The sequence below is a fragment of the Sellimonas intestinalis genome (genome assembly GCF_001280875.1).
GTDB classification, from domain to species: domain Bacteria; phylum Bacillota; class Clostridia; order Lachnospirales; family Lachnospiraceae; genus Sellimonas; species Sellimonas intestinalis.
This window is the reverse complement of sequence record NZ_LGAJ01000003.1, coordinates 518,683-749,368: the sequence shown is the minus strand read 5'-3', so window position 1 is coordinate 749,368 and position 230,686 is coordinate 518,683. Positions and strand designations below refer to the sequence as shown.

The window sequence follows — 230,686 nt, the reverse complement described above, 5'->3', positions numbered from 1 at the left end:
GCGGACGGCGTGGATTATGATAAAGCCGCATTAAAGCAGCTTGCAAAAATCGAAGAGCTTGGATTTAAAAATGTGCCGGTCTGCATGGCAAAAACCCAGTACTCCCTCTCCGATGATCAGACACTTCTTGGACGTCCGGAAGGATTTCGCATCCATGTAAGAGAAGTTTATGTCAGTGCGGGGGCTGGATTTGTCGTTGTGCTGACAGGCGCAGTGATGACGATGCCGGGACTTCCAAAAGTTCCTGCGGCAAATCATATTGACGTAACAGATGACGGAAAGATTACAGGACTGTTCTAAAAGGAGGCAGACTATGGCAGTATTGATAGACGGAAAAGTAATTTCCACAAAGATCAAAGAGGAATTAAAGCAGGAAGTGACAGAGATGAAGGCGCAGGGGATTACACCGTGTCTGGCTGTCATACTTGTCGGAGACGACAGCGCATCTGCCATTTATGTAAGGAACAAAAAACGGGCATGTGAGTATGTCGGGATCGAATCCCGTTCTTACGAACTGCCGGAAGATACGACGCAGGAGGAGCTGGAAAAGCTTGTTACGAGCCTTAATGAAGACGAGAACGTAGACGGGATTTTAGTACAGCTTCCTCTGCCGGGGCAGATCGATGAAGAGAAGATTACAACGATGATTTCTCCGAAGAAGGATGTGGACGGATTTCTTGCAGATAGTATTGGAGCGCTTTGTCTTGGAACGGAGGGATTCCGTTCTTGTACTCCGGCAGGCGTGATTGAGCTGATACGGCGTTCCGGTTATTCTATCGAAGGCAAGGAGTGCGTCGTAGTCGGAAGAAGCAATCATGTAGGAAAGCCGATGGCGCTTCTTTTGCTCCAGGAAAATGGGACGGTCACGATCGCCCACTCACGGACAAAGAATTTAGGAGAGATCACAAGAAGGGCCGATATTCTTGTGGCGGCGGTCGGGAAGGCAAAGATAATTAAGGCTTGCGACGTTAAGGAAGGAGCCATTGTTATCGATGTAGGGATGAACCGGGATGAAAACGGAAAACTCTGCGGAGATGTGGACTTTGAACAGGTGAAAGAAAAGGCAGAGGCTATCACACCGGTCCCAGGGGGAGTAGGGCCGATGACGATTGCGATGCTGATGAATAACTGTGTGGAGGCGGCACGGAAAAAGAGGAGAGAATAAGGGTACCATGCAAAGAATGACAAATCCAGGGGACAGACTGTCAGAGGAAGAGATCAGAAGGAGAAGAAGACGGGCCAAAGCAGAACGGATGCGACGCAAAAGAAGACTGCGTAGGCTTGTGATTCTGGGAATGATCCTGATTGTTGCGGCGGTAGTCGGAGCGGGAATTCTGATTTATCGAAATACATATACCGGTGTAGTAAACCGGGGAAAAAGAGCCGAGATAAACGGGAATGATACAAAAGCGGAAGCGCTTTATTTAAAAGCGATTGAGAAAAAGGGGGAAAAGAAAGAGGCCTATTTCAGACTGGCTTCTCTCTATCACGACCAGAACAAGGATGACGACGCGGATGCATTGTTACAGGAAGCAGTGGATAGCCATCCGGATAGTGTCGGCGTTTATCAAGCTATGGTAGAATACTATGAGGATACGGACCAGACAGAAAAAATCGCCTATCTGATGAGTACCTGTACCAACGGTCAGATTTTGACAGAACTTCAGGATTATGTCGCCAGAGTTCCGGAATTCAGTCTGGATGATGAGAAAGAATACGATAATGTGCAGGAACTCACTCTCTCAAGCGAGGAGGACGGCACGATCTACTATACTGTGGACGGAAGTAAAGCGACTACCGAAGGCACGGAATATAAGGAGCCGATCCAAATCAATAAGGAAGGAAAGACAACCGTCAGAGCGATCTTTGTCAATAAAAAGGGGATTGAAAGTGTAGAGGTGCAAAAAACCTATATGATTCGATTCCCTGTGGCAGAAGCGCCGGCAGTCTCGCCGACAACAGGTCAGTATAAGGAACCAATCAGTGTTGAGGTACAGGTCCCGGAAGGATATACGGCTTATTATACGACGGATGGAAGCGAACCGTCAGATCAGTCGGTCAAATATACCGGTGCTTTCCCGCTTTATCAGGACACGGAACTCAATGTAGTATTGATTGACGGCAATGGAAAGAAGAGTGAGATTACGACAAGGAAATATCAGATTCGTTCTTGATACAGGAACATGAAGAGGAAAATCGCAGAATATATTTCTGCGATTCAGACTGTAGTCTTCCCTTCAGTCGGTTTAGGAAAACTCTAAAAGGGGACGAAACAATGGATGAATACGAAAGAAATATCATACCTCAGATTGAAGCAATTTACGATACCTTTACTGCACTGGAAAAAACAATCGCGGATTATTCACTATTGTGGACATGTTATCAAAGAAAAAGAGAATCTATGTTTACGGAAAGGGAAGTTCCGGTCTGGCAGCTATGGAAATGAAGTTCCGTTTTATGCGGATCGGCGCAAATATTGAGGCTATTACAGATGAACATATTATGAAAATGAATTCCGTCCTTCTGGATGGAGACTGTGCGGTAATCGGGATCAGTGTCAGCGGGAAGACCGAAGCGGTTCTGGAATCCATGAAGATTGCGAAAAAATGCGGAGCGAAAGTAATTCTTATGACGGCACACACCGGGAAGAAATTTCTGGAATTCTGCGATGAGATCATGCTGTTTGCGCTGAAAGAAAACCTAGAACAGGGGAAAGCCATTTCTCCACAGTTCCCGATTCTCATTATGGTGGACATGTTGTATTCTCAGATGCTTCAACTGGATGAATACCGAAGGGAAACACTGCATGAATATACGCTTGAAGCTTTGGATGAAAGATAATCTGCTTGTTAAATCTTAAGATGTTTTTGCCATAGATATAGCTTATTAAATCAGTGATTCAATAAAAAATTCTAAAAACCGGAAAAATGCATTGAAATAACTAAAAAACAGGAGTATACTAACGATAGTTAAAAAAATATCAATGGTAGAAAAGGAGAGACGAGCTATGAGTAGATTTTGCTTACCAAGAGACATTTACCATGGGAAAGGATGCCTCGAAGAATTGAAAAACCTGAAAGGAAAGAAAGCAATCCTTGTTGTCGGAGGCGGCTCCATGAAGCGTCAGGGATTCCTGGACAGGGCGGTTTCTTATTTGAAAGAAGCAGGTATGGAAGTTCAACTCTTTGAGGGGGTAGAGCCGGATCCGTCCGTCGAGACAGTTATGAAGGGTGCTGAGGCTATGAGAGAGTTTGAGCCAGACTGGATCGTTTCCATGGGCGGAGGATCCCCGATCGATGCCGCAAAGGCAATGTGGGCATTCTATGAGTACCCGGATACGACATTTGAGGATCTCTGTACACCGTTTAATTTCCCGGAATTAAGACAGAAAGCAAAATTTGCGGCGATTCCGTCCACATCCGGAACAGCGACGGAAGTAACAGCATTCTCCGTTATCACAAATTATCAGACAGGTGTGAAATATCCGCTTGCTGACTTCAATATCACACCGGATATCGCCATTGTTGACCCGGATCTTGTAGCAGGTCTCCCGGTGAAACAGGTTGCTTACACAGGAATGGATGCTCTGACCCATGCGATTGAGGCTTATGTTTCCACATTAAACGGACCATTTACAGATCCGCTTGCACTTCAGGCAATCGAGATGGTACTTGATTATCTGCCGGCATCTTACCGTTGTGATATGGATGCGAGAGAGCAGATGCATTATGCGCAGTGTCTGGCAGGAATGGCATTTTCCAATGCGTTGCTTGGTATCGTTCACTCTATGGCTCATAAGACTGGAGCCGCATTCTCTACAGGACACATTCCACACGGATGCGCAAATGCAATCTACCTTCCGTACGTTATTCAGTATAATGCAAAAGATCCTGTAGCGGCAAAGCGTTATGCGGAGATCGCACGCAGAATGGGACTTCCGGGAACTTCTGAGAAAGCGCTTATCAATAGCTTGATTGCAAAGATCGATGCATTTAATGTAGAGCTTGGAATTCCTAAGACATTAAGAGAGTTCGGAATCAACGAAGAGGAATTTAAAGAAAAAATTTCCAATATTGCAAAACTTGCTGTCGGCGATGCCTGTACAGGGTCTAATCCGAGAAGCATTACTCCGGCCGAGATGGAAAAACTCTTTACATGTACATATTACGGAACAGAAGTTGACTTCTAAACCGGTTATGACCGTCGCTTTTTCGGAAGCGGCGGTTTTTTATACCAGGTTGTGAATCTTTTATCGAAAAAAACGATTTCCCTGTCAGAATCTACTTGATATTTTATCTACAATATCTTATGATAAATGGAGTATAACAATTAGGAGGCATGAGAGATGTACAAAATTTTAAAAGCTGAAGAACTTGCAGATAAGATTTTTCTCATGGATGTAGAAGCTCCGCGTGTTGCTCGTCACTGCGAGCCGGGGCAGTTTGTCATTGTAAAAATGGATGAAAAGGGCGAGAGAATCCCTCTGACCATCTGCGACTATGACAGAGAGAAAGGGACAATCACCATTGTATTCCAGATTGTCGGAGCATCCACGTTAAAAATGGCAGAGTTAAAAGCAGGAGATTCTTTCCGCGACTTTACTGGACCGCTTGGATGTCCGTCCGAATTTGTAAATGAAGACCTGGAAGCTTTAAAAAATAAAAAGATGCTTTTTGTTGCCGGAGGCGTTGGCGCCGCACCGGTATATCCACAGGTGAAATGGTTACATGAACGAGGAATCGACGCGGATGTAATCGTAGGTTCCAAAACGAAAAATATGTTGATTCTTGAAGAAGAAATGAAAGCGGTTGCCGGAAATCTGTATGTATGTACGGATGACGGAAGCTACGGACATGCAGGCATGGTTACTTCTATGGTGGAAAAGCTTGTAAAAGAAGAAGGCAAGAAATATGATGTCTGTGTTGCGATCGGACCAATGATTATGATGAAATTTACCTGTCTGATGACAAAAGATCTTGGAATCCCGACAATTGTCAGCATGAATCCGATCATGGTAGACGGAACCGGAATGTGTGGAGCTTGTCGTCTGCATGTAGGAGACGAAGTCAAGTTCGCATGTGTGGACGGGCCGGAATTTGACGGTCATCTTGTAGATTTTGACGAAGCAATGAAGAGACAGCTTATGTATAAGACAGAAGAAGGAAGAGCGATGTTAAGACTGCAGGAGGGCAATACACATCACGGCGGATGTGGAAATTGTGGAGGTGACAACTAAGATGGCAGACGTATTAAAGAAAGTACCGGTTCGGGAACAGGATCCGAAAGAAAGAGCGACAAACTTTGAAGAAGTATGTCTTGGATATAATGCAGAAGAAGCAATGGAAGAAGCGACACGCTGCATTAATTGTAAGAATGCAAAGTGTATTCAGGGATGTCCGGTAGCGATCAATATTCCGGCATTCATCAAAGAGGTAAAAGAAGGAAATTTCGAGGGCGCATATAAGACCATCGGTCTGTCTTCCGCGCTTCCGGCAATCTGTGGACGTGTCTGTCCGCAGGAGACACAGTGTGAGGGAAAATGTATCCGTGGTATCAAAGGAGAGCCGGTTTCTATTGGTAAACTGGAGAGATTTGTTGCGGATTACGCTTTGGAGCATGATATTAAGCCGGTAGGAGCAGAAGAGAAGAATGGGCACAAGGTTGCTGTCATCGGCTCTGGTCCTGCGGGTCTGACCTGTGCAGGTGATCTTGCAAAGATGGGGTATGACGTGACAGTATTCGAAGCGCTCCATGAACTTGGCGGTGTACTTGTTTACGGTATTCCGGAGTTTCGTCTTCCAAAGCAGAAAGTCGTTGCAAAAGAGATCGAAAAGGTGAAAGAACTCGGCGTGAAGTTCGAGACTAACGTGGTAATCGGTAAATCTACAACGATCGATATGCTCATTGAAGAAGAAGGGTTTGAGGCAGTATTCATCGGCTCTGGCGCCGGACTTCCGAAATTCATGGGTATTCCGGGTGAGACAGCAAACGGTGTCTTTTCTGCTAATGAGTATCTGACAAGAAGCAATCTGATGAAAGCTTTTGACGATAGCTACGACACTCCGATTGTTGCAGGAAAAAAAGTAGCCGTAGTCGGTGGTGGAAACGTTGCTATGGACGCTGCCAGAACAGCACTCCGTCTTGGCGCTGAGGTACATATTGTTTACAGAAGAAGTGAAGAAGAGCTTCCGGCGCGTGTGGAAGAGGTACACCACGCAAAAGAAGAGGGAGTCATCTTTGATCTTCTGACAAACCCGACAGAAATTGTGACAGAAGACGGCTGGGTAAAAGGCATGAAATGCGTGAAGATGGAGCTTGGCGAGCCGGATGCATCCGGAAGAAGACGCCCGGTTGTCATCGAAGGTTCCGAATTTGAGATGGAAGTGGACACTGTGATTATGTCCCTTGGAACTTCACCGAACCCGCTGATTTCTTCTACAACAGAAGGTTTGGAAGTCAATAAGTGGAAATGTATTGTTGCGGATGAAGAGTTTGGTAAGACATCCAAAGGAGGCGTGTATGCCGGAGGAGATGCTGTAACAGGAGCGGCGACGGTAATTCTTGCTATGGGAGCAGGAAAAGCCGGAGCAAAAGGCATCCACGAATATCTGAAAAATAAATAATCCCACGGGAATTTTACAAAAGAGAAGCATGGAGCTGTAGATTCAAATCTGCAGCTTCATTTTTTCTTGGAATGAAAGAGAAAATAAGGTATAATAAATAGAATACATATCATCATACCAGGGGTGACCAAAAGTGAGAGAAGAAATGAAGATAATGATTGTCGGTATCGGGGGCGTTGGAGGATACATCGCAGGGATGGTCGGACAAAAATATAAGAATCTGACATTGATAGCGAGGGGAAAACGAGGTGAGGCGCTGCGTGAGCATGGTGTAGTGCTGCACAGTGATTTTCATGGAGAGAAAATCGTAAAAGATGGTGTGATACGGGAGTGTGCGAGGGAAGTGGAGGAGATTCAGGACCTGATTTTTCTTTGTGTTAAGACTTATGCACTGGAGGACGTGTGCCAGTCATTGGGATCTTGTGTAGATGACCATACGATTATTGTTCCGGTAATGAATGGGGCGGATACAGCCCAGAGAGTGAGGGAGTATCTGGGGAAAGGACTTGTGGTGGATGCAGTGATCTACACGACTGCCGCCGCAAACGAGGATTACTCTATCACACAGCTCGGACAGTACACCAGAATTCTTCTGGGAGCTGTGCGGGAAGAGGAACATAAAGCGGCGAAAGTTTCAGCCGGTGTTCTGGGAGAAGCAGGGATTGAATACGAGATATCATCGGATGTGAGACAGGCCGTGTGGGAGAAATACATTTTTAACTGCGCCTATAATGTCATTACGGCATATTATTTGGGAAATGTGGAGGAGATACGGGCATACGAGGACAGGAGAGCGGAATTTCATATGCTGCTGAAAGAAGCACTTCAGGTGGCCAAGGCTGACGGGGTACACATCCGGCAGCATTATATGGAAGAGGAATACCAGAGATTTATGAGACTGAGTAAGGGATCCACAAGTTCTTTGAAGCGGGACGTGGAGGCGGGAAGACCGTCGGAGCTGGAGACGTTTGGAGGTTATCTTCTGGAAAGGGCAAGGAATCTTGGCGTTGCAGTGCCACTTTCCGAGCAATTTTATGATGGTATGAAAGAAAAGATCAGAAACAGGACAGACTAGAACAGGCAGAAGGAAGAACGAGGTAAGAAGGGTGACAGCAAAGAAGGAAACATCATTGGAAGGTATGAAATTTTTAGAAGAGATCGTGCGAAAGCTGAAAAGGAAAATCGTCCAGATGGATCAGGAGATTCTTGCCGGACAGAAAGATATCGAGAGTATGCATGAGTACTACTGGGAGAATTATACGGAGATGGACCAGTATGGGTACGAGGACTACGATAACCAGCAGGCACTGCTCCAGCGTATCAATGCCAATCAGGATACTTTGCGCCTCCGGTCACGTTATAAGAAGATGCTCGATTCGCCGTTTTTCGGAAGAGTAGATTTTCGCTACGATGGAGATGATGAACCGGAAATTTTCTACATCGGAATCGGGAATTTTGCCGAGGAGGCTGGCAGGATTCCGCTGATTTATGATTGGAGAGCGCCGGTAAGTGCTCTGTTCTATGACTTTGACAAAGGAGAGGCGTCTTACGAGGCTCCGGCAGGTCGGATGTGCGGGGAAATCGAAGCGAAATGGCAGTACAAGATCCGTAGAGGGAAGATGGTCTATGGATTTGAGAGCGATGTAAAGATTGATGATGAGATTCTGAAACAGGAACTTGGAAGCAACAGCGACATACAGCTTAAAAACATTGTCCGGACGATTCAGAAAGAGCAAAATGCAATTATCCGTAATACAAAGGATAAAATTCTTGTAATTCAGGGAGCAGCGGGAAGTGGGAAGACATCGGTGGCACTTCACAGAATTGCCTATCTGCTTTATCACGATAGAAAGAATTTGAAATCGTCCGGTGTGCTCGTTCTATCTCCGAACAGTGTGTTTTCGGATTATATTTCCCATATCCTTCCGGAACTTGGGGAAGAGAACATCCGGGAGATGAGCCTGGATCTTTTCGCATACCGGGAACTGAAATCTGCCGTACCGGACTGCGAGGACCGCTATCATCAGATAGAAAAAAACATTGCCGGAATAAAGGAAGACGACTTGAGCCGCTATCGCTTTAAACAGTCAAAAGAACTGATTGGTGCAGTCGAAGGATTTATGGCGCAGATGGAGGAGTGGCTCGTCAATCTGAAAGGAATTTATTTCCGGGGAATGGAAAAGACTGAAGAAGAGATGATTCGTCTGTTTTACTTTAAATTTCAGGATGTTCCGGTTTTGGCCCGGATGGATGCAGTCATGGAGTATGTGGTGGATGAGTACGAGACGAGATACAGCATGACACTTTCTGAGGAAGACGTGGAGAAACTGCGGACCAGGTTTCAGGCAATGTACACGACTACAGATCTATATCGGATTTATAATTGGTTTTTGGAGGAACAGCATTTCCCGAAACTTCCAGAGGTACCGTATGACAGACGTTATCTGGAGTACGAAGATGTTTTTCCGATGCTGTATCTGAAATATCGGTTACTTGGTGTAGGAAGACAGGATCAGATACGACATCTGGTTGTGGATGAGATGCAGGATTATTCCTACCTGCAATATACGATTCTGGGGCTTTTATTTCAGTGTCCGATGACAATTCTCGGAGACCGTTCCCAGACAATGGAGGAAAAGCAAAACGATGTGACACGGTTCCTTCCTCAGATACTGGGGAAACAGCTTCGGAAGATTGAGATGAACAAAAGTTACCGGAATACAGTGGAGATTGCCGAATATGCAAGGACACTGGTTGGGATGGATGATGCAGAGCTTCTGAACCGCCACGGGAAAGCGGTTGCAGAGCGGGAGTATGGATCTAAAGAAGAGATGATCAGTCATATCCTGGAGCATGTCAAGACAGGACCGGAAGGGTATGAGACAGCGGCAGTGCTTACGATGACAGAAGCTGAAGCCAGAGAATGGTACGAGATGATTCGGAAGAAAACAGATCAGGTACACTATATTGATCGTGACAGCTCCAGATTTGGGCGTGGACTGACCGTGACGACCTTTTATATGGCAAAAGGTCTGGAGTTTGACCAGGTGTTTACTGTGGCGCATAAAGAAGAGACGAAAATGACAAGGCAGGCAGAATATATCTGTGCGACAAGAGCGCTTCACGAACTGGAGGTTTGCCGAATCTGAGCCTGACAGGAGGGAAAGGGATGAGAAAGATCAATCAAAAAGAGCATTATTTCTATATCGATATTCTCAGAATACTCGCCTGTCTTTGTGTGATATACATGCAGTGCAACAGGATTGCAGATCCGTATACAGATACTTCGGTATATCGCCAGAGGATGTTTGTTGAAACGATTGCTTACTGGGCGGTTCCGGTATTTTTTATGATATCAGGAGCGACTCTGTTTGACTATAGAGAGAGGTATCAGACCGGTGCTTATTTTAAGAAGCGTTTTCTTAAAACAGGTTTACCGTTTATTACGTGGACACTGATCAATCTGGTATTAAAGGTTGCTTTGGGACAGATGGAGTTTCGACCAAGTTTGTCTGGTATGATCGATTTGTTTACCAATACAACTGCGGAACAGGTATACTGGTTTTTCATTCCGCTATTTATGATGTATCTCTGTATACCTGTTCTGTCTTTGTTAAAAGATTACAAGCAGATTTTGGCTTATATGACAGCGATGGCCTTTTTAGCTTATTCTGTTTATCCAGTGTGTTGTACTTTTTTGGGAATTTCATTCAATGGAAATATCCAGTTCCCGGTGGCGGGAGGATATTTACTGTATGTGATTTTAGGGTATCTGCTTTCTACAACAGATATGTCAAAGCAAACCCGGATGTTTCTTTGTATACTTGGTGCTACAGGAGCCGGAATCCGGTATATCAGTACTGTGGCCTGGTCAACGAATAGTTCAGGACTGAATCATGCTTTCTGGGGATATCTATCGTTCCCGACGGTATTTCTGGCTGTCGGAGTGTTCGTGGCAGTCAAATATGGGCCATGGAAAAAATTGGAACAAAATCCGGGAATTCGGAGGGCAGTTACAACACTTGCCAGTACAGGGCTGGGCGTATATGTGACACATATGCTGGTATTGCAGACTTTGCAAAATCTGACAAAGCTTGGAACGGAATCTGGATGGTGGCGCTTTGTAATGCCGTTTGTGATTTATGTGATCTCTGTTATGTCAGTACTGATTCTGAAAAAGATTCCGGTGTTTCGGGCCATTGTTCCGTAATGATTACATAGACAGAAGAAAAGGAGAACAGCGTGAAAATTACATTGATTACCGTAGGAAAAATCAAAGAAAAATATTTAAAAGATGCCATCGCAGAGTACAGTAAGCGCCTTTCCAGATATTGCAAGTTGGAGATCGCCGAGGTGGCTGATGAGAAGACGCCGGATCAGGCAGGCGAAACCGTGGAGGAAAACATTCGGAATAAGGAGGGAGAGCGGATTCTGAAATGCATCCACGATGATATGTATGTTATTACTCTGGAAATTAACGGAGTGATGCTTGGATCAGAAGAGTTTGCAAGGAAGGTCGAACAGCTCGGTGTACAGGGAAACAGCAGTATCGGCTTTGTCATCGGAGGATCCATTGGTCTTGGAAAAGAGGTACGGAAACGCGCAGATTATGCACTGAGCTTCTCTAAAATGACGTTTCCACACCAGTTGATGAGGGTGATCCTTTTGGAACAGGTATATCGGGCATATCGGATTATCAATGGAGAACCATATCACAAATAAGTGCGTTTTGTAAAAGAGTGGACATCTGATGTTCCGCTCTCTCTTTTTGTATTAAGAGAGAAATAGAATGACAGAGGAATATTCAGGGTGATATAATAGTTTAAAGCAGTTTGACAACTTGCTTTTTGTGAAGGAGATAATTATATGAGAAAATTAGGTTCAGATGTTGAAAAAATTATGATTGAACGTTTTGGAAAAGACACGGTGATCGCATTAGCAACAGCGGAACATGAAGTGCCGTATGTGCGGAATGTAAATGCATATTATGAGGATGGTTCATTTTATATTATTACATACGCACTTACTAACAAAATAAAACAAATAGAAGAGAACCCAAATGTTGCGATAGCAGGTGACTGGTTTACCGCACACGGTAAGGGGAAAAATTTAGGGTATTTTGGAAAAGAAGAAAATCGTATAATTGCTGAGAAACTAAAAGTTGTTTTTGCCGAATGGATTGATAATGGGCATAATAATTTTGATGATGAAAACACCATAATTTTATGTGTGGAATTAACGGACGGACTGTTACTTTCACATGGAACAAGATACGAGTTTTAAACTTCAAATTCCATTTATCATGGAGTTGAACAGAGTAATATTACCTAATTTGTGAAGGAGTAAAAAGTGTATGATTTTATATCATGGAAGCAATGTTATAGTCCAGGAACCGAAGATTTTTGGAAAACGGTTTTTACAAAGATTTTGGATACGGATTTTATTGTACAATTTTAGAAAAGCAGGCAAAACGGTGGGCTTTGACAAAACGCGGAACGCATATTGTAAATTTTTATGAGTATTTACCCGATAAGAGCTTGGATATTAAAACGTTTAGTAAGATGACAGAAGAATGGCTGCAGTTTGTTGTAAACTGCCGGCTTGCTTTAAAACATGATTATGATGTTGTAGAGGATCCGATGGCAGATGATACAATCTGGGATTATGTTGAGGACTATATAGCTGAACGAATTTCGAAAGAGGCGTTCTGGGAACTGGTTAAGTTTAAGTATCCGACACATCAGATTGTATTCTGTACAGAGAAAGCATTACAGACTATCAAATTCGAAGGGAGTTATTCGCTATGACAAATAAATTTTTTCCGGAAGAACAAATTTCCGAGAATGATCTTTATTTTTTGTGCTATATGGTAGAACGTGTTGCACGAAAATTACATCAGAAGAATAAATATGTTGTTAATTCTATACCGAAAGAAGAGTGGGAGCGCCTGTTCAGTCTTGCTAATGTGTTGCATTGCGACAATCCTTTGAAAATTGAAGCTGAATGGATCGAAGAGTATAAGCTGACAACAGGGAATTTTGATATTACGGATGTCGATTTAGAACTAGTAGACAAGATCCCATCAGAAACACAGATGGGGAAAGTATATACAAGGCTGATTCTGTCAACGTTACAGCCAGAGGAAGATTATATCGATGGAATGATTCGGGTATACAATGATGAAATATGTAATACAATTGATAATTACAATAGCAGTGCATATTATGAACCATCTTATGTGATAACAAGAGCCTATAATAATGGAGGATTTTAAGAGGAGAACAATTTAGTATAACGGAGGAGTGATTTATGATTTTATATTTTTCGGGAACAGGAAACAGTGCGTATGTTGCAAAACGAATTGGAAAAGAAGTAATGGATGACGTAATAAATTTATTTGAAAAAATAAGAAATAAGGACAATTCAAAATTATACTCGGAAGATTCATGGATCATTGTTGTGCCCACTTATGCATGGAGGATACCGCATATTGTACAAAACTGGATAGAGAATACAGAATTTACTGGGAGTAAAGACATTTATTTTGTTATGACCTGCGGTGAAAATATTGGAAATGCAGGGAAATATCTTAAAAAGTTATGTCTCCAGAAGAATATGAATTACTATGGTTGTGCAGAAATTGTAATGCCGGAGAACTATATTGCGCTGTTTTCTACTCCAACAGAAGAACAGGCAATGGAGATTATAGAACGGGCAGAAGTTGTCATAGACAAGGTGGCAAGTTATATCAGAAATGGCGAGGAGTTTCCACAGGCAAAAATTTCTATTGGGGATAGAATGAGCAGTGGTATTATAAATGATCTATTCTATCCCTTATTTGTTCATGCCAAAAAATTTTATGTAACCAATACTTGCATTTCTTGTGGAAAGTGTCTTGATGTATGTCCTACTAATAATATTCGGATGGAAAACAAGAAACCTGTATGGGCGGAAAACTGTACGCACTGTATGGCGTGTATCAATCGTTGCCCGAAAAAAGCTATTGAATATGGAAAACATAGTCATGGGTTACCCCGATATACTTGTAAAAAAGAAATGTTATACTAGAAAATACTTGTATGTGATAAATCAAAGTGTATGGAGGAAAATTATGCTTGATAAAATTCCTAATGCAGAGGAAATGACGGCTTTGGTTGGACAATCATTATATGATGTATGGAATAAGCTATGCGCTTTCATTGACAAAAAGTATGAAATGGAACGTCTGTGGAATAAAGGTGGAAAGGCATGGGCTTATGAATACAAATATCGTCAAGGTGGTAAAACACTTTGTGCATTATACGCTAGAGAAAATTGTATAGGATTTATGATTATATTTGGAAAAGACGAGAGAGAAAAATTTGAAGCAGAACGTAATAATTATTCTCAACAAGTTCAAAAAATTTATGATGAAGCTAAAACTTATCGAGATGGTAAATGGATAATGTTTGAACCGACTGATACATTAATGTTTCAAGATTTTATTAAATTGCTAGGCATTAAAAGAAAACCAAATAAAAAGTAATAATTGTCATGCTGCCCTATACAAAATTAGGCGTTGAGGAGGTACATACGCATGAAAGAAATGATTGCATATTGCGGACTGGATTGTGAGAAATGCGACGCATATATCGCGACAATTAATGACGACCAAGAGTTGAGAGAAAAAACTGCGAAGCTATGGGCTGAATTAAATAATGCGCCTATTTTTCCTGAACATATTAACTGTCAAGGCTGTCGTGTTGAGGGAATTAAAACTGTATTCTGCGATAGTATGTGTAGAATTCGCCAGTGTGCATTGAAAAAAGGTGTTGATACTTGTGGTGACTGTTCAGGTTTAGAAAATTGTCCCACTGTTAGGGCAATCCTAGAGGATAATCCGTCTGCTTTGAAAAATTTGAAAGAATAACTTCTCAATTTAAACAATTTTAGATACGTTATGAGGAGCTGTAGTTTAGAAATTCTTTATTTGACATCTTGAAGATGAGCTGGTATACTTCCTCTCCAGTAAAAACAGAGGAGTGATGCTGTATATGACTTTTTATCAGGAACTGCAATTAGACCAGGCCGGATCCAAAAAACTGATCCAAAATACAGAAGGTTTAAAAAATAAACTTCGGCATACGACGGTCTATCTGTTCAAAATTTTTCTTACGATCGTATTCTGTGTCGCTTTTGTTTCCGCATACAGCGGGATCTTCGGAAGTGAGAACAGCATTGTAGGTGTAGTGGTGCTTCTTTGCCTGATGGTGTTCCGATTTGCGGATTTCGGAGTCAAGACGGGTTCGGGACTGGCGATACTGTTTCTTCAATTTTTTATTCTGGCAGTTGGTCCCAGACTGGCAAATATAGTCCCGTCTGGAGCAGGAATGATCGTCCATGTGGTTTCCATTTCTTTGATCTTGCTGTTTGGCTGTCACCATGTGATGATGGCCAATCATTCCACATTGGTCTTGAGCTATCTGCTGCTGTACGGCTACGACGCGGAAGGAAAAGCTTATGTGCTTCGTCTGGCAGGACTGCTCTTGGGGGCAGTGCTTACTGAAATCGTATATTACAGAAAGCACAGAAAGCAGACCTATAAAAGAACCTTTTTCAGCATTGTAAAGGAACTGCGTCCTACCTCTCTTCGCACAAGATGGCAGCTTTCGATGGCCTTAGGTATTGCTTCTGCTATCTGTATCGTAGAGTGCCTGGGACTTCCCAGAGGTATGTGGGCAGGGATTGCTGTCATGTCGGTAATGGTTCCTTTTGAGAAAGACGTGAAAGAACGAATAAAAGGCAGGATTCCGGGAAACCTGGTCGGGGGACTGTTGTTCAGCCTTTTATTTCTACTACTTCCGAAAGGCTTTCTCCCCTACCTGGGAATGTTGGGAGGGATCGGAGTAGGCTTTTCCGCTACTTACGGCTGGCAGTCTGTGTTTAATTCTCTGGGCGCCATGTCTGTGGCGGCAGGGATTCTGGGATTTCCAGGAGCAGTATTTTTTAGGATTTTCCACAATATTTTCGGAGCAGTATATGGTCACCTGTTTTATAGGGCCTGGAATCGGCTGACGGACAGTCTCCGCACAGAATAAGTAAATTTTCTGCCTGTAAACCAGGAGGATATAATGAAACGAGAATTAGGAATTGCTCGCTGTGGGCTTGCCTGTTGCTTTTGTTCTGAAAATATGACATGTGATGGCTGTGATTCAGGTGCATGTCCAGACAAAGACTGGTGTGAAAACAGGCAATGCTCTATTTCTAAAAAAATAGAACATTGTTATGAGTGCAATGAAAAATGTAGAAAGGGATTACTTAGTAAAATAAAACCATATGCTTTTACTGAATTTGCCAGAAGATATGGTAAAGAGTTTCTTTTAAACTGTCTTGAAAGAAGCGAAAAAAATGGTATTATGTATCACCGGGATGAGATAAATGGTGATTATGACGACTTTGATGATGTAGAGACGTTGATAGAATATATAAAAACCGGATACAGACCCATATCCTAACATAAAACGTAAACAGGATAGAGGTATAAAAAGGAGGAAGACAGAAATGCTTACAATCCGTAATGAGGAACCTAGGGATTATGAAATTGTTGAAAGGATGACACGAAATTCTTTCTATAATTTATATATACCCGGATGCATGGAACACTATCTTGTTCACATAATGCGAGAGCATAAAGATTTTATTCCTGAACTGGACTTTGTTTTGGAACTTGATAATAAGGTCGTGGGATATATCATGTACACGAGGGCGACATTGACAGATGAAAAAGGAAATATGAAACATATCTTAACATTCGGACCGCTTTGTATAGATGCGGATTATCAGCGCAAAGGCTATGGAAAGCTGCTGATGCAGCACTCATTTGAAAAAGCTGTATCGATGGGATATGATACGGTAGTTATTTTTGGGATGCCATGTAACTATGTATCCAGTGGATTTGTAAGTTGTAAAAAATATAATATCTGTGTAGAAGGGGAGAAGTTTCCGGCAGCTATGCTAGTAAAAGAGCTAAAAGAAGGTGTGCTGGATGGCCGGAGGTGGTACTATCATGATAGTCCGGTGATGGATGTTTCTCTTGAAGACGCGCTTGCCTATGACGATACCCTACCTCAGAAAGAACGTAAATATACCCATGCACAAGAAGCATTTTATATTATGAGTCATTCTTTTTTAGAGTAATACAATGTATGTCTGAAAGGTTATAAGGAGAGGGCAGTAAGTTTTGTAACTAACCATTTTGCGGATTCTGCCGTCTATACAGAGAAAGTCCAAGAAGAAATCTCTATATAAAATGAAAAAATTCCCTTGAAACATTAAAAATGAATTTGCAAATAATAATCAGGAAGCCAATTTCATTTTTGAAGGGAGTTGTTGGTGGTGAAGATACAAAAAGAACATTTGGCGATTGCGTCGGTTCCTGTCCAGAGCTGGGGTGAACTCTATAATCAGGATGACGCACTGAAGACCGGCACCATTTTCAAAGAACTGGATTTGCCATTTTTCGCTGCAGAACAGATCCGTGCTTCTCTGACTTCTAGCGAGATGCGTTAAAAAGCCCCGAAGAGCAAAAATGTAATGAAAGACTGTTGGAAATACAAAAAGTCAGCTTTGTGATGGATGACCTGCGACTATACCTGGACACACATCCGGATGATCTGGATGCCCTGGCAATGCTAAAGCGTGTGCATCCTCGATACCTTTTACAGCAAAGTAATTTCAGGCCTAAGGAGATGCAATTACGGACTTGACAGAAAATCTGGTTCAGAGGTTTGGTGAAGCAAACCGGGAAGATTGTAGTAAAATCCAAAACGCGGAAGGCTCACAGATTCAGCATTTTGGGAAAGGCACTATCAATCAGAACAATTGCAGGACATAGGTATGCGCCGCCGGATTTTACAGACCGTTCTATTTTATAGAACGACGTGGAGAAAATAGAAAAAGCCAAGAACTCACAGCTTGCAAGAGAGATTAAAATTGCCCGTAGAACTTGACAGGGAACAGCAGATACAGCTTGTACGGGAATATGTGAAACAAAAACTAATCGCCGCACTGTTCAAGTTTCACTTTGTCCGATAAGCTAAAAACTGAATACCAGCCGCCACCGGCGGCCAGCGAAAGCAATAAGTCTGAAAAAGATTTGATGCTTTTTTATTGTCCATTTGGCAAAATCACAAAATCACCCTTAGCAGGTAGGTGAAGTCAGATAAAGCAGCCTGACCTTATCGCTCTATGTTCGGAAAAACCGGTCAGGGGCAACCTACTGTAATTACAAAGCAAGTTTCTGCCACGGTGCCGAAATCCGCAATTCTGCGGTTTTGCCCCTCACGGGAAACTTGTTGGGGAGTACCTTCTCCAAACTCTGCTTTGCGGCTCGCTCCCTACGGTATCAGCCGGTCGGAATTCCTCCGGCAGGCGATACGGCGGTCGATCATACGTCCTGTTATCCATGTATCGGCGGTCAATGACGAACGGCCAACCGTTTCCCAGTTTCAGATTTGACATCGTATGAGTTTGGAATTAGAAAAAAGCGGCTCTTATATCCGAGGTGTGACCAGTGGGGCGGTCTTGCCATCGCTCAAAGAACTTTTCAATATCATAGCGTATTTCAACACGACACCGGTGGAATTTTTCGCTCCATGAGAAGATGATGATTCCATCTATCATAAGTTCTGTAAATAGTTGCGAACTTTAAGTGATGAGAATTTGGATAAAGCTTGAACGCTACTCGGGTTTTATCGTTCTTGATAAAACCACTATGTTGGTGAAAAAAAGCTATTCAAAAATCAAGAGTAAGCTACAAGTGAACCATACCTGTTCAGTGAAAGAGGTTTTATTTTATAGATAGTCCTTTTATAACTGATAAGGGTATAGTATAATAACAAAGAAGATGTAGGAGGAGAACGATATGAATTTGGTGCTAAGTGACAGAAATTTAGATTCATTCTGTCAGCAGCATCCAACCATACAATTTATTGATTTATCGAGATTAAAGATAGCAAACTGTGTTGGTTGTTTTGGCTGCTGGACAAAAACTCCCGGAAAATGCGTCATACGCGATGATGCAGTAAAAGTTTATCCCCTAATCGCAGCCAGCGATCGAATACTGTATGTAAGCAAGCTTAAATATGGTGGTTATGATACGATAATGAAAACCATGCTTGAACGAAGCATTCCGGTACAGCAGGCGTTTATTCGTTTATTACACGGAGAAACACACCATGTTCAACGCAATGTCGTACCCAAAGCGGCAGTCATAATCGGCTATGGAGATATTTCTCCCGAAGAACAAGATATTTTTCGCGCACTTGTAGAACGGAATGCAAAAAATATGAGTTTTGAAAGTTATCGCATTATATTTGTTACAGGAAATGAAGTCGAGGCAGCAGTAAGCAAAGAGGTGACAGCATGGGAAAAGTGATGATTATAAATGCCAGCCCGCGGGCTCCCAAGTCAAATTCCAAACAGTATGCGCAGCTTTTTTCGGAGTATTGCCGCTTGGATACGGAATACTGTGAAGTCAAGAAGTCCAATCACTTGACACTTTGCCAGATGATTGAAAATTACTCAGACATTGTATTTGTGTTTCCACTTTATGCCGACAGCATTCCTGTGACATTCCTTAATTTCTTAAAAGCTTTGGAGGAAAATGTTCCTCTCAAAAAGCCCACTATCTCTGTTGTTATTAACTGCGGCTTTATTGAGCCATACCAAAATGACATTGCGGTTAAGATGTTGCAGTTGTTTGCAAAAAAAAATGGTTATCCTTTTGGTTCCGTACTCAAAATTGGGAGCGGCGAGGCAATTTTGACAACACCTTTTCGTATTTTTTTGAAAGCGAGAATGAAAAAATTTGCCATCTCCATAGAAAAACAGAAATACAATAATTTTCAAGTGACGATGCCGATTTCTAAAAAAATGTTTATCAAAGCATCAACTGCCTACTGGACAAATTATGGAAAAAAGAATGGCATATCAAAAGAACAAATGGAAATTATGGAAATTGAATAATAGCTTGTAAATTTATTTGGAGTATTCCTTGAATGCCAGAACAATAAATAGTTACTGTTTGAAAATCTTATCACGCATTATAGAAAAGTATGCAGGAAATCAGAAACGTTTTCCTGCTTTTCTTTTGCCCAAAATGAGGCGGTAAACCACCACCCCATCCAATCAACCACAGCAAGGAGGACGCCATTATGCCCTGTCTCCGCCACGATATAAAAATCGTCCAGCGCAGTAACCGCCAGTCAGCCGTCGCCGCCGCAGCTTACCAGAGCGGCGAACGGCTGTTTTCCGAGTACGCCAGAAGCAGAAATACTATTCTGCTTGCTCGCAGGATTGTGCTGGCATACCGAGGGAAATTCCCTCGAAACAGCACGCCGACCTGATCCGGGACAATTGCCGGGAGTTGTTGTTTCCAAAGGCATGATTTGGAAAGGAAAGAATAGCAAGGTGTATCGGATCAGTCTTGATACACCTTGGTGTTTTTTATTCAGGAGAGAATCTTTCAACGATAGTTAAGTTTGGTTTTCGCACAAACAGTGTAAAAGCGCAGTCATTTTTACAATAGTGAAATAACTGTTCTGTAAAGAAGTGGAGAAGTTTGATATGAAACAGGCGTTGGATTTATGGTTTATTAACCCTAGAGATCAAGAGTTTCAGGAGCCATCTTTCCATGAGAAAGATTTAAATAATTTGGAAGTGCTTTCCGATAGGAGGCTTTTCAGAGAAGAAATAAATCAGTATTTTGACGATGTGAAAAAGAAAATTTTTATTTATCTGTCACAGCTTAAAGAGGAATTACTTCTGGAGTTTCCACATGGATGCGAATATTGCAGATTTACCTTGATTCTGGCGCAGTTTCGACATTTACACACTCATATGGGAATGATTATGGGATTTATCATTGATGATGAGAATTTATGGCCAAGCGTGCTGGGACTGGAGATGCCATTTCCAGAAGAAGGATATAGTAAATACATGTGATCCCACCTGATTTTTTAATTGGTCAGACAGTCCCGGATCTGGGGAAAGGCAGAAAAAATTAGTATAAAGTGTTCCCGGTGGGAAATCTTATATAGAAAAGACCACAGGAGGAACGTGATGGAATCAATTTGGAGCCAAACATGTGAGTTGACAAAAAGACCTGCCCTGTCAAAGGACATCGAAGTTGATGTCGCTGTTATAGGCGGAGGCATGGCAGGAATTTTGACAGCATGGCAGTTAGAACGGGCTGGAGTGCGAACTGTAGTGTTGGAGGCAGATAAGATAGGAGGGGGCCAGACAAAGAACACAACAGCAAAGATCACATCCCAGCATGGGATGTTCTGTCATACATTTCTTGCAAAAAAGGGAGAAGAGACCGCCAGAAAATATGTACAGTCGAACCAGCAGGCGGTGGAGGAATACAAAAGAATCATACAGGAAACAAAAATAGACTGTAATTTTGAGGAAACAGACGCTTTTGTTTATTCTAAAGATGAGGGGAAGCTGATGCAGGAAGCAGAAGCGGCAAAGAGGCTTGGGATCGATGTGTCTTTGGAGCGCCATCTGGAGATTCCTGTGGATTGTACAGGAGCGGTTCGTTTCTTCGGTCAGGCTCAGTTTCATCCGTTGAAATTTATATGCGAGTTGGCAAATGGACTTCAGATTTATGAAGATACGGTAGTGACAGAAGTAGAGGATCATCTGATCAGAACATCTGGCGGGAATGTGCTGGCAGCCCAGATTGTGTTTGCGGTACATTATCCGTTTTTAAAGTTCCCGGGAATGTATTTTGCGAGAATGCATCAGGAACGCTCCTATGTGCTGGCACTGGAAGGGGCAGGAAAAATCCACGGTATGTATATTGGAGACGGGGAGGAAAAGTTCTCCTTTCGGCAATATGGGGATTGGCTTCTGCTTGGCGGCGAGGGACACCGGACCGGGGAGAACCGGGAAGGCGGATGCTACATGAGACTGAAAGAAACGGCGGCAAAGCTGTATCCGGGGAGCCATGTGGCGGCAGCCTGGTCTGCACAGGACTGTATTACATCAGACGGCATCCCGTTTATTGGAATCTATACATCCGATAGACCGAACTGGTATGTGGCGACCGGATTTCAGAAATGGGGGATGAGTTCCTCCATGGTTTCAGCTTTGATTTTGAAAGATTTGATTTGCAACAGGGAAAATCCGTTTGCAGATGTGTTTTCTCCGTCACGGTTTTCAGCGGAGGAGATTCCACATATCGTAAAAGATGGAAAAAAGGCGGTTGCGGGACTGACGAGACGGTTTTTTCAGATTCCGGATGAGACTATTTCTTCTCTGGAAAGAGGGCAGGGTGCCGTTGTCACAACATCCGAGGGAAAAGTGGGCGTGTATAAAACAGAGGAAGGAGAAATCAGGCAGGTTGATATTATCTGTCCTCATATGGGATGTCAGTTGTCCTGGAATCCGGATGAACAATCCTGGGACTGTCCTTGCCACGGTTCCCGCTTTGATGTTGAAGGAAATCTTCTGGATGATCCAGCGCAGGAAGGAATACAATGCAGTGGCATACAGGAGTAAGAGTCAGAAGGAGTACAGAAACGTACTCCTTTTTTGTTATTGGCTTTAGCCAGTTGAGTGTGACAGAGTTTTTCGTGTTCCGAAAAATGGAGTCACACGAAACAAAAAACCACCTGCTATGCGGGTGGTGTAGTAAGTGCTTATAGCACAATCACCTTTCCTTGCTATAATAGAGGTGTCCAAGCCACTATGAAAGAGAAAGGAAAGGTGATTTAAATGGCCAATAAGACCAATGATATGGCACATACCAAGTGGATGTGCAAATACCACATCGTCTTCACACCCAAGTATAGACGAAAAGCAATTTATAATCAATATAAAGTTAGTATACGAGATATATTAAAACAATTATGTGCTTATAAGGGTGTGGAGATTATAGAAGGACACTTAATGCCAGACCATGTCCACATGCTGGTAAGCATACCGCCCAAATATAGTGTAGCTTAGTTTACAAAGGGCGAAAGGTTGCGTTGTATAGCGGCGCTTATGCGCCGTCATATCTTCCAAACGATGTTGATACTTTCGCTTGTGGCGTAAATTGCGGAAATCATCAAATCCACCACCCGCCGCTTATCGTCAAAGTCCACTTCTTCCCATGTGTCCAGATAGCCGGAAATTTCTTTGACCTGTTCCGGGCTGATGGTATCCACACTCAACTCCGCTATCTTTTTGACAAGCTCCTGCTTGCGTCCGTCCAGTTCTTCAATCTTGCTGTTCACATAGGAGAGCAGAACGGGATTTGCCCCGGTCAGCGTGTCAATGAGCGTTTCAATTTCATGCTGGACTTGTGCGAGTTCTATTTGCAGGGCGGTCAGCTTTGGATTGGACTTTATGGCGTTTTTCCGCCCCTTGATGGTCTGGAACGGTTTTAGCTTTTTTACCATAGCGGCATAGATAACGGCTTCCGTATCGGGAATACGGAGCGTCCCCGCACCTTCACAGCTTTTGTTATCGGAACGCTTGCTGCAACGGAAGTACCACCGCCCATAACTGCCCTCGGCCTTTAACGCTTTCTGGCATCTGCCGCATTTGATTTTCCCGGCAAGCCAAGTATTGACCGCTTTTCTTCCCGCCTGATAGCTAGCGTTGGCTAAAATCTTCTTTCGGCATTTTAGCCACAGTTCAGAAGAAACCAAGCCCTCACTGGGAGCCATAACCAGCGTATGCCCTTGCAGATTGTGTTTGGTGTCGCCTTTCATTCCCCGGCCACGATAGAAGTAGCACCCATTTGTGCCCGTAAAGTCAGCGGCGTCATTGATAATGACCGTCCCCTGACTTTTGAAAAACTCATAAATATCAAGGTCAGTCTTGACATAAATGGGATTGCACAAAAGGCTTGCGAGTGCCGGACGGGAAAAATCCTTAATACCATGCTCCGCAAAATGCCGGACAATATCGCCGTAGGAAGTTCCCGGCTCGGCGTACATCTCAAACATCAGTTTGACCTGTTCCGCTTCTTCTGGATTTGCCACTAACTTCTTTGTATTGATACCATCTATCTTGATTGGCTCCGTGTGAAACCCATAGGGAGCCTTGCCGCCCATGCGGAAACCCTTTAGGCTTCGGGAGTAGTAGGCATCGGCCACCTGCTTCTGTATCGTTTCCCGTTCAAGCTGGGCGAACACGATACAGATGTTCAGCATAGCCCGCCCCATTGGAGTAGAGGTATCAAACTTTTCCGTAGAGGACACAAACTCCACATTGTACTGCTGGAACAGTTCCATCATATTGGCAAAATCCAGAATGGAACGGCTGATACGGTCAAGTTTGTAAACAATGACCTTTGCAATCAAGCCCCGCTTAATGTCCCGCACCAGTTCTTGAAACTTCGGGCGGTCTGTGTTTTTGCCGCTGTACCCTTTGTCTGTGTATTCCTTGCAGTTCCCGCCTTTCAATTCGTATTTGCAAAACTCAATCTGGCTTTCAATGGAAATGCTGTCCTTTTTGTCTACCGATTGCCTTGCATAGATTGCGTCTATTCTGTTATTCATTTTGTCGCTCCTTTTCTTAAAAAAGAAACGGAGCTGCTGACACTTATATTATACTGCCAGCAGCCCCGCAAATCAACGATGGCTTCGGAAAACCTTACGCCCTGGCTTCCTCATTCTGCCGTCTGTCGGCGTACTTGCGGAACACCTCATAAAGCTGTTGTTCCAGTTCCCGGCGTTTGGCCGCTTCCTGCTCCGGCGTGAACACCGGGGAGAGGTTTTCCAGCGTGATTTCTTTCCCTTGAAAAGTTACGACCTCGGTTTCTTTTTTGTATCTGATACTTATAAAATCACCTTTCCTTTCCATAGTGCCGACCCCGTTTCAATTCCGCCAGCACCTCCGGCGAAATACGGTCAACCAGCCTTTGCATATTTTCCAATTCGCTTTCCAGCTTTGCCCGTTCCATGCGGTCTTTGATTTTGCCGCTTTCGCTGGCTCTGGCTCGTGCTTCCAATTTTTCATTTTCTGCTAATAGGTCTTTTATCGTAACTTTGTACTTTTTCAGTTGCCCGGAGAAGTTCTCCATCTGCGGAAACCACTTTTTCAGCAGGGCGAGGGCTTCCTCTTTCTTCTTCCCGGCGTTCAGCGGGTTAATGCCGTCAAGGGCGGCTTCAATGGCTCTGGCCTGTCTGGAGAGGGAAACCGCCTGTTTGAAAAGCCGGGTAGGGATATGCTTCCGGCCTGTCTTGCTGGCACTCTCCCCACGTTCCAAATCCGGGTATTTCTCCACCATATAGGCGTGAAAATCGTCCTGCCACTTCGTCAAGTTCGCCCGGTTGCCGATAATCTCTTTCGCACACAAGCGGTTGTCCTTTGTCAGCGGCAAAAAGGTCAAATGCAGGTGCGGCGTTTTCTCGTCCATGTGTACCACCGCCGACACGATATTCTCACGCCCTACCCGTCCGATGAGGAAGTCCGCCGCCCGCTGGAAAAACGCCTGTATCTCCTTTGGGGATTTCCCCTTGAAAAACTCCGGGCTGGCAGTTATCAGCGTATCGACAAACCGGGTGCTGTCTTTCCTTGTCCGACACCCCGCCTGTTCGATACGGTTTTGAATGAAGTGGTAGTATCTGCCCTTCGGCTTGACGATATGGAAGTTGTATTTACTCCGACTGGTGTTAATGTCGGGATTGCTGGCGTATTGTTCTTTCTGTCTTTCGTGATGGGCTTCCAGCGGCCTTGCCGGGTTGCCCTTGTGCTTCTCAAAACGCAAAATTGCGTGTTGTGCCATTCTGCTCCTTTCCCCGTTCCATTCCTTTCCGGCGGGTTTTCCACAGGGAAAATCCCGCCGAAATTATCTCTGATAGGATTGGAATGGAATGGATATAAATAAAATATTTTTAATCTTTGTATTTCTATATACCGTCCGGTTTCCGTACTTCAAGAGGCTTGATTATCGTACTTGTCGGGTACGGTTTTCAGCCCTCCGGCGTTCCAAAACCGGATTTCTTGAAGTCGGTGCTTGAAACCGCTTCATAGGATTTTGGGTAAATACAGTTGGGTTTTCCACAGCCCTGTTTCTTAATGTCAATCAACTCCGCATACTGTAACTCCCGCAGGGTGCTGATGGCTTTCTGCCGTCCACAGTGGAGCAAGTCCACCACCTCACAGATGGGATAGTATAGGTAAATGCGCCCGTACTCGTCCGCCCACCCGTTTTTCCGGGACAACTCCGCCCGCCGCAGGATAAAGGCGTACAATAGCTTTGCTTCATTGGACAAGGGCTGGAATGTAGGTGCTTCAAAGAGAAAATTCGGGAGCCGGGTAAAGCTGAACGCCTTTTCCGGCTGATGAATATAAATCGTGCTTGTCATAGTGTATTTTGTGGACGGTTAGAAGCCTTTTTTCCGGGGGAGATGATACTTGATACCACCCGCCCCGGTTTGGGGCTTGCGAAGCCTTGTAAATCAAGGCTTTTTTCCTGCCTAACTGTCCACAGCAGACCTCCTTTTCCGTTCACTTTCTGTTTTCTGCCGCCTGTGAACTCTGGCGGCGCAGTCGGGGCAGTATTTTCCCCGGTTGGATTTAGGGATAAACACGCCGCCGCAGACCGCACAGCGTTTCAAGTCCTTATCCCGGAAAATCTCCGCTTCCAGCGTCCCGGCAAGCGGCAAGACCGCCCACCGAAACCATTTACAGCAGACCGAGAAAGAAATCATCTGCGGACAGGTGCAGGTGTCCCCATCGTCAAGGACAATGCAGTTGCCGTCCTCACAGTTACAGCACTCCCGCCGTATCAGGGCATTGGCCTGTTTCCTCTGCGCTGGTGTCATGCGGTAGGGCGTGCCGTCCGGCCTGCACTCTAACGGCGGCAGACGTTTATATGGATTTTCTATCATGCGTCCCTCCATTTCTTCTCCGTTGCCGTTCTCCCCGAAAAGGCTTCCTGCCCCATTCCTGCGGCGTGTTCCAGCGTTGGCACGCTCCCCGCAGCTTCGGGTCATTGTGGCCCGAAGCCACCTCTGGACACTTTGTCCAGAAGTCGGCTCTCTGCGTGCTTCCCCCGCCGGATATTCCTTTTCGGACGGTCATTCTGTTTTCAAGGTGCTGTCCATCGATGAACTGATTTAAGTGTAGACCTTTTTGACCGCCTGTGCCGTATATCCGAAAGGTAGGAAATCAGCCCGAAAAACTCTCTATTTCCACGCTCTCGGAATTGTGGTAAAATGAAAGAAACTGTAAGCCGACAAGGAGGGTGAGCCATGAAAATGCCAACAGAAAAAATTGATATGGCTATGTTTGCCCCTTGCGGTATGAACTGTTTGGTTTGCTATAAACATTGTTATCATAAAAAGCCGTGTGCCGGTTGCTTAAACAGCGATATAGGAAAGCCGGAGCACTGCCGTAAATGCAAGATAAAAGATTGTATCAAGGGCAAAGGGCTGTCCTATTGTTTTGAGTGTACCGACTACCCTTGCAAGCTGATAAAAAACCTTGAAAAAAGCTACAACAAAAGGTATCAGGCGAGCCTCATGGAGAATAGTGAGTTTGTTCGCCAGCACGGTTTGGAAAGGTTCATGGAACAGCAGGAAGGAAAATATACTTGTTCAAAATGTGGGGGTATCATTTCTATCCATGACAGAGAGTGTAGCGAGTGTCAAGAAAGCATGAAATAAGTATAAGGGGGTGTGCGAATTGGCGTTGACAATACAGGAACGCTTAAAAGACCTGCGTGTAGAGTACGGCTTGACATTGGAGCAGCTTGCAGAGCAGACGCACCTCTCCAAGTCAGCTTTGGGCAGTTATGAAGCGGATGATTTTAAGGACATCAGCCACTATGCACTTATCAAGCTGGCGAAGTTTTATGGCGTGACCTCTGATTATCTGCTGGGATTGACCGAAACAAAAAATCACCCAAACGCTGATCTTTCAGACCTGCGTTTGAGTGATGATATGATTGAACTGTTGAAAAGCGGACGGGTGGATAATTCCCTGTTGTGTGAATTAGCGGCACACCCAGATTTTCCCCGGCTCATGGCCGAACTTGAAATCTATGTGAGCGGCATAGCGACAAAGCAAGTGCAGGGCGCAAACGCTATTGTAGACGCTATGAGCGCAACCATTATGAAACGGCACAATCCCGGTTTGACCGACCCGCAGTTAAGGCAGTTAATCACCGCCCATATTGACGAGGACAGCTTTTGCCGCTATGTGATACAGCAGGACATAAACAAGATAGCCCTTGACCTGCGGGAAGCCCACAAAGATGATTTTTTCAGCGTCCCGGAGAATAACCCGCTGAAAGATTTTTTACAGGCCGCAGACGAAGCCGCCAGTGAGGACGGCGACCCGGAACAAGCGTCTTTGGCGTTTATCTGTAAACGGCTTAAATTGAATTTGAAGAAGCTGTCAGAGGACGAAAAGAAGTGGCTGAAAAAGATTGCGGAGAAATCGGACTTGCTGAAAAATCCAAATCCACAGCGGGGGAGAAAGTGAAAGAACGACAAATTGGAATTTGGAGAGGAAACTAACTATGAAAGATAAGAATATTCTAATCAGTGTAGGAATTATTATTTATATCGTTATGTCCGGAGTTGATAGATTTGTTTATCATATACCCAATATTATTTATATTCCAACGGCAATTATTGGAATTGCTTTGATTTTGATTGGCTTTTTCAAGAATAAATCCAAATGACAAAATCCCAGTTTTTATAGGGCGATAAAATTCAAAATTACGGAGGTGCTCTGCGTGGAAATCAAAAAAATAATAGATGATTTGCAAATCAGTAATGCAATTAACCTAATTTGGGAAACATTTTTACAGTTTGAAGCCCCAGAGTATTCTGTTGAAGGGATACAGTCGTTTAGAGATTTTATAGAAGATAAAGAGATTATTCAAACAGTAGAATTTTGGGGAGCGTATGACAACAAGGAATTAAAAGGTGTTATTGCCACAAACGATAACCGAAAACATATTTGTTGCTTTTTTGTTAAAGCGCAGTATCATAGGCAAGGAATAGGCAAAAAACTTTGGGAATATCTTTGCAAAAATAGTCATAGTAAAACCATCACTGTTAATTCTTCTCCGTATGCTGTCCCTTTTTACCACAAATTGGGTTTTATAGATACAGATATAGAACAACAATCTGATGGTATAAAATACACACCTATGAGATTTGAGAGATAAATCCCGGCTTATCGAGGAAATAGCAAAGCCAGCCGAGCCAGTCAACGGTCAAGATAAACGGCGCATTTCATGTGCCGCCGTTGACAGTCCCGCCCGTCTTTGCTAGAGTATAATCAAGGCGGGAAAGCCCTAAAATGGCTTCCCGCCCATTTCAATTTTGGGAAAAGAAACGCTCCAAAATCAGAAAAAGAGCGGCCAAGAACTTTGAGGGATTGGCCGCCTTGTCCATCCATTCAGCAGAACGGCGGACGGCAGTCAAGGCCGGGTGTAAACCCGTTCATTTCGGCCTTGACGGTTGCCCGCTGTCCTGCTATTTTTCTGGGAATGTGGCCACACTTCGGGACACTTTGTCCACAAGTCGGGGCGTAGGACGAGGGGCGGGGGCTTTCATATACGCCCTGTCTGCTGATGAAACCAGTCCTGCGCTTGCGGCTTCACGCCACACAATCACAGCCCTGTTTTCCTGCCGTTTCAAATGCCCTTGCCTTCCCCGGCGGCAACGGCATTTTCATAGCAACGCCGACAGAGCGTATAACACACTACACTTTGCAAGCAAAGTCGTGTGCCAAGGGGCAAGCCCCTTTGGAAACCCCGGACAACAAAACAGGCGGTATACTGCCCTCTCTGGGAGCATACCGCCGTTTGTTGTCAGCAGCCCGTTTCACGGTCTGTTTTCGCCCTTTGTAAAGTTTGGCGTTTCTCAGTTTATGGGATATCTGAAAGGGAAAAGTGCACTAATGATATTCGATAAACACGCAAATCTAAAATATAAATATGGAAACCGACATTTCTGGGCAGAAGGATACTATGTAAGTACAGTAGGAATAAATGAGGCAACCATAAAGAAATATATACAAGAACAGGAAAAACACGATATCATGGTGGATAAATTAAGTGTAAAAGAATATGAGGACCCCTTTAAGGGGTAGCCGGTAGTACGAACGCCCTTTGAAGGGCAGCGACGAGTCAAGGGCAATAGTGGCTTGAACAAAGTGAAAGCCAGCGTCTTTAGGCGCTGGCCGGTAACAGAGGCTTATAGCCTCAGAGCAAACCACCCGTTAGACAGGTGGTGCTGATTGGCGACGAGCTAGACCAGGCTTTCCAGAAACCTTGGCGACTGCCCGCAATCCTGGGATGTGCTTTTTGACACTTCCGGTAATTCGTTGAGCAGGTGGCAGGAACACGGAAAAAGATAGCAAAAATCCGATACCAGTGCTACAATATAAGTATTGAAGCGAGCAGAAGTCGGAAAAGGAGGAAAAGCTATGATATATCTGGACTGGTTTACCTTTCCGGACGAAGAGGTGGAATTTGATTTTTTTATGAGGCAGAAGCGTACCTGCTATGATTCTTTTTATCCGTTTCAGATTCTTTCCAGACACCATTTCCGACGCATAGATTTTGCCCCGGTCACCATTTTGTACGGAGGCAATGGGACGGGAAAGACGACTGCCATCAATGTGATTGCGGAAAAACTCGGGCTTGATCGGGACAGTGCGTTTAATAGATCCAATTTCTTCTGGGATTATCTGGAACGGTGTGACTTTGAAGCGCGCGTCCCGCTCCCAGGTGAGAGCCGGATTATCACAAGCGACGATGTGTTTGATTATATGCTGAATATTCGCAGTATGAATGAGGGAATCGACCGGAAGAAGGAGAGTCTTTTTGAGGAATATCTGGATGCAAAGTATTCACATTTTCAGATGAGGTCATTGGATGACTATGAGAAATTAAAGAAAGTAAATAAAGCCAGAAGCAAAACCCAGTCCCGGTTTGTGCGGTCTGAGCTGATGGATACGATCCGGGAGTACTCAAACGGAGAAAGTGCGTTTTTGTATTTTTCGGAAAAGATTACAGAGCAGGCATTATTTTTGCTGGATGAGCCGGAAAACAGTCTGTCTCCTGTCAGACAGCAGGAGTTGGTGCGTTTTATTGAGGATTCCGTCAGATTTTACGGATGCCAGTTTGTGATTTCTACCCACTCGCCTTTTGTGTTATCCATGAAAGGGGCGAAGATTTACGATCTGGATGAAGATCCTGTGGATGTGAAGCATTGGACGGAGCTGGAAAATATCAAAGCATATTATAAATTTTTTAAAAAGCATGAACACGAGTTTTCATTTTGATAACGAAGGAGGAAGAAGATGGAATACGTAGTATTGGGAAGAACCGGATTACAGGTCAACAAAAATGGTTTTGGAGCACTGCCGATTCAGAGAATCTCCAAAGAGGAGGCAGGAAAGCTTGTGAAAAAAGCATTTGAGAACGGAATCAATTATTTTGATACCGCAAGAGCCTATTCGGACAGTGAAGAGAAGATGGGAGCGGCTCTTGCGGACGTACGAGATCAGGTCATCATCAGTACAAAGACAGCAGCGCAGGATGCGAAGGAATTCTGGAAAGATTTGGAGGAAAGTCTTACAAAGCTTCAGACAGACTACATTGATCTGTACCAGTTCCACAATCCGGCCTTTTGTCCGAAGCCGGGAGATGGGACGGGGTTATATGAGGCGGCTCTGGAAGCAAAAGAGCAGGGAAAAATCCGTCATATCGGTATTACAAATCACAGAATTGCAGTGGCAAAAGAAGCGGTTTTATCCGGTCTTTATGAGACATTACAGTTCCCGTTTTCTTATCTGGCATCGGAAGAGGAAAAGGAGCTTGTGAAACTTTGTAAAGAGACTAATACCGGATTTATTGCGATGAAAGGGCTGGCAGGTGGGCTTATTCATAATTCAGCCCTGGCATATGCGTTTATGTGTCAGCCTGAATATTCCCATGTGGAGCCGATCTGGGGCGTACAAAGAGAGTGGGAACTGGATGAATTCCTATCTTATCAGGATAAGTCCCCAAAGCTTACAGAGGAATTAAAGACAGAAATGCAAAAAGACAAAGACCAGCTTGCAGGAGAATTCTGCCGGGGCTGTGGATACTGTATGCCTTGTCCGGCAGGAATTGAGATTAACAACTGTGCCAGAATGAGTCTGATGCTCAGAAGAGCTCCACAAGAAGCATGGCTATCTGAGGAATGGCAGGAGAAGATGAAGAAGATTGAAGACTGCTTGCATTGCGGAAACTGTATGAAGAAATGTCCGTATGGTTTGAATACACCGGAGCTTTTGAAACGTAACTACGAAGATTACCAGACCTTTCTTTAACAGACAGGCGGAAACTATATGGACTACAAAATAAGATAGCGTAATCACATAGGGCAGGAATCACACGGGAATTCCTGCCCTGAATTTATGGTTTAATAGGTGAGATCCTCGCATACGGATTTCAGATTCAGGAAATTGGTGAGATAATCTTTTGTTCCTGTCTTTGCGTCCGTACCGGACATATTGAAGCCGCCGAATGGGTGCTGAAGTACGACCGCTCCGGTGGACTTTCTGTTAAAGTAAAGGTTTCCAACATGGAATTCTGCTTTTGCCTTTTGAATGTGAGTCCGGTCTTCTGTATAGACAGATCCGGTCAGCCCGTATTCCGTGCTGTTTGCAATTTCCAGAGCCTCATCAAAAGAATTGGCACGGATGACTGCAAGAACCGGTCCGAAGATTTCTTCTTTGGCGATGACTGCATCCTTTGTGATATCGCGTACAACAGTCGGCTCAATATAGAAGCCTTTGGAATCGTCATAGTTTCCGCCAAAGGCAATCATGCCTTCCTTGCGGGCCGTCTCAATGTATCCGGAGATTCGGTTAAAAGCACTCTGGTTGATGACCGGACCCATCGGAAAATCGTCTCGTCCACTGCCCTGATGTTCTTTGAGCACTTTAGCACAGGCAATGATCTCCTCCACAAACACATCGTACACATCACTTAATACCACAGCTCTGGAGCAGGCAGAGCATTTTTGCCCCTGGAAGGAGAATGCAGAATTGGCGATTCCGGCGGCGGCCCGTTTCAGATCAGCGGAGGAATCCACGATAATTGCGTTTTTTCCGCCCATCTCGGCAACGACCCGTTTGATCCAGATCTGTCCTTCCGATACTTGGGCAGCTTTCTGATTGATGCGAAGCCCGACTTCTTTAGAGCCGGTAAAGTTTACAAACCGGGTCAGCGGATGCTGTACGATATAATCCCCGATCACAGAGCCGGAACCCGGAATAAAATTGATAACTCCCGCAGGGAATCCGGCCTTTTCGCAAAGTTCTATGAATTTGTAAGCGACAATCGGAGTGTCGGAAGATGGTTTACAGACGATGGTGTTCCCGGTGATAACCGCAGAAACTACCATGCCAGCCAGTAAGGAGAGAGGAAAGTTCCACGGTGGAACAGCAACTCCCACACCGATCGGAATGTAGATACATTTACAGGATTCCTCGGTATACACAAGTTCCAAACCTTGGTCCAGCTCACGCATATGCATGATGTAGGAATTGAAGAAATCCAGCGCTTCACAGAGTTCACCGTCTGCCTCGCCCCAGTTCTTTCCACTTTCTTCAATACTCCATGCATCGAGTAGATAGCGGTATTTCTTCATCAGGTCTACCAGCCTGCGTACACAGCAGATTCGTTCCTCGACAGGAGTTTTACTCCATGTCTGGAAAGCGTCGTGAGCGGTCCGGATGGCTTTGTCTGCCAGTAACTGATCGCAGGAGCTGACCCGGCCGAGCACTTCTTTGGTGGACGGGGCATTGGAGACGATTTTTTTGTCGGTCATAATCCGTTCTCCGCCGATAATCAGTGGATAATCCTGTCCCTTTTCCTGGTCTACCTCTTTGAATGCCATTAACATTGCTTCTTTGTGCTCTGGAATTGAAAAATTTAATTCTGGTGAATTTTGAAATCCTTTTAGCATGTGTATACCTCCTGTTGTGAATAATTTTTCATGATAATAAATATTTTATCATTTGCAGTTCGACGCGTCAATGCTTTAATAGAAGAAAAACCGTTAAATAATGTACAAATCAGAGAGATACGAGGGAATAATTTTTTATTAGACAAAAAAGATATGAGTACGAAAAAGTATAGTTATACAATATAGTGATCCGAGATAAACAGAAAGAATCTGTATGAAAGATTTACAGATAGATACAGCAGAAAAAATATGGTACAATCAAGACAAGAGAGATAGAAGGAGAGCAGAAGTTGAAACGAATACTTGTGTGTATTGATATTGGAGGCACATCAATAAAAGCAGGAATCTGTGATATGGAAGGAGGACTTGGTGCACAGGAAATCCTTCCGATTCATCAGGATATTGAACAGTTGCTGGAGGAGATCGGAAAGTATGTAAACAAGGCAAAAGAATCGGGCGAGATGATTGGGATCGCCATAAGCGCACCGGGGGCAGTGAATGTATCTACAGGTGTAATTGGAGGCAGGAGCGCGGTTTTGTGTATTCATGGTCTTTCCTGGACAGAGGAGCTGACACGCAGATTCCAAGTGCCTTCCAGTATTGAAAATGATGCAAACTGTGCCGCGATGGCGGAAGTGACATTCGGAAATGCTCGAGGATACAAGAATCTTGCTTTTGTTGTTTGTGGCACCGGAATCGGCGGCGCAGTCGTGATAGACGGGAAAATCTGCTGTGGTGCCAATCTATATGGCGGCGAGTTTGGTTGCATGGTCATGCGGGATCGAGAAGGAAATCTGAGTACTTTTTCACTCCAGGCGTCTACTATGTCTCTTGTCCGTAGAGTGAAGGCTGCTTATCCGGCTCAGGAATGGGACGGAAAAAAAGTCTTTGAGGAGGCGGAAAAAGGTGACGTCAACTGCCAGAAGGCGGTCGATGACTTCTACATGAAACTTGCTGAGGGGATTTTTAATATTCAGCATGTTTATGATCCGGAGCTCATTCTGCTTGGCGGAGGAATCAGCAGCCGGGAAGATTTTGCAGATCAGGTGAAAAGCCGTCTTATAGTGATTGCAAAAGCGGTCGAAGAGACCGCCGGTACGAAGGTGGTTATTCCTGTGGTAAGGACATGCAGTTACCAAAAAGACGCCAACCTCATCGGTGCGGCAGCGGTATTTATGCAGAAATACCCGGAGTTGATTGGAAAGGAGAAAAAGAATGGATAAAAAAGCAATGTACAAATTAAGTTATGGGCTGTTTGTAGTAACGGTTAAGGAGGCAGAAAAGGATAATGGTTGTATTACGAATACGGTGATGCAGGTGACATCCACGCCAAACCGGATTTCCCTTGCAGTCAACAAGGAAAATTACACACATGGAATGATTGAAAGGACCGGAAAGTTTAATGTATCTGTTCTTTCGGAACAGGCGTCTTTTGATCTTTTCCGTCATTTCGGATTCCAGAGCGGAAAAGACACGGATAAATTTGCTGATTTTAAACAGGCGGTCCGTGTGGAGAATGGACTGTATGTAGTGACAGAGGGAACCAATGCGTGGCTTTCTGCTAAAGTCATACAATCTGTGGATCTTGGCACTCATACCTTGTTTTTGGCAGATGTAGAGGATGGAGCAGTGCTTTCTGAGACGCCATCCACGACTTACGCGTACTATCAGAGTAACATCAAGCCGAAGCCGCAACAGACCAAAAAGACCGGATGGAGATGCAGGATCTGTGGATATATTTATGAAGGAGAGGAGCTTCCGGCTGATTTCGTGTGTCCGATTTGCAAACATGGCGCGGCAGATTTTGAGAAAATCTAGCGGATGTGATTTGTAAATGGTTTACATCGTATCCGAATTGTACACTTGACAAAAGAAATAAGAAGGGTATAATAGTTCACTAAGAAACAGTTTCTTGGTGAACTATTTGCTTGCGTAAAAACAGAGGGGAGTGAAGACATGTATAATTTTACTGAATTCTGGATGGGAATTCAAAGGATGGTACGTCTTTATGAAAAGATGATGAGAGAAGTCTGCGATGGGTATCGGCTTTCTATGGTAGAGGTTGATATCATTGCGTTTTTAAAAAACAATCCGCAGAAGGATACAGCGGCGGACATTGTTGAACTGAGAATGTTGTCCAAAGCGGCAGTTTCAAAGGGAGCAGATGCCCTGATCCAGAAAGGAATGCTGGAACGGGAAGCAGATCCGACGGACCGGCGGAAGATTCACTTAAAACTTACAAAGGAGGCATTTCCTGTGACGCGGGAAATTCAAAAAACCCAGGAAGCCTTTCTGGGTCTTCTGTATGAGGGATTTTCGGAGGAAGAGTATGAAATGTATCTTCGGATGAGGGCGCGAATGTTGGAAAATGTCAGCAATAAAAAAGGAGAAAGAAGGAAGAAACATGAATGAGGATAAGGAATTTCTTGGAAAGGAGCCAATCGGGAAATTACTATTAAGATTGGCACTTCCAACAGTTGCAGCACAGTTGATTAATATGTTATATAATATTGTAGACAGGATTTATATCGGACATATTCCGGAGATTGGAGCAAAGGCACTGACCGGAGTGGGCGTGTGTATGCCGTTGATTTTGATTGTCTCAGCTTTTGCGGCGCTTGTCGGCTACGGCGGAGCGCCAAGGGCGTCGATTGCCATGGGGCGTAAAGATAATGAAGCGGCTGAAAAGATTCTTGGAAACTGTTTTACCGTTCAGATTTTGATTTCCGTCATTCTGACCGTGGTCCTGCTGATCTGGAATCGAGATTTTCTGATGGCATTTGGAGCAAGTGAAAATACGATAGAATATGGCGTACGGTATATGAGTATCTATGCGCTCGGCACCTTATTTGTGGAAGTAACGCTGGGAATGAATTCATTTATCACTGCACAGGGATTTGCTAAGACGGGAATGCTCTCCGTATTGATTGGCGCAGTAGCCAACATTATTCTGGATCCGATCTTTATTTTTGGTTTTGACATGGATGTACAAGGTGCGGCTTTGGCTACGATTCTTTCTCAGGCGATGTCCTGCATCTGGGTCGTATGGTTCCTCTGCGGGAAGAAAACGACATTAAAAATCCGAAGAAAAAATATCGGGATCACTCCCAAGGTTGTTTTGCCCTGTCTGGCGCTTGGCGTTTCGGTTTTTGTCATGCAGGCCAGCGAGAGTGTGATTTCCGTGTGCTTTAATTCTTCGCTGCAAAAATATGGTGGGGATATTGCGGTCGGGGCAATGACGATTCTTACCAGTGTGATGCAGTTCGCCATGCTACCTCTTCAGGGACTTGGACAGGGAGCGCAGCCTATTATCAGTTATAATTATGGAGCCGGAAATATGAAGCGGGTTCGTAGGACTTTTCGGTTGCTGTTGCAATCCAGTCTGGCGTACTCAACCATTTTATGGCTTCTCATTTTGCTGTTCCCGCAGGGATTTGCGGCCATGTTTACATCCGATCCGGAATTGATGATCTTTACAAGGACAGCGCTTCGGATTTATATGGCAGCCTGTGTCATCTTCGGTATTCAGATTGCCTGTCAGATGACCTTTAATGCCCTTGGAAATGCAGTGGAATCTATCACAGTAGCAGTCGTCAGAAAGTTTGTACTGCTGATCCCTCTGATCTATCTGATGCCAATGCTTTTGAAAGGGGATCAGGCAAAAGCAGTTTATATGGCGGAACCGATTGCGGATGTCATCGCCGTTATGTTTACAGCCTGCCTGTTTTTCTTCCGGTTTAAAAAGACACTGGAGAAAGAAAACGCAGAGTCGGGCGGAAAGGGAAACTAATATGAAAGATACGTTAAAGAAGTTCAGTGGAAGAGCGGATGATTATGTGGCGGGAAGGCCGGCCTATGCGGAGGAGTTTGTGCGGTGGTTGGCTTTGGAACAGGGATTTTCAGAAGAAACGATTGTTGCGGATATTGGATCAGGGACAGGAAAATTCGCGCAGCAGCTTTTAAAGATGGGCTGTTTTGTGTATGGAATTGAGCCAAATGATGATATGCGTAAAAAAGCAGAAGAGAATTTCCTAAAAGGAGAAAATTTTTGTTCTGTCAAAGGAACAGCAAATAAGACTACACTGAAAGAGCATGCGGTGGATGTTGTTACATCGGCTCAGGCTTTCCATTGGTTCGATATCACTGCATTTCAGAAAGAATGTCGGAGGATCCTGAAGCCGGACGGCCGGGTGTACCTGATCTGGAATGTGCGGGATATGGGGGAAAAACTGAACCAAGAGACCTTTGCGATTTACCGTACGTTTTGTCCGCGGTTTCAAGGATTTAGCGGTGGGATGAAAAAGGATGATGAGAGAATACAGACCTTTTTTGAAGGACACTATCAATACCGGTCATTTGATCACCCTTTGTCTTACACGGAAGAAACCTTTATTCGGAGAAGTTTATCTGGATCCTACTCGCTGAAAGAGGGAGATGACGGGTTTGAGGAATATTTGGAAGCATTAAAGAATCTGTACCGGAAATATAATAGAGACGGAATACTGACAATGGGGAATCATACGGCTGTGTATTATGGGAGACTGCAGTCTTATTAAGAAGAATAAAAAGTTGGCAGGAGGTTTTTATGACAGAAAGAGAAAAAATGTTGGCAGGAGATCTTTATGATTGTGGAGACCCGGAATTGTTGGAACAATGGCATAAAGCAAAAGATTTGATGCGGGATTACAATCATACGGATTCTGCTAATTTACAGGAAAAGGAACGGATTCTTAACGAGTTATTGGGAGGAAGAGGAACTAATCTCTGGATTACAGCTCCATTTTATGTAGACTATGGCAATAATATTTATTTTGGTAATAATTGTGAAGTAAATATGAATTGCACATTTTTGGATGACAATGAGATACGAATTGGAAACAATGCGTTGATAGCGCCAAATGTACAGATCTATACGGCATTTCATCCAACCAATGCGTCTGACCGGTTTGGAGAATCAAAAGAGGACGGTTCATTTGAATTTTGTAAAACACAGACAGCTCCAGTAGTTATTGGCGATAACGTGTGGATCGGAGGAGGAGCGATTCTGATGCCGGGAGTTACAATTGGTGACAATGTTGTGATTGGTGCAGGAAGTGTAGTTACAAAAGATATACCAAGTGACAGTATTGCATACGGGGCTCCCTGCCGTGTGATGCGGGAAAATAAGTAGCAGATTTGCGCCGGAAGAAATTACAATGACAGTGGAACAGGGGGGAGAACAGAAATGAAAGTAGCAGTGATTGGATACAGTGGCTGTGGAAAGTCAATGATTGCGGCTTGGATTGCCAAGAAAAATCAGCTTCCGCTTTTGTATCTTGATACGGTACATTGGCTGCCGGGATGGAAGGAGCGGCCTCAAGACGAGAAAGAACAGATGATGAAAGATTTTTTGGACAGCCATGACTCCTGGGTCATTGACGGGAATTACCACAGTCTGGAATATGAACGCAGGATGCGGGAGGCGGATCAGATTCTTTTCCTCGATTTTCCGCGTCTGGTCTGCTTGTACCGGGCATGGACACGGAGCCGAAGGTACCGGGGAAGAACAAGGGAGTCTATGACAGAAGGATGTCCGGAAAAGCTGGATCTGGGATTTGTACTCTGGATTTTACGGGACGGGAGAACCAGAAAGAAAAAGGCAGAGTACCAACGGATTCTGGACGAATATAAAACGAAAGTGGTACACATAACAAATCAAAGAGAACTGGATGAGGAGAGGCGAAAATGGAGGAAACATTAACTCAGTTATTTGCGTTTATCAAGGAGATTGATAAGGAAAAATTGATAGGTCGCCAGACCTATCTCACAGACGGGATGAGAAAAGAAAATGATGCGGAACATGCTTGGCACATGGCGGTGATGGTCCTTCTTTTCAGTGAATTTGCCAACGAAAAAATCGATGTGCTTCGGACGATTTCCATGCTTTTGATCCATGATATCGTGGAGATTGACGCGGGGGATACATACGCTTACGATGAGGAAGCCAAGAAGACACAAAAGGAGCGGGAGCAAAAGGCGGCAGATCGGATTTTCGGGCTTCTTCCAAAGAACCGGGGCACTTTTCTGATGGAACTATGGAAGGAGTTTGAGGCAGGGGAAACGCCTGAGGCTAAATTCGCAAGAACGATGGACAATCTCCAGCCGTTATTTCTCAATGCATGTACCGAAGGAAAAGCGTGGATGGAGCATGGGGTTTCTCTGGATCAGATTTTGAAAAGAAATGACAGAACTGCGGAAGGATCTGAAGTCCTGTGGAATTATGCAAAGAAACACTGGATTGAACCAAATCTGGAAAAAGGGAGAATTCAGAGGGGGAAAGATTTGTAATTGGAGCAAAGGTGCGTTATAATGAAAAGTCAAAATGAAAGGGATACGGTTGAACAGACCATATCCCTCCTTTCTTCTTAAAACTGTGTTTCCACCAGATTGGATAGTGGAGCAATATGATATCCCATCTGCTCCCACTTCGTCAGGAGTTCATCCAGAATCTGTGCGTTGGTGGATGAGGTGTTGTGGAGCAGTACTATCGCACCGGGATGAATTCGGCCAAGGAGCTTTTCAAAGGCTTCCTCTTTGGACGGCTGGTCGTTTTCATACCAGTCTACATAGGCGAGACTCCAGAAAAAGGTGTAATATCCTAGATTTTTTGCCATTTCCAGGTTGCGCGTGCTAAATTTCCCCTGAGGAGGACGATAGTAAGGACTCATTTTCTTTCCGGTTGTCTTCTCAAAGAGTGTTTCTACACTTTCCAGTTCCTCATGGAAAGAGTCTTCCGTGGATATGGAGGACATGTCAGGGTGGTGCCACGTATGATTGCCGACAGTGTGCCCTTCTGTTATCATCCGTTTTACGATCTCTGGATTGTCACGCAGAAATGTGCCTACAATAAAAAAGGTAGCCGGAGCCTTATGCTTTTTGAGTGCATCCAGAATCTGACCGCTGTTTCCGTTTTCGTAGCCACAGTCAAAGGTTAAATAGATGACCTTTTCTTTTGTGTCCTGGCAGTAGGCGGCATTCAAGGTGGAGAGCTCGGAAATTTCAGCGTTTCCGATAGGGCGTTCGCCCTCTTTTGGAAAACTCAGTCCCCAGTTTTCCGACGCCTGGGCAGAAGTTTCCTGTGTTTCTTTCGAAGGATTTGAAGAAAACAGGATACCGATTCCGGTTCCTACGCAGTAAGCGGCGACAAAAAGCAAGAGCAAAAGAGCAGCTTTTTTTAGGTTGAGACGATGTTTCATAATGTTTGATTCCCGAAGTCACTGTTGATTTCAGTCTATGTCATGGACAAAGGATTTAGAAGTACGGATGGAAGTAAGAACGAAAGGTGGTGGAAATGGTAACAGTTCATCCATGGCATCTCAGAATTCACTGCTATGATTTCTAGTTGAACTGTTACGAAGAACATGGAAAACAGAACGTTTTATTTTGCTCCCCTGGAGGGGATCACGGATTATATCTACCGGAATACCTACCACCGTTTGTTTGAGCCGATGGATGCTTATTTTATTCCGTTTTTGACGCCAGATAAAAACGGAAAATTGTCTAGGCGGCAGCGAAGAGACGTGCTTCCAGAGAACAATGAAGGGCTGCATGTCATTCCACAGATTCTGACGAATAAGGAGGAGGAGTTTTTAAATGGTGCCCGACAACTGGAAGAACTCGGATACCGGGAGGTCAATCTTAATCTAGGATGCCCGTCTCGATGCGTCGTCTCAAAGGGCAGGGGGGCCGGATTTCTGGGGGATGTGGAGAAGCTAAAAAGGTTTCTGGATACGATCTTTTCCGGGACGAGGATGAGGATTTCTATAAAAACACGGATTGGGGTAGAGGATCCGGAGGAGTTCGGCCCGCTTTTGGAAGTATTTGACCTGTATCCGATTTCCGAACTTATCATTCATCCACGTACAGCGAAAGAATTCTATACCGGAACGGTACATTGGGAAATATATCGATTTGCCAGGGAGAAGAGTAGTCTGCCGCTTTGTTATAATGGGGATCTGTTTACTCTGGAAGAATATGAGGCGTGGGATTATGCATTTCCAAAAAGCAGGGCGGTCATGTTTGGGCGGGGCGTCCTGGGAGATCCGTTATTACTTTCCAGAATCCGGAGAACGAAGGGAAAAACGGCGACATGGGAAGATCTTCAGTATGAGCTGTATGTCGCATACCAGAAAGAGATCAGAAACGAACAGCACGTACTCTCGAGACTGAAAGAATTTTGGACTTATCGTGCGCTTTGTCACCCTGAGGAGCGGGAAAAGATCCGGCAGATCTATCGAACGGAGACATTGCAGGAATACGCAAAGCGATTGCATTTTTAGCATCTTTATAATGACAAAAAGAGAGGGATTGCCATGAGAAGCATGAGATTAAAAAATCGGGAAATCAAAGATCAGGAGACACTGAGGGAGCTGATTGACGACTGTGTGGTTGTGCGGATTGGAGCTATGGATAAGGAAGGAATGTTTATTGTTCCGGTCAATTACGGATACGAATGGGAGGATATAAAAGACAGTGCACCATCCTTAAAGTTGTATTTTCATTCTGCGTCACAAGGCCGGAAAGCGGACGCTTTTTCCCGCGAACCGGTTGTCGCCTTGGAACTGGACCGGGAAGGAGGTGTCATCAGAGGAACATATACCTGTTCTTATTCTTTTGCTTATCAGAGCGTCATGGGAACCGGGAAGATTCGGAAACTGACAGAAGCCGTTGAAAAGCTGCATGGATTTGAAAAGATTATGGAACATCTGGCGCCAGAGGCCAAGCATACGTTTGATGAAGGACTTTTGAAGGCGGCGGATGTATACTGCATTGACGTGCTGTCCTTCACAGGAAAAGAGAGAAAGCCAAAAGAAACAGGACAAAGTGAGAACGTATAGGAAACGGAAGCTTTGCATATATTGCCAGTAAAACAAGATGTGCGGTAAACAGATGGGGAGCAGACGAAGAAACCAGAACAGGCAGGAAGAGACGCGCGCAGACGGGATCCGGCAGAGGATCGCGGAGACGGCAAATGCACCAAAAGATGTGATTATGGGGCTTCCGTTGATCCATCTGACCGGACAGTGTGAAGTCTCCATAGAAAATTACCGGGGGATTCAGGAATATACCCAGGAATTAATCCGGGTGAAAACAAAAGCCGGAACGATCCGGATTACCGGAAAACGAATGTGTATAGAATACTATATGAACGATGAGATGAAAATTACCGGGAAGATCTGGAAGGTGGAGTTTGAAAAAAAGGAGGAGGCATATTGCTGACACGGATCCTGCGGTATATAAAGGGATATGTCCGGATACGGATTACCGGATATTCTCCCGAACGATTTCTGAATCTGTGCAAATACAGGAAGATTCCGGTCTGGGGACTGTTACCGGGCCGTAATTTTTATGATATGAATATCACGATTGCCGGCATGAAAAAGCTCAAACCGATTTTAAAAAAGACCGGCACGAATCTGCGAATTCTTGAAAAAAACGGTCTTCCTTTTTTCCTGTTCCGGCACCGTAAAAGGAAGATTTTTTTTGCGGGGGCTTTTGGATGCATCGCTCTCGTATATATCCTTTCCCTTTTCATCTGGAATATCGAAATCAGCGGCAACTATGTCCGAACAGATGAGACGATTCTGTCATTTTTGCGAAAACAGAATGTTCGTTGCGGAATGATGGCCTCTTCGGTGGACTGTGCCGGGATTGCCCGGATGATTCGAAAAGAATACGACGATATTATCTGGGTATCAGCTTCGCTAAAAGGAAGCCAGATCCACATTGACGTCAAGGAAAACAGCGATTCCAGAGAAATCAGTGAAGAAAATCCAGTGGAGGAGGGAAACGATCTCATTGCGGAAAAGGATGGTGTCATCCAGGAGATTGTGACCCGGTCCGGCGTTCCTATGGTTCATGCGGGGGATGAAGTGAAGGCGGGGGACCTGCTTGTGTCCGGACGCGTGGAGATCAAAAACGACAGCCAGGAGGTTGTAGGCTATCAGTATGTGAATGCGGATGCCGACATCAAGATAAAAACAAAGGAAAACTATGAGGATGTTTTGGACCTATCTTATACGGTCAAAAAATATGAAAAGCAGAAAAAACGCCAGATTTTCCTCCGGACAGCACAAAAAGAATACACGCTGGGGCAGAAAGTTGAGGAGGGAAAAGGACGGGAAGTATCCTCCTCGGAGATCCGTCCAGGGTTTTCCTTAAGTTTTCCATTTCCATTTTCCTTTGGGATCCGGGAGGAAGTATCGTATCGAGAAGTGAAAAAAACGTACTCAAAAAAAGAATATCAGGAGATCTTGAGCTTGGAATTTGACCGCTTCTGTGAGGATTTAAGAAAAAAAGGGGTTCAAATTCTTGAGAATAATGTTAAAATATACAAGGACACGCAAAGTGCAAGAGCAAAAGGAACAATGATTCTTCTGGAATCATGCGGAAAGGAAAGAAAGACAGAACATGGGAATCTTGGAGAGAACAATGCAGATACCAACTGAGCATGAAGCGAATGTATTCGGTCAGTTGGACACCTATGCAAAGAAGATAGAGCGCACGTTCCATGTGACACTGATCGAGCGCAACGGCGAGATCAAGATCATGGGGGAAGAGGGCAGGACGAAGAGGGCACAGGAGATTCTGGAAAAGCTTCTGGAACTGTCCCGCAGAGGGAATGTGATTACCGAACAGAACGTAAACTATCTCATCTCGCTTGCAATGGAGGATGAGGCGGGCGATGTTCTGGAGATGGATAAAGAAGTGATCGCCTATACGGTTCAGGGGAAGCCTGTCAAGGCAAAGACGCTGGGACAGAAAAGCTATGTGGACGCAATGAAAAAAGACATGATTGTCTTTGGACTCGGCCCTGCCGGTACAGGAAAGACATATCTGGCTATGGCCATGGCAATCGCGGCATTTAAAAACAATGAGGTCGCAAGGATTATTCTGACGCGTCCGGCCATAGAGGCAGGGGAAAAGCTCGGATTTCTTCCGGGGGATCTTCAAAGCAAGATTGATCCGTACCTGCGGCCGCTGTATGATGCCCTTTACCAGATTATGGGAGCGGAAAGCTTTCTGAAAAATTCGGAGAAAGGGCTCATTGAGGTGGCGCCCCTTGCTTATATGAGAGGGCGAACCCTGGATAATGCTTTCATCATTCTGGATGAGGCACAGAATACAACCCCGGCTCAGATGAAGATGTTCCTGACACGAATTGGCTTTGGGTCGAAGGTCGTCATCACGGGAGATGAGACACAAAAGGACCTGCCGTCGGGACAGACGTCGGGCCTGGATGTGGCGGTCCGGGTAGTAAACGGTCTGGACGGCATCAGCATCTGCCACCTGACAAGCAAGGATGTAGTGCGCCACCCGCTTGTACAGAAGATCGTCAAGGCTTACGAGAATTATGAGAAAAAAGAGGAAAGCCAGAGACGGGGAACCAGGAGAAAAAGTAAGAAATACAGAGGTTAATATGACGATATATTTAGAAGAAGAATCTGAAATCCGGCTTCCGGTTGACTGCCGGAAAGTGGCAGAGCAGGTTGTGGAGGAGACGCTTGATTATGAGGAATTCCCTTATGAAGCGCAGGTCGAGATCCTGCTCACGGACAATGAAGCGATTCGAGAGATGAACCGGGAGCAACGGGGGATAGACAGACCGACTGACGTACTGTCATTTCCTATGATTGAATATGAGACGGCGGGAGAATTTGATTTTCTGGAGAATCAGCCAGAGTGTTTTCATCCGGAAAGCGGCGAAGCGCTTCTTGGGGATATCGTGATCTCCAAGGAAAAGGTAATCTCCCAGGCTGAGGAATACGGACATTCCCCCCTTCGGGAGTATGCCTTTTTGATTGCCCACAGTATGCTGCATCTGCTCGGTTATGACCATATGGAGGAGCAGGAGAGGCTTGTGATGGAAAAGAAGCAAAATGAAATTCTGGAGCGCCTGGGGATTTCCAGGTTCCAAATTGCAAATGAGAAAAGATAATAGAGGGGTGTTTTATGGGTAAAAAGAAAAACGGAAATGAGTTTCTTGTGCAGGGAGGAATTCTGGCGGCGGCCGGAATGATCTCCAGAATCATAGGAATGATCTACCGGATTCCTCTTTTAAACATTATGGGGACGACCGGACAGGGGTTTTATGAGGTGGCGTATCAGATCTACAGTATCGCGTTGATTCTGACATCCTACAGTATGCCGCTTGCGGTCTCCAAGCTGGTTTCGGCCAGACTGTCCAGGCATCAGGAAAAGAACGCATACCGAATCTTTAAGGCGGCGCTCCTTTTTGCCATCGTTGTTGGAGGCGGTATCAGCCTGATCATTTTCTTCGGGGCGGATTTGCTTGCGGGAGGCGTGATGAAGATGAGTATGAGTGCCTATGCCCTTCGGGTGCTGGCGCCGGGACTTGTCATTGTATCTGTGATGGGTGTGCTTCGAGGATTTTTCCAAGGGCAGGGATCGATGGTTCCAACTGCGGTATCCCAGATTCTGGAGCAGGTGATCCACGCCGTTGTCAGCATCATTGGAGCATATGTCCTGCTTCAGTACGGAAAAACCGTCAGTTCCGATCAGAGAAATGATCTCTACGCACCGGCCTTTTCCGCAGCCGGAGCGACTTTAGGAGTCATTATCGGAGGCCTGATTGCCCTCCTCTTTCTTGTGCTGATTTTCTATGCGTACAAAGGAAAGCTGAACAAGAGAATCCGCAGGGACAGGACAACGCGTCAGGAGAGCTTTGGTTTTATTTTCAAGGTACTGATTCTGACGATCGCACCTGTTATTTTGAGTTCTACTGTTTACAATATTCAGAATGTCATTGACAGCGCTATGTTCAGCAGCATTATGTCTGCACAGGGATTTTCAGAAAAGCACTGTGCCGCTTTGCTTGGAAGTCTGGGACAGTACTATACATTGTTTAATGTGCCGCTCTTTATGGCAAACGCGCTTGGTTCGTCTATCGTGCCGCCGCTTGTGCGTGCCTATGAGAAGCAGAACAAGGAACAGGTACATCAGAAGATCGAGATGGCAATGCGCGTGACGATGCTCATTGCCGTACCAAGCGCGGTTGCGTTTTTTGTCATTCCAAAGCCGATGCTGGATCTGATCTGGGGTTCCATCGATAACACGGTGGCGGCAAATCTCTTCCGTATTGGATCGATTTCCATCATCTTCTATGCGGCATCCACACTGACCAATGCAGTGTTGCAGGGTGTCAACCGGATGATGGCTCCAGTAAAAAACGCGGCGACATCTCTTGTGATACATATTGCCGCGCTTTTTGTGATGCTGGTATTCTTCCACTGGAGTATCTATGCGGTAGTAGCAAGTAAGGTAATCTTTGGTCTGGCCATGTGTATCCTGAACTCACACAATCTCCGGGAGGCGGTCGGATATGTGCAGGAGAAGAAGAGAACCTTTGTCTACCCGGCAGTAGCTGCTGTGATCATGGGCATTGTTGTCTTTGTGCTACAATTTGTTTTGGCGCTGGTTATCAGCAGCGCGATTGCGACATTGAGTGCCATTGTAGTTGGAATTTGCGTCTATGGGATCAGCCTGCTCGCGATCGGCGGCCTGACAGAAGCAGAAATCCTGGCACTTCCAAAAGGAGCAAAGATTGCCAGAATGTTACAGAAAGTACATTTGCTGAAATAGAGGGTGATTGATGAAACGAATGTTATTGATCCATGATTTGTGTTCAGTAGGAAAAGCGGCCATGATGAATATGATTCCCGTCCTCAGCGTAATGGGGATTGAAGTCTGTCCGCTTCCGACCATGCTGTTATCTACCCATACCGGAGGTTTCGGGAAACCGGAGATCCTCCCGGTGCCGGGAAACTATTTGAAAGAGAGTCTGCGGCATTTTCAAAGAGAGAACATCACGTTTGACTGCGTGTTTGTAGGATATCTGGGAAATGTTCCGATGGTAGAAACGGTTTTGGAGCTTTTAAAGACAGGGCCGGCGCCTTTTGTAATCTGTGATCCGATTATGGGAGATCATGGGAAGTACTATTCCAATTTTGATGACAGCTATAGAGAAGCATTGTGCGCTCTTTTGGGGGAAGCGGATCTGTTGCTTCCGAATCTGACGGAGGCTGCTTTATTAAGCGGTGTTCCTTATGAAGAAGGGATGACGGGGGAGGGGCTTCATGCTATTGTCTCCCGGCTTTGCGAGATGGGGATGAAAAAAGGTATCATCACCGGAACGAATGTAGGAGAGCACAGGATCGGAATGGCGATTGTTGAGGGCGGTTTTGTAGAGCAATACACAGAGACCGAAGTTCTGTACCAATCCCACGGTACAGGTGATTTATTCGACGCTGTGCTTGCCGGAGCAATACTAAAAGGGGCGACCTTGAAAGAAGCGGCGTTTCAGGCACATAACTTTGTGGCGGCCTGTCTGCAGGAAAAGGCGGGGCAAGCAGGAAACGAAAGAGACGGCCTGCCGTTCGAGCAGCTTTTGGGAAAACTTGTATAATTTAAAAAAAAGAGCAGATACTGTATGAAAAAGGAGTGTGCTTCTATGAAAAAATACAGTATCGGGCTTTTTGCTCTTTTTCTCGGATGTGTAGCCCTGATCGGGGCGGCTTACCAGTTCAGTTTTGAGTACTCCAAAAATCAGGCGAAAGAGGAGGCCAGATTAAAACAGGAAATTGTGCAGGCGGCCAGGGAAGAGGAGGCTGCCATAGCCGCTGAAGGGGATGTCAGTAAGGAGGAAGTTTTTTATCTGAAAGATCTGAATGGCTTTATTGCCGTCTATAAGTCAGATAAAAAGACGATTTATGAGTATACCAATATTGTGGTGGAGGATTTGCCGGAGGACGTCCGTCAGGAGATCCTTGATGGGAAAGAGATACGGACGGTGGAAAAACTTTACGGATTTCTGGAGAATTATTCCAGTTAATTAGGAAAGGTACAAGAGGATGAAAGAAGAAAAGATCAAAAGAATCAACGAGCTTTATCATAAGTCCAAAGCAGAAGGGCTGACGGAAGCGGAGAAGAAAGAACAGAAGATTCTGCGCCAGGAATACATCGAGGCGTTCCGGGAGAATCTACGGGGACAGCTTAATCAGATTTCCATCAAAGAAAAAGATGGAACAATTATCAATCTTGGTGAAAAGTATGGAAAAAAAGGAAATCAGAAAAAAGGTTCTTGATATCAGAAACAGGATACCGGCAGAAATACGGAGACAGAAGAGCATGGAGATTACAGATCGGGTCTGCAAGATGAGCTGTTTTCTTCGTGCGTCTTCAATTTTAATTTACCGGAATTTTCGTTCCGAGGTGGAGACCGGGATGTTGATCGAGGCAGGATGGGAGATGGGTAAGGAAGTCTTCTGTCCCAGGGTTGAGGGAAAGGAGATGGAGTTTTACCGGGTGAAGATCTGGGAAGATTTTGAAAGTGGTGCTTATGGGATCAGGGAGCCAAAGGCCGAATGCCCTGTCTTCGAAAGCCAGTCGGATGACAAGGTTCTGATAGTGCTTCCGGGGGCTGTGTTTGATAAGAAAAGGCACCGGATCGGTTACGGAGGAGGATTCTACGACCGGTATCTGGAACAGCATCCCCAAATGCAAACTCTTGCTGTCTGTTTTGAAGAACAGGTAATGGAAGAAGTGCCGTTTGCATTGCATGATATCCGTCCTGCAATCATTGTGACGGACCAAAAGTGTTACGAGTAGGAAAAGGATGTGAGAGAAGATGGCAGACTTGCCGAAAGATCCGGCGATGCTTCTTAGCATCGTCAATATGAAGCTGAGGGATTTCTACCCGTCGCTGGACGTTCTGTGCGACGATCTGGAAATCGAAAAAGATGCGATTTGCGTGCCGCTGTCCGGTATCGGATATGAATACGACGAAAGACAAAATCAGTTTGTCTGAAATTTTAAGAAGATTGCGTGAAAGAGCGCAGTCTTTTTTCTTGCTTTTTTAGAAAGAGCGTGATATACTTTAAACATTTCTAAGAGGGGCAGATCGTTGTCCCGTTCTGATTGTTCTATTTATCTATATTTTCTATATTCGAGACCGAAACATGATCCGTTTCGGAGATCCAGATTTAAAAAAACTTCATGTTTGGAGGGGGTGAGGCCTTTGATTGACTGAACACATATGATGCAGCCAGAAAACAAGACATGGAGGAAAACGTATGAGGAAAAAAAGAATAGGGAAACAGGTGATGATCATTGTGTTGCTTGTCGTTGCCGCGACAGCCACAGTCAGAGGGATTTCTGCCTATTTCACAGATGCCCAGGAAAAGACAAATACACTGACTGTCGGAAACGTCAAAACCGGACTAGAGGAGCCGGACTGGGACAAAGTACCTTCTGATGAAAAGACCGACCTGACTCCGAATCAGACAGTGAAAAAGGATCCGAGGATCACCAATACCGGAACAAATGATGCCTACGCCTTCCTGGAAGTTCAGATCCCGGTGCGAAATATCATTACTGTAGGAGCGGATGGGAAGAAACTTCCTAAAGCAGACACGGAGCTTTTTACTTACAAGGTCAATGACGGCTGGGTACAGATTCAGGAGTCGGACGTCAGTTCATCCGGTAAGGTGACAGCCCATCGATATATCTATGCCTATGGAACCGAACAGGAGTGCAAAGTTTTGAAGAAGGGCGAGACGACGGGAGCACTTTTTAACAGTGTTACCTTGGCCAATGTGATGGAAGGGCAGATTGACGATGAGACGCTCAATATTCCGGTGAAAAGTTATGCAATCCAGGCGGAGCATATCGGGGAATCCAAAGCGCCATCCGATATCTTTCAAGTTTATCTGAAACAAAATTCATAGGTGGGAGGCAGGATAACAAATGAAAAAGAGAAAAAGGAATCTCTGTGTGCTGCTTTTGTCCATTCTCGTGGCAGCAGCATGGAGTGCGGTTGTACTGGATGCATCGGCTTATTTCTCCCATCAGAATGAGAAGAACAATGTCCTGAAGACCGGGGATAATACATCGCATATTGAGGAGGAATTCGAACCGCCGGATCAGGTGACGACGGATACTGTTTATCCGAAGAAAGTGACGGTGAAAAACGATTCCCATACTCCATGCTATGTGAGGGTGTTTGTGGAGTTGGATCAGCCCAATCTTCCGGTTTCCATAGATTTTGATACAAAAAACTGGACAGAAAAGCAGGCGGACGGATACTATTACTATCGCAGCATCCTTGGCGGAAGGGAAGAGACGAAGCCTTTGTTTACCCATGTGACGACAGGGGGGGCACAGAGCGCGTTTCGCGTCTTGATTTATGAGGAGACAGTGCAGGCACAGGGATATGACACGGCCCGGGAAGCGTTTGCTTCCATCAAGGGAGAACAGGAGGCAGAAGCGTGAAAGTAAAACGGTGGATCACAGGAATTGCCGCCGTCATGGCGGCGGTCTGTTTTGAAATGCTTCCCGTACAGGGAGCGGAACATGTCAGCGCCCTTGAGGCTTCCAGGGAAGAGGGTTCCCCTATCACGGTAAAGAAATACGGGGAAGAGGAAGACTCAGATTATTCCTTCCGGCTGAAGCGGACAGACAGAAGTACCTGTACTTGGACAGATACAAGCGGAGTTTCTAATCCGAAGCGTTTTCAGCAGACGGGACAAGGAGTGGAACGGTGGGGGCAGATCGTGACAAGCGATACACAAAAAGGGAAAATCTCCTGTTATTTGACTAATATGGGCAGCTATAAAGGGAAGAATACCAATCTTCGGATTACCTTTACAGACTGGGATGTGTATCGCACTGAAGAGGGGAAACGGTACTATCCTCTTCTGGGAGTCGCGTTTTCAAAGACAGTAGACTTCTATGGGCTTTTGTTTAGCGACATCTGGTATGAAGCAAAACTGGAGATCTTGGATGATCAGGGCAGACCCCTCGCTGTAGATATGACATACCGGGCAGAAGATTTGGATTATGGGCAAATCTTTGGAGTGAAAAAAGGAGACCATCCGGTTGGAATTTCCGTTCCACAGGACAGTAGAGCATATTACATCGAACGGGATGGGTTTTATTACTTTTATGCCCAGAATGTGAATTCCGAGGAATATGATAAGGACAGTGTACAAGTCCAATATAAAAATACATCCTCTTTTTCCCTGCGGGTAGGAGGAGGAGTCGCTTTCCCGGGCAGTTTTACCTATAGTCAATATGTACCTGAGAAAATCAAGAATGATTATGAGCGATTTGAACATTATCTGATCGGAGAACCAAGTGCGGACGTATCAGATCAGATGGGGGCGCTGATTGGGTGGATCGCCGGTTCCGCAAAAGGATATGGTCCTTTTACACCTCCGGTTCCGACGAAGCTTGTGGATCGGGAAGAAGTACATGGAGAAGAACCATTCACCTATTTTATCAACTTTAAAGTACCGGAATGTCAGCAGGCGGATTATTATCAAAGTCTGATTCTAACGGATCCGGTTCCAGAACCGCTTCATGTGGATCAGGTCAAAGTGTATGACGCGGATAATCAGACAGATGTCAGTTCCTATTTTTCTATTCAGACGTCAGAAGGAACCGGCAATCAGGTACGGGTATCGGTGAGAGATCCATCGACAGACTGGATGTATGGACGCACCTTTGAGATACGGATTCAGGTACATAAACGGGAAGACTATACATTCGGTTCCTCTAATATCGTTTCTAATCAGGCATCTCTTGCGGTAGATCAAAATTCACCAAAGAAGTCAAAAACAGTACGGACTTCATTCTATTATCAAATCACAACGGAGGCTGAAAATGGCTCCATTACCGCCTCCAATCTGAAAGTTCCCGCAGGAGGAAGTATGCGGATTTCTTATGCCCCATTGACGGGATACTATCTGAAATACATCACAGTGGATCAAAAAGTGATTGATAAGAATCAGCATCTCTTAGATTATTCCTTTACAAAAGTCAATGCAGATCACCATATCAAAGCTGTATACGAAAAGAATCCGGTAGTGACAATCACAAAAGAAGTGACCGGAAAATGGGAGGACTTTGGGACTCCGGTTTTTCTGTTTCAAATTACAGGAACTGATTATAACGGGGTCAGACGTACCTACTACGAATCTCTGGAGATGCCGGAACAGTTTCAGACGGGACAGATCTATCGGAAGTCTTTTACAATGAAGATTCCCGCTGGTATGTGGACGGTGCGGGAAATCCCGGTTTCCCGTTATGCGCTGACCGGTATCCGGGAAGTGGAAAATGGAGAGGTGGAGGGGGAGAAAGTTATCCTGGATACAAAAGACCACGATACGGCAAAGGCCACTTTCTGCAATACGCTGACGAACTATAGTGAGTTCAGTCACAATGATGTCGAGATCAATTTCTTTGGAAAGCAGGTGGGAAGGTGAAGAAAAGAAAAAGACGTATCATAGCTGTTCTGTTGTGCTGGATGCTGTGTGGTACGACTGCCTCCGGGGCAGTACAAGAAGGGGAAGTGACGACTACGATTCGTTCTGGAGAAGTCCGGATCCGGATGCATCGCTATGGAGACGAGAAAAAAGAAAAGGGGTGGGAAGATCTGGAACATATTCTGCCGGGACAGAAAATTACGATGATCACGGAGATTGAAAATCTGGGTGAGAATTGCCTGATCCGTTATCAGATGACGGCGGAAGCAAAAAGTAATCGGGAGATTCCGATCTCGTCCTTTTCCGGGATTCCCGGTAACTGTGTTCGCAAAGGGGAGTATTTCTACCATACCGATGTCGTAAAGCATGGAGAAACGGTGAGACTTTTTACAGCATTTACTTTACCAGAGACCTGGGAACAGGGAGGGGAGGATGAGATCCGGATTCATGTGGCAGCAGACGCCATTCAGAGCCGAAATTTTACGCCGGATTTTACGTCTGAGCATCCATGGGGAGATCAGGTCATTCAGAAAGTATCCGGGAAAACGGGCGACCAGCTTCGGATTTTGACACCCCGGAAAGGAACGTGCCGGGTCGTGCTGGAAGGAGACGACATCATAACAGTACCGGACACGTTTTTCGCAGAATTTGGAACACTGGTTCCAGGAGATGTCATCCAAGGAGAACTTCAGATCGATAACCGGAGCGGCCGGCCGGAAGATGTATACTGGAAGCTGGAGACAGAGGAAGAACTTCTTCTGGAACAGGCGGAACTTTGGGTAGAAAAGGAAGATGGTACGGTTCTCTGCCAAGGAAGTCCTTCGGAACAATCCTTGGGGCAATTTGCTTTCCTTGAAACGTATGAACAAAATGAGAAAGAAAATCTCATATTCTTTCTCCGTTTTCCGGAAGACATGGATAATACATACCGTCTGCGGGAGTCCACACTTACCTGGACGTTTCGGGCAGTGTCAGAGGATACTACGGTTCCGGCAGGACAGGAGTCGGTCAAAACCGGGGAGAACAGTCATGTAATTCTTTATGGATGTATGGCAGGAGGCGCCTTACTGACAGGTATCCTTCTGATAAAAAGGCGGAGACGACGGCATGGATAAATGGTTTCGAAGAATTGATACGCTGCTCCTTTTGGGCGCGCTTTCCTTTGTGCTGTTTTTTGTGATGCCTGCTTTTTTCGGAATCCGTCCAGTTCGTGTGTTGTCTGGCTCTATGAAGCCGGAAATCGTTGAAGGAGATATGGTCTACATTCAAAGCTGTCGGGAGGAGGACGTTCAGACAGGAGATGTGATTGCGTTTGAGAATGGAAACGGACAGATGGTGTTACACAGAGTCATACGAAGAGAAGAAGAAGGATTTATTACCAAAGGAGATGCCAATGACCGGGAAGATTTCCAACCAGTATCTGCGGAGGATCTCATAGGGATTCTGGCCGTTCGGTTTCCAAAAGGATCCTGGCTCTATGAAATGATGAGTTCCAAAACGATGAGAAGAGTGCTGCTTCTTTCTGGGCTTGTCCGGATCGTCGTGTATTTTTTTCGCCGCTTTTCCCGTTAAGTCTGTCGTTTTTGACAAAACTGCGGTATACTGTTCCCAGATTCGTTCCTGTACAGGAACGCAGGTGAGGAGGAAATGGTTGAAATGCAGTCGTTTATCTTGGAAATCTGTGTGGACTCAGTGGAATCCGCAGTGGCGGCAGAGCGGGGCGGGGCTACGAGGCTGGAGCTTTGCCAGAATCTTATGATCGGCGGGACAACACCGGGAATCAAGCTGTTTGAGGCAGTAAGAGAGGAGATACATATTCCCGTTCATATACTGATTCGCCCAAGATTTGGAGATTTCTGTTATACAGACTATGAGTGGAGGATTATGAAAGAGGAGATCAGGATGTTTCGTGACCGGGGAGCTGATGGGATCGTTATTGGGATGTTGAAGCCGGACGGAATACTGGACCGGGACCGGATGGAAGCGCTTCTGGAAGAGCGGGGCGGCATGTCAGTGACCCTTCACCGAGCCTTTGACGTGTGCAAGGAACCGATGGAGACTCTTGCGGTGGCGAAAACAATGGGGATTCAGACAATTTTGACCTCCGGACAGAAAAATACTTGTATGGAGGGAACAAAATTACTGGCCGCGCTGCAGCAGGAAAGCCAGGGGGAAATCTGTATTCAGGCCGGCGGGGGCGTCACGCCGGAAGGAATCGAATCACTTTACCGCCAGACGGGAATCTGCGCCTACCATATGTCGGCGAAAGAGAAGCTCGAAAGCGCCATGACATACCGAAACAGGAATGTCCATATGGGGCTTGCGAAGCTGAGTGAATATGAGATTTACCGCACCTCCGGTGAGACGGTGAGAAGGGCAAGGGAAGTTTTGAAGCGGCTGTGAGATGAAGCGGCAGACAGAACAGGATTATAGGAAGAGGCAAAGGAGAAGAAACAAATGTTTTTAGAACACAGCCGAATGAGAATTAAAGAATCATATGAGAAGGTAAGACAAGATTTAGGAGCGATCCTGGATCCGGTTGAGCTGGTGATCCGGACACTTCCTGAGGAAGAAGCTCTTGCCATGCGGTATCTGTACGCGTTTATGCCATACAGCGATATCGCAAACAATCCGGTGGAGACGTACCTGGACTTTGTACGGCATGGCGTGCGTCTGTATGAGGAAAAAGAGGAGGTACGGGAGCTCCCAGAATCCGTTTACCTGCAATATGTGTTATTTCATCGGGTCAACGAGGAAGAGATCCGCCCGTGCAGATCACTCTTTTATCATCAGATTCAGGAACAGATCCGGGGGAAATCACCTCTTGAAACGGTACTGGAAATCAATTACTGGTGTGCCGGGGAGGTGGCTTATGAAGCGGGGGATGACCGCACATTATCTGCGCTGTCCGTCTGGAAAAGAGGGTACGGCCGGTGCGGAGAGGAGTCCGTCTTTGCGGTCAATGTCCTAAGAAGCGCGGGTATCCCCGCCCGTCAGGTTTATGCGCCGTACTGGTCCCACTGTGATGATAATCATGCATGGGTGGAAGTCTGGGTGGACGGAAACTGGCATTATCTTGGAGCGTGTGAACCGGAACCGCTTCTGGATCTGGGGTGGTTTGAATATGCGGCTTCCAGAGCCATGCTGATTCATGCCCGTCGTTTTGACGGGGAGAGGAAAGCGTGGAACTACGATACAGAAGAGCCAGAGAGTCTTCGGGAAGAAGAGATCGGATCAGAGGGCATGGTGACCATGGAAAACGAGATTCGCAGGTACGCAGATGGAGTTCAGACGTTGGAAGTCCTTGTTTTAGACGAAAAGGGACGGCCGGTTCCGGATCTCCCGGTTTCTTTTGAAGTTGTCAACTATGCCGCATTCCGTCCGATTGCAAACTGCCATACAGACATGGAGGGGAAAGTGCGGCTTTCCTGCGGAGCAGGAAGCCTTCATCTGTATTGTGGACGGCAGGACAAAGCGGCAGAAGAGATTCTGGATACAAGGAGGGACAGCCGTATAACGCTGACACTGCAAAGAAACATAGAAGAATACTCTTGGCAGGAGTTTGATATGATTCCGCCGTCTGACCGGACTCCGGTGGCCAGACGACCGGATGCTGCCCAGAAAGAGGAAGGAGCAAGAAGACTTGCGGCCTTGCGGACCCGGCAGGAGAGAAAGCGAAAAGCGTGGGAAAATCCGGACAGAAATGTATTTGTGAACGAACAAAAGAGAAAAAGTGAGAAAGAACAGAGGATGGGAAGGGCACTTCTGAAGATCCTGACAGCAAAAGACCAGACAGACGTTCGGCTGGATGTGTTAAAAGACCACCTGAGTGGTGCGATGCTTTATGCGGGTACGGTACCGGAAGAGATATTTATAAAACATATGTTAAACCCAAGGGCTGAGGACGAGATTCTGACACCTTACCGAAGGTGGTTTCAACATGAAGTGCCAAAAGAAGCGCAGGAGCGATTCCGGAACAATCCGGAATCCTTATGGACATGGATTTGCCAGGAGATCCGGGAATGTCCGGAGCATGAACGGAGTACTGTTTTGACAACACCGGCTGCCTGTTTTAGGATACGATGTGGAAGCAGAAGATCAAAAGCAGTGCTATTTGTAGCGATGGCAAGAAGCTTTGGAATTGCGGCAAGGCTTAATGAAGCGGACGGGACGCCGGAGTATTGGAAGCAAGGCCGGTTTATGGCGGCAGATCCTAACAGAAGAAAAGACTGTGTGCTTGTTTTGAGGGCTGAGGAGCCAGGAACATGGCGGTATTCTCAGAACTGGAGTCTCACCAGGATATCAGCAACAGAGCAGAAAGTTCTTCGTCTGAGGGATGAGGGATGGAAAAAGCAAAAAAAAGAGATTTTTCTGGAATCCGGTACCTACCGGCTGATGACGGCCACCCGACTCCCAAACGGAACTGTTCATGCAGCGGCTTGTCAGTTCCTTCTTACTCCAGGAGAACATAGGGAAGTACAGTTACAGTCCAGGAAAAGTAATTTGATGGAAATGCTGGAATCCTTATCCCTTCCGGAGTTTGAGGTCCATACAGAAGATGGAGACAAGTGTTCTTCACGGGTACTCACCGGTGACGGAGCCCATGTGCTTTTGTGGCTTAAAGCAGGGGAAGAACCGACAGAACATATTTTGAATGAGATGATCCAAGAACGAGAACGATTTGAGGATTGGACTTCCCGTATCCTGTTTTTTGTTTCATCCAAGGAAGCATGGGAGCATCCCCTCTTTGAGAAAATCCTACGTCTCTTCCCAGATATCAGGGTGTTTTATGATGATTTTGAGGAGCATGTACCTTCTGTCGGACGAAGACTGTATGTGGATCACGAAAAGCTTCCTCTTCTTGCTGTGACAAGGGGAGAACAGAACGTAATCTATGCGTCAAGCGGCTATCAGGTAGGAACAGCAGATCTTGTCCTTAGAATCCTGGAGGAGGCATCATAGTCAAATGGGTAACAGTTCAGCCATAACAGCTCGGATTAGCCGCTATGCGGCTTTTATCGCCACTTACGTGGCTACATCCTCGCTAATGGTAGAACGCCATATACAAAGTACACAAAAATCTTCGTTTTCAAACAAGTTGGAACTCAGATTTTTGTGACTTTGTACATGGCTGAACTGTTACCCAAATGGGACAAAAAATAATCAAAACCTGTTGCATTTTGTCGGCAGGCATGTATAATTAAACTCAGTTCGCATATTTTTAACAAAAAGTATAGTAATAGAAAACCGGAGGTGCGATAGGTGGAGATTGGAAAGAAACTCAAGGAGCTACGGCTTCAGAATGATCTGACACTTCGGGATCTGGCATCCAGAAGTGAGCTGACGAAAGGATTTCTCTCCCAGGTAGAGCGTGGGCAGACAACGCCCAGCATTGCTACTTTAGAGGATATTCTGGAGGCTCTCGGAAGTAATCTGTCCGATTTTTTCCGGGAAGAGGAAGAGACACAGATTGTATTTCCGACACAGGACTTTTTCGTAGACGAGCAGGAACATTATACGATTGAGTGGATTGTCCCGAATGCTCAGAAAAACCAGATGGAGCCGATTATTCTGACGCTTCATTCCCATCGGAAAAGTCAGGTGATTTCCTCATATCAGGGACAGGAGTTTGGATATGTACTCAAGGGAAGTGTAACGATTGTACAAGAAGGGGGCAGGAAGTACAAGGTAAAGGCGCAGGAGACATTCTATATGGACGGGTCAAAAAGCCATTATCTGTATAATCACGGTGCAGGCGATGCAAAGATCCTTTGGATCACAACGCCGCCGGTATTCTAGGAAGGAGAAATGAGATGGAAGAGAAAAAACTGATCGAGTTTCGCAATATTGTGAAAAGTTTTGACGGGCAGATCGTTCTGAAAGGAATCAATCTGGATATTTTTGAAAATGAATTTGTCACGCTTCTGGGTCCAAGTGGCTGCGGGAAGACGACGCTTCTGAGGATTCTGGGTGGATTTCTGGATGCGGATGAAGGATCCGTGATTTTTGACGGAGAAGAAATCAGTAAAAAACCACCTTATGAAAGGGAACTCAATACGGTATTCCAGAAGTATGCCTTGTTTCCCCATTTAAGTGTGTATGAAAATATTGCGTTTGGGCTGAAAATCAAGAAGATGAGTAAAGACATTATTGACCAGAAAGTGATGAAAATGCTCAAGCTGATCGGTTTGGAAGGATATGAAGATAAAAATACCACTTTACTTTCCGGAGGACAGCAGCAGCGTGTCGCCATCGCAAGAGCTCTTGTCAATGAGCCAAAAGTCCTGCTCCTTGACGAACCCCTTGCGGCCCTGGATTTAAAGCTGAGAAAAGAAATGCAGTACGAGCTCAAGCGGATCCAGCAGGAAGTCGGCATCACTTTCATCTTTGTCACCCATGACCAGGAGGAGGCTCTTACCATGTCGGATAAGATCGTGGTTATGAAAAACGGAGAAATCCAGCAGGTGGGAACACCCCAGGATATTTATAATGAGCCGGCAAACCGGTTTGTAGCGAATTTCATTGGGGAGAGTAATATTATTCCGGGTGTGATGCTTACGGATTATAAAGTCCGGTTTGATGATATTACCTTTGACTGTGTAGACTTTGGATTCAAGGAAAAAGAGCCTGTGGATGTGGTAATCCGTCCGGAGGATATCGATATCGTGGATGTCAGCGCAGGAAAGATGACAGGAGAAGTACTCAGTGTCCTGTTTAAGGGAGTTCACTATGAAATCATGGTGGAGACAGTGCCGGGGACAAGTGTAACCGTCAATATGAGAGTGATCCGTAATCACGACATCAAAAGTGAGGATGGCAAGGAGATGATCAGTGCCAACGATTTTTATGTGGATATCGATGATGTAGAAGAGTTGGACGATAAGGAGATTATCGCCCTTTCCAACGCCCAGGCGTGGGATCCGGACGCGGATGAATTCATCTCCATCGCCAAGGTAGAGTATGAGCTTTCCAAGGAAGAGGGACGGTATCCGGTTACTTTCTCCACATCTAACGGGACAAGTATTGAGAAGAGCATCTATGTAGTGGATCAGCCTTTTGTCAAAAATGAGAAAGCGAACGAAGGTGTCATGGCGTTTAATTTTTTCAAGACTGTGGATGAGATCACGGAATCTCAGGCACTCGATACGGATCTGAAGACTTGGGCGGGCGCTCAGGCATGGAAACTGAGTAATGAAGATGAAGCTGTCGATCTCAGCGTTGACTATGATTTTGAGCCGGAGAACGTGAAAGAGGGTGTCTACCAGATTACCTTCTCTACCACAGGACGAGAGTTTAAAATTCACACCACGGATTATACCGAGGAAGGACAGGAGGTAGGGCTTACCTTTTTCCCGGAGGATATCCATGTTATGTCCAGGGAGGTATTTTAAATGAAACGATTTTCAAAATTGGCGATTCCCTATATCGTGTGGGCGGCGCTGATGCTGATACTTCCGATGGCATTGATTGCCATGTATTCTGTCATGGAGCCGGGAAACAGTATAGTTTCTTTCTCCCTGACCCTGGATCATTATGTCAAGTTTTTTACGGATCCGGATTTCCTTTTGATTTTATGGCGATCTCTTGTCATTGCGGTTAAGACGACGGTGATCTGCCTGATTTTAGGTTATCCGGCGGCTTACTTTATCGCCAGAAGCCGGGAAAAGCTACAGAATATCCTGATTCTTTGTATTACGATTCCAATGTGGATCAATATGCTGGTACGGACATATGCTTGGATCGGACTTCTCAGTGAAGGCGGAATGATCCAGCGTATTCTCGGATTTTTCGGCCTTGGAAATGTAGAACTTCTCTACACAGAGGGCTCGGTACTTCTTGGTATGGTGTACAATTTCCTGCCATTTATGATTTTGCAAATCCAGACGTCTCTTAGCAAGATGGATCCTTCCTTGCTGGAGGCAAGTGCGGATTTGGGAGCGAGTCCGGCACAGACATTTCGGAGAGTAACGCTTCCGCTTTCTCTGCCGGGAGTCATTAATGGGATTACATTGGTATTCCTGCCCGCGGTCAGTTCCTTTTTCATTCCAAAACTTCTGGGAGGAGGACAGTACTTCCTGATCGGAAACATGATTGAGAATCAGTTCATCACTGTGGGAGAATGGAATTTCGGAAGCGCGATTTCTATGATTATGGCGGTGATTATGATGCTCCTGATGATGCTTGTCCGCAGAATTGAAACTCGGAATCAGGGTGGAAAGGGGGAGAAAGCATGAAAAAGAAAAATCGTATCTTTGGAAAAGTTCTGATGGTTCTGATGATCGCGTTTTTCTATGTGCCGATCCTCTATATGATCGTCTTTTCCTTTAATGATGGAAAATCTCTGACCAGTTTCAGCGGTTTTTCCCTGCGTTGGTATCGGCACATGCTGGAGTCGCAGGATATGATGACAGCTTTATATACGACATTTAGTATTGCGATACTTGCCACCATGATTGCGACCGTAGTGGGAACTGTGGCGGCCATCGGACTGTCCAGCTCCAGGAAAGTGATCCGCAATCTCATGGAACAGGTGAACAATCTTCCGATGATGAATCCGGAGATTGTAACCGCAATCGGGTTTATGCTGCTGTTTATCACTTTTAAAATAGAAAAAGGATATGTGACGATGCTTTTGGCGCATATTGCTTTTTGTATTCCTTATGTCATGCTTTCCGTAATGCCGAAGATCCGTTCTTTGGATCCCAATCTGGCGGATGCCGCCATGGATTTGGGAGCTACACCGTTTAAGGCGCTCACGAAAGTAATCGTACCCCAGATCACACCGGGGATTCTTTCCGGGGCACTGATTGCCTTTACTATGTCAGTGGACGATTTTATTATTTCTTATTTCGTCACAGGAAGAGGCGTGAAAAATTTAAGTATTGTAGTCTATACTATGAGTAAACGTGTCAACCCAAGTATCAATGCAGTCTCTACGCTCGTTGTGGTGATCATTACGCTCGTACTTCTGATGATTAATCTGGTACCTGTGCTGGCGGCAAAGAAAAGCCGGAAGACCAATGCAATGAGCCACAGACATAAACTCATTCCGGCTCTTGCGGTATGCTGTGTTGTAGCGGTTGTTGTGGCGACATTAAAACACAGTAGTGGCGGAGCGGATCGCCCATTTGAGGGACAGACGCTTCATATCTATAACTGGGGCGAATATACCGGAGAAAATATTATCGGAGACTTTGAAGAGGAGACGGGAGCAACGGTTGTCATGGAAAACTTTGACTCGAATGAGCAGATGTATATCAAGGTGGCGAATGGAGAAGCATACGATATTCTCGTGCCGAGTGATTATATGATCCAGCGTCTGATTGAAGAGGGCTATTTACAGAAACTGGATAAGTCCAAGTTGGATTGTTTCGATAAGCTTTCTGAGGACGTTCTGGGACTGCCATACGATCCGGACAACGATTATTCCATTCCGTATTTCTGGGGAACGGTTGGAATCGTCTACGACAAGACGAAAGTGGATCTGAAAGATCTGGAAAGAGAAGGATACAATATATTTTTGGATCAGAAATATAAAGGGGACGTCTATCTGTATGACTCTGAGAGGGATTCCTTTATGATGGCTTTAAAGGCGCTTGGGTATTCCATGAATACGGAAAACCAGGCGGAACTCAATGAGGCATATGATTGGCTTGTAACATGTGTAGAAACTATGGATACCGAGATTGTCACGGATGAGATTATCGACAATATGGCGCAGGGGAGAAAGGCGCTTGGCCTGATCTATTCCGGTGACGCAAGTTATGTCATGGCGGAAAACGAGGACATGGGGTACTATATGCCGGATACCGGAACGAACCTCTGGTCGGACGCGATGGTGATTCCAAAAAACGCAAAGAATCCGGAGCTGGCCCATGCGTTTATCAATTATGCAAGCGACTATGACGGCGCTTACGATAATTCCGGTTATGTAGGATATACCTCGTCAAATCAGGAAGTTATGGATGACCTTTCCGGGAAGGGAGGCGACTATGAAGGAATTAATGCCTATATCCCGCGGACAGATAATGAAAATGATGAAGTTTTTGTATACAATGCAGAAACAAAAAAGATTATCAGTGATCTTTGGAGTCGTGTGAAGATCGCTGCCAGCAACGCTGGGTAGGACCGGAAAAGAATGACCAGATTTTGAATCAGGATTATAGAAACGAAAGGCCTGTCGTCTTGCTCCTCTATTGGAGGAATACGACTGGCCTTCTATCGTGATACCAATTTAATAGTCAAATAGGAATTTTAGCTATTCATGTATTTTCATTACTTGCAGGTTTCATTTTTCCATTTTCTATAATTATATATTGCTTGAATAAGCAGCATAATTGCCAATAGAGTTGCAACTAAGCATGTCTGAAGGATGGATTGGAATGTAGTATGAAAATAAAAAATAATAACAATCGCTATGGGAATCATCCATAATGTTCTAATAAATTTTCTTCTATAACTTAATTTCCAATAACATACCATGATTCCTTTATCAACTTTTTCAGACATATCCCATTTTTTTGACAGTAATAAAGAAATAACTACAAGTATAAATACTGGAAATACTATTAATACTACTTCCGCCATGAACACACCTCCGTATTTATGTTATTATACTACTTTTCCGTAAAATCTTACGGTATATCCGGTTAGATATTCGTAAAATTCAACTTTTAAAGAACACGGAATTGATGAAGAAAAACTCATATTGCCTGTCCAAGACAGTATGTGGTATAATCAAATACTGGAAGTTAAATATAAAAAATAAATACATCTTATACTATATTTAGGGAAAGTGAGCAGCTAAGAATGATCGATCAGGAGAAGTGGAGTACAATTCTGGAAGAGTACGAGCATCTGGATGTGGCGCCGGTCACAGAGCCACAGCGGCAGTACTATTTTATAAAAAAATGCCAACAGTATGTGAAACAAGAGAGCGAAGAACTGGGCCGGCCATTGTATTGTAAAATTGTGACATTTGGCTGTCAGATGAACGCAAGAGATTCAGAGAAACTGACCGGAATTCTGGAGGAGATCGGATACGAGATGATCGACCAGGAAGAAAAAGCGGATTTTGTCATTTACAATACCTGTACTGTGCGGGAAAACGCGAATCAGCGAGTGTATGGCCGTTTGGGACAGCTCAATCGTGTGAAGCGGAAGAATCCACATATGCTTATTGGACTTTGCGGCTGCATGATGCAGGAGCCGCATGTTGTAGAAAAGTTGAAAAAAAGTTATCGATTTGTGGATCTGATTTTCGGAACCCATAATATTTATAAGTTTGCCGAGGTGCTTGCCACCCGTTTTGAGTCCGGACGGATGGTGATTGATATCTGGAAGGATACGGATCGGATTGTGGAGGATCTTCCGAGTGATCGGAAATATTCGTTCAAATCCGGTGTTAATATCATGTTTGGCTGCAATAACTTCTGTAGTTATTGCATTGTTCCGTATGTCCGGGGACGGGAGCGAAGCCGGAACCCGAAAGATATCATCCGGGAGGTCGAGCGTCTCGTGTCAGACGGTGTCAAAGAAGTGATGCTTCTTGGACAAAATGTTAATTCTTACGGGAAAACTCTGGAAGATCCGATGACCTTCGCAGAGCTTTTGCGTGAAATAGAAAAGGTCGATGGCCTGGAGAGACTTCGCTTTATGACGTCTCACCCCAAGGATCTTTCGGATGATCTCATCGCTGTGATGAAAGATTCGTCCAAGATCTGCCACCACCTGCATCTTCCGGTACAGTCCGGAAGTACCCGGATCTTGAATAAGATGAACCGCAGATATACGAAAGAGCAGTATCTCGAACTGGTGGAAAAAATCCGTAAAGCTGTGCCGGATATTTCCCTTACGACAGATATTATTGTTGGATTTCCTCAGGAGACGGAGGAGGATTTCCAGGAGACGCTGGATGTGGTGCGGAAAGTACGCTTCGACAGTGCGTTTACGTTTATCTATTCTAAACGGACAGGTACGCCGGCTTCCCTGATGGAAGGTCAGGTGCCGCAGGAAGTGGTCAAAGACCGTTTTGACCGTCTGTTAAAGGAAGTACAGGCCATTGCGGCAAAAGAATGTGCCAGATTTGAGAGTACAGTCCGTACCGCTCTTGTGGAGGAAGTAAACGATCAGGATCCGTCTCTTGTGACCGGAAGGCTGGACAATAATCTGCTGGTACATTTTCCAGGTACGAAGGAAATGATTGGAGCGTTGGTTCCGGTGAGGCTTCTGACTTGTAAAGGATTTTATTATATCGGAGAAGCAGTGGAAAAATAAACCGGGCACACCGGATGCATAATGACAGAAATAACGTCCACACTATGTATGGAAATGTACAAAAGTGAGGACGTTTTTCTATGAAAAAAATGAGTGAATACTTATTTCTTTGGGCAGTCGGCGGCTGCCTTTACTATACATTTGAGATCGTATTCCGGGGGTTTTCCCACTGGACGATGTTTGTCCTTGGGGGATTGTGTCTGGTGTTTTGCACTGCCCAGGGCAGGGCAGGTAAATGGCGGGATCCCCTGGGTATTCAGATTATCCGATGTATGATATTTGTTACTTCCTGTGAATTCATTACCGGAATTATTGTAAACAAATGGCTGAATCTGAATGTCTGGGATTACAGCAATGTTCCGTTTCAGCTCTTTGGACAGATTTGTCTGCCTTTCATGGCTTTGTTCGGATTTCTCTGTACGATCGGTATTTATTTGGGTGGATATCTGCTGCATCTTCTTTATGGAGAAGAGAAACCGCGGATCCCGATTTGGTAATGAGCAAGGAAAAGAAATCTAAATTTTCCTTTTTTTGCCCGGAAAATAGTGATATAATGTAATATCAGGGTGAAGCGCCCTAAATACCAAAACAGGAAGTAAAAAAGATAAAATAGAAAAAGCAGCTAAAGAAAAGGAGAATCAAAGTGGCAGAATTAACACCGATGATGCAGCAATATATGGAAACAAAGAAAGAGTATAAGGACTGCATTTTATTTTATCGCCTTGGGGATTTTTATGAAATGTTTTTTGATGATGCACTGACCGCTTCCAAAGAACTGGAGATTACTCTGACCGGAAAAAATTGTGGCCTTGAGGAACGTGCGCCGATGTGTGGCGTGCCGTACCATGCGGTGGACAGCTATCTGTCCAGATTGGTGGAGAAAGGATACAAGGTTGCGATTTGTGAGCAGGTGGAAGACCCGAAACAGGCAAAGGGGATTGTCAAGCGGGAAGTGATCAGGATTGTGACGCCAGGGACGAATATCGATTCTATGACGATGGATGAGACGAAAAACCAGTACATCATGTCAATCGTCTTTGATGCGGGACGGTATGGCGTCTCGATTGCGGACGTTTCAACCGGAGATTATTTTGTGACTGAGACGGACAGTGCCACAAAGCTGTTCGATGAGATTTATAAATTTGCGCCTTCTGAGATTATCTGTAATGAGGCGCTCTATGTGAGCGGTATCCAGTTGGAGGATCTGAAAAACCGGATGCAGGTTGCCATCTCTGCTCTGGACGCATGGTATTTTGATGAGGATCTTTGTAAGAAGGCTCTGAGAGAACATTTTCAGGTATCATCGCTTGAGAGTCTTGGCGTGGCAGACTATGAATGTGGAGTTATCGCTTCCGGCGCCCTGCTTCAGTATCTGATTGAGACACAGAAGACGTCCCTTGCCCATCTGACGAAGCTTACGACTTACTCGACAGGGAAATATATGGTGCTGGACAGTTCCACGAGGCGGAATCTGGAGCTTTGTGAGACTCTTCGGGAAAAGCAGAAGAGAGGTTCGCTTCTTTGGGTGCTTGATAAGACCAGAACAGCTATGGGGGCCAGACTGTTGCGTAAGTATGTAGAGCAGCCACTGATTGACAAGGAAGAAATTACGAAACGTTTGGATGCGGTTGAAGAGCTTTTAAAGGAGTCGATTTCCAGAGAGGAAATCCGGGAGTATCTCTCCTCCGTCTACGATCTGGAGCGTCTGGTAGGAAAGATCTCCTATCAGTCGGCCAACCCAAGGGATTTGACAGCTTTTAAGGCATCTCTTGCCATGCTGCCCCATATCCGCTGTATCATGGGGGATATGAAGAGTCCCCTTCTGAAAAATCTGTACAATGAGATTGATCCGCTGGAAGATCTCTGCGATCTGGTGGAACGTGCGATTGTTGAGGAACCTCCGTTTGCCATGAAAGAAGGAGGGATCATCCGGGACGGTTACCATGAGGAGGTAGACCGGCTGAGAAAGGCAAAGACGGATGGAAAGACCTGGCTTGCCGAACTGGAGCAGAAAGAACGGGAAAAGACCGGAATCAAGAATCTTCGGATCAAGTACAATAAGGTATTCGGGTATTATCTGGAGGTCACCAATTCCTTTAAAAATATGGTTCCGGATTACTATACCAGAAAGCAGACGCTGACAAATGCAGAGCGGTATATTATTCCGGAGTTAAAGGATCTGGAAGATCTGATTCTGGGTGCGGAGGACAAACTCTATGCCCTGGAATATGAGCTCTACTGTGATGTGAGGAACCGGATTGCGGATGAGATCGTGCGGATCCAGACGACGGCAAAAGCAGTCGCCGCGGTGGATGCCTTTGCTTCTCTTGCATTGGTGGCGGAGCGAAATCATTATGTCCGTCCGAAGATTAACGAAAAGGGTACGATCGATATCAAGGACGGACGTCACCCGGTCGTGGAGATGATGATTCCCAACCACATGTTTATTGCCAATGATACATATCTTGATGACAGGAAAAACCGGGTATCCATCATCACCGGACCGAATATGGCGGGAAAGTCTACCTATATGCGGCAGACGGCGCTGATCGTGCTGATGGCACAGATCGGTTCCTTTGTGCCTGCATCCCAGGCAAATATCGGTCTGGTGGACCGGATCTTTACGAGGGTAGGCGCCTCCGATGACCTGGCCTCAGGTCAAAGTACATTTATGGTAGAGATGACCGAGGTGGCGAACATTCTCAGAAACGCTACGAGCAAAAGTCTTCTGGTTCTGGATGAGATCGGCCGGGGGACGAGTACCTTTGACGGGCTTTCTATTGCATGGGCAGTAGTGGAGCATATCAGCAACGCAAGACTTCTGGGAGCAAAAACATTGTTTGCGACCCATTACCATGAGCTCACGGAGTTGGAAGGAAAGATTGACAGTGTCAATAACTATTGCATTGCTGTCAAGGAAAAGGGAGATGATATTGTCTTTCTCCGCAAGATCGTAAAGGGCGGAGCGGACAGAAGCTATGGAATTCAGGTGGCGAAACTTGCCGGAGTTCCTGAGACGGTCATTACTCGTGCCAGGGAAATTTCCGAGGAGCTTTCTGACGCGGATATTACTACAAGGGTGCGTCAGATGAGCGTACAGGGCCAGGAGATGAAAGGAAAAGAGAAATCTCAAAAGCTTGATGTGGTGGATATGGCGCAGATCTCTCTGTTTGATACAGCGTCGGATCATGATGTCATCGAGGAGCTTAAGTCGATGGATATCAGCCACATGACGCCAATGGATGCAATGAACACATTGTATCAGCTTCAGAATAAGCTGAACAATCGCTGGTAAGGAGGAGCCATGGGAAAGATTCAGGTTTTAGATCAGGTTACGATCGACAAGATTGCCGCGGGTGAAGTAGTGGAGCGTCCGGCTTCCGTGGTGAAAGAGCTGGTAGAAAACGCGATTGACGCGAAAGCCACGGCGGTCGAAGTAGAGATTCAGGACGGCGGGATTTCTCTGATTCGGATTGCAGACAACGGAGGGGGAATGGAACAAGAAGACGTAAGAAATGCTTTCCTACGTCACTCCACAAGTAAAATCCGCAAAGTGGAAGACCTGGCACATATTTCTTCTTTAGGGTTCCGCGGGGAAGCGCTGTCCAGTATTGCGGCTGTATCCCAAGTGGAGATGATCACGAAGACTGAGGAGAGCGTTTGCGGGACGGCGTACCAGATTTCCGGTGGGAAAGAGGTCTCTCTGGAGGAGACCGGTGCAAGAGACGGGACCACCTTTCTCGTGCGCCAGTTATTTTACAATGTTCCTGCAAGGCGGAAATTTTTAAAGACGCCGATGACGGAAGCAAGCCATGTAAGTGACCTGATGACACGGCTTGCCTTGTCTCGCCCGGACATTTCCTTCCAGTTTATTAACAACGGACAAGAACGGATGCATACGTCCGGGAACGGGAAATTAAAAGATGTGATTTACCATGTTTATGGGCGGGAGATCACCGCCAATCTGATCGAAGTTTCCCGGGAAAACGGGGAGATCCGGATAACCGGGTTTATCGGCAATCCGACGGTCACAAGGGGAAACCGCAATTTTGAGACTTTTTTTGTTAATGGCAGGTATATTAAGAGCGGGATTTTGTCAAAAGCTGTTGAAGATGCCTATAAGGATTTCACCATGCAGCACAAATATCCGTTCATCGTACTGCATCTGGAGATTCTGGGAGAAGAAATTGACGTCAATGTCCATCCTACTAAGATGGAACTGCGCTTTGGGCATCAGCAGGAGGTATATCAGTTCCTCTATGAGACGGTATCGGGAGCGCTTCATGGACGTGATCTGATTCCAAGAGTGGAAGCCCCGGAAGCGCCAAAGCCACCGGAAATCCCAAAAGCATCCGATACAACCGGGACACCGAAAACAGCAAATCTCTCTGTACAATCCGGAGCTGTCACACCGGGGGCGCCAGAGGTTTCAGCAGGAGTGGAAAACGCGGTTACAACACCAGAAAAAAGGGATCTGAATTATTTTATGGAACGGATGCGGGATCGGGTAACATCTTACCATAATCAGTTTGCTTCTGCGGAGGTGAAAGAGCGGGGAGAGATCCATAAACCGTCATTCAATCAGGAGCGGATCCGGGAAGCTGTCTCCTACCGTACCCGAACGGAACAGCAGGAAAAATTGACGGCAGAACAGCAGAAATCAGAACAGCTTACCTTGTTTGATGAGAAACTTCTGGATGAGGCGTCCGTGCCGGACTACAAGATCATCGGTCAGGTGTTTGATACCTACTGGATCGTGCAGTTCCATGATAGCATGTATATCATTGATCAGCATGCGGCTCACGAAAGAGTACTCTATGAGCGGACCTTAAAGGGGATGAAGACAAGAGATTATACGTCCCAGTATATCAGCCCACCGATCATTTTGGATCTGTCTATGCAGGAGGCGGAATTGTTTCGCCGTTATCTGGACCGTTTCACGAAGATCGGGTTTGAGATTGAGCCGTTTGGAGGAGATTCCTTCGCGGTACGTGCGGTGCCGGACAATTTGTTCAGTGTGGCGAAAAAAGAGCTGTTACTGGAAATGATTGACAGTCTGTCCGATGAAATCAGCACGAATATGACACCGGAGATTCTGGATGAGAAGATCGCTTCCATGTCTTGTAAGGCGGCGGTCAAAGGGAATTCAAGACTGTCCAGAAAGGAAGTAGAAGAGCTGCTTTTGGAGCTTTTAAAACTGGATAATCCGTATCACTGTCCGCATGGGAGACCGACGATCATTGCTATGACAAAACGGGAACTGGAAAAGAAATTTAAGAGAATCGTATAGAAGGGTGAAGATACATGAAACGACCACTGGTCATACTGACAGGTCCGACGGCGGTGGGAAAGACAAACGCCTCTATTGGGCTTGCAAAGAAAATCGGCGGAGCCATCATATCGGCGGATTCCATGCAGGTTTACCGGCATATGGATATCGGCTCGGCCAAGATCCGTCCGGAGGAGATGGACGGGGTGAAGCATTACCTGATTGATGTGCTGGAACCGACAGAAGAGTTCCATGTCGTTCGTTTCCAGAAGCTCGCAAAGCAGGCCATGGAGGAGATCTATGAGAATGGACTGATCCCGATTGTGGCCGGAGGGACCGGATTTTATATTCAGGCACTTTTGTATGATATTGATTTTACGGAAAGCAGGGAAGATCCGGACTACCGACGGGAGCTTTCCTTGTTCGCGGACCGTTACGGTGAGGAGGCGCTCCATGAGAAACTCCGTGAGGTAGACGAAGAAGCGGCAAACGAGATCCATCCGAATAATCGAAAACGGGTGATCCGGGCGCTGGAATTTTACCATCTTACCGGGAAAAAGATTTCGCTGCACAACGAGGAAGAGCGAAAAAAAGAGTCGCCGTATCAGTCCGCCTATTTTGTTCTGAACGATGAACGGGGCAGGCTGTATGAGCGGATCGACGCCAGGGTCGATCAGATGTTGGAAGACGGGCTTGTGGAGGAAGTACGTGCGTTAAAGTCCAGGGGATGCAACCGAAATATGACCTCCATGAAAGGGCTCGGATATAAGGAAATCCTCGCTTATCTCGATGGGGAGACGACGCTTGAAGAAGCTGTGCGGATCTTAAAGCGGGATACGAGACATTTTGCAAAACGCCAGATCACGTGGTTTAAACGGGAGAGGGATGTGATCTGGGTGCGGAAACAGGATTTTAATTATCAGGAAGACAGAATCCTGGCGTTTTTACTTGAAAATCTGAAGAAAAGAGGAATCATAGAAGATGAATCATAACATAGAGGAACGATTAAAGCAGCATTACGCGGAGGCAGGCATTTCACGGAAGGTCTACGAGTTCGGAATGAAGATCGAGACGGATTTAAAGGAGCGATTTGAAACCATCGACCAGATTGCGGAGTATAACCAGCTAAAGGTCGTTCACGCTATGCAGAAAGCCCGTGTTAATACGGAGTGCTTTCAGTATGCGTCCGGTTACGGATACAATGATTTCGGGAGGGATACGCTGGAGAAGGTGTACGCCTATATTTTTCATACGGAGGATGCTTTGGTGCGTCCGCAGATCACTTGTGGAACCCATGCCCTTGCTCTTGCCCTTGCCGCTAATCTGCGGCCAGGTGATGAGATGATTTCTGTGGCCGGTAAGCCGTATGACACATTAGAAGAAGTGATCGGAATCCGTAAGTCCAAAGGTTCTTTAAAAGAATACGGAATCAGTTACCGACAGGTGGATCTTCTTGCGGACGGCAGCTTTGACTTTGAGACAATCGAAAAGACGGTGCGTCCTGACACAAAGCTTGTGACCATCCAGCGTTCCAAGGGCTACCAGACAAGACCGAGCTTTTCCGTGGAGCAGATCGGAGAAGTGATCCGTTTTATGAAAGAGCGGTTCCCGGATGTGATTTGCATGGTGGATAACTGCTACGGCGAGTTCGTAGAGCTTCAGGAGCCAAGCGACGTAGGCGCGGATCTGGTTGTCGGTTCCCTGATTAAAAATCCGGGAGGCGGGCTTGCGCCGATCGGCGGATATATTGCGGGAAGAAAGGATCTGATTGAAAACTGTGCTTACCGTCTGACTTCACCGGGACTGGGCAAGGAAGTGGGAGCGTCTCTTGGGGTAATGAAAGACTTTTACCAAGGACTTTTTCTGGCTCCAACGGTCGTCAAAGGTGCGGTTAAGGGTGCGATTTTTGCGGCAGGTATCTATGAAAAGCTGGGATTTTCCGTGATTCCGTCCATGAAGGAAGAGCGGCATGATATCATCCAGGCGGTCGAGTTCGGAACGGCTGAGGGTGTGATCCGTTTCTGCCAGGGAATTCAGGCTGCGGCCCCGGTGGACAGTTATGTGACGCCGGAACCGTGGGCGATGCCGGGGTATGACAGTGATGTTATTATGGCGGCGGGTGCTTTTGTTCAGGGTTCATCTATCGAGCTATCGGCAGATGCTCCGATCAAACCGCCATATGCAGTTTATTTTCAGGGGGGGCTTACCTGGGAGCACGCCAAATTCGGAATTCTAATGACTCTTCAAAAATTGACAGAAGCAGGTGTTGTAACCATTGAATAAAGGAGAAAGCATGATGAAGGTTGTGGTAATCGGAGGCGGAGCTTCCGGCATGATGGCAGCGATTGCGGCGGCGGGAGCGGGAGCCCGGGTTACGATTCTGGAGCAAAACGGGGAGCTTGGAAAGAAAATTTTATCGACCGGAAATGGAAAATGCAATTTTACCAATATCCGGCAGATGCCAGGTGCTTACCGAGGAGAGCACCCGGATTTTGCCATGGAGGTCATCAGCCGATTCCCGGTGCCGGAGACGATCCGGTTCTTTCTGGAGATGGGACTTTACTCCAAGAACCGGGATGGGTATCTCTATCCTCATTCGGAACAGGCGCAGGCGGTACGAGACGTGCTGGTCATGGAATTAAAGCGTCTACAGGTAAAAGTGGAAACCAATGTGTTTGCAGAGAAGATCACAAAAGGAGCACGTTTCCATATAACGGCGAAACGGTATCTCCAAAGACCGGAAAAGAAAAGTAAAAAACGAACGGTTCTTGTGACTGTAGGAGAAGAGGAACAGACTTATGAGGCAGACCATGTCATTCTGACGGCCGGGGGACTTGCCGGCAGAGTACAAAGGGCAGATGGCACCGGGATGCGGATGGCCGGGAAGTTAGGACATACGATTGTTCCCTGCGTTCCGGCGCTGGTGCAACTGATGTGCGAAGAAGCGTTTTACCCGAAGCTTTCGGGCGTGCGTGCCGGAGCGAAGATAGAGCTTGTGTGCGGCGGAGAAGTAAGAGCGCTGGATCAGGGAGAAATCCAGTTCACCGATTACGGAATTTCCGGGATTCCGGTTTTTCAGATCAGTCGTTTTGCGGCAAAAGCGCTGTCAGAAGGTACCATAGAAGTAAGGGCAGAGCTTGATTTTATGCCGGATTTTACGAAAGAGCAGTTGAAAAGTTTCCTTTTGTCACGGATTCAGATGAGGCCTGAGAAACCGGTGGGAACATTTCTGACCGGAGTATTTCATGAGAAACTGGCATGTATTTTGTTGGAACGAGCTGGCATTTCAGAAAAATTTCTGGCAAAGGATCTGACAAAGGCAGATGTTGACTGTCTGGTTCATGTGATCAAGATCTTTTCCACCCGGATCACAGGGACGAAAGGGTTTGATCAGGCTCAGGTCAGTGCCGGGGGAATTGCGACGGACGAAGTAGATTCTAAGACAATGGAATCCCGTATCGTTCCAGGACTGTTTTTGGCAGGTGAGGTGCTGGATATCGATGGAATGTGCGGCGGCTATAATCTTCAATGGGCATGGTCGAGCGGCTATGTGGCAGGAAGGAGTGCTGCGGGAAAGGAGCAGGCATGATTCGAATCGAACAGATAAAAATGAAAACCAGCCATACAAAAGCAGAGCTGAAAAAAAAGGTAGGGCACATTCTTGGCGTTTCCGGAGAGGAAATCACAGGAATGGAGATTATCAAGCGCTCTATCGATGCTCGTAAAAAACCGGAAATTTATTATGTCTATACAGTGGATGTGACTCTGTCAAAGACGAAAAGAGAGTGGTCGATCTTAAATCGTGGAAAGAACAAAAACATATCAAGGGCAGAAGAAATATCGTACACGTTTTCAGTCTGTACGGACGGAAACATGATGGAACAGCGTCCTGTGGTAGTTGGAAGCGGACCGGCCGGACTATTTTGTGCCTATCTGCTTGCCAAGTACGGATACCGTCCGATTTTGATCGAGCAGGGAGCGCCGGCGAAAGAGCGCCGTAAAGCGGTAGAGACATTCTGGGAGACAGGAGTTCTTGATATCCGTACAAATGTCCAGTTTGGAGAGGGCGGTGCAGGGACTTTTTCTGATGGAAAGCTGAATACACTGGTAAAGGATCCAGAAGGACGAAACCGGGAGGTACTGCGGATTTTCGTAGAACATGGAGCGCCGGAGGAGATTCTCTACGAGAGCAAACCACATATAGGTACAGACATACTAATTGATGTGGTACAAAAGATCCGTAAGTCCATTGAGTCTTATGGTGGGGAATGTCGGTTTTACACGAAGATGACAGGCATACAGATTCAGGATCACAACATCGTCGGAATTGAAATCGAGCAGCATGGAACCCACTCATTACTTCCGTCACAGACAGTAGTTCTTGCTCTGGGCCACAGTGCCAGGGATACGTTCGCGATGTTAAAGAAGTCCGGTGTTTTTTTGGAGGCCAAGTCCTTTGCTGTAGGCGTTCGGGTAGAGCATCTGCAAGAGCAGATCAATCTGTCCCAGTACGGAACGAAACAGCATCCGGATCTTCCGGCGGCAGCCTATAAGCTGACGGCAAAAGCAGGAAATGGGCGGGGTGTTTATACTTTTTGTATGTGTCCCGGCGGTTATGTCGTAAACGCATCCTCAGAAGAGAGACGTCTGTGCGTCAATGGAATGAGTTATCATGGAAGAGCAGGGAAAAATGCCAACAGTGCGGTGATTGTTACAGTAACCCCGGAAGACTTTATGGGGGAGAATAAGGATCCTCTTTCCGGGATCGCCTTTCAAAGAGAATTGGAAGAGCGGGCATACCGGGCCGGAAAGGGAAAGATTCCGGTCCAGTGCTTCGGTGATTTCTGTGAAGATAAGGTTTCGACCGGATTTGGGGAGATTCTTCCCCAGATGAAAGGAGCCTGCACGTTTGGCGATGTACGTGGAATTTTTCCGGAGGACATCGCAAAGGCCATTCAGGAGGGAATCCAAGATTTTGAACATAAAATTCACGGTTTTTCCAGAAATGATACGGTACTTTCCGGGGTGGAGGCGAGAACGTCTTCTCCGGTGAGAATCACGAGGGACGAATCCATGCAAAGTCTCGGGATTCGTGGACTTTACCCTTGTGGAGAAGGAGCCGGATACGCAGGAGGTATTACTTCGGCGGCCATGGACGGCATCAAGACTGCGGAGGCGATCGCGAAGCAATATCGTCCGGTGGATCATGATGAAAGAAACACGGTGATTTTGTAAAAGAAAAGAGAGTGCGGGAACAAGAAAGGGGGATCCGTATGAAGGCATTGACCTATATAGAGCATGATAAATTTGCTCTGATTGACAAACAAAAGCCAACCCTGCAAAATCCGCAGGATGCGATCGTTCGAGTGACAATGAGCTCGATCTGTACAAGCGATCTGCATATCAAGCATGGCAGTGTACCGCGGGCTGTTCCGGGAATTACGGTTGGGCACGAGATGGTGGGAATTGTCGAGCAGATTGGAGACGAGGTGATGTCGGTTTGTCCGGGGGACAGAGTGACTGTAAATGTGGAGACATTTTGTGGAGGGTGTTTTTTCTGCAAGCATGGTTATGTCAATAATTGTACGGACCCAAATGGAGGCTGGGCGCTTGGATGCCGGATCGACGGCGGACAGGCAGAATATGTCCGGGTGCCGTTTGCCGACCAAGGGCTGAACCGGATTCCGGACAGTGTGACGGACGAACAGGCACTCTTTGTAGGGGATATTCTGGCTACCGGCTTTTGGGCTGCCCGCATCTCCGAGATCCAGCCGGAGGATACCGTTCTGATCATCGGCGCGGGGCCTACAGGGATCTGTACGTTGCTGTGCGCGATGCTTCAGAATCCGAAAGCTATCATTGTCTGCGAAAAAGAGGAGGAAAGACGTCTGTTTCTTCGGAAGCATTACCCGAAGGTGCTGGCCTGTACACCGGAAGAATGTGAAGCATATGTTCTTGCTCATTCGGAACATGGCGGGGCGGATGTTGTCATAGAAGCAGCCGGCACAAAGGACACCTTTGAGCTTGCCTGGAAGTGTGCCCGTCCCAATGCTATTGTGACCGTCGTTGCTCTCTATGAGGAAGCGCAGATCCTCCCGCTTCCACAGATGTACGGAAAGAATCTGACCTTTAAGACCGGAGGCGTAGATGGCTGTGACTGTGGTGAAATTTTATCTTTGATTGAACAAGGAAAGATCGATACAACGCCATTGATTACACACCGGTTTCCTTTGTCGGAAATCAATGAAGCCTATCGGATCTTTGAAAACCGGCTGGACGGCGTGATCAAAATTGCGGTTACAGCAGAATAAGCTGGATTCCATTTTGCATCATTTCGGGATCATGGAGCAGCAGTCGGGGGGGGGGAATGGATGGAATACCCGTATGGAGGCGCCGGCACCAAAGCCGGGACAGATGATGCTCTGGGCAATGCAGAGTATCGCACATGGGGCGGATTTTGTCAGTTTTTTTCGATGGCGAACCAGCGTGATGGGTTCGGAAATCACGATAAAAACACCTGTAGAGGATATGGACACAGCAGAGAAGGTACAAGGGCAGAGAGCATTTCTAAAAATTCAGATAAGAAATTATTGTGCTATGAAATCAATGGGAACAAAAGAAAGAGACAGAACATATTGGACTTCCAACAAGGCCGATATGTTCTGTCTCTTTTTTATTCGGTGGCAAAAATCGAAATAAACCGACTACTTTTGCCGTTTCCATGGAGTATACGGGATTCGAACCCGTGGCCTCCACAATGCGAATGTGGCGCGCTCCCAACTGCGCTAATACCCCATACGAAAATTATATCACGAAAGAACAGAATTTCAAGTATGTATTTAGATGAAAAATTGTATAAAGAAATACTTTTTAACTTGTACAATACAACGAAAAAATAGTTCATATAAACTTTATATATATCTAATATAGACTAATATAAAAAATATGTTAATATAAAATTAATATTTTAAGTAGGAAGAAAGAGCAATATGGGAAGTGTTCAGGTAAAGAATAGCGATTTGCACCAAAAGTTAAAACATGTGTCCATTTAAAAGAATAATGATTGAAAATTATATCTGTGATAATTATCAAAGTTTTAAAGATGAGGGATAAAGAATGAAATCTTTTATGAAACATTACAAATTTGAAAGTTCTATTATTTTTTTCGAATTACTGTTTCAAAATTTACTTCTCTTAGGTAGTACGCTCATTACGATGTACATGGCAAAGCTTGTAATGGAAGGGGATTTGCGAGGAATTTTGATTTGTTCTGCTGGGATCATGATTCTCTATCTGATACTTCACCTCTTATTTTGGAGTTACGATGTTCATCTCACGAAAGTAATCGCAAAAATCAATCAAGCCATGCGGGAGAATCTGAATCATCAGATGTTAAGTAAATCTGTTGAACAATTAAAGAAAGGTGATTCCGGAGAGTATTTATCCTGGTACATTAATGATTTAAAAGAAGCGGAAGAAAAAGGCATCCGTAATTTTTATGATGCCATAGATGAAATCATAAAGTTAGTGTTAGGCATTATTGTACTAGGAGCAATTAATTGGCGGCTTTTGCTTTGCACACTGATTACAACAGGTATGGTTTATGTATTGTCCCATCGTTTTGGAAACGATGTGAAACAAGAGTCTGAAAAAGTGTCTGCAATATGGGAAAAATTTACGAAAGCAGTAAAAGAACAGATAGGGGGAGTCAGAGTTCTTAAATATTTCGGATACCAAGATCGATTTCAACGTCAGATTGAAGGAGAATCAAAAGAGCTGGAAAAACAAAGATATATATATGTGAAAACCCAGGGAAAAGCAACGCTGAAAATTAGAGGGATTAATTCCGTGGCGAGTTTTGTCAATAATATGGTGTTGTTCGGAATGTGCGCTCTTCGTGTGATTCCAGCAGAAATATTTTTTGGAGGAGGAAACTTAATCAATCAGGTAAAAAATTCTATCCTTACACTTTCTGAACTGCGGGTTGCCATGGATGGAGCCAGACCATATTTTGAAAAAATCAATAGAATGGCGGAGGAAACGGAAAAGAAAAAAGAACTTCCGATGATTAACAATGAAATTGAATTCCGGAATTTGAGCTTTGCCTATTTGGAGAAGCCGGTTTTTGAGAACTTGAATCTGAAATTTAAAGTCGGTGGGAAATATGGTATCATAGGAAAAAGCGGGAGTGGAAAAACAACATTATTAAAAATTCTTTTGGGACAATTAACTTCATACAGCGGAGAATTACTTTTTGACGGCGTGGATGCTGCTGTGTATGATACAGAATCGTTTTATCGACAGATGGCATATATAGAACAAAATGTATTTCTATTTCATACGACAATTCGGGAAAATATCACTCTCGGTGCAGAGTTTCAGAAGGAAGAACTGGAAGAGGCATTACGCAACAGCGCACTTTATGAGGATTTAAAATCATTTCCTCAAGGGCTTGATACGGATGTGGGCGAAAATGGAGATTGTCTTTCAGGAGGACAAAAACAGAGAGTGGCAGTGGCACGGGCATTGATTCATAAGCGAAACATTCTTGTTGTGGATGAGGGAACTTCGGCGCTCGATAAAATAAACGCAAAGAAGATAGAAACGGCTCTCTTAAAGTCCAAAGATGTGACTTTGCTATTTGTTAGTCATCATTTGGAAGAAAAAGACATGCAGAAATATACAAATGTATACTGTCTGGGAGAGAAGGTGGCACAATGAAAAAGTATCTGTTGCACTATAAAAAAGAAAATGCCGTATTACTCTTTTTGATGATTTTTATAAATGGAATCGAGACGAGTTTTGCATTTCTGCAAATGTATATAGGTAAGCAGGTTATAGAGGGAGAAATTAAAAAAGTACTGCTTGTTGTGGCTTTTAATTCAGCTCTTGCATATTTTTTCTATGTGCTTTTATATATAAGGAAAAATTATCAAACATATCTTATTTCCACCATGAATACGGAGCTTCGAAATGACATTAGTAAAAAGATACTTCATGAATCATTTGAAAAGAATGTGGGAACAGATAGCGGAGAGTATGTATCCTGGTATACGAATGATGTCAGAGAAGCTGAAAACCAGGGCTTCCAAGTTTTTTACAGTTATATGGATACAGGATTCAGACTTTTGATGGGAGCTATTTCTTTGCTTTTTATTAAATGGGAATTGTTGGCATTGACATTGGTCGTGTCCGGTATTTCTATGTATGTAAGTAAAAGATTCAGTGATAAAGTGGAAAAATATGCAGAAAAAGTATCACTGGCAATGGAACGGTATACGGACAAAGTAAAAGAACAGATTGCAGGAATCTGCATCTTAAAATCCTTTGGAAATCCGCAGAAATTTTATAAAGAAATCATGGAAGCGGGCAAAGCATTTGAAGAAGAAAAATGTGATTTTACAAAGAACAAGGGCAAAGAAAATTATAAATCAACAGTAATTAGTATTTTGGGAATCAATGCAATAAATATTCTGACATTTGTGCTTTGTGTACTGCGAATCATCGCACCTGAAATAATTTTCGGAAGTTTGAATCTTACAAATCAAGTAGGAAATGCATTCAGCCAGTTGATTTCAGCAAAATTGCAAATTGCGGGTTCAAGGCCATATTTTGCAAAAGTAGATTGTGATAAAAATACCGAAGAAAATAGAATAAGCAAAAAACTTCCGGCACTTAAGAAAGAAATTGTTCTTGAAAATTTATCTTTTTCTTATGGGAAGAAGAAAGTATTTGAAAATATCAATTATACATTTGAAAAGAATGGGAAATATGCTCTTGTAGGAAAGAGTGGAAGCGGAAAAACAACGCTGATAAAGATTATGCTCGGACAGTTAGGAAATTATCAAGGGAAAATCTACTATGACGGAGAAGAAATTTCTTCTTTTGATGGGGACACTTATTATGAACAGATGGCATATATCGAACAGGATGTGTATCTTTTTGATTGCTCTATAAGGGATAATATTACTCTTGGAAGTGACTTCCCGGAAGAAAAAATGCAGGAAGTATTGGATATGAGTGCATTGCAGAATGATTTGAAGGCACTACCGGATGGGTTGGATACGAAAGTTGGAGAGAACGGAAAGAACTTATCCGGGGGACAGAAACAGCGGGTTGCCATAGCAAGGGCGCTGATTCATAATAGAACCATTTTATTCGTAGATGAAGGGACCTCTGCGTTAGATAAAGAAAACGCTGCACTTGTAGAGGAAGCCTTATTGGCCTGCCCGACACTTACATTGATTTTGATTACCCATCATTTGAAAGAAGAGAATATTTCTTTATATGATAAGATTTACAGTCTTTCTTATGAGTAATTTTCAGAAAAAGAAGAGTGGATTTTCCTGCATACAAAGAAGACATCGCAAACTGGCGGTGCCTTTTTTATTTAAGAGGCTGATGTTCGACAACTGGCTGCGTTTTACTAAGGGTTTTATTGACGACACATTGACGACAAGAGTGCCTGCAAGCTCTGTAAATACGTTGTCGATTCTTAAGGAAAATTTAATACGGAAAAAGGCTATACACATTTTTTGAAGTGTGTTAGAATAAAAGCGGTTTGTAAAACACAAAAGTTTGGAGGGTATACAGATGAAAGGAGCAAGAAGCAAAAACGGATGGGGATTACTCCTGATGCTTCTGGCAGGCATTGTGTTGGGCGGATTTATAGGGATGCTCGCACAGGATATTCCTGGACTTGGATGGCTTTCTTACGGTCAGACGTTTGGCCTGCAACAGCCGGTTATACTGGATCTTGGGATTCTGGTTCTTACTTTGGGACTGAGTGTGAATATTTCTATCGCCAGCATTGTTGGCATGATTCTTTCTATCATTATTTATCGCTTCTTATAATCTACTGAACCGATCATTAGAGTTTACAAAAGATATGAATCAAACAATGAAAGAGTTACTAGAAGAGGAACGTCCATATGAAAAGTGTGGACGTTTTGGTGCCAAAAGCCTGACAGATATTGAGCTTCTGGCTGTGCTTTTAAGAAGCGGCACAAAGGGCGGCAATGTCCTTGAGACGGCTAAAAAGATCCTCTATCCGTCCGGAAGAGAGGGCGGGCTTACAAGACTGCCATCTTACTCGCAAGACGCGCTGATGAAGATTCCCGGGATTGGTAAGGTCAAGGCCATTCAGATTCTATGTCTCTGTGAGATGGCAAGACGGATCGCGAAGGAAAAGGCAAAAGAACCTCTTTCTTTTGACAGACCTGAGACGATCGCATCTTACTATATGGAGGATATGCGTCATCTCAAACAGGAAGAACTAAAACTTCTGATGTTAAATACAAAATCAAAGCTTCTTGGCGAGACGCGGATTTCCAAGGGGACGGTCAATATGTCCGTCATTTCTCCGAGAGAGCTGTTTATAGAAGCATTGCAGAAAGACGCGGTGTCGATCATTCTGCTCCACAATCATCCGAGCGGAGATCCAGAGCCGAGCAGAGAAGATATTCTTGTGACAAAGAAAATTGCGAAGGCAGGGGAGCTGATCGGAATTACGTTGATGGATCACATTATCATCGGCGATCAGTCTTATGTAAGTCTTGCCGAAAAAGGGTGGGTATAAAGAAGAGAAGGGACTGGAAGAAAATGACTGGAACCATTTATGGCCTGGATCCTGGTACGTATCAGCTAAAGATTTATGATAAAAGAGAAGACCGGATCCGAACGGTAAAGAACGCAGTCGCAATCCGGAACCATACAGATATTTTTGCGGTAGGCGACCGGGCATATGAAATGTTGGAAAAAACGCCCGGAGATATTACCATTGCGTTTCCGATGAAAGAGGGTGTGATATCCAGGATTGGAGAAATGCAGTACCTTCTGGAGTGCGTGCTGAGGACGGAAGAAGGCTTCTTTACAAGAGGGACCGAGTATGTAATTGCGGTTCCCACTGATGTGACAGAGATGGAAAAAAAAGCATTTTTTGATCTGTTTATCCATTCTTCAGTCAGGGCGCGTGAAGTACGGATTGTAGAGCGCTGTATTGCGGACGCCATTGGCGCCGGAATTGATATCCGACAGACGCCGGGATCGGCTATCGTCAATCTCGGCGGTGAGACGACAGACATCGCGATTCTTTCCAGAGGCGGAATTGTTCTGAACAGACTGTTAAAGACAGGAGGCGCATTCCTGGATCAGATGGTTGTCACGATAGTGCGGAGAAATCTTGACTTTGTGATTGGCAGGCCCACAGCCGAGGAGGTACGCAGGAAAACCGATGTGTTTGGAGAGGCAGTACGTCCTCCTGTTTTGGCGGCAGGGAGAGATCTGATCCGGCTAAGGCCTGGAGTAAGAGAAATTCCTAGTACGATCGTACGTGAGGCTCTGGAGGAGTTCTTAAAGCCCTGTATCCGAACTCTCTTATTGATGCTTGAGCAGACGCCGCCTGTAGTGCTTGGGGCGATCAGACGGCAGGGAATCTGCTTGACAGGCGGGATTGCCTGTACGAAAGGATTGACGGGATATATGGAGGCACAGACAGGGGTACCGTTTTATACGGCAGAGCAGCCGCAGCTCTGTGCGGCTAGGGGCGTGCGTAGCATTATTGTGGACAGGGATTTTGAAGATCTGGCGTATTCCATGAAAGACGAAAATTATAGGTGGATGAGATAGGATGAAGACAAGAAATCAAAAAGGTTTGGAAAGTAAATACTGGCTGCTGATTATTGTGGCTGCCTGCATTTTGTGCATGGCGGCGACCTTTTTTGCGGGTGTTAAGAGCGGTCCGGTGCGTGTGATTGCGGATTATACGGTTGTCCCGATGCAGAAAGGGATTAATGTGATCGGGACGTGGGTCAATGGTGTGGCGGACAATTTTGTCACATTGAAAAGTGTTCAGAAGGAAAATAAAACGTTAAAAGAACAGAACGCCAATCTGAAGATGGAAAATAACCAGCTTCAGCAAAAGGCAGTCGAGCTGGAGCGTTTTTATGATTTATATAAGATGGATCAGAATACCTCGGATTACCCGAAAGTGGGTGCGCGTGTCATTGCAAATGACGGGAGTAATTGGTTTACGTCCTTTACGATCGACAAAGGAAGTGCGGATGGTATCCGGGAGGATATGAATGTTTTGAGTGGAAATGGTCTGGTTGGAATTGTCACAAAGGTCAACGCACATTCCTCCACCGTACGCTCTATCATCGACGAGGTTAATATTTCATCCATGATAATGACGACTTTTGACCAGTGCATTGTCAGCGGGGACCTCAAGCTCATTAACAATGGAGTGGTGAAGTTTGAGCAGCTTGCGAATAATGAAAATGAAGTAGCGGTCGGGGAGCAGATCGTCACATCCAATATCAGCAGTAAGTACTTACAAGGGCTGCTGATCGGTTATGTCAGCGAAGTCAATGTGGATTCTAACAATCTTACACGATCCGGCTATATCATACCGGCAGTGGATTTTAAGAAGCTGCAGGAGGTGCTCGTTATTACAACGACGAAGCAAGATCTGATTGATAATGGCAATCAGACACAGAGTGATTCATCAGAAAAATAGAAAGGAGAGGCCATATGCTGGCTGTAAAGCGCAAAGGGATCGAAGCGGTGATGGTGATTGTGCTGTTTCTGCTTGAAACAACAGTGTTTCATTATTTTGAGATCGCGTCGGTCAAGCCGAATCTGCTGCTCATTCTGACTGCATCCTTCGGATTCATGGAAGGAAAGAGGGAAGGAATGTATGTTGGAGTGCTAAGCGGTTTTTTGCTTGATATCTGTTTTGGACAGTATATCGGGTTCTATATTTTATTCTACACACTGGTTGGTTATGCCAATGGATTTTTTCAGAAGCTGTACTATGATGAGAATATTAAGCTCCCTCTGCTGTTGATCGGGAGCAGCGAGCTGGCTTATGGGATTCTGATCTATGTGTTCCAGTTTATGTTGCAGAGTGATTTTCATTTCCTGTATTACCTGGGACATTTGATTATTCCGGAAATGCTCTATACGGTAATCCTCACGTTGATTGTATATCAGATCATTTTGAGAATAAACCGGAAACTTGTAGAGGAAGAAAAAAGGAGTGCAAGCAGGTTTGTTTAATATTTTGGAACACATAAAAGAGACAGTCATCAGGCTTGTTAAGTCCAGAATGTTTATCGCAAGTGTTGTGTTTTGCGTGTTGTTTGCGATTCTGGTGCAGAGGGTTTTCTACCTTCAGATCGTAAAGGGCGAAAGCTATTTAAACGATTATAAGCTCCAGATTCAGAAGACAAAAGAGGTTCAGGGTACCAGAGGACGGATTCTGGACCGGAACGGGACTGTTCTGGCAGACAATGTCCTTGCCTACTCGGTGACGATTGAGGATAACGGAGATTACGACACGACGGCTCAGAAAAATAAGGAGCTCAACGCAACGGTTCGCAGCGTGATCGACATCATTGAAAAAAACGGAGATTCCATTATCAACAGCTTCGGTATCGTATTAAATGACAGCGGAGAGTACGAGTTTTCGACAGAGGGTACCGCAAGACTCCGGTTTATCGCCGATATTTTTGGGTATGCTACAATTGACAAGCTTTCTGAGAAACAGAAAAACTATACGGCAGATGATATCATACATTATCTCTGTACGGACAAGACTTACGGCTATGGAATTGATGAGGAAAAGTATGAGAAGGCAGATGTCTTAAAGCTTGTCAATATCCGCTATGCCATCAGCCTGAATAAGTACCGGAAATATATTGCAACGACAATCGCTACGAATGTCAGTGATACGACAGTAGCGGAGATCATGGAAAACCAAGGGGAGCTCACTGGTGTCAGTATTGAAGAGAGCTCGATCCGTCAGTACAATAACAGTAAATATTTTGCGTCTATCATCGGCTATACAGGACAGATTTCTCAGGAAGAGTACAATGCGCTTTCTGAAAAGGAAAAGAAGTCCTATTCCCTGACGGATATTGTCGGGAAAGCAGGAATTGAAAAAAGCATGGACAGTACGCTCCAAGGAGAAAAGGGCGAGACCAGGATCTATGTCAATAACGTTGGAAAAGTGATCGATTCCGAGAAGGTAACGGAAGCGAAAGCAGGTAATGACGTTTACCTTTCCATCGATGCTGATCTTCAGGTTGCGGCGTACAATATTTTGGAAGAGAAGCTGGCGGCCATTCTGCTGTCCAAAATGGTCAACCGTCTGGATTATGACAGAAGCAAGGTGACAGATGCGGACGCCATTGTTATTCCGGTTGGAGACGTCTACAATGCCTTTTTCAAAAACCAGATTATTGATACAGGACGTTTCGCAAAGAGTAATGCCGGGGCGACGGAGAAGAGAGTGCTGGAGATCTATTCCCAGAATGAGGAAGCTGCTATCAGTTCTGTTCTTTCAGAACTGCAGAATGAAAACGGAACGGCCTACAAAGATCTGTCTGACAGAATGCAGGCTTATCTGGACTACGTGGTGGATACACTTCTGACGGAGAATTCCAAGATCCTGGTAAAGGATCGGATTGATACGAACGATGAGATGTACCTGGCATGGAAGAACGAAGAGACGATCAGCGTGAACCGCTATCTTTCCTATGCGATATCCAAGAACTGGATCGATACATCCAGGCTTACAGATTATCTGGAGGGAGACGCAAGCTATTCCAGTGCTTCCGAGATTTATCAGGCAATCATTCAGTATGTAGGAGATATCCTTTCGGACGACGGTGCCTTTGAAAAGATTATTTATGAATACATGATCAAAGAGGGAAAGATTACCGGAAGCCAGGTATGCCGGATTCTATTTGAGCAGAATATTCTGAAATACAATGAAAAGCAGTACAATCAGCTTAGCTCCGGTTCTTTAAATCCATATAATTTTATCCGGAGCAAGATTGAAAGTCTGGAGATCACACCGGGAGAGCTTGGTCTGGAGCCGTGTACAGGTTCTATTGTCATCACGGATCCTAACACGGGGCAGGTGCGTGCTATGGTATCTTATCCGGGTTACGATAATAATCGGCTGGCCAATACGATGGATTCTGATTATTTCGCGCAGTTGAATTCCATGACGTCGAGTCCTCTTTATAATAAGGCAACGCAGGAGAAGACAGCGCCTGGATCCACATATAAGCCGCTTGTCTCTGTAGCCGGACTGACAGAAGGTGTGATTGGTACGGGAACAGCGATTTCCTGTACCGGAATCTTTGATAAGATATCACCAATCGCGAGATGCTGGATTTATCCGGGATCCCATGGAAGCCTGAATGTAGTAAGCGCAATCCAACATTCCTGTAACGATTTCTTCTATGAAGTGGGCTACAGGCTGGGAACGTCCGGAAACGAATACAATGATGCATACGGGATTGAGCGTCTCCAGAAATATGCGGAAGAATTCGGACTGGGGGACACGACAGGGCTTGAAATCACAGAATCCGAACCGAAGATTTCTGACAGCGATGTCGTGCGGTCCTCTATTGGTCAGGGGACCAACAACTACACGACGGCAGGACTTTCCCGTTACATTAGTGCGGTGGCAAATGGGGGAGTCGTCTACAATCTGTCGCTATTTGAAAAAACAACGGATGTCAACGGAAAGTTGGTCAAGGATTACGAGCCGGAGATCAGGAATCAGGTGGAAGGTGTCGCAGACTCTACGTGGACGGCAGTCCACAATGGAATGAGACGCATGGTAACGAGTACTTCCACATTTAACGGTCTTGGAAACTTTGAACTGTATGGAAAGACGGGTACTGCACAGCAGAGTAAGACGCATCCGAACCATGGCCTGTTTGTCGGATTCACGGGCAGACAGGGCGAAAAAGACATTGCATTCGCGATCCGGATCGCGAACGGTTATAATTCTACGTATCCTTCCGAAATCGGACGGGATATTGTCCGCTACTATTACGGACTGGATGAAAAAGATGAAATCGTAACAGGACACGCAGCTTCTCTTGGAACTGTTGTTTCCGGAGACTGATGCTGTACAAAACATTACGAAAGAGAGAAGACGGCAAGGCAGTAGTCGTTTCGCGCTGCCATCTGTTCATCAAGTTTGGTCTTAGGAGGAAGGAACATGGGTGAAATTATTGTTATTACATCAGGAAAAGGCGGGGTCGGGAAGACGACCACCACCGCGAATATCGGGACGGGTCTTGCAAAGCTCGGGAAAAAGGTGCTTGTCATTGACACGGATTTGGGACTTCGAAATCTGGACGTGGTGATGGGATTGGAAAACCGTATCGTTTACAATCTCGTGGATGTGATTGAAGGAAAATGCCGGCTTAAACAGGCGGCAATCCATGACAAGCGGTACGAGGGGCTGTATCTGCTCCCGTCCGCACAGACAAAGGATAAATCAGCAATCTCACCGGAGCAGATGAAGAAGCTGACGGCAGAATTGAAGGAGGATTATGATTTTGTTCTTCTGGACTGTCCCGCAGGGATTGAACAGGGATTTGAGAATGCGGTAGCAGGAGCCGACCGGGCAGTTGTCGTGACGACACCTGAGGTCTCCGCAATCCGGGATGCGGATCGGATTATCGGTCTTCTCGAATCCAAGCAGATCCGAAATCTGGAGCTTGTGATTAACCGAATCCGGATCGACATGGTAAAGAGGGGGGATATGATGTCAGTGGAAGATGTAACGGAGATTCTCCCAATTCATCTGCTGGGCGCGATTCCGGATGACGAGCAGGTGGTCATCGCTACCAACCAGGGAGAACCGGTTGTGGGAGACGATTCGCCGTCCGGGAGAGCTTATATGAACATCTGTCGGAGGCTTTGCGGTGAGGAGGTTCCTCTCATGGATATGAATACAAAAGTAGGGCTGTTCTCACGGCTCAGCCATCTTTTCAAAAAGAACTAATCAGGAGGCAGAAATGGGATTATTTGAAGGAATGGATAAAAAGGCATCGGTCGGAATCGCAAAAGACCGGCTTAGAACGGTTCTTGTATCCGACAGGATAGACTGTAATCCAAACGTATGTGAACTGTTTCAGAAAGACCTTTTTTTGACGGTGTCAAAATACATTGACACCACTCCGGAAACCTTTGATGTTTCAGTCACCCGTTCCCGGATCACCATTACACTGACAGGAGAAAGACTTTGAAGATACTGAATATTACAAAATCATATCGTTTAAAAGATTTTAAATTTTCGTTGTTGATCTTTGTGCTTGCCTTGACGTCCCTTGGGATTATGGTCATCGGAAGTGCCAAACATTCTGTCCAGGGAAAGCAGATGATCGGCTTGCTGATCGGGCTTGTGGCGTTGGTTATCGTCTCTTTGATCGACTATATGTGGATTCTGAATCTGCAATGGGTTTTGTACGGACTGACGATAGCAATGCTTCTGGCAGTACGCTTTTTCGGAAAAGATGTTAACGGGGCGACCAGGTGGATTGACTTTGGATTCACGACGTTTCAGCCCTCAGAGCTTGCCAAGATTCTTTTAGTACTGTTTTTTGCAAAATTTATTATGAATCATCAGGATGAGATGAAGAGACCGCTTACCATCATTCAGGCAGTGATCTTCCTCTCTATTCCGTGTCTTTTAATATACAAGCAGCCAGACCTTTCGACGACCATTTCCATAGCCATGGTGTTCTGCATTATGATGTATGTAGGAGGTTTGAGCTATAAATTCATTGGAGTTGTACTTCTGATTACAGTCCCGACGGTTGTCATCCTTCTGAGTATTATCGTTCACTCGGATGTGGACGTGCTGCAGGGGTATCAGGAAACTCGGATTCTGGCATGGCTTCAGCCGGAAAAATACAGCAGCGACGAGGCTTATCAGCAGAATAACTCCATCATGGCTATCGGTTCTGGTCGTCTGACTGGAAAGGGACTCAACAATAACACGACAACTTCCGTGAAGAATGGAAACTTTATTCTCGAACCACAGACAGACTTTATTTTTGCGATTGTTGGAGAAGAATTGGGGTTTGTGGGTTGCTGTATTGTGATTGGTCTGTTATTATTAATTGTAATACAATGTCTGAGGATAGGGATGAGAGCACCGGACATGGGAGGCAGGATTATCTGCTGCGGAGTTGCTTCGCAGATCGGGATTCAGAGTTTTATCAACATCAGTGTTGCAACAGGACTCTTTCCAAATACCGGAATTCCGCTGCCGTTTGTCAGCTATGGAATGTCATCCCTTGTCAGTATGTTTATCGGTATCGGACTCGTGTTAAATGTTGGACTACAACAGAAAAAATATAAATAAGGAGTGAGGAAGATGAATATAGGTCTCATTGCACATGATTCAAAAAAGACACTGATGCAGAACTTCTGCATTGCATACAGGGGAATTCTAAGTAGGAATGAGCTGTACGCAACCGGGACAACCGGGCGTCTGATCGAGGAAGTGACAAACTTAAACGTACACAAATACCTGGCAGGGCCGCTTGGGGGAAAGCAGCAGCTTGGCTCACAGATCGCACAGAACGGGATTGATGCTCTGATTTTTCTGAGGGATCCGTCCAATCCGAAGCCTCATGAGCCGGATGTGAACGACGTCATCCGCCTATGTGATACGTATAATATTCCAGTGGCTACAAATCTTGCGACAGCGGAACTAATCATCTTGGCGATTGATAGGGGCGATCTGGACTGGAGAGAAATGTACAGATAAGAGACAGGAAAACTTGTAAAGAGGTTGGGTATGAGTAATCAAAGGGAAGAAGAAATTCTAAGGCGCAGAGAGCGAATTAAGAAAAGTAAGGAAAGACGAAGAAGAAACCAGAGCAGGAAGACGGGAGAGAAAAAAAGCAGACGGAAGCTGATCGCAGCCGGTGTCTCGATTGCCCTGATTACGGCGGCAGGCGGGGCCGGCTATACGGTGGTCATGGGAAACGCCCAGAAGAAAGCGGAAGTATGGTCCTACGAAAAGGAGCATTATGGGGAAAATGTCTTACTTTCCGAGGGACTTGCGGCTACCAATCTCTGTGTTTCCGCGGATGATAAAAATGAGATCAGCTATGACGGTTCGACAGACGTCCATGCCGCGGGACTTTTTGATGTGGATGGGGCGAGTGTTCGATATTCTAATCGGATTCACGATCGTCTCTACCCGGCAAGCACGACAAAGATCCTCACGGCGCTGATTGCGCTGGAGCGGGGAAACCTTTCTGATGTCGTGACAGTCGGAAAGAATGCGGATGTGTCAAGCTTTCCGGTGGACGCTTCACTTTGCGGGCTTCACGAAGGAGACCAGTTGACACTGGAAACATTGCTTTATGGTTTGTTATTGTCTTCGGGAAACGATGCGGCAACGGCGATTGCGGAGTATATCTCCGGATCGGAGGAAGCGTTTGTGGAAGAGATGAATGACCGTGCCAAAGAATTGATGGCGGTCAATACGCATTTTATGAATCCACACGGACTTCACGATGAGAATCATTATACAACAGCCTATGATCTGTATCTGATTTTCCAGAACTGTATTCAGAATGAAGCGTTTTTAAAGATTATTGAAACAAAGAGTTATACGGCATCTATCACCCAGGCGGACGGAAATGTCCGCACAGAGGATTGGGCGCCGACGAATTATTATGCAAAGGGGATTGTAAGCGCGCCGGATGGGGTCACTGTGCTTGGTGGAAAGACCGGCACAACAGGAGAAGCCGGATACTGCCTCATTCTGTTAAACGAGAATGTGGCGGGGCATCCGTACATCTCCATTGTGATGGGTGCCGGATCGAGAGCTCTTCTTTATGAGGATATGAATGCGCTCTTAGACGGCGCATAGGTCCAATACGGAAAATAGCGGCGTACCGGATGAAAAGCCTTTCAGGCTGTTAGTTTTCGGAAAAGCCACGTATCCGTCCGAACAGACTGATCAGATAGAGGCCGCAAAGGCCGACCAGTGTGTAGATGATACGGGATAACATGGACAGGTTTCCGAAAAGGTAGGCCACCAGGTCGAACCGGAAGACTCCGACAAGGAGCCAGTTCAAAGCGCCTACAATGACCAGTGTCAGTGCAATGTTATCAAACCATTTCATATATGATAATCCTCCTTTATGAATTCTTTCTTTAGTATTGCCAGAAAAAAGAAGAATATACAGGAGAAGAAAAGGACAGGATTCATGGAACAGCAGTTATACCGGTCATACAGCCGTTTTTTAAAAGAAAAATATCATGCAAAAGTTTATAAGCTTCCGGTCAATCTTCCGGGTACCTGTCCGAACCGGGAGGACGGTCCAGGCTGTACGTTCTGTTCAGAAAAGGGGACCGGGTTTGAGGCAATGGAGAGGGAAGTGCCGGTGGCAACGCAGCTTATCCGTACAAAAGACTATATTCAGAAGCGGTATCACGCAGAAAAATTCATTGCCTATTTTCAGAATTATACCAATACCTACTTCCCATTTGAGACATTCTGCTCTTATATCCGGGAAGTGGAACAGGTAAAAGACGTTGTGGAAGTTTCGATCTCTACCAGGCCGGACTGTCTTGGCAGCCGTTACCTGGCTTTTTTGCATGAGTGGATGCAAAAGACCGGAATCTGTATCACCATTGAGCTGGGACTTCAGACTGCGAATTATCATACATTATTAAAGGTGAACCGGGGACACAGCCTTGCAGAATATGTGGATGCGGTCCAGCGTATCCGGCAATATCCGTTTGATATCTGTACCCATGTAATTTTGAATTTGCCATGGGATGACAGGACTGATGTGGCGGAGACGGCAAAGCTGTTGTCTGTTCTTGGAAGCAATATCGTTAAGATTCATTCTTTGTACCTTGCGAAGGGTACGGTTTTTGCCAAGCAGTATGAGCGGGGAGAGTTTCAGATCTGCACATTGGAAGAATATATGGAGCGTCTGATTTTATTTCTACGTCTTCTGGATCCGGAGATTGTGGTAGAGCGTTTTTTCAGCCGGATTCCGAAAGAGGATGCCGTTTTCTGTAACTGGGGTGCAAGCTGGTGGAAGCTAAAAGAGCTAGTAGAAAAGGAAATGAGGAGCCGTGGCGTATGTCAGGGAGACATGTACGCATACCGGGACGGCGCAAAACTTGGGAAGTGGAACAAGCCTTAGAAAACTCACTAGTCTTAAAAAGTGAAATCGGGAGGAAGAACATTTGGGAGTCAGAAAGAAGACCACAGATATCAGGACGTACCAGAGAAAATGGAATATGAATATCGGAGTCATACTGTTTGCTGTCATTTTGGTCTATGTCATTGTAGAAATCCTGCTCTCTGTCACTAACAGACCAACAGCTTACTACGAGGTCGGAGAAGGCGCCATCGTAAAGAATGTATCCTATACTGGATTTGCGGTCCGCTCAGAAGAGACAGTGGCATCGACAAAAGATGGTTATCTGAATTTTTTCAAGCCGGAGGAGTCGAAGCTTGCAAAGGGACAGAGTGTCTGTGCGGTATCTGACGATAAGCTGGATTTAAGCTCCAAAGAAGAGGACGCCGGGGAGAGTCAGCTTACCGACGATGAGAAAAGACAATTACTGTCTTCTGTTCGGACATTTGTAGACAATTACCGGGAGTCCTCTTTTTCGGAAGTCTATTCGGTAAAGAATACCGTGCAAAATCTATATGATAAAAAGACAGATCAAAACAAGGCAGACCGTATGAGTGCGACGTTGGGCGAACAAGGAGAAGGAAGCTATACGTTATGCCAGAGTCCAAAGGACGGAATTCTTGTTTATGAGACCGACGGGTATGAAGACGTGACGATAGATAAGGTTACAGATAAGATGTTTGATAAAAGCGGCTATAAAAGGGCAGAGAGCCGTGAAAATCAGAAAGTCAGTGAAGGGGACGACATTTATAAGCTGGTTACCGGCGAGGAATGGTATCTTGTCGTGCGGATGGATGCTGATACGGCAGAATCTCTTTTAAAGCGAAGTAGCGTGACGATCCGTTTCCTCAAGGATGATGAAGAAATGGTTGCTGGACTTCAGATAGAGAAGAAAGACAAAGACACCTATTATGCATATCTTACGCTGGACAGCGGACTTGTACGCTATGCTGCGGACCGGTATCAGGATATTGAAATCCAGATTGAGAATGTCAATGGACTAAAAATTCCGAAATCGGCTGTTGTGAAAAAGACTTGCTATCAGGTTCCATCCGAGTATGTTGTCAGCAATGGTGAGACAGGAGAACAGGGTGTTTTAATCTATGAGGATGGAAAGACCAGGTTCCAGGCGGCGGAGGTGTACTATACGGATACCCAGAAGAATCTGGTATGTATTGACGCCAAGGATCTTCCGGCAGGGACTGTGATTCAGATGCAGAATTCTAACAATACAAGATCTCTGACAGATACCATCCGACAGTCCGGAGTATACGAAGCAGGCAGCGGCTATGCTGTTTTTACTTCGATTGATATTGCGGCAAAGAATGAAGATTACTATATTACAGGAAACGGTGTTGCCAATCAGATTTCCAATTATGACAGGATTGTACTGAACGCAAAGGATGTGAAGGATGATGATATTCTGGTATAGTCAGAGAAGGGGCATAGGAAGAAGGCTCGAAACAGGGCTGAGACAATAGTGAGAAAGGAAGAATGACAGATGGAAGAAAACTATGAAGCCGGGATGGTAACAGAGAATCTGGAAGAGGTGGAGGAGAAAATCCAGGCGGCCTGTAACAGAAGCGGAAGAAAGCGGGAAGAGGTGACTCTCATTGCCGTAAGTAAGACAAAGCCAGTATCTATGATTAAGGAGGCGTACGGAGCCGGAATCCGGGTATTTGGTGAGAATAAGGTACAGGAACTGACCGAAAAATATGATCAGCTTCCCTCTGATATCCAATGGCAGATGATCGGTCATCTGCAGAGGAATAAGGTGAAATACATCATTGATAAGGCGGAACTGATTCATTCCGTGGATTCCCTCAGATTGCTGGAGACGATCGACCGGGAAGCGGCCAAAAAGCAGTTAAAGGCCAAAGTTCTTCTGGAAGTCAATATGGCAAGGGAGGACACGAAATTTGGCCTGATGCCCGAGGAAGTAATGAAGTTTATCGATAAAGTTCCGGAGTATCCGCATGTGCTTTTGGAGGGGTTAATGACGATCGCACCGAATACAGAAGACCCGGAAACAAATCGACAATTTTTTTGTGCACTTCGGAAATTATCTGTTGACATTGCAGACAAAAACATTGATAATATCCATATGGGCGTACTTTCTATGGGTATGACCAATGATTATGAAGTAGCGATTGAAGAAGGCGCCACTATGGTCCGTGTCGGTACAGGAATCTTTGGTAAAAGAAATTATGCTTTAGATAAGAACACAAGATGATAGGAGTGTAAAAAATGGGTGTATTAGACAAGTTTTTGGATATCATGAAATTAAGTGATGATGACGATGATTATGAGAACGATGATTTCTTTGATGAAGATGACTTAGACGATTACGAAGAGAAACCAAAAAGAAAGCTGTTTGGAAGAGATAAAAAGAACGATGAGGAAGAGACATTTTCCCAGGAAGAGGAAGAAGAGTACGAGTCCAGACCATCATCTTCTCAAGGCAGCAAGGTGACACCTATGAGACGTTCCGGACGTAGACCGCAGGCGGCGGGCATGGAAGTATGCGTAATAAAGCCGAGTTCTGTGGACGACGCGAGAGAGATTACAGAGACTCTGCTGAGCGGACGTACCGTGATTTTGAATCTGGAAGGACTAGATCTGGAGATCGCACAGCGAATCATTGATTTTACATCCGGCGCTACATTTGCCATCGATGGCAACCTTCAGAAGATTTCCAGCTTTATCTTCCTACTGACACCTACGAATGTGGGGATTTCCGGAGATCTTCAGGATCTTTTGAATACTTCATTTGACGTGTCTTCTATCAGCAAGAGATACTAAGCGTCTTGTTTGAAAGTATGGACAGAGAAGAACTTTTATTTCAGAAAAGACTGATCGATCTATCCCGCACTGCATATCAGCGCGGGATTGTAGTGTTCAGCGATTTTCTGAATTTGAACGAATTAAACATTCTGCATACGTTGCCGAAAGAAGAGCTGTACTCCGGCTACGGGACATTCGGCGGCTATGCTGCATCAGAGCGTCAGATGGTTGCCTTTCTACCTGATGCTCTTTGTTATGAGTTTTTGTATCCTTTTTCGGTTCTGCGTATCCGGCCGTTGAACAAAAAGTTTTCCGAGGATCTGACTCACAGAGACTACCTGGGAGCGATTTTAAATCTCGGAATTGAGCGATGTAAGATCGGGGATATCCTTGTAAATACCTGTGAAGCAGTTGTATTTGTATCAGATCATATGTCAGATTTTTTAGCTCAAAATCTGACGCGGATCCGACATACCCCGGTTGTGGCATCTATAGAGGAGCTGCAGGAGTTCCAGTATGAACCATCTTTTGAAGAGATCCGGGGCACAGTAGCTTCCGTGAGACTCGACACTCTTCTGGCATTAGCTTTTTCCTCTTCGAGAAGCAGGCTTTCCGGGTTGATCGAAGGAAAGAAGGTGTTCGTAAACGGAAGAATGATTGTAAGTAACGGATATCGGCTTAAGGAAGGAGATATCATTTCTGTACGGGGAATGGGGAAATTCTGTTATGATGGAGTTCTTTCTGAGACGCGGAAAGGACGCTACAGTGTAGTAGTCCGGAAATATAGTTAGGGAGAGCGCAGGAGTGAGATATGAAGAAAGATCATAAAGCGAAACATTATGTTTTGGCAGTCGTGTTGATAGTTGTAGCGGTATTGTTAGATCAATATACAAAATATTTGGCTGTTACCAATTTAAAAGATAAGCCTGCTTTTGTTTTGTGGGACAAAGTATTTGAACTTACCTACTTGGAAAACAGAGGGGCGGCGTTCGGGCTTCTGCAGAACAGGCAGCTCTTTTTTATATGTATCGCTGTTGTGATTTTTGTATTTATTCTGTACTGCTATATACGGATTCCAAAGACTGGGAAGTATCTGCCGCTCAGACTCTGCGGCATCTTTATCGTGGCGGGAGCCGCCGGAAATCTCATTGATCGGATTCGGTTCGGATATGTGGTGGATTTTTTCTACTTCCGTCTGATTGATTTTCCGGTTTTTAATGTGGCGGATATTTATGTGACCGTATCCTTTGCGGTTCTTCTCCTTTTGGTTTTCTTTCAGTATAAGGAGGAGGATCTGGAGTTTTTTGGAAAAAAGAAAGGAACCAGTGCAGATGGAGAATAAAGTATTACAGACGGGGGAATTTGTCGGTGAACGGATCGACAGATTCCTTTCCTGCAAATTGGAAGAGTTTTCCCGTTCTTATATTCAGAGGCTGATGAAAGAAGGACACGTAAAAGTGGGAGAAAAGGCCGTAAAGGCCAACTATAAACTTTGTAAAGGGGACGAGATCTCGATTGAGATTCCGGATGCCAGCGAGCCGGACATCCTTCCGGAACCGATCCCTCTGAATATCCTCTATGAAGATTCTGATATCCTGATTGTCAATAAGCCCAAAGGTATGGTTGTTCATCCGGCTGCAGGGCATTACAGCGGGACATTGGTGAATGCTTTAATGTACCATTGCAAGGACAGTCTTTCCGGCATCAACGGCGTACTGCGGCCGGGAATCGTCCACAGGATTGATATGGACACCACCGGATCTCTTCTTGTCTGCAAACATGATGAGGCCCACCGGATTTTGGCGGAGCAGTTAAAACAGCACACGATCCGCAGAGAATACCATGCGATTGTGTATGGAAATCTAAAAGAAGATTCAGGGACGATTGATGCGCCGATTGGGAGACACCTGACGGATCGGAAGAAGATGAGCATCAATTATAAGAATGGAAAGCCTGCCGTAACCCACTACCAGGTTCTGGAGCGGTTTGGGAAATTCACATATATCTGCTGCCGCCTGGAGACAGGAAGGACTCATCAGATTCGTGTGCATATGGCGTCCCTTCACCATCCACTTTTGGGGGATGAGGTGTACGGCCCATCCCGGAAACCAGTGTTTAAGGGGCTTCAGGGGCAGGTTCTGCACGCAAAAATCCTTGGGATTCACCATCCTGTCACTGGAGAGTATATGGAGTTTGACGCTCCGCTGCCAGAGTATTTTGTTGATATCTTGCAAAAATTAAGGAAAAATATATAATTTTTTTGGTAAAGTTCTATACATTTCGCCTAAATTGATTTATAATAGTTCTATTGATAGCGTGACAGCGTACGGTTAAAGGAGCGTGATGTATATGACAAAAACAAATACCATTATTACGATCGGACGAGAATTCGGAAGCGGTGGGCACGAGATCGGGGCGCATCTTGCCGAGAAGCTGGAGATTCCATTATATGACAAAGAGATGCTGGACCGTGCATCCAAGGACAGCGGGATTGCCGAAGAGATTTTAAAGGCTCACGATGAGAAGCCGACGAGCAGTTTCCTATACTCCCTTGTGATGGACACATATTCCCTCGGATATAAGACCGGAAGTTACTCGGATATGCCAATTAATCATAAGATTTTTCTGGCACAATTTGAGGCGATTAAGAAGATAGCGGATGAGGGGCCTTGTATTTTAATTGGACGGTGTGCAGACTATGCCTTGGAGAATTACAGTAATGTTTTATCCGTATTTATTCATGCAGATACGACAAAGCGTGCGAAACGCATCAGCCGGATGTATGATATGACGGAATCCAAGGCGCGTGAGATGATTTTAAGAACGGACAAGAAGCGCGGCAGTTACTATAACTATTACACAAATAAAAAGTGGTCTGCCGTACAGAGTTACGACGTCTGTCTGGACAGTGGAAAGCTTGGCATCGATGGATGTGTAGAAACGATTATTGAAATTATAAAGGTCAAAGAGAGGATGAAAAAAGCAGTTCTTTAGGAACTGCTTTTTACTTCTTCCCGGGTAAGCCGTACCGGCCAACCCTCGATTCGTCCGTTTAATATAGCGGTGAACATCCGCTGTTTTGCACCCGGATGATCGAGCTCCAGTTGGTGAATGAGCTCCTTGGCGTATTGCCGCTTCGTAAGTCCGTCTACTGGACACCGGCTTTTTTCCACCGGAAGATCGTATTTGCGCTGGAATCCGATGACGTCGGCCTCATTTACAAACATCATTGGCCGTATCACGGTCAGACCCATCCGGTCCAGATAGGACTTTGGGGAGAAAGAATGGAAACGTCCCTCAAAGATCAGGGAAAGAATCATCGTTTCCACGATGTCATCCTTGTGGTGGGCGTAAGCCACCTTATTGTACCCAAGCTTTTTGACTGCTTCATTGAGGGCGCCTTTTCGCATCTTGGCACACAGAGAGCATGGATTGCTTTCCTTACGCTCTTCAAAAAGAATATGCGCAATATCAGTTTTTATCACATGATATGGCACCCCAAGCTCCCGGCAGAGAGCATCGATCTTTTCTGTGTGGAATTTTTCATATCCAAGGTCTACGGTTACGGCGGTCAGTTCAAACGGCTTTGGATAAAACCGGCGCAGTCCGGAAAGAGCATAGAGCAATGTGAGGCTGTCCTTTCCTCCGGAGATGCCGACAGCGATCTTATCACCGGTTTCGATCATCTGGTATTCATCTACCGCTTTCCGTGTAAAACTGAGCAGTTGCTGTAATTTCATGTCAATTCCTCATTTCCCAAATTTCATCATATGGTAACAATATATCCTATTTATTTTGCGAATACAAGTTCTTTCTTGCAGAATCGGGAAAAAGACGGTAAGATAGAGACGAACAAAAAAGGAGTGATCACGATGAAATTTGTAATTCAACGAGTGCTGGAAAGCGCGGTAAAAGTAGATGGCGAGACCATCGGAGAAATCGGAAAAGGTCTTGTGGTTCTGATCGGAGTTGGAAGAGAAGATACAAAAGAGATCGCGGACAAGATGGTAAAAAAACTGGTCGGGATGCGGATTTTCGAAGATGAAAACGGCAAGACGAATCTTTCTCTGGCAGATGTCGATGGGAGCCTGCTTTTGATTTCCCAGTTCACACTGTATGCCAACTGTAAAAAGGGAAATCGTCCAAGCTTTATTGAGGCAGGAGACCCGAAAGAGGCAAGGAGGCTTTACGAGTATATCATTGACGCCTGTAAGTCCCACATTCCAGTGGTGGAAAGGGGAGAATTCGGCGCTGATATGAAAGTTTCCCTTATCAATGACGGACCGTTTACGATTGTTTTGGACTCCCAGGATCTATAGAAAGATCATAAGAGTCAGAGAGGTCGGGAAAGATGAAAGATTTTTCTGCATGCCACATACCGTTCTTCAAAGGAGGAATAAAAGTCTTCTTTCTGATAAGGAGTCAGGAAAAAGTTTTGCAGTACATACATGGATACCTGCTTTTGATAGGCGGTATCTTCCATGCGGTCATTATGGGACTGTAAATCAGCCAGAAGATAATGCCAGCGGCAAATAAAGTCCTCGTAACGCGGCAGATCCGGAATTTGGAGCCACTTTCGGATCCGGATCTTGGAGCGGTTCCGCTTCTTACATTCCTTTGTCTGGATGAAGTAGGAGAAAGAACCGTTCTCATATATCCGACCGAGAGGAAAAAGACGGCAGAAACCAGGCCGGAACCCATGAATCCGGCAGCGTCCGTCCTCTGATAGGAAAGAACAGGCATCCTTTCCTTTGGTCATGTTGAGATGGGGCAGAATGATCCCGTCCACAACGGACAGTCCGACGGCCTGGTCAAGCAGTGCCTCAGGGGCGAGGCTTAAGCCCTGGCAAAGCTGATAAAAATCATAGGGATCGAGGATGATGGAGTCTCCCATACCCTGACAACAATCCGAGCAGCCGTGGCAGCCTCCGCAGTCGGCGCGAACCAGATCATTGGCCGTGTAGAGATTTCCATCGGAGATTTCATTCAAATCGATATTTCGCAGCATACAGCGCCTCCTTGTTTGTTTTATAAGGACTATTGTATACGGCACATAGGGGGCCTGTCAAACGAGAATGGAGGATACATGAAGAAATTTAAGAAAAAAGAACTGTTATCTGTACCAAACTGCATGGGATATTTCCGGATTTTGCTGATTCCGGTCTTTTGCGTTGTTTACCTGCGGGCTGATACACCGGGTGAAAAATATCTGGCTGCGGCGATTCTTCTGATATCTACCGTCACGGATTTTCTCGATGGAAAGATTGCCAGACATTTTCATATGATTACGGAGTTCGGAAAGTTTTTGGATCCGGTGGCGGATAAGCTGACTCACGCGGCTGTGGCGCTCTGTCTGGCATTTCACTACCCATTAATGCGTTGGCTCATCTTTCTTATGGTAATTAAGGAGGGATTTATGGCTGTGATGGGAGCATGGAATCTAAAGCATGGGCAGAAGCTAAATGGAGCCAAATGGTTTGGCAAAGTTTGTACTGCAACTTTGTTTCTGCTGCTCCTTGTATTGGTAGTTTTCCCATGGATTCCTCGAAAGACGGCGGATTTTTTTATTCTGGCGGAGATGGTCATCATGTTTCTGACGCTGATTCTTTATATTCCGGAATTTCAGAAATTACATAAGAAATGGGAAAGGCGGCCTCTATAAAGAGAGGTCGCCTTTTGCGCGTGCCCGCCTGGAACGGATGGAACGGATGACCGGGACAAGAAAGATCGCGACAATCCCTCCGGCAAATCCGTTGTTATATAGATTCATACTGTCGTAGAGAATCCCGACATTGAGAGCCACAGAGGACTGGAGATAGCCTGCCAGAAGTCCAGCCAGCACGCCGAACTCTCCGGCAACCGGTGCTAATGTTGTGGAGAAGAGAAGTGCCAGCAGCGCACCGGGATCAGTGATAGACCAGTCCTTTGTCGTACTTGCAAGGATCACTCCAAACATAATAGGAGCGATATTAAAAAGGTGCTTTCCGGTAGAGGAAAAGCCTACGATCGTAAAGATTCCGCCAATAGTCGGTCCGTTAAGATCTCCGCCTACAATCAGAACGAGCAGCATGGCAAAGATTCCGTTAATCCCCATATTCAGTAGAACAGAAGCTTTGCCTTCCTGCTTTAAGTAATCTGTTCCGGAGATTCCCGTACATTTTAAGATCCTCTTATAAGAGGTGAATACGGTTTCTTTACCCAGTATAATAGCAGCCAGAATCATCACAGCAAAGAGCCCTCCCAGAATCAGGGCGAACTCAAGATTGTTTCCGGTGTGCCAGATCAGACGGGATTTTGTTTCCACCCCGAAAGATTTAAACAGGGAGATCACCACAGTGGCGATGACACCGGAGGAAAATCCTACATTGTACAGGGAATAGCCCTGATGAGCAAAATGTACATGGGTGGATAATGGAGGCAGGACAAATCCAATGGTGATGCCGATGAGGAAACTAAGTGGAATTCGCACGGCAAGGGATAAGGATTCCAACTGCATAACTTGTGTGATAATCGGGGAAAGACTGGTCCCGTACAATCCTACATAGAGATAACTCCGAATCGAAGTCCTGTGATAATGGGCGTACAGATAGACGCCGAGGAGGATCGACCAGATATTGACTACATTTTTTCCAAAGAGGGAAAATCCGAAAATTAAACAACAGGACGTGAGGGTATGTCCGTCAATTTCCATTCGAAGCAGATAAAGGACAAAAAGTAAGACAAGAGTAATGAGTCCGGCATTAAGAAACGCGGCTCCGATTCCTCCGATAACGAAATAGTCGGTAATCAGAAAATCCGGCTCCCGTATAATGGAACGAAGGCCAGAGAGAATCTCGGAAGGCGGCTGCATAAAAAGCCCCACGATCATAAAATAAGCAGGGAAGAGCGCCAGAAGAAGATAGCTCTGGCCAAGGGAAAGCTTTTGTTTCATGGAACGCATCCTTTCTTTTATAAAGTAATACTCATATGATTATTATATCGGAAATCCGGGAACAGGTAAAGAAAAAAGAGACAAAAGGACTCCGGTATTTCCATGTTTTGGGAAAGACCGAAGTCCTTTATCATTCCGTAATAGCGTTTAGGACTTTCAGAAAATCTATAAAAAATGACTTTTACAAAATCAGAATACAGATGGTTCAGCAAAGGGGGTCAGGAGCCAAAATAGGAATCCAGTACCGCGGCATCCTTCTTTACAACGTAGGTGCTGCCGCCTTTATCCTCCACACTTTCTACCATACTTGTCAGCAGCACAGGTTTTGAGGCGGAAGGATCGGTCGTAAAGACGCTGAACCATCCGATCTCCTGACCGGTGGTACCTTGTTCTGATTTCAGCTCCGCCGTGCCGGTCTTACCTGCAAGTTCCATATCGGTGCGGTGGGTCGCATAGCCGGATCCTGCCGGATTGTTGACAACAGCTTTCAGGTCTTCCGTAAGGAGTGAGGAATGTTCTTTGGAGATGGCCTGATCGATCCAGACTTCGGCGGAAGGATCGTCCTTGTAGATCAGATACGGTGTGATCATGGAGCCGCTGTTAGAAAAAGCAGTGTACATCACCGCCAGGTGAAGCGGATTTGCAAGCACCTGTCCCTGTCCATAGCCGCTGTCCGCAAGCTGGATTTCCTCTGTGATGGAACCGTCATTATCATACTGGGACTGGGACATTTTGATCTCAAACGGTACGACTTGATTGAAACCAAAACGATCCAGACCGTCTGTAAACCTGTCTGCTCCAAGTTCGAGGGCTGCCTTTGCAAAGAAGATATTGTCTGAGTAGATCAACGCGTTTTGAAGGGTTCCCGGTTTGTAGTCCTGGAGTGTCGTCACATAATAATCGCCCCAACTGGAGTCTTTCTGCCAGCTCGTACCGTTATAGCCGTAATCTTTTTCAGGATCCAGGGTACCCTCGGCAAGTCCGATGGCGGCGGTAAAAGGCTTTAAGGTGGAACCAGGGGCAAAAGTCTGGCGGAACCGGTTGTAGAGTGGCTGGGCTTCATCGTTATTTAACTGATCCCATTCCTGTGTGGTCAGGCCGAGAATAAACCGGTTCGTATCGTAAGATGGCGTACTGACAAGGGCAAGCACTTCCCCGGTGTACGGATTCATGGCTACAGAACAGCCCTCGTCTTTCTGAAACTGCTCGTAGAGTGACTGCTGGAGTGTAATATCGATAGTCAGGCGGAGCGTCTCCCCGTCAGTCTTGTTCTGATAAGCCAGAACGGATTTCTGTTGTCCGTCTTCATCCTCGATGAGAATGGTATATCCATTTTGTCCACGAAGTTGTTTCTCATATAGGGCTTCCAGCCCGCTTTTTCCAATCACGCTGTCAGAAGTATATCCTGCATCCGGATGTTTTTCCAGGTCTTCTGCCGTGATTCCGGAGACATATCCGACCAGATGTGCCGTGGCGCTGCCATATGGATAGCTTCGTACCTCTACCGTGGAGAGTTTAATCCCCGGAATAGTAAGCAGTTGATTCTGCAGCTTTTCATCTGCAGCGGAAATGGTAGCAAGTGGGACAAAGGCATCATCTGTCACCCAATCTTTGGAAAGCTCGGATTGGATGTCCTCTGTGCTTAGACCAAGGAGAGAAGACAATGTCTGCAGATCCCCGGAAGAATCCTCATTCATCTTTCCCGGAACCAGCCCTACTGAGTAGGCAGAGCCGCTTCCGGCCAGCACATTCTGGTTTCTGTCAAGGATCTGCCCGCGTTTGGCCTCATCTGTATAGATCCGAACCTTATCTGTAGCGGTCAGTTCCGGAAAAATCATACTGTCGTCCCAGACAAGGATCGTGCCCTTGTTGTCATCTTTTTTCACTTTCGTTGTATTGTCATAGGTGATTTCTCCTGCCAGGGTAGTCAGTGTCACAGTGTAAGAGAGTTGATTTTTCTCTTCGGATGTGATCTTGACCTTTACGTTTGAGCATCCGATTCCTTCGTAGATATTCTGATTTCTGGCAATGAAATCCTTCTTTGACACTTTTCCACTGTCCACAAGCTCAAACATTTTCTCATAATCTCCGGACTCGATGGAAGACAGGTAAGTTTTCAGGATTTCGGAAGGCTTCTCCTTCTCATTTCTCATATGCAGAAAGAACAACACACATGCTCCAATGATAGCCAGAACTACAAGGATCAGGATCAATGGAAGAAGGACCGTGCGTTTTCTCCTGGAAGAGCGTCTTCTTTTTTGAATCATAACAGATTTTCCTCCTCTATTTCTACCGTGATATATCTTGTCCTTATTATATCGAATTTGCAGAGCTATTTTAAGCTATTTAAGTAAAAAATAAGAAAAATCAAAAAACATACTTTTTTCAAATTTTCATCACAGCTTTACCATAATCCTGCTTTATAGTAGGAAACGTAAAAAGGAAACATGGATAAAAGAAGGAAGTGTATCAATATGAAAAACAGCTTATTTCATTTCCATAAAGAAACGAAGGAGACAACAGACAATATGCAGAATCAGGATTATAAAGAATATGAACATTCTGACGGATATCAGAATTACGGAGCATCTCAAAATGATGGAGACTATCAAAGCTATGGGCAGGAATCGGCAGAGTCGTATCAGGAAAGTTTGAATGGCATGCCGCCGAAGAAAACAACACCCAAAAAGAGAAAAAGTGTCCGCAAGGTAGCTGCGGTTACAGGGCTTGCCCTGCTGTTCGGCGGTATCGCAGGAGCCTCCTTTTATGGAGTGACCTATCTGACAGGATTAAAGAGTCCGTCCTCCGGCCAGATTGCCAAGGCCGATATAGCGACGCTTCAGCAGACATCCTCCAAATCGACGGATACAGACCTGACCAAACTGGTCAAAGCAAGTATGCCGTTTGTTGTATCCATTCAGAATCTGTCCGTGGAGGAAGTACAGAACTTTTTTGGCGGGACATCCCAGCAGGAATCTACAAGCGTAGGGACCGGTATTATTATCGGAGAGAATGACAAAGAACTTCTAATCGTGACGAATGCCCATGTAGTTGCCAATGCAGACAGTCTGACTGTCACATTTAATGATGAGACAAGCGTGGAGGCCAACATCAAGGGCGCGGATTCGGATAAGGATTTGGCTGTTGTAGCTGTTCCGCTTGACAGTATTGAGAGCAGTACTAAATCTGCCATCAAAACGGCCACGCTTGGTGATTCTGATGCCTTACAGGTAGGAGAAGAAGTTGTGGCAATCGGAAATGCACTTGGATACGGGCAGTCCGTAACGAACGGTATTGTCAGCGCCAAAGACCGGGAAATCAGCGGATATAACGGAACACTGATTCAGACCAATGCGGCGATTAATCCAGGTAATAGCGGAGGAGCTCTTCTGAATACAAAGGGCGAGGTTATCGGTATCAACTGTGCAAAGATCAATGATTCCTCCGTAGAGGGGATGGGATACGCTATTCCAGTTTCTGAAGTCTCAGATATCATAAAGAATCTGATGAACCAGGAGACAAAGACAAAAGTCAGTGAGGAAGAACGTGGAAGCCTCGGAATCCAGGTGCGGGATATCGATGAGGAAACGGCAAAGCGTTATGGAATGCCGCAGGGAGTATTTGTTTCTGATACGACGCAGGAGGACACCGATTCTGATCTGCAGAGGGGCATGATTATCACAGCAATCAATGGAACGAGTGTAGCAGGAACGAGCGATCTGCAAAATGAACTGAGCTATTACCGGGCAGGGCAGGATGTCAAACTGACAGTTCAGACTGCGGATAAGAACGGAGAATACACAAAAAAGGAGATTACCGTGACTTTGGTGAAAGCCCAGACCTCCAATCAGTAGGGAGTCGGCATACCACTTGATTTTTTCGGACGGAAACCATATAATATGGATTGTACATCTTGACAGGAGTGAAACGATGAACAAAAACCGGAATGAACAGGATAACAGGTGGTATGAAGTTACCCTGAAAGATCAAAGCAGCAGGATTGTGAAAGGGCAGCAGTCCATACCAGCCATAAAGCGAAAATATAAAGGGAAGATCCGCTCTATCCGGCGGATCACCTTACAGGGATTACGAAACAGACCAAAGGAGAAGCTTGGCGAATACATTGCTTTTTTGGATCTGGAATATAATACAGGAGATCAAAATGCATACCCGACGGAAATCATTTCCGTCGGGCTATTGATCGTTGAGAGGAAAAGTCTGACGGAAAAGGAGTCGTACTACTCCCTTGTCCGTCCGAAAATCAATACTGTGCTCAATCCATATTGCCAGGAGCTTACCGGATTGAAGCAGGTAGAAGTGGATCATGCGCCGGATTTCGGAACTGTGTTCGGAGAAGTGATGAAGCTGTACCGCAGGTGGAATATCCGGCAGACGTTTGTCTTTGGAAATGCGGATAAACCGGTGTTTCTTGACAATCTGCGGCTTTACCAGGGTGGAGATGAACTGGAACGGATCGGAGAGAGTATGCGCGATCTTTCTCAGTCTTTGTTTTTTACTCTTTTTGAAAAAGAAGGTAGCCTGTCTCTGGAAAAAACAAGCAGGATACTGGACGTGTCTGTGGACGGAGAGATTCACCATGCGCTTAATGACGCAAGGCTATTGTTCCTCTGTTACCGGGCAGTCGTGAAAGGAGAGATTCCAAGCGACAGACTCTCCATGGCAAGAGATGAGCTTCTGATCCGAGAAGCCTACCATAGAGGAAGGAGATTTGAGGAGCCTAAATCCGGGATGTCGCAGGAGAAAAAGGAGGAGGCCCTTCTTCTGATCGATGAGATGCTCCGGTCAGTAAAGACAGAATCATTGAAAGAGAAGGGAAAACTTCTGGCTCTTTGTGATGATATTCTCCTGGTGACAGGGGAACGGCCGCGGTTTCAGAAAGAATATTTTCACTGGATCTAAAAATTGCAGAAAAAGGAGAACATCATATGCTTCAGATCAAACAAATACGAAAGGAATACCGGACCGGAAAGCTGATCCAGAAGGCGCTTGACAATGTCAGCCTGAATCTCAGGGACAATGAATTTGTGGCGATTCTGGGTCCGAGCGGTTCGGGTAAGACGACGCTTTTAAATATTGTGGGAGGACTCGACCGCTATGACAGTGGTGATCTGATTATTAACGGGATTTCGACAAAGCAGTACAAAGACCGGGACTGGGATTCTTACCGGAATCATACGATCGGATTTGTCTTTCAGAGTTATAATCTGATCCCTCATCAGACGATCCTTGCCAATGTAGAGCTTGCCCTTACGATTTCCGGTGTGGGAAAGACAGACAGGAAAAAGAGGGCAAGAAAGGCTTTGGAGGAAGTGGGACTTGGCGAACAGATCCATAAGAAGCCAAACCAGCTTTCCGGAGGACAGATGCAGCGTGTGGCGATTGCCAGGGCGCTGGTGAATGATCCGGACATTCTGCTGGCAGATGAACCGACAGGAGCACTGGACAGCGAGACGAGTGTTCAGGTCATGGAGCTTTTAAGGGAAGTAGCCCAAGACCGGCTGGTCGTGATGGTGACCCATAATCCGGAGCTGGCAGAAGAATATGCCACCCGGATTGTCAACCTGAAAGACGGACGCATCCTATCGGATACAGATCCATATGAGGTGAAAGAATCTGAGATCCAGATACCAAAACACAAAAGCATGGGGAAATCATCCATGTCTTTCTTGACGGCGTTGTCTCTTAGTTTTAACAATTTAAAAACGAAAAAAGCGAGGACACTTCTGACTTCCTTTGCGGGATCTATCGGAATTATTGGAATTGCCCTCATACTGGCTCTTTCGACCGGAGTAAACCAGTATATTCAGTCGGTGGAGGAAGACACTCTTTCCGAGTACCCATTGGAGATTCAGAGCACTGGATTTGATATGACGTCCATGCTCGGAGGAGGTGAGAGCGGCACCGCTAAGGAAGAAGAGGCAGGCGATGTAGACGTGATTCAGATGGTGAGTAATATGTTTTCCACGATGGACACGAATGACCTGGAGTCTCTGAAAGCATACCTGGATAGCAATGAAAGTGAATTGGATGATTATACCAATGCGGTCGAGTATTCTTATACTGTCGCGCCGCAGATTTACCGGGAAGATGACGGGGAAATCCGACAGGTCAATCCGGACCGGTCCTTTGACTCCTTGGGGTTTGGATCAGCATCCGGTTCTAATACAATGATGTCCTCCATGATGAGTACAGATATGTTCTATGAGATGCCGGAAAACACGTCTCTTTACGAAGGACAGTACGACGTCAAAGCAGGGCGCTGGCCGAAAAATGAGCATGAATGTGTCGTTGTTCTTATGTCCAACGGCAGTGTGAGTGATTTTCTTCTCTACACCCTGGGTCTTAGAGATCCGGTGGAACTGGACGAGATGATCCGGCAGTTTATCAATGAAGAGAATATCACAACCCCGGAGAATATGGGAAGCTACTCTTATGAAGATTTCCTGGGCATCAAATTTAAACTGGTCAACAGTGCGGATTACTATGTATACGACAGTCAGTATCAAGTATGGACTGATAAATCCGACAATGAATCCTATATGAAAGAGCTTGTGAAACATGGAGAGAATATCGAGGTAGTTGGAGTCGTGCAGCCGTCTGAGGATGCCAATGCGGTGGCACTGACTACCGGGATCGGATATCCGGCCGCTTTGACAAAGCATGTCGTAGAAGAAGCTAAAAACAGTGAAATCGTAAAGGAACAGCTTGCCAATCCAAGTGTCAACGTCTTTACCGGAGAAGCGTTCGGTGAGAGCAAAGATGAGAACGGCTTTGATTCCAATTCTTTGTTTTCTGTAGATACGGATGCCTTGGGGAAAGCATTTCAGATAAATGATGACGCTTTCTCCGGCGATTTGTTTGGGAAGGTGGATCTTTCCGGGCTTTTCCAGGCAGACGGAAATAACGTGGATCTTTCCAAGATGGTGGATCTTTCCGGAATATCGATCGATCTGCCGGACGCAGGTAATCTGGATCTTGGAGATTTGATGAGTGGGCTTAAGCTGACTGTCTCAGCGGAGGGGATGACGAAGTTTGCAGGGGATCTGCTTTTGGGATACCAGGATTATGCGAAAGAGCATCCGGAGGCAGATTACTCCGGACTGCAGTCGGATTTTACTGGATATTTAAAGAGCGACGCCGCCCAGGAGATTCTGAAATCAAGTATTCGGGATATCATTGAGGCGAACGGAGGGCTGACAGCATCGAAACAGCAGATTCAGGAACTCTTCAAGGAAATCCTGGAAGGGTATATGAAGTACGCCATGGAGCATGGTTATACAGATGCTGACCGGTTTGACGAGTATCTGATGGAATATCTCCAGACACCGGAAGCGGCATCCATTATCAATCAATGGGGATCCAAGATCTTTGAATCTTTCCGGGATATTGAGATTTCAGATGGGCAGATAAAGGAGATGGCGCAAAAACTGGCAGCGGGATACCTTACTTACGCATCCGAACATCATTTGCCGGATCTGACAAAGATGGATGACTATTTTGTAGATTACTTAAATACTGAGGATGGGAAGGCGGCACTTTCTTCTGGAATTGGCTCTATGATCGATATGGAGAGCCTGGAATCACAGGTTGGCACAGCGCTGGAAAGTTATATGAAAGAAGTGATGGGGGCATATACCGGAGCCATCTCCAAGACATTGGAAAGCCAGGTTACTTCTGCTGTTGCACAGATTGCCGGACAGATGCAAAGTGGTATTCAGACTGTCATGCAGCAGGCTATGGGACAGATAGGAACGAATCTGCAAAAAGCTATGGGAGATGCTATGACGATCGATACAGAGGCTTTTGCGGACGCATTCCAGATGAATATGAGTGAAGAGGAACTCTCAGAGCTTATGATGTCTATGCAGTCCACAGGAGAAGCGTCTTATGACAGTAACCTGAGGTCTCTTGGTTATGTGGACTTTGCAGTTCCTTCCGGAATCTCTATCTATCCGAAAGATTTTGAGAGTAAAGAGGAAGTAGTCCGGATTCTGGATGATTATAACAGCCGTATGGAGGCTGAAGGAAAAGATGAACAGGTCATCACGTATACGGATATGGTGGGGACTCTAATGTCTTCTGTGACGGATATTATCGATATCATCAGCTATGTTTTGATCGCCTTTGTGGCAATTTCTCTGGTGGTTTCCTCTATTATGATTGGAGTTATCACGTATATCAGCGTTCTTGAGCGAAAGAAAGAGATCGGAATTCTTCGGGCCATCGGAGCCTCCAAGAGAAATATTTCTCAGGTATTTAATGCGGAGACCTTTATTATTGGGCTTTGCGCAGGACTTCTTGGAATTGGTATTACCCTTCTTCTTCTGATTCCGGGTAACGCCCTGATTCATTATGTAGGGGATACGAACGATGTAAACGCCGTACTTCCGGTAGTGCCGGCATTGGTTCTGATCGCTTTAAGTGTCATACTGACCCTGCTTGGCGGACTCATTCCGGCACGGAAAGCAGCAAAGAGCGACCCGGTAACAGCGCTTCGTACAGAATAATTTGAAAAAGGCAGCAGATTATGAGGAGAGAAAGAAGACGATATTACGCCGTAATGCTCATGCTGATATTTGTATGCGGAATTGTTCTGACGGCTTGTCAGGGTGGGCTCACAGGAGGAGAGAAAGGACAGAATCAGGAGGTGCAGAAGGAATTTTTCGCCATGGATACTTATATGACGTTTTCGCTCTATGGAGAAAAGGCTGGGGAGACTTTGAAAGATGCGGAAGCAAAGATCCGTAAACTGGAATCCGAATGGTCCGTCACGAATCAAAACAGCGAGATTTATCAAGTCAATCACAGCAATGGAAATCCGGTCACATTAAGCGAAGATACCGCTGAGGTGGTAAGGTACGCCCTTGACATGGCAAAGGAGACGGGAGGTGCACTGGATCCCACGATCTATCCGGTACTGACGGCATGGGGATTTACAACGGGGAAGAACCGTGTTCCAAAAGAGACGGAAATCCGGACGCTTCTGGAGCATGTGGGCTACGAAAAAGTCATACTGGACGGGCAGACGCTCACTCTTCCCGAAGAGATGGAGCTGGATCTGGGTGCTGTGGGGAAAGGGTATGCCGGCGATCTGACAGCCGATCTTGTAAAAGAGCATGGTCTGGAATCGGCATTACTGAATATCGGGGGCAACATCCAGGCAGTCGGATCCAGGCCGGACGGAGAAGACTGGCGGCTTGCCATCCGTAGTCCCTACGGAGAAGGGGAGGTCGGACTTTTGAAAGTGTCTGACTGTGCCGTAGTGACCTCGGGCAATTATGAACGATATTTTACCGCAAAAGACGGCACCAGATATGGCCACATCATAGATCCTAAGACGGGATATCCGGTGGACAATGGGCTGGCTTCTGTGACAATTGTTACAGAGGAAGGAAAGATGGGAGATGCGCTTTCTACAGCTCTGTTTGTGAAAGGGCTGGATGGCGCTAAAGCATACTGGCAGTCCCACGATGGGTTTGAGATGATTGTGATGACAGAAGACCAGAAGCTCTATGTGACGGAAGGACTGGATGAGAAGTTTACCTTGTCTGGTACATTCAGCCAGATGGAAAGACATGTGATCCGAAGATAAACATACAGGAAAAGATATTGATACGAAAACGTACCGTTATTGATCTCAAAAGAGTCAAAGAAACGGTACGTTTTTTCATGTCATATAGTTAGAAAATCAGTGAGACTGAGGTGTAAATCAGACCGGAAGCCACCATGATGAGAATCGGGTTGGCTTTGATCTTTTGCAATAAAAAGAGACAGAAGAAGAAAATCAGAACCATCAGCCAGTTGATGTTGTCAAACCGGACTGGACCTTCCGGCCAGATCGCGGAGATCAGAATCGAGATCCCGGCGGAGGCGATCAGGGAGACCACAGCCGGACGAAGGGAGGAGAGGACACTTTGAAGCGCCTCCATATCCCGGTATTTCAGGTACAATCTGGCGATAATCGTAACGATGATGCAGGACGGTAGAATACAACCTGCTGTAGCAGTCAAGGCTCCCGGAATTCCGGCAATTTTAATCCCCACAAAAGTAGCGGAATTGACGGCGATCGGTCCCGGCGTCATCTGAGAGATCGTAATCAGATCCGTGAACTCTTTCATGGAGAGCCATCCGTGTATGGAGACAACCTGATCCTGGATCAGAGGTATAGCGGCATAGCCGCCGCCAAAACTGAAGAGGCCGATCTGGATAAAACTGAGAAACAACTGAAGATAAGTCATTTGTTGGGCCTCCTTTCTGTTCCGGCAAAAGTGCGGATCAGGCCGATGACAATACATACAAGGATGATCGCCACGGCATTGATGCTCAGACAAGCTGCCGCAATCAGGGAACCAAGCATAATCAGTACCGGGATCCATTTTTTCTCGAACAGAATTCCTGCTGCCATTTCCCAGACGACTGAGGCGATGACGGCTGCCACACCTACTTGCATCCCTTCCAGCACAAGGCTGACAATCTGATTGTCCCGAAATACTTCGTAGAAAAAGGAAATGATCGTGATGACGATAAACGGTGGCAGGATGGTCGCAATGATTGCGACGATGGTTCCGATGATACCAGCCAGCTTATATCCGACGACGATGGCTCCGTTGACCGCAATGGCTCCGGGCGCGGACTGGGCGATGGCCACCAGATCCAACATCTCTTCCTCTTCAATCCAGTGATATTCATCTACAAATTTTTTCTTCATTAAAGTAACAATGACATACCCGCCCCCAAAGGTAAACGCGCTTAAATAAAAGGTCGATAAAAACAATTTGATTAAAACGTTTCTTTTACTCTCCATTTGAGAATCCTCCTTCCTGTTCTAGTATACACCCTCTTGATCTATATGAAAAATAGTATTATTCTATAAAAAGGATAATAAATTTCTTATGTATGACGTGGGAGGAATTATGACACTTCGACACATGAAAATCTTTGTGGCGGTTTTTGAAAACAGCAGTATCACAAAGGCGGCAAAGGAACTGCATCTTGCGCAGCCTTCCGTCAGTTTTTCTATCAAAGAGCTGGAGGACTATTATGGGCAACGATTTTTTGAGCGGATCGGCAGACGAATCTATCCGACCTCAGCAGCCGGAGACTTTTATGGTTATGCAGTCCATATTGTATCTTTATTTGAGACAATGGAAAAGGAACTGAAAAACGGAGATGAGCTTGGGACGATCCGGATCGGTGCCAGTATTACCATTGGAACCCATATCCTGCCGACTCTGGTGAAAACGTTTCAGGAAATATTCCCGGATATACGCATGGAAGCAGTCGTCAACCAGTCTGCCGCCATAGAGCAGCATGTCCTGCACAATCATATTGATATCGGCATGATCGAGACCCAGCCGGTTTCCGATGCGGTCTGTGCAGTTCCGTTTCTGGAAGATGAGCTTGTGGCGATTGTTCCGAAGGAACATCCACTGGCAGGGGAAAGGGGCGTCACCTTGTCAGAAATGGCCAGATATCCGTTTCTGATGCGGGAAAAGGGAAGCGCCGGACGTGAGATTCTGGATGCCTGCTTTGACATGGAGCAGATCAGTGTCCGACCTGCCTGGGAGAGTTCCAGCACTCAGGCCATTGTCCAGGGTGTAGCAAAGGGACTGGGAGTCGCGGTGCTTCCCGATCTCCTCGTCAGGCGGGATCTGGAGCAAAGAGTGGTCTTTCGGGCATGGCTTTTACGGCCCATCCACAGGAAACTGAATCTGATTTATCACAAAAGTAAATATTTCAGTAAGAGTATGACTACGTTTCTGGAGCTGTGCGAGACATATGGAAAAACAAAAGAATCAGAAGAACAAGGAGGAAACGACAGATGAAAGATCAGACATACATTACGGTTAGGACTGCATCGCCTTGGGATGCAGAGCAGATTCTTGCCGTGTATGCACCTTATGTGGAACACACGGCAATTACCTTTGAATATGAAGTGCCGGATTTGGAGGAATTTCAAAAACGGATCGGCACGACCTTACAGCGTTATCCTTATCTTGTGTCAGAGAGGGGAAAAGAGATTGTAGGATTCGCCTATCTCTCCCCTTTTAAGGGTCGGGCTGCCTATGACTGGTCGGCGGAAGTATCCATCTATGTGAAGGACTCCATGCGAAAATGCGGAATCGGGAGACGTCTTTATGAGGAAATCGAACGGATTGCCAGAGAGCAGCATCTTCTCAACCTTAACGCCTGCATCGGATATCCGGAGAAGGAAGACGAATATTTGACGAAAAACAGTGTCCAGTTTCATGCTCATATGGGCTATCAAATGGTCGGAGAATTTCATAAGAGCGGATATAAATTTGGAAGATGGTACAATATGGTATGGATGGAAAAGATGATTGGGGAACACAAAGGGAATCCGGAACCGTTTCTTCCATTTTCGGAATTGTCATAGGCATAGCCAGTCTGGAAAAAGACTGGCTGTATTTTTCTGTTTATTTAAAAACAGATACTAAATTGAGAAAATCCGCATAAATACAGCGAAAGAAAAATAGGGAAAATTACAACGAAATTACAACAAATGAAAGTACATATGCAATGCTGAATAGCCCCCTTTACAAAGTATAGGCTAATAAGTGCTTTTCAAATGCAGAAAAGAAATGACAACGCTTATAATGGCATGGTATAATGCAGGCAAAGACAAATTGGAATTTGTAGGAGATATTACTGTGAAAGAAAGTAGAGAACAGCCAATAAATGACGCGTATTGAAAGATTAAGAAGCCTTCTTTAAGGAACGAAATCTAATGCGACATTTCAGACAGTAAGCGTATTCTGGTATCTGTTCTTTTTGCTGGAACGGCATGAAGTCAGCTTGTAATGGTAGAATGGAGATTTATATGAGTGAATTTACAATCAATGAAATGAAAGAAATGCAAAAAATACTACAAGAAAAATACAAAGACAAATGGGAAGGTATTTCTGCTGAAGTGGGGCAAAACAAATTACTATGGATGGTTGGAGAAATTGGCGAAGTAATTGATATTGTAAAAAAGCATAGCGGATTAAAAGCCAGTCAAGATGAGGATTTAAGAAAGGATTTGATTGAAGAATTAGCAGATGTACTGATGTATTACAATGATGTTTTATTATGTTACGATATTTCATCCGAAGAATTAAAATCTGCTTATGTTAATAAGTTTGAAAAGAATATGAAGCGTTGGTAAATAAAAATATAGTTGTGGAGGTAGCAAAAATGAAATTTAAAAACCCTATGTTGGTAGTAACTGATATAAATAAATCAGTTGAGTTTTATAAAAAGGTTTTTGGACTTCATGTCATTATGGATTTTGGGGCAAATAAAACTTTAACAGGTGGCTTAGCCTTACAGACAAGTGAAACATACAAAGAGTTTATCGGTGCAAGTGATATTTCTTTTGGTGGTAACAATTTTGAAGTCTATTTTGAAGAAGATGATTTTGATAAATTTGCTGATAGGCTGAAAGAATATGATATTGAATATGTCCACCCTATTATAGAACATTCATGGGGACAGCGTGTAGTCCGCTTTTATGACCCAGATAAACATATTATCGAAGTTGGAGAAAACATGAAGATAGTGTGCAAGCGTTTCTTAAATAGTGGAATGACACCAGAACAAGTTGCAGAACGTATGGATGTACCTATGAAATTTATAAATGCTTGTATGCGATAAATTGAAAGTTAGGAGACTAATACTATGAAAGGATTTGAACGCAAAAATCAATTATTTTCTCTTTGCGGATTGAATTGCGGACTATGTCCTATGCGTTTGGGAAATTACTGTGGCGGTTGTGGCAATGGTAATCAATCATGCGGAATTGCAAAATGTAGTCTTGAACATGGAAAGATTGAATATTGCTATGAGTGCAAACAATATCCGTGTGAAAAATATCAACACATTGATGATTATGATTCTTTCATCACGTATAAACGGCGAAAAGCAGATTTAGAAAGAGCAAAAAATCTAGGTATTGAGCAATACAATCTTGAACAGCAGGAAAAAACACAAATTCTTTCTTACTTACTTTCTAATTATAATGACGGGCGTAGGAAGACTTTCTTTTGTGTGGCAGTCAATTTATTAGAACTTTCAGAATTGCAAGAAGCAATGAAACAAATACAATCCAATGACGAATTGGCCTTACTACCATTTAAGGCACAATGCTTGTATGTGGTAGAGGTGTTTCAGAAGATTGCCGACAGAAGAAATATAAAACTGAAACTTATCAAGAAAAAGTGATTTTCAAATTTCAGTTTGAAATTTTATATCCATACACACAAAGCAGTTAGTCTTAGAATTGACTGCTTTTTTCGTACTCAGAAAGGAGTGATTGATTTATGCGTATGATTTTAAACAAAGGACACTGCATCAGAGCCAGCGACAAGAACTTTGTCTATCACTTTTCCATTGGAACGCTTCTGTTACGACAGTTTCAAGAAGCCTGTTGATACTATGCTTGCGCCTCTTTTATATACATATGAAGAAAAAGGGGATTCCTTACAGTCAGGCAAAAGATGCATATTTACAATTCTTTGAAGGGGCAGTGCGATTCGTACAAAATCACATTGCCCTCTGAAACTTTTTATATACCATAGGCGGAACATCATGAAAATATTATCAAATACAAAGAGAAAACAGTATATAACAGTTGACAACAGATATATACTGTTATATACTGTTTATCATAAAGAAGGAGGAACAAGATGAATATCATAATTAACAGTTCTTCTATGATTCCGATCTATGAACAGATTGTAGATCAAATCAAAGGTATGATTCTCAACAGTACGCTGAAGGAAAATGACATTCTGCCATCGGTGAGAAGTCTTTCTAAAGACCTGAAAATCAGTGCGCTGACGGTAAAAAAAGCGTATGACTGCCTGGAACAGGAAGGACTTACCGTGACGATTCATGGAAAAGGAACTTTCGTTGCGGTGGCAAACCGGGAATTGATGCGAGAAGAGCAACGCAAAGAAGTGGAAGCCGATTTTGAACTGGCCATTCAGAAAGGCAGACGTTTCGGAATGCAGGAGCAGGAATTTCGGGAGATTTTAGAACTCATTTTGGAGGATAGGCTATGATAAAAGTAAATCAAATTGAAAAGAACTATGGAAAATTCCATCTGAATTGTACGATGGAAGTGCCGGACGGTTGTGTAACCGGACTGATCGGAGAAAACGGAGCAGGAAAAAGTACAGTATTTAAAGCGATTGAGAATCTGATTTTTCTGGACGGGGGCAGCATTGAGGTGTTTGGAAAACCACATACCGAACTTAATGCAAAGGACAGAGAACAGATAGCGATTGTACTCTCGGATGCTACCTTTTCCAATGTCTATACGATCAAAGATGTGGCTCGCATTATGGGCAGCGTATATCCTGATTTTGATAAGAAGAAGTTTATGGGTCTGGTAGAACGTTTTCGATTGCCTAAGAATCAAAAGGTGAAGGAGTTCTCTACTGGTATGAAGGCAAAACTAAAGCTGTTTCTTGCCCTTTGTCACAAAGCCAGACTGCTGATTCTGGACGAACCGACAGCCGGAATGGATGTGGTGGCAAGAGATGAGGTTCTGACACTTTTGCGGGAATATATGGAAGAGGATGAGCACAGGTCAATTCTCATCAGCTCTCATATTTCCGGGGATTTGGAAGGATTCTGTGATGAAATTTACATGATCCATGAAGGAAAGATTATCCTCCATGAAGATACAGACCAGCTACTCGGAACTTATGGGGTTCTGAAGATGACAGAAGAGCAGTACCGAAAGATTGACCACAGTCATCTCCTAAGAAGGCGTAAGGAAATATACGGTTACAGTTGCCTGACAGATGAAATCCATTATTATGCGGAGAACTATCCAGGTATCACGGTAGAAAAAGGAAGTATTGATGAAATTATTATGCTCATGGTAAAGGGGGAAGCAGTATGAAAGGGATCAGAGGACTTTTAATCAAGGATTTATGCCTGATGGGGGAAATTCGGAAATTACTTTTAATTATTCTGTTTGTCACTGCCATTTTCATATTCAACGGAACGAGCAGCACGTTTCTGACAGGGTATATTATGATAATAATTGCCTTTCTTGTGGGAATGACGATCTCCTACGATGAGATGAACAATGGTTTGGCGTTTTTGATGACGCTGCCGGTCACCCGCAGGCAGTATGTGGCTGAGAAATTTATCTGTGGACTTCTCTCTCTGTTTTTAGGATTTGTCTATACGATGGTTGTCGCTGTCATCCAGAGCATGATTGGAAACTCTGCGCCGGATCTGAAAGAAAGTATTATGACTGCAGTTCTCTTTGCCGTGATTGGAGTGATTGTGCTTTCTTTCTCCATCGCTATAGATCTGAAGTTTGGAGCGGAGAAAGGAAGAGTTATGTTGCTTTTAGGGTTTATGGTCATCTTCTTTTTATTCTACATGGGTGTTGCATTTCTAGAAAGGAACTTTCCAGAAAAAAAGGAAGCTTTCCTTCAGTGGTTTAATACGATATTTGAGGGATCTAAGATTTATCCGGTCTGTGCCGTGATTTGTGCAGTCGTCCTGCTTCTTTCCTTTTTCGCCTCCTGCCGGATTCTGGAAAAGAAAGAATTCTAAAAAGCTAAGAAACTCCTTCTGTCGACAGAAGGAGTTTCTCTGAAATCTTCAGGATTTTTCCCTCAGTATAACGGCTTTCGATGCGCTTCTACGGCGTTCGTCACTTAATTTGGCATAATGCTTTTTCGTCGTATTCACATCGGCGTGTCCAAGTACGTCCGCCACAAGATAGATATCCCCGGTTTCCCGATAGAGGGCAGTACCATAAGTACTACGAAGCTTATGTGGAGTGATAGTTTTTACCGAGACAGCAGAACAATATTTCTTTACCATTTTTTCCACCGCATCTACGCTGATTCTTTTTTTCTGGCCAGAGAGGAAGAGTGCATCCTCGTGACCAGAGAGTGGAGTGATGCCATTTCTTTGCAGCTCCAGGTAGTCAGTGAGCGCTCGCTCCACCTCCTCACCAAAATAGACGATCATCTCATTTCCTCCTTTACGGATGATTCGGATACCATTGTTTTTAAAATCTACGTCCTGGATATTCAGTCCCACTAACTCAGATACACGAACACCTGTTCCGAGCAGGAGAGTGACAATGGCGATATCCCGGTATTTCTGTTTCTGATAGTGAAAAAGTTTCACACCAGTCAGATAATTTCCATAATTTTCCATATAGTCAAGGAGCGCAGCCACCTCGTCGGTATCTAACTGAATGATCGCTTTTTCTTTGATTTTTGGCATGTCTACGAGACGGACCGGATTAGTTGTCAAAAGTTCCCGTTTACATAGATAATCGTAAAAACTCCGAAGACATGACATTTTACGGGCAATTCCGATCCGGGAATTGGTCTCGATGCGTTGATCCGGCGTCCGATAGGCCTTGAGATATTCCTCAAACTCTTCAAAATCAACAGGCTTTAACATAGAAAGGTCCGAAAGGGAAATCTCAGAAAGAGGTTTATCCGAAAGCGCGGGATTGGTTTCTTTGAGAAAACGGAAAAATACTCGCAGATCATAAGCATAGGATAACCTGGTTTTATCCGATGTGGTCGTTTCCTTGGCGCGAAAATATTCCTTTACATAAGGAGGAAGTTCCTGAAGAAATTCCCTGAGCTTTACAGTGTTTTCAATCTTGACCTGTTCACGGTAAGAAGCAGGATTTGCCATAATAGATACCTCCATATTTTTATTAGACGGTTCAGGATTTCCCAACCTCCGGTTTCTGAGAGTAGTCTAACACAAAAATCGGGGAAAAGCTATACTTTTTCGGATAAATCTGTATTTGTCCGCTAAATTATTTCCGGATAGATCAGGACGTGCTTCTTTCACAAAAACACGTCCGCCCTAAAATTCCTGATTTTGAAGGTAAAAATTTTAAGTAAATTTGTATCATCTTGTTAGCATTTATTGTTCTTCGTGAATTCCAAGTACTTCGTCTACCGGAACGGAAAAGATGATACCGTGTGCTTCGGACTGAAGCCCGCAGACGGAGCTGATTTCCTGCATGATATGGGATTTCTTTTTCTTTGGAACAATAATCATAACAAAATCCTGCTCCTCTTGCATGGAAATTCCGAGAAACTGTACAACTGCCTCGCTGCCTCTTCGGCGTCCCCGAATGACGGAGCCTCCGTTCGCTCCTGCCTTTACCGCTGTGTCGATGACATCGTCGCTGAATCCTTCCCGAACCGCCACGATAATCATAGCATAGCATGTTTCCTGCATCATTTGCTGAACCTTCCTTTCTAAATGTGCTTTTGCGATCTTCTCCTGCTCTTCACTGAGGAGACTAAGCATACTTGCCTGAATCCCTGTGATCGGGAGCGTCAGCGCAATTCCCTTTCCACGCTTCCGGATCTCGAACATGTTCTCCAAAAGGATGAAAAGTTCGCCTATCTCCGGCTTTGGAACGAGTGCCGCTGTAATCACTCTCGTACTGCCCTCCAGTCCGCAGATATCAAGAATTTCAGTATTTGCGGTCCCTTGAGCACGGAACTGATAGTAAATGGGCTGCTCTGCTTCGGTAAAGAGCTGGTGGATCTGTTTGTCCGTACCGGTATCTGTGATGATCAGAAGCAGGCGAAGTGCAAATAAATGTGGTCTCATACTTCTTCATCCTCCAATTCGATAATAGTATCTTCCAGAGCCGGTTTTGGTATTCCGGAAGATTTTTTCAGTTTGTGTTCGTACACAAGGCCCATGATCTGTATAGCGATCAATGGTGCAAGTGCGACTAAAGCGACAACTCCAAAGGCATCTGTCACGACATTGCCACCAAGCGCCGTACAGGCTCCCATCGTCAGAGGAAGAAGAAAGGTGGATGTCATAGGCCCGCTTGCAACTCCTCCGGAGTCAAAGGCGATTCCAACAAGAATCGGCTGCACACGATAACTCATGCCAAGAGCGAGCAGATATCCTGGAATCAGAATCCAGTAGATAGGGATTCCGGTCAGGACACGGAACATCGCGAGTCCTACTGCTCCTGCTACTCCAACGGAGAGACAAAGATTCATCTGCTCCTTTGTCACCATGCCGTCTGTGATGTCTTCTACCTGATGGTTTAAAATCTGTACGGCAGGCTCTGCCTTTACAATATAATAACCGATCAGAAGTCCTACGGGAATCAGAAGCCATTGATAGGAGCTGGAAACCATCTGCTCTCCCAGCAGATTTCCTACTGGGGCGAATCCGATATTGACGCCGACAAGAAATAGAACCAGTCCTGCGATGGTATAGAGAAATCCGACACACATCCGAAGAAGCTGCCTTCTGTGATATTTTCTGGTTTTAATTTGAAACAGCATGAAAACGGCAAGTATTGGTAGCATACTGATGAGAACCTCTTCTGTGTATTGTGGAAATGCACGGATGAACTGATCCAGCACGTCCTTTGTTGTTTCCACATCTGGGATTGTGACGGATGTATAGACCGCATCGGTTGGATGGTAAAAAATGCCAAGAAGCAGCACCATAAGAATTGGTCCGATACTGCTGAGGGCAATCAATCCGAAACTGTCGTTTGCACTGTCCTTGTCACTTCGGGATGAGGATAAACCGATTCCGAGAGCCATAATAAACGGTACGGTCATCGGTCCTGTCGTCACGCCTCCGGAATCAAAGGCCACGGCGAGAAACTCACTCGGTGTGGCAAGAGCCACAAGGAACAGAACAACATACATCAGTGTCAGAAGACGTGACAGACTGACTTTGAACAAGATTCTAAGTACTGCAGCAACGAGGAAACATCCGACCCCTATTGCTACAGTCAGCACAAGCACCTGATTCGGAATCGATGCTACCTGATTAGCAAGGACTTGTAGATCCGGCTCTGATATCGTGATCAGAACGCCCATCAGGAAGCATCCTCCTATGATAAAAAGAAGATTTCGCTTTTTCATCAGTTGGCCTCCGATTCCCTGTCCCAACTGGGTCATGGAGATATCAGCGCCAAGCTGAAAGAAACCCATCCCGAAGATCAGGAAAAGCGCACCTGCAAGGAAGAGGGTGAACGCTCCCACTTCCATCGGGATCAGTACAATACTCAAAAGCAGCACGATGATTGTGATCGGCAGAACGCTTGAGAGAGATTCTCTGACTTTTTCTCTGAGTTTTTCCATCCGGTCACCTTCCTTTCTGATCTGTATCAAACAATCCTGCTGCTCTTTTGTGCGGTTTCCCGCCGGAAATGAACCAGCCCAGTACGATTAAGTGCAACCATGATGGCTGGAATCAGAATCAGTTGAACGATGATGCCCGGAATCGCATTGAGAAATGCGCCTGCAAGGAACATTTGCCAGGTGAAAGAGCTGCCCGTCACTCCCAGGAGAATTACTTCCACAATCCCCCATATGACTCTTCCGGCTATCATGGAAACAATTAATGAACGGTACAGAGCGATAATACACTGCCAGCGCGACTTTTCATAAAGAAAACCTGAGAAAAAGCCGTAAGCAGCAAGCTCAAAGGACATAGCAATACCCGTTGGAAAAAGAACCGGCATCCCGAACAGTGCATATCGCAGTAAAGGGAGGACAAATCCTACGATGGCGCCGTACCGCCATCCACAGATCAGTCCACACAGAATCACGGGAATATGCATTGGAAGCAGCATGTTTCCGAACTGCGGGATCTGTCCCGTCAGAAATGGAAGTACAAGACCCAGTGCGATAAACATCGCAGACCAGGTCAGTTTCTTTGTTGTTTCTTTCATTGTTCTTCTAACCTCTTTTCTTGTTTCATATTTTGAAGAGCCTCATACTCTTCTCGCAAAATGCTGTATACAGCCAGATCCACAATGCCCTGATTGTTTCTTCCGCCCTGCCGTAGTGTCCCTTCATAGGTCATATGGCATTTCTCCATAACTTTACCGGATGCCGGATTGTTGATATCATGGCAAGCTTCCACACGATTGAGGTGTACTTCCTCAAAAAAGAAACGGATAACGCCCCAAAGTGCTTCTGACATGATACCCTGATTCCACCAGTCTCGACCCAGACAGTAACCGATGGAGACGGTTTCTGTCTCCTCGTCGATTTTTACAGCGCTGATTGTCCCGATGGGAGTGCCGGGGTCATCCTTTCGAGTGATCCCCCACTGGTAGAAATCCGGTTTCAGATAGGACTCAATCCACTCCAGAAGAATCTGTCTGGTAATATCGGGATTGATGTGTGCAGGCCAGGTAAGAAACCGAGTGACATACGGATCTTTTGCCCAGTTTTCGTAGACGGCGTAAACATCGTTCATCGTGAAACGACCCAGATAAAGTCTCCCTGTTTCGATTGGGCAAGTACCCTTTTGTTCCATTCCTTAATCCCCCTTTTCTTTCTTCACATAAACTGTGATAAACTATGATTATTATATCATATTTGCATAGACGCTTTTTCTAAAAATTTTATAAATATCGCCTTTTGTGTTTCTATTGTGTCCTTTTTCAGTCTAAACTGGTTTGACATCGTCCGGAAAACATGTTATTTTATAATCGTTAGCACTCGACAAGCGTGCTGGCTAATAAGGAGGGGTTTATGATTGTAAGACCAATGTTTAATCTGGTATTACTTCCAGATGTTAATTATTATTTCAAAAATGATTTCCTAAAAGACTGGAGTCTGTTTCCGATAGAAGAAAAAGAAGAGATTCTATTTCTCGTATTGAGGGAAAATAAGCCGAGGGCTGAATTGCAACCGGATGACTTCTATCCTGTCGGAGTGTCTGCGAAGATCGAGACAGTCGAGGAGGACGGCAATCTTCGGATCCATACGCTGGAGCGAGTGAATGTATCCTGCATTGAGATCCATGACGGCTATATAGAAGCAAAAGCATGTGTTCGCGCCGGGGTGAATGATCTTCCGCAGGAAGAGGCGTCAGAACGGTTCGGGAAGCTTCAGAAGATACTTTTACAGTTTGTTCAGCGATATCAGTGGGGGATGTGGGCGAGAAGCTATATTCTCCAGTGGACGACTCTTTCAGAGGCAGTCTGTACGCTAACCGAATATCTCAGTCTGTCTCCGGATGAGAAATATCAAATTCTTGCGGCAGATTCTGAAAAAGAGCGCTTCGATCTCATGGAACATGCAATCATGGAACTGGTGGAAGTCACTAAGGTCTCTGATGAAGCACAGACAGCGCAGAAAGATAATCAGGAGCTGATCTATCGGGAGGCTGCCATCAAAAAGCAGATTGGCTATCTTCAACAGGAGCTGGATGAAATGCATCCGGAGAATATTTCAGACGTTCAGATGTTTGAAAAGAAAATCGCTGAGTCCGGGATGAATGAGACTGCAGAAAAAGAAGCGATGAAAGTACTTGGCAGGATGCGTCAGGAAGGTCAGGACGGACACGAATACGGGATGCTCTACGACTATTTGGACTTTGTCACCTCTCTTTCTTGGAAAGAGCCAAAGCCCTCTTCCATTGATCTTGAGGAGGCTGCCAGGATTCTCGATGAAGATCACTATGGACTGAAGAAAATCAAGGAGCGGATTATCCAGCAGATTGCTGTGATGGCACTGAACAAAAAGCAGTCCGGTTCCATTTTACTCTTTACCGGTGCTCCGGGAACAGGCAAGACGAGTATTGGGCAGAGTATCGCTAAGGCACTTGGAAGAGCCTACGCCAGAATCAGTCTGGGAGGAATTCGGGATGAAGCTGAGATACGAGGTCACAGAAGAACCTATATTGGCGCCATGCCGGGACGGATTATGGAAGGAATTAAGCGCAGCGGTACATCCAATCCTGTTGTTGTCCTTGATGAGGTCGATAAGCTTACCCGGGATTACAATGGAGATCCGGCAAGCGCCCTTCTGGAAGTGCTGGATCCGGAACAGAATCATACTTTTACAGATCATTACCTGAATGTACCTTATGATCTGTCCAAAGTCTTCTTTGTTTGCACGGCGAATACGACGGATACGATTCCAGAGCCACTTCTGAACCGAATGGAGGTCATTTCCTTTAACGGCTACACAGAGGTGGAAAAGCTTCAGATTGCACGAAGGCATTTGATTCCGAAGGCTATGGATGCTATGGGGATCCCGGAGAAGCAGCTTGATATCAAGGAGGAGGCTCTCAGAAAGATCATCACCGACTACACGATGGAGTCTGGCGTGCGGGGACTGAAAAAGCAGATCGATGCCTTATGCAGAGCACTGGCGGTTCGTCTGGTGCAGCAGCCTGCAAAACGCCTGACTGTTAGAGAGGCTGATCTTCATGCCCTGCTTGGAAGGAAACAGCTCCATCACGATATGCGGCTTACAGAGGCAGATCCCGGGATTGTGACTGGGCTTGCATGGACGAGTGCAGGCGGTGAGATTCTCTATATCGAGAGCCGACTGATGAAAGGTGAGGGAAAAGTTACGATTACAGGACAGCTTGGTGATGTGATGAAAGAGTCTGTCCAGATTGCCATCAGCCTTGTCAAAATATACTATCCGGATGAGACGAAGGTGTTGGAGGATCACGATTTACATATTCATATTCCGGCAGGAGCAATTCCAAAAGATGGTCCCTCTGCAGGCATCACTCTGGTTACGGCTCTTGCTTCTCTCGTAAAAGAAAAGGTGGTGCCGACAGAATATGCCATGACTGGGGAAGTCTCCCTTCGCGGCTATGTACTTCCGATTGGCGGACTGACGGAGAAGCTGATGGCGGCACAGAGAGCAGGCATCGAGAAAGTGTTGATTCCAGAAGAGAATGTGGAGGATCTGGAGGATGTACCAGAGGAAGTAAAGGAAAAGCTCACGATCGTTCCGGTGAAAAGGATCAGGGATGTACTTGATCTTTTGATTGGAAAATAGAAACGATAGCAGAAGCTTTGGCGAAAGGGCCAAAGAAAAGGGAAACAGGCTGACAGCACAATTATCTGTCAGCCTGTTTTTGTGCTGAGATAAGAAGCATCATAGGGCGACGCATCTCGTCTTTCATACCCGGCAGATCCATCATGTCTTCCGGCGGCATCGGCTCGATCACGTCCAGAATCGAAAAGCCGTTTTGGAGCAGGATCTGGAGATAGGTAGTCAGTGTGCGATGATATTTGGTGACGTGCTCTCCTAAAAAAACCGCATCCCGCTTTCCCTCATAATAATAATGATCCACTGGGAAATGGAGGATCTCTCCGTCGGCTCCATAGTACCAGTCCTGGTTCCCATAGGCGGTAAATACCGGATGCTCCACGGAGAACACGAACTGTCCGTCTTTGACAAGCCATGTGGAGATTTTCTGGATCAAAGATTCATAGTCCTCGATATAGTGGAGGGCGAGGGAGCTGAGGATGACGTCAAAGGATGCATCAGCAAAGTCCAGATCCTCCATTGCCGCCAAATGGTAGGTAATCTGAGGATGGCTGTTTTTCCGAATGGCCGTACGGATCATTTTTTCTGAGATATCCGTTCCAAGTACAGTAACCGCTCCATGCTCGGCAGCATAACTACAGTGCCATCCATAACCGCACCCTAAATCCAGCACCCTCTTTCCGGCAAAACCCGGAAGCAGCTTTTGAAATTCTCTCCATTCTCCCGCCCCATTTAATCCTTTCTTGGATCGAAGCATTTCGCCGTACTTAGCAAAGAATACCGAATTGTCGTAAGGATTTTCCTTCATGTGCGCCTCCTTCTATTTTCTTTCCTCTGGATTATAACCAAGCAGAAGAGAAAAGTCAATTACCAAGCGCGTCAGGAAGGGAAGATCTGGTTTCTGTCTAAAAAATAGTCGCAGAATGGAAGAATCTATGATATACTATCAAACCAGACAGAAAACAGACAAGTTTTTCTTACTTATGGAGTATAGATAGATAGAAAGGAGATGGTTCATTCACATGAAGCAGGAACGTCATTTAGGAACAATGAAAAAGAATCTTGGGCTCGCCACCGCCACATCAACTGTTGTGGGTTGTGTGATCGGATCGGGAGTCTTTTTTAAGCCACAGGCAATTTTCACTGCGACAGGAGGGACTCCAGGACTTGGGATTCTGGCGTGGCTAATCGCGGGTATGATCAGCATTGCGGGCGCACTCACCTTTTCGGAGGTTGCCATACTGATTCCGGAGACCGGAGGAATCCCGACTTATATCACCAGAATATATGGACCGAAGCTTGGATTTCTGGCAGGCTGGTCACAGATGGTCCTCTTCTATCCTGCTATGGTCTCTGCTCTGGCTGTAGCCTTCGCACAACAGGCGGCACTGTTCATAGGGGAGACATTCACCGTACCACTGGCGATCCTGGTCATCTTTTTTATCGTCTTTTTGAATACGTTGGGTTCTAAGATCGGAGGCAGTATCCAGATTATCTTTACTGTCTGTAAGATGATCCCGCTGATCCTGCTGATTGTTTTTGGATTCTGGAAGGGAACAGGAAACTATCCGGTTTTCTCTCCAATGATCGGAGAAGGGCTTAATCCGGTAGTTGTGCTCGGACAGCTTCTCGTGGCCGTGCTTTTTGCCTTTGAAGGATGGACTGCGGTAGGCGCTATTGCAGGCGAATTGAAGAAGCCGGAACGGGATCTTCCGGTTGCGATTATTGGTGGTGTGTCTATCATTACAGCGGTATACTGCATTGTTAATGTAGCCTATCTCCAGGTGCTCCCGGCCTCTGAACTTGCTTCTCTTTCCGCTCCGGCCTCGGCGGTGGCCATTGCGCTCTTTGGGGAAGTGGGAGGACGGATCGTATCTGTAGGAATTATGATCTCCGTATTCGGTGCCTGCAATGGATTCATCTTTTCCGGCTCCCGTGTAACCTACTTTCTGGCAGATAGAGGAAGTCTCCCAGGAAGTGAAGCGCTTGTCAGACTGAATAAGAGTCAAGTGCCGCCAAACAGTATCTTCCTGGTAGGGACGATTGCTGCAGTGCTGTCACTCACCGGACAGTTCAATCTACTTACTGATTTGGCAGTTTTTTCAAGCTGGACATTCTATACACTGACCTTTATCGGGGTCATCAAATACCGGATTGAGCGACCGGACCTCAAGCGCGCCTACCGTGTCCCGTTCTATCCGATCGTCCCGCTGGTAGCGATTACCGGGGGGCTCTACATTATCATCAATCAGCTTTTCCTCTCCGGGATGCGCGCTTGGTTGATGTCAGTGGGAAGTATCCTCTTGACATTGGTAGGTTTACCGATATACCATTTGGCGCGCCGGAGACGCTAGATCTGGGTGAACCGGGCGCTCTTCGAGAGACAAAGAGACCATCTGCACCGGGTATGGAATGCAGATGGTCTGTAGGTAACATCCTATTTGTATTCGGTATCATAATAGGTAATAATTAATGACTGCCCCGGAATCAAGCCGCTCGATTTCATATCATTAAGCTTTCTGATTTCGCTGATATATACCCGATCAGATGAAACAGAAGGCTCATTGTATTTTTCCGCCAGACTATGAAGTGTGTCTCCTGATTTCACTTCAATGTTCTTATAATATTTGAAATAGGAAGGTGCATCCTTCCGGCTCTCTCTGGCGCTGGAGAGAAAACTCCCAAGGGTAAATGAGGTAATGGCTACAAGCAGGAGAAGAAAGAGGAATAGAAATCTTCTCTTTCTTGCGGCCCGTCTCCTCTTCTGTTCGTATCTCTTTGACTGCGCCTTTCTAGATAATCCGGTATGAACCGTAGCTGTATATCCCTGCATCATCTCACTCCTCCTCTATTAAAAGTAGAATGTGTTTCTCTTTCGAAAAGTGTATCCGGTTTCTGAAAAAGTATTCACTAATACTGCGAACATTTGTTCTTTCTGAAACCAAGTATAACGTACAAACATATGTTTGTCAATTATTTTTAACAAAAAAAGAGAAAGAATAGGAACAAACGTTCTGAAGAGCAGGAGGACAAAAGGAAACAGCGAAACTATCGTTTAACGATAAATTTTTGAAAATGGATTATTGTTTCATTGAACTTCTTATGTTGAGGACCAACCGGACACTTTAGAAGTATATTCATTTTACCGGTTGGAAACCGGTAAAATGAAAACAGCGGGACCCTGGTGATCCCGCTTCTGTAGTCTTACTGACTTAAATCCTCTTTTCTTTTGTTTATGATTCCTTCTAACCTTGTAATCAGATCCAGATCATCAATCTGATCAATATAGTGTGCGAACAAGGAGGGATTATGTAAAATTTTATTCAAATCCGTCTCGATGGAATTCGTATAATCTTCTTTTGTGATCAGTGTTTTATATCGTCTTGACAGTACGGTACCGCTGTAAACGATGTCGGCCACCTCAATATAATTCTTCTTTACCAGACTTCTGAGTGCGGCCTGTACTGTATTTACATTCAAATCCTCTCTTGCCTTTACAATCTCAGATGCGATCATCGGCTCATCAGCTTCCCATAACACATCCATTACCTCAAGTTGCCTTTTTTTTAATTCACCCAACCTTACCACTCCTTACATAAAATGATTTCTATGAACATCCTATCATATTTCTTTGATATTTCAAATATATTTTTCGAAAATATTGTAAATTTTTTGTGTACTTTTTGATTTATTCGTGTGAAACAGACTGGTATTCCCTTATTTTTCTATTTTATTGGAAAAATAAGTATTTTTTTCATTTTTTATCGAACATATTTTCTAAACATTTGTTTGCCTTTTGTAGTTTCCTGTGATAAAATAGAAAAAAAGGCTGGGGTCGCACAGAGACCTTGGGAAACAGGAGGACATCACATGGGAAACGGAACGATTACAGAAAAGCAATCCGAGATTCTTGAATATATAAAGGCACAGATTTTAGAGAGAGGATTTCCACCGGCTGTCCGGGAGATCTGTGAAGCAGTGCATCTGAAGTCTACTTCTTCTGTTCACTCACACCTTGAGACATTGGAGAAGAATGGATACATCCGCCGGGATCCGACGAAGCCACGTGCCATCGAGATTCTGGACGATGCGTTTAATCTTACGAGACGGGAAATGGCTCAGGTTCCGATCGTCGGTCGCGTAGCCGCAGGTGAGCCGCTTCTGGCAGAACAGAATATTGAGGATTACTTCCCGATTCCTGTGGAGCGTCTTCCGAATAATCAGACGTTTCTTTTACAGGTAAAGGGAGAGAGCATGATTAATGCGGGAATTTTAAATGGAGACTATATCCTCGTGGAGCAAACACCATCAGCAAGCAACGGTGAGGTTGTTGTTGCTCTTGTGGAGGATGGAGCAACGGTAAAGCGTTTTTTCAAAGAGAACGGTCACTATCGGTTACAGCCGGAGAATGATACGATGGATCCAATCATTGTAGACGAGGTAACTATTGTTGGAAAGATGATCGGACTGCTGCGTTTCATGCGCTAGGCAATATTAAGGCATTTTAAAAGGCTGCAAACCATTCACATGGTTTTACAGCCTTTTCATATTGACGACAGCTTATAAACCCGGAGTGTGCCTTTTGGCACTTCTGGCGGTGAAGTTATATTTTCATCGTCTGTTTTGGAAATCTCTGTCGTTTAGTCCTCCAGCTCCCCGGCAGAGATCATCTTCCCATCCTTCCAGATACGCTCCAGATCATAGAAAAGACGGTTCTCTTTGTCGAATACATGGACAATGATATCACCATAATCAAGCAAAACCCAGGTTCCAAGACCATAACCTTCTCTTTGTTTTAGGATGAAGCCTTCTTTGGCAAGCTCCTCCTCTACGTTATCCACAAGCGCCTGCACCTGACTGTTGCTGGTTCCGTTTGCTATGATAAAATAATCTGCAAGAACACTGATCTCTGAGATATCAATCACCTGGATATCTTCGCCCTTTTTACTGTCCAGTGCATGGTAGGCGATGGACGCCATTTTTTTTGATAGTTCCAATACGTGACTCATCCGTATCCTCCTTTATTGTTCTTCTTTCTTTAATTCCTGTTGATAGTATCGATAGGTTTTTTCTGTCATCGGATCCAGTGTCAAATTCCGTGTCTGGAGATAGGAAAGCGTATCTTTCAGAATCAGGTAAAGGCACTCATCAATATCCTGAAACGCCAGTTTTCGAAGCTCCGGCAAATGTGGGGCATCCTTTCTCCCCGGTTCGATATAATCCGCAATAAACAAAATCTTGTCTGGCATTGTCATATGCGGTTTTCCTGTTGTATGACAATGGATCGCGCTTAGAATCATCTGATCTTTGATATGGTACTTTTCTGCTGCGATATAGGCTCCAAGCTTTGCGTGAAGGAGGCTTGGATTCGCATATTCACTCTCCGTGATGTGGATATGATACTTCTTGCAGAGACGGATCTTTTTCTTCGGTGGTATACATTTGGCGCAGTCATGCAGAAGTCCTGCAATCATGGCATCATTGACATCCTCACCATAGCACATTGCCAGGGAGGCGCTTGTATACATCACACCAAGAGTATGTTCGTATCGATCCTGATCCAGATATTCTTTTACTTTTTTTCGTATCTTATGAATTGCGTTGCTCAACTTCTATATCCTCCCTGTACAGATGATGGTTATAAATATAAGAAGCCACACTGGGCGGAACAAGATGGTGGATGTCCTCTCCTCTTTTTACCATCTCACGGATTTTGCTGGATGACACTTCAAAAACCGGGGCGCGTGAAAACAGGATCACTGTTTTATACCGTTCCTTCAGATGACGGATCTGAGATTCCAATGCATCATCTGTCTCCCGATGTTCCCGCTTGGCGGCGATCATAGTGCAGGATCGTAAGAAACGCTCCGGATGCTTCCAGGTTTCAACCTGAAAAAGAGAGTCCGCACCGATAATATAATAAAATGTGCGTTCAGGGCAGGCTTCTCTTAGATGCTCCATCGTCCCGTAGGAATAAGATACCGTTCGCTTTTCTGCTTCGTATGTCTGGAGGAAAAAGCGGGGGATGCCCTCGATCGCGAGCTTTACCATGGCAAGACGATCTCCTGTCCGGATTCCGGTCTGCTCCGGCCGCTTGTGAGGAGGATTTCCGTTTGGCATAAACCAGATTTCATCCAGTCCGAATTCCTCCATTACATGTTCGGCGAGAATGAGATGACCATTATGAATAGGATTAAAGGTTCCTCCCATGATTCCTGTTTTCATTTGACTACCTCGGAAGTTCGATTTTTTTCTTTTCGTTTTTACCCTCTTTGTAAAGCACGATCTTTTTGCCAATAACCTGTACGACTTGGGAATGTGTACGTTCTGCCAACATTTCAGCGATTGCTCTCGGATCATCCGCACAGTTCTTCAAGACATTGATCTTGATGAGCTCTCTGGCGTCCAGTGCTTCCTGGACAGCGCCGGTAAGCTCTGGTGTCATGCTGAATTTTCCGATCTGAAGTACCGGGTCCATTGTCATGGCAAGGCTTTTTAAATAGGCTCTTTGCTTCGATGTCATTTGTATCTTCCTTTCTCTTACTTATAATATTCAAAACTCAGTCCGTACATACGGATGGTATCACCTTCCTGGACGCCGAGCTCTTCAAGCTTATCGAGAATTCCCGTCTCCTTGAGGAAATTCTGGAAGAAGCGGAATCCCTTCTCGGAATCCAGATTTGTGTAACCAAGCATCTTTTCAATCTTCGGCCCTTCTACGATAAAGATGCCGTCTTCCTCTTTCTCCACTGTATACGGAAGATCCGCTACGAGAAGCTCATCCTCAGGGAAGAATTCCTGCTCAAAGATGATTGGCTTTGTATCGAGTGTTTTAAGCTGGTTGTTGACGTACCATAAAAGATCCTGCACCCCATCTCCTGTCACACCGGAGATAGCAAATACCTTGTATCCTTTTGGCTCAAACTCCGCCCGGATCCTTTCTACCGGGTCTTGGTCTCCCTCAAAGATGAGGTCGGTTTTATTAGCTGCAATAACCTGCGGGCGTTCAGAGAGCTCTTTATTGTACTTTTCCAGTTCACTGTTAATTTTGTAAATATCCTCAATGGGATCCCTGCCCTCACTTCCGGATGCGTCTACTACATGAATCATCATCTTCGTGCGCTCAATATGACGGAGAAACTCATGACCAAGGCCGGCTCCAAGGGATGCTCCTTCGATCAGACCCGGAATATCTGCCAGGACGAATCCTTCTCCATCTGAGAGATCTACGACACCAAGATTGGGAGCCAGGGTTGTAAAGTGGTAGTTGGCTATCTTTGGATTAGCATTGGTAACTCTGGACAAAAATGTAGACTTTCCTACATTCGGAAATCCAAGAAGTCCTACATCCGCAATTACTTTCAACTCCAAATTCACCCACAGCTCCTGGGCAGGCTGTCCAGGCTGCGCGTACTTTGGAACCTGCATGGTGGCGGTGGCAAAATGCTGGTTGCCAAGTCCGCCCCGTCCGCCTTTTAAGATAACCTGTCTGCGGTTCTCACCGGACATATCGGCTACGATCTTGCCCGTTTCTGACTCCTTGATGACTGTTCCCTCCGGAACTCGCAGGACGATGTCCTTTCCATTTGCTCCGTGGCAGCGCTTTTTCTTGCCGTTCTCCCCCGGCTCGGCGCAGTATTTGGTACGATGACGGAAATCCACAAGAGTATTGAGACCGTCGTCTACCTCAAAGATTACATCTCCGCCCTTTCCGCCGTCTCCCCCGTCCGGACCACCGTTTGGAACATAGAGTTCCCGTCGGAAACTGACATGGCCGTCTCCGCCCTTTCCTGATTTTATAAAAATTTTTGCTCTGTCTGCAAACATCTTTCTTATCCTCTCAAATCGTGTTACAGCTTGTTTCTACTTCATTATATAAAGAAAAGGTACAAAAAACAAGGCTTCAAACCGAGCTGATTTGAAGCCTTTGTATGTTTTTCGATTCATAGCGTCAGCAGATGAGACTACTCAGCTACCGGGTATACAGAAACCTGTTTCTTGTCTCTGCCCTTTCTTTCGAATCTTACGATACCGTCAGATGTAGCAAATAATGTGTCATCTCCACCGCGCCCTACATTAACGCCCGGATGAATCTTTGTTCCGCGCTGTCTGTAAAGGATGTTTCCGGCTTTTACAAACTGTCCGTCTGCTCTCTTAGCGCCAAGCCTCTTGGACTCGGAATCACGTCCGTTCTTTGTAGAGCCAACTCCCTTTTTATGAGCGAAAAACTGAAGGTTTAATTTCATCATGGTTTACACCTCCCTGAATCTCAAATCAATGTATTTTCTGTACTCTTCGTTTTCTTCCATGCTCTGAAGTCCTAAAACCATGGATGAAAACAACAATGTCGTCTCTTTAGAAGGAGAAGTGAAAAGATGATACTCAATCCGGCCGCTCTTCTCGTCGGAAGTGACAGCCGCCTTGTCCTGTGTAAACGTTTCGATAGAGTTGATCGTATTAATTACCAAAATCGAAACCGATGCACAGACAATATCCTCTCCAGCAGGGGCATACCCCGCATGACCTTCTGTCCGAAAACCGACATATTCATGTTTGTCGTTCTGATAAACTGTGATCTTAATCATGGATTAAGCGTTGATCTTTTCAATCTTAACAGCCGTATACTGCTGTCTGTGGCCGTTTTTCTTGTGGTAGCCTGTCTTCGGTTTGTATTTGTAAACGACAACTTTTTTTGCTTTGCCGTCTCCAAGTACAGACGCTTCTACAGACGCACCTTCAACAACCGGATTACCGATCTTCAGCCCGTCGTTGCTCACTGCAAGAACCTGATCGAATGTGTAAGTCGTACCAGCCTCTGCTCCGAGCTTTTCTACCTTAATGATATCGCCTTCAGATACTTTGTACTGTTTACCACCTGTTGCTATAATTGCGTACATATGGCACCTCCTATTATCATTACTCGCCAGCTTCGGTGTTCCTTTAGGAATCTTTGAAACCTCGCTGTGCGGCATACTCATATATAATAGCATGTCATCCATAGAAAATCAAGCGCTTTCTAGTAATTTTACAGCATTTTCTAATAAGATCTGCTTTCTTTCCTTGGATGACAGATCAAGAGAATGGAAATAATGGACATAATCCGTCTGGGACGCCCACGGGGAATCCGTTGCAAAGAGGATCTTCTCCACACCATGTCTCCGTACGATCCGCAAAAATTGTTCATTCGGGATCTTGGAAAAGCAGGCTGCCGTATCGAGCCATACGTCTTCACCAACCAGAAGTTCCTCTACCTCACTCCATCTCTGGAAACCGCCCATATGAGCAAGAACGAGCTTCTGTGGACGCACCTGATGAATCACGTCCCTGATTATGGATGGAGTGGCGTGGACGAAATTCGGATATCCCGGATCTAATCCGGCGTGAACACTGACAATGAGTCCGAGCTCCGACGCATAATCCAGGATATTTAAATACCCCGGATTGTCAAAACGAGTCTCCTGATAATCAGGATGGAGTTTGATCCCAGGGAAACCGTTGTTTTTCAGTGACCGTAGCCGATCTTTCAGATGATCGCAGGCCGGATGAATACCTCCAAAGGAAAGAAGTTTCCCGTCTGTCTGTTCTGTCACCTCCGCTGCAAAGCGGTTGATGGAATCAAACTGGGACGGCCTTGTCACCACCGGAAGTACGATACTCTGCTCGATCTTTGCCTCCTCCATGGAGGAAAGAAGAGATTCATATGTTCCTGACAGGTGCGCCCGCTCCCCACATTGCCGCTCCAGAAAGGAAATGGTCGTTTCAACAATTTTCTCGGGAAAAATATGTGTATGGAAATCAATCATTTTTCTTACATCCTTTTATCTTGTCACTCAGATATCCGATGATATCACGTCTTGTCACGATACCGATGAAAAAATGCTGGTCATCTTCCACCGGAACGAAATTCTGCTCCATGGCACGTTTTACAAGGTCTTCCATATCACATTCAATGCTGACCGGCAGATAATCGCATCTGCGCTCTACTTTCATAATAGAAAGGTTTTCGGCCTGTTTGATATTGAGAATTCCTTTTTCTTTCAGATCCCAGAGGAGATCGCCTTCCGTGATGGTGCCGACATACTTTCCCGCTCTGTTTAGAATCGGCACGCAGGAATACTTATAATGCTCCATGATCTCCATTGCCTGACGTACTGTGTGATAATCATAGATAAAAGCCAGCTCTGCCTTTGGATGCAGAAAAAATAAAATATTCATCTTCAAAAACCTCTTCTACTGTTATTCTAAGTATTAAAGCTGTGTATTGACAAAAATATCGTAGATCGACCGGATGGCATTCTCAAAATCATGACACCGTACCCCAATGATGATATTCAATTCGCTGGATCCCTGATCGATCATCTTTACATTGACATTTGCATGTGAAAGCGCTGCAAAAATACGACCTGACGTCCCCCGCGTCTGGCGCATCCCACGTCCCACCACGGCGATCAGGGCAAGATCGGATTCCAATTCAATGAAATCCGGCGATACCGCACGGTGGATTCCGGCAAGGATTTTCTGTTCTTTACTTTCGAATTCATTTTGATGAACGAAAACGGTCAGTGTGTCAATTCCGGAAGGCATATGTTCGATTGGAACATTGTTTTCTTCAAATACCTGAAGCACTTTCCGGCAGAATCCAACCTCCGTATTCATCATAGCCTTGTCAATAGTAACAGAGGCAAAGCCTTTCTTACCAGCAATACCGGTGATCGTGTACCGTGGGTGGCGGCAGGTGTCCTCAACAATCAGCGTACCCGGATCCTGCGGCCGATTTGTGTTACGTATATTAATCGGGATGCCCTCGCTTCGTACAGGGAAGATGGCATCCTCATGCAGTACCGTCGCTCCCATATAGGAAAGTTCCCGGAGTTCTCGGTAGGTGATGGTTTCAATCACCGCAGGATCTTTGATGATTCGAGGATCTGTCACAAGAAACCCGGATACATCCGTCCAGTTTTCATAAAGTTCTGCGTGGACAGCTCTCGCTACCAGGGAGCCGGTAATATCGGATCCTCCCCTTGAAAAGGTTACAATCCGTCCATTAGGGTCACTTCCGTAAAAACCAGGGACTACTGCGTGAGGAAGCACAGACAGACGTTCATAGAGCATCGTATTTGTCATTTCCATGTCCAGCCGTCCCTCTCTATCGAAGAAGATGACTTCGGCCGCATCGACAAACTCAAAGTCCAGATAAGCGGCCATAATCAGGCCATTTAAGTATTCTCCTCTGGAGGCTGCGTACTGCTTTCCGGCCTTTGCTTCAAATTGTGTTCGGATGATCTCAAATTCTTTCGCTAAGGAAAGCGTCAGAGAAAGTCCACTTATAATTTCTTCGTACCGTGAGGTAATAAATGTCCATTCTTCGGAATAGTCCCGCCCACTCGATGCTTTTTCATAACACAGATACAGCATATCTGTAATTTTGATGTCTTTGGAGTCTTGCTTTCCAGGTGCTGACGGTACAACATATTTCCTTGATTTTTCACTCCGGATGATTTCTCCTGCTTTTTGAAATTGTGCCGCACTTGCAAGAGAGCTTCCACCGAATTTCACTACTTTGGGCATAATAAATCGCTCCTTCATTTATCGATTGTGCAGAATCTCCTCAACAACAGACGGACCGAAGACAACGCCATGGATCCCCTCCCGGCAGGCAGCCACTATATTGTCTTCTCTGTCGTCAAAAAACAGGCAGGATGCCGGATTCAGATCATAACGTTTCAGAAGAATCCGGTATATCCTGGCATCCGGTTTGAGACATTTTTCTTTCCAGGAAAAAACTCCTCCATGAAAGGATTCGATAAAATGAAGTCTGTCTTTTGTCTTTTCATAAAGCCCTTCGGAATAGTTGGAGAGAAAATAAATCCGGTATCCTTTCTCACGGAACCAACGGATCAGATCTTCCGTATAGTCAGCCGGAAGAATACACTCGCGAAGACCTTCGTATACAAGACGAATCTCCTGTTCAAGTTGGGGTGCGTTTGCAACAAAGGCGTCACACCAGGTTTCCGGTCCGTAAGTACCCCGGTCTCCTTCAACCCAGGCGGAACTTTGAAAGACGGCCTGGTTGATCCGGATTTTTGTTTTCTTGTCAAAATCATACTGATCCAGACAGTGATGAGCATCGTAGTGCACCAGCACATTTCCCAGATCAAAAATGACTGTATTACATGTATCTACAGGTATCTTCATTTTGTTCTCCTCTTTGTCTGATTCTCCACTATGTACTACTTTACATTGTTAAAGCGGGGATTGCAAGAACAATCCGCTACTTTTCCAATTTTCTGATAACATCTGCGTAGGAAGCTTTGGCAGCGATTTTAAAATCCTCTGGAGCAAGTTTCAACTGCATTCCCAGTTTTCCGCCACTTACATACATCTTGGTAAGTTTCGACGCATCTTCCTGGATGATGGTCGGAAACTGCTTTTTCATGCCAATCGCTGTACATCCACCACGCACATAGCCCGTAACGGTTGTCAGAGTCCGTACCGGGAGCATCTCAAGAGATTTCTCTCCGGCAGCACGGGCAGCTTTTTTCAGATCAATTTCTTCTTCAATCGGAATGACAAATACATAATATCCTCCGCTCTTTGCCTGAGTCACCAGTGTCTTGTAGACCTGCTCATGGGGAAGATGGAGCTGGTCTGCGGTGGAAATGCCATCGGTAAACTGCTCGCAGTCGTAAATCCGGTATTCATAAGGAATACCAAGCCGGTCCAGAATTCGCATGGCGTTGGTCTTTAATTCTTTTTTACTCATTGCTTCTCTCCTTTTTCCGGATCGCTTCATACAATGGCGGGCGGCCCTTTTTTCGTGTGATCTCCATCAGATCCAGCTTTGTCAGGTCAATCACCTCGGTCTTGACAGGATCGGCTGCGGTCAGCTCCCGCATCGTATGAAGTAAAAGCTCCCGGTCTTCCTGACCGGATAGATTGATAAAGTCAATCAGAATGATGCCCGACAGATTACGAAGCCGAATTTGCCTTGCAGCTTCTTTGGCAGCCTCCAGATTTAGTTTCAGATACTGCTCCTGATTTCCGGAAACTGACCTGCCTGTATTGACGTCAATCACTGTCAATGCTTCTGTAGGCTGAATGATAAGGCTTCCGCCGGATTTCAGCCAGACTTTCTGGGAAAGGGCCCGATCCATTACCTGTTCCAGACTATAGAGCTTTGTAAGGGGGAATTGTCCGTCCTCGTAGAAACGCAGGCAGGATAAGATGTCTGGTTCTTTTTCCAGAAGATACGCCCGGATTCGGTCCCATACCTTAGGAATGTCTGTGACAATTTCTGCCAGAGACTCCCACCGGACATGAGAGAATCCGGCAAGAATACCGGGATCACTCTCCATAAGACGGCTGAAACAAGTCCGGGTCTTTGCCCGGTCAAGAAGTCCTATCAGCCGGTTTTCCTGTGTGCGGATCTCTTTGGAAAGTTCTTCTTTGGGAAGTTTTGCAGCTTCCGTCCGGAGAATGACTCCGCAGGAAGATATAGCCAGATCTTTCAGCCAGTTTTTCAGTGTTTCTCGCTCCTTCTTTGGGAGTTTGGAGGAGACACCTGGTTCGTGTGGCCGCATGGAAATTACTGCATAACGTCCTGTCAAGGAAATATTGGTCGTAACCGAAGGCTTTTTGGATTTGAAGGCCTCCTTATTGACCTGTACGACCAGCTCGTCTCCGACACAGACTTTCTGTTTTCCGTTTTTTTTTGTAAAGCAGGCACAGGCAGTTTCCTCTTCGGTACAGTAACATTCCATACCGGGAAACAATTCGATGAAGACGGCATGGATATTCGGAATGCGTCGTTTGATCCTTCCAATGTAAATATCTCCTACCTGCACGGATGCACCGTTTTTATCGTCCTCATCTGAGACAAGGATTTCCGTTATTTTTCCGTCATCCTCCAGAAAGAAGCAAAGGCGGTCATACACATTAGTTACAAGGATTCTCTGTTTTGTCATAAAATCTCCGTCCCCAGCGCGTCAAGTGCGACGAGCTGTTCATCCTTTACGGCATAGTTTTCTAATCTGTGATATCGGAAATCCTGTTCGGCGTCTTTATCGACTCTGGACTTGTGCAGAAGGGCGGATACGACAAGCTCCGGCTTCAGATTAACGGAGCTTCCGGCCCGAACTTTCAGAAAGAGACTGTTTTCTCTTTGTTCCAGTTCCAGGATCCATGGTCGGATATTTACTTCCTTTTCACTTTTCTTTGTCTGCTTTACGACGAGGATTTCCTCACTGGAAAGAAAAGTGACAAGATCCTCAGAAGAGACAGGAAACTTTCCATCTTTTGGAAAGACCAGATAATCCGCCGCCTCAATAATAGACATTCCTGTGGACTTTTTATCCTCAGGAATCTGTACAAAATTTATAATTTCGATTCCATCGGCCATAACGGCATTAAGCCTTTGAATGGCATCCCTGCTTGCAAGCGGTCGAATGAGTTCGATATCAAAATATTCCCCGTCGCTTGTCAGTCCCACGCCAAGTGGATTGGCAAAGGACATGATCATATGAGGGCTGAATCCCTTTGTAAAGGCGATTGGAATATCCGCTCTTCTCATAGCTTTCTGGAAATAGCGCATGACGTCCAGATGACCGATAAATTTCATAACGCCATATTTTCGAAATTTAATTCTTGCCTTCAAAGCAGACACCTCCCTGATAACACATTGCTCCGCAGGCAGAGCATTTTTCCCGGCAGTTCGGGGTGACTTCCCCTCTCATGGCACGCTCCCACTCCCGCCTGAGGAATGATTTTGTAACGCCTACGTCAATGAAATCCCATGGGAAAAGTTCGTCAAGTTCTCTCTTTCGCATGGTATAGAATGTCAGATCCACCCCCGTATTTTCAAATGCCTGCATCCATTTATCATTTTGGAATTCATCGCTCCAGGAATCATAAAGACATCCCAGTCGATAGGCTTCCAGAAGTACCTTTGACGTCCGGCGGTCGCCTCTTGCGAAAACACCCTCCAGAACTGTCACATCCGCTTCATGCCAGTTGTAGCGGAGGCTCTTTCGGTTTAATTGCTCTTTCATCTCCTGGTTTACTATGTAGGCACGGTGGATATAGTCTTCCTGGGTGAACATCTGGGCCCACTGAAACGGGGTAAATGGTTTTGGGATAAAGAAGGAGGTGCTGAATGTAATCTGGCATTTCCCATTTCTCTGGCTTTTTGGGATTTCATAATATTTTCTGGCGACACGATCCGCCAGCCGTGGAATCTCTTTCATGTCCTCCTCGGTTTCTCCCGGAAGTCCGAGCATAAAATAGAGCTTTACTTTGTTCCACCCGCCCGCAAACGCTTGAGCCGCCCCATCCAGAATCATTTCCTCGGTCAGCCCCTTATTGATGACATTACGCATCCGCTGGGATCCTGCTTCTGGGGCAAAGGTGAGACTGCTCTTTTTGATATCCTGTACTTTTCCCATCACATCCAGGGAGAACGAATCAATCCTCAGGGACGGGAGGGAAATATTGATTCCTTTGTCCTTACATTCTTCCATCAGAAATAATACAAGATCCTTTAACATGGAATAATCGCTGGAACTTAAAGAACTGAGGGAAATCTCCTCGTGTCCGGTATTTTTCAGCATCTCGATAGCATAACGCTTTAAGGTCTCCAGATTTTTCTCCCGCGTAGGGCGGTAGATCATACCCGCCTGACAGAATCGGCATCCGCGGATACATCCTCTTTGGATCTCTAGAACGACCCGGTCCTGAGTCACCTTGATGAAAGGGACAACTGGTTTGGACGGATATGGTGCATCGCTCATATTCCGGACGACTTGTTTTTTAATCGTTGCCCTGGCGTGTGGATTGTTCGGAAGAAAGGATTTCAACGTACCGTCTTCGTGGTAGGACACGTCATAGAACTGCGGCGCATAAATTCCTTCGATCTCCGCTGCCATCTCCAGGAAATCGCGTCTCGTTCCATGATTCTTTTTGTTTTCTTTGTAGGCATCCAGAAGATCATTGTAGACAGTCTCGCCCTCTCCGATATAGAAGAGGTCAAAGAAATCCGCCAGAGGCTCCGGATTGACGGCACATGGCCCCCCGCCGATAACGACCGGATCCTCGTCTGTCCGGTCTGACGCAAATAACGGGATGTTCGAAAGATCCAGAACCTGTAAAATGTTTGTGTAACACATCTCGTACTGGATCGTAATACCGAGAAAATCAAAATCCTGGATCGGATCCTGGGATTCCAGAGCGAACAATGGAATATGTTGCTCCCGCATGATCCGGTCCAGATCGATCCACGGAGAATAAACCCGTTCGCACCAGGTATCCTCTCTCCGATTGAACATGTCATATAAAATTTGAATTCCAAGATGGGACATGCCGATTTCATACACGTCCGGAAAGCACATCGCGAAACGGATAGCTACCTTTTCTTTGTCCTTCATCACCGAATTGATCTCGTTCCCGATATATCGGGCCGGCTTCTCGATATTCAGTAATATTTCATCATTTAAAGCTAGTTTTCTCATTTTTTCCCTTTCTGTTTTATGGGCTATATTGTATGGAATCATTCTCTGTGGTTTGTATGAAAAAGGATACAAAATATCAATTTGGAAGTTTTTTCAAACATAATTCAATCGTAAAAGCCAGTATATTCCGTAATAAGATTTTTTGTTTCATTTTAAATTTTAAAATTCAAAAGAATTAATACAAGAAAATACTATGCATAATTATAAAGACTTAGATGATCCTATACAAATTCAATCTTTAACATTATAACATTTTGAAAGATAAGTTCAAGAAGAGAAACCGATTCTATATCAGGAACTTTTATAATTATCACAATGAATATCAATTCAATTTATAGAGCCATGTCTGATAAGCTTATACAGCTAAATGACGATTTATAATAGCTTAGTAAAACAAATAATTCTATTTGCTTCTGTAAAATTCATAGCCTTGTGAAAATGAAGACTGTTTATATTATCTATTTCACAATCGCTGGCAAACTCTTGACAACCGTTTCCTTTCGCCCATACTTCGCACTCGGTTAATAATTCTTTGGCATATCCTTTACTACGATAGCTTTCCTTCACAAAAATTCCCTCTAAATAACCAACTGGAGATGTGCTTGTACCTTCCACATAATCATATCTTAATTGACATTGTGCAAAACCTATAGGAAATTCATTTTCATATTTCAAAAAAAATTGTGATTTCCCATTTATCATAATTTCTGAAAATTCATTGATTAGTTCATTGATAGAATGGTTGTGCCACATTTCCGAAGCTAATTTTGCTAGTGTTTCTAAATCATTGTTTCCTGCCTTTTTTATCATACGCTCTCCCTTAAAAATCCAATTTGTCTTTAGAATCATTATATCATGCCTCTTTCAGCATTGTCATTTTTTTCTGCTTTTAAAAAGCTGCTTATTAGCTTCTGTTTTGTAGTTTCACTGCATAGAAAAAGACACTCTATTTCAAGTGTCGTTCTTCTATAACTTTGTATTTCCTTGTATAATCTGTTATTTAAGGATCTTTCATTTGTTGTAATTCTGTTGTAAATTGCTTTCTTTTAACTGTTCCTCTGATAGATTTAGTGTTTATACGGATGTTTCCAATTTTTCGCCCGTTTTCGATAAAAAGATCGTCCCTTCCCCTGCTGGTTGCTATACCGGAATAATCTCGATCCAGTATCCATCCGGATCCCCAATAAAATAGATTCCCATTTCTGGATTTTCAAAGAGAATGACACCCATTTCTTTATGTTTTTTATAGGCTTCTTCATACTGGTCCGTCACAAAAGCAAGATGAAATTCCTCATCTCCCAGGTCATATTTCTCCACCCTGTCCCTCAGCCAGGTCAGTTCCAATGTAAAATCACCATTACTGTCGCCAAGATAAACAAGAATAAAACTTCCGTCTTCCGCTTCTTTTCTTCGGACTTCGTGCAGTCCCAGGGCTTCCTGGTAAAATTGTAAACTTTTTTCTAGATTCAAAACATTAAAATTAAAATGGTTAAAATGAAACATTTCTTTCCTCTTCCTTTGCGGTTTCTGTCTCCTGTTCTGAAGCGCGGAGAAGCTCATCCTCCTCGTATACGCTGTGATCCTGTGGATCCAGCAGATACTTCATAAACTCCCGGTCCGTATATTCCGTTTCCAGAAACTCGCTGAAACACGGATAAATCAGATCGTGGAATCCTTTCTCAAACAAATAATCTTCAAACTTTCCTTTATAGTTTTTGCTCTGCTTACGTTGTTGCCGCCAATCTTCTGCTGCGCCAGAAAGTTCTTTTAATGTGATTCCGTGTGTAAACATCCACCACATCTGGAATTTGGCGTAAGCCTTTCTGCGAAATACTTCTCGCTCGGAAGTATTTTCCTCAGACATTGCGTAGTGGGTGAGAATTTCACGGTTCCTTGCTGTATCCAGATAGTACTGTTCGAATCCCTTGCCAAGATTCAGATCATGGATCATCACGATTCCGTCCATCTCCGCAAAACGGACCGCGTCCTCCAACGACATATCGGCCTCGCTGGATGTATTGATGAATTTGGCACCATACTGATCTGTATCCAGTATATAGTGAGTCGGACGTGACCAAAAAGCTTCCATGAGAATCTGGACTTTTTCTGCAATGATCTCTGCCCGACGGTTGGTATTGCCGTATTTGGATCCTACTCTATTGCGAACTCGCACATATGCATAACCAAGAAGTGCTTCGCGGTTTGGTGCCATCGTTCCGATAATCCCTTTGAGCGCTCTGGTGGCACAGACCCGTTCCCCTTTCGTAATCTCATCCTGAATCTGCAACAGTCCCTGCTTGACAAATTCATATGTATTCCTAGTGAATTTTTGCATGTTGCTTCCCCCTGTTTATCTAAATGTATTCCTTCTAAGATGGAAATATGAAACAAGATCACACTTGCCTGTCAGGGGCTCAGGTTAACAAGTTCCGGTATTTCCGTTCCCGCAGAGATCTTCCGAGAAGATGGGCCTGTTGTACTATAAATACAAAATATGGCACTTGTATTATAATATATGATACATCATGTCGTCAACACAGGAAAGGATTTCCTGGAAACCCGATTTCTTCTATCTCTGCTTTGTCTTTTGCCCGATGCCTGCCTATTTGGGGACATCTATCTTGATACGGGGATCTCTTTTGGAGTGCCAACCTCCTCTTTTGTCTTGGCATTCGGATAAATCCGTTCCATTCTGGCATCATCAAAATAGGTATCCAACAACTGATCAATCACATGATCCGACCGTTCGCCTGCAGTGCGATGATTGTATCTTACAAGAGCCGCCGCCGACACCAGCATATTGACGGACATGAAAACGATCAGGCACCAAGTCAGGATATGTCCTGTGATTCTTGGAATCTTTTCGATCCAGCCAGACACACATGGATACAGTACTTTGATCCACACTACGGCCGCGATACCCCAGAAAAAACAATAGAGCAGATTGATTCGTCCGCCCAGATTGAACGGAATACCAGTATAGTCCCAAAAGACACGCCCAAAAAAGAGTTCGGAAAAGACGCTGCATAAATACTCGTAGGCTCCGCCCCAGAATGTACCGACGAAAAAGAGGTATCGGTCAGGCTTGTCTCTATCCTTGTGAAGAAGGATTGTTGCCGCCGCAATGGCCAAACCCCAGACGATGCTGAACGGTCCCCAAACAAGGCTGCTTCTGCTCATCCAGACCCCTGCGGTGATCCGACAGAAGATTGTCTCGACGATGTCTCCCATGAAAGAACCGATGACAAAAAGCCATACGATCTTATAGAAACAGCAGCCTTCCGCAAAGTGCCCTTCTTTTTCTATATCCTTTCTCGCCTCTTGGATCAGTGGATAGGCCCGCTCCATTCTTCGTTCCACATGGTTGACAATAAAATGGGTAAACCGGCGGGTGACAACTGCCACGCTCCGGTTCCATCGTACCGCTGCTTTGGCAGGCTTTCCGATGTGGAGAGCCGCGGCCGAAGAGACGGACATATCGACTACAATTCCAATGACAGCACCTCCGATCAAAAGATCTCCGAATGGCTGCGGGATCAGATGAAACAAAGCGGTAAAATCCGAGTCCCCATAACGGACAGCGAGCACACCAAGCGCTCCCCACAGAAGGCTGTATTGGAGACAGATATATCCGTCAAAATTCCATCGTTTTCGGGAATAGTCCCACCACTTCTGCTGGTTCAGCCGTTCCAGAATCTTCCCCGCAAACCATTCGATCATGGTGGCAATAGCCATACAGCCAAGGAAGAGAAAGACCGGGCGTCTTTCCAGATCCTCCAGGGCGATGATCATTATCACAGCGGCTGTCCCGTAAATAAAACAGAACGGTCCGGATGAAAATCCACGGTTTACGAATTTCTTTTTTCGGATAGTGCCGACAATCGTCTCCACAAACCATCCGAGAAACGAATAGATTAGAATCAGCCAAATAATCTCAGAAAATGTATAATGCATGTCTACTCCTGCTGTCGAAATTTATCTTTTGTACTCCTGTTTCATGTATTCTTCCAGTGCATCAATCCAGGTCGGCATCTCGTGAAGTCCGAGAACCTGAATGAGAAAATTGTCAAGGACAGTAAAGGTTGGCCTTGCGGAACAGTACTCTGCTTTCTTGGTTCTGACAGGAATGATTTTCACATCCTTTTTTGCAAGCCGCACAATTTCTTTCGCAAATTCATATCTGTTGCAGACACCGCTGCATGTGACATGGTAAGTCCCGTATTCCTCCGATCCGATCAGATGCAGCATGAATACCGCCAGGGCATTGGCGCTGGTTGGGGAACCATACTGGTCATCAGATATATGAAGCTCTGTCTTTGTCTCGATGGCATCCAGGATCTGATTCACAAAGTTCGTTCGGCTGCCGCGCCCGAAGACCCAATTGCTCCGTATAATAAAATGATCGTGGGCAAACTCTTTGACATAATTTTCTCCCGCCAGCTTACTCTTTCCGTAGACCGTCATCGGGTCTGTTTCATCAAACTCATGGTACGGCACCTGGCGGATCCCATTAAATACATCGTCCGTGGAGAGTAAAAGGATCTTTGCCTGGATCCTGGAGGCTGCAATAGCAAGATTTCTTGCACCCACCGCATTGACCTTAAACGCATATTTTGGAGAATCCTCACAGACGCCCACATCCGTGACTGCCGCACAGTCAAAGATAACATCCGGCTGGTGTTCCTTCACAAATCCAAGTACCTGACTTAAATCTGTGACATCTACTTCATCGATGTCCGTATTCAGAAGCTCAGCGTCCGGCCGGTGCTCCTTTGCCATATCGTTCAACGCGCACCCAAGCTGTCCGGCCGCGCCAGCAATCCATATCTTCATTTTCTTCACCTGATTTCTCTACTTTTGTAGTGGATTTTCCTTTTCCGGAAATTTTTCTTTCAGCGCCTTCGCGACAACTTCCGGTACGTACCGGGTCGTATCAGACCCATAATACGCAAACTCTTTGACCAGTGTAGAACTTAAAAACGCATATTCCAGACTGGTCGTAAAGAACATAGTGTCAATCTCCTGATCCACACTATGATTGATCTGAGCCAACTGCATCTCATATTCAAAATCCGTAACAGCCCGTAAACCCCGGATGATCAGTCTTGCGTTGTTCTCCTTTGCGAATTCTACAGTCAGGCCCTCGAATGCCTTCACTGTCACATTCGGGAACTCCTTTGTCGCCTCCTGCAAAAGATGGAGACGTTCGTCCATCGTAAAGAGCGGCGTTTTCTTCTGGTTGATCAGGACACCGATGATCAGTTCATCGACGACTTTGGACGCTCTCGTAATGATATCAAGATGGCCAAATGTCACCGGATCAAAGCTGCCTGGATATACTGCTTTTATCATCTGCACTCCTCATTTCATGGAAATTTCTCCAATAACTATACTACAAAATGTGGGACAGGTCAAACTGTTTCAAGGAGGCCGGAATATCAAATGGAGCCTGAATCTCATGGATAATTTCCGTCCGCCTTGGTATAGTCTTGGGAAGCGTCTCTTCATCCAGATTCAGAAACCCTGCAAACAGCAGAATACTTACCATCAGGCGGATGAAAAAAGTGCTATGTGGCCGCTCTTCGTCTTCCTGGTAAATACTTTCGTAGGCCGCCCGATACCGTGGATGGACGGCCGGCATCCGAAAGGCTTCTCCGGACCTTAGCTCCTCCTGTCTGTGGATCTGTTCCAGAGCCTCTTTTCGTTTTCTCTCCCGGTTTTCACTCATCGTTTACACTTCCTCCATTACAAAAGACAGGATATATTACTACTATATACCCTGTCTTCTTTCAGTATGCTAATGGCGGTCCGATAACTCCCGGATAATATCGTCCCAAGTCAGGCCACGTTCCGCCATCAGTACCATAGCATGATAAAGGAAATCGGCCAATTCATATTTGAGCTCTTCCGTATTCGGATTTTTCGCGGCGATGATGACTTCGGCCGCCTCCTCCCCTACCTTTTTCAGAATCTTGTCAATGCCCTTGTCAAAAAGATAATTTGTATAGGATCCCTCTTTCGGATGTTTCTTGCGGTCCAAAATGGTATCGTAGACCGACTGGAAGATCTCAAGCGGGTTTGTCTCGTCGTAGTCTGTCCCGGCGATCGTCTGGAAGAAGCATGTCGGACTTCCGGTATGACAGGCAGGCCCTATTTGCTCAACTTTTGCAAGCAGCGTATCTTTGTCGCAGTCGATAGTCAAAGATTTTACGTACTGGAAATGACCGGACGTCTCCCCCTTGGTCCAGAGGCTCTGTCTGCTACGACTGTAATAGGTCATCTTTCCGGTCTTTACTGTCCGGTCAAATGCTTCAGCGTTCATATAAGCCAGCATCAAAACCTCTCCGGTCTTATAATTCTGTGCCACTACCGGGATAAGGCCGTCGGAATTCAATTTGAAATTTGAGAAATCCAAGACACTTTCAAAAGAGGTCATCTGAATTCCTCGATCCCGGCAAAGCTCCTTGAATTTGTGGTAATCCATCTCCTCATTGCTTACGAACTTCCCTGAAATTCCCCTCGCTCCCGGACTTTTCAGGATGCGGAAGATTTCCGATTCCTCCATCGTATCCGTCACAATTACATATGGAATCTCAGTCAGCGTCATCACAGAATTGAGATCCAGGCGGTGCATAAAAATAATCTCGCTACTGTTTTGTTCAATTAAGTGCTGATGTTTGAACAGGGTATCAAAATCATTTAAGGAAGCCGCGATTTTCTCCTTTCCGAAACGTCCTGCCGCCTCCTGAATCAACTTTACCGCACCGGTACGGGAGAAATTCAGCACTACTCGTTTGACGCCGGCGTAGAGCATCTTCTTGACATCTTCCAAACGCTTGATATTTCCGCCTGCGACAACCGGAATCCCGACAAATTTTGTGATTTTTCTCAGAAGATCGATCGATTCTTCGTGGTCCTCATCGGAATCCGACAAATCAAATACGAGCAATTCATCCGCACCTTGATCGCTATAATGCTTTGCAAGTGCGATGGCGTCCTCCGAGAGAAGTTCTCTGTCGTCAAACCATCTGACTGCCTTTCCCTGCAGTAAAAAAATGCACGGAATGATTCTTTTATAACTCATCTGTTTTTGTTCCTTTCTGCTATAAGCTTCCTTTCGTAGACCACACTTCCGTCATCCCGGGTTCATAGGAGACAGACATGTGAAGGGCTTTTCCGAAGCCTTTAAAGAGGGCTTCTGCCATATGATGATTGTTTCCGCCTTCCAGAAGTTTCAGATGCAGATTCATCATCGCACTGTAAGAGACGGCATAGAAAAATTCCCGGATCATCTCCGTATCCATCTCCCCGATTTTTCCTGTAGTAAAATCCGCCTGATAGTTCAGATACGGACGTCCCGAGAGGTCAATGGCACAAAGCGCAAGACTTTCATCCATAGGAAGAAGGAAAAATCCGAAACGGCGGATTCCTTTCTTTTCTCCAATCGCTTCCTTTATGGCGGTTCCAAGGACGATCCCCACATCCTCAATCGTATGATGAGTATCCACCTCAAGATCCCCCGTCACCTGTACATTCAGATCAAAAAGACCGTGTCGGGCAAATCCATACAGCATATGATCAAAAAAACCGATTCCAGTCTGGATTGTTCCCTGTCCTGTTCCATCCAGATTCAGATGGATACGGATCTCGGTTTCGTTTGTCTTTCTATAGATTTCGGCAATCCGTTCTGTCATTATGATTCCTCCTCTTCAAACCGTACCCGGATCGAGTTTGCATGGGCGGTCAGTTGTTCTGCCTCGGCAAAATACTCAATATCCTGATGGATCTTTGAAAGCGCTTCCCTGGAATAAGAAATAATGCTGGATTTTTTTATAAAATCGTCCACGGAGAGAGGGGAGAAAAACCTGGCCGTCCCGTTTGTAGGAAGGATGTGGTTCGGCCCCGCGAAATAATCTCCCAGCGGCTCACTTGCGTATTCTCCAAGAAAGATGGCCCCAGCGTTCCTGATCCGCGTCATAATATCAAATGGATTCTTTGTCAGAATCTCCAAATGTTCACTTGCAATCTCATTCGCTGTTTCGATAGCGTCCTCCATTGTCTTCGCCACAAGGATATAACCGTAATTGTCCAACGATTTGCGGATGATATCGGCCCGGGAAAGGGTGTTTAAAAATCCGTCCACTTCTTCTGATACCTTTTTGGCCAGCTCCTCGCTTGTCGTTACAAGGATGGCGGAGGCCAGCTCATCGTGCTCTGCCTGGGAAAGAAGATCCGCCGCTACATATCTCGGATTTGCCGTCTCATCTGCGATGACGAGGATCTCCGAAGGCCCTGCCACGGAATCGATGCTGACATAGCCGTACACCGCTTTTTTCGCAAGAGCGACATAGATATTTCCAGGTCCTACGATCTTATCGGTTTTTTTGATACTTTCCGTTCCATAGGCGAGTGCCGCAATGGCTTGGGCGCCGCCCACCTTGTATATGGCGTCCACTCCAGCTTCTTTTGCCGCAACAAGGGTGTGCGGGCTGACCGTTCCGTCCGGTCTCGGAGGAGTCACCATGATGATTTCATCTACGCCCGCGATCCGGGCCGGAATCACATTCATCAGAACAGAGGATGGATAGACCGCTTTTCCGCCTGGAACATAAACGCCCACCCGGTGAATCGGAGTCACTTTTTGTCCGAGCATGGTTCCGTCAGGTTTACTGTCAAACCAACTATACTGCTTCTGTTTTTCGTGGTAGCTTCTGATATTTTCAAGGGCTTTTCGGATCACCTGGATAAGAGAAGCCTCTGTCTGACGGTAGGCATCCTCGATCTCCTGATTCGTCACCCGTATTGTGTTCTTTGTGAGGTCTGCATGATCAAACCGGCTCGTATAGGAAAAGAGCGCCTCATCTCCGTTTTCCTTTACGTTTTTTAAAATTGCGGCGACACGATCCTCGTATTCTCCATAGCTGTCAGGACTTCTCTTTAACAGTTCCTTTAAGAGATTCTGCATCGTTTCTTTTGTCAATCTCTGGATTCTCATCTTCTCTCCTGCCTTTACTGTAATATTTCTTTCAATCCGGTAATCAGCTCCCGGATTTTGTCATTTTCCATTCTCATGCTGACCGGGTTGACGATCATTCTGGCAGAAAGCGGACAAACCTTATCAAGGACACAAAGTCCGTTCTCTTTCAGCGTCGTTCCAGTTTCCACAATATCGACGATCACCTCGGAAAGCCCCACAATTGGAGCAAGTTCAATCGAGCCATTGAGCTTGATGATCTCCACAGTCTGATGTTTCCGTCCAAGAAAATAGTCTTTTGCGATACGCGGATATTTGGTAGCTGCCCGGATGATCTCCCGACGTCCTAACAGCTCTTTTGCGCTTTCTGGCCCGCATACGCACATGTTACATGTTCCGAATTTCAAATCCAGTACCTCGTGGACTTTTCGGTCTTCCTCCAGAATGATATCCTTCCCTACTACGCCGATATCAGCGGCGCCGTACTCTACGTATGTCGGTACATCCGGACCTTTCGCAAGAAAGAATCGAAGCTTTAAGTCTTCATTTACAAAGATCAGCTTCCGTGAGGCTTTGTCCTTCATCTCTTCACAGGTGATGCCGAGTTTTTCCAAAAGCTCAAGCGTCTGTTTAGCAAGCCGCCCCTTACAGAGGGCAAATGTCAGATATCTCATGTCGTTGGCTCCTCCTTTTTCCCGGACGCCTTGCGCTCCCCTGTCTTCAGATTGATCATCTCGATCTCCCCGTCTTCCTGAAGGTAAAGCAGCGTTTCCGCCTGATTTTTCTTTCCGTACTGGATATAATCATCCAGTGTTTCCTTTGCTTTTTTGCAGAAAAGCTCTGTGCTGTTCTTCCTTGCCCGGAATTCTTTTGCGAGACTGACTGCCTGCCTGCGCTGGGAATCCGCATAAACAATGATGACATTATTCTCCTCATAAGAAATCTGGACATGCTGCCTTGCAAGGGAATTCATCAGCTCGTCAATGATGACGGCAAATCCAATGGACGGGGCACGCTTTCCGAATTTCTCCATCAGATGGTTGTAGCGTCCGCCTTTTACAATAGCGTCTCCGGTGCCGAAGGTGTAAGCTCGGAATATGACCCCGGTATAGTATCCATAGGTACCGCTCATACTGAGGTCAAAAGTGATATATTTCTGTACAGTGTACGCTTTTAGAATCTCGTATGTGTCACGCAGACGCTTGATGGTGCGCTTGGAAAGCTCGTTTGGCGCAATTTCCATCGCTTTCTCAAGGACTTCCGGTCCACCGACCAGTTCCTGCAGATGACCGAAGAGCTCTTTTATTTCTGGACGCACACCTGCCTCGTCCAACAACTCTGTGACTCCGTAATAATTGCGGTTGGAAATGAGCTCCCTTAGATATTCTTCACATTCCGGAGGAAGCTTCGCCTCTTTTAACAGGCTGTTTAAAAATCCCACGTTACCTACGCTGATCTGAAAATTCTCAAGACCGGACTGCCGCAGGCAGTCTACTACCATGGCCAGCATCTCCGCATCTACATCTTTGGAATCCAATCCGATAAACTCAGCGCCAAGCTGAGTATTCTCCCGAAGTCTCCCTTGATAACTGGAATAATTGATAAATGTATTTCCTATATAGCAAAGCCGAAGCGGCAGTTCTTCAATTTCATACAGAGCGGAGGCCGCCCTGGCGACAGATGGTGTGATATCCGGACGAAGGGAGAGAATATTTCCTTCCCGGTCAAAAAACTTATATAATTCCTTGACCGAAATACTGCCGATCTCCTTACGGAACACATCGAAGTATTCAAAAGTCGGCGTCTGAATATCGTGATATCCGTAAAGGTGCAGCACATGATGAAGCTTTTCCTGAAGCGCCAGCTTCTTGCGACATTCTACTTTGTAAATATCCCGCACCCCTTCCGGTGTGTGTAAAATCTTTTGTTTCATCTTTTCTCCACTCTTTCTGTTTTTTCTCTCACTTTACCGTGCTACTATGCTAAATTAAAAGTACAACGCTTATTATAAAAATCTTACTCTCTTTTGTCAAGATCTTTCTGGATTTCTTCCAGATACGGAACAAAGCATCCATTTTTCAAAGAAAAGAAAAACCCCGGATCCAGTTCCTCAAAGCGGATACTTTTACGCCCGCCTCCTGTCATGCGCTCCCAGAATTTCTTTAACTCCCGGAAACGCATATAGTATAGCTGATTCCTCCCGGTATAGAGGATAAGTAAAAAAGCAATTCCGCTTTGACGCTCAAATTCCTCCATGAAATCCACCTGGTGCCGGTGGACATTTTGTAGAGGAAAGGTATCCGCAGCACATTCCTTTGCATCAAAGCAGACCGGAATGCCCTGTACAGCTCCGATATAGTCCACTGTGCTTCGCTGGTCGAAATAGGCCAAAGTAATGTGCCTTTGTTCCTTGTCGATCTTTACCGGTGTGATGGGAGTAGGGATTTTCTGGATCAAGGCAAGCCCTCTGTTTCGATACTGTTCATTTGTATGATTGATGTAGTCCTCCAGGGCAGATCCCCGCAGCCCTCTTGATGTCCATGTTCCCATCCTTTACTGCTCCTTTTCCAAGTACTGATGAAGGATCTTCGCAAACTGCCGTGGCACTTTTGCAAGGATGACCCGTCCTGAAAGGCTCGGCAGGTCTGGAACCTCCTCTGGAAATTCCATCCGGTAAGCATGTAAGAGCTGATGAGTCAGTCCGAATTCTTTCTTTGCCCGGTCGTTTGCGGAACGCTTTCCATATTTATAGTCGCCCAGGACCGGATGACCAAGAGATGCCAGATGGGCACGGATCTGATGGGTCCGCCCGGTAATCAAATGAACTTCCAGAAGCGTAAAATCCGTTCCTGTCTGAATCGGTACATATTCTGTCTCAATCGGGACACTGCCCTCCTGTCTGTCGGAAAAAACCGTCACCTTATTCTGGTTTTCGTCCTTTTTCAGATACCCCTTTGCCCGAACCGATTCTTTCATCTGCCCACAGACAATCGTACGGTAATATTTCCGCACCGAGCGGTTCTGAATCATTGTGCTGAGTACCTGCAAGCCTTTCAGACTTTTTCCGGCTGTAACGATTCCGCTCGTATTCCGATCCAGACGGTTACAGATGGATGGATGAAAACGCAGAAGCTCTTCCTGAGTAATCGCCTGGGTCTTTAGAAGGTAGCCGGTCAGCCATTCAACAAGGGAAAAATCTGTTGCTTTTGCTTTTTGCGAAAGCATCCCACATGGTTTATCAAGAAAAAGCACGTCCTCATCTTCATAAATCACGGATACCTTGCTCGATGGTATGTTTGTGTCGGTCTGCATAAGCTTTGGTGTATGCATTTTTGAAAACTTTCCAATGGTTTCTTCAGAGAGGAACATCTGAATCTGGTCGCCCAGAGCAAGATGTTCTTTGCCGGTCATTTTCTTTTTATTGAGTGTGATGTTTTTCTTTCGCATCATCTTATACAGAAAGCTTTTAGGCGCCAAAGGTAAATACTTGGTCAAAAATTTGTCCGCCCTCTGGCCTGCGTCGTTTTTTTCTATGTTGATCGTCTGCATCTGCTTCTCCTATACCACGGCTGTTAAAATCAGCCTGCACATGTCTTTTGCCGGACGTTGCTCCTCTTTTGCACGCTCCGGTTGGGAGCCGATTTCTCCAACCCGCTTATAAAAAGCGTCATAGTCGGAAAAGAGTTTTACCGTCACCTTTTCATAGTGATTATCCCGCAGGATTTTTGCAAGGTACGCTTCTATTTCCGAAACAGGTGCTTTTGTCTGAGCGACATATCCACAAAGCAGATGTTTGGAAACAAGAAGAGCATCCACCGCCATGATCTTTTCTGAGCTGGTAAGAACCAGGTCGAAGATCAGGACATTTCCCGGTGCTGCCTCCCTGACAGCCTTTACCTTTTCTTCTTCCAGGGAACGATACGGCAGCAGTAAGATCATACTTACAGCGGATCTGGCGGCAGGCAGGCATCCCAAAATCGCCACAATCGTCAGGAGATTGTTCCTTGTGTGCGTCGTCAGGTATCCGGCAAGAAAGACTGCGATACTGATTCCAAACAGCAGGATCGTAATCAAGATTCGTTTTTTCTTCTGGCTGCGGATATAACCTGACATTCCTTTTGTAATCTTCATAGTTGCTCCTTTATCGTATCCATTTATCCATGGCTGAGAAAAGAATCTCTTCCGGAACGAGCTTTCCTGCAATGCGGGCTCCTTTCATCAACGCTCCGTGGACAGAAAGCGGTTTTTTCATCCGGGAGTCCAGAAGCGCGGTTCTAACCACATCGCAGGCAGGGACCATCACCGATTCCTTTATCTTGCTGTGAGTGGTTCCAGAGACGTCAAAGAACTCGGTATCCACCGGACCCGGACAGACTGCTGTCACGACGATGCCTTCCTCTTTCATTTCCTCATAAAGCCCTCTGGAAAAACTGGTAACGTAGGCTTTTGTTGCCGCATAGACAGTAAATCCAGGCTGTGGACAAAAGCTTGCTCCGCTGGAAATATTGAGGATCCGGCTTCCTTTACTCATGTACGGGAGCACAAGAAACGTCATCCGGGTAAGGGAACGGCAGTTGACATCAATCATCCGAAGCTGCACAGCCGCGTCCTCTTTTGCAATATGAGCGGAGGATCCGATCTTTCCGAATCCGGCAGCATTGACGAGCATCCGTATATCCGGGCTTTGATTTTCCAATCGGTTTAAAATCTGTTTGTAGACCAGATCTTTCTCCAGATCTCCCGCAAAGATCCTCACATAGACACCGGTACGCCCCTCCACTTCCTGTTTGACTTCTTCTAAGCGTTCTCCTCTTCTGGCAGTCACCCAGATCTCATCCAGGTGTTTATAAAATCCGGGAATTTGGTTGACGAACTCTCTTCCGATCCCGGAGGAAGCTCCTGTCACAATCGCTATTCTCATATCCATCCCTCCCTCATTCTCAGTGTTTTTTCTTTTTATGTGTATTTCGTATCGTTTTCTTTTTTTTCGGCAGGGCAGATCCCTTCCCTTGCTGCCTCTTTTTCGCAAAATACCGGTCTTCCTTTGTCTGTCTTGGCCGGATCAGACAATGCTTTCCAAATCCAATCAGATCCTCCCGTCCTGTTTTCCTGAGAGCCTCTATCACAAGCTCATAGTTTTTGGGATTTCGGTACTGAATGAGAGCTCGCTGCATCGCCTTTTCATGTGGTGATTTTGGTACGTACACCGGCTTCATCGTTCGAGGATCCACACCAGTGTAATACATGCAGGTGGAAATGGTAGACGGCGTCGGATAGAAATCCTGCACCTGCTCCGGCATGTAGCCAAGATCCCGCAGGTATTCTGCAAGCGCTACTGCTTCTTTAAGGGTAGAGCCTGGATGTGAGGACATCAGATACGGGACGAGATACTGTTTCTTACCGATCTGCTCGTTGATCCTCTCATATTTTTTCGTAAATGCCCGGTATACGGCATTTTCCGGTTTCCCCATCATCTGAAGTACCGGATCTGCAATGTGTTCGGGTGCAACCTTTAACTGTCCGCTGACATGATACTGGCAAAGCTCCCTTAAAAAGGTGTCGTCCTGATCTGCCATGACATAGTCAAAACGAATACCGGATCGGATAAACACTTTCTTCACTTTTGGAAGCTCCCGCAAACTTCGGAGCAGTTTTAAATAGTCCCGGTGATCCACTTTCAGATTGCCGCATGGTTTTGGGAAAAGGCACTGCCGGTGCTTACATGCTCCATGGGTGAGCTGCTTTTCGCAGGCCGGATGCCGGAAGTTGGCCGTCGGACCTCCTACGTCGTGAATATAGCCTTTGAAATCCGGCTCTTCAGTCAGTTTCTTTGCTTCTTCTATAAGAGATTCATGGCTTCGTGTCTGAATGATTCTTCCCTGGTGGAATGTCAAAGCGCAAAAGCTGCACGCCCCAAAGCATCCACGGTTACTGATAAGACTGAATTTGACTTCCGAGATGGCAGGGATTCCTCCATCTTTTTCGTACATTGGATGGTAAGTACGCATATAAGGAAGAGCATATACATCATCCATTTCCGTTTGGGAGAGAGGCTTTGCGGGAGGATTTTGAACAACAAATAAATGATTCGAGTATGGCTCAATCAGACGTTTTGCGGTGAACGGATCTGTGTTGCAGTACTGGGTATAAAAACTTTTCGCATAGGAAAGTTTATCCTTCTGAAGTTCTGTAAAAGCCGGAAGTTCCACTCCATCGTAAATCATCTCCCGGTCTCTGACCTTACAAACCGTTCCATCCAGATAGGTCAGATCCTCCACCCGTATTCCTGACTGTAAGGCATCGGCTATCTCCACAATGGATCGTTCTCCCATCCCATAGGAAATCAGATCGGCGCCGGAATCCAGAAGCACGGACCGCTTGAGATGATCTGACCAATAGTCATAATGGGCAAGTCTCCTGAGACTGGCCTCAATCCCTCCTAAAATCACCGGGGTCTTTTTATATGTCTGACGGATCAGATTGCCGTAGACGACACAGGCATAGTCCGGCCGCTTCCCCATTACACCGCCCGGAGTGTATGAGTCTTTGCTTCTGCGTTTTTTTGAAACGCTGTAATGGTTTACCATAGAATCCATATTTCCTGCTGATACAAGAAAAGCAAGCCTTGGTTCTCCGAATACAGTGATACTTTCTTTGTCTTTCCAGTCCGGCTGTGAAATCATTCCTACCCGGTATCCATGGGCCTCCAGAAGTCTTGTGATGATGGCATGTCCAAAGGACGGATGATCGACATAAGCGTCTCCGCTGATGTAGACGAAATCCACCTGGTCCCATCCCCGCTCTTCCATCTCTGCTCTGGTGACCGGTAAAAATTTATTCTCCATCGGTACCCCTCTCTTTGATCTGCGACATTACGTCCCGGAAATCCCGGACATAGTAGTCAGCCAGTTGTTTCTTTTCAAGATCCAGCAGCCGGGAAAATTCATCGTAGACAGCGCACACTTTCATCCCCGCCCGTTTCCCTGCGAGAATCCCCATTGGCACATCCTCAAATACAAGACAATGCTCTGGCTGTACCTGCATATCTTCGGCTACTTTCAAATAGATGTCCGGCTTTGGTTTTCCGGCCTCGACTTCACCGGATGTCCGGACAGAAGTAAAGTACTCCTCGATCCGGAGCGCCTTTAGAGCTGCCTCCGCAAGGGTCCGTCCGTTGCTGGTAGCGATACCAAAAAGAATCCCCCGCTCCTTTCCATAACGTAAAAACTCCTCTGCCCCCGGCTTTAGTGTTACCTCTTGCGTATATCGCTGATAAGCAAGGGAAGTCCACTCTTCCATGATCTCTTCTGTTGTCAGCTCCATATCAAAGGTGTCCCGGAAATACCGTGCCGTCTCATGGTAGGATTTTCCTTCAATCGCCCGGTGGAAATCCTCCGGAAGCGTCAGGTGATATTTCCTGATATAGTAATCGTCGATATCCGGCCATATCCACATAGAGTCGATCAGTGTCCCGTCCATGTCAAAAATGACCGCTTTTGTCTCTTCGGTGATTGTTTTTTTCATGTTAATCTCCTTTATCTGAACTGCCCTTTAAGCGGGCAATCTCTTCTTCCGTCAGTCGGCGCACCTCTCCCTTTTTCAGTTGCGGGTCCAGGATCAGGCTTCCCATCCGGATGCGTTTCAGATAACGGACTTCCTTTCCGACAGCCTGAAACATGCGTTTGATCTGGTGATACCGTCCCTCCTGAATGGTGATGGCGATTTCTGAGCGAAGCTTCTCCCGGTCCACTTCAAGAATTTTCAGAACTGCGGGGAGAGTCAGGGTATCATCCCCGATATCAACGCCCCGGGAAAAAAGTATGACATCCTCGTCGCCTACAATTCCGTCAATGACTGCCTCATAAGTTTTGTCCACGTGCTTCTTTGGCGAGAGGAGACGATGGGAAAGCTCTCCGTCGTTTGTCAAAAGGAGAAGCCCCTCCGTGTCCTTGTCAAGCCGTCCCACCGGAAAGACGCCGGTACGGACCGGTCGTTCTAAAAGATCCAGAACAGTCTTTTCTTTTTTGTCTTCTGTGGCTGAGACAACGCCTGCGGGCTTGTGCATCATATAATAAACAACAGGCTCGTAGCAAACATTTCTTCCCTGACAGCGGATCGTGGCTGTCTGTTCATTTACTTTCTGATCCGGTATTTTCACAATCGTACCATTGACACTCACCTGGCCTTTTCGGATGAGTTTTTTTACTTCTTGACGGGTACCCTCTCCCATCTCAGTGAGTAGTTTATCAAGGCGCATCATACTGACTGCCATCTCCATCCCGGAAGGTATTTGTTTTTCAATGTGCCCTGAGACAACTTCCCGAACCCGAGCGGATATCCGTCCACACAGACGAGATACCAGCCTTTTTCTTTCGATCCTGCCAGGTCATCTACGAGCAGAGTCTCCCCTTTTAAGTACCGGATGACTCGTTCATCCGATACCGGGAAATCCAGAATATGCTCATACTCTCCCTTTTTCAGATTCATGGCAAAGGCCTGACTTGGCTCGAATCTGCCTTTTTTGAGTTCCCCGATCAGAAGGCCGCTTCTCAGGAAACGCACGCCGGATAAGTTCGGAAGCCCATCCGGCATATAGTACACCCGGTCTTTACGGATATCAAACCGGGAAACATCAAATGACCGATGAACTTTCTTTAAAAATGCTCTCAGATCTTCCGGAAGTTTCTCATAGGAACAGCCACTTTTCGTCCGTTCCTGTTTTAGCTCTTTCCTTGGAAGATTCTCTTTGTCCTCTTTTTTTAACAGAAGAGCAAGGTAATGCCCCTCTCCTTTCATGTGGTGTGGGAAAATGCGTACGGTCTTTGAAAATTCTTCTTTTCTTACAGAAGCATATTCTGGTACGCCCTCACGAAATCCCTCGTATGGGCGGATATCCACAAGATCAAACTCCGGGCACTGCTCTAACAGCCAGGAAATGCTCCCCTCATTTTCCAGGGGATCAAAGGTACAGGTGGAGTATAAAAGCATTCCTCCAGGCCGCAACATGGCGGCGGCCTGGGTCAGAATACTGCGCTGCAAGCGGGAGAAAAATTCCGGCCCATGCTCTTCCCACGCTTTTACCATCTTTTTATCTTTCCGGAACATCCCCTCCCCGGAACAAGGAGCGTCGATCAGAATCTTATCAAAATACTCCGGAAAATACTCGCTGAGCTTTCCAGGTTCCTCGCTTAAGACGAGCATATTGCCGATTCCAAAGAGTTCCAGATTTTTCAGAAGTCCTTTGGCCCTGGAACTGCTGATATCATTCGCAATCAGTACGCCTTCCCCGTGAAGCTTTGCCCCAAGTTCAGTCGCTTTGCCACCCGGAGCGGCACAGACATCCAATACCCGGTCCCCCGGATGGATCTCCAGGCGGTTTGCCGGGGTCATGGCGCTTGGCTCCTGCAAATAGTATAGTCCCGCAAAGTAGTACGGGTGTCTCGCCGGACTTTCTTGTTCTCCATCATAATAGAAACCATTTTCAATCCACGGAACCGGGGTGATTGCAAACGGACAAATCCGTACAAACTCCTCTACGCTGATTTTAGCCGTATTGACGCGGAGCCCGTAATAACGAGGCTCTTTATAACAAGCCGTATATGAATCAAATTCATCCCCCAGAAGGGCCTTCATTTTCTCTTCAAATGCTTTTGGTAATTCCATACTTTCTCCTTTCGCATACAAAGTCAGTATATCATACCTCCGGCAATTTCTCCATGCTCTTAGTCGTTTTTCTGTAGAAAAATAGTAACTATTCAGCTATACAGCCCAGATCTTTATGCCGGGTTCGTTACAAAAAGTTGCGATCCTTCCGCATATTTTAAAATCCAGTAAGGATTGATACTGATCTCCTCTTCTGGTTCCTCCAGATAGATTCCAAGGTGAAGATGAACCGGGAATTGCCCGGTCGTCCCCTCCTTACCATAACCACTGTCCCCCATATAGCCAATCAGGTCGCCTGCTTCTACCTCGTCCCCGACCTCCACGTCTGCATAGGAATCCAGGTGGGCATAGTAAAAGTATCCGCCATGAGTCGAGGTAATGCCAAGCCTCCAGCCACCTTTCGGGAGCCATCCTTTACTTGTGACGGTGCCGTCTGTCATGCTGACAATGGGGAAAATGCCTCGTTCATTTTGGGATGCCATCAAGTCGGTTCCCTCGTGTCCCCGTTTTCCGCCGTAGGTGCGTTCGGACATCCAGGAATCCTCGAATGTAACAGTTAGATCCGGTTTTTCTTTCCAGAACATGACCGGAAAATAGCGCACGTCCGACCAGATTTTCTCGCAGGCTGCCATGTAGGAAGAATAAGCAGGGCTTTTTTGCCATGGAATCGTTTTTCTCAAAAGGTCGTCCTCAGAACCAAACACATCCCCCTGTCCTGGATGAAACTGCTGTTCCAGCAGATAGACCCCGGCTATTCTCGCAGGCTCTTCGGATTTTCGCATTGCCTGGATCAGATCTGTTGTTAATTCGTGACTTCGGAATGTATTTCCCTTGATCAGTTCCGGGTCGAGAGAAAAATAGGCGGCATCGTTTTGGAGTTTAGGAATCGCAATTCCCTCAAAGAGCAAAAGAAGAACCAGAATAAGAAATTGCATATATCTGCCGCGTCTTGCCATGATTTCGTTCTTTCTCTTTTTGGAATACTAATATGATACAGCCAGATAGGATATGACGGTAATCAAGCATGATTCCTAATCAGACAACGGAAGTGTCCAAAGGCACATTCCGGAATTGGGAAAGTTCACCAAAGTTCAGGCCTGCATGGACTTTGAGTTGTCGCAGCCGTAAAAAATCAGGCGGGACATCTCTGTCCCGCCCTGTCACACATGAATTTTTAGAAGAAGGAAGCAATTTCCTCCACACTTTTACGTTTTGGCATATCCGGATGAATATCACCGTAGCCGACACTGATCACACTGACAATGCTCTCCTCCAGTGGAATGTGAAACACGTCCCGCAGCTTTTCGGCATCTCGAATCCCCATAATCAGAGTAGAAAGTCCAAGCTCTTCTGCTTTTAAAAGCAGGTTCATATTCTGGAGTCCGCAGTCATAATATCCCCACCCATTTCCCAGCTCATTGGTTGGACTGCCGTCCATATTGTAGCCGGAACGATCTTTTACAATAGTGGTTGTAATAAGAACCGGGGCGTTTTCCGTATTATTCCGATTAAATTCCGGCAATGCCTCCCTTACCTTTGCTACTGCTTCCTCGCTCTGTGCTACATAATATCTTGTGACCTGAGAGTTTTTCCAGGATGGGGCAAGTCCTGCGGCCTGAATCATCTTACGTATCTTTTCTGTTTCCACAGGTTTTGCCTCATATTTTCGGATGCTTCTTCTATTTTCCATTGCCTGTTCTAATTCCATAAAGCCCTCCCGTCCTTTGATGCCTCTGTTATTTTAATTTAGCAAGTACATTTTTGATCATCTCCCAGACCCGTGCGGTGGATGCGATATCCAGCCTCTCTTTTACGGAATGAACGTCTGGAATATCCGGTCCGAAAGAAACACAGTCGAGAGTTGGTTTCTTCGCAGAAAGCAGTCCGCACTCCAGACCTGCATGTACAGTGGAGATCACTGCATCCTTTCCTGTCACTTCCTTGTAAGCTTCCGCCATCAAAGGCCGGATCTTCGATTCTTTTTGATACATCCACGCAGGATATTCACAGCTTTCTTCATGGGAACCCCCAAGTCTCTCAGCCCACATCTGGAAGATGGATTTTAATTCCTGAAGCTGAGAATTGACACTGCTCCTGAGGTAATACATCAAAGCAATGCTCTCTTCGTCTGTCCGGATGATTCCCAGATTCAGAGACGTCTCTACAATACCCGGCAGATCACGGCTGAATCCCTGGACACCGTAAGGAGTCCCAACCATAGCAAAGATCACTTTCCTGGTCGCTTCTTTTGAAAGAGCGTGTTCTGTTCCTTCTGCGACAGAAACCGGAACCTGGAAATTTGGCTCGTCAGAAGAAAACTCTGATTTGATATCAGCCTCCATACCGTTTACAATGGCTTTCGCTTTTTCCAAATCCTTTGCCATAATCACAGCTTCAGAAGATCCTGCGATGACATTATCCTTAGATCCTCCGTTTACTGATACAATCTGAATATCCGTTCCCTGATCCAAGTGATTCAGAATTCTTCCGAGAATCTTGTTGGCATTGCCGCGCTGCTCATGAATCTGGGAGCCGGAATGACCACCGCGCAACCCTTTGACCTTGATTGCCATGACAGAACCGCTCACTTTCTCCCTTGTTACCGGAATGGTGAGTGTCTCCAGGACGCCTCCCGCACAGCCCGCAAGAATGATTCCCTCCTCTTCGCCGTCGATGTTCAACAAAATATTCCCCTGAATATGTGACAGATCGAGCGCATTGGCGCCTCCCATACCGATCTCCTCATCTGTAGTAATAATAACCTCCAGAGGCGGATGCGGAATATCATCACTGTCCAAAATTGCAAAGGCATAGGCGATGGCGATCCCGTCGTCTCCTCCCAGTGTCGTACCTTTTGCCTTGACATATCCATCCTCGATATAAAGCTCCAACGGATCCGTCTCAAAGTTGTGGTCCGATCCTTCTTCTTTCTCACAGACCATGTCCATATGTCCCTGGATGATGACCGGTTCGGAATGTTCATATCCCGGCGTCCCAGGTTTTTTGATGATGACATTACCCGCCTCATCCTGTATGTATTCCAAATTTCGATTTTTAGCAAATTCTACACACCAGTTACTGACTTTCTCATCATAAAAGGTACCTCTTGGCACCGAAGAAAGTTCCTCAAAAATCTGAAATACTTTTTTTGGTTCTAATTGTTCCAACACTGCCATTGCCCTCTCCCTTTCTTTTGTCAAATCTGAACTAATTATATCACAGTACTTCTAAAATCACCAGATTTTCCATAGAATTTATTGAGTATTTTTACCAAAGGAATAATATTGAAACGATATTTTTTTACCATTTTCACGATAATATTTTTTGCACTGATGTTGTTTTTTCCAAACGAGGTGTTTCAAGGGGCAAGCAGCGGATTGCTGCTCTGGTTCCAGACTGTTCTTCCGACTCTGCTGCCTTTTCTGATTCTTGTCAATATTATGCAGAAGACGAGTCTGATCCGCCAGGTATCAAGGCTTGTCTATCCTGCTCTTGGTCCGCTCTTTTCCGTCAGCACGGAGGGGTGTTTTGCAGTGCTGACTGGGTTTCTGTGCGGCTATCCGGTGGGGGCAAAAGTGACATCAGATCTTGTAAGAGACGGCAGGATTTCCAGACAGGAAGGAGCATATTTGCTCTCTTTTTGCAATAATACAAGTCCGGGATTTCTGGCAGGATTTGTAGTCTGCCAGACGATCCGGGACCCGTCCCTCGTTCTTGGTACCATGATAGTATTCTTTGCGGTTCCCATCCTATTCAGTTTTCTCTTCCGGAAGATTTATTCCCCTAAAAGCGTGGGTTGGAAGTCGCAGCCTCTTATCCGGACGCAAAGGATCGTTTCTCTTGATCTTTTTGATACATCCATTATGAATGGGTTTGAGACCATCACCAAAATCGGCGGATACATCATTGTCTTTTCTGTCCTTCTGGAACTGACAAAAATGCTTCCACTTGCCGACACTTTGGCCGGACAGATTGGATTATCCTTTCTCGAAATAACGAACGGTGTGGTGATACTGGAGACACTTCCTTTTTCATTTGCGGTTCGATATGCCTTAATCATGGGATTGTGTACATTTGGGGGATTGTGTGCGGCTGCACAGACAAGTGGAATGTTGACTGGAAGTGGACTTCGGATCCTGCCATACATCATAGAAAAACTGGCTGCCGCAGTGGCAGCCAGTCTCTTGGCTTATTTCTATATTCAGATATCAGGGATGTAATTACTCCTCCATCGCCTGTGCGAATTCTGTTTCTGTCTCATCCTGGATCCTGAGCTCTTCACGGTCACCGTGTACCATATCAAAGGATTCCTGGAGTGAATTTACAAGGCTGTCGTATTTTGTCGTATAATTGTCCAGTGCGTGGCCAATCAGATTCTCTACTTTTGCCATCATATCGTCCGCATAGCCCATCGCACCCATACGGAGCTGGTTTGCGTCCTCTGTCGCATTATCGAGGATCTGCTGTGCCTGCTCTGTCGCGGCTGCCACGATCTCATTCGCCTGGGCATATGCCTGCTGCATAATCTCATGGTCACTTACAAGCTCGTCCGTCTTCGCTTTGGCCTCCTCGATCATCGAGTCTGCTTTTGTCTGTGCGTCTGCAATGATCGCGTCCTTATTATCGATGATCTTTTGATAGCGCTTGATCTCTTCCGGCGTCTTCATCCTGAGCTCTCTTAACAACTCGTCAATCTGATCTTTATTTACGATAATCTTCGTTGTGGATAACGGCTGGAACTTACAATGATCTATGTATTCCTCAATTTCATCAATAATCTGCTCAATTCGGCTGCTCATAGTTACACTCTCCTTCTTTACTTCGACAAATCTTGTCATTTACTTTGTTATTCTATCACGTTCGACCAAAGAACTCAATCTCTTTCGACAAAAATATGGCGGTTTGTCTTATATTTTTTTTCTTTCATCACATGGAATCCAAGATCTTCCATCCAGGAAAAATCGGTACCTAAAGACGCCTCCACAATGATCAGTGTATTCTCATTCACAAGACCGGAATGCTTCAGAAAATCGAATACTCCACGCTCTGCTCCGATATGATACGGAGGATCCATGAAGATGATATCAAAGGAATCCTCTCCTTCCAGTTTTCTGAGGGCACTAAGAACGTCCATCCTCATTAGAACAGCCCTTTCTTCCAGTCTGGTGTGACGTAGATTCTGCTTGATACAATCTGCTGCTTTCGGATGATTCTCTACGAAATACGCGATATCTGCGCCTCTGCTTAATGCTTCGATCCCGATTGCTCCGCTTCCACTAAACAAATCCAGAAACCGACAGTCAGCGAGATCTGTAGATATCATGTTAAACAATGTCTCCTTAATCCGGTCGGTCGTCGGACGGGTGTCCATTCCCTCTATTGTTTTCAACTGTAATCTTTTTGCGCTTCCTGCAATTACCCGCATGGTTTTATCCTTTCTTCCACCGCTTTCGGTAGTATTGATTTCATTTCTGTTCCTTATTATATCGGATAGAGCCTTTTTCTGTCAAATCAGGAACGGTAATATCTTGAGTATTATTCTGGTCTGTGATACACTCTTTGTAAAAAGGGAGGAATGACCAATGAAATATTTTATTGCATCTGATATACATGGTTCCGCTTATTATTGTAAAAAAATGCTGGAAGCCTGGGAAAAGGAAGAGGCGGACCGTATCGTTTTCTTAGGAGACATTCTTTACCACGGACCGAGAAATCCACTGCCGGTAGCTTACAATCCAAAAGAGGTTGCGGCTATGCTCAATCCCCTTGCAGATCGCATTTTCTGTGTGAGAGGAAACTGTGACAGTGAGGTGGATCAGATGGTGCTTGATTTCCCGATTCTGGCAGAATACTGTCTTATTGCGGAAAATGGGCACACTGTTTTTATCACCCACGGCCACCATTACAATCTGGACTCACAGCCGCTTCTTCAAAAAGGAGACGTCCTGCTCCACGGACACACACATGTTCCGGCCTGTACTTCTACCGAGACGTTCATCTATCTGAATCCGGGTTCTGTCTCTCTTCCAAAAGAAGACAGTCATCATAGCTATATGATTCTGGAGAATGGTATGTTCCAGTGGAAGACCTTGAACGGGGAGGTCTACAACACTTATACGATTGAAAAAAGAATCCTGTAAAAGAGGATTCTTTTTTGTAATTATTGTTCTTTCATTACAATGTCTATCTTCTGTCCGGCAAAACGGATGCCAGCCTGGTCTAATGCAAGCTTTGTCCGTTCCATAATATCAGCCCGGGCGTTCCAGAACTCGTCGGATTTCAACCAGAGGCGCACACAAAGGGCCACATAGCTTTCCGCTAAATCATCTACAAAGACGGTGTGCTCCTTCTCTTTGATGACCCGGTCCTCCTGTTCCATCACGGACCGGATGATCTGCTCTGTTTTTTTCAAATCCTCATCATAGCCGATCCGTACATAGAAGTCCAGACGACGCAGATCCATGGCTGTGACATTTGTCAGACTGTTGTTGGAAAGATTTCCGTTTGGAATCACAATGGTCTTATTATCCACAGTGGAAAGTTTCGTGTAGAAGATCTGGATCTCCTTTACCGTTCCTTCCAGGTTGTCCGAGTGTTCGATAATATAGTCTCCCACAGAAAAAGGCTTCAAAAGAAGGATCAATACCCCTCCGGCAAAATTTGAGAGACTCCCCTGGAGGGCAAGACCGATTGCCACACCACCGGAAGCAAGCAAAGCCGCGACTGTCGAGGTATCGACTCCGAAGCGGACAATGATGGAAAGGATCAAGATTGCATAAAGCCCCGTTTTCAGGCAAGAATCTACGAACTGCTCCACGCCCTTATCGGCGGCTGATCGCTCGATAGAGGCCCGCACCAGCTTTCTCACCCAGTTGATGAGAATTCTTCCGATCAGAAAGAAAATCAGAGCGAACACAACCCCTACTCCGAAGTTGATCGCTTTCGGCAGGTTCTCATGGAAGAAATCGACGGCAAAACTGGTCTGCGTCGCCACTTCCTGCTGAATATTTTCCGTGACTGATTCTGCCGTATTGTCTGTCAAAAGTGTGTAATACATCCTTATCTCCCTTCTTAGCAATCACCGGAAAGTGCCAGAAACGCAGCCAAGCTTCCCCTTTGACCGTGGGATGCCCGGTGCGAAAACAGCAGATCCGAATTGCAGTTGGTACAAATATTGGTCAAAGCTATATGCTCTGGAAGAATCCCGGCACGGGTAAAGACCACTTCATTTGCTTTCCAGAGATTGAGCTGATATTTACCATCCGGCTTTTCATAGAAGATCTCCGGCCAGAGACAGGGCGGAAATACCTCCCGGAATGTGTCAATGACCTCGCTTCCTACCTCGTAGCAGGACTGGCAGATGGACGGTCCGATACAGGCCAGGATATTCTCCGGGCGGCTTTTGTATACTTCCGCCATCTTCCGCACCGTCTTTTCTCCGATACCGGCAACCGTTCCACGCCATCCCGAATGGGAAAGCCCGATGACTCTTCGCACCGGATCTACAAGAAAGAGCGGTACGCAGTCTGCGTAAAAGGTAACAAGGCAAAGTCCCGGCACATCCGTAATCAATCCGTCGATATCGTGATAATCTGCAGAACAGGTGATACCCTTGCCCCGGTCTGCCTCCGTAACGATACGAATATGATCCGTATGAGTCTGTCTGGAAAAAACCATATCGGAAGTACGGACGCCGATAGCCTCCCCGAAACGGGCAAAATTTTCCATGACGGCCGCTTCCTCATCGCCCCTTGAGAAGCTTAAATTCATGCTCTCATAGATTCCGGTACTCACTCCGCCCATGCGGGTGGAGAAACCATGCTTGACCAGACCGCAGCTTTCCAGAAGCGGAAATGACAAATACGGTACATCGTTTCTTCCGGTCCGGCAGACAATGTCTTCCTGATTGTTTGTTCTCTTCCATTCGTTCATACCCTGCACCTCTTGATTCGTGAACTTTGTTTTTTTCCTATTTCATCATCCCTGATATTCAAATGCATCCTCTAAATGGGTGATCTTTTCTCCAAGGATGGCAATCACGTCAAACCGGATTCTGTTCTCTGCCAGAGAGTGTTCTGTAAGATAAAAAAGAGCCGCACGACTGATCCGCTGCTGCTTCCGGCGGTTCACCGCCTCTTGGGGAAGTCCCATAGAGTCAGTTTTACGATACTTTACCTCCACAAAGACGATCCATCCGTCTTTGGACGCGATCAGATCAACTTCTCCATGGCCGCAACGATAATTCCGCTCCAGGATCCGGTATCCTTTCTCTTCCAGGCAGACAGCGGCTCTCACCTCCCCAGCCTGCCCTTTTTCTCTTTTATTCATACGTTCCCCATCACACAAAATGTCTAAGAAACGACTGACGGTGGATCGGGCTTGGTCCGTATGCCTGGATTGCTTCCATATGCTCTCTCGATCCGTAACCCTTATGGGAGGCAAACCCGTATTCCGGCAGTATCCTGTCGTACTCTTCCATCAGACGATCCCTTGTTACCTTGGCAATAATGCTGGCGCAGGCAATAGAAAGACTTTTAGCATCCCCTTTGATAATCGGCACCTGTGGAACCGGCACACCCGGAATGGTAACGGCATCATTTAAGAGCAGATCCGGAGACGGGGAAAGTTTTCGGATGGCCTCCCGCATGGCCTCATACGTCGCCTGGAGAATATTGATTTCATCGATTCTCTGTGGACTCGCCATTCCCACACCCACGCTTACCGCTTTCTCCATGATTTCATCGTAGAGCTGTTCCCGCCGTTTTGCGGAAAGTTTTTTTGAATCGTTTGCATAGAGAATCCGGCAGTCCTTTGGGAGAATCACAGCCGCCGCTACCACTGGGCCGGCAAGAGGCCCTCTTCCCACCTCGTCGATACCACAAATCCGGTCATAAGACCTGTATTTCTTCTCGTAGGTACACATCCCCTCCAGGCGGAGCAGTTCCTGTTCCTTTGCCAGTTCCTGTTTCCGGTAGGATATCAAAAGCTTCTGTACGCCAGTCCTCTTATCCTGTTCATATAATGCATAGAGCGCTCTGCGCTCATCGCCAGAAGCACGTTCCAACTCTTCTTTGATCTCCCTGATTGTTTTACTCATGTACGACAAACCCCATTTCATCAAACGGATAAATCCGAATCCAAGCTCTTCCGATCAGATCCTCTCGCCTTAATACGCCTACGCTCGGATCTCTGCTGTCCGAACTGTGATTGCGGTTATCCCCAAGGACAAAGTACTCGTCCGTCCCCAGTTCGATCGGCTCAGAGGCAATCCCGGCGTCTTCCATGGCTTCAGCTCCATAGTCCTCTCCCAAAATTTCTCCGTCAATATAAACCTCCCCGTTTTTAACCTGCACTGTCTCCCCCGGAAGCCCGATGATCCGCTTAATATAATATGTATTTTCTTCATATTTGTATGGAAATACAATAATCTCATAGCGCTTCGGATCCCGGAAACGATAAGACAGTTTATCTACGATCAGATTGTTGCCATCCTGGAGAGTGGGCTCCATGGACTGACCATCCACCACAGTTCGGACACCGACAAATGTAACGATCAACCAGGAGAGGATCAGGACGATCCCGATATAGAGAATCCAGTCCAGCACCTCCCTGGCCGTTGATTTTGACTTCCCCTGCTCTTCAAGTTCCTCTTGCCTCATGTATTTCTCCCCTTATCTGTAATCTTCCGGGAATTCCAGTGTCAGTCTTCCCAGTTTCCCGCCCCGGAAATCATCCAGGAACAGCGCGGCTGTCTTTTCCAGATCAAGTTCTCCACCCTTTGTCAGACAGTGCTTTTTCTCCGCGATCTCGCGCAGAACTTCATATGGATCCTCGCTTCCCGCAATATCATAAGTGTGCTTTACCTGATCCGGAGCACTCTTTGAAAGGGAACGGATCAGCTCGGCAGCAAGTTCCATGGTATTCAAGATTTCATCCTTGATCGATCCAATAAAAGCGAGCTTCTTTCCTACTTCCTGATCCTCAAACTTCGGCCATAAAATTCCCGGTGTATCCAGAAGCTCCACTTGCTTATTCAGACGGATCCACTGTTTCCCTTTTGTCACTCCAGGCTTATTGCCGGTCTTGGCACATGCCTTTCCTGCAAGGGAATTAATAAAAGTCGATTTTCCGACATTCGGAATCCCAACGACCATAGCTCTAACCGGACGGTTTAAGATCCCTCTCTTTCTGTCCCTGTCAATCTTCTCCCTACAAGCCTCCTGAATCACCTTGTTGATAGATTTGATTCCGGCTCCACTGCGGGAATTGACCCGCACAACGGAAAATCCTTTTTCCTTAAAATACTGCTCCCACTTTTCGTTCCATCTCTCTGAGGCAAGGTCTGACTTGTTCAGAAGGATGAGTCTTGCTTTCTGTCCTCCGAGCTCATCGATGTCCGGATTCCGGCTGCTGACCGGAATTCTTGCGTCCACAAGCTCAATGATGAGGTCAATCAGTTTGATATTTTCCTGCATCATTCTCTTTGCTTTGGTCATATGACCTGGGTACCATTGAAAGTGCATAGGTGCCTCCTTTTTATATAAATCCAAAATTTCCTTTTGTCGACAAGACGAACCAGGCTTTTCCCTCGATCTCGGAACGCTTTACATTACCGATATCCGCCATCCGGCTGTCCTCGCTGTTCTTCCGGTTATCCCCAAGAACAAAATATTCGTCGCCGCCCAGGTCAATCTCCTCCGCGGCGGTTCCCGCATCCTCGATGGCAGTCGTCTCATAGTCCTCTTCTAGAATCTTCCCGTCAATATAGATTTTCCCATCTTTGATCTGCACAGTTTCCCCTGGAAGCCCGATAATCCGCTTGATATAGGAACGGGCATTTTCATTTCCGTTTGGCTTGAACACGATAATATCGCCCCGTTTTGGTTTGCTTGCATCGTAAATCATCCGATTGACTAACACGATATCATCGTTTAAAACGGCGGGGCGCATGGAATCACCGGAGTTTCTGACCTGCCGTCCGAAATAAAAGACAGTAACAAACGCCAGAAGACAGACAAGAAGAATCTTAAAAACCCAGATCCCGATAATTCGGATCATATCATAGTCGATCTGCTTTTTTACTTTTCCAAACTGTAATCTCTTTTTCATGCAATATACCTGTTTCTTTAACACAAAAGGGGCAATCATACATCAATGTACCTTGCCCCTTCCCTTGTCTTATTTAACTAATTCTTTGACCTTAGCTCTCTTACCTACACGGTTTCTTAAGTAGTTGAGTTTCGCTCTTCTGACTTTACCTCTTCTTACTACTTCGACTTTCTCTACATTCGGAGAGTGAAGCGGCCATGTCTTTTCAACGCCCACACCGTTGGAAAACTTTCTGACTGTGAAAGTCTCTCTTGTGCTTCCTCCCTGTTTCTTTAAAACAGTTCCTTCAAATACCTGGATCCTTTCGCGGTTCCCTTCTTTGATTTTACCGTATACTTTTACGGTATCTCCTACGTTAAACTGTGGTACATTTTCTTTGAGCTGTTCAGCTTCAATCTTTCTAATGATGTCGTTCATTGTGTGACCTCCTTGATTCTTTTGACGTTCTTAATACGATTCTGTGTATCAGAGGACCATCTCTTTTCTTCTCACAACAGTTCCAAGTGTATCATAAAGATTCTAGGATTGCAAGTTGTTTTTTCTATATTCTTCGAGAAATTTCTGCTCTTTTTCGGTAAGTTCGGCTTTTTCCAGCAAATCCGGCCGGTTCCTGGCAGTTCGGATGATGGACTGTTCTCTTCTCCACTTTTCAATGTTCGCGTGATGACCGGATAAAAGGATCGGCGGCACCTGCTTATCGTGCCAGATTTCCGGCCGGGAATACTGCGGGTATTCCAGCAGATGATCCTGAAAACTTTCGAACTCGGCTGATACATCGTTGTGAAGCACTCCCGGAACTAATCTTGCAATGGCATCCACCATCACCATAGCGGCAAGCTCTCCTCCAGTCAGCACATAGTCTCCAATAGAGACATAATCTGTCACAATCTCCTCCAGCACCCGTTCGTCAATACCTTCATAATGGCCGCAGAGCAGAATTAACTCTTCTTCTTGTGCGAATTCTTCCGCTATATTTTGGTTAAAGGTACGTCCCTGAGGCGAAAGATAGACAAGCCTTGGATTCTTCCCTTCAAGCCCCTCTTTGGTCTCCTGGCAGACCGCCTTATAACATTGATAAACCGGCTCCGCCTGCATCAGCATGCCTGCTCCACCGCCGTACGGGTAATCGTCCACACTTTGATGTTTATTAAATGCATAATCTCTGATATTCACAGCCTGTATGGAAAGGAGCCCCTTTTGCTCGGCACGCCCGATGATACTCGTTCGTAACCCCTGTTCCACCATTTCTGGAAATAATGTCATAATATGAAACTTCATGGATGTTCCCTTTCGTACTATTGGATCAGACCTTTCATCAGATGGATCGTCATCTGTCTGGCTTCTGGATCCACGTGTAAAATACAGTCCTGAATTGCCGGAATGAGGACTTCCCCGTGTTCATCCGAGTCGATGATGTACACATCGTTGGCTCCAGTCTCCATCACGTCCCGAAGATGCCCGAAGAAGGCGCCGTCTTCTGTGAAAACTTCCATCCCGATCAAGTCCGCAATATAATATTCATCTGTCTCAAGCGGGACCGCATGTTCCCTTGTAACAAACAGCGGACGCCCCTTATAACGTTCAATATCATTTATATGATCGATTCCCCTGAATTTCAGAATTACCATCTGCTTAAAGAAGCGGACATTCTGAATTTCCAATGGAATCTGTTCTTTTCCAGTGTCCAGAAGGACCTTTTTTAAATCCAGATACCGTTCTTTGTCATCTGTAGTTGGAAACACTTTCACTTCACCACGGATGCCATGCGTACTGGAGATCACTCCCACCTGCAAAAACTTTTCCATCGTATTCTCCTTTTCATAAAAATGAAGAACAGCCCCGCACATGCCCTGCATGGCAGCCTGTTCTTTCTTTTTGCAGTCCGCAGACATCACTCTTTAAGTGATATCTACGACTACCTTTTTGTCTTCTTTTGCGGCGGCGGCTTTTACGACAGAGCGAATTGCTTTTGCGATGCGTCCCTGCTTACCGATCACCTTGCCCATATCGTCTTCTGCCACATGAACTTCAATGACCGTCGTCTTGCCTTCCGTCTTTTCTGTAACTACAACCTGATCAGGCTCGTCAACTAAAGCCTTCGTAATTACTTCTACTAATTCTTTCATATGCAGGCACCTCCGACGTCTGGATTATTTTTCGATACCAGCTGCTTTGAAAATCTTGCTTACAACTTCTGTCGGCTGTGCTCCGTTGTTTAACCATTTTTTTGCTGCTTCTTCATCAACTTTGAATTCGCTTGGATCTTTTGTCGGATCGTAAGTACCGATTTCCTCGATGAATTTTCCGTCTCTTGGAGAACGGGAATCAGCTACGATGATTCTATAGAAAGGAGCCTTTTTCTGTCCCATTCTTCTTAATCTGATCTTTACTGCCATTTGTTTCACCTCCATTTATTGTTCTTTCTTTATGTTAAAAAGGTAATTTAAATTTTCCCTTTTTACCACCTTTGCCGCCCATCATCCCGGGCATCTGTTTCATCATCTTTTTCATCTGTTCAAACTGCTTGCAGAGCTTGTTGACCTCCGAAATATCCACGCCTGCTCCCTTTGCGATACGGTGCTTTCGTGATGGATTCAGGATATCCGGATTTCTCCGCTCCTTAACGGTCATAGAATAGATGATCGCTTCCATCCGTTCCATCTTGCGCTGTGCGTCATCAGAGTCAATATCCGGTGTCTTACCCATCTTGCCCATCATACCGCCGATGCCCGGAAGCATACCAAGGATATTTCCAAGACCACCCATCTTACGCATCTGCTTCATAGATTCAAGATAATCCTCAAAATCAAACTGGGCTTTTCGAAGCTTCTGGGACATCTCCTTTGCCTTGTCCTCATCGATATCTGCCTCCGCCTTCTCGATCAAGGTGAGGATATCTCCCATTCCCAGAATGCGCGACGCCATTCTGTCCGGATAAAACTGTTCCAAATCTGAAAGCTTCTCGCCCATACCGGCATACAGAATCGGACATCCTGTCACTGCCTTAATGGAAAGAGCGGCACCGCCTCTGGTGTCACCATCAAGCTTCGTCACAATGACACCATCTATACCAATCTTATCGTTAAATTCCTTCGCTACGTTAACCGCATCCTGACCTGTCATCGCATCCACCACGAGGATGGTCTGATGTACGGTCACAGCCTCCTTGATCTCCCGGAGCTCCTCCATCATGCCTTCGTCAATGTGGAGACGTCCTGCTGTATCGAGGATGACGATGTTGTTGCCGTTCTTTGCCGCATGTTCCAGGGCTGCCTTGGCAATATTCGCCGGCTTATGCTTATCACCCATGGTAAACACATCCACACCCTGCTTTTCTCCGTTAATCTGGAGCTGCTGTATCGCTGCCGGCCGATAAACGTCACAGGCAACTAAAAGCGGCTTTTTCCCCTTTAACTTGAACTTTCCGGCGAGCTTTGCCGTGGTAGTCGTCTTACCGGCTCCCTGCAAACCTGCCATCATAATGACAGTCGTGGCTTTCCCAGGCTCCAGCCTGATCTCCGTTGTCTCAGACCCCATCAAAGCAACAAGCTCCTCGTTCACGATCTTGATTACCATCTGTCCCGGATTCAGTCCGTTCATTACGTCCTGGCCTACCGCACGCTCCTGGACATTCTTAATGAAACTCTTTACGACCTTAAAGTTTACGTCGGCTTCCAGAAGCGCCATCTTCACTTCTCTGAGAGCCGTCTTGACATCATCCTCCGTAAGCCGGCCCTTACTCCGCAGATTCCGGAATACATTCTGAAGTTTCTCGGTTAAACTGTCAAATGCCATTCTATAACTCCTCTATGATTTCATCTGAAATCTGCCGGATCTCGTGGATCAGAGTTTCTTTCTCCTTCTCCTGCCAGGTATCCAGCAGACGATCAATTTGATGTACTTTTTCTTTGATTGCAAGAAACTTCTGAATCAGGGAAAGCTTTTCTTCGTATCCCTCCAACGTCTTTTCGCAGCGCCGGATCGTATCGTGAACCCCCTGCCTGCTGATCCCCCGCTCTTTCGCGATTTCGCCAAGAGAGAGATCTTCCAGAATAAACTGTTCGTATATTTCTTTCTGATTGTCTGTCAGCAGTTCACCGTAAAAATCATATAAAAGAGACTGCATTACGATTTCATTCATGTTTCTCACCTGTGATATCATACTATAAACAAAAGAAGGTGTCAAGGCTTTTTTCTTGACACAGTAATTTTTTTGGACCTCTATAAACATAATACAATTAGTCTTAGGATTGACTTCCTTTTTACAAAAGACTCCAATACAGATGTTTTTTAGTGCAGTATTTTTGCAGATAATCAAAAATTGGATATGAAATTTATATTAAATTATAAGATACGTAAGGAAATTGCGAGAAAATTACTTGTAAACTTTCTTTTTTGGAACTATACTATAAATCAAATTTAAAAATACCGGAAAGGAGTGTTATTTATGAGATTAAAAGACAAAATTGCTGTTGTAACTGCATCTACCAGAGGGATTGGTGCTGCTATTGCGGAAACATTTGCCCGGGAAGGGGCCAAAGTATATTTAGCTGCCCGCAGCGCCGAACGTGCTAAAATTATGATTGACCGGCTGACAAAAGAGGGATGCTTTGTTTCATTTGTATATAATGATGCATTGAAACAGGAGACTTATAAAAGCATGATCGAAGAAATTGTAGAAAAAGAAGGTAGATTGGACATCCTTGTTAATAATTTCGGCACGTCCAATGCAGCCAAAGATCTGGACATTCAGTCTACGGAATATGCTGAATTCCAGAAAACCCTGGATTTAAATATCGGAAGTGTCTTTCTCGCCTCGCAGGCAGTGATTCCGCATATGGCAAAAAACGGAGGTGGAAGCATCATCAATATCTCTTCTGTAGGCGGTTCTGTTCCGGATATTTCCCAGATCGGATATGGTACCAGCAAGGCCGCTATCAATTATCTTACGAAATTAATTGCCACGCAGACAGCCCGGGACAATATCCGCTGTAACGCGGTTCTCCCAGGTATGACCGCAACCGATGCCGTGATGCAGAATTTGACTCAGAATTTCCAGGATTTCTTTCTGAAACACACTCCTATCAAGCGGATGGGAACCCCAGATAACATCGCTCAGGCTGTTTTATATTTTGCAAGCGACGAGTCTTCTTTTACAACCGGGCAGATCATGGAAGTTTCCGGAGGTTTTGGTATGCCAACTCCAATTTTTGGAGATATGATAGAACTAAAAAACAGAAGGTAGGAAAGAGTCCCTGAGACTCTATTGTGATCTTAGCGGTGGTTCTCCCTTAATCTTTTTGGATCGTGAGAGGATCACCGCTTTCCTTCACTATAATGTTGGATTTAGCAGCTTCTCGATATTCAGAAGTCCCCTCCCCTGAATATTGGGATCCTTTCCCATATCATCAGCACTCATCAAAAGTCTGAGCTTTACCTCTACATTTTTCATATCCGGATATTTGCTTAATAAAAGCGCCACGGCTCCGGAAACTACCGGAGCTGACATGGATGTTCCGCTTTTGACGGAATAAGCTTTCTGGTTTTTCTTCTGGGAGAATCCATTACACGAACGGATATAGGATCCAGGTGCTACCAGATCCGGCTTGCAGACACATTCGGAGGTCGGTCCCCTGCCGGAGTAGTTCGTCCCTACTTTTCCGTACCGGTCTTTTTGATTCCCATCATCGGACGCGCCCACAGTAATCACTTTTTTACTGATACCGGGAATCGTGACAGTTCCGCTTCTAGGGCCGAAGTTACCTGCTGCTGTCACGACCACCAATCCTTCATCCCAAAGCCGGTCCACCCAACGCATCAGTTCCATCTCTTCTTCATCCCCTTGATGAGGCAAGGTTCCGATGGAGATATTGACAATCCGAATCTGCCATTTATCCCTGTTTCTTAAGATCGCTTTGATGCCCTCAATGAGAAACCGGATTTTCCCTTCTCCTTTTTGATCCAGCACCTTGACAGCTACGATCTGGGAGGCAGGCGCAATTCCCGCATAGAGTCCGGAAGATAATCCTCCGGATCCTGCAATGATGCCAGCCACATGGGTGCCGTGAGAATTGTCGTCATACATACGCTTCTTCCCATAAAGCATATCGCCAAAGGCCACGATCCTCCCCTTCAGATCCGGGTGCGGGGAAATACCGGTATCCAGGACCGCTGTCGTAACTCCGTGGCCATCGATATGGCCAAACAAGATATCATTACAAAAATAATGAACGGTTTCCTTGACCCGTCTCACTGACAAAACTCCTTTTCTTTCAGCCTATTCAGAAAAAAGCCTCATTGTGCGCTCCTTCTTCTTCTTTACATTTTTTCTACAAATCCAGGAAACACTTACAAGCCCTGCTACATAGTATAACATTGTAAATAACAAAAATGGAGGCAACAACATGAGTGACTTAAGTGCAACAAACTGTGGATGTGGATGTGAATCTTCTTCTGGATTCGGAGGCAATTCCTGCCTGTGGATTATCCTTCTGCTCTGCTGCTGCGGCGGCTGCGGAGGAAACGGAAGAAGCGGTTTTGGCGGTGGATGTGACTGCCTGTGGATCATCCTTCTGCTCTGCTGCTGCGGCGGATTCGGAAACGGATTCAACGACAACGGCTGCTGCTAAATCCAACTGACGATGGAAGGAGGCGGGGTAAAACATCCCGCCTCCTTCTGATCCGATCACCTTTCTTAGTCAAATGTGACCACATCGTGGACCGGTTTCTTTGCTGGGATCATCTCTTCCAGGTAGAGCACCGGTCCTTTTTCTTTGTATTGCTTCATATATTCATAGCGGAACGAAACGGTTACGAACACCCAGTCCCGGTTCTGGTATGGAAATTCTTCCTTATACCTGCAAAGATAACCAAGGAATGTGATATCCTCTTCACAGCAGGTCATCACAAAACGCCCCGGCACAAAAAGTCCAGAGCCCAACTTTCTTCCCCGGTACACCTGTGCCAGAAATTTGAGCTTTTTATTTTTATAATGTTCCGGATGCTCCATAGCATCCAGGTACCAGATCCCATAATCAATCTCGTCGATCTCGATCACCGGAGCTTTCAGATCAAATGGAAGATCCTCCTCGGTTGTTTCTATCGGTTCCCCACTCTCATCTTCAAAGACGATCTGAGCCCTCGGGTTCATCACTTTGATGCTCCTGCGGATCTTTGCCCGGTCTGTATGCTCCATTGTCCGATTGACAATCACCAGATCCGAAGAAAGCAACGGAGCAAGAAACAGATTTCGCATGTTGAGAAGATACATTTCAGCAGTTTGGGCATCTACTGTGGAGAGTACCGCTCCGATCCCCCATCCCGGCGGCAACTTCATCTCCAGCAGCCGGTTTACATCCCAGGTTCCGTTCCACTCAATCATTACGTGATCCGGGCGGTAATTCAGTTCCAGCCCTTCCAGGAAGAATTCATTGATCTTTTCCTCCTCGTCAACCACATATTTGATAATTCCATTTTTCTTCAGCCAAGCCTCATCGTACTCTTCATCCCCCTCCTCGCAGACGATGAGAAGGGTCTGATTGTAGTCAAGAAAGTCCGGGCTGTGCAGTGCTTCCCGAATCAGTGTCGTCTTTCCACTATCCAGAAATCCTGTAAAAAGTTCTACTATTGTTTCCATCTTGTTGCTCCTGTCTATACATGCAGAGTCTGCTGAATTTTATCGGTGTGAATATCCGTTCCGATGACGCACACCTTACCGGTGTAATCCGGTTTTGCGTCACGGATTTCATATTCTCCCGGCACATAGTCAAATTCCATCCATGTTCCATCCATTCCTTCAACAATTCCCTTGGCACGCAGAACAGTGCCATAGGTATGTTCCTCTGTCAGTGCGTCCAGGAACCGCTCAATCTCTGTTCTCTCATATTTTTCAGCCGTCTCAGTGCCCCAGCTTGTGAATATCTCATCCGCATGGTGATGTCCCTCATGGTCATGGTGATGTCCATGACAGCATCCGTTTTCATGATGACTGTGATGGCAACACTCCTCATCGTGATGATGCCCGTGATGGCAGCATCCGTCTCCATGATGGTAATGCTCCTGGTGCAGACATGCTTTCTTGAGAAGATCCGTTGGCTTAGACGTCTGCTCAACAGCCTTACGGATTACTTCGCCGTCCAGCTTGTCCCATGGGGTGGTAATGATGGACGCATCCGGATTCTCCTCCCGGATCAGGTGAACCGCCTCTTTGAGTTTCTCGTCCGTCATGGATTGGGTACGGCTCAGTACGATTGTAGCAGCATGTTCAATTTGGTTGCTGTAAAACTCTCCGAAGTTTCTCAGATAGCTCTTTACTTTCTTGCCATCTGCAACTGTAATACAACTGTTCAGTTCGATCCCGCAATCTTCCTCCACATTTCTGACTGCACCAGCCACATCGGAGAGTTTACCCACGCCGGATGGCTCGATGAGAATCCGGTCCGGATGATACTGCTCCACGACTTGTTTTAGTGCTTCACTGAAATCACCAACAAGGGTGCAACAGATACATCCGGAGTTCATCTCCGTAATCTCAATTCCAGCATCTTTTAAGAATCCGCCGTCGATTCCAATCTCGCCGAATTCATTCTCGATCAGTACGATCTGTTCCTTCTGAAATACGTCCGTTACCAGACGTTTAATAAATGTGGTTTTTCCTGCTCCCAGGAAACCGGATATAATATCTACTTTTGTCATAATGATTCCTTCTTTCTTTTTTCATCGTCTTTTATCATAACAGTTTTTTTCTTCTTTTGAAAGTATTCCTGAGAAAAGTTTCTCCTCCAAAAGAGAAAGGACCGGAAATCCGGTCCCCAATGTGATAGTATGTTTTTTAGAAATTCTCTTAGTTACTGTCTGATTATCGGTCCTTCTGACGTTTCTGTGCTTTCTCTTCATCCTCTTTATTGATACGGGTAGCAAGAGTCTCCTCCTGAGTGTTGCTCTTATGCTGGAGCATACATTCTTCGTCCAGCTCATAGACGGTATTTCCATCCAGAATCAGCTTTCTTGGCATGTCTCATTCTCCTTTTTCCTTTTACTTCCAGTATATGATACCCGCATATTTTCGGTTTTATACACATATATATTTACAACGCCGGATCAGATAGGAGATGTATAACATGAAGAAGAAAACTCCGTTTCCCATGACACCTTTTGATATGCTCGTAGTACCGGAACAGCTCCATATGATGAAGCTGTTTCTTCCCTATCTGCCTTCCGGCACCCAAAAGATGCTGGCACTTTGGATCAAATGTCAGGAACTTACAAATACGATTGCCTATTTCCGGGACTATCCCCGCATCGGCATGGGAGAATGTACCTCCCCAAAGCAGGTCAACGCCATGGAACTTTTCGAGGAGCTTCGTCCTTATATGAAAGAGGACGAGGCTGATCAGATCGACATGGCGCTTTCCGCCATGAGTATGATGGAAATGATGCAATCGCCAGAATCCTCATCCGGGCATCCGGAACCCTCCGATTTTCTGAAATCCATGATGCCTTCCGGTACCGGAGAGATGTTTGATCTTTACAGCCAGATATTTGAAAAAGGAGGCGACGCCGAACATGAATCCGAAGGAGAACCAATGGGACCAATGGATGAACAATCCGGTTTTCCAGAATCTGGATCCCCTGAAACAGGAACTGATGAGGACGGCATTTGAAAGGACACGTGGAAAAACAGGGCGCAATCTTGCCCCTGTTATGATGTCTTTGATTACACAGGCAAATCAGAAAGGCATCCGGTTTTCTGAGGAAGAAATGACTTTGATTCTTCAGTTTTTAAAGGAAGGGAAAAGTCAGGAAGAACAAGCCAGAATCGATCAGATGGTTGCCTTTGTCAATGCAGCCTGGAAAAAACGGATGTAAACAGAATCAGGTATGAGGCAGTCTTTGCCGCTTAAAGCGGCAGAGACGCCTTGCTTTCTTGTGTTTCTAAAATCCTTCTTCTTTTCGCATCAACCGGTTTTCTCTGCGCTTAAGTGCTCCCTCCCACTCTGCCTTTTCATTTTCCGTCTCTATGAGAAGTCCCGGTACTTCCTTGGGCCTGTCCGTCTCATCTAAAGCCACAACAGTGAAATACGCCCGGTTGATGGGCTTTCGGATACCAGTTAAGTCTTCCACATAAGTGTCTACCCGGATCTCCATAGAAGACCATCCGGCGTAGGTCATCTTCGCACGGATCACGACCATATCGTCCTGGTAGGCTCCTCGGATAAAACGGAGGTTATCCACAGAAGCCGTCGTAATATTGCTCATACAGTGCCTTTTTGCGACAATCCCTGCGGCTTCATCAATCCACTGCATCAGTACTCCCCCAAAAAGCCTCCCCGCCGGGTTTAAATGGGTCGGTCTTACGATATGAACGGTCTCTACCATGGAGTCTTCGACACGTTTTACCTTACTCTCTTTCATCTTTTAACCTCTTTTGACTTTCTTTTTTCTGCTGTTTATTATATCATGGTACTACAAAAGAAAAAAGGAGTAAAATCAATGCGAAATATCAGACTGACAATAGAATACGACGGTTCCCGTTTTCAAGGCTGGCAGCGGCTTGGAGCCGGGGAAAGCACTGCCAATACGATTTCCGGGAAACTCTGCGAAGTATTATCCCGCATGACCGGCCAGTTCCCGGAGCTTTTCTGTGCATCCAGGACAGAGACGGGAGTACATGCTTACGCTCAGACGGTGAATTTCCATACGGACTGCACACTTCATACGACGGAAATCCGTCACTACCTGAACCGATATCTTCCATCTGACATCGCGGTTCTGGACGTTCAGGAAGTGCCGGAGCGATTTCATGCATCGTTAAATGCCAAAAGGAGGACTTATCGTTACCGTCTTTCCATTGCAGACGTACCAGATGTGTTTGAACGTAAATATGTCTATCATCTGTTTAAAAAACCAGATGTGGAAATGATGCGTCAAGCGGCCCGACTTTTGATCGGAAGACATGATTTCCAGCGTTTTTCCTCTTCCAAAAAGAAAAAAGGCGGAATCAAAGAAGTTTTTGATATTGATATCTATCAGGGCGGTGAAGAGCTGGAGATTACCATCTGTGCCAACGATTTCCTGCACAATATGGCAAGAATCATCGTTTCCACACTTCTGGATGTGGGACAGGGGATGCGTCCCATAGAGGATATCCCGCGTATTTTCAGCGGAGAGGAGACTGCCTCTGATCCGATTGATCCGAAAGGACTGTTCTTTCAAGGGGCTGAATATCCGCAGGAATAAAAGGGAAAAGCACGGCGGAAAGAATTGCATGATTCCACACACCGTGCTTTCTTTTTATGCTTTCATATATTCCAGTAGTCTCTCGTACTCTTCTTTCATCTGAACGTATCCATGTTCATAGAACGATGTCAGCCTGTCATAGTTCTTCTCCAACCTGGAAATTGCTTTGATCTTTGGACGAAGTACAAAGACTTCCCCCCTCTTCTCAAGCTCTTCGATCTGTTCCATCTGCTTATTGTAGATAAACGGACGTCTTAAGATTGTGCGGACCAGATTCGGATATTTCTTATAGGCGGCCCGGTAGATTTTCGTCTCACCCATGGATGGTTTCTTTTTGCGGTATCCTTCGTTTCTCGTCAGAATGACGATGACTTTGCGTTTGCCTTTTTGCAATGCTCTCCGGATCGGAACCGAATCCGCAAGACCGCCATCCAGATACGGAGTCCCTCCGATCCGGACAATCGGAGCCGCAAGCGGCATACTGCTGGAGGCACGACAGATCTTTAACAGCCGGTCTTTTTCCTGTTTTTCCTCCAGATATTCCGCTCTTCCGGTCACACAATTTGTCACCACCTGCTCACAGCAGATCTTCGACTGAAAATAAGTTTCAAAATCAAACGGGATCAGTTCGTTTGGATACCGGTCGAAAATCATGTCCATATCCATCATACTTTTTTCCTTTACCATCTTGCGCAATCCCAGATAATAATTATATTCTTTTTCTTTGTGTATCATGCATTTTTTTGTACGTCCAATCTGTCTGGACACATAGTCGATAGCGTTGCACGCTCCTGCGGAAACACCAATGACATCAGTCGTGTAAAACTCTTTCTCCATCAGAAAGTCCAGCGCTCCGGATGTAAATACCCCTCTTGTGGCGCCGCCCTCCAAAACCAGAACCGCAGGAACCAGCGTACTGTCCGGGTTTTCATGTCTGTTTTCCATCGATTTCTCCTCCTGCTTTAAAAAAATCATGTGCGAAAAGCCTTTGTCTTTTATAGTATCAGCTTCTTTTTGCCAAGTAAACAGATATTTTTATCTTTCTTTAGTAACTATTTATCATGCAGCCTGAATAGTTACTTACTTTATGGTATACTGATCTTGCTATAAAAGATAAGGAGGAAATTGTCTATGATCAGTAAAGATTTTCATGCATCCAGAAGAGCGCTCTATGCGTCGGTACTTAAAGATGATTCGGTCGGATTTGTCTTTGCGGGCAGGGAAAGGGAATGGAAAGGGGATGAAATGTATCCGTTTATCCCATATGCCAATTTTTATTATCTGACCGGATTTACTTACCCGGAAGCAGTCCTGATGGTGGTAAAACGAAACGGCCATGTACGGGAGACCCTATTCATTGACCATCCGGATGAAAAGGCAAAGCGTTGGACCGGAGTTTCCTACACAAAGGAAAGCGTAAAGGAACAAACCGGTATTGGAAATGTCGATTATTTGGAACGTTTTGAACAAGCAATTCCACTTTTCGGAGAGCCGGGGCTCATCCGTCAGATTTATATTGACATTCCGGGCTGGGAGCGCCCGTTTGTCAAGAATGAAGCCCGGGAGTTTGCTTCCCGCCTCCACGATTTTGATCCGACCATTCCGATCTACAATACTTTCCAGGATCTGGCTTATTTCCGCCAGGTTAAGACAAAGGAAGAGATCGCCTTGCACCGGACTGCATGTGATATTACGGCCATTGGTGTAAAAAACATTCTTTCCCACCTGAGACCGGGGATGCATGAATACGAGATCGAGGCATACTTTGACTTTTCTTTAAAAAGCCATCATGCCGACCATGCGTTTCCGACGATTGCAGCCTCCGGTATCAATGCATGCTGTATGCACTATGATGCGAACGACCGGCAGATGGAAGAAGGAGATCTGATTCTTTTTGACCTTGGCGCCAGATGGGGCGGCTATAATGCTGACGTCAGCCGAACCTTCCCGGTCAGCGGCAGATTCACTGAACAGCAGAAAGCCCTCTATGAAGTCGTATTAAAGGGTTTGGAAGTCGCTATCGCCGCTTCCAAACCGGGACAGCCGAAAAACGAACTCCAGGATCTTAGCAAGCAGGCAATGGCAAAAGAGCTGATCCGTCTTGGCATCATCCAGGAACCGGAAGAAATCAACCGGTATTATTTCCATGGTTCCGGACATTACATCGGCCTTTACACCCATGATGTAGGTGATGACAACGCGCCTCTGGAAGAAGACATGGTCTTTACCTTGGAACCTGGTCTTTACTTTGATGACCTTGGAATCGGAATCCGTATTGAGGATACGCTTCTCGTAACAAAGGACGGCTGTGAAGTATTAAGCGGCGGTATCCCGAAAACCGTGGAAGAAATTGAAACTTTTATGCAGGAATATGCCGCATCCAACGAAACAGCCTCTTTGACAGTGTAAGCCTTAAATTTGTTCCGCATAGTTGAATCGTGTGCATTTTCACATGTCTTCCGGGGAAAGACCTTGCAAAGGGTCGGCGGAGTGTGTTAAGATAAGCGATGGTTATTACACGTATACAATCTGAATTCAAGTAAAGGAGAATGGAACGCTATGATCAGTACAAATAATGTCACGCTTCGCGTTGGAAAGAAGGCGCTGTTTGAAGACGTAACAATCAAATTCACCGAAGGTAATTGCTATGGACTGATCGGCGCCAACGGAGCCGGAAAATCAACGTTTCTGAAGATTCTTTCCGGTCAGTTGGAGCCGACCAACGGGGATGTGGTCATTACTCCGGGAGAGCGCCTCTCTTTCCTACAGCAGGATCATTTTAAATATGACGAATACATGGTGCTTGACACTGTCATCATGGGAAACGCAAGACTATATGAAATTATGAAAGAAAAGGAAGCTCTCTATGCCAAGGAAGATTTCACCGATGAAGATGGAATGAAAGCCAGCGAACTGGAGGGAGAATTTGCCACCATGAACGGATGGGAGGCAGAGTCAGATGCAGCCAATCTGCTGAACGGACTTGGTATCGAAACAGATCTCCACTATCAGTACATGAAAAATCTGACCGGTGCTCAGAAGGTCAAAGTGCTCCTGGCACAGGCGCTGTTCGGTAATCCGGATATTCTGCTCCTTGACGAGCCGACAAACCACCTGGATCTGGATGCGATCGCATGGCTGGAAGAATTCCTTATTAATTTTGAGAATACCGTCATTGTGGTCTCTCACGACCGTTACTTCCTTAATAAGGTCTGCACCCAGATCGCTGATATCGATTATGGAAAGATTCAGCTCTATGCGGGAAACTATGACTTCTGGTACGAGTCCAGCCAGCTTCTGATCCGTCAGATGAAGGAAGCAAACAAAAAGAAAGAAGAAAAAATCAAGGAACTCAAGGAGTTCATATCCCGATTCAGCGCCAATGCTTCCAAGTCCAAGCAGGCCACCTCCCGTAAGAAAGCGCTGGAAAAGATCCAGCTTGACGAGATCCGGCCATCCAGCAGAAAATATCCTTATATTGATTTCAGGCCAAACCGTGAAATCGGAAATGAAGTCCTGATGGTGGAAAACCTGACTAAGACAATCGACGGCGTCAAGGTGCTGGATCACGTAAGCTTTACGATCAATCACGATGATAAGGTGGCTTTTGTGGGCAGCAATGAGCTTGCAAAAACAACACTCTTCCGCATCCTGGCAGGAGAACTGGAGCCGGATGAGGGAACTTATAAATGGGGCATTACGACGTCCCAGGCATATTTCCCGAAGGACAGTGGAAAAGAATTCGACAGTAATGATACAATCACCGAGTGGCTGACTCAGTACTCTGAGGAAAAGGACGTAACTTATGTCCGTGGTTTCCTTGGACGGATGCTCTTTGGAGGCGACGATGGTATGAAACGTGTCAACGTCCTCTCTGGAGGTGAGAAGGTGCGTTGCCTGCTCTCCAAGATGATGATTTCAGGGGCAAATGTTCTGATTTTCGATGAACCGACCAACCATCTGGATATGGAGTCCATCACCGCACTGAACAATGGAATGATCAAGTTCCCTGGAGTGATCCTCTTCTCTTCCCGTGACCACCAGATTGTTCAGACGACAGCAAACCGGATCATGGAGATCATGCCAAACGGTCAGATGATCGATAAGATCACGACTTACGATGAATACCTGGAAAGCGATGAAATGGCAAGAAAACGCCAGACCTACTCTACCACAGCAGAGGAAGAAGAGGACGATTAAACTTTAGGCTCATGGCACATACAAAAAGCTGCTCTTGCGGGGAACATTCTCCCACTGGAGCAGCTTTTCTATACGCTAATTTACCATGGTTTCACTTCTTCCTTATAGTAAGTATTCCCTTCTTCCAAGATCTCATACCCCTCGTTTGTCACATCTACAACCGTCACCGCACAGTTTTTATGGACGCCCTCATCCCAAAACTTGCGAATAGGAAGTTCTTTGATATGACATAGGAGCGAACATAAGGTAGCTCCATGCGTGGAGATAAGAATTGTCTTGTGTTCTAGCCTGGGATCTTTTCTCAATTCTTCTAAAAACGATCCTGTCCTTTGTAACAATTCTTCAAAGGACTCTCCCCCTTCCGGCGGCTGGTACAATTCCGGAGCATGGAAAAAATGAAAAAAATTCGGATCCCGAATCTCCGAACCTTCCCCTTTGCAGATCAATCCCTCGTAAATTCCTAGCCCTATTTCCTCAATCCTGGGATCGTCAAGAATTGGTACGCTTCTCTTGCCAATTACCAGTTCTGCCGTCCTTCTGGCCCGTATCAGGGGACTGGTGTATGCAAGATCAAACAGTATATCACGAAGGGCTTCTCCGGTTTCCTTTGCCAGAAGCTCACCAAATGCATTGAGGGGAATATCTGATTTCCCCTGCAGCCTTTTTTCGTTATTCCAGTCCGTCACTCCGTGACGAATCAAATACAGTCGCATGACTCTTTCCTCCTTTTCACTGGAACTTTAGTATAACACGATTTGATCCTCGTTGAAATATTTTATTTAAAAATTATCCTCTTGCCCTTTTCCCAGAACCAGTCTATACTACAAAAGAAGAAAGGAGTGTATCTGATGGAAAAGATCACAAGTTTTACGATAAACCACTTAAAATTACTTCCTGGGGTTTACGTTTCCAGAAAGGACAAGGTAGGAAATACGATGATTACCACCTTCGACCTTCGGATGACAAGGCCGAACTGTGAGCCGGTGATGAATACGGCCGAAGTACATACTCTGGAGCACCTGGGAGCTACTTTTCTTAGAAACCACGAGACTTTCGGTAATAAGACCATCTATTTCGGACCAATGGGCTGTCGGACAGGTTTCTATCTCTTGCTGGCAGGGGATTATGAATCCCGCGATATTTTACCGCTGCTTAAGGAGATGTTTATGTTCATGGCAGAATACGAAGACGAAATTCCGGGAGCTTCTGCCAGAGACTGCGGCAACTACCTGGACATGAATCTTCCAATGGCCCGCTATCTGGCGGTAAAATTCAAAACCGAAGTGCTCGATCAGATTTCCGACGAGCGACTTGTTTACCCGAAATAAAAAACGCACTGTCTATAAACGTAATCGATTTTACGCTTACAGACGGTGCTCTTTTTTCTTTTGCCGGATCACACGTTTCAGATATACGAACGTCCTCTTCTCCCCCTCCTCAGCCAGCATATGAAGAAGCTTTTCCAATACTTTTTTTGTATAAGGATGTAAAAACTGTTCCGAGTTTCCCTTCTCATAATATTCCAGTGGGCTGCAGTCCGTATATTTATCTTTCTGATATGTCTTGGAAGCCGCAATGCGGTCCAGAAACATCTCGTAAATGTATCGGTCCGGCATCTTCATTCCGCAAATCCCGTCTTCCGGACGGGTACTGTAATCCATCCAGTATTCATAGTGATGTTTATTACGTCCTTTATGGTGCAGCCATGCAGTAGAACACCCTTCTGCTTCCCGCTGTGCATTATTAGGACTCCGGGTGCCCTGAAAATACCGGCATCCGACCCCAAATTCACTGGGCGAATACTTGGACAGGTCATGGAGAAGCCCTTGTTTATAGAGTCCAACATAAAAACAGGCTTTCATCACCAGCAATTTGTGCTGTGTGATGGTACGAAAATGTCCCCAGATATTCATTGGTCTACCTCTCTTCTTACTGAACGATGATCAACCGAATGACGGCCAGGATAACCAAATGCAACGGATAGAACAGATAAAATACTACTTTCATATCCCTGCCCTTTTCTCCTTGGTACAGGTGGATGGGAATCAGAGCCAGAACAGCAAACATCTGACTTCTTCCCATAAGCAGTACATTGACAGCCGCCACCGTCAGATCCCGCTTCAGATTCTCATTATAAAAGCAATAAAAGAATAAGATCATCAAAAGCCCCATGGAAGAATAGTCTACCCGAAACATTTCAGCAGCCAGCAAAACCATGAGCAAAGACAAACACTGGAAAACCAGATTATCAAAACAAAGCCACAAATACAGCATCAACACGCCAAGGGCAAGGGTGAATAATACATTCTGTCTTCCCAGATAAAACGGGGTGCCAAAGAGAGCCAGATCAAAGAAAGGCTCCGATATCACAGCGCAGGCGAAAAGCCGAAGTCCATAGCGTGGTACGTTCCTCGTATACATGAATCCGACAGCCGTAGTGAAAGCAAAAATCGGAAAAGAAATCCTGCCGATGATATCCAAAAACCAGAATTGAGGAAACAAAATCAGCCCTACGTGATCGATAAGCATGGTGATCAGCCCGATCCATTTCAACTGGCAGGCTGAAATAGACAGATTATTTCTTTTTGGTGTGTGTTGTTTCATATGTCTCCCCTGTAAAAACCGCAACCGAACGTGCCTCAATCATCGCTTTCCTCTCCTGGCAGATCACAGACTCCTCCCCTAAGAAGCCTTCCCGGTCGGTAGTGGAGAAGATCTTTCTCCATCTCTTTCCCTTTCCTGGTGACGGCAACGCAAACGTGTGATCCTCCCAGTGCATATTGTAGGCAATGTATAGGTCATCTTCTCCCTTTCCTGCCCCGCTGTAGAATACGCCAAGCTGTCTGCTTGCGATCTCATTTGGAACCTGCCATGCATTTTCTCCGTGGTAAGAGATATCCGGCACTCCGCAACGTGCAAGATCGATCCCCTGGCACTCTGTGGATGGATGAAGAGTCTTATGCGCCTTTCTAAACTGAATAAGCTTTCTCACATAGTCTGTGAGCCACTGCTCTTTTGCGGCTCTCTTCCAGTCCACCCAGGCAGTCTCATTATCCTGACAGTAAACATTATTATTTCCATTCTGGGAATTAGCAAACTCATCGCCCGCAAGGATACATGGCGTCCCCTGTGCCATCAAAAGAAGAAAGAAAGCATTTCGCATCTGCTGCTCCCTGAGCCTGAGAATTCCTTTCTTTCTCGTCGGCCCCTCCGCGCCGCAGTTCCAACTATAGTTGTAGTCCGGTCCATCGTGATTGTTTTCTCCATTACGCTCATTATGTTTCCCGTCATAAGAAACCAGGTCATTGAGCGTAAAGCCGGTATGATCTGTGATCATATGGTACTGGTAATCGTTTTGGCTTAGATGCTTCAGATGCCAGATCACACTCTCAACCATTCCTTCATCACCTTTTAAAAACCGGCGCATCACGTTCTGAAAATCCTCATTTTTGACGATGAGCTTCATGTGCTTCAGATAATCGTCACTTTGGATCACTTCAAGTGGAACGGTATATGGATTTACGATAAAACCATCTACATGGTATTCCTGCCGATAGTACCGGAGACATTCGATCATCTTTTGCTTTGGCATCTCATCAAAAAATGGTAAATGCAACACGACTTCAATCCCTGCCTTGTGACAGGAATACACCATTTCCTTTAGCTCTCTTACTGGGTTCCCTTTAGCATAACGCTTCTTTGGAGCAAAGCAGTAGGCCTCCCCATACCCCCAGTAATTGGAGGCAAAGCGGATCCGATCCTCAAACTCATAAACAGGCATACATTGAATCTGGTTAATTCCAAGCTCCTGAAAATAAGGAATTTTCTCAATGATCCCTGCAAAAGTTCCCTTATTTTTAACCCTGGAACTCTGTCCCTTCGTAAAGCCACGTACATGAAGACTGTAAGCAATGACGTCTTCATCCGGAAGATCCAATGGCCGGTCATGCTCCCATTCAAAATCCGGAGTACATAGAACCGCTCTCCTACATTCCACCTCAGTCCCATCCTGTTCTGTTTCCATATATTTTCGAATACCATGAGCATAAGGATCAACATATGGAGCTCCGTCAATCTCATAGATATATTCGTCACCATCCCGAATGTCGGTCTGAATTCCAGAAGAACGAATATCTCCGTACAGGATGTCTTCTTCCATCTGGATCACCCGGTACGGCTTTGTATGATTCCCCCGGTAGATACAAAGTTTACAACTTTTTCCCTTAGGAACCGCTACAGAAAAAGATACCCCCTCTTCCGTCCATAATACTCCTGCCGGTACCGGCCTTTTTTCTTCATGTTTCATTATTTTCTCAGGTCCTTTCCGGCTGACATCTACTGCCAACCATCTACTCCATACATGCCCACATTACTGCGGTCAATAAAGAGCACTTCTTCCAGTGTCTCTTTTTCATATCTTTCCCCATTCATAATCTGTAATGCGACAGTGACTGCGGATTTTCCGATATTAATTGGAGACTGTGCCGCGATCCCCACAACAAGGCTGCCATCCTTGGCAAGCTCCTGTTTGAGTTTGGGAGAACCATCCACGCTGTAGATCATCATCTCGCTTCTGCCTGCCTCTTCGATGGCCTCCAGCGCACCTAGAGCAATCTGATCGTTGCCGCACATGACGGCTGTAATGTGATCCTGCTCTTTGAGGATCCGGGCCATCTGCGTTTTGGCCTCGTCTTTCTTCCCCCCTGTCTCAGATCTTTCCACCACTTCGAACCCTTTTCCGGCGATCGTCTCCTCAAAACCATTGATCCGGTCGATAATGGAATTCTGCGTTGTACATTCCAAAATTACCACCTGGCCTCCATCAGGGGCAGCCTCAATAAGCTTTTCTCCACAGATTACGCCGGCATTGATATTATCTGATCCCACATAAGCGTCCACTTCCTCCCGATCCTGTACCTGAGTGTCCAGGTTGATGATCTCGATATCCGCCTCTTTGAGCTCGGTCAGTGCCGGAGCGATCTTCTCCCAGTCCACCGGACACAAGAAAATAGCCTGGATTCCGTCGGCAATCATGTCCCGGATCTGCTGGATCTGCGCCGTAGAATCTCCCTTCGGGTCTCTGGATATCAGGGTACTGCCTGATTCCTCGATGGCCTCCCGGATGGATGCTTCCAACGTCTCGTAATATGGATTCTCCATGGAAATACAGGAAAACCCGAATTTATATGATACAATCTCTTCTTCCTCTTCTTCCTCTTGCGGCACCGGATTATCCTCCGGAGTACCTCCCGCCGGCTTTGCACAGGATATCAGCCCCATACTGAGAATCAGCAGTAGCGCCGCGATGCCTGCAGCCCATCTTTTGAATTTCATACTGTTTTCCTCCCGATGTGATACTAATCTATCTTATTTTAACTTTTTCTCGCATAGAATGTCAATAGTTCTTGAGTTTCCCTTGCTTTTTGTCACTGTCTCTGATACAGTAAATTTATCAATACAAAGGAGACAAGGAAGTATGGAAGATCAAAATCTAACTGTCACTCTTACGCTGGATAACGATGAGGAGCTGGAGTGTGATGTGCTTACAATTTTTTCTGCTGGCACACACGAATATATTGCCCTTCTGCCACTGGATGAAAATGGAGAAGCCAATGAAAGCGGAGATGTTTTCATCTATCGTTACGAGGAGATTGACGGTGAGCCAAATCTTTCCAACATCGAGGAGGATGAGGAATACGATGCTGCCGCCGATTCTTTCGATGAGTGGCTGGACGAGCAGGAGTTTAACGAGCTTCTGGATGAGGACGAGGACGAGTAAAAAGTTCCTGGACAAAACGGGATGGATGAACTTCTTTCCCGTTTTTTTCTTTGATATAACAGATCGTGAGTTCCTCTTTAGCACGTGTCATGGCTACATAAAAGAGTCTTCTCTCTTCTTCGATCTCTTGGTCTGCCATCGCTTTCCGGTGGGGAACTGTTCCTTCCAGCGCCTCAATGATATAAACACAGCGGTACTCCAGCCCCTTAGCCCCATGCATCGTCAGAAATGCGGCCTTTCCTTTTGTAAACTTCTCTTCTTTTTCCATCTGCCGAAGCTTATCCGTGTAGATCTGGGAAAAATCCAGCCATTCCTTCATAGTCTTTCGTCTTTTCATGCTTTGAGCCAGCTCATCTACGATCTCCAGAAAGTCCGTCTCTTCAGTCTGCAGCTTGTTTATTTGTTCTTTCAAGAAATCCTGATACCCGACTTTTTTGAGCAGATACTGAAATGCCGCATAAGGTGCCATCGATGAGATTTCCTTCATATCTTGCTCCCACTCGTCAATCCTGTCCAGCATCCAGTCTTTGTCACAATAAAACCTCCTAAGATCTTCAAAGTCCGTCCGCTCTTTCTCAAGAGCGCTCCGGCCAATATACCGGTTTGGCCTGTTCATAATCCGTAAGAAATCACTCCGGTTGCGTTCTCCCATGGCAATGCGGAAATAGGCTTTGACATCCTCGGCAATAAAGTGCTCAAAAAGATGAAATGCCTTTTCCTTTATAAAAAAGGGGATACCTCGGTTCAAAAATGCCGTTATCGTAATGGACGCATCCTGCACCGTTCGGAAAATTATCGCGATTTCTTCCGGAGGTATCCCTTCCCTTAGCTTTTTGTTCACCTCTGCCGCTACATAATCTGCTTCCTGCTCCATGTCTTTTACTTCCTGAACATGAACCGGACGACCCTGACCGTGTACCGCTTGCAGCTCTTTAGAGAAACGCTGTCGGTTTTTCTGGATCACCCTGTCAGACGCCTCAACAATGAATTGACTACTTCGATAATTTATGGATAATCTCACGATGGAACTCCCCGGAAAATCCTCCTGAAACCGACGCATAATCCCCGGCGTAGCGCCTCGAAATCCATAGACAGACTGATCGTCATCTCCTACTACAAAGAGATTTCTCTTCTTCCCCGCAAGTAGTTTTACGATCTCATACTGGATCCGGCTGCTGTCCTGGAATTCGTCAATCAATATGTAAGAATATCGTTCCTGCCATTTTTTCAGAATATCCGGCCGCCTGCAGAACAACTGATAGCAAAGGAGAAGCATATCATCAAAATCGATTCTTCCGGCCTCTTTTTTACGCTTTTCATAGGCATGATAAAGCTGACGGTCCTCCGGATCATCAGAGATCCCTGCAAATCCGCCGTTATTCTTCACCTTACCGATCATCAAAAGGACATCTTTTTCTGCCGGACGACGATGGTTTTCTCTTTCCACATCCGCTACAGCTGCCTCGATCATTGTCTTTTGCTCTTCTTCTGTCAGGATCTGATCCGGCGTCATATGGTAAATCTGGCGAAGCATCCCGTAATAGATCCCATGAAATGTCCCGAATGTCACCGGGTAATTTCTTGTACCCATCCGCTCCCAGAATCTCTCTTTCATCTCCTTGACCGCATATTTGGTAAAAGTGATGACAAGAATCTCCTCAGGCCGGATCTGCAAATTCCGAATCATCCATTCCAGACGTCCCGTGATGACAGCCGTCTTTCCGGATCCCGGTCCTGCCAATACCATACAGGGTCCGTCCCGGTGGCAGACAGCCTTTTTTTGTGCTTCATTAAAATTGGAAAGCGGGGGTTTTTCTCCCCCGCCGTACTGCTTTTCCATAGACTATTTCTCCAATAATGCGATACCCTTACGGATGCGATCAAGAGATTCTTCTTTTCCGAGCACTTCCATGATTTCCGTGGCGCCACCCGGCGTATTCTGCTTGCCGGAAACCGCTGTCCTGACCGGCCACATGACATAGCCGTTTTTGTATCCTTTTTCAGAAACATACTCTTTCAAAGTCGCAAAAAGTGCGTCGTTGCTGTAATCCTCCTGCTTCTCCAGAATCGGCAGCAGATCTTTTAACACTTCCAGTGAGGTTTCCTCGTTTGTCTTCATTTTTTTATGAACATACATGGACGGATCATACTCCGGAAGCGTTTCAAAAAAGTCAATCTGCCCCGGGATATCCGGGAAAACTTCAATTCTTGTCTTCACAAGAGCCGCAATTTTTTTCAGATCGTAATCCTTTGTAATGGCCTCCTGAATGTATGGAAGCGCCATCTCATAGAAGGTATCAAACTCCATCGCTTTCATATACTCGCTGTTCATCCATTTGAGTTTCTGTATGTCAAATACCGCAGGAGATTTGCTCATATGATGGAAGTCGAACACTTTCACCAGTTCCTCAAGGCTGAAAATCTCCTGATTATCCTGTGGGCACCATCCCAGAAGAGCTACATAGTTGACTACTGCCTCCGAGATAAATCCCTGCTCAATTAAATCTTCATAGGAAGAATGACCACAGCGCTTACTGAGTTTCTTGTGGTTCTCATCTGTAATGAGAGGACAGTGTACATAGACCGGTGGCTCCCAGCCGAATGCCTCATAGAGGCGATTGTACTTCGGCGCGGAAGACAGATATTCATTTCCTCTGACCACATGGGTAATATTCATCAAATGATCGTCAATCACATTGGCAAAATTGTAGGTTGGATAACCGTCAGACTTGATCAGAATCATATCGTCAAGCTCCGCGTTATTGACCGTGATATCTCCGTAAATCTCATCGTGGAACGTCGTAGTTCCTTCGGTAGGCATATTAATGCGGATCACATATGGCTTCCCTTCTGCAAGATTCGCCTCAACTTCCTCTTTGCTAAGGGACAGGCAATGCTTGTCGTAGACACGGATCTCTGTTCCGCTTTCGGAAACAGTGGACTTCAGGCTGTCCAGACGTTCCTTGTCACAGAAACAGTAATAAGCGTCTCCCTGCTCGATGAGCTGCTTTGCATACTTCAAGTAAAGGCCGCTCTCATTTCTCTCGCTTTGTACATACGGACCATAACCCCCGTCTTTATCCGGACCCTCATCGTGGATAAGTCCTGTCTTCTCTAATGTCCGGTAAATGATCTCCAGCGCCCCATCCATGAAACGCTCTTGATCGGTATCCTCGATTCTCAGCATAAAGTCTCCGCCCTCATGCTTTGCAATCAGATAGGCGTAAAGCGCCGTACGAAGATTGCCGACATGCATTCTGCCTGTCGGACTTGGCGCAAATCTCGTTCTTACTTTGCTCATAATATTTCTCCTGCTTTCCTTTTTATTTTTTATCTTTGCCTGTTATATTCACCATATCGATGATGGCAAGACTGACCACAACTAAAAACATCATCCCGTAAACTGCGTATCCCTGAAGCTTCTCAGAATCAGACAGAAATACAATAAGGAAAAAGATCACCATGACAATATCCACGATAAGCATCGGGATACCAAGCTTTCTTCCCACCTTCTTCGGATCAAGGGTTTTCTTTACTTTATCCGGGAGTGAACGGTAACCTGGCACCATATTCAGTGCTTTTCCACTAATCAATAAAATACTCAGAACGGTCATCAGTGCAACTACGACAATACTTCCAATCATCTCTTTTCTTCCTTTCCTCCATCCTGCCGGGTATAACGAAGGGAATCCTGCTTCCAGTCTCCTCTTCTTATAACCTTAAACAAAGTATCCATCAAAAAGATTGCCAGCGCAATCGCCCCTGCAATCTCAATGGTCTGTGTCAGATAGTAACCTGTCATGACCCGGTCATTCTGTAACATTGAATTCATAATCTGGTAAATTCCATTTCCCGGCACTGTCGGCAAAATTCCACCAATCAGAAACATCGTGACAGGAGCTTTCAGAATCCTTGCGAATATATGGGATATAAGGCCTGCCGCCAAAGCAGACCAGAATGAAGCAATCACTGGATTCCATCCAGTCTCCACACAGATAATATAAATAAACCCCGATGCCGCACCGGCAATTCCGGCCCAGAGCAGATACTTCCTCGGTGAATTAATCAGGACGGAGAAGGAAAAGACAGCGATGAAAAACCCAATCGTCTTGATTCCGATATCTATCATAAGATCCCTCCTGTCATTCCATTTCCGAAAATCGCAAATGCGACGCCGACTCCAAGGGCAATCGCTGCTGCCTTCAAAAATGCCTCCAGGATTCTGGCACATCCGGAAATATAGTCTCCCTGCAAGGTATCCCGTACCGCATTGGTAATGGCTACCCCCGGTACGAGCGGCATGATCGAACCGATTACAACAGTGTCCAGAGTGATTGCTTCCCCCATCACTTTTTTCATCACAACTGCCATCAGTCCTACGCCAAATGACGTCGCAATATCAAGAATCAAGCCATCGATCCCAATGACCTTTGCCCCAGCCATCACACTGGAAAGAAAAAGTCCCACAATCAGCGTTGCCAGAACATCGTATAGAGAACCTCCAAAGGAGATGGTAAATCCAACTGCTACCACCAATGGAATAAAAAAGGCAAGTAGCGGCGGATACGGGACTGACTCTACTCTTTTTAACTCTTCATATGCATCGATAAGCTCGATCTCCGCTCCACAATATCTTCTGGAGATCTGGTTTACCTGCTCAATCACACTTAAGTTGGTTCCCCTTTTTTCAATTCCTTGAATTAAAGTAACAGGAGCAACCTCCTCTCCACTGATTGATGCTGTGATTCCGGTCAGCACGACCAAAATCTCCACCACTTCCAGATGAGAAGTTTTCAGAATATGGTGCATCGTATCCTCCACCCGGTAGGTCTCCGCCCCATTTTCCAGCATCAGCTTTCCAGCAAGCATTGCTGTATTCATCAATAATTTATAGTCCATTCTGATGTCCTTTTTTGTATCATAAGTTCCATTTGACATCATACTATTTCTTTCGGAAAAAATCAACCCACACCGGAAAGCCAGCCTGAAAAAATTCCAGGCTGGCTCTTGTATAGGATTTATTATAGCTGAATGTCTAATTAATGTATCCTGCTTTTTTTAATTCTTCTTCTGCTTTCGCAAGATTTGCCTCAGACACACGAATAATCGGACCCGTACATCCCATGCCGCTCTCTGCATAGATCTCGATCTTCCACAGCGCACGCACTGCGTCCTCCAGATCCATAACTTCGATGCCGGCAATCTGAGCTGTTACGATTTCCTTCGGAGGCTCTTTCACTTCTTCCTCTGCTGCGGCCGGTTTTGCGACTGTCTTGTAGGAAGCAAGTACTTCTTTGAAACCACATTTCTTTACTGCGTCGAACTCTCTCTTTGCAACATCAAATACTTTATTACGAACGAGTTCTGCAGCATAGCAGATTGCATTTGCGATTACTGGTGCTCCAGACGCACGGGAAACGATCATAACAAGTTCATCGTACCCTTCCCCGATTCCAGGACCATATCCGAATCCTGTTGCCTCAAAGCTTCCGCCTGTGTTGAAAGAAGAAAGCATCTTCACAAGAATATTACCTGTCAGAGAATCTGTAACAAGAATATCCGGTGAAGCTTGAAGCACGTCGTTTCCTCTCATTACGCAACCGCCGTCCGCACGTCCGGACTCAGCAAATGCAATATCGTAACCGTTACTCTGCAGCTCTTTGAGTGCTTTCTCTGTCTGGCGCGCGCCATCCACATTGAGAATACCAACGGTTGGTTTTGCGATTCCACATGCCTTTGCTGCAATCACACCGTAAACTGCGTTCTTGATCATTCCTTCGATACGATCTGTACTGGAAGTTCCGGTTGTATTGGCGATGAACATTTCTTTTCCTTTTGCAGGAGTTACAACACGCCCAACGGTAGATACGCCGATCGGGAATGGGAAGTGCATCGTTACAGCACCATCGATCTCTTTGTTCTTCAGCATATCTTCCATCTTCTTGTGGCCTTCCTCGTCGTCAGCCACCTTGATTGTTGTTACGCCTTCTGCTTCCAGAGTACCGATGTAGTATACATCCACACCCTGTTTTGCTGCCATTACCGCTGCCTGCATGGAATTTTCCTCGCCGTGTTCGCTGCCCATTCCTGTCAGAGCGATTTTCGGACGCCTGCCGTACTGTCCGCTCTCCAATCCCTGTGCCATTTCCATAAAGGTAGAGGCAATCACTTTTTCAATACTACTTGCCATTTTCTACACCTCACTATTCTGCCATCAGAGTTTCAGCGAATTCTTTCATAGCTTTTGCGATCAGGCCTTTTACTTCTTCTTCAGATACAGCAGATTCTGCGCTGTTTCCTTCATTTGCCTGGATTACAAAAGATACGCCGTCAAAGAGGTTCGTCATACGTCCAAGGAAAAGACTTCCTTTACCGATGATCATAGCCTTTTTGATATTTCCGTTCAGGATATCTTCGCGAGCGAATCCGATGTATGGAACACCTGACGGAATATGTCCCTGTGTCGGAGCCCATCCTGTCAGACCATGCTTCTCGATGAATGTAGGAAGCTCTTTTCTGTCGATATCGCCACGTTTTACAGCAAGCGCACCGATCATCTTGTAGTTTGCAAGCGGTACATCACCAGCTCCTGCTGGTTTTGTGATATCCGGGTTCTGCATTTCCGGTGAGAATTTGTCGATATCTGTTACTTTCCATCCAGCTCTGTCAAGCGGATCTGTTACAAGGCTTCCGATAACAGCCTGTGGAGCGGAGCCTGTTCCAACTGTATGGCGTCCGAGAACGTCCAGATTGATTTCCGGATTTACTCCATCATTTTCAGATACAACGACAGCGAATCCGCCAAGGCAGTCCTCCAGAATCGGAAGGCCTTTCTTTACATGGTCTTTTCCGTTCATACCAAGCTTTGCAGTACATCCTCCGGCTGTTACAACAACGGTCTTGTATGCTCCGGATTTTACGAGTGCTGCAGCCTCGATCAGAGCGTGGGACGGTCCTGCACAGAATCCACGTGCATCGGAACCGGTTGCAGATACAAGTCCTGCTACCTCAGCTGCAGCTTTTGCGAAGTTACCGCCGCCTCTCTGGTTCATATCACCACACGCTTCCTCCGCACAGTCGATAACATATTCCACGTCCTCTTTGTTGATGCCCGCGTTGCGGATTGCATATAACAAAGCGAGAACGCTGGAAGCCTTGCTCATTAAGTTTTCATGCATTACATGGGCGGAAAGGTTCACATCGATATCGTGAGCTGTTCTGACACATCCAACGAGCTCGTTGTTGTGGTACAGTCCTTCAGCATGTTCGTTTTCAATGTAATGTTTGATTTCATCCAGCTCATAGCCTTCTTCGATCTTGGAGATAATATCCTCTGTGATGATCGGATCAGCAGCCAAAGCGTCTTTATGTGCGCTTACGAAGTTCTTGTCTAATTTTACAACTTCAAACATATCGCAAGCCTGTACTAAAAGAAGGAACTCTTCTTCCGGCATAATTTCACCGAATTTTCCGTATCTTTCAGATCCTTCTCTTGTTTTGTCATAGTAAGGGAATTCAACCTTGGAAAGTTCTTCCGGTGTAGCGTTTCCAATATAAACCTGGTTTGGCCAGTAATTTACACATTCTTCATAAGAACGTAAATGACTTCTTAATTCTTTTAAATATTCTGATTCCGGATTGACAACTCTTTCTGTTGTCTGTGTTGTTCCGTTATATACTACCATTTCTGGAGTATGTGCCAATACATAGCTGGCTCCTTTAATTACACTGTTCATTGTTAGTGTCCACCTTTCTTTGCGTTATAAAAGGAATGTAGTTGTAAGAAAAGCGGTGAGGTAAGTATTTACCCCACCGCTTGTGAATCCGAAATCCGGTATTTCAGATTTTCCTATAAATACTTACAGTATTCGTCACGGATTGCAGACATTTCGTCTACGATGTCATCAACATCAAGAACCATTTCCATCATGCCGACCTGCTCATCGTATACCGCTTCATCAAACTCTTCTTTCAGTTCTGGTTCACAAACGTGATATGTCGTGAGTCCAAGCTGGACCCCTGTCAATGGACCTGCGAATGTCGGGTCACCAGCAGTAACAGTCTCAGCTGCAAGACCTGCAGCTTCACCTTCAGCAGCACCAAGTACTACTACTAAGTTCTCTGGTCCGAATTCATCTGCGAATTCTTTTACCCTTTTCTGATTCTCAAGATCCATTGCGCCTGCGCTCGTTCAGACGAAACATTCTGTTGAAGAAAAAACAATTTCTCCACCGGCTGTCTTAACGCACTCTGCGATAGCCGGTCCCGGAACACCATCACGGTCACCAATAATAATGACTTTTTTACCTTCTAAAATTGCCATGATGTTTTTCCTCCTTCCCTTCGATTTAATAATTTTAAGTATTTATAAAGGACACCGCTTTATGTCCTCGTAAAGCCCTTACGGGCTGTTACGCAAATGAAGTATGACTTGCTGTTCCTATGCGTAGTATTTTTTGATCATTTCTTCTACTGCTTCCGGAGTAGCATCGTCTTTTACTAATTCCTCTACTTTTTCACCATCTTTGTAGATTGCAATAACCGGAAGTCCAAGGATCTTCTGGCCAATTGCAAGACGACGTGCTTTTGTCGTATTTAAAGATGTAAATTTAATTTTGTCACCATATTTCTCTGCATAAGAGTGAATGTGTGGCATTAAAGCCTGACATGGCACACATCCATCTCCAAAAAAGTCTACGAGAACATATCCTTCTGCCTGCAGTACTTCTGGTTCAAATGTTTTCTTATCTACCTCTAACATGATAAATCTCCTCCTGAACTGATCTTATTCGTTTTCGTTGATATATTTCTCAGCCTGTGTAGCGGCAATTGCTCCATCTGCGGCAGCCGTTACAACCTGACGCAGGCTCTTGATACGAACATCTCCGGCAACAAATACGCCCGGAATATTTGTATGCATGTTTTCATCGGACTTGATATATCCTCTTTCGTCCATGTCAATCACGCCTTCAAACACCTTGGAATTCGGGATCGTTCCGATAAATCCGAATACGCCGAACATTCCATCATCTTCGTCAGCTTCGATTGTAGTGAGCTCACCTGTCTTTACATTCTTCACTGTCATGGAAGAAAGGATTCCATCCCCATTTACTTCTTCTACAACGGTATCCCATAAGAAGTGGAGCTTATCATTCTTAAACGCCTTTTCCTGAATGGACTTCGCGGCACGAAGTTCATCACGTCTGTGGATGATCGTAACTTTTCTCGCGAATTTTGTAAGATACATCGCTTCTTCAACAGCAGAATCACCACCGCCTACTACATACACTTCAAAATCTTCAAAGAAGTTGGCATCACATGTTGCACAGTAAGAAATACCTTTTCCCATAAATTCTTTTTCGTTTTTGCATCCAATCGGACGTGCAAAAGCACCGGTTGCAATGATCACTGTTTTTCCAAGGTATTCTGCCTTGGCGCTTTTCAGCTTCTTCACATCGCCATCCAGCTCAACAGAATTGATCACGTCTGTTACACGCTCCGCGCCAAACTTCTCAACCTGCTGTGTCATTCTGGCGATCAGAGAAGGTCCGCTTTCACCTTCTACAATCTGCCCCGGATAGTTTTCAATCTCATCCGTGATAGCAATCTGTCCGCCGTCTTTTCCTTTTTCAATGATCAGAGTGGATAAGCGGCTTCTTCCGGCATAAAGGCCTGCTGCTAATCCGGCTGGTCCTGCTCCCAGGATGATTACGTCATAAATTTTACTCATAACGTCTTACTCCTTCTTTCATATTTTGTCTTTATCTGGGCATACAGGCGGAATTCCCGCCCGTATGCTGATACCCACATGACGTCAGTAAAAGAGCTGTCTCTTATGACTGATTAGTTGTCGAATACTGTCTGATCGTCTACTTCTGTAGTAAGAGCGCTTAATGCTTTCTCTACGATCTCTTTACGAAGTTTGTATTCTTCTTCTTTGTCAAGTGCCGGGTTGCCAAGAGGATGAGGAATGGCAATCGCCGGAACGATTCTGTTCGCACCAACTGTCAGGGAAATTGGTGTTACTGTACAGATATGAACAACCGGAAGTCCGGCTGCTTCAATACCTTTCACGAGCGTTGCACCGCAACGCGTACAGGTACCTCATGTGGAGGTAAGGATAACTGCATCTACTCCATCAGCTTTCATCTTCGGAGCAAATTCCTCAGCAAATGCTTTTGCTGAAGCAACGGCTGTTCCGTTACCAACTGTTGTGTAGAATTTATCGTACAGTTTTCCAATTTTTCCTTCTTTTTCCATTTCACGAAGTACATCAACCGGAAGTACACGGTCAGCATCTTCGTTTGCATATACCGGGTCATATCCGCCGTGAGCTGTCTCAAATGTCTCTTCTGTCAGATCATCGATTCCAGCAATGCTGTATTCGCCGTACTTAGAAGCATTGGAACTTTCGATATGATCCGGATTTCCCTTCGGAACGATACCACCGGATGTAACCAGAGCGATCGTTGCTTTGGAGAGATCCTTTACCGCCGGGTTCGGAGCAACTCTGTCGAAAGACGGCATCGGGTATTCTGTCTCAAATGGCTTGTCAGCAAGTTTCTTAAGAAGCATCTTAACCGCACGTTTGGATCCTCTTTCTTTTTCGAAGAAGTTCACACGTACACCGTTCGGCATATACCCCTCCTCACAGGAAGCACCGATTGCTTCATGCTTTGCAAGTTTCAGGGCAAGCGGAGCCATACTTCCAACTGCTTTTCTCATACCTGCTGCAGAGTTCTTGGTAGACACGGTGTAGACTTTATTCTTAAACATATCCGCGCCCGGGTTCTCTGTATACATACCTGTCACTGCCGGAATTCCAAGCTCTTCCTGTACAGCATCACAGATCGTACCGCAGGCAACGCCGTAACGTCCGGCATTAAATGCAGGACCTGCCACGAACACATCCGGATTGTATTTCTTTACAACTTCCAGAATTTCTGCTTTTGCTTTATCAAGATTTTCATTGAAGTAGGAGTCGCCACAGATAATAGTAGCTACGATTTCTGCCTCTTCTCCAAATGCCTGTTTGAATGCAAGACCAGGTCCGATGACTTCGGCTTCGCGAACTTCTACCGGATAGTCTGCTTTTTCTTCTCCACCGATATTAGCGAAGAACTGATTGATATAATGAACTACTTTTAACATCTTTCTTATCCTCCCTCACTATCTGGCGCTTAATAAGTTGAATCCTGTTTCATTTGTTGCACCCGTAATTGCCTGGATCTCAACTTCGATCGTTCCGTCTTCACGTAAGCTGTGCTCGTTACCGCCGGCGATGGTGTTGACATAATCCAGTGTTCCGATCACTTTATCCATTTTCGGAAGTACAATTACCTGGTTTGCGTTTCCGCCTGTTACTACTGCATCAGCAGCCGGATCAGCGTCAGCAAGTGACTGGGATTTTCCATCACGTCCAGCATATTCGTCTGTGATAATAACGGTCTTCACACCTTCTGCTTCGATCTTCTTACAGTTCATAATAAGGTCTGTATCCGGATTACCGAAACCTTCCTGAGATACAATAACCGCGTCCAGATCAAGAAGACGGCAAAGCTTTGCTGTCCAATCAGAAGAACGCTGTTTGTCAGCAAGGTATACGTTTTCGTTTGTCAGGATCTGGCATACAAAGTTGATCGTCTTGCCGTGTTCTTCAAAGAGGTCGTGCACAACCGGGTTGTTTTCGTGTACATATGTAGGATTCTTATCACATGCGGATACACAGTTACCGGAAACGATTGCGCCGTCCATTACTTCTGTCGGGTTGATGATTGTGGAAAGAGTTTTCTTTGCATCAACACCGTATACATATGTATCATGCAGAAGTCCCTGGCTCTGAAGCATCTGTACATATGCCACTCTCGGAAGTCCCGGAAGTTTTTCCATTCCTTCTTTGATTCCATATGTCTCATATACTTTTGTTTCGTCCGGTGTAAGCTCTCTTGCAAGCTCGCCAAGATATACAGCAACACGGAATCCCGCAAAACGTACAGCCGCTTCATATTCATGCTGTTTAATTCCATCGATCGGCTCGCATACAACAACAAGATTGTTTAATTTTGAGAATGGTGTGTAGTCAGCTCCCGGACCTGTCATATCGATGATACCTTCCTGGAATCCGACAATTTTACCAGCAGTTACCACTGCCATTCCCTTTAATGCGTAGGTCTTTCCCTCACCAACTGTGTCAACTTTGGAAATAACGCCCGGGAAAATTCCTCCACGTCCTTCCACCTTGACACGTGGCTCAATAACATCTTTAACCGGAGTAATTCTTACACTTTCTCCTGGTCTTGCAATGTCAAATTTTACACTTTTGATGTGCTCGTCCTCAAGGACAACTTCTTTTACAGCTTCTTCGGATACATAAAGAACACCGTCTTCGATTTTAGACTCAGCGCCAAACTGGATGTCCTTAATAAAAATGTGTCCAACTTCTAATCTCACTGTAATTCCCTCCTTCTAAAAAATGAAATCTATGCCCCAAAGTACCCCAGTACTTCATTGCCATTTGTCTCCTACCAGGCATCCGCAGACGGGAGTGCACTGGAAATCAGTGTGTAATCAATCAGTCTGAAATCTTCATACACCTGAGGTGCATATTGGTCAGACTTAAACTCAAACTTTCCGCAGGAAGCGATGGCTCTTTCGATAATCTCAATGCCCATCAGATCCGCCTTGCCGGCCGAAATAGAAACCATCACGGATTTGTATGGAGTCTCATTCGGCTTGACACTTCCGGAAAGCGGGTGTGTCAGAAGCTTGCATCCTCTGTATACTTCGTCTTTTACTTTTTCCAAAACATCTTCGTATGAACATTCGTAAAACTCGACCTGGTAATCCTGACCGAGCTTTTCACGAACAAGGGGGTTGTTTGTAATAATTCTAAAATCCTTCTTCATAGTTCCACCTATTTTAAAAAGGGCGGCTTTTCTTCCGCCGAAGCAGAATACAAGGCCGCCCTTCTGTCTTATGTATGTCGGGTATATCTCATACACGATTCAGAATGTGGTCCTTTCCCTGATCCTTTTGCCTGAAAGTTTCACCTTGTCAGTAAGGTTTGCATCTTCGGCGGTTCGTAGCGTGAACTCTCTCGCAGGAAAAATCATCCCACTATTTAATTGTCCGCAGAGTATGTCTCTCGCATTTCTGTTTCAAGTATATCATATGGATTTATAGATTTCCAGCATTTTATTCGTTTTGTACATAGTTTTTTTCTATAAAACGCCTATCTTAGTCACCTTGATATGCTTTTTGTTATTTTTTCTTCTTTTTCTGAAGTTCCGGATGCCTAGGTAGGAAATTCTTGAAATAATCGTCGTGCGTCTTCTTGATCATACCACTCAAAGCAAACAGCGCAATAATGTTTGGCACTACCATCATACTGTTGAAGCAGTCCGCCATGTTCCAGACAAGATCTACCTTTGCAAGAGACCCCAGAATCACACAGACACATACGAGTACAGAATAAATCGGTACTGCCTTTGCTCCAAACAGATACTTGATGTTTGCTTCTCCGAAAAAGTACCATCCAACAATCGTAGAGGATGCAAAGAAAAACATACAAATTGCGATAAAAATTTCACCGAACTTACCATATACAAGAGAATACGCAAACTGGCTTAACTCTGCTCCAGTATATCCTCCGCTTACTGCATTGTATGATTCTGGAAGCGCTCTCGTTGTCACAATAACAAGCGCCGTCATGGTTAATACGATGAATGTGTCGATAAATACGCCAATCATTGCCACATATCCTTGCTGTACCGGATGATCTACTTTCGCCACCGCATGAGCATGAGGTGTGGAACCCATACCAGCTTCGTTAGAGAACAGACCGCGGGCAACACCTTTTGTGATTGCTTTGGAAATCGTGGCTCCGATCGCTCCTCCCGCGATTGCTTCCGGTGCAAATGCTCCTACAAAAATTTCGTAGAACGCAGTTGGGATATTCTTCCAGTTATAGAAGATAATGATTAAAGATCCTGCAATGTAAAGAGCCGCCATCAACGGAACGATCAGTTCTGTAACCTTTGCGATTCTCTTCATGCCGCCTGTAAAGATGAACAGACAGATCACCGCGATCACGATACCTGTAATCCACTGTGGAATACCAAATGCAGTATGGAAAGAAGCCGCAATCGAATTGGACTGAACCGCGTTTCCCATAAATCCAAGCGCAAAGATCAAGAGCACAGCAAAAATTGCCGCCAGGACTTTACCAAAGACTCCTTGAAACGCTGCCCGGATATAGTAAACCGGACCACCCGTTACAACGCCGTCTTTTCCGATCTTCTTGTACTTTTGCGCCATAATAGCTTCGCAGTAGATCGTCGCCATTCCGAGGAAGGCTGCTACCCACATCCAAAAGATCGCACCCGGACCGCCAATGGCGATCGCTGTTGCGGCACCTGCAATATTACCGGTACCTACCTGTGCAGCGATTGCAGTCGCAAGAGCCTGGAAAGAGCTCATGCCGTCCTTGCCGGCATCTCCTTTTTTGGAAAAGAGACCTCCAAAAGTCCGCCTCATTCCTTCCTTAAATCCTCTTACTTGAATAAATCCCGTACGGAACGAGAACCAGATTCCTCCGAATCCAAGCGCTACAATCAGGATGTAGTCTGAAAGATAATGTTGAATTTCCAGTACAATGTTGTTTAATGTATCCACAACAACCCCTCCTTTACCCTATAGATGTTTTGAATATTTTTCCTGACATATTTATAATACCATTTTTTGTTTTATTTTACAATAATTTCGTGAATTATATCGCTTTTTTGTTTATTTTATCCAACTTAATATACAAGCCTGTTTACTATCGACAAAAAAAGGGCCTGAAAGCCACGAAATGCGTGGGTTTCAGGCCTCATGGAATATGCACGATTTTCATAAGTTTCTTTTTTTTATGCATATCGCCAAAAATTTATCAATTTTGTTTTTCAGGTTCTATACATGAATTTCTGCTTTTACACCAAGCTCTTCTTTATGTTGCTCCAATACCGGGCGTACGACATTTGCAAGGAATGTGTCCACCTGCTCTTTGGCACGTCCAGTATAGCGTGTAGGATCCATTGCCTTCTTAAGTTCGTCCAAACTCAGATTAAAGGACGGATCAGCCGCGATCAGTTCCAGAAGATTATTATCAAGCCCTTTTTCCTTGACATTTTTTCCTGCCTCCATGGAGAGCTCTCGGATACGCTCGTGAAGCTCCTGACGGTCCCCGCCTGCCTTTACCGCATCCATCATGATATTTTCTGTCGCCATAAACGGAAGCTCTGCCATCAGGTGCTTTTCGATCACCTTCGGGTAAACGACCAGACCGTCCACTACATTCAGACAAAGGTCCAGGATACCGTCGATTGCCAGGAATCCTTCCGGTACGGATAGACGCTTATTCGCCGAGTCATCCAGGGTACGCTCAAACCACTGTGTTGCTGAGGTGATCGCTGGATTTAAGGCATCCACAATCACATAGCGGGCCAAAGAGGCAATTCGTTCGCTTCGCATCGGGTTTCTCTTATATGCCATGGCTGAGGAACCGATCTGATTCTTCTCAAATGGCTCTTCTACCTCCTTTAGATGCTGGAGCAGACGGATATCATTGGACATTTTGTGGGCACTTGCGGCAATTCCTGCCAGAATGTTCAGAACTCTCGTATCCACTTTTCGGGAGTAGGTTTGCCCGGAAACCGGATAGCAGGCAGAAAATCCCATCTTCTTAGCAATTATCGGATCAATCTTATCAATAGTCTCCTGGTCTCCCTCAAAAAGCTCCAAAAAGCTTGCCTGGGTTCCTGTAGTTCCTTTGGAGCCAAGAAGCTTTAAGGACCCACTAACATATTCCAGATCTTCCAGATCCATTAGAAACTCCTGGAGCCAGAGTGTCGCTCTCTTTCCTACAGTCGTCGGCTGCGCCGGCTGGAAATGAGTAAAAGCAAGAGTCGGCTGTGCTTTATAGCGATCCGCAAACCGTGAAAGTTCGTCGATCACACTCACAAGTTTCTTTCTAATCAGCTTTAAGGCTTCTGCCATCACAATGATATCGGTGTTGTCTCCGACATAGCAGGAGGTCGCTCCCAGGTGAATAATCCCTTTGGCTTTCGGACACTGTTGGCCGTAAGCGTACACATGGGACATGACGTCGTGGCGTACAAGCTTTTCACGCTCTTTAGCAACTTCATAATTGATGTCGTCTGCATGTGCCTTTAACTCTTCGATCTGCTCCTCCGTGATCGGAAGGCCGAGCTCTTTTTCTGTCTCTGCCAAGGCGATCCAAAGTTTTCTCCATGTGCGGAATTTCATATCTGGAGAAAAAATATACTGCATTTCTTTACTTGCATACCGTTCTGATAATGGACTCTGATATCTGTCGTTCACTGTTTCATGCTCCTTTTCCTAAACTTGGGGTCAATACCCTTTTTGTATTCCTACTATACTACAGAAGATCCGGAAGCGCAACCGGATCTTCTTTGAATGACCGGCTGTTATTCCTTTCTATAAATACCGTCTGTACTGATGTTTCCACGCCTCTAGTGTCTCCTGCGGCGTTTCGAGGCTTTCTTTAGCCGTCTTTTCTTCTTCCAGCAGCCGGATTCGATCAGCGATCTCCGCGTAATCGGGATGTTCAGCAAGAAACTTTTGATACTCCTCTTCCGGAAGATACCGTGATCGGGCATATACATAGGCTGCCAGCATCGTCTCGTCCTGGCAGATCTCATACGCCTTTAAGTACATCTCCGCCGCCTGTTCATAGAGCAGCTCCCTCCCATAGGCAGCACCAAGGCAACCGTATACCTTCCCATAAAAACGCTCGCCTGCGGACTCATCCCTCTCATCCTGGAGAATGGAAAGATAAACGAGGATTGCCGATTCGTACTCTCCACTTGCCAGCAGGTTATCAGCTTTATATTTTCTGCGCTCAATCTCCTTCTGATCTTTCAGACGATCCAGAACATTGCGGATGTGCTCCATCTCCGGTTCCGAATAGATCTTTGCTTGTTCCAGAATCCGAAGTACGAACTGTTCAATCGTTCCGTTTTTCTGAAGCAGGTCAAGAAGGTCTCTTGCCAGCTCCTTCATATCAAGCTCTGAATACAGCCACTCACAAATTTTCTCATTCATAATGGTGTAGTCAATCAGATACAGATTATTACAGAGATAATAGCACAGTTCTTCTATCGTATAGATCTTTCTGTGAATCCGTGTGATTTTGTATGGCTGTGAAGCCTTTTTCTTATGACAAAGAATTAAACTGCCCATTTGTACCTCCCAGATGAATGATTTTTTCTACCCTGAAATCCGTAGCCGGGAAGAAATCCCCGAACCCTGCATCCCGGAAACTCAGGCGGCACGTCCTCTCATCATCAAACTCCGTACGGACAATCAGCTTGAGAGAATATTCTTTTCTCTTTGGCATCCCCGCAAAAGAGACCGTCTCTACATTCCACTGTCCTGTCGCCAGCGACTCAATATGAATTTCAATATCCTCCGTATTTTCTAAAAGGACCTCCCATTCTCTTGTATCTTCATACCAGTGGGTGCCAAACTCCACAATCGGGTACCATACATCTACTCCATGAATCCTCATCTTGAGGCAGATCTGTTCCATCAGCTTTGTCTCATCCAGATAGGTTGGTACATCCGGAGTTTCCGAACGCTTTTTCAGACCGCAATAACATGCCCCCTTACTATACAGATTGTTTCCAATAAATGCTCTACGTCCATTACACAGCACCTTCTGAGAGTTCGGATACCAGTTATTTTCAAAACCTTCCCCCGTCAGATAGACAGAGGAAACATGTTTCTTATTAAAAACACCTTGAATGAAATGCCGAAACCGTTCATCCGCATTTCTAGCCTTATCTACATTCAGCACCGGATAGACCGCCCTAAGCTCTTCCATCTGTGCCTCTGCCACCTTCTCCACACTGACAAAGCTTTCTTTCTCTCTTCTGTAGTCTGTGTTAAGCTGCTTTAGCATGTAAGCTTCAATCTTTTCCCTGTCACAGTAAAAGAGCGCGGATTCATACTGCCAGAGCTCTTTTGGCTGATAGAGCATATAGTAACAGAAGCTCTCCCGGTAATCCATGGCGTAGACTCGGCTTTTATCAATACCTGCCTGGGCTCCGGCTTCACGTAAAAAGGTACGGATATCCTGATCAATCCACGGTACGGTAAACGATACAAAGGAGACCTCTTTCTTTCGGAATGTCTGGAGGGTCAGCTCAATAAACTTGCCAAGAAGCCATCTTGCCTCATAGACTGTCCCTTCGATCTCAATCTGTTCTTTTCTCTGAGCCTTGCGGTAGAGATCTGAAACGACCCAGCCCTTTTCCATCATAGCCGCCCGCTGAGCCTCGCGTCCGAACATCCATGCCTCTTTGTAATGTCCCACCATCATCGGAATCTGGTAATTGTCAGCCGCCACTTCCAGCGTCTTAAGTTCATGCTTTTCTTCATCATAATAGCTGATTTGGCAGCCGTTTTCATTCAGGTCATAGCCAATGATATAACCACAATTTTCCATTCTGATCCTTCTCCTCTTTTAGTATACCATAAACAGCTCCTGCGACAGTTCCTTCTCGCGGCTGTATTCATTCATTGCCTGTTTCAGCGCTTCTTTCGTCAGCTCCGACATATCGTTCAGCCGTCCGTACGTTCCGATAGCCGGTACTTCGTGTTCCAGACGAAATGTCTGCATGTCAGACGCAAACGTACTGCCGTCAGCTTTCATCTCTTTGAAGCGGTATTCCAGGATCTCATCACTATACAGGACAAAGGTCCTTACATGAATCCCCTCATAGGCCGCCTGCATGATCTCTTTCTGGTATGGTTGATCCTCCGTCCGTTCTCTGGCCTTTTGGATCTTGTACTCGATCATCACCTGGCTTCCTTTCTTTGCCCGGTATTCGACAATACATTTGTCATAAAGCATAACTTCCATCAGCCAAGACTGTGGATATTTCAAATAAAAAGAAAAGACAACCTGTTTTTCACAAAGTTCCCGCAAGAACCGTTTCAGAAGCTCCTCTGACGCAGTCTGGATCTCATGCTCAGAATAATACTTCAGATAGGCAATCCGGCAAATGTCCGGCAGCACCTCTCCGGCCTCTTCTTCCTTTCTAACAATCTCCCATACTGACAGATCAGTCTGCCGGTCACGTATCAGATACTCCCTGGATATGTAGGCAAGATATGCTCTCTTTAGGCGGAAGTAGGTATTGCCGCTGCCATAGTAATCACAGAAGATGGCTTCCTCACTGAAAATATTCTCTGAAAATACCATCTGGGTGATAATTCGCTCGGCAATGCGATCCGAAGGAATTCCCTCCTTCTTTGCCGCACGCCATACCCTCTTCATATTTCTTGTGGCTCCACAATAGTATATTGCCAGATAGCTGAGTGTCGTATGGTCAGAGTATCCTTTTGTGAACAACACGTAACAGAGCTCTGTAAGCATCTCATCCTCTTCGTAACCGTCCTCTAAAATTTTCTTTGAACAAAGATCAAAAACCTCTCCGTCCACGAACGGATCCATACCGTGCTTCTTGATATTTTCAAAGGAAAGTTCCGGTACAGCAACCGGCTCTTCCGGAACCTCCTTATTTTTCTCCAGTTGTTTGCAGAGCTCTACAAACCGCATCTCGTAGAACAGACGTGTCGTCTCATATGGAATAGAATCCGTATAATGTCGTCCGTCCATGGACTCCCAAATAATTCTGGAATCCTTATCATAGAGGAAGATCATGGCTTTGCCATCGATCACACCGACTCTTTGACGGATTTCTCCATCCTCCTCAATAACCATTACCGATTTCATAAACGACAGATTCGTCTTCACCTCATAAGCATGACAAATATCATTGAGCGCTTCCAGACGCTCCTGTGTCATATTCTCCTCCGTACAGAACTTCTTATAAATAATCCGAAGCGGCTCATTAATATGTCTTTTTAAAAGCTGCTCCCAGGCAAATTCCTGCATCTTGTCACGGTAGTAATTGTAAATCTCACTTGCCTCCTCCTGGAACTGAATTATATTTGCGTAGAGGAAAGCAGTCTTTTCGTAAGTAAGCGTATTCCCATGCATGAAGTAGAGACAGACAGCTTTCGGAAGCGGCGTACGTACCCGCTCCTCCTCAATCGTCATCATATAATATTCGTAGAGCTGTACGATCTTCATCTCCTGTTCTACCGCAAGCTCATACCATTTGAAATATTCAGAACAAATCTGATTCCCCTTAATAAGAAGCGTGCAGACCGCAGTCAGTACCATAGGATCCGGGTACTCTCCATAGAGTTTTTCTAAAAGACGGAACAACTGTCTGTCGAATTTCTTCTGCTGCCCTGCCAGATTTGCTGTGTAAAGAGCAAGCTCCCTTGTGAAGAGTCCGTACCGACATCCAAAGCCCAGTACTTGAATCTCGAAATTGCCAAGCTTTTTCAAAGAAACCGGATCCTCCCTGTAACACTTAAATGCCTGTAGATATAACAATGTATGACCGAATTTTTCTGAATAAAAATGCTTCTCCAGGGCAGCAAGTCTTCGCGTAATATTGCGGTACTCCGGATCAATATCCACCAGCATACAAAGGATGCTCCACATCTTCGGATGCTTATTATATGCCTTGCGAAGCTCCTCTGTTACATGTTCCGTGTGGCTTGCATTGCGCTTTAACAATGCAGTAAGATACAGGTAGTAGGTTGTATTCTCAGGCCGCTTCATCATATCAAAACGGCCGTAATTATACTGCTCAATAATCTCCGCCGCCTGTTCTGTCTGTCCGCTCTCCAAGTAAGCGTGCGCTTTTACAAGGGAGCAAAACGCGGCGTCCCGGCCAAGGTTCTCCATCTGTCCCGCAAGCTGGATCGTATCTTCCGCCCAGCTTAATAGATCACTCTTTCCGGTAATGCAGGAGAAATAGCCCTTTACAATCTGTGTCATATAAAACGTCTGCTCATGCTTTGGTGTATGGACTCCCTGTCGTGTGACTTCGATTTCGTAGACCACCTGCTCATATGGTGTAGTAAAGATGATTCGTCCAAAATTTCTTCCGGCGTGAAGCACCTGTGGAGTAATGACATAGTGAAACCCAAATGTATTCCCGACGAAATCATCCGTAGTAAATTCCTTTTGCGTGATCTGTATAAAACCGCCTTCCACTGTGGCACGGATCGGCATGTAGCCCCATGTATTCTTTGTAATAATCAGGTTCTCCCGAACCGCATCGGTGATGCTTTCAAACTTCTTCTCATATTCAGACAGAGAGAGGAAAAGACATTCCTTCTGTTTGATGCCGACGAGAAATTCCTCCACCGCCTGTTCGCCCAGAGACCACTTCCTCATATTATTGTAAAGAGCTACTACTCTCGGATTTTCGTAGCGCAGAATCTCATAAAAACTCATGGAACGAAACAATCTGCGTGCTTCCATGAAGTCCGTCATAGCCAAAAGCTTAAAATCTTTCATATTTTGTACTTTCCCGTGAGAAGTCATCAAATATGGCCGCTCGATTACCGCCGTAAAAGAAAGCTCGTACTCGCCGCCGTTGCACACAATATAGAACGTACCATTCTCCACATATCCCGGATCCAGACCATCTGTATCGTAAGTGAAAGAAATCTCCACCGGATTTCCCTCAAATCCATTCTCTGTCAGATGAATACGAAAAGAAGAGGAATAAACAATTCCTCTTATCAGCGCTTCCTTTTTACTTTCAATCGTAAAACTTCCCTGGTAGGTCTCCCCTTCTCCGATCAGGAGCACCAGATTCGTCTCCGAAAACTTCACTTCTGGCTGCTCCTTGCTAAAATCTCCATTTGAAAAGCGTTTAATTTTATTTTTCAAGCCTGCCACCTCTTGCATTGCATTTTTTATCAGATATACTATAATTGAAATTATAACATTATTCCCTGTCAAATGGCAATCCCTGTGCATAATTTATCAGAATTTGTCATATGCGAAGATTTCGCTGCGCCGGCAGCATAAAAACGGCGCAAGCTGCGAATCTGAGCTACATGACTGAATTGACGGAACTGCTACAGTTGTTTGCTATCATAAAAAGGAGGCAATTCGTATGAGTCAGACACCAATTTTTCATGGAAGTGATCTGGAGCAGATCGCATCCTATTATCATATAGAATCTGACGAGATCTGCTGTTTTTCCGCAAATGTCAATCCTCTTGGTTTTCCTGAACAGACAGCTCTGGCTGTCTGCAAGAATTTTTCTCATCTGATGTCACGATATCCGGATCGAAATTATATCGGACTGAGAGCAGCCATCGGCCGCTACTGTCATATTTCTCCGGATTATGTGTCGGTGGGAAATGGTTCTACCGAGCTGATTTCCCTTTTGATCCAGTCTTGTCAAAGACACCATGCTGTCCAGGTAGGACCATCCTACTCGGAATACGAGCGGGAATTACAGCTTTCGGGTATCTCTTACTCTACCTGGTTTCCGAAAAAGGAAGATCATTTCCGGATTCATACCGGAGAGCTGATTGACGCTTTGAAAAAAAGCCATGCAGATTTTCTGATTCTTTGTAATCCGAACAATCCTACTGCCTCTGCCCTTTCTCAAGAAGAGCTTGCCGTTCTTCTCCGCGGATGCCTTAAGCGGGGCGTTTTCGTAATGATTGACGAAACTTATGCCGAATTTGCATGTCGCAATGTTTCTGCCATTCCTCTCGTCCCGGAGTTTCCAAATCTGATGGTGATTCGTGGCATTTCTAAATTTTTTGCAGCTCCGGGCCTGCGCTTAGGGTACGGCGTCTCCAGCAACGCAGAATTCCTTGCCCACCTGAAAAAAGTGCAGAATCCGTGGAGCGTCAGCAGCATTGCCGCCTTTGCCGGAGAACATCTTTTTGCGGAAACCGAGTTTATCGTAAAAACAAAAGTCCTCATATCCCGCGAGCGCACCCGCATGATACAAGGACTTTCAGAAATTTCCAAGCTGTGTGTCTATCCAAGCGACAGCAACTTTCTGTTTGTCGAGATCCTGGATTCCGGCTTTACATCGTCCGGATTATTTGACTTTCTGATTCGTCAGAAACTGATGATCCGCGACTGTTCCTCATTTCCGGGGCTTGGCAGCCAGTTTTTTCGCTTCTGCCTGATGCAGCCGGAAGATAATACCAGACTTTTGCAGGCAATTCAGAGCTATTTCTGTTCCTAAGTATTGCCATTTTAAGCAATTTTAACTATTTCGTGACAATTTTATAGTATTCTCTTGCGGTCAGTTTGAATACGAGGCCGTAGATCACGCTGAATACGAGAAGCGTACCGATGGTACAGGTGATAAACAGATTGACATTCGTCAGGTTGAAGCTTGCGAGAAGTCTTCTCATTAGCTGGAAGGCCGCCGCTACATGGAGCGTGGCAAGACCAAGCGGCAGGAAGAATACCATACGGATCTGGCTGTTGACCGTCTTTTTGACTTCCCGGCGGCTCATGCCGACTTTCTGCATAATCTGGTACCGGTTGCGGTCCTCAAATCCTTCGGAAATCTGCTTATAATAGATAATCAATACCGTTGCCATCAAAAACAGCCCGCCAAGGAAAATGCCAAGGAAGAGGAAGCTTCCGTAGAACGTATGGAAATCTTCTTCATACATACCCCGAAGTTCTATATCACATGCAATCCCGTAATCATTCCGGAGCCGGTTTGTGATGGCCGTGGCCGCTGCTTCTTTCTTCGCTTCACTTCCATCCAGATCAAATCCGTAGGAATACTGGAAAGTCGCTGCTTCCCCACCCGAAAGTGAGGAAATGAGGTTCTGGACTGTACCCACATCTTTTACAAAAAGAGTCAAGGTATCCATTACCGGAAATTCCTGTTTCTCTTCCATCGGGATCTCATCCGGCTCTTTTACAATGGTAAAGTCCACGCCATCCAGCCGGAAGTGGTCTTTGCCGTAATTCTCTTTAGAAGAAGAGAAAATAACCGCTTCATTATCAGCAAGCTTAATCTCGTCTTGATTCATCTCATTGTAATAGGAGACTGGTGCGATCTGAATCAGAGTCTTGTTAAAATAAAAGGTACTGTCAAAGGAGTCCACCGTATATTCTTCTCCTTTGCCATCCGCCACAAGGGAAGTATACTGGCACCGATAACCGTTTTTCTGTCTGAGGCCCTGTCGGTTCATCTCTTCTGCTACAACAGTATCCACCGTCCTGGTCAGATTCTCATCCGACTGATAAACTGAAAGAATCAGCTCCTTGGGGAATCGATTTGACATAATATTTTCCATACCCATATTCAAACTGACCGTGGTAGAAAGCGTTACCAGAACCATGGTGCTTAAAATACAAATATTGGCAAGTCCAACGGCATTTTGCTTCATCCGGTAAATCATACCAGACACGGAGTGAAAATGCTTTGCTTTATAATAAAACGACTTCTTCTTTCTCAGCATCTTTAAAAAGGCGATACTACCTGCTACAAACAGAGCGTACGTTCCCACAATAACCAGAAGAACCGCCACAAAGAAGACGCTGATGGCCTCGATCGGGTTTTCCACGATATTCGCAAGTACATAACCTGTGGCAATGGACGCAATCCCAAAGAGTGTCAGTAAAATCTTCGTCTTCGGCTCCTTTTCTCCGATAGATCCGCCCCGGAGCAGCTCGATCGGATTTGCTTTTCTTACCTGCAACAGGTTGAATGCGAAGGTGATAAATGTAATCGCCGCAAAGAGGAGCACGGTTGAGCTGACGCTGCCAGCGGAAATCTCGTACTGTAAAGGCGTCTCGTATCCGACGATCTTATAAAGCAAAAGAAACATCAGTTTTCCGAAAATCGCCCCGCCGATCAGTCCGATCACAATACTGATTCCACCTGTTGTCAGAGATTCCCAGAACATCATAATGGAGAGCTCTTTCTTTCCCATTCCAAGGACATTGTACAGGCCGATCTCTTTTCTTCTCTGCTTAATCAAAAAGCTGTTCGTATAAAACAAGAAGATGAAGGCAAAGATGGCCACGATCACCATACCAAATCCAAGGATACTCCGCATACTGTCCGCTCCCGGCATCTCTCTGACACCGGAGTTGTCCATGATCATGTACATGTCAAAAAACATCATGATGGTGATGATGCTCGTAAGCAGAAACGGGACATAGGACCGCTTATTTTTTTTCAGATTGGTAAGGGCAAGCCTGATGTAAATCGATTTAAACATACCGCTCACCTCCCGTAGTCAGCACTGTCAGGGTGTCGGAAATCTTCTGGTAAAGCTCTTCATTTCTCATCTTTCCGCGATAAATCTGATGAAAAACCTCACCGTCTTTGATAAAGAGCACTCTTCCCGCATGACTCGCAGCCTTTACGGAATGTGTAACCATGAGGATTGTCTGTCCTTTTTCATTGATCCGGGTGAACTGATTTAACAGATCATCCGCTGCCCTGGAGTCAAGAGCTCCGGTCGGCTCATCTGCTAAAATCAACTGCGGTTTTGTAATCAGTGCTCTTGCGACTGCCGTTCTTTGCTTCTGTCCGCCGGACACCTCATAAGGGAATTTTGCCAACAGCTCGTAGATCCCAAGGCTCTTTGCAATCGGTACTAATCGCTTTTCCATCTCTGCGTACTTTTTCCCCGCAAGCACAAGTGGAAGGAAAATATTATCCCGGATGGAAAGGGTATCCAGGAGATTAAAATCCTGGAACACAAATCCCAGATTCTGTCTTCGGAAAGCGGCGATCTCTTTCTCCGGAACGGAGGAGAGCTCCCTTCCCTTTAATTTCACATGGCCTCCTGTAGGCTTATCCAGCGCCGCCAGGATGTTCAGAAGTGTCGTTTTACCTGATCCGGATTCTCCCATGATCGCGACGTACTCTCCCTCCTCCACTGAAAAAGTAACGTTTTTCAGGGCTTCCACCTGGGCACCGCCAAACCGCGTCGTATATGTTTTCTTTAGATTCTGAACTTCAAGAATTGTCATGTTCATCTCCGCCTTTCTGAATTCTTTTATGTTTCTATGCTGTCATTATAGCCAGAATGGCCGAGTATTTTCCATCGATTCTTCTTACAATCCAAGCCCGAACCTTACGATTTTGAAAGGTAGCGTCCTTTATTCCAGATCAAGCTGTGTCCGTCTCAGATCCAGGACGACCTTTGTCCCTTTTCCATCTTCAGAATCGATCCGAAGCTGGTGATGGAGCTTATCCATCACTTTTTTGCAAAGATATAATCCAATTCCGGTGGAGCGTTTATCGATCCGCCCATTGTATCCGGTATAGCCTTTCTCCATAATCCGCGGCAGATCCTCCGCCGAAATACCAATGCCTGTATCCTTTATGACAAGGACTCCCTCCTGTTCCAGGTAAATGGAGACGCTTCCGCTCTTTGTATATTTCAGTGCATTAGAGAGAATCTGCTCCACCACAAAAGACAGCCACTTTTCATCTGTGAGGACTATCTCGGCAATCTCCCCCATTTCCAGGGACAGTTTCTGTAAAATAAACAGTCTGGAATACTTCTTGACTGCCTGCCTTACGACTTTACCCAGATCGCAGCGCTCCAGCACCATATCTTTGGCGATGTCGCCTATCTTCAGATAAGAAAGCACCATCTCCACGTACTGCTCTGTCTTAAAGAGCTCCATCTGAAGCTGGCGAAACAGCTTCTGGTTCTCTTCATTCTCCTCCCGATCCATTCCGGATTGGACAAGAATCCGCATGGCTGCGATAGGCGTCTTGATCTGATGCGCCCACATACCGTAGTAGTCCATCATCTCCGTGTAACGTTTCTGATCTTCAAAAATAAGCTCTTCCTTCTCCTGTCTCATCTTTGCGATCATCGAACGGTACAACGCTTCCAGATCTCCCGGCACTGTATAAAACATGCCCGGATAGGTATCTGAGGTGGCAATGCACCGCTTCAGCTCTTTCCACCGCTCCGCATATTTCAGGATGTCCACCAGCAGGCAGAGAAAAACACCCGCCCCGGAAAACTCGGCGATATAGCGTGTCTTCTCGAAAGGAATATCATACAGATATCCAATCAAAAATAAGGTACCATAGCAGATCAGAAGGCATCCGAACATGGCGGCCCGGTCTTTCATATATCCTTTCAGCATAGTCGTCTCACTCCTTTAAAAGATAACCGATTCCTTTTTTCGTCAAAATCAGATCAGAAAGTCCGGCCTTGTCCAGTTTCTTCCGAAGTCTCGTCATGTTCACCGTCAAGGTGTTGTCGTCTATGAAGCTGTCATCCTCCCAGAGCTTTGTGATAATATCCTCTCTGGAGACAATCTTTCCGGCCCGCTCCATCAGACACTGGAGAATCCGGTATTCATTTTTCGTCAAATCAATCTTTTCTCCCTCGTAGAGTACCGTAGCGTCGCTTAAATTTAAGAGCAATCCCTGGTGCTCAATGACATTGACATTTCCCTGGAACGAATAGCTTCTTCTTAAAAGTGCCTGAATCTTGGCGGTGAGGACATTGAGGTCAAAGGGCTTTTCGATAAAGTCGTCTCCGCCCATATTCATCGCCATGACGATATTCATATTGTCCGACGCTGAGGACAGAAAAATAATCGGCACCTTGGAAAATTCCCGGATCCGCTGGCACCAGTGAAATCCGTTAAAAAACGGCAGGATGATATCCAGAAGAATCAGATGCGGGGCAAAATCTGCCGTCTCCTCCAGTACATTTTTGAAATCTACAATGCATCTCACCTCAAAGCCCCACTGGCACAAATGGTTCTTTAGTGTTCCGGCAATAATACTGTCGTCTTCCACAATCAAAATCTTGTACATTGTGTCTCCCTTCTGCTGTCAAACCATCAAGCGCTATGATCCCTGAGAACCATAGCGCTTCTTTTTATGTTTTGTCTTTGATTATACTACTGAACTTTTGCAATATCAATCAAAGTCAGCTCTTTGATATTGGTATTTTCCAGACTCGTTACAAGTGCCCCTGCCGTATCCATGGCGGTCAGCACTGTCACACCGGTCTCAATGGCATTTCTGCGGATCGTAAATCCGTCCCGTGCGTGGTCCGCTCCCTGCGGTGGTGTATCAATGACAAGATCGATCTCATGTCCGAGGATCAGATCCAGAAGGTTCGGGGAAGCCTGCTCAATCTTGTTGACGGCAATGGCTTTCACACCGGCTTCTTTGAGTGCCTCCGCGGTCCCTGCCGTAGCAAAAATCCGGTAGCCGAGTGTCTCAAATCTGCGTCCAATCTCCACTGCCTCCGGCTTGTCCTCATCCCGTACGGTCATAATCATATTTTTGTATTTCGGAAGCTTGATACCTGCTCCAAGGAACGCTTTGTAGAGCGCCTCATTAAACGTCTTGGCAATTCCGAGACATTCTCCTGTAGACTTCATCTCTGGTCCCAGACTGATATCCGCGCCACGAATCTTCTCAAAGGAAAATACCGGCATCTTGATAGCGATGTACTCTGCTTCCTTTTGCAGTCCCGGTGTATATCCCAGATCCCGGATTTTGTGTCCAATAATGACTTTTGTCGCCAGCGGCACAATCGGAATTCCTGTCACCTTGCTGATGTATGGTACCGTACGGCTGGATCTTGGATTGACCTCGATCACATAAACATCCTCTCCGCACACGATAAACTGAATGTTAATCATTCCAATGACATGAAGAGCTTTAGCCAGTCTCCTTGTGTACTCCTCGATCTTCCGTTTTGTAACAGCCGAAATACTCTGTGCCGGGTATACCGAGATACTGTCTCCGGAGTGAATACCTGCACGCTCAATATGCTCCATGATGCCGGGAATCAGGATATCCTCTCCATCGCACACCGCGTCAACCTCGATCTCTTTTCCCATAAGGTATTTGTCTACGAGGATTGGATGTTCCTGTGCGATCCGGTTGATGATACCGATAAATTCATCGATATCGTGGTCGTTGATAGCAATCTGCATGCCCTGTCCTCCAAGGACGTAGGACGGGCGAACCAGTACCGGGTAGCCCAGTTCATTTGCCACTTTCTTTGCCTCCTCGGCGGTAAAGACCGTTCCTCCGGTCGGACGTGGAATCTTACATTGTGCAAGAATCTCGTCAAAAAGCTCCCGGTCCTCTGCTGCATCCACATTCTCCGCCGAAGTACCGAAGATCGGAACTCCCATCTTCATCAGTGCCTCGGTCAGCTTGATGGCTGTCTGACCACCAAACTGCACAACCGCTCCGTCCGGTTTTTCGATGTTGACGATACTCTCTACATCTTCCGGCGTCAGCGGCTCGAAGTAAAGTTTGTCCGCAATGTCAAAATCCGTGCTGACCGTCTCCGGGTTATTGTTGACAATGATCGTCTCGTAGCCTTCTTTCTTAAAGGCCCAGGTACAGTGTACGGAGCAGAAGTCAAACTCGATCCCCTGGCCGATCCGGATCGGGCCGGAACCTAGAACGAGCACTTTCTTCTTGCCACTTGTTTTTTCTACTTCATTTTCGCTTCCAAAAACAGAGTAATAGTACGGTGTGGTGGCAGCAAACTCAGCCGCACAGGTATCTACCATCTTATAGGCTGCAGTGATACCATATTCTATCCGCAACTGATGGATCTCGTTCTCTGTCTTCCCGGTTAGAGACGCAATGACGTGATCCGGAAACTCAATCCGTTTTGCTTCTTTTAGAAGTACCGGTGTCAAAGGCCCCTCTTTGAGAGACTGCTCCATCTCTACGAGGATTGCGAGTTTATCAATAAACCATTTGTCAATTTTCGTAATGCTGTACAGAACATCGTAAGCTACGCCTCTTCGTAATGCCTCCGCAATCATCCAGATCCGTCTGTCGTCTACGACATGAAGCTGTTCCATCAGCTCCTCGTCGGAAAGTCCGGAGAAATCGTAGGACATCAGGCTGTCCACGTGCTGCTCCAAAGAGCGGATCGCTTTCATCAACGCACCTTCAAAGTTATCGCAGATACTCATCACCTCTCCGGTCGCCTTCATCTGGGTGGTCAGCGTTCTCTGGGCACTGATAAATTTATCAAATGGCAGACGTGGGATTTTTACCACGCAGTAGTCCAGCATCGGCTCAAAGCTTGCGTACGTCTTTCCGGTGATGGCATTTTTGATCTCATCCAAAGTATAACCAAGGGCAATCTTCGCCGCCACCTTGGCAATCGGATACCCTGTCGCTTTGGACGCCAGGGCGGAAGAACGGCTCACACGAGGATTAACTTCGATTACACAGTATTCAAAAGTGTCCGGATGCAGGGCATACTGTACGTTACATCCCCCTGTGATATTCAGCTCGCTGATAATATTCAGAGCGGAAGTACGCAGCATCTGGTATTCTTTGTCACCCAATGTCTGGGACGGAGCCACAACGATACTGTCTCCGGTATGTACGCCGACCGGGTCAATATTTTCCATATTACATACCGTGATACAGTTACCGTTTCCGTCCCGCATCACCTCGTATTCAATTTCTTTCCATCCGGCAATGCAGCGCTCCACAAGCACCTGGCCCACCCGTGAAAGGCGAAGACCATTCTCCAGAATCTCCACCAGTTCTTCCCTGTCATGGGCAATTCCACCGCCGCTTCCTCCTAAGGTATAGGCCGGACGAAGTACAACAGGATATCCGATCTTCTCCGCAAATTCCACACCTTCCGGTACGCTCTCCACAACAAGGGAAGCTGCCACCGGCTCTCCGATTTTTTCCATGGTGGCCTTGAATTCCAGACGGTCCTCCGCCTTTTTGATGGTTTCAGAGGTCGTTCCGATGAGCCGTACATTGTTCTCCTTCAAAAATCCCGTCTCATCAAGCTCCATGGCAAGATTCAGACCGGCCTGTCCTCCCAGAGTCGGAAGTACGCTGTCCGGACGTTCTTTCTTGATAAGTTCTTCCACGACTTCCACGGTGAGCGGCTCAATGTATACACGGTCAGCTATATCCTTATCCGTCATAATGGTAGCCGGGTTGGAGTTTAACAGTACGACTTCGATCCCTTCTTCTTTCAGGGAACGGCATGCCTGGGTACCCGCATAGTCAAACTCTGCTGCCTGCCCGATGACAATCGGTCCGGATCCGATCACTAGTACTTTTTTAATATCCTGATTTCTTGGCATTACTGATTCCCTCCCATCATTTCCATAAACCGGTCAAAAAGATATCCGGAGTCTTGCGGTCCCGGACATGCCTCCGGGTGAAACTGAACGGTGAAAATCTTCTTTCCGGTATATTTGAGTCCTTCGTTTGTCCCGTCATTGACATTAACAAAGGCAGGCGTAGCGATTTCATCGCTTAATGTGGCGTCATCCACCACATAGCCATGGTTCTGCGAGGAAATATAAACCCGGTTGTTACTTAAATCTTTGACCGGATGATTGCCACCCCGGTGTCCGTATTTCAGTTTGTGAGTGTCTCCGCCATTTGCAAGGGCCATAAGCTGATGGCCAAGACAGATGGCAAAGATCGGTACATCGCTTTCATACAGCTTTCTGACTTCCTCGATGATGTCGGTACAGGTCTTTGGATCCCCAGGCCCGTTGGAAAGCATGATACCGTCCGGATGGGTGGCCAGAATCTCCTCCGCCTTTGTATGCGCCGGGTAAACTGTTACTTCACAGCCCCTCTTATTCAATGATCTGGCAATATTGTTCTTTGCACCGTAATCCAGAAGCGCCACCTTGTAGCTATCTCCTGGAAGGACGTAAGCTTCATCACAAGTCACCTTGGAAACCACGTCGCCCACTTCATATGCGGCAAGCTTTGGCAAAATCTCCTCAAGATCATAGTTCTCATTCGTCGTAATCATGCCGTTCATGGTGCCCTTTTCCCGCAAAATCTTTGTCAGGGCTCTTGTATCGATCCCTTTGATTCCCGGAATATCCTCTTTTTCCAAAAACTCCTGGAGCGTTCCTTCGCAGCGAAAGTTGCTCGGCATTCTGGACAGTTCTCTTACGATATAGCCGTCCGGCCACGCTTTTTTCGATTCCATATCAGGAGTAATACCATAATTTCCAATTAACGGGTAAGTCATCACAACTGCCTGTCCGGCATAAGACGGGTCCGTCAGGACCTCAAGATAACCTGTCATAGAGGTGTTAAAGACAATTTCACTGATCATATCTCGCTTCGAGCCAATACTCGTTCCTTCAAAGACGGTGCCGTCTTCCAAAATCAGAAATGCTTTCATAGCTTCACCTTATCCCTTCGTAGTTTCTATTTGTTTGTTTGCGCAAAAAGAAAGGCGCATGAGTGTCTTTTTCGATACTCGAGCGCCCTCCTTCTCAAATTGTAAAGATTTTACCACATCTCTTTTTCTTTTTCAACGCTTTTCCTGAATTTTTTTACAAACTATTCAGCCATGCTCTTATTCATACTGCCAGTACACGGTGATCTTATACAGCACCTCGTCATCCTGATAGGAATACCTTGCACTGGAGAGCTGATACCAGGCTGCAAGATTCGAAGCCCCCTCACGGATCAGATTGTTTAAAAGTATCTCCCTGGATTCCTCATAGGCTGCCTTCCCGGAAAACTTAAAAACCGAAACTTCTTTTCCGGCAGAAATCTCGGTGTTTAGCTGTTTTCTCATCCGCTCTTTGTCAAATCGCTGATAATAGCACCCTTCCCGTACGTAGTAATTGTCCTGAAGGGAAGTACAGGACGGCATCGTGACTTCCCCGTCCAGCTCATGGGTCCGGAAAAGCTCTTCCTCATTGCAGCAGAGATAATCGTACTGAATCTGCTGGGCTTCAGAAATCTCGCTTGGATCGCTTTGCAGGAATACCGGATCCCCCCATGTTGTATCGACATAGTAGTAATTGCCCTCGCACCGAACCAGATTCCACGCATGGGGCTGTCCCCTTGTCGTCCCGGTCACATAGGTGCAGAATACGCCGAGCTTCTCCAGAAGATACTGGGTCTCCCTGGCATATCCGGCACAAACGGATTCTTTTCCCACAAGTGCGCTGAAAAGATTCTGACTGTCTCTGGCATCCGCCACATAATCTACAGTCCGGATCACATATTCATACACATACTTGATTCTGTCGTACTCCGATGCCGACTGGATCTCTTGCATCTGTTCAAGAAACGCCTCAGTTTCTGCATTGATTTTTCTCTGCATCTGCTCCTTCGTCTCTCCTTCATAGGTGTACTCCGGACAGATCTGTGCATATCCGCCCTCCGGAATCTGATAGGCTGTCGTCTCCGCAGCACCGCTGCACCAGAAAATGTCCGGAAAATCGTTCAGAACAAACTGGAAGATCTGATTCACCCGCTTGGCCTCAGTCATCGGTACATCGATTCCCTTCTGATTCTCCCTGATTCCCTGAAGAATCGTCTCATAAACTCTTTTTTCCTCTTCATTTAATGTCTGATAATAAAATTTCTCCTCTACTTCCCCGGCGGGAACCTCCCGTGTCTTTACCACCGGCGCCGCCTGTTCTGTGAAAAAAGTGAGCTTCTCTTTGGACACAAAGCCGGTATCCTTTAACATTCCAACAATACCTGTTGCAACTGCCAGAATCAAAATCGCGCACAGAACTACGCATCCTTTTAAGAATCTGTTTTCTCTTCTTCTCATGCTAATCTCCGTAACTCATCCTTTACTTTCTATTATAGATATATCCCAGCCTTCGGCGCAACCAGAACTTTATACCAGTTCTGCAATACGGGATACGCCGACATAGACTTCCGAAATCTTATACCAGGTCCGGTAGTCTACCTTTCCGGTCTGCGGCAGTCCGAAGACTTCCTGGAATTTCCGCACCGAAGCCTCAGTTCTCGGCCCATAGACGCCGTCCGCATCTACTTTCGGGATAGCAGGATAAGCACCTGCAATGACATTAAGCTGCTCCTGCATCTGAAGCACCTTGTCTCCAGTAGAACCATTCTCCAGTGTATATCCTGGCCACGACGCCGGGACTCCTGAGATCTCCTGGGCCGTGTTGATGTACATATCACTTCCATAGAAAGAGCGCAGGATCTGAATCGCCGTGTATCCCTGATCCGCCAGACTCTTGGATCCCCATTGGGTCATCCAGCCGGGACATGACACCTGCTTTCCATCACAGTACTGCGTCAGAATCGGCTGGCGGACATTCGGCCTTGACAGATAAGAAGCAAACAAATCATCCACCACAGAAGAAATCGTATCGTAGATATTGCGCCTGGGAATCCACTTATGGTCAAAGGCTGTAGAGGAAGAAATCGTGAAATCAAATCCCTGATTCCGATACCATTCCGTATACACCCGATTTAACGTAAAGGACATAATGGCAAGGACGTTGGCCTTGATTGCCTCCACAGGCCAGGTAGCATAGATTTCGCTGGAAGCGACATTCTTGATGTAATCCTTATAGCGGTCATAGTAATTGAGAGCCGTGGTGTCCCGCGGCGATCCGTCGTGTACCACGACATATTCCGGTACCACCACCCGACTTAATACAATCTCTCCCGTCTCATTCACCGGTTTGATCTCTGCCTCTGGAATTTTCGGCGGATAATTGCCGAACAGCGTGTGAGCCGGGATCACATACACCTGCTCTCCTTCTTCCCGCGTAATCGGAAGAAGACGGATGTTTTGAAGAGCCGTCACCCCAGAGAGGATCTCTGTCCCCGCAATCTGGATAGGCTCAAATCCCGGAGCTGTCACTTCCAGCGTATACTCGGAGTACGGCTGTTCCTCCTGCCGTTCATCGAGGCTGTACTCTACCGGAGGCGCCGCAAGCTCCAGCGTCTCAGTCTGCCCGGATGAATCGGTGGAAACCATCTCCAGTGTATTCTCTGGTACTCCGGTATAGGAAATCCGCACACTGGCGTCCTCTACCGGAAACGCAGTTGCCTCCGAAGTAATCTGTATTTTTAGCCTTCCTTTATCGATGTTGTTTTCCTGCATATGATATAATGTGCTCATTTTATCATCACCCTGTCACAGTTCTCTTATCATCAGAATATGTGTGGAATCCAAAAAACATGTCATAAAATTCACGTTGTAAAAGAGGTAAATTTTCTATGAAATAAAAAAACGGGATGCCACCACAAAATGACGCTCCCGTTATCCTATCCCATATTTCCCATCAGAAAAAAACTCTTTGAATATCATGGTACATGACGAATACCATCAAAAGCAACAAGCAAACCATGCCAATCATATGAACATAGCCCTCTTTCTCCGGCGGCACCCGCTTGCCGCGGATCACTTCGATCACCAAAAAAACCAGACGTCCACCGTCTAGTGCCGGGATCGGAAGCAGATTCATCACACCCAGGTTTGCTGAGAGTAAAATCATCAGATTGAGCATATTGAGGAATACAAGCGCCGCTCCTCCGCTTTTGCTCTGATTGTAAGTGTCTTGAACGACATCCACGATTCCTACCGGTCCGGACATACTTTCCATGCCGATCTGCCCCGTGACAAGCATCTTTAAGCTTTCCAGAGTCGTACTGATCCAGTAACGGACCACGGAACCACCATAGCGGATCGTCTCCAGTACCCCGGCTTTAGTGTAAGCCCCTCCGCTGTAACCGTAACGGTACATCCCATACTTTTCATCCCACTGAGGCTTTAGGTGAACCGTCGTCTCCTTACCGTTCCGTTCATAAGTCAAATCGATCTCTTCCTTCTGGTGGAACTGGTTAAAGGTGGTAATATCCCGAAATAGGTGAATCTTCTTTCCATTAATCTGTGTAATCACGTCTCCTGCCTGCATACCGGCCTCGGCTGCCGGATAACCCGCTTCTATCGAAGATACTACCGGTCTGTCGACACCGATCCACGCCGTAATAATGATAGCGCCAATCAACGCCAGCACAAAATTAAAGACCGGTCCCGCCGCAATGACACTGATACGTCGCCACGGAGATTTTTCATTGAAATTCCCCACGGATTCACCGGCATCGCTTTCGTCCTCTCCCATGGCGCAGAACCCCCCAAGAGGAAGCACCCGAATCGAGTAGAGCGTTTCCTTTCTCTGAAATCCGAAAAGCTTCGGACCCATTCCGATCGAAAACTCCTGCACTTCAATCCCATTGAACTTTGCCAGTAAGAAGTGCCCCAGCTCATGGATAAAGACGATAAATCCGAATATGATAATTGCAAGAATAATTCCCAAATCCTGTTTTACCTCCTGCTGCGAATTCGTTCATAAGTTTCCTGTTCTGCCGTAAGGATCTGTTCCAAGGACGGGGACTTGATATTGTGATGTGCCCGCATACAGTCCTCGATGATCTCCACGATTTCCAGGTAAGTAATCTCTCTGTTTAAAAACATGGCTACCGCCAGTTCATTGGCCGCATTGAACACGGTCGGCAAGCTGCCTCCGGTTCTGCCTGCCTCATAGGCAAGAGAAAGTCCGTAAAAGGTGTCCATATCCGGCTTTTCAAAGTCCAGGTGAGTAAGACTCCAGAAATCTAAGCGATCTCCTAGCAAATAACGTCTCTGAGGATAATAAAGCGCATACTGGATCGGGAGCTTCATATCCGGTGTGCCAAGCTGGGCGATCACGGAACCATCTTCATATTCTACCATCGAATGGATGACAGACTGCGGCTGTACAACAACCTGAATATTGTCTATCTCTACATCGAACAGCCATTTTGCCTCAATGACTTCCAGTCCCTTATTGACCATGGTAGAAGAATCGATCGTAATCTTCCTTCCCATAGACCAGTTCGGATGCTTCAAAGCATCTTCCACTTTGACGTTTAACAGATCTTCTTCCCTTTTCCCACGGAACGGTCCTCCGGAAGCAGTCAGCAAAATCTTTTGAATCCGATTTCCCGCATTTCCCTGCAGAGACTGAAAAATAGCGCTGTGCTCACTGTCCACCGGAAGAATCCGTATCCCTTTTTCCCTGGCAAGGGGGATAATCAAATGTCCTGCTGTCACCAAGGTCTCTTTATTGGCAAGGGCAATATCTTTCCCCGCCTCGATGGCCGCAATGGTGGGGCGGATTCCTATCATGCCGACAACTGCCGTGACCACAATTTCCGCCTCCGGAACACAAGCAGTCTCAATCAGGCCGTCCATTCCTGTAACAATCCGGACTGCTACGTCTTTTAACCGCTCCCGGAACTCCCGTGCCTTCTCCTCCTCGTAGACACAGACAACCTGAGGATGAAATTCCCGCACCTGCTGCTCGAGAAGCTCTGTATTAGAACCTGCCGCAAGGGAAATGACCTCGATATCCCCATTCTCACGCACCACCTCGAGAGTCTGTGTCCCGATAGAACCTGTAGATCCTAAAATAGCTATTTTCTTCATATTATTTCTCCTGATCTGTATAAAGCCTATTTATAT

239 protein-coding genes, 1 tRNA gene, 7 pseudogenes and 1 riboswitch (2 of these 248 running past the window's edge) are annotated in these 230,686 nt (G+C 45.6%); of the genes and pseudogenes, 128 read left to right on the top strand and 119 right to left on the bottom strand.

Features of this window, described 5'->3' with window-relative positions; genetic code table 11:
* The 30 genes and pseudogenes from AOA56_RS04630 to tnpA (AOA56_RS04505) all read left to right on the top strand — a co-directional run.
* Positions 1–300, top strand: the 3' portion of a protein-coding gene (locus AOA56_RS04630) for a formate--tetrahydrofolate ligase (RefSeq protein WP_024732443.1). It extends 1,371 nt beyond the left edge of the window; 300 of the gene's 1,671 nt are visible here — the last part of the coding sequence; its start codon lies beyond the left edge, outside the window; it ends in the stop codon at positions 298–300.
* A 13-nt stretch (positions 301–313) separates the two neighbouring features.
* A complete protein-coding gene (gene folD / locus AOA56_RS04625; RefSeq protein ID WP_024732444.1) occupies positions 314–1,165 on the top strand; it encodes a bifunctional methylenetetrahydrofolate dehydrogenase/methenyltetrahydrofolate cyclohydrolase FolD in 852 nt (283 codons plus the stop codon).
* Positions 1,166–1,172: 7 nt separating this feature from the next.
* A complete protein-coding gene (locus tag AOA56_RS04620; RefSeq protein ID WP_024732445.1) occupies positions 1,173–2,174 on the top strand; it encodes a chitobiase/beta-hexosaminidase C-terminal domain-containing protein in 1,002 nt (333 codons plus the stop codon).
* Between the two features lie 202 nt (positions 2,175–2,376).
* Complete coding sequence (locus AOA56_RS04615) at positions 2,377–2,841, top strand: SIS domain-containing protein (RefSeq protein WP_024732446.1); 465 nt, start codon at positions 2,377–2,379, stop codon at positions 2,839–2,841.
* A 166-nt stretch (positions 2,842–3,007) separates the two neighbouring features.
* On the top strand, positions 3,008–4,189 hold the full coding sequence (locus AOA56_RS04610; RefSeq protein ID WP_024732447.1) for an iron-containing alcohol dehydrogenase: 1,182 nt from the start codon (positions 3,008–3,010) through the stop codon (positions 4,187–4,189).
* Between the two features lie 156 nt (positions 4,190–4,345).
* Positions 4,346–5,236, top strand: coding sequence for a sulfide/dihydroorotate dehydrogenase-like FAD/NAD-binding protein (locus tag AOA56_RS04605; protein WP_024732448.1), 891 nt, complete (start codon positions 4,346–4,348; stop codon positions 5,234–5,236).
* A 1-nt stretch (position 5,237) separates the two neighbouring features.
* Entirely contained in the window at positions 5,238–6,623 is a 1,386-nt protein-coding gene (gene gltA, locus AOA56_RS04600) for an NADPH-dependent glutamate synthase (protein ID WP_024732449.1), read from the top strand.
* Positions 6,624–6,756: 133 nt separating this feature from the next.
* Positions 6,757–7,698, top strand: a complete 942-nt coding sequence (locus tag AOA56_RS04595) for a ketopantoate reductase family protein (protein WP_062304596.1) — start codon at positions 6,757–6,759, stop codon at positions 7,696–7,698.
* Positions 7,699–7,762: 64 nt separating this feature from the next.
* Positions 7,763–9,772 (top strand): HelD family protein, encoded by a 2,010-nt coding sequence (locus AOA56_RS04590; protein WP_082349868.1) that lies wholly within the window; start codon positions 7,763–7,765, stop codon positions 9,770–9,772.
* 20 nt (positions 9,773–9,792) lie between these two features.
* Positions 9,793–10,833, top strand: a complete 1,041-nt coding sequence (locus AOA56_RS04585) for an acyltransferase (RefSeq protein WP_053769050.1) — start codon at positions 9,793–9,795, stop codon at positions 10,831–10,833.
* A 32-nt stretch (positions 10,834–10,865) separates the two neighbouring features.
* Positions 10,866–11,345, top strand: coding sequence for a 23S rRNA (pseudouridine(1915)-N(3))-methyltransferase RlmH (rlmH, locus tag AOA56_RS04580; protein WP_053769049.1), 480 nt, complete (start codon positions 10,866–10,868; stop codon positions 11,343–11,345).
* Positions 11,346–11,489: 144 nt separating this feature from the next.
* On the top strand, positions 11,490–11,906 hold the full coding sequence (locus AOA56_RS04575) for a pyridoxamine 5'-phosphate oxidase family protein (RefSeq protein WP_053769048.1): 417 nt from the start codon (positions 11,490–11,492) through the stop codon (positions 11,904–11,906).
* 119 nt (positions 11,907–12,025) lie between these two features.
* Complete coding sequence (locus AOA56_RS04570; RefSeq protein ID WP_330376394.1) at positions 12,026–12,430, top strand: DUF3990 domain-containing protein; 405 nt, start codon at positions 12,026–12,028, stop codon at positions 12,428–12,430.
* Positions 12,427–12,897: a hypothetical protein gene (locus AOA56_RS04565; RefSeq protein WP_024732456.1), complete on the top strand. Its 471-nt coding sequence runs from the start codon at positions 12,427–12,429 to the stop codon at positions 12,895–12,897. Before AOA56_RS04570 ends, AOA56_RS04565 begins: the two co-directional genes overlap by 4 nt.
* A 35-nt stretch (positions 12,898–12,932) precedes the next feature.
* Positions 12,933–13,691: an EFR1 family ferrodoxin gene (locus AOA56_RS04560; protein ID WP_053769047.1), complete on the top strand. Its 759-nt coding sequence runs from the start codon at positions 12,933–12,935 to the stop codon at positions 13,689–13,691.
* Between the two features lie 43 nt (positions 13,692–13,734).
* A complete protein-coding gene (locus AOA56_RS04555) occupies positions 13,735–14,148 on the top strand; it encodes a DUF3788 domain-containing protein (RefSeq protein WP_053769046.1) in 414 nt (137 codons plus the stop codon).
* Positions 14,149–14,199: 51 nt separating this feature from the next.
* Positions 14,200–14,532, top strand: a complete 333-nt coding sequence (locus AOA56_RS04550; protein WP_053769045.1) for a DUF3795 domain-containing protein — start codon at positions 14,200–14,202, stop codon at positions 14,530–14,532.
* A gap of 124 nt (positions 14,533–14,656) precedes the next feature.
* Entirely contained in the window at positions 14,657–15,700 is a 1,044-nt protein-coding gene (locus tag AOA56_RS04545) for an FUSC family protein (RefSeq protein WP_053769044.1), read from the top strand.
* A gap of 33 nt (positions 15,701–15,733) precedes the next feature.
* A complete protein-coding gene (locus AOA56_RS04540) occupies positions 15,734–16,117 on the top strand; it encodes a DUF3795 domain-containing protein (protein ID WP_024732460.1) in 384 nt (127 codons plus the stop codon).
* A gap of 46 nt (positions 16,118–16,163) precedes the next feature.
* Complete coding sequence (locus AOA56_RS04535; RefSeq protein WP_053769043.1) at positions 16,164–16,799, top strand: GNAT family N-acetyltransferase; 636 nt, start codon at positions 16,164–16,166, stop codon at positions 16,797–16,799.
* 195 nt (positions 16,800–16,994) lie between these two features.
* Positions 16,995–17,171: a spore coat associated protein CotJA gene (locus AOA56_RS15515; protein WP_330376393.1), complete on the top strand. Its 177-nt coding sequence runs from the start codon at positions 16,995–16,997 to the stop codon at positions 17,169–17,171.
* Between the two features lie 35 nt (positions 17,172–17,206).
* Positions 17,207–17,368 (top strand): spore coat protein CotJB, encoded by a 162-nt coding sequence (locus tag AOA56_RS16790; protein WP_205694924.1) that lies wholly within the window; start codon positions 17,207–17,209, stop codon positions 17,366–17,368.
* Between the two features lie 132 nt (positions 17,369–17,500).
* Positions 17,501–17,663: pseudogene (locus AOA56_RS16295) on the top strand (MobA/MobL family protein); the annotation flags it as partial.
* 324 nt (positions 17,664–17,987) lie between these two features.
* Positions 17,988–18,089 (top strand): annotated as a pseudogene (locus tag AOA56_RS16785) (plasmid mobilization protein); the annotation flags it as partial.
* Between the two features lie 436 nt (positions 18,090–18,525).
* The gene (locus AOA56_RS04530; RefSeq protein WP_024732462.1) at positions 18,526–19,038 is read left to right on the top strand and encodes a flavodoxin family protein; all 513 of its coding nucleotides are present in this window, start codon (positions 18,526–18,528) and stop codon (positions 19,036–19,038) included.
* Positions 19,026–19,628: a hypothetical protein gene (locus AOA56_RS04525; protein ID WP_024732463.1), complete on the top strand. Its 603-nt coding sequence runs from the start codon at positions 19,026–19,028 to the stop codon at positions 19,626–19,628. Before AOA56_RS04530 ends, AOA56_RS04525 begins: the two co-directional genes overlap by 13 nt.
* A 188-nt stretch (positions 19,629–19,816) precedes the next feature.
* A pseudogene (locus AOA56_RS04520) lies at positions 19,817–20,051 on the top strand (MobQ family relaxase); the annotation flags it as partial.
* 177 nt (positions 20,052–20,228) lie between these two features.
* Positions 20,229–20,606, top strand: coding sequence for a hypothetical protein (locus AOA56_RS04515; RefSeq protein WP_053769041.1), 378 nt, complete (start codon positions 20,229–20,231; stop codon positions 20,604–20,606).
* A gap of 117 nt (positions 20,607–20,723) precedes the next feature.
* Positions 20,724–22,169, top strand: coding sequence for an FAD-dependent oxidoreductase (locus AOA56_RS04510; RefSeq protein ID WP_053769040.1), 1,446 nt, complete (start codon positions 20,724–20,726; stop codon positions 22,167–22,169).
* A 216-nt stretch (positions 22,170–22,385) separates the two neighbouring features.
* A pseudogene (tnpA, locus tag AOA56_RS04505) lies at positions 22,386–22,613 on the top strand (IS200/IS605 family transposase); the annotation flags it as partial.
* Positions 22,614–22,663: 50 nt separating this feature from the next.
* On the opposite strand, the gene AOA56_RS04500 reads toward tnpA (AOA56_RS04505), so the two are convergent.
* The 5 genes from AOA56_RS04500 to AOA56_RS04480 form a co-directional block, all read right to left on the bottom strand.
* Positions 22,664–24,160: a recombinase family protein gene (locus AOA56_RS04500; protein WP_053769039.1), complete on the bottom strand. Its 1,497-nt coding sequence runs from the start codon at positions 24,158–24,160 to the stop codon at positions 22,664–22,666.
* A gap of 94 nt (positions 24,161–24,254) precedes the next feature.
* Positions 24,255–24,464: a hypothetical protein gene (locus AOA56_RS04495; protein ID WP_053769038.1), complete on the bottom strand. Its 210-nt coding sequence runs from the start codon at positions 24,462–24,464 to the stop codon at positions 24,255–24,257.
* Entirely contained in the window at positions 24,448–25,389 is a 942-nt protein-coding gene (mobV, locus tag AOA56_RS04490) for a MobV family relaxase (protein ID WP_053769037.1), read from the bottom strand. Before mobV ends, AOA56_RS04495 begins: the two co-directional genes overlap by 17 nt.
* 187 nt (positions 25,390–25,576) lie before the next feature.
* Complete coding sequence (locus AOA56_RS04485) at positions 25,577–25,972, bottom strand: replication initiator protein A (protein WP_053769036.1); 396 nt, start codon at positions 25,970–25,972, stop codon at positions 25,577–25,579.
* 111 nt (positions 25,973–26,083) lie between these two features.
* Entirely contained in the window at positions 26,084–26,497 is a 414-nt protein-coding gene (locus AOA56_RS04480) for a cysteine-rich VLP domain-containing protein (protein ID WP_053769101.1), read from the bottom strand.
* A 363-nt stretch (positions 26,498–26,860) separates the two neighbouring features.
* Here AOA56_RS04480 and AOA56_RS04475 point away from each other — a divergent pair, with 363 nt between their 5' ends.
* From AOA56_RS04475 to AOA56_RS04450, 7 genes and pseudogenes are all read left to right on the top strand, one after another.
* Complete coding sequence (locus AOA56_RS04475) at positions 26,861–27,274, top strand: DUF3795 domain-containing protein (protein WP_053769035.1); 414 nt, start codon at positions 26,861–26,863, stop codon at positions 27,272–27,274.
* Between the two features lie 19 nt (positions 27,275–27,293).
* Complete coding sequence (locus AOA56_RS04470) at positions 27,294–28,094, top strand: helix-turn-helix domain-containing protein (RefSeq protein ID WP_053769034.1); 801 nt, start codon at positions 27,294–27,296, stop codon at positions 28,092–28,094.
* 37 nt (positions 28,095–28,131) lie between these two features.
* Positions 28,132–28,296: a hypothetical protein gene (locus AOA56_RS16105; protein WP_167337745.1), complete on the top strand. Its 165-nt coding sequence runs from the start codon at positions 28,132–28,134 to the stop codon at positions 28,294–28,296.
* Positions 28,297–28,350: 54 nt separating this feature from the next.
* Entirely contained in the window at positions 28,351–28,788 is a 438-nt protein-coding gene (locus AOA56_RS04465; RefSeq protein WP_053769033.1) for a GNAT family N-acetyltransferase, read from the top strand.
* Between the two features lie 662 nt (positions 28,789–29,450).
* Positions 29,451–29,717, top strand: a pseudogene (gene tnpA / locus AOA56_RS16780) (IS200/IS605 family transposase); the annotation flags it as partial.
* 336 nt (positions 29,718–30,053) lie between these two features.
* Positions 30,054–30,914, top strand: coding sequence for an AAA family ATPase (locus AOA56_RS04455; RefSeq protein WP_024732467.1), 861 nt, complete (start codon positions 30,054–30,056; stop codon positions 30,912–30,914).
* Between the two features lie 18 nt (positions 30,915–30,932).
* Complete coding sequence (locus tag AOA56_RS04450) at positions 30,933–31,946, top strand: aldo/keto reductase (RefSeq protein WP_024732468.1); 1,014 nt, start codon at positions 30,933–30,935, stop codon at positions 31,944–31,946.
* Between the two features lie 92 nt (positions 31,947–32,038).
* Here the strand turns inward: AOA56_RS04450 and AOA56_RS04445 are convergent, their stop codons facing one another.
* Positions 32,039–33,589: an L-glutamate gamma-semialdehyde dehydrogenase gene (locus tag AOA56_RS04445; RefSeq protein WP_024732469.1), complete on the bottom strand. Its 1,551-nt coding sequence runs from the start codon at positions 33,587–33,589 to the stop codon at positions 32,039–32,041.
* 290 nt (positions 33,590–33,879) lie between these two features.
* Between AOA56_RS04445 and AOA56_RS04440 the strand changes: the two genes are divergently transcribed.
* The 8 genes from AOA56_RS04440 (at position 33,880) to AOA56_RS04405 (ending at position 39,916) form a co-directional block, all read left to right on the top strand.
* Positions 33,880–34,812: an ROK family protein gene (locus AOA56_RS04440; RefSeq protein WP_053769032.1), complete on the top strand. Its 933-nt coding sequence runs from the start codon at positions 33,880–33,882 to the stop codon at positions 34,810–34,812.
* The gene (locus tag AOA56_RS04435) at positions 34,805–35,407 is read left to right on the top strand and encodes a flavin reductase (protein WP_024732471.1); all 603 of its coding nucleotides are present in this window, start codon (positions 34,805–34,807) and stop codon (positions 35,405–35,407) included. Before AOA56_RS04440 ends, AOA56_RS04435 begins: the two co-directional genes overlap by 8 nt.
* A 138-nt stretch (positions 35,408–35,545) precedes the next feature.
* Positions 35,546–36,001: a MarR family winged helix-turn-helix transcriptional regulator gene (locus tag AOA56_RS04430; protein ID WP_053769031.1), complete on the top strand. Its 456-nt coding sequence runs from the start codon at positions 35,546–35,548 to the stop codon at positions 35,999–36,001.
* Entirely contained in the window at positions 35,994–37,379 is a 1,386-nt protein-coding gene (locus AOA56_RS04425; RefSeq protein WP_053769030.1) for an MATE family efflux transporter, read from the top strand. The genes AOA56_RS04430 and AOA56_RS04425 overlap by 8 nt, the downstream gene beginning before the upstream one ends.
* A gap of 1 nt (position 37,380) precedes the next feature.
* Positions 37,381–38,145, top strand: a complete 765-nt coding sequence (locus AOA56_RS04420; RefSeq protein WP_053769029.1) for a class I SAM-dependent methyltransferase — start codon at positions 37,381–37,383, stop codon at positions 38,143–38,145.
* A 29-nt stretch (positions 38,146–38,174) separates the two neighbouring features.
* Complete coding sequence (locus AOA56_RS04415) at positions 38,175–38,759, top strand: sugar O-acetyltransferase (protein WP_053769028.1); 585 nt, start codon at positions 38,175–38,177, stop codon at positions 38,757–38,759.
* 54 nt (positions 38,760–38,813) lie between these two features.
* On the top strand, positions 38,814–39,329 hold the full coding sequence (locus tag AOA56_RS04410; protein WP_053769027.1) for a P-loop NTPase family protein: 516 nt from the start codon (positions 38,814–38,816) through the stop codon (positions 39,327–39,329).
* Positions 39,314–39,916: an HD domain-containing protein gene (locus AOA56_RS04405; protein ID WP_048621730.1), complete on the top strand. Its 603-nt coding sequence runs from the start codon at positions 39,314–39,316 to the stop codon at positions 39,914–39,916. Before AOA56_RS04410 ends, AOA56_RS04405 begins: the two co-directional genes overlap by 16 nt.
* A 77-nt stretch (positions 39,917–39,993) precedes the next feature.
* Here AOA56_RS04405 and AOA56_RS04400 read toward each other — a convergent pair whose 3' ends face one another.
* Positions 39,994–40,824 (bottom strand): polysaccharide deacetylase family protein, encoded by an 831-nt coding sequence (locus AOA56_RS04400; RefSeq protein ID WP_024732475.1) that lies wholly within the window; start codon positions 40,822–40,824, stop codon positions 39,994–39,996.
* 165 nt (positions 40,825–40,989) lie between these two features.
* On the opposite strand from AOA56_RS04400, the gene AOA56_RS04395 reads away from it, so the two are divergent.
* The 23 genes and pseudogenes from AOA56_RS04395 to AOA56_RS04285 all read left to right on the top strand — a co-directional run bounded on the left by AOA56_RS04395 (position 40,990) and on the right by AOA56_RS04285 (position 63,037).
* The gene (locus tag AOA56_RS04395) at positions 40,990–41,907 is read left to right on the top strand and encodes a tRNA dihydrouridine synthase (RefSeq protein ID WP_053769026.1); all 918 of its coding nucleotides are present in this window, start codon (positions 40,990–40,992) and stop codon (positions 41,905–41,907) included.
* Positions 41,908–41,940: 33 nt separating this feature from the next.
* Positions 41,941–42,465 carry a pyridoxamine 5'-phosphate oxidase family protein gene (locus AOA56_RS04390; protein ID WP_034594479.1) on the top strand — a complete coding sequence of 175 codons (525 nt, stop codon included), beginning with the start codon at positions 41,941–41,943 and terminating at the stop codon, positions 42,463–42,465.
* Between the two features lie 37 nt (positions 42,466–42,502).
* A complete protein-coding gene (gene yqfC, locus AOA56_RS04385; RefSeq protein ID WP_238117717.1) occupies positions 42,503–42,847 on the top strand; it encodes a sporulation protein YqfC in 345 nt (114 codons plus the stop codon).
* Positions 42,841–44,076, top strand: a complete 1,236-nt coding sequence (locus tag AOA56_RS04380) for a sporulation protein YqfD (protein WP_053769025.1) — start codon at positions 42,841–42,843, stop codon at positions 44,074–44,076. The genes yqfC and AOA56_RS04380 overlap by 7 nt, the downstream gene beginning before the upstream one ends.
* On the top strand, positions 44,039–45,046 hold the full coding sequence (locus AOA56_RS04375) for a PhoH family protein (RefSeq protein WP_024732478.1): 1,008 nt from the start codon (positions 44,039–44,041) through the stop codon (positions 45,044–45,046). The genes AOA56_RS04380 and AOA56_RS04375 overlap by 38 nt, the downstream gene beginning before the upstream one ends.
* 1 nt (position 45,047) lies before the next feature.
* Positions 45,048–45,566, top strand: coding sequence for an rRNA maturation RNase YbeY (gene ybeY / locus AOA56_RS04370; RefSeq protein WP_053769024.1), 519 nt, complete (start codon positions 45,048–45,050; stop codon positions 45,564–45,566).
* Between the two features lie 14 nt (positions 45,567–45,580).
* On the top strand, positions 45,581–47,230 hold the full coding sequence (locus AOA56_RS04365) for a putative polysaccharide biosynthesis protein (RefSeq protein ID WP_053769023.1): 1,650 nt from the start codon (positions 45,581–45,583) through the stop codon (positions 47,228–47,230).
* 10 nt (positions 47,231–47,240) lie between these two features.
* Entirely contained in the window at positions 47,241–48,053 is an 813-nt protein-coding gene (locus AOA56_RS04360) for a PfkB family carbohydrate kinase (protein WP_024732479.1), read from the top strand.
* 45 nt (positions 48,054–48,098) lie between these two features.
* Positions 48,099–48,479: a hypothetical protein gene (locus AOA56_RS04355; RefSeq protein ID WP_024732480.1), complete on the top strand. Its 381-nt coding sequence runs from the start codon at positions 48,099–48,101 to the stop codon at positions 48,477–48,479.
* Between the two features lie 19 nt (positions 48,480–48,498).
* Entirely contained in the window at positions 48,499–48,732 is a 234-nt protein-coding gene (locus AOA56_RS04350) for a DUF896 domain-containing protein (RefSeq protein ID WP_048621737.1), read from the top strand.
* Positions 48,668–49,255, top strand: coding sequence for a 5-formyltetrahydrofolate cyclo-ligase (locus AOA56_RS04345; protein ID WP_082349844.1), 588 nt, complete (start codon positions 48,668–48,670; stop codon positions 49,253–49,255). The genes AOA56_RS04350 and AOA56_RS04345 overlap by 65 nt, the downstream gene beginning before the upstream one ends.
* Positions 49,256–49,274: 19 nt before the next feature.
* Positions 49,275–49,454 carry a DUF4250 domain-containing protein gene (locus tag AOA56_RS04340; protein ID WP_024732483.1) on the top strand — a complete coding sequence of 60 codons (180 nt, stop codon included), beginning with the start codon at positions 49,275–49,277 and terminating at the stop codon, positions 49,452–49,454.
* Between the two features lie 265 nt (positions 49,455–49,719).
* Entirely contained in the window at positions 49,720–50,373 is a 654-nt protein-coding gene (locus AOA56_RS04335; protein ID WP_024732484.1) for a hypothetical protein, read from the top strand.
* Between the two features lie 19 nt (positions 50,374–50,392).
* Positions 50,393–50,917, top strand: coding sequence for a hypothetical protein (locus AOA56_RS04330; RefSeq protein WP_053769021.1), 525 nt, complete (start codon positions 50,393–50,395; stop codon positions 50,915–50,917).
* Positions 50,914–52,911, top strand: a complete 1,998-nt coding sequence (locus tag AOA56_RS04325; RefSeq protein WP_053769020.1) for an isopeptide-forming domain-containing fimbrial protein — start codon at positions 50,914–50,916, stop codon at positions 52,909–52,911. The genes AOA56_RS04330 and AOA56_RS04325 overlap by 4 nt, the downstream gene beginning before the upstream one ends.
* On the top strand, positions 52,908–54,026 hold the full coding sequence (locus tag AOA56_RS04320) for a hypothetical protein (protein WP_024732487.1): 1,119 nt from the start codon (positions 52,908–52,910) through the stop codon (positions 54,024–54,026). Before AOA56_RS04325 ends, AOA56_RS04320 begins: the two co-directional genes overlap by 4 nt.
* Complete coding sequence (locus tag AOA56_RS04315) at positions 54,019–54,483, top strand: signal peptidase I (protein WP_024732488.1); 465 nt, start codon at positions 54,019–54,021, stop codon at positions 54,481–54,483. Before AOA56_RS04320 ends, AOA56_RS04315 begins: the two co-directional genes overlap by 8 nt.
* 84 nt (positions 54,484–54,567) lie before the next feature.
* Entirely contained in the window at positions 54,568–55,314 is a 747-nt protein-coding gene (locus AOA56_RS04310) for a copper homeostasis protein CutC (RefSeq protein ID WP_053769019.1), read from the top strand.
* A gap of 54 nt (positions 55,315–55,368) precedes the next feature.
* Complete coding sequence (locus AOA56_RS04305; protein WP_053769018.1) at positions 55,369–57,873, top strand: transglutaminase domain-containing protein; 2,505 nt, start codon at positions 55,369–55,371, stop codon at positions 57,871–57,873.
* Between the two features lie 300 nt (positions 57,874–58,173).
* Positions 58,174–58,710 (top strand): helix-turn-helix domain-containing protein, encoded by a 537-nt coding sequence (locus tag AOA56_RS04300; RefSeq protein ID WP_024732491.1) that lies wholly within the window; start codon positions 58,174–58,176, stop codon positions 58,708–58,710.
* Positions 58,711–58,724: 14 nt separating this feature from the next.
* A pseudogene (locus AOA56_RS16290) lies at positions 58,725–59,813 on the top strand (ABC transporter ATP-binding protein); the annotation flags it as partial.
* Positions 59,814–60,302: 489 nt separating this feature from the next.
* Positions 60,303–61,145 (top strand): ABC transporter permease, encoded by an 843-nt coding sequence (locus AOA56_RS04290; RefSeq protein WP_024732493.1) that lies wholly within the window; start codon positions 60,303–60,305, stop codon positions 61,143–61,145.
* On the top strand, positions 61,142–63,037 hold the full coding sequence (locus AOA56_RS04285; protein WP_024732494.1) for an extracellular solute-binding protein: 1,896 nt from the start codon (positions 61,142–61,144) through the stop codon (positions 63,035–63,037). Before AOA56_RS04290 ends, AOA56_RS04285 begins: the two co-directional genes overlap by 4 nt.
* Before the next feature lie 149 nt (positions 63,038–63,186).
* On the opposite strand, the gene AOA56_RS04280 is transcribed toward AOA56_RS04285, so the two are convergent.
* Positions 63,187–63,498 (bottom strand): hypothetical protein, encoded by a 312-nt coding sequence (locus AOA56_RS04280; RefSeq protein ID WP_024732495.1) that lies wholly within the window; start codon positions 63,496–63,498, stop codon positions 63,187–63,189.
* Between the two features lie 222 nt (positions 63,499–63,720).
* On the opposite strand from AOA56_RS04280, the gene miaB reads away from it, so the two are divergent.
* From miaB to AOA56_RS16490, 10 genes and pseudogenes are all read left to right on the top strand, one after another.
* Positions 63,721–65,187: a tRNA (N6-isopentenyl adenosine(37)-C2)-methylthiotransferase MiaB gene (miaB, locus tag AOA56_RS04275; protein WP_053769017.1), complete on the top strand. Its 1,467-nt coding sequence runs from the start codon at positions 63,721–63,723 to the stop codon at positions 65,185–65,187.
* 80 nt (positions 65,188–65,267) lie between these two features.
* Positions 65,268–65,684 carry a putative ABC transporter permease gene (locus tag AOA56_RS04270; RefSeq protein WP_024732496.1) on the top strand — a complete coding sequence of 139 codons (417 nt, stop codon included), beginning with the start codon at positions 65,268–65,270 and terminating at the stop codon, positions 65,682–65,684.
* Between the two features lie 146 nt (positions 65,685–65,830).
* A complete protein-coding gene (gene mutS / locus AOA56_RS04265; protein ID WP_330376390.1) occupies positions 65,831–68,482 on the top strand; it encodes a DNA mismatch repair protein MutS in 2,652 nt (883 codons plus the stop codon).
* A gap of 9 nt (positions 68,483–68,491) precedes the next feature.
* Positions 68,492–70,477, top strand: coding sequence for a DNA mismatch repair endonuclease MutL (gene mutL, locus AOA56_RS04260; protein ID WP_053769016.1), 1,986 nt, complete (start codon positions 68,492–68,494; stop codon positions 70,475–70,477).
* A 14-nt stretch (positions 70,478–70,491) separates the two neighbouring features.
* On the top strand, positions 70,492–71,448 hold the full coding sequence (miaA, locus tag AOA56_RS04255; RefSeq protein WP_053769015.1) for a tRNA (adenosine(37)-N6)-dimethylallyltransferase MiaA: 957 nt from the start codon (positions 70,492–70,494) through the stop codon (positions 71,446–71,448).
* Complete coding sequence (locus AOA56_RS04250; RefSeq protein WP_034594484.1) at positions 71,438–72,739, top strand: methionine gamma-lyase family protein; 1,302 nt, start codon at positions 71,438–71,440, stop codon at positions 72,737–72,739. Before miaA ends, AOA56_RS04250 begins: the two co-directional genes overlap by 11 nt.
* Before the next feature lie 10 nt (positions 72,740–72,749).
* On the top strand, positions 72,750–74,045 hold the full coding sequence (locus AOA56_RS04245) for a BaiN/RdsA family NAD(P)/FAD-dependent oxidoreductase (RefSeq protein WP_048621751.1): 1,296 nt from the start codon (positions 72,750–72,752) through the stop codon (positions 74,043–74,045).
* Positions 74,042–75,691, top strand: coding sequence for an NAD(P)/FAD-dependent oxidoreductase (locus AOA56_RS04240; RefSeq protein ID WP_053769014.1), 1,650 nt, complete (start codon positions 74,042–74,044; stop codon positions 75,689–75,691). Before AOA56_RS04245 ends, AOA56_RS04240 begins: the two co-directional genes overlap by 4 nt.
* Before the next feature lie 38 nt (positions 75,692–75,729).
* Positions 75,730–76,767 carry an alcohol dehydrogenase gene (locus tag AOA56_RS04235; protein WP_048621753.1) on the top strand — a complete coding sequence of 346 codons (1,038 nt, stop codon included), beginning with the start codon at positions 75,730–75,732 and terminating at the stop codon, positions 76,765–76,767.
* A gap of 22 nt (positions 76,768–76,789) precedes the next feature.
* Positions 76,790–77,155 (top strand): annotated as a pseudogene (locus tag AOA56_RS16490) (beta-galactosidase); the annotation flags it as partial.
* 23 nt (positions 77,156–77,178) lie between these two features.
* Here AOA56_RS16490 and AOA56_RS04225 read toward each other — a convergent pair.
* Positions 77,179–77,251: transfer RNA gene (locus AOA56_RS04225), tRNA-Ala, on the bottom strand.
* A gap of 321 nt (positions 77,252–77,572) precedes the next feature.
* On the opposite strand from AOA56_RS04225, the gene AOA56_RS04220 reads away from it, so the two are divergent.
* From AOA56_RS04220 to AOA56_RS04155, 13 genes are all read left to right on the top strand, one after another.
* Complete coding sequence (locus AOA56_RS04220) at positions 77,573–79,177, top strand: ABC transporter ATP-binding protein (protein WP_053769012.1); 1,605 nt, start codon at positions 77,573–77,575, stop codon at positions 79,175–79,177.
* The gene (locus tag AOA56_RS04215; RefSeq protein WP_053769011.1) at positions 79,174–80,775 is read left to right on the top strand and encodes an ABC transporter ATP-binding protein; all 1,602 of its coding nucleotides are present in this window, start codon (positions 79,174–79,176) and stop codon (positions 80,773–80,775) included. Before AOA56_RS04220 ends, AOA56_RS04215 begins: the two co-directional genes overlap by 4 nt.
* Before the next feature lie 274 nt (positions 80,776–81,049).
* On the top strand, positions 81,050–81,310 hold the full coding sequence (locus AOA56_RS04205; protein WP_024732508.1) for a DUF4321 domain-containing protein: 261 nt from the start codon (positions 81,050–81,052) through the stop codon (positions 81,308–81,310).
* Positions 81,311–81,344: 34 nt separating this feature from the next.
* Positions 81,345–82,034 carry a RadC family protein gene (gene radC / locus AOA56_RS04200; protein WP_024732509.1) on the top strand — a complete coding sequence of 230 codons (690 nt, stop codon included), beginning with the start codon at positions 81,345–81,347 and terminating at the stop codon, positions 82,032–82,034.
* 23 nt (positions 82,035–82,057) lie between these two features.
* Entirely contained in the window at positions 82,058–83,083 is a 1,026-nt protein-coding gene (locus tag AOA56_RS04195) for a rod shape-determining protein (protein WP_024732510.1), read from the top strand.
* Between the two features lies 1 nt (position 83,084).
* On the top strand, positions 83,085–83,972 hold the full coding sequence (gene mreC, locus AOA56_RS04190) for a rod shape-determining protein MreC (protein ID WP_024732511.1): 888 nt from the start codon (positions 83,085–83,087) through the stop codon (positions 83,970–83,972).
* A gap of 14 nt (positions 83,973–83,986) precedes the next feature.
* The gene (gene mreD, locus AOA56_RS04185; protein WP_024732512.1) at positions 83,987–84,514 is read left to right on the top strand and encodes a rod shape-determining protein MreD; all 528 of its coding nucleotides are present in this window, start codon (positions 83,987–83,989) and stop codon (positions 84,512–84,514) included.
* A gap of 1 nt (position 84,515) precedes the next feature.
* Complete coding sequence (locus AOA56_RS04180; RefSeq protein ID WP_053769100.1) at positions 84,516–87,383, top strand: penicillin-binding transpeptidase domain-containing protein; 2,868 nt, start codon at positions 84,516–84,518, stop codon at positions 87,381–87,383.
* Positions 87,384–87,479: 96 nt separating this feature from the next.
* Positions 87,480–88,271: a septum site-determining protein MinD gene (gene minD / locus AOA56_RS04175; RefSeq protein ID WP_024732513.1), complete on the top strand. Its 792-nt coding sequence runs from the start codon at positions 87,480–87,482 to the stop codon at positions 88,269–88,271.
* 13 nt (positions 88,272–88,284) lie between these two features.
* Positions 88,285–88,515 (top strand): cell division topological specificity factor MinE, encoded by a 231-nt coding sequence (locus AOA56_RS04170; RefSeq protein WP_024732514.1) that lies wholly within the window; start codon positions 88,285–88,287, stop codon positions 88,513–88,515.
* A complete protein-coding gene (locus tag AOA56_RS04165) occupies positions 88,512–89,636 on the top strand; it encodes an FtsW/RodA/SpoVE family cell cycle protein (protein WP_053769010.1) in 1,125 nt (374 codons plus the stop codon). Before AOA56_RS04170 ends, AOA56_RS04165 begins: the two co-directional genes overlap by 4 nt.
* 12 nt (positions 89,637–89,648) lie before the next feature.
* Positions 89,649–90,044 (top strand): methylglyoxal synthase, encoded by a 396-nt coding sequence (locus AOA56_RS04160; protein ID WP_024732515.1) that lies wholly within the window; start codon positions 89,649–89,651, stop codon positions 90,042–90,044.
* A 30-nt stretch (positions 90,045–90,074) separates the two neighbouring features.
* Positions 90,075–91,160, top strand: coding sequence for a D-alanyl-D-alanine carboxypeptidase family protein (locus AOA56_RS04155; protein ID WP_024732516.1), 1,086 nt, complete (start codon positions 90,075–90,077; stop codon positions 91,158–91,160).
* A 49-nt stretch (positions 91,161–91,209) separates the two neighbouring features.
* Here AOA56_RS04155 and AOA56_RS04150 read toward each other — a convergent pair whose 3' ends face one another.
* A complete protein-coding gene (locus tag AOA56_RS04150) occupies positions 91,210–91,416 on the bottom strand; it encodes a DUF378 domain-containing protein (protein ID WP_024732517.1) in 207 nt (68 codons plus the stop codon).
* Positions 91,417–91,500: 84 nt separating this feature from the next.
* Here AOA56_RS04150 and mnmL point away from each other — a divergent pair, with 84 nt between their 5' ends.
* The 8 genes from mnmL to AOA56_RS04110 all read left to right on the top strand — a co-directional run bounded on the left by mnmL (position 91,501) and on the right by AOA56_RS04110 (position 98,226).
* Positions 91,501–92,451: a tRNA modification radical SAM protein MnmL/YtqA gene (mnmL, locus tag AOA56_RS04145; RefSeq protein WP_048621762.1), complete on the top strand. Its 951-nt coding sequence runs from the start codon at positions 91,501–91,503 to the stop codon at positions 92,449–92,451.
* A gap of 43 nt (positions 92,452–92,494) precedes the next feature.
* A complete protein-coding gene (locus AOA56_RS04140; protein ID WP_024732518.1) occupies positions 92,495–93,880 on the top strand; it encodes a biotin/lipoyl attachment domain-containing protein in 1,386 nt (461 codons plus the stop codon).
* A 93-nt stretch (positions 93,881–93,973) separates the two neighbouring features.
* Positions 93,974–94,681 (top strand): YggS family pyridoxal phosphate-dependent enzyme, encoded by a 708-nt coding sequence (locus AOA56_RS04135; RefSeq protein ID WP_024732519.1) that lies wholly within the window; start codon positions 93,974–93,976, stop codon positions 94,679–94,681.
* A 14-nt stretch (positions 94,682–94,695) separates the two neighbouring features.
* Positions 94,696–95,250, top strand: a complete 555-nt coding sequence (locus AOA56_RS04130) for a cell division protein SepF (RefSeq protein WP_024732520.1) — start codon at positions 94,696–94,698, stop codon at positions 95,248–95,250.
* Positions 95,251–95,267: 17 nt separating this feature from the next.
* Positions 95,268–96,023, top strand: a complete 756-nt coding sequence (locus AOA56_RS04125; protein ID WP_048622256.1) for a YlmH/Sll1252 family protein — start codon at positions 95,268–95,270, stop codon at positions 96,021–96,023.
* Between the two features lie 20 nt (positions 96,024–96,043).
* On the top strand, positions 96,044–96,574 hold the full coding sequence (gene lspA / locus AOA56_RS04120) for a signal peptidase II (protein WP_024732522.1): 531 nt from the start codon (positions 96,044–96,046) through the stop codon (positions 96,572–96,574).
* Positions 96,564–97,487 carry an RluA family pseudouridine synthase gene (locus AOA56_RS04115; protein ID WP_024732523.1) on the top strand — a complete coding sequence of 308 codons (924 nt, stop codon included), beginning with the start codon at positions 96,564–96,566 and terminating at the stop codon, positions 97,485–97,487. Before lspA ends, AOA56_RS04115 begins: the two co-directional genes overlap by 11 nt.
* A 94-nt stretch (positions 97,488–97,581) precedes the next feature.
* Positions 97,582–98,226 (top strand): cytidylate kinase-like family protein, encoded by a 645-nt coding sequence (locus AOA56_RS04110; protein ID WP_024732524.1) that lies wholly within the window; start codon positions 97,582–97,584, stop codon positions 98,224–98,226.
* Here AOA56_RS04110 and AOA56_RS04105 read toward each other — a convergent pair.
* Positions 98,223–98,972, bottom strand: a complete 750-nt coding sequence (locus AOA56_RS04105; protein ID WP_024732525.1) for a tRNA 2-thiocytidine biosynthesis TtcA family protein — start codon at positions 98,970–98,972, stop codon at positions 98,223–98,225. The two genes, AOA56_RS04110 and AOA56_RS04105, sit on opposite strands and share 4 nt — an antisense overlap.
* Before the next feature lie 132 nt (positions 98,973–99,104).
* Between AOA56_RS04105 and dtd the strand changes: the two genes are divergently transcribed.
* A complete protein-coding gene (dtd, locus tag AOA56_RS04100; RefSeq protein WP_024732526.1) occupies positions 99,105–99,551 on the top strand; it encodes a D-aminoacyl-tRNA deacylase in 447 nt (148 codons plus the stop codon).
* A 14-nt stretch (positions 99,552–99,565) separates the two neighbouring features.
* Here the strand turns inward: dtd and AOA56_RS04095 are convergent, their stop codons facing one another.
* Complete coding sequence (locus tag AOA56_RS04095; protein ID WP_024732527.1) at positions 99,566–100,240, bottom strand: YkgJ family cysteine cluster protein; 675 nt, start codon at positions 100,238–100,240, stop codon at positions 99,566–99,568.
* Between the two features lie 78 nt (positions 100,241–100,318).
* Between AOA56_RS04095 and AOA56_RS04090 the strand changes: the two genes are divergently transcribed.
* Entirely contained in the window at positions 100,319–100,894 is a 576-nt protein-coding gene (locus AOA56_RS04090; protein WP_024732528.1) for a CDP-alcohol phosphatidyltransferase family protein, read from the top strand.
* On the opposite strand, the gene AOA56_RS04085 is transcribed toward AOA56_RS04090, so the two are convergent.
* Entirely contained in the window at positions 100,889–102,163 is a 1,275-nt protein-coding gene (locus AOA56_RS04085; protein WP_330376382.1) for a DUF1576 domain-containing protein, read from the bottom strand. The genes AOA56_RS04090 and AOA56_RS04085 overlap by 6 nt on opposite strands.
* A 218-nt stretch (positions 102,164–102,381) precedes the next feature.
* The gene (locus AOA56_RS04080; RefSeq protein ID WP_053769009.1) at positions 102,382–104,430 is read right to left on the bottom strand and encodes a penicillin-binding transpeptidase domain-containing protein; all 2,049 of its coding nucleotides are present in this window, start codon (positions 104,428–104,430) and stop codon (positions 102,382–102,384) included.
* A gap of 207 nt (positions 104,431–104,637) precedes the next feature.
* On the opposite strand from AOA56_RS04080, the gene AOA56_RS04075 reads away from it, so the two are divergent.
* From AOA56_RS04075 to AOA56_RS04060, 4 genes are all read left to right on the top strand, one after another.
* Positions 104,638–106,017 (top strand): S1C family serine protease, encoded by a 1,380-nt coding sequence (locus AOA56_RS04075; RefSeq protein WP_024732531.1) that lies wholly within the window; start codon positions 104,638–104,640, stop codon positions 106,015–106,017.
* Positions 106,018–106,093: 76 nt separating this feature from the next.
* Entirely contained in the window at positions 106,094–107,083 is a 990-nt protein-coding gene (locus AOA56_RS04070) for a 3'-5' exonuclease (protein WP_053769008.1), read from the top strand.
* Positions 107,084–107,109: 26 nt separating this feature from the next.
* Entirely contained in the window at positions 107,110–110,691 is a 3,582-nt protein-coding gene (locus AOA56_RS04065) for an ABC transporter ATP-binding protein/permease (protein WP_053769007.1), read from the top strand.
* 20 nt (positions 110,692–110,711) lie between these two features.
* A complete protein-coding gene (locus AOA56_RS04060) occupies positions 110,712–111,776 on the top strand; it encodes an FAD:protein FMN transferase (protein ID WP_082349843.1) in 1,065 nt (354 codons plus the stop codon).
* Between the two features lie 88 nt (positions 111,777–111,864).
* Here the strand turns inward: AOA56_RS04060 and AOA56_RS04055 are convergent, their stop codons facing one another.
* Both AOA56_RS04055 and AOA56_RS04050 read right to left on the bottom strand, forming a co-directional pair.
* On the bottom strand, positions 111,865–112,422 hold the full coding sequence (locus tag AOA56_RS04055; RefSeq protein ID WP_024732535.1) for a chromate transporter: 558 nt from the start codon (positions 112,420–112,422) through the stop codon (positions 111,865–111,867).
* On the bottom strand, positions 112,419–112,988 hold the full coding sequence (locus tag AOA56_RS04050) for a chromate transporter (RefSeq protein WP_024732536.1): 570 nt from the start codon (positions 112,986–112,988) through the stop codon (positions 112,419–112,421). Before AOA56_RS04050 ends, AOA56_RS04055 begins: the two co-directional genes overlap by 4 nt.
* Positions 112,989–113,097: 109 nt before the next feature.
* Between AOA56_RS04050 and AOA56_RS04045 the strand changes: the two genes are divergently transcribed.
* From AOA56_RS04045 to AOA56_RS04010, 8 genes are all read left to right on the top strand, one after another.
* Positions 113,098–114,009 (top strand): LysR family transcriptional regulator, encoded by a 912-nt coding sequence (locus tag AOA56_RS04045; RefSeq protein WP_053769006.1) that lies wholly within the window; start codon positions 113,098–113,100, stop codon positions 114,007–114,009.
* Entirely contained in the window at positions 114,006–114,581 is a 576-nt protein-coding gene (locus tag AOA56_RS04040) for a GNAT family N-acetyltransferase (RefSeq protein WP_155200397.1), read from the top strand. The genes AOA56_RS04045 and AOA56_RS04040 overlap by 4 nt, the downstream gene beginning before the upstream one ends.
* 444 nt (positions 114,582–115,025) lie before the next feature.
* Positions 115,026–115,352 carry a MazG nucleotide pyrophosphohydrolase domain-containing protein gene (locus AOA56_RS04035; RefSeq protein WP_053769005.1) on the top strand — a complete coding sequence of 109 codons (327 nt, stop codon included), beginning with the start codon at positions 115,026–115,028 and terminating at the stop codon, positions 115,350–115,352.
* Between the two features lie 29 nt (positions 115,353–115,381).
* Positions 115,382–115,840, top strand: coding sequence for a VOC family protein (locus tag AOA56_RS04030; protein WP_024732539.1), 459 nt, complete (start codon positions 115,382–115,384; stop codon positions 115,838–115,840).
* A 24-nt stretch (positions 115,841–115,864) separates the two neighbouring features.
* Complete coding sequence (locus AOA56_RS04025; protein WP_048621776.1) at positions 115,865–116,407, top strand: DUF3795 domain-containing protein; 543 nt, start codon at positions 115,865–115,867, stop codon at positions 116,405–116,407.
* Between the two features lie 464 nt (positions 116,408–116,871).
* The gene (locus AOA56_RS04020) at positions 116,872–117,249 is read left to right on the top strand and encodes a GntR family transcriptional regulator (protein WP_024732541.1); all 378 of its coding nucleotides are present in this window, start codon (positions 116,872–116,874) and stop codon (positions 117,247–117,249) included.
* Positions 117,246–118,097 carry an ABC transporter ATP-binding protein gene (locus AOA56_RS04015; RefSeq protein ID WP_024732542.1) on the top strand — a complete coding sequence of 284 codons (852 nt, stop codon included), beginning with the start codon at positions 117,246–117,248 and terminating at the stop codon, positions 118,095–118,097. Before AOA56_RS04020 ends, AOA56_RS04015 begins: the two co-directional genes overlap by 4 nt.
* Positions 118,094–118,765 (top strand): ABC-2 transporter permease, encoded by a 672-nt coding sequence (locus tag AOA56_RS04010; protein WP_053769004.1) that lies wholly within the window; start codon positions 118,094–118,096, stop codon positions 118,763–118,765. The genes AOA56_RS04015 and AOA56_RS04010 overlap by 4 nt, the downstream gene beginning before the upstream one ends.
* Before the next feature lie 48 nt (positions 118,766–118,813).
* Here AOA56_RS04010 and AOA56_RS04005 read toward each other — a convergent pair whose 3' ends face one another.
* The 5 genes from AOA56_RS04005 to AOA56_RS03985 all read right to left on the bottom strand — a co-directional run bounded on the left by AOA56_RS04005 (position 118,814) and on the right by AOA56_RS03985 (position 123,511).
* Positions 118,814–119,875, bottom strand: a complete 1,062-nt coding sequence (locus tag AOA56_RS04005) for a tyrosine-type recombinase/integrase (protein WP_053769003.1) — start codon at positions 119,873–119,875, stop codon at positions 118,814–118,816.
* A gap of 237 nt (positions 119,876–120,112) precedes the next feature.
* Positions 120,113–120,814, bottom strand: coding sequence for a P-II family nitrogen regulator (locus AOA56_RS04000; RefSeq protein WP_053769002.1), 702 nt, complete (start codon positions 120,812–120,814; stop codon positions 120,113–120,115).
* Complete coding sequence (locus AOA56_RS03995; RefSeq protein WP_024732545.1) at positions 120,811–122,325, bottom strand: DUF1538 domain-containing protein; 1,515 nt, start codon at positions 122,323–122,325, stop codon at positions 120,811–120,813. Before AOA56_RS03995 ends, AOA56_RS04000 begins: the two co-directional genes overlap by 4 nt.
* Before the next feature lie 26 nt (positions 122,326–122,351).
* Entirely contained in the window at positions 122,352–122,918 is a 567-nt protein-coding gene (locus tag AOA56_RS03990) for an ECF transporter S component (protein WP_024732546.1), read from the bottom strand.
* Entirely contained in the window at positions 122,915–123,511 is a 597-nt protein-coding gene (locus AOA56_RS03985) for a GNAT family N-acetyltransferase (RefSeq protein ID WP_053769001.1), read from the bottom strand. The genes AOA56_RS03990 and AOA56_RS03985 overlap by 4 nt, the downstream gene beginning before the upstream one ends.
* A gap of 218 nt (positions 123,512–123,729) precedes the next feature.
* On the opposite strand from AOA56_RS03985, the gene lon reads away from it, so the two are divergent.
* A complete protein-coding gene (gene lon, locus AOA56_RS03980; protein WP_024732548.1) occupies positions 123,730–126,000 on the top strand; it encodes an endopeptidase La in 2,271 nt (756 codons plus the stop codon).
* A gap of 61 nt (positions 126,001–126,061) precedes the next feature.
* Here the strand turns inward: lon and AOA56_RS03975 are convergent, their stop codons facing one another.
* Positions 126,062–126,802: a class I SAM-dependent methyltransferase gene (locus AOA56_RS03975; RefSeq protein WP_024732549.1), complete on the bottom strand. Its 741-nt coding sequence runs from the start codon at positions 126,800–126,802 to the stop codon at positions 126,062–126,064.
* Between the two features lie 214 nt (positions 126,803–127,016).
* Between AOA56_RS03975 and AOA56_RS03970 the strand changes: the two genes are divergently transcribed.
* The gene (locus AOA56_RS03970) at positions 127,017–128,348 is read left to right on the top strand and encodes an APC family permease (RefSeq protein ID WP_053769000.1); all 1,332 of its coding nucleotides are present in this window, start codon (positions 127,017–127,019) and stop codon (positions 128,346–128,348) included.
* An 83-nt stretch (positions 128,349–128,431) separates the two neighbouring features.
* On the opposite strand, the gene AOA56_RS03965 is transcribed toward AOA56_RS03970, so the two are convergent.
* Together AOA56_RS03965 and AOA56_RS03960 are read right to left on the bottom strand one after the other, a co-directional pair.
* Positions 128,432–128,830, bottom strand: a complete 399-nt coding sequence (locus tag AOA56_RS03965; RefSeq protein WP_053768999.1) for a LysM peptidoglycan-binding domain-containing protein — start codon at positions 128,828–128,830, stop codon at positions 128,432–128,434.
* Positions 128,831–129,198: 368 nt separating this feature from the next.
* On the bottom strand, positions 129,199–129,573 hold the full coding sequence (locus AOA56_RS03960) for a BlaI/MecI/CopY family transcriptional regulator (protein WP_051411869.1): 375 nt from the start codon (positions 129,571–129,573) through the stop codon (positions 129,199–129,201).
* A 291-nt stretch (positions 129,574–129,864) separates the two neighbouring features.
* Between AOA56_RS03960 and lexA the strand changes: the two genes are divergently transcribed.
* On the top strand, positions 129,865–130,482 hold the full coding sequence (gene lexA / locus AOA56_RS03955; protein WP_024732553.1) for a transcriptional repressor LexA: 618 nt from the start codon (positions 129,865–129,867) through the stop codon (positions 130,480–130,482).
* Positions 130,483–130,634: 152 nt separating this feature from the next.
* Here the strand turns inward: lexA and rsfS are convergent, their stop codons facing one another.
* The 39 genes from rsfS to AOA56_RS03760 all read right to left on the bottom strand — a co-directional run bounded on the left by rsfS (position 130,635) and on the right by AOA56_RS03760 (position 164,309).
* Complete coding sequence (gene rsfS, locus AOA56_RS03950) at positions 130,635–130,991, bottom strand: ribosome silencing factor (RefSeq protein ID WP_024732554.1); 357 nt, start codon at positions 130,989–130,991, stop codon at positions 130,635–130,637.
* Between the two features lie 24 nt (positions 130,992–131,015).
* Positions 131,016–131,603 carry a bis(5'-nucleosyl)-tetraphosphatase (symmetrical) YqeK gene (gene yqeK / locus AOA56_RS03945; RefSeq protein ID WP_053768998.1) on the bottom strand — a complete coding sequence of 196 codons (588 nt, stop codon included), beginning with the start codon at positions 131,601–131,603 and terminating at the stop codon, positions 131,016–131,018.
* Positions 131,584–132,219 (bottom strand): nicotinate-nucleotide adenylyltransferase, encoded by a 636-nt coding sequence (gene nadD, locus AOA56_RS03940; RefSeq protein ID WP_053768997.1) that lies wholly within the window; start codon positions 132,217–132,219, stop codon positions 131,584–131,586. The genes yqeK and nadD overlap by 20 nt, the downstream gene beginning before the upstream one ends.
* A 4-nt stretch (positions 132,220–132,223) precedes the next feature.
* Entirely contained in the window at positions 132,224–132,517 is a 294-nt protein-coding gene (gene yhbY, locus AOA56_RS03935; RefSeq protein WP_024732557.1) for a ribosome assembly RNA-binding protein YhbY, read from the bottom strand.
* 17 nt (positions 132,518–132,534) lie between these two features.
* On the bottom strand, positions 132,535–133,821 hold the full coding sequence (gene obgE, locus AOA56_RS03930; protein WP_053768996.1) for a GTPase ObgE: 1,287 nt from the start codon (positions 133,819–133,821) through the stop codon (positions 132,535–132,537).
* Between the two features lie 137 nt (positions 133,822–133,958).
* The gene (rpmA, locus tag AOA56_RS03925; RefSeq protein WP_024732559.1) at positions 133,959–134,243 is read right to left on the bottom strand and encodes a 50S ribosomal protein L27; all 285 of its coding nucleotides are present in this window, start codon (positions 134,241–134,243) and stop codon (positions 133,959–133,961) included.
* A gap of 3 nt (positions 134,244–134,246) precedes the next feature.
* Positions 134,247–134,579: a ribosomal-processing cysteine protease Prp gene (locus AOA56_RS03920; protein ID WP_024732560.1), complete on the bottom strand. Its 333-nt coding sequence runs from the start codon at positions 134,577–134,579 to the stop codon at positions 134,247–134,249.
* A gap of 3 nt (positions 134,580–134,582) precedes the next feature.
* Positions 134,583–134,891, bottom strand: a complete 309-nt coding sequence (rplU, locus tag AOA56_RS03915; RefSeq protein ID WP_048621788.1) for a 50S ribosomal protein L21 — start codon at positions 134,889–134,891, stop codon at positions 134,583–134,585.
* A gap of 108 nt (positions 134,892–134,999) precedes the next feature.
* Positions 135,000–135,797 (bottom strand): amidohydrolase family protein, encoded by a 798-nt coding sequence (locus AOA56_RS03910; RefSeq protein ID WP_053768995.1) that lies wholly within the window; start codon positions 135,795–135,797, stop codon positions 135,000–135,002.
* The gene (locus AOA56_RS03905) at positions 135,790–136,209 is read right to left on the bottom strand and encodes a CBS domain-containing protein (protein WP_024732563.1); all 420 of its coding nucleotides are present in this window, start codon (positions 136,207–136,209) and stop codon (positions 135,790–135,792) included. The genes AOA56_RS03910 and AOA56_RS03905 overlap by 8 nt, the downstream gene beginning before the upstream one ends.
* A gap of 33 nt (positions 136,210–136,242) precedes the next feature.
* A complete protein-coding gene (locus AOA56_RS03900) occupies positions 136,243–137,562 on the bottom strand; it encodes an aspartate kinase (RefSeq protein WP_053769099.1) in 1,320 nt (439 codons plus the stop codon).
* A gap of 18 nt (positions 137,563–137,580) precedes the next feature.
* Positions 137,581–138,189 (bottom strand): HAD family hydrolase, encoded by a 609-nt coding sequence (locus tag AOA56_RS03895; protein WP_053768994.1) that lies wholly within the window; start codon positions 138,187–138,189, stop codon positions 137,581–137,583.
* A gap of 76 nt (positions 138,190–138,265) precedes the next feature.
* Positions 138,266–138,757, bottom strand: coding sequence for a Cys-tRNA(Pro) deacylase (gene ybaK, locus AOA56_RS03890; protein ID WP_053768993.1), 492 nt, complete (start codon positions 138,755–138,757; stop codon positions 138,266–138,268).
* Positions 138,750–139,958: a ribonuclease E/G gene (locus AOA56_RS03885; RefSeq protein ID WP_053768992.1), complete on the bottom strand. Its 1,209-nt coding sequence runs from the start codon at positions 139,956–139,958 to the stop codon at positions 138,750–138,752. The genes ybaK and AOA56_RS03885 overlap by 8 nt, the downstream gene beginning before the upstream one ends.
* A complete protein-coding gene (locus tag AOA56_RS03880) occupies positions 139,955–140,647 on the bottom strand; it encodes a TIGR03936 family radical SAM-associated protein (RefSeq protein ID WP_053768991.1) in 693 nt (230 codons plus the stop codon). The genes AOA56_RS03885 and AOA56_RS03880 overlap by 4 nt, the downstream gene beginning before the upstream one ends.
* Complete coding sequence (locus tag AOA56_RS03875; RefSeq protein ID WP_053768990.1) at positions 140,631–142,496, bottom strand: TIGR03960 family B12-binding radical SAM protein; 1,866 nt, start codon at positions 142,494–142,496, stop codon at positions 140,631–140,633. Before AOA56_RS03875 ends, AOA56_RS03880 begins: the two co-directional genes overlap by 17 nt.
* A gap of 375 nt (positions 142,497–142,871) precedes the next feature.
* Positions 142,872–143,345 carry an aminoglycoside 6'-N-acetyltransferase gene (aac(6'), locus tag AOA56_RS03870; RefSeq protein ID WP_242843433.1) on the bottom strand — a complete coding sequence of 158 codons (474 nt, stop codon included), beginning with the start codon at positions 143,343–143,345 and terminating at the stop codon, positions 142,872–142,874.
* A gap of 291 nt (positions 143,346–143,636) precedes the next feature.
* Positions 143,637–143,999 (bottom strand): VOC family protein, encoded by a 363-nt coding sequence (locus AOA56_RS03865; protein WP_053768989.1) that lies wholly within the window; start codon positions 143,997–143,999, stop codon positions 143,637–143,639.
* Positions 143,986–144,831 carry a hypothetical protein gene (locus AOA56_RS03860; RefSeq protein WP_053768988.1) on the bottom strand — a complete coding sequence of 282 codons (846 nt, stop codon included), beginning with the start codon at positions 144,829–144,831 and terminating at the stop codon, positions 143,986–143,988. Before AOA56_RS03860 ends, AOA56_RS03865 begins: the two co-directional genes overlap by 14 nt.
* 281 nt (positions 144,832–145,112) lie before the next feature.
* A complete protein-coding gene (locus tag AOA56_RS03855; protein ID WP_053768987.1) occupies positions 145,113–146,450 on the bottom strand; it encodes a putative ABC transporter permease in 1,338 nt (445 codons plus the stop codon).
* Positions 146,451–146,471: 21 nt separating this feature from the next.
* Positions 146,472–147,329 (bottom strand): dTDP-4-dehydrorhamnose reductase, encoded by an 858-nt coding sequence (rfbD, locus tag AOA56_RS03850; RefSeq protein ID WP_024732574.1) that lies wholly within the window; start codon positions 147,327–147,329, stop codon positions 146,472–146,474.
* An 18-nt stretch (positions 147,330–147,347) separates the two neighbouring features.
* The gene (gene coaD / locus AOA56_RS03845) at positions 147,348–147,848 is read right to left on the bottom strand and encodes a pantetheine-phosphate adenylyltransferase (RefSeq protein ID WP_024732575.1); all 501 of its coding nucleotides are present in this window, start codon (positions 147,846–147,848) and stop codon (positions 147,348–147,350) included.
* A 40-nt stretch (positions 147,849–147,888) separates the two neighbouring features.
* The gene (locus AOA56_RS03840) at positions 147,889–148,224 is read right to left on the bottom strand and encodes a hypothetical protein (RefSeq protein ID WP_024732576.1); all 336 of its coding nucleotides are present in this window, start codon (positions 148,222–148,224) and stop codon (positions 147,889–147,891) included.
* Between the two features lie 69 nt (positions 148,225–148,293).
* Positions 148,294–149,580 (bottom strand): bifunctional phosphoribosyl-AMP cyclohydrolase/phosphoribosyl-ATP diphosphatase HisIE, encoded by a 1,287-nt coding sequence (gene hisIE / locus AOA56_RS03835; RefSeq protein WP_024732577.1) that lies wholly within the window; start codon positions 149,578–149,580, stop codon positions 148,294–148,296.
* 19 nt (positions 149,581–149,599) lie between these two features.
* Positions 149,600–150,190 (bottom strand): imidazoleglycerol-phosphate dehydratase HisB, encoded by a 591-nt coding sequence (gene hisB / locus AOA56_RS03830; protein WP_048621801.1) that lies wholly within the window; start codon positions 150,188–150,190, stop codon positions 149,600–149,602.
* On the bottom strand, positions 150,190–151,491 hold the full coding sequence (hisD, locus tag AOA56_RS03825) for a histidinol dehydrogenase (protein WP_024732578.1): 1,302 nt from the start codon (positions 151,489–151,491) through the stop codon (positions 150,190–150,192). The genes hisB and hisD overlap by 1 nt, the downstream gene beginning before the upstream one ends.
* Before the next feature lie 14 nt (positions 151,492–151,505).
* Complete coding sequence (gene hisG / locus AOA56_RS03820; protein ID WP_034594488.1) at positions 151,506–152,144, bottom strand: ATP phosphoribosyltransferase; 639 nt, start codon at positions 152,142–152,144, stop codon at positions 151,506–151,508.
* Positions 152,141–153,403 carry an ATP phosphoribosyltransferase regulatory subunit gene (hisZ, locus tag AOA56_RS03815; RefSeq protein ID WP_024732579.1) on the bottom strand — a complete coding sequence of 421 codons (1,263 nt, stop codon included), beginning with the start codon at positions 153,401–153,403 and terminating at the stop codon, positions 152,141–152,143. The genes hisG and hisZ overlap by 4 nt, the downstream gene beginning before the upstream one ends.
* 83 nt (positions 153,404–153,486) lie before the next feature.
* Positions 153,487–154,020, bottom strand: a complete 534-nt coding sequence (locus AOA56_RS03810; RefSeq protein ID WP_024732580.1) for a Holliday junction resolvase RecU — start codon at positions 154,018–154,020, stop codon at positions 153,487–153,489.
* A 3-nt stretch (positions 154,021–154,023) separates the two neighbouring features.
* Entirely contained in the window at positions 154,024–155,019 is a 996-nt protein-coding gene (locus AOA56_RS03805; protein ID WP_053768986.1) for an RluA family pseudouridine synthase, read from the bottom strand.
* Positions 155,020–155,028: 9 nt separating this feature from the next.
* Positions 155,029–155,601 carry a hypothetical protein gene (locus AOA56_RS03800; protein WP_024732582.1) on the bottom strand — a complete coding sequence of 191 codons (573 nt, stop codon included), beginning with the start codon at positions 155,599–155,601 and terminating at the stop codon, positions 155,029–155,031.
* Between the two features lie 10 nt (positions 155,602–155,611).
* Positions 155,612–156,391, bottom strand: a complete 780-nt coding sequence (locus tag AOA56_RS03795) for an SDR family NAD(P)-dependent oxidoreductase (protein WP_053768985.1) — start codon at positions 156,389–156,391, stop codon at positions 155,612–155,614.
* Positions 156,392–156,410: 19 nt separating this feature from the next.
* Positions 156,411–158,315 carry a YgiQ family radical SAM protein gene (locus AOA56_RS03790; RefSeq protein WP_053768984.1) on the bottom strand — a complete coding sequence of 635 codons (1,905 nt, stop codon included), beginning with the start codon at positions 158,313–158,315 and terminating at the stop codon, positions 156,411–156,413.
* Positions 158,305–158,994: an HAD family hydrolase gene (locus AOA56_RS03785; protein ID WP_034594490.1), complete on the bottom strand. Its 690-nt coding sequence runs from the start codon at positions 158,992–158,994 to the stop codon at positions 158,305–158,307. The genes AOA56_RS03790 and AOA56_RS03785 overlap by 11 nt, the downstream gene beginning before the upstream one ends.
* Position 158,995: 1 nt before the next feature.
* Positions 158,996–159,730 (bottom strand): pseudouridine synthase, encoded by a 735-nt coding sequence (locus AOA56_RS03780; protein ID WP_242843432.1) that lies wholly within the window; start codon positions 159,728–159,730, stop codon positions 158,996–158,998.
* Positions 159,727–161,133, bottom strand: a complete 1,407-nt coding sequence (locus AOA56_RS03775; protein ID WP_053768983.1) for an RsmF rRNA methyltransferase first C-terminal domain-containing protein — start codon at positions 161,131–161,133, stop codon at positions 159,727–159,729. Before AOA56_RS03775 ends, AOA56_RS03780 begins: the two co-directional genes overlap by 4 nt.
* A gap of 113 nt (positions 161,134–161,246) precedes the next feature.
* Entirely contained in the window at positions 161,247–162,068 is an 822-nt protein-coding gene (locus AOA56_RS03770) for a M23 family metallopeptidase (RefSeq protein ID WP_082349864.1), read from the bottom strand.
* Positions 162,069–162,307: 239 nt separating this feature from the next.
* Positions 162,308–162,841 (bottom strand): nitroreductase family protein, encoded by a 534-nt coding sequence (locus tag AOA56_RS03765; RefSeq protein WP_024732588.1) that lies wholly within the window; start codon positions 162,839–162,841, stop codon positions 162,308–162,310.
* Between the two features lie 28 nt (positions 162,842–162,869).
* Positions 162,870–164,309: an aminoacyl-histidine dipeptidase gene (locus AOA56_RS03760; protein WP_053768981.1), complete on the bottom strand. Its 1,440-nt coding sequence runs from the start codon at positions 164,307–164,309 to the stop codon at positions 162,870–162,872.
* Between the two features lie 108 nt (positions 164,310–164,417).
* Between AOA56_RS03760 and AOA56_RS03755 the strand changes: the two genes are divergently transcribed.
* A complete protein-coding gene (locus tag AOA56_RS03755) occupies positions 164,418–165,353 on the top strand; it encodes a nucleoside recognition domain-containing protein (protein ID WP_024732590.1) in 936 nt (311 codons plus the stop codon).
* Here the strand turns inward: AOA56_RS03755 and AOA56_RS03750 are convergent, their stop codons facing one another.
* Both AOA56_RS03750 and rsmD read right to left on the bottom strand, forming a co-directional pair.
* Entirely contained in the window at positions 165,354–165,932 is a 579-nt protein-coding gene (locus AOA56_RS03750; protein ID WP_024732591.1) for an ATPase, read from the bottom strand.
* A gap of 74 nt (positions 165,933–166,006) precedes the next feature.
* Positions 166,007–166,558 carry a 16S rRNA (guanine(966)-N(2))-methyltransferase RsmD gene (rsmD, locus tag AOA56_RS03745; protein ID WP_048621811.1) on the bottom strand — a complete coding sequence of 184 codons (552 nt, stop codon included), beginning with the start codon at positions 166,556–166,558 and terminating at the stop codon, positions 166,007–166,009.
* A gap of 157 nt (positions 166,559–166,715) precedes the next feature.
* On the opposite strand from rsmD, the gene yfcE reads away from it, so the two are divergent.
* Positions 166,716–167,273, top strand: a complete 558-nt coding sequence (gene yfcE / locus AOA56_RS03740; RefSeq protein ID WP_053768980.1) for a phosphodiesterase — start codon at positions 166,716–166,718, stop codon at positions 167,271–167,273.
* A gap of 20 nt (positions 167,274–167,293) precedes the next feature.
* Here yfcE and AOA56_RS03735 read toward each other — a convergent pair whose 3' ends face one another.
* From AOA56_RS03735 to ylxM, 14 genes are all read right to left on the bottom strand, one after another.
* Complete coding sequence (locus AOA56_RS03735; RefSeq protein ID WP_034594492.1) at positions 167,294–168,190, bottom strand: mechanosensitive ion channel family protein; 897 nt, start codon at positions 168,188–168,190, stop codon at positions 167,294–167,296.
* A 14-nt stretch (positions 168,191–168,204) separates the two neighbouring features.
* Entirely contained in the window at positions 168,205–169,065 is an 861-nt protein-coding gene (gene pgeF / locus AOA56_RS03730; protein ID WP_053768979.1) for a peptidoglycan editing factor PgeF, read from the bottom strand.
* 45 nt (positions 169,066–169,110) lie between these two features.
* Complete coding sequence (locus AOA56_RS03725; protein ID WP_053768978.1) at positions 169,111–169,461, bottom strand: YraN family protein; 351 nt, start codon at positions 169,459–169,461, stop codon at positions 169,111–169,113.
* Between the two features lie 10 nt (positions 169,462–169,471).
* Positions 169,472–170,230: a ribonuclease HII gene (locus tag AOA56_RS03720; protein WP_024732597.1), complete on the bottom strand. Its 759-nt coding sequence runs from the start codon at positions 170,228–170,230 to the stop codon at positions 169,472–169,474.
* Positions 170,223–170,792 carry a signal peptidase I gene (lepB, locus tag AOA56_RS03715; protein ID WP_024732598.1) on the bottom strand — a complete coding sequence of 190 codons (570 nt, stop codon included), beginning with the start codon at positions 170,790–170,792 and terminating at the stop codon, positions 170,223–170,225. Before lepB (AOA56_RS03715) ends, AOA56_RS03720 begins: the two co-directional genes overlap by 8 nt.
* A 12-nt stretch (positions 170,793–170,804) precedes the next feature.
* Entirely contained in the window at positions 170,805–171,656 is an 852-nt protein-coding gene (gene ylqF, locus AOA56_RS03710) for a ribosome biogenesis GTPase YlqF (protein WP_053768977.1), read from the bottom strand.
* 13 nt (positions 171,657–171,669) lie between these two features.
* A complete protein-coding gene (lepB, locus tag AOA56_RS03705) occupies positions 171,670–172,242 on the bottom strand; it encodes a signal peptidase I (RefSeq protein WP_024732599.1) in 573 nt (190 codons plus the stop codon).
* Positions 172,243–172,311: 69 nt separating this feature from the next.
* On the bottom strand, positions 172,312–172,659 hold the full coding sequence (gene rplS, locus AOA56_RS03700; RefSeq protein ID WP_024732600.1) for a 50S ribosomal protein L19: 348 nt from the start codon (positions 172,657–172,659) through the stop codon (positions 172,312–172,314).
* Between the two features lie 102 nt (positions 172,660–172,761).
* On the bottom strand, positions 172,762–173,520 hold the full coding sequence (gene trmD / locus AOA56_RS03695; protein WP_053768976.1) for a tRNA (guanosine(37)-N1)-methyltransferase TrmD: 759 nt from the start codon (positions 173,518–173,520) through the stop codon (positions 172,762–172,764).
* Positions 173,521–173,537: 17 nt separating this feature from the next.
* Positions 173,538–174,047, bottom strand: a complete 510-nt coding sequence (gene rimM, locus AOA56_RS03690; RefSeq protein ID WP_053769098.1) for a ribosome maturation factor RimM — start codon at positions 174,045–174,047, stop codon at positions 173,538–173,540.
* A 93-nt stretch (positions 174,048–174,140) separates the two neighbouring features.
* Positions 174,141–174,368 carry a KH domain-containing protein gene (locus AOA56_RS03685; protein WP_053768975.1) on the bottom strand — a complete coding sequence of 76 codons (228 nt, stop codon included), beginning with the start codon at positions 174,366–174,368 and terminating at the stop codon, positions 174,141–174,143.
* A gap of 24 nt (positions 174,369–174,392) precedes the next feature.
* Positions 174,393–174,638 (bottom strand): 30S ribosomal protein S16, encoded by a 246-nt coding sequence (rpsP, locus tag AOA56_RS03680; RefSeq protein ID WP_024732604.1) that lies wholly within the window; start codon positions 174,636–174,638, stop codon positions 174,393–174,395.
* A gap of 34 nt (positions 174,639–174,672) precedes the next feature.
* Positions 174,673–176,037 carry a signal recognition particle protein gene (gene ffh / locus AOA56_RS03675; protein WP_024732605.1) on the bottom strand — a complete coding sequence of 455 codons (1,365 nt, stop codon included), beginning with the start codon at positions 176,035–176,037 and terminating at the stop codon, positions 174,673–174,675.
* 1 nt (position 176,038) lies between these two features.
* The gene (ylxM, locus tag AOA56_RS03670; protein WP_238117749.1) at positions 176,039–176,383 is read right to left on the bottom strand and encodes a YlxM family DNA-binding protein; all 345 of its coding nucleotides are present in this window, start codon (positions 176,381–176,383) and stop codon (positions 176,039–176,041) included.
* Between the two features lie 306 nt (positions 176,384–176,689).
* On the opposite strand from ylxM, the gene hdhA reads away from it, so the two are divergent.
* Positions 176,690–177,487, top strand: a complete 798-nt coding sequence (gene hdhA / locus AOA56_RS03665) for a 7alpha-hydroxysteroid dehydrogenase (RefSeq protein ID WP_053768974.1) — start codon at positions 176,690–176,692, stop codon at positions 177,485–177,487.
* An 87-nt stretch (positions 177,488–177,574) separates the two neighbouring features.
* On the opposite strand, the gene AOA56_RS03660 is transcribed toward hdhA, so the two are convergent.
* Positions 177,575–178,495 carry a S8 family peptidase gene (locus AOA56_RS03660; RefSeq protein ID WP_024732608.1) on the bottom strand — a complete coding sequence of 307 codons (921 nt, stop codon included), beginning with the start codon at positions 178,493–178,495 and terminating at the stop codon, positions 177,575–177,577.
* 151 nt (positions 178,496–178,646) lie between these two features.
* Between AOA56_RS03660 and AOA56_RS03655 the strand changes: the two genes are divergently transcribed.
* On the top strand, positions 178,647–178,871 hold the full coding sequence (locus AOA56_RS03655) for a hypothetical protein (protein ID WP_024732609.1): 225 nt from the start codon (positions 178,647–178,649) through the stop codon (positions 178,869–178,871).
* A gap of 65 nt (positions 178,872–178,936) precedes the next feature.
* Here AOA56_RS03655 and AOA56_RS03650 read toward each other — a convergent pair whose 3' ends face one another.
* From AOA56_RS03650 to AOA56_RS16100, 3 genes are all read right to left on the bottom strand, one after another.
* A complete protein-coding gene (locus AOA56_RS03650) occupies positions 178,937–179,878 on the bottom strand; it encodes a TIGR03943 family putative permease subunit (protein WP_024732610.1) in 942 nt (313 codons plus the stop codon).
* Between the two features lie 14 nt (positions 179,879–179,892).
* Positions 179,893–180,936, bottom strand: a complete 1,044-nt coding sequence (locus AOA56_RS03645; RefSeq protein ID WP_053768973.1) for a CobW family GTP-binding protein — start codon at positions 180,934–180,936, stop codon at positions 179,893–179,895.
* Between the two features lie 163 nt (positions 180,937–181,099).
* Complete coding sequence (locus AOA56_RS16100) at positions 181,100–181,255, bottom strand: hypothetical protein (protein WP_167337744.1); 156 nt, start codon at positions 181,253–181,255, stop codon at positions 181,100–181,102.
* Positions 181,256–181,361: 106 nt separating this feature from the next.
* Between AOA56_RS16100 and AOA56_RS03640 the strand changes: the two genes are divergently transcribed.
* Positions 181,362–181,904: a hypothetical protein gene (locus tag AOA56_RS03640; RefSeq protein ID WP_024732612.1), complete on the top strand. Its 543-nt coding sequence runs from the start codon at positions 181,362–181,364 to the stop codon at positions 181,902–181,904.
* A complete protein-coding gene (locus AOA56_RS03635; RefSeq protein WP_317425273.1) occupies positions 181,888–182,109 on the top strand; it encodes a hypothetical protein in 222 nt (73 codons plus the stop codon). The genes AOA56_RS03640 and AOA56_RS03635 overlap by 17 nt, the downstream gene beginning before the upstream one ends.
* A 66-nt stretch (positions 182,110–182,175) precedes the next feature.
* Here the strand turns inward: AOA56_RS03635 and AOA56_RS03630 are convergent, their stop codons facing one another.
* Positions 182,176–182,655: an acyl-CoA thioesterase gene (locus tag AOA56_RS03630; protein ID WP_048621821.1), complete on the bottom strand. Its 480-nt coding sequence runs from the start codon at positions 182,653–182,655 to the stop codon at positions 182,176–182,178.
* 78 nt (positions 182,656–182,733) lie between these two features.
* Here AOA56_RS03630 and truA point away from each other — a divergent pair, with 78 nt between their 5' ends.
* Positions 182,734–183,480 carry a tRNA pseudouridine(38-40) synthase TruA gene (gene truA / locus AOA56_RS03625; RefSeq protein WP_053768972.1) on the top strand — a complete coding sequence of 249 codons (747 nt, stop codon included), beginning with the start codon at positions 182,734–182,736 and terminating at the stop codon, positions 183,478–183,480.
* 54 nt (positions 183,481–183,534) lie between these two features.
* Here truA and AOA56_RS03620 read toward each other — a convergent pair whose 3' ends face one another.
* On the bottom strand, positions 183,535–184,392 hold the full coding sequence (locus AOA56_RS03620; protein WP_024732615.1) for a patatin-like phospholipase family protein: 858 nt from the start codon (positions 184,390–184,392) through the stop codon (positions 183,535–183,537).
* Between the two features lie 219 nt (positions 184,393–184,611).
* On the opposite strand from AOA56_RS03620, the gene AOA56_RS03615 reads away from it, so the two are divergent.
* Together AOA56_RS03615 and AOA56_RS03610 are read left to right on the top strand one after the other, a co-directional pair.
* Complete coding sequence (locus tag AOA56_RS03615) at positions 184,612–185,889, top strand: aminopeptidase P family protein (protein ID WP_053768971.1); 1,278 nt, start codon at positions 184,612–184,614, stop codon at positions 185,887–185,889.
* A gap of 150 nt (positions 185,890–186,039) precedes the next feature.
* Entirely contained in the window at positions 186,040–187,680 is a 1,641-nt protein-coding gene (locus AOA56_RS03610) for an ABC-F family ATP-binding cassette domain-containing protein (RefSeq protein ID WP_024732616.1), read from the top strand.
* Between the two features lie 80 nt (positions 187,681–187,760).
* Here AOA56_RS03610 and AOA56_RS03605 read toward each other — a convergent pair whose 3' ends face one another.
* Positions 187,761–188,393, bottom strand: coding sequence for a histidine phosphatase family protein (locus tag AOA56_RS03605; protein WP_053768970.1), 633 nt, complete (start codon positions 188,391–188,393; stop codon positions 187,761–187,763).
* A gap of 135 nt (positions 188,394–188,528) precedes the next feature.
* Here AOA56_RS03605 and AOA56_RS03600 point away from each other — a divergent pair, with 135 nt between their 5' ends.
* On the top strand, positions 188,529–189,008 hold the full coding sequence (locus AOA56_RS03600) for an S-ribosylhomocysteine lyase (protein WP_024732617.1): 480 nt from the start codon (positions 188,529–188,531) through the stop codon (positions 189,006–189,008).
* Positions 189,009–189,044: 36 nt separating this feature from the next.
* On the opposite strand, the gene AOA56_RS03595 is transcribed toward AOA56_RS03600, so the two are convergent.
* The 4 genes from AOA56_RS03595 to AOA56_RS03580 are packed head-to-tail and all read right to left on the bottom strand — an operon-like array spanning position 189,045 to position 193,014.
* Entirely contained in the window at positions 189,045–189,593 is a 549-nt protein-coding gene (locus AOA56_RS03595) for a DUF5662 family protein (protein ID WP_024732618.1), read from the bottom strand.
* A gap of 16 nt (positions 189,594–189,609) precedes the next feature.
* Positions 189,610–190,284: a TraX family protein gene (locus tag AOA56_RS03590; RefSeq protein ID WP_048621826.1), complete on the bottom strand. Its 675-nt coding sequence runs from the start codon at positions 190,282–190,284 to the stop codon at positions 189,610–189,612.
* Positions 190,256–191,986 (bottom strand): alpha-amylase family glycosyl hydrolase, encoded by a 1,731-nt coding sequence (locus AOA56_RS03585; RefSeq protein WP_053769097.1) that lies wholly within the window; start codon positions 191,984–191,986, stop codon positions 190,256–190,258. The genes AOA56_RS03590 and AOA56_RS03585 overlap by 29 nt, the downstream gene beginning before the upstream one ends.
* Positions 191,987–192,015: 29 nt before the next feature.
* Positions 192,016–193,014, bottom strand: coding sequence for a sugar ABC transporter substrate-binding protein (locus AOA56_RS03580; protein ID WP_053085754.1), 999 nt, complete (start codon positions 193,012–193,014; stop codon positions 192,016–192,018).
* A gap of 142 nt (positions 193,015–193,156) precedes the next feature.
* On the opposite strand from AOA56_RS03580, the gene AOA56_RS03575 reads away from it, so the two are divergent.
* A complete protein-coding gene (locus tag AOA56_RS03575; RefSeq protein ID WP_053768969.1) occupies positions 193,157–193,459 on the top strand; it encodes a DUF1292 domain-containing protein in 303 nt (100 codons plus the stop codon).
* On the opposite strand, the gene AOA56_RS03570 is transcribed toward AOA56_RS03575, so the two are convergent.
* From AOA56_RS03570 to AOA56_RS03475, 18 genes are all read right to left on the bottom strand, one after another.
* The gene (locus AOA56_RS03570; protein WP_053768968.1) at positions 193,425–195,299 is read right to left on the bottom strand and encodes an ATP-dependent helicase; all 1,875 of its coding nucleotides are present in this window, start codon (positions 195,297–195,299) and stop codon (positions 193,425–193,427) included. The genes AOA56_RS03575 and AOA56_RS03570 overlap by 35 nt on opposite strands.
* Positions 195,300–195,302: 3 nt before the next feature.
* Positions 195,303–196,760, bottom strand: a complete 1,458-nt coding sequence (gene gltX, locus AOA56_RS03565) for a glutamate--tRNA ligase (RefSeq protein WP_024732622.1) — start codon at positions 196,758–196,760, stop codon at positions 195,303–195,305.
* 22 nt (positions 196,761–196,782) lie between these two features.
* Positions 196,783–197,103 carry a DUF3784 domain-containing protein gene (locus AOA56_RS03560; protein WP_024732623.1) on the bottom strand — a complete coding sequence of 107 codons (321 nt, stop codon included), beginning with the start codon at positions 197,101–197,103 and terminating at the stop codon, positions 196,783–196,785.
* Positions 197,100–197,588, bottom strand: coding sequence for a threonine/serine exporter family protein (locus AOA56_RS03555; RefSeq protein WP_152334129.1), 489 nt, complete (start codon positions 197,586–197,588; stop codon positions 197,100–197,102). The genes AOA56_RS03560 and AOA56_RS03555 overlap by 4 nt, the downstream gene beginning before the upstream one ends.
* A complete protein-coding gene (locus AOA56_RS03550) occupies positions 197,585–198,358 on the bottom strand; it encodes a threonine/serine exporter family protein (protein WP_053769096.1) in 774 nt (257 codons plus the stop codon). The genes AOA56_RS03555 and AOA56_RS03550 overlap by 4 nt, the downstream gene beginning before the upstream one ends.
* Before the next feature lie 136 nt (positions 198,359–198,494).
* Positions 198,495–199,649 (bottom strand): glycine/sarcosine/betaine reductase complex component C subunit alpha, encoded by a 1,155-nt coding sequence (grdD, locus tag AOA56_RS03545; RefSeq protein ID WP_024732626.1) that lies wholly within the window; start codon positions 199,647–199,649, stop codon positions 198,495–198,497.
* A 13-nt stretch (positions 199,650–199,662) separates the two neighbouring features.
* Positions 199,663–201,195: a glycine/sarcosine/betaine reductase complex component C subunit beta gene (grdC, locus tag AOA56_RS03540; RefSeq protein ID WP_048621830.1), complete on the bottom strand. Its 1,533-nt coding sequence runs from the start codon at positions 201,193–201,195 to the stop codon at positions 199,663–199,665.
* Between the two features lie 113 nt (positions 201,196–201,308).
* Positions 201,309–201,782 carry a glycine/sarcosine/betaine reductase complex selenoprotein A gene (grdA, locus tag AOA56_RS03535; RefSeq protein WP_082136429.1) on the bottom strand — a complete coding sequence of 158 codons (474 nt, stop codon included), beginning with the start codon at positions 201,780–201,782 and terminating at the stop codon, positions 201,309–201,311.
* Positions 201,783–201,899: 117 nt separating this feature from the next.
* Positions 201,900–202,220 carry a thioredoxin TrxA gene (gene trxA, locus AOA56_RS03525; RefSeq protein WP_024732630.1) on the bottom strand — a complete coding sequence of 107 codons (321 nt, stop codon included), beginning with the start codon at positions 202,218–202,220 and terminating at the stop codon, positions 201,900–201,902.
* Positions 202,221–202,244: 24 nt separating this feature from the next.
* Positions 202,245–203,189, bottom strand: a complete 945-nt coding sequence (trxB, locus tag AOA56_RS03520; protein ID WP_053768967.1) for a thioredoxin-disulfide reductase — start codon at positions 203,187–203,189, stop codon at positions 202,245–202,247.
* A 113-nt stretch (positions 203,190–203,302) separates the two neighbouring features.
* Positions 203,303–204,610: a glycine reductase complex selenoprotein B gene (grdB, locus tag AOA56_RS03510; RefSeq protein ID WP_082136430.1), complete on the bottom strand. Its 1,308-nt coding sequence runs from the start codon at positions 204,608–204,610 to the stop codon at positions 203,303–203,305.
* Positions 204,611–204,628: 18 nt separating this feature from the next.
* Entirely contained in the window at positions 204,629–205,909 is a 1,281-nt protein-coding gene (locus AOA56_RS03505; RefSeq protein WP_024732633.1) for a glycine/sarcosine/betaine reductase component B subunit, read from the bottom strand.
* A 71-nt stretch (positions 205,910–205,980) separates the two neighbouring features.
* On the bottom strand, positions 205,981–206,364 hold the full coding sequence (locus AOA56_RS03500; RefSeq protein ID WP_024732634.1) for a GrdX family protein: 384 nt from the start codon (positions 206,362–206,364) through the stop codon (positions 205,981–205,983).
* Positions 206,365–206,473: 109 nt separating this feature from the next.
* Positions 206,474–206,570: riboswitch (glycine riboswitch) on the bottom strand.
* A 149-nt stretch (positions 206,571–206,719) separates the two neighbouring features.
* A complete protein-coding gene (locus AOA56_RS03495) occupies positions 206,720–208,132 on the bottom strand; it encodes an alanine/glycine:cation symporter family protein (RefSeq protein ID WP_024732635.1) in 1,413 nt (470 codons plus the stop codon).
* 276 nt (positions 208,133–208,408) lie between these two features.
* Positions 208,409–209,839, bottom strand: coding sequence for an adenylosuccinate lyase (gene purB / locus AOA56_RS03490; protein WP_082349841.1), 1,431 nt, complete (start codon positions 209,837–209,839; stop codon positions 208,409–208,411).
* 117 nt (positions 209,840–209,956) lie between these two features.
* Positions 209,957–210,721 carry a hypothetical protein gene (locus tag AOA56_RS03485; RefSeq protein ID WP_024732637.1) on the bottom strand — a complete coding sequence of 255 codons (765 nt, stop codon included), beginning with the start codon at positions 210,719–210,721 and terminating at the stop codon, positions 209,957–209,959.
* Positions 210,696–211,988, bottom strand: coding sequence for a DUF5716 family protein (locus tag AOA56_RS03480; protein ID WP_048621833.1), 1,293 nt, complete (start codon positions 211,986–211,988; stop codon positions 210,696–210,698). The genes AOA56_RS03485 and AOA56_RS03480 overlap by 26 nt, the downstream gene beginning before the upstream one ends.
* A gap of 18 nt (positions 211,989–212,006) precedes the next feature.
* Positions 212,007–215,315 (bottom strand): DUF5717 family protein, encoded by a 3,309-nt coding sequence (locus AOA56_RS03475; RefSeq protein ID WP_242843435.1) that lies wholly within the window; start codon positions 215,313–215,315, stop codon positions 212,007–212,009.
* A gap of 220 nt (positions 215,316–215,535) precedes the next feature.
* Between AOA56_RS03475 and AOA56_RS03470 the strand changes: the two genes are divergently transcribed.
* Complete coding sequence (locus tag AOA56_RS03470) at positions 215,536–216,633, top strand: pyridoxal phosphate-dependent aminotransferase (protein ID WP_053768965.1); 1,098 nt, start codon at positions 215,536–215,538, stop codon at positions 216,631–216,633.
* Positions 216,634–216,658: 25 nt separating this feature from the next.
* Here the strand turns inward: AOA56_RS03470 and AOA56_RS03465 are convergent, their stop codons facing one another.
* The 11 genes from AOA56_RS03465 to AOA56_RS03415 form a co-directional block, all read right to left on the bottom strand.
* On the bottom strand, positions 216,659–218,638 hold the full coding sequence (locus tag AOA56_RS03465) for an ABC transporter permease (RefSeq protein ID WP_053768964.1): 1,980 nt from the start codon (positions 218,636–218,638) through the stop codon (positions 216,659–216,661).
* On the bottom strand, positions 218,631–219,398 hold the full coding sequence (locus AOA56_RS03460) for an ABC transporter ATP-binding protein (protein WP_024732641.1): 768 nt from the start codon (positions 219,396–219,398) through the stop codon (positions 218,631–218,633). Before AOA56_RS03460 ends, AOA56_RS03465 begins: the two co-directional genes overlap by 8 nt.
* A 129-nt stretch (positions 219,399–219,527) precedes the next feature.
* Complete coding sequence (locus AOA56_RS03455) at positions 219,528–220,535, bottom strand: sensor histidine kinase (protein ID WP_053768963.1); 1,008 nt, start codon at positions 220,533–220,535, stop codon at positions 219,528–219,530.
* Between the two features lie 7 nt (positions 220,536–220,542).
* Positions 220,543–221,217, bottom strand: a complete 675-nt coding sequence (locus AOA56_RS03450; protein WP_053768962.1) for a response regulator transcription factor — start codon at positions 221,215–221,217, stop codon at positions 220,543–220,545.
* 86 nt (positions 221,218–221,303) lie between these two features.
* Positions 221,304–224,504 carry a carbamoyl-phosphate synthase large subunit gene (gene carB / locus AOA56_RS03445; protein WP_053768961.1) on the bottom strand — a complete coding sequence of 1,067 codons (3,201 nt, stop codon included), beginning with the start codon at positions 224,502–224,504 and terminating at the stop codon, positions 221,304–221,306.
* The gene (locus AOA56_RS03440) at positions 224,504–225,574 is read right to left on the bottom strand and encodes a carbamoyl phosphate synthase small subunit (protein WP_053768960.1); all 1,071 of its coding nucleotides are present in this window, start codon (positions 225,572–225,574) and stop codon (positions 224,504–224,506) included. Before AOA56_RS03440 ends, carB begins: the two co-directional genes overlap by 1 nt.
* Positions 225,575–225,751: 177 nt before the next feature.
* Positions 225,752–226,969 (bottom strand): transglutaminase domain-containing protein, encoded by a 1,218-nt coding sequence (locus tag AOA56_RS03435; RefSeq protein ID WP_053768959.1) that lies wholly within the window; start codon positions 226,967–226,969, stop codon positions 225,752–225,754.
* Positions 226,970–227,038: 69 nt separating this feature from the next.
* Positions 227,039–228,301, bottom strand: a complete 1,263-nt coding sequence (locus AOA56_RS03430) for a peptidoglycan-binding protein (protein WP_053768958.1) — start codon at positions 228,299–228,301, stop codon at positions 227,039–227,041.
* A gap of 163 nt (positions 228,302–228,464) precedes the next feature.
* A complete protein-coding gene (rseP, locus tag AOA56_RS03425) occupies positions 228,465–229,499 on the bottom strand; it encodes an RIP metalloprotease RseP (RefSeq protein WP_024732646.1) in 1,035 nt (344 codons plus the stop codon).
* An 8-nt stretch (positions 229,500–229,507) separates the two neighbouring features.
* A complete protein-coding gene (locus AOA56_RS03420; RefSeq protein WP_053768957.1) occupies positions 229,508–230,650 on the bottom strand; it encodes a 1-deoxy-D-xylulose-5-phosphate reductoisomerase in 1,143 nt (380 codons plus the stop codon).
* Between the two features lie 30 nt (positions 230,651–230,680).
* Positions 230,681–230,686, bottom strand: the 3' portion of a protein-coding gene (locus AOA56_RS03415) for a phosphatidate cytidylyltransferase (protein WP_053768956.1). Its footprint extends 837 nt past the window's final position; 6 of the gene's 843 nt are visible here — the last part of the coding sequence; its start codon lies off the right edge, out of view — the gene reads right to left on this strand; the stop codon is at positions 230,681–230,683.

What these genes read in the sequence shown, in the direction of transcription:
- AOA56_RS04495 (WP_053769038.1), bottom strand. Translation starts at nt 24,464, where the DNA reads ATGGAAAGGAAAGGTGATTTTATAAGTATCAGATACAAAAAAGAAACC.
- AOA56_RS03465 (WP_053768964.1), bottom strand. Translation starts at nt 218,638, where the DNA reads ATGTTTAAATCGATTTACATCAGGCTTGCCCTTACCAATCTGAAAAAA.
- AOA56_RS03485 (WP_024732637.1), bottom strand. Translation starts at nt 210,721, where the DNA reads ATGGGCAGTTTAATTCTTTGTCATAAGAAAAAGGCTTCACAGCCATAC.
- AOA56_RS04480 (WP_053769101.1), bottom strand. Translation starts at nt 26,497, where the DNA reads ATGATAGAAAATCCATATAAACGTCTGCCGCCGTTAGAGTGCAGGCCG.
- AOA56_RS03750 (WP_024732591.1), bottom strand. Translation starts at nt 165,932, where the DNA reads ATGAGCAGCCGAATTGAGCAGATTATTGATGAAATTGAGGAATACATA.
- AOA56_RS04590 (WP_082349868.1), top strand. Translation starts at nt 7,763, where the DNA reads ATGAAATTTTTAGAAGAGATCGTGCGAAAGCTGAAAAGGAAAATCGTC.
- rimM (WP_053769098.1), bottom strand. Translation starts at nt 174,047, where the DNA reads ATGGAAAAGTTTTTGCAGGTGGGAGTGATCTCCAGTACGCATGGCATC.
- AOA56_RS03435 (WP_053768959.1), bottom strand. Translation starts at nt 226,969, where the DNA reads ATGAGAAGAAGAGAAAACAGATTCTTAAAAGGATGCGTAGTTCTGTGC.
- AOA56_RS03550 (WP_053769096.1), bottom strand. Translation starts at nt 198,358, where the DNA reads ATGGACTATAAATTATTGATGAATACAGCAATGCTTGCTGGAAAGCTG.
- ylqF (WP_053768977.1), bottom strand. Translation starts at nt 171,656, where the DNA reads ATGCACTTTCAATGGTACCCAGGTCATATGACCAAAGCAAAGAGAATG.
- AOA56_RS03615 (WP_053768971.1), top strand. Translation starts at nt 184,612, where the DNA reads ATGATCAGTAAAGATTTTCATGCATCCAGAAGAGCGCTCTATGCGTCG.
- AOA56_RS03590 (WP_048621826.1), bottom strand. Translation starts at nt 190,284, where the DNA reads ATGAAACAACACACACCAAAAAGAAATAATCTGTCTATTTCAGCCTGC.
- trmD (WP_053768976.1), bottom strand. Translation starts at nt 173,520, where the DNA reads ATGAAGTTTCATATTATGACATTATTTCCAGAAATGGTGGAACAGGGG.
- AOA56_RS04560 (WP_053769047.1), top strand. Translation starts at nt 12,933, where the DNA reads ATGATTTTATATTTTTCGGGAACAGGAAACAGTGCGTATGTTGCAAAA.
- AOA56_RS03455 (WP_053768963.1), bottom strand. Translation starts at nt 220,535, where the DNA reads ATGCTGAAAGGATATATGAAAGACCGGGCCGCCATGTTCGGATGCCTT.
- AOA56_RS04045 (WP_053769006.1), top strand. Translation starts at nt 113,098, where the DNA reads ATGACACTTCGACACATGAAAATCTTTGTGGCGGTTTTTGAAAACAGC.
- AOA56_RS03795 (WP_053768985.1), bottom strand. Translation starts at nt 156,391, where the DNA reads ATGAGAATAGCGATTGTGACAGGAGCTTCCTCCGGGATCGGAAGAGAG.
- AOA56_RS04305 (WP_053769018.1), top strand. Translation starts at nt 55,369, where the DNA reads ATGTTTTTAGAACACAGCCGAATGAGAATTAAAGAATCATATGAGAAG.
- AOA56_RS04395 (WP_053769026.1), top strand. Translation starts at nt 40,990, where the DNA reads ATGGAAAACAGAACGTTTTATTTTGCTCCCCTGGAGGGGATCACGGAT.
- AOA56_RS04215 (WP_053769011.1), top strand. Translation starts at nt 79,174, where the DNA reads ATGAAAAAGTATCTGTTGCACTATAAAAAAGAAAATGCCGTATTACTC.
- ybeY (WP_053769024.1), top strand. Translation starts at nt 45,048, where the DNA reads ATGACGATATATTTAGAAGAAGAATCTGAAATCCGGCTTCCGGTTGAC.
- AOA56_RS04155 (WP_024732516.1), top strand. Translation starts at nt 90,075, where the DNA reads ATGAGTAATCAAAGGGAAGAAGAAATTCTAAGGCGCAGAGAGCGAATT.
- AOA56_RS03480 (WP_048621833.1), bottom strand. Translation starts at nt 211,988, where the DNA reads ATGGAAAATTGTGGTTATATCATTGGCTATGACCTGAATGAAAACGGC.
- AOA56_RS04540 (WP_024732460.1), top strand. Translation starts at nt 15,734, where the DNA reads ATGAAACGAGAATTAGGAATTGCTCGCTGTGGGCTTGCCTGTTGCTTT.
- AOA56_RS04555 (WP_053769046.1), top strand. Translation starts at nt 13,735, where the DNA reads ATGCTTGATAAAATTCCTAATGCAGAGGAAATGACGGCTTTGGTTGGA.
- AOA56_RS03775 (WP_053768983.1), bottom strand. Translation starts at nt 161,133, where the DNA reads ATGGAATTACCAAAAGCATTTGAAGAGAAAATGAAGGCCCTTCTGGGG.
- folD (WP_024732444.1), top strand. Translation starts at nt 314, where the DNA reads ATGGCAGTATTGATAGACGGAAAAGTAATTTCCACAAAGATCAAAGAG.
- AOA56_RS04290 (WP_024732493.1), top strand. Translation starts at nt 60,303, where the DNA reads ATGAAACGATTTTCAAAATTGGCGATTCCCTATATCGTGTGGGCGGCG.
- AOA56_RS03895 (WP_053768994.1), bottom strand. Translation starts at nt 138,189, where the DNA reads ATGAAGATACCTGTAGATACATGTAATACAGTCATTTTTGATCTGGGA.
- AOA56_RS04015 (WP_024732542.1), top strand. Translation starts at nt 117,246, where the DNA reads ATGATAAAAGTAAATCAAATTGAAAAGAACTATGGAAAATTCCATCTG.
- AOA56_RS04475 (WP_053769035.1), top strand. Translation starts at nt 26,861, where the DNA reads ATGAAAATGCCAACAGAAAAAATTGATATGGCTATGTTTGCCCCTTGC.
- AOA56_RS04035 (WP_053769005.1), top strand. Translation starts at nt 115,026, where the DNA reads ATGAGTGAATTTACAATCAATGAAATGAAAGAAATGCAAAAAATACTA.
- AOA56_RS03440 (WP_053768960.1), bottom strand. Translation starts at nt 225,574, where the DNA reads ATGAAAGCATTTCTGATTTTGGAAGACGGCACCGTCTTTGAAGGAACG.
- miaB (WP_053769017.1), top strand. Translation starts at nt 63,721, where the DNA reads ATGATCGATCAGGAGAAGTGGAGTACAATTCTGGAAGAGTACGAGCAT.
- AOA56_RS04065 (WP_053769007.1), top strand. Translation starts at nt 107,110, where the DNA reads ATGCTTCAGATCAAACAAATACGAAAGGAATACCGGACCGGAAAGCTG.
- coaD (WP_024732575.1), bottom strand. Translation starts at nt 147,848, where the DNA reads ATGATAAAAGCAGTATATCCAGGCAGCTTTGATCCGGTGACATTTGGC.
- AOA56_RS04005 (WP_053769003.1), bottom strand. Translation starts at nt 119,875, where the DNA reads ATGGCAAATCCTGCTTCTTACCGTGAACAGGTCAAGATTGAAAACACT.
- AOA56_RS04405 (WP_048621730.1), top strand. Translation starts at nt 39,314, where the DNA reads ATGGAGGAAACATTAACTCAGTTATTTGCGTTTATCAAGGAGATTGAT.
- AOA56_RS03965 (WP_053768999.1), bottom strand. Translation starts at nt 128,830, where the DNA reads ATGATGCAGGGATATACAGCTACGGTTCATACCGGATTATCTAGAAAG.
- AOA56_RS03805 (WP_053768986.1), bottom strand. Translation starts at nt 155,019, where the DNA reads ATGCAGACGATCAACATAGAAAAAAACGACGCAGGCCAGAGGGCGGAC.
- AOA56_RS03460 (WP_024732641.1), bottom strand. Translation starts at nt 219,398, where the DNA reads ATGACAATTCTTGAAGTTCAGAATCTAAAGAAAACATATACGACGCGG.
- hisB (WP_048621801.1), bottom strand. Translation starts at nt 150,190, where the DNA reads ATGACAGAACGGATTGCCGAAATCTATAGAAAGACAAACGAAACCGAG.
- AOA56_RS04310 (WP_053769019.1), top strand. Translation starts at nt 54,568, where the DNA reads ATGCAGTCGTTTATCTTGGAAATCTGTGTGGACTCAGTGGAATCCGCA.
- AOA56_RS03575 (WP_053768969.1), top strand. Translation starts at nt 193,157, where the DNA reads ATGGAAGATCAAAATCTAACTGTCACTCTTACGCTGGATAACGATGAG.
- AOA56_RS04485 (WP_053769036.1), bottom strand. Translation starts at nt 25,972, where the DNA reads ATGACAAGCACGATTTATATTCATCAGCCGGAAAAGGCGTTCAGCTTT.
- AOA56_RS04170 (WP_024732514.1), top strand. Translation starts at nt 88,285, where the DNA reads ATGGGATTATTTGAAGGAATGGATAAAAAGGCATCGGTCGGAATCGCA.
- AOA56_RS03645 (WP_053768973.1), bottom strand. Translation starts at nt 180,936, where the DNA reads ATGACAAAAGTAGATATTATATCCGGTTTCCTGGGAGCAGGAAAAACC.
- AOA56_RS03855 (WP_053768987.1), bottom strand. Translation starts at nt 146,450, where the DNA reads ATGCATTATACATTTTCTGAGATTATTTGGCTGATTCTAATCTATTCG.
- AOA56_RS04085 (WP_330376382.1), bottom strand. Translation starts at nt 102,163, where the DNA reads ATGAAACAAAAGCTTTCCCTTGGCCAGAGCTATCTTCTTCTGGCGCTC.
- trxA (WP_024732630.1), bottom strand. Translation starts at nt 202,220, where the DNA reads ATGTTAGAGGTAGATAAGAAAACATTTGAACCAGAAGTACTGCAGGCA.
- trxB (WP_053768967.1), bottom strand. Translation starts at nt 203,189, where the DNA reads ATGAGTAAAATTTATGACGTAATCATCCTGGGAGCAGGACCAGCCGGA.
- AOA56_RS04605 (WP_024732448.1), top strand. Translation starts at nt 4,346, where the DNA reads ATGTACAAAATTTTAAAAGCTGAAGAACTTGCAGATAAGATTTTTCTC.
- AOA56_RS03720 (WP_024732597.1), bottom strand. Translation starts at nt 170,230, where the DNA reads ATGAGTAAAACAATCAGGGAGATCAAAGAAGAGTTGGAACGTGCTTCT.
- AOA56_RS04095 (WP_024732527.1), bottom strand. Translation starts at nt 100,240, where the DNA reads ATGCTGCGAAATATCGATTTGAATGAAATCTCCGATGGAAATCTCTAC.
- AOA56_RS03885 (WP_053768992.1), bottom strand. Translation starts at nt 139,958, where the DNA reads ATGACAAAACAGAGAATCCTTGTAACTAATGTGTATGACCGCCTTTGC.
- AOA56_RS04425 (WP_053769030.1), top strand. Translation starts at nt 35,994, where the DNA reads ATGAATGAGGATAAGGAATTTCTTGGAAAGGAGCCAATCGGGAAATTA.
- AOA56_RS04050 (WP_024732536.1), bottom strand. Translation starts at nt 112,988, where the DNA reads ATGGAGAGTAAAAGAAACGTTTTAATCAAATTGTTTTTATCGACCTTT.
- AOA56_RS03585 (WP_053769097.1), bottom strand. Translation starts at nt 191,986, where the DNA reads ATGAAACATGAAGAAAAAAGGCCGGTACCGGCAGGAGTATTATGGACG.
- AOA56_RS04400 (WP_024732475.1), bottom strand. Translation starts at nt 40,824, where the DNA reads ATGAAACATCGTCTCAACCTAAAAAAAGCTGCTCTTTTGCTCTTGCTT.
- hdhA (WP_053768974.1), top strand. Translation starts at nt 176,690, where the DNA reads ATGAGATTAAAAGACAAAATTGCTGTTGTAACTGCATCTACCAGAGGG.
- pgeF (WP_053768979.1), bottom strand. Translation starts at nt 169,065, where the DNA reads ATGAACGAATGGAAGAGAACAAACAATCAGGAAGACATTGTCTGCCGG.
- AOA56_RS04415 (WP_053769028.1), top strand. Translation starts at nt 38,175, where the DNA reads ATGACAGAAAGAGAAAAAATGTTGGCAGGAGATCTTTATGATTGTGGA.
- AOA56_RS04220 (WP_053769012.1), top strand. Translation starts at nt 77,573, where the DNA reads ATGAAATCTTTTATGAAACATTACAAATTTGAAAGTTCTATTATTTTT.
- AOA56_RS04115 (WP_024732523.1), top strand. Translation starts at nt 96,564, where the DNA reads ATGGAGAATAAAGTATTACAGACGGGGGAATTTGTCGGTGAACGGATC.
- AOA56_RS04335 (WP_024732484.1), top strand. Translation starts at nt 49,720, where the DNA reads ATGAGGAAAAAAAGAATAGGGAAACAGGTGATGATCATTGTGTTGCTT.
- AOA56_RS04545 (WP_053769044.1), top strand. Translation starts at nt 14,657, where the DNA reads ATGACTTTTTATCAGGAACTGCAATTAGACCAGGCCGGATCCAAAAAA.
- mreC (WP_024732511.1), top strand. Translation starts at nt 83,085, where the DNA reads ATGAAGACAAGAAATCAAAAAGGTTTGGAAAGTAAATACTGGCTGCTG.
- carB (WP_053768961.1), bottom strand. Translation starts at nt 224,504, where the DNA reads ATGCCAAGAAATCAGGATATTAAAAAAGTACTAGTGATCGGATCCGGA.
- AOA56_RS04530 (WP_024732462.1), top strand. Translation starts at nt 18,526, where the DNA reads ATGAATTTGGTGCTAAGTGACAGAAATTTAGATTCATTCTGTCAGCAG.
- AOA56_RS03600 (WP_024732617.1), top strand. Translation starts at nt 188,529, where the DNA reads ATGGAAAAGATCACAAGTTTTACGATAAACCACTTAAAATTACTTCCT.
- ybaK (WP_053768993.1), bottom strand. Translation starts at nt 138,757, where the DNA reads ATGAGTAAAAAAGAATTAAAGACCAACGCCATGCGAATTCTGGACCGG.
- AOA56_RS03470 (WP_053768965.1), top strand. Translation starts at nt 215,536, where the DNA reads ATGAGTCAGACACCAATTTTTCATGGAAGTGATCTGGAGCAGATCGCA.
- AOA56_RS04315 (WP_024732488.1), top strand. Translation starts at nt 54,019, where the DNA reads ATGGATAAATGGTTTCGAAGAATTGATACGCTGCTCCTTTTGGGCGCG.
- mreD (WP_024732512.1), top strand. Translation starts at nt 83,987, where the DNA reads ATGCTGGCTGTAAAGCGCAAAGGGATCGAAGCGGTGATGGTGATTGTG.
- rfbD (WP_024732574.1), bottom strand. Translation starts at nt 147,329, where the DNA reads ATGAAGATATGGATTGCTGGCGCGGCCGGACAGCTTGGGTGCGCGTTG.
- AOA56_RS03655 (WP_024732609.1), top strand. Translation starts at nt 178,647, where the DNA reads ATGAGTGACTTAAGTGCAACAAACTGTGGATGTGGATGTGAATCTTCT.
- mobV (WP_053769037.1), bottom strand. Translation starts at nt 25,389, where the DNA reads ATGGCACAACACGCAATTTTGCGTTTTGAGAAGCACAAGGGCAACCCG.
- AOA56_RS04410 (WP_053769027.1), top strand. Translation starts at nt 38,814, where the DNA reads ATGAAAGTAGCAGTGATTGGATACAGTGGCTGTGGAAAGTCAATGATT.
- AOA56_RS04105 (WP_024732525.1), bottom strand. Translation starts at nt 98,972, where the DNA reads ATGAAATTACAGCAACTGCTCAGTTTTACACGGAAAGCGGTAGATGAA.
- AOA56_RS04500 (WP_053769039.1), bottom strand. Translation starts at nt 24,160, where the DNA reads ATGAATAACAGAATAGACGCAATCTATGCAAGGCAATCGGTAGACAAA.
- AOA56_RS04270 (WP_024732496.1), top strand. Translation starts at nt 65,268, where the DNA reads ATGAAAAAAATGAGTGAATACTTATTTCTTTGGGCAGTCGGCGGCTGC.
- AOA56_RS03905 (WP_024732563.1), bottom strand. Translation starts at nt 136,209, where the DNA reads ATGAATATTTTATTTTTTCTGCATCCAAAGGCAGAGCTGGCTTTTATC.
- AOA56_RS04195 (WP_024732510.1), top strand. Translation starts at nt 82,058, where the DNA reads ATGACTGGAACCATTTATGGCCTGGATCCTGGTACGTATCAGCTAAAG.
- rplS (WP_024732600.1), bottom strand. Translation starts at nt 172,659, where the DNA reads ATGAACGACATCATTAGAAAGATTGAAGCTGAACAGCTCAAAGAAAAT.
- AOA56_RS04420 (WP_053769029.1), top strand. Translation starts at nt 37,381, where the DNA reads ATGAAAGATACGTTAAAGAAGTTCAGTGGAAGAGCGGATGATTATGTG.
- AOA56_RS04345 (WP_082349844.1), top strand. Translation starts at nt 48,668, where the DNA reads ATGGAACAATTATCAATCTTGGTGAAAAGTATGGAAAAAAAGGAAATC.
- AOA56_RS04055 (WP_024732535.1), bottom strand. Translation starts at nt 112,422, where the DNA reads ATGACTTATCTTCAGTTGTTTCTCAGTTTTATCCAGATCGGCCTCTTC.
- AOA56_RS16100 (WP_167337744.1), bottom strand. Translation starts at nt 181,255, where the DNA reads ATGCCAAGAAAGCTGATTCTGGATGGAAATACCGTCTATGAGCTGGAC.
- AOA56_RS03635 (WP_317425273.1), top strand. Translation starts at nt 181,888, where the DNA reads ATGAGGACGGCATTTGAAAGGACACGTGGAAAAACAGGGCGCAATCTT.
- AOA56_RS04060 (WP_082349843.1), top strand. Translation starts at nt 110,712, where the DNA reads ATGAGGAGAGAAAGAAGACGATATTACGCCGTAATGCTCATGCTGATA.
- AOA56_RS04355 (WP_024732480.1), top strand. Translation starts at nt 48,099, where the DNA reads ATGAAAAAATACAGTATCGGGCTTTTTGCTCTTTTTCTCGGATGTGTA.
- minD (WP_024732513.1), top strand. Translation starts at nt 87,480, where the DNA reads ATGGGTGAAATTATTGTTATTACATCAGGAAAAGGCGGGGTCGGGAAG.
- AOA56_RS04240 (WP_053769014.1), top strand. Translation starts at nt 74,042, where the DNA reads ATGATTCGAATCGAACAGATAAAAATGAAAACCAGCCATACAAAAGCA.
- lepB (WP_024732599.1), bottom strand. Translation starts at nt 172,242, where the DNA reads ATGAAAAAGAGATTACAGTTTGGAAAAGTAAAAAAGCAGATCGACTAT.
- grdD (WP_024732626.1), bottom strand. Translation starts at nt 199,649, where the DNA reads ATGGCAAGTAGTATTGAAAAAGTGATTGCCTCTACCTTTATGGAAATG.
- AOA56_RS04245 (WP_048621751.1), top strand. Translation starts at nt 72,750, where the DNA reads ATGATGAAGGTTGTGGTAATCGGAGGCGGAGCTTCCGGCATGATGGCA.
- lepB (WP_024732598.1), bottom strand. Translation starts at nt 170,792, where the DNA reads ATGAGGCAAGAGGAACTTGAAGAGCAGGGGAAGTCAAAATCAACGGCC.
- lon (WP_024732548.1), top strand. Translation starts at nt 123,730, where the DNA reads ATGATTGTAAGACCAATGTTTAATCTGGTATTACTTCCAGATGTTAAT.
- AOA56_RS04610 (WP_024732447.1), top strand. Translation starts at nt 3,008, where the DNA reads ATGAGTAGATTTTGCTTACCAAGAGACATTTACCATGGGAAAGGATGC.
- gltA (WP_024732449.1), top strand. Translation starts at nt 5,238, where the DNA reads ATGGCAGACGTATTAAAGAAAGTACCGGTTCGGGAACAGGATCCGAAA.
- dtd (WP_024732526.1), top strand. Translation starts at nt 99,105, where the DNA reads ATGAAATTTGTAATTCAACGAGTGCTGGAAAGCGCGGTAAAAGTAGAT.
- AOA56_RS04455 (WP_024732467.1), top strand. Translation starts at nt 30,054, where the DNA reads ATGATATATCTGGACTGGTTTACCTTTCCGGACGAAGAGGTGGAATTT.
- AOA56_RS03995 (WP_024732545.1), bottom strand. Translation starts at nt 122,325, where the DNA reads ATGGAAAAACTCAGAGAAAAAGTCAGAGAATCTCTCTCAAGCGTTCTG.
- yfcE (WP_053768980.1), top strand. Translation starts at nt 166,716, where the DNA reads ATGAAATATTTTATTGCATCTGATATACATGGTTCCGCTTATTATTGT.
- AOA56_RS03430 (WP_053768958.1), bottom strand. Translation starts at nt 228,301, where the DNA reads ATGAGCACATTATATCATATGCAGGAAAACAACATCGATAAAGGAAGG.
- AOA56_RS04070 (WP_053769008.1), top strand. Translation starts at nt 106,094, where the DNA reads ATGAACAAAAACCGGAATGAACAGGATAACAGGTGGTATGAAGTTACC.
- rpmA (WP_024732559.1), bottom strand. Translation starts at nt 134,243, where the DNA reads ATGATGAAATTAAACCTTCAGTTTTTCGCTCATAAAAAGGGAGTTGGC.
- AOA56_RS03770 (WP_082349864.1), bottom strand. Translation starts at nt 162,068, where the DNA reads ATGCAATTTCTTATTCTGGTTCTTCTTTTGCTCTTTGAGGGAATTGCG.
- AOA56_RS03640 (WP_024732612.1), top strand. Translation starts at nt 181,362, where the DNA reads ATGAAGAAGAAAACTCCGTTTCCCATGACACCTTTTGATATGCTCGTA.
- AOA56_RS04250 (WP_034594484.1), top strand. Translation starts at nt 71,438, where the DNA reads ATGAATCATAACATAGAGGAACGATTAAAGCAGCATTACGCGGAGGCA.
- AOA56_RS03875 (WP_053768990.1), bottom strand. Translation starts at nt 142,496, where the DNA reads ATGAGAAAACTAGCTTTAAATGATGAAATATTACTGAATATCGAGAAG.
- AOA56_RS04150 (WP_024732517.1), bottom strand. Translation starts at nt 91,416, where the DNA reads ATGAAATGGTTTGATAACATTGCACTGACACTGGTCATTGTAGGCGCT.
- AOA56_RS03900 (WP_053769099.1), bottom strand. Translation starts at nt 137,562, where the DNA reads ATGCCCAAAGTAGTGAAATTCGGTGGAAGCTCTCTTGCAAGTGCGGCA.
- AOA56_RS04110 (WP_024732524.1), top strand. Translation starts at nt 97,582, where the DNA reads ATGACAAAAACAAATACCATTATTACGATCGGACGAGAATTCGGAAGC.
- AOA56_RS04390 (WP_034594479.1), top strand. Translation starts at nt 41,941, where the DNA reads ATGAGAAGCATGAGATTAAAAAATCGGGAAATCAAAGATCAGGAGACA.
- AOA56_RS03735 (WP_034594492.1), bottom strand. Translation starts at nt 168,190, where the DNA reads ATGTATTACACACTTTTGACAGACAATACGGCAGAATCAGTCACGGAA.
- lexA (WP_024732553.1), top strand. Translation starts at nt 129,865, where the DNA reads ATGGGAAACGGAACGATTACAGAAAAGCAATCCGAGATTCTTGAATAT.
- AOA56_RS03605 (WP_053768970.1), bottom strand. Translation starts at nt 188,393, where the DNA reads ATGCGACTGTATTTGATTCGTCACGGAGTGACGGACTGGAATAACGAA.
- rsmD (WP_048621811.1), bottom strand. Translation starts at nt 166,558, where the DNA reads ATGCGGGTAATTGCAGGAAGCGCAAAAAGATTACAGTTGAAAACAATA.
- AOA56_RS03985 (WP_053769001.1), bottom strand. Translation starts at nt 123,511, where the DNA reads ATGGAACAAAAGGGTACTTGCCCAATCGAAACAGGGAGACTTTATCTG.
- nadD (WP_053768997.1), bottom strand. Translation starts at nt 132,219, where the DNA reads ATGAAAACAGGAATCATGGGAGGAACCTTTAATCCTATTCATAATGGT.
- AOA56_RS04025 (WP_048621776.1), top strand. Translation starts at nt 115,865, where the DNA reads ATGAAAGGATTTGAACGCAAAAATCAATTATTTTCTCTTTGCGGATTG.
- AOA56_RS03420 (WP_053768957.1), bottom strand. Translation starts at nt 230,650, where the DNA reads ATGAAGAAAATAGCTATTTTAGGATCTACAGGTTCTATCGGGACACAG.
- AOA56_RS03865 (WP_053768989.1), bottom strand. Translation starts at nt 143,999, where the DNA reads ATGTTTCATTTTAACCATTTTAATTTTAATGTTTTGAATCTAGAAAAA.
- AOA56_RS03760 (WP_053768981.1), bottom strand. Translation starts at nt 164,309, where the DNA reads ATGGCAGTGTTGGAACAATTAGAACCAAAAAAAGTATTTCAGATTTTT.
- AOA56_RS03810 (WP_024732580.1), bottom strand. Translation starts at nt 154,020, where the DNA reads ATGGGAACATGGACATCAAGAGGGCTGCGGGGATCTGCCCTGGAGGAC.
- rplU (WP_048621788.1), bottom strand. Translation starts at nt 134,891, where the DNA reads ATGTACGCAATTATAGCAACAGGTGGTAAACAGTACAAAGTATCTGAA.
- AOA56_RS03840 (WP_024732576.1), bottom strand. Translation starts at nt 148,224, where the DNA reads ATGAGTGAAAACCGGGAGAGAAAACGAAAAGAGGCTCTGGAACAGATC.
- AOA56_RS03570 (WP_053768968.1), bottom strand. Translation starts at nt 195,299, where the DNA reads ATGGAAAAGCAGTACGGCGGGGGAGAAAAACCCCCGCTTTCCAATTTT.
- rpsP (WP_024732604.1), bottom strand. Translation starts at nt 174,638, where the DNA reads ATGGCAGTAAAGATCAGATTAAGAAGAATGGGACAGAAAAAGGCTCCT.
- AOA56_RS04360 (WP_024732479.1), top strand. Translation starts at nt 47,241, where the DNA reads ATGAAACGAATGTTATTGATCCATGATTTGTGTTCAGTAGGAAAAGCG.
- AOA56_RS04350 (WP_048621737.1), top strand. Translation starts at nt 48,499, where the DNA reads ATGAAAGAAGAAAAGATCAAAAGAATCAACGAGCTTTATCATAAGTCC.
- AOA56_RS03650 (WP_024732610.1), bottom strand. Translation starts at nt 179,878, where the DNA reads ATGGAAACAATAGTAGAACTTTTTACAGGATTTCTGGATAGTGGAAAG.
- hisZ (WP_024732579.1), bottom strand. Translation starts at nt 153,403, where the DNA reads ATGAAACAAAAGATTTTACACACACCGGAAGGGGTGCGGGATATTTAC.
- AOA56_RS04375 (WP_024732478.1), top strand. Translation starts at nt 44,039, where the DNA reads ATGGGAATCTTGGAGAGAACAATGCAGATACCAACTGAGCATGAAGCG.
- mutL (WP_053769016.1), top strand. Translation starts at nt 68,492, where the DNA reads ATGGGAAAGATTCAGGTTTTAGATCAGGTTACGATCGACAAGATTGCC.
- yqfC (WP_238117717.1), top strand. Translation starts at nt 42,503, where the DNA reads ATGTGCGGTAAACAGATGGGGAGCAGACGAAGAAACCAGAACAGGCAG.
- AOA56_RS03920 (WP_024732560.1), bottom strand. Translation starts at nt 134,579, where the DNA reads ATGATTAAGATCACAGTTTATCAGAACGACAAACATGAATATGTCGGT.
- AOA56_RS04620 (WP_024732445.1), top strand. Translation starts at nt 1,173, where the DNA reads ATGCAAAGAATGACAAATCCAGGGGACAGACTGTCAGAGGAAGAGATC.
- AOA56_RS03780 (WP_242843432.1), bottom strand. Translation starts at nt 159,730, where the DNA reads ATGATGCGCCTTGATAAACTACTCACTGAGATGGGAGAGGGTACCCGT.
- gltX (WP_024732622.1), bottom strand. Translation starts at nt 196,760, where the DNA reads ATGAGCAAAGTAAGAACGAGATTTGCGCCAAGTCCGACAGGCAGAATG.
- AOA56_RS03500 (WP_024732634.1), bottom strand. Translation starts at nt 206,364, where the DNA reads ATGAAGAAGGATTTTAGAATTATTACAAACAACCCCCTTGTTCGTGAA.
- AOA56_RS04010 (WP_053769004.1), top strand. Translation starts at nt 118,094, where the DNA reads ATGAAAGGGATCAGAGGACTTTTAATCAAGGATTTATGCCTGATGGGG.
- AOA56_RS04330 (WP_053769021.1), top strand. Translation starts at nt 50,393, where the DNA reads ATGAAAAAGAGAAAAAGGAATCTCTGTGTGCTGCTTTTGTCCATTCTC.
- AOA56_RS04205 (WP_024732508.1), top strand. Translation starts at nt 81,050, where the DNA reads ATGAAAGGAGCAAGAAGCAAAAACGGATGGGGATTACTCCTGATGCTT.
- mnmL (WP_048621762.1), top strand. Translation starts at nt 91,501, where the DNA reads ATGGAACAGCAGTTATACCGGTCATACAGCCGTTTTTTAAAAGAAAAA.
- AOA56_RS04510 (WP_053769040.1), top strand. Translation starts at nt 20,724, where the DNA reads ATGGAATCAATTTGGAGCCAAACATGTGAGTTGACAAAAAGACCTGCC.
- lspA (WP_024732522.1), top strand. Translation starts at nt 96,044, where the DNA reads ATGAAGAAAGATCATAAAGCGAAACATTATGTTTTGGCAGTCGTGTTG.
- AOA56_RS03785 (WP_034594490.1), bottom strand. Translation starts at nt 158,994, where the DNA reads ATGAAAAAAACAATCACCGAAGAGACAAAAGCGGTCATTTTTGACATG.
- AOA56_RS04565 (WP_024732456.1), top strand. Translation starts at nt 12,427, where the DNA reads ATGACAAATAAATTTTTTCCGGAAGAACAAATTTCCGAGAATGATCTT.
- AOA56_RS04365 (WP_053769023.1), top strand. Translation starts at nt 45,581, where the DNA reads ATGGGTAAAAAGAAAAACGGAAATGAGTTTCTTGTGCAGGGAGGAATT.
- AOA56_RS04525 (WP_024732463.1), top strand. Translation starts at nt 19,026, where the DNA reads ATGGGAAAAGTGATGATTATAAATGCCAGCCCGCGGGCTCCCAAGTCA.
- AOA56_RS04235 (WP_048621753.1), top strand. Translation starts at nt 75,730, where the DNA reads ATGAAGGCATTGACCTATATAGAGCATGATAAATTTGCTCTGATTGAC.
- miaA (WP_053769015.1), top strand. Translation starts at nt 70,492, where the DNA reads ATGAAACGACCACTGGTCATACTGACAGGTCCGACGGCGGTGGGAAAG.
- yhbY (WP_024732557.1), bottom strand. Translation starts at nt 132,517, where the DNA reads ATGACATCGAAGCAAAGAGCCTATTTAAAAAGCCTTGCCATGACAATG.
- AOA56_RS04340 (WP_024732483.1), top strand. Translation starts at nt 49,275, where the DNA reads ATGGCAGACTTGCCGAAAGATCCGGCGATGCTTCTTAGCATCGTCAAT.
- AOA56_RS03560 (WP_024732623.1), bottom strand. Translation starts at nt 197,103, where the DNA reads ATGATTGGAAGTATTGTCGTAGTTGCACTGATGACCGTTCTGAGTATT.
- AOA56_RS04435 (WP_024732471.1), top strand. Translation starts at nt 34,805, where the DNA reads ATGGATAAAAAAGCAATGTACAAATTAAGTTATGGGCTGTTTGTAGTA.
- AOA56_RS03975 (WP_024732549.1), bottom strand. Translation starts at nt 126,802, where the DNA reads ATGAAGGAAAATCCTTACGACAATTCGGTATTCTTTGCTAAGTACGGC.
- AOA56_RS03725 (WP_053768978.1), bottom strand. Translation starts at nt 169,461, where the DNA reads ATGAATAAAAGAGAAAAAGGGCAGGCTGGGGAGGTGAGAGCCGCTGTC.
- AOA56_RS03970 (WP_053769000.1), top strand. Translation starts at nt 127,017, where the DNA reads ATGAAGCAGGAACGTCATTTAGGAACAATGAAAAAGAATCTTGGGCTC.
- AOA56_RS04445 (WP_024732469.1), bottom strand. Translation starts at nt 33,589, where the DNA reads ATGCTAAAAGGATTTCAAAATTCACCAGAATTAAATTTTTCAATTCCA.
- grdC (WP_048621830.1), bottom strand. Translation starts at nt 201,195, where the DNA reads ATGAACAGTGTAATTAAAGGAGCCAGCTATGTATTGGCACATACTCCA.
- AOA56_RS04550 (WP_053769045.1), top strand. Translation starts at nt 14,200, where the DNA reads ATGAAAGAAATGATTGCATATTGCGGACTGGATTGTGAGAAATGCGAC.
- AOA56_RS03910 (WP_053768995.1), bottom strand. Translation starts at nt 135,797, where the DNA reads ATGATTGATTTCCATACACATATTTTTCCCGAGAAAATTGTTGAAACG.
- AOA56_RS04125 (WP_048622256.1), top strand. Translation starts at nt 95,268, where the DNA reads ATGGACAGAGAAGAACTTTTATTTCAGAAAAGACTGATCGATCTATCC.
- AOA56_RS04430 (WP_053769031.1), top strand. Translation starts at nt 35,546, where the DNA reads ATGTATAATTTTACTGAATTCTGGATGGGAATTCAAAGGATGGTACGT.
- hisG (WP_034594488.1), bottom strand. Translation starts at nt 152,144, where the DNA reads ATGAGATATCTGACATTTGCCCTCTGTAAGGGGCGGCTTGCTAAACAG.
- AOA56_RS04515 (WP_053769041.1), top strand. Translation starts at nt 20,229, where the DNA reads ATGAAACAGGCGTTGGATTTATGGTTTATTAACCCTAGAGATCAAGAG.
- AOA56_RS03610 (WP_024732616.1), top strand. Translation starts at nt 186,040, where the DNA reads ATGATCAGTACAAATAATGTCACGCTTCGCGTTGGAAAGAAGGCGCTG.
- AOA56_RS04030 (WP_024732539.1), top strand. Translation starts at nt 115,382, where the DNA reads ATGAAATTTAAAAACCCTATGTTGGTAGTAACTGATATAAATAAATCA.
- AOA56_RS03860 (WP_053768988.1), bottom strand. Translation starts at nt 144,831, where the DNA reads ATGCAAAAATTCACTAGGAATACATATGAATTTGTCAAGCAGGGACTG.
- ffh (WP_024732605.1), bottom strand. Translation starts at nt 176,037, where the DNA reads ATGGCATTTGACAGTTTAACCGAGAAACTTCAGAATGTATTCCGGAAT.
- AOA56_RS03555 (WP_152334129.1), bottom strand. Translation starts at nt 197,588, where the DNA reads ATGATAGATATCGGAATCAAGACGATTGGGTTTTTCATCGCTGTCTTT.
- AOA56_RS03800 (WP_024732582.1), bottom strand. Translation starts at nt 155,601, where the DNA reads ATGAAGATTACAAAAGGAATGTCAGGTTATATCCGCAGCCAGAAGAAA.
- AOA56_RS03595 (WP_024732618.1), bottom strand. Translation starts at nt 189,593, where the DNA reads ATGAATATCTGGGGACATTTTCGTACCATCACACAGCACAAATTGCTG.
- AOA56_RS04020 (WP_024732541.1), top strand. Translation starts at nt 116,872, where the DNA reads ATGAATATCATAATTAACAGTTCTTCTATGATTCCGATCTATGAACAG.
- AOA56_RS03790 (WP_053768984.1), bottom strand. Translation starts at nt 158,315, where the DNA reads ATGGAGAATAAATTTTTACCGGTCACCAGAGCAGAGATGGAAGAGCGG.
- AOA56_RS04575 (WP_053769048.1), top strand. Translation starts at nt 11,490, where the DNA reads ATGAGAAAATTAGGTTCAGATGTTGAAAAAATTATGATTGAACGTTTT.
- AOA56_RS04535 (WP_053769043.1), top strand. Translation starts at nt 16,164, where the DNA reads ATGCTTACAATCCGTAATGAGGAACCTAGGGATTATGAAATTGTTGAA.
- AOA56_RS03765 (WP_024732588.1), bottom strand. Translation starts at nt 162,841, where the DNA reads ATGGAATTAGAACAGGCAATGGAAAATAGAAGAAGCATCCGAAAATAT.
- AOA56_RS03450 (WP_053768962.1), bottom strand. Translation starts at nt 221,217, where the DNA reads ATGTACAAGATTTTGATTGTGGAAGACGACAGTATTATTGCCGGAACA.
- AOA56_RS04280 (WP_024732495.1), bottom strand. Translation starts at nt 63,498, where the DNA reads ATGGCGGAAGTAGTATTAATAGTATTTCCAGTATTTATACTTGTAGTT.
- AOA56_RS04615 (WP_024732446.1), top strand. Translation starts at nt 2,377, where the DNA reads ATGTTATCAAAGAAAAAGAGAATCTATGTTTACGGAAAGGGAAGTTCC.
- AOA56_RS04090 (WP_024732528.1), top strand. Translation starts at nt 100,319, where the DNA reads ATGAAGAAATTTAAGAAAAAAGAACTGTTATCTGTACCAAACTGCATG.
- AOA56_RS04135 (WP_024732519.1), top strand. Translation starts at nt 93,974, where the DNA reads ATGGTAACAGAGAATCTGGAAGAGGTGGAGGAGAAAATCCAGGCGGCC.
- AOA56_RS04285 (WP_024732494.1), top strand. Translation starts at nt 61,142, where the DNA reads ATGAAAAAGAAAAATCGTATCTTTGGAAAAGTTCTGATGGTTCTGATG.
- ylxM (WP_238117749.1), bottom strand. Translation starts at nt 176,383, where the DNA reads ATGAATGAAATCGTAATGCAGTCTCTTTTATATGATTTTTACGGTGAA.
- AOA56_RS04130 (WP_024732520.1), top strand. Translation starts at nt 94,696, where the DNA reads ATGGGTGTATTAGACAAGTTTTTGGATATCATGAAATTAAGTGATGAT.
- AOA56_RS03990 (WP_024732546.1), bottom strand. Translation starts at nt 122,918, where the DNA reads ATGAAAGAAACAACAAAGAAACTGACCTGGTCTGCGATGTTTATCGCA.
- AOA56_RS04585 (WP_053769050.1), top strand. Translation starts at nt 9,793, where the DNA reads ATGAGAAAGATCAATCAAAAAGAGCATTATTTCTATATCGATATTCTC.
- AOA56_RS04450 (WP_024732468.1), top strand. Translation starts at nt 30,933, where the DNA reads ATGGAATACGTAGTATTGGGAAGAACCGGATTACAGGTCAACAAAAAT.
- hisD (WP_024732578.1), bottom strand. Translation starts at nt 151,491, where the DNA reads ATGAGAATCCAGAGATTGACAAAAGAAACGATGCAGAATCTCTTAAAG.
- AOA56_RS03580 (WP_053085754.1), bottom strand. Translation starts at nt 193,014, where the DNA reads ATGAAATTCAAAAGATGGGCTGCAGGCATCGCGGCGCTACTGCTGATT.
- AOA56_RS04160 (WP_024732515.1), top strand. Translation starts at nt 89,649, where the DNA reads ATGAATATAGGTCTCATTGCACATGATTCAAAAAAGACACTGATGCAG.
- AOA56_RS04075 (WP_024732531.1), top strand. Translation starts at nt 104,638, where the DNA reads ATGAAAAACAGCTTATTTCATTTCCATAAAGAAACGAAGGAGACAACA.
- AOA56_RS03685 (WP_053768975.1), bottom strand. Translation starts at nt 174,368, where the DNA reads ATGAAAGAATTAGTAGAAGTAATTACGAAGGCTTTAGTTGACGAGCCT.
- AOA56_RS04040 (WP_155200397.1), top strand. Translation starts at nt 114,006, where the DNA reads ATGAAAGATCAGACATACATTACGGTTAGGACTGCATCGCCTTGGGAT.
- truA (WP_053768972.1), top strand. Translation starts at nt 182,734, where the DNA reads ATGCGAAATATCAGACTGACAATAGAATACGACGGTTCCCGTTTTCAA.
- AOA56_RS04000 (WP_053769002.1), bottom strand. Translation starts at nt 120,814, where the DNA reads ATGAGACCACATTTATTTGCACTTCGCCTGCTTCTGATCATCACAGAT.
- AOA56_RS04080 (WP_053769009.1), bottom strand. Translation starts at nt 104,430, where the DNA reads ATGATTCAAAAAAGAAGACGCTCTTCCAGGAGAAAACGCACGGTCCTT.
- hisIE (WP_024732577.1), bottom strand. Translation starts at nt 149,580, where the DNA reads ATGAGTTATAAAAGAATCATTCCGTGCATTTTTTTACTGCAGGGAAAG.
- AOA56_RS03630 (WP_048621821.1), bottom strand. Translation starts at nt 182,655, where the DNA reads ATGAAAGAGAGTAAGGTAAAACGTGTCGAAGACTCCATGGTAGAGACC.
- AOA56_RS16105 (WP_167337745.1), top strand. Translation starts at nt 28,132, where the DNA reads ATGAAAGATAAGAATATTCTAATCAGTGTAGGAATTATTATTTATATC.
- obgE (WP_053768996.1), bottom strand. Translation starts at nt 133,821, where the DNA reads ATGTTTGCAGACAGAGCAAAAATTTTTATAAAATCAGGAAAGGGCGGA.
- radC (WP_024732509.1), top strand. Translation starts at nt 81,345, where the DNA reads ATGAATCAAACAATGAAAGAGTTACTAGAAGAGGAACGTCCATATGAA.